Raw genomic sequence first — 166,215 nt, 5'->3', positions numbered from 1 at the left:
GGTATATACTGTACAAAGCAAAATGTTGAAGAGTTGGGTGAGTTAAATCTTACTGCAAGAAGGCTAATAGATCATTTCTGGCCTGGTCCTCTCTCAATTATCGTAAATAAAAAAGAGATTATTTCAGATACATTCACGAATAACAACCCAACAATTTTATTACTTTCAGCAAAAAATAGAGTACTGTCTGAAGTAGTAAGGCGTTGTTCAATACCAATATTTTCTACAACTTGTAATTTCTCCGGTGAAAAAGAAATAACAGAATCCAGTATGCTCAAGCCTTTTGAAAATCTTGTTGATTTTATTGGTGTGGTTCAAAACTTTCATTTTCACTCGAGAGTAACTACTACGGTGAATTGTATTGAACAACCACCAAAAATAATTCGGCATGGTGCCATTAATGTACAGCAAATTAAAGATGTTATTCCTGAAATTCAGGAAAACCTGAGCCTACTGATTCAGTAAATTTTCAACGAACTCTTATCCACCCAAATAGAAGGTAGGTTTAATTATATTTAGTCAAATTTACGTTAATGCGTAAATCTTAGGTTAATAAATTTACATTTCTATTCTAGAGATAATAGCTGTTGGAAAAAGTCAGAATGATATTTAAGATTTAATAAACATTTGAAGTGATGTGACTTAGACTAATGCAAGGAATTTCCAAAAAACAAATTGAACAATTTAATGAAGAAGGCTACTTAGTTCTCCGTAATGTTATTTCTAAAGAGGACTTTGCGCTTGTTCATGAAGAATACACAAATCTATTAAATGACTTGGTAACAAAATGGAAAGAAGATGGATACATTGATTCGTCTTTGCCTGGATCAAATTTTACAGATCACCTCCTTCAACTCTGTTCGCAGCCTTCATTTCCATTCCAGCTCATCAGTCAGCTCGATATAACACTCCCTCATATGCCCTTCTCAGTAATTCGTGAAGATAGTTCTGTACACATAGGTCCTGCAGTTTTGTCGCTTCTGCGAAATCCATTTATTCTCAACAAACTCGAAAGTATTTTGGGCTCTGAAATTTGTGCAAGCCCTAACCAGCACTGTCGTACAAAGTTGCCGGAATCTTTAACTACACCTGGATTTAAAGCCAACAAAGGTGAAACTATTTATGCCAAAACAATGTGGCATCAAGATATGCAAACCCAGATGCCTCAATCAAATGATACTAATCTCATAACAGTTTGGATACCAATGAGTAATGTCAATGAAGAGAATGGGTGTCTTTTGGTAGCTCCTGGTTTGCATAAGAACAATGATTTACTTCCCTGGCCCATGAGTGAGGAGATTATAGAAAACTTAAATCATTGTAGTGTACCTATACCAGTTGAACTGGGAGATATTGTTCTTCTAAACAAAAAAATACCTCATACCGCATTGCCTAATAAAAGTAATTGTATTCGATGGAGTTTCGATTTTCGTTATTATGCGGCAGATCAGCCTACCGATCGTCCATGGTTTCCAAATATTCTTGTCCGCAGCCGCTCTAATCCTGATAAGGAAATTAAAGATGCAACACAGTGGTTGGAAATGTGGCTAAAAGCACGGCAAAAATTAGCAAGAGCAGCCCAGCCATTACCGGGTCGAAGAGAGTTTGCCACTCTTGTAGCAAACGCTTTAATAAAGAAGTGGGAAGATAAAAACTTTGCTGGCACAGATAGTGTATTGTATTAAAAAGTAAAGATGTAAATTGACCACAAACTTTATTGCTGCACACCAGTTGAAATTATCTAAAACTCAAAGTTTTAAATAAATTTCGTACTAATAAAAAACTTAAGATGGTCACAAATTACCCAGATTTTGATTGTGTTTATTACTCTTTCTAGATGTCAATTAAACACTTACCTTTAAGGTATTGTCTAGAAAAATCTACCTCAATTGTCATTTAATGATGATTGAATAAAAGAATTAAGCAGACATTACGTTACATAAATGAGGAGCAATAATATGGAAAACCCAAGGGAATTTGAGCGTGCATACAATAAAGAATATAGCTCAAAATCAGTTCCACAGTTTAACAATAACTTTCAGCCTGAATTGATTCGGCTTCAAAATGAAAAAGGGGAAATTATTAAAGATAATCTTGTAAGATGGAATCTTCTAAAAGAAACATACAAAGTCCAAGATATCTTTGAAAAACTCTTACTTGAACTGTTTTTAATTCATCATCCTGAGCTAAAACCAAAACCTGAGTGTGTGAAAGAGGAGTTTGCAAAATACAAGGCGCATTATATTAAGTTTGATAATGAGTGGGCTGCAGGAGTGTGGGCGGCGTATCCTAATAAAACGCTTATCCATTTGCTGGAAGATAAAGATTACTACATCGTGAAAACTTCACGGAATCTAGGTTTGCTAACAGAAGACAATCTTTCGCGGCTTAAAAATTTGCGGGTGGCAGTTGCTGGTCTCAGTGTTGGTAGTATCACTGCACATTGTTTAGCTATGGAAGGTGTGCGACAATTTTACTTTGCAGATTTTGATGAGCTATCTGGCTCTAATCTTAATCGCTTGCCTGCTTCATTAGCTGAAATTGGATTAGCTAAAACCGCCATAATTGGGAGAAAAATTTGGGACCTAGACCCTTTTGCTGAGATTACTTGTGATAATAGGGGTTTATGTGAGGAAAGTATTCATTCATTTTTCGGTGGCGATAACCCAGTTGATGTGGTAATAGATGCAATGGATACTATCGAAGGCAAAATCCTATTACGAAAAGAGGCAAAAAAACGCAAGATACCAGTGGTTTGGATGTTACACATGGGCGATGGTGTAGTTCAGATTGGTGTTGAGAGATACGATCGGAATCCAGATTATCCACTATTCCATGGTAGACTCGAAAGGATGCAGAAGAAATTCAACCGTGAGTTGAATTATTTTGAAAGTTTTCTTAGCATTGTCAACTACGAGCATCTTTCTTCAAAAGTAGCCTATTCTTTCTTAGGTACTTGCGAATACTCTTTTCCTGGTGTTTCACAGTTGGCAAGTACTATTTTTATTGCAGCAGGTACAGTTGCAAAAGTAGTAAGAATGATAGCATTTGGGGACAACGTCAATAATGAATTCTTTGTTACAGTAGATAGTGTAGCTAACAAAAATTTTCAACAAGATAACCAAAAAGATCGCGAAGCAACTTACAAATTGATGGCATCTTTAGGTATTAAGAACGAATAAAGTTTATTTTTGAGTAATTTTTAACTTTGGATAAAAAATAACTGAGTTCGCGAGTATTAGGATCTTCTCATTTATGAGAAGTTAAGCTTATAACTCTCGACTCGCTTATTGTCCAGAGATTTAGGAAAAATGAAGAACTCAATAACAAAGGTTTTATCGTTTGAAAAAGATTGCGATCGCCGACTTAGCTAATTAATTAAATTCTAGCTTTGTAATATCGCTAAACCTTAACTAGATTTGATATAAGCCTGTTGGCGTTAATAAATTAGACTGACCCACTTTTTATATCAAATCCAACACTTTTCTGTCAGATAGAACTACGAATACTTTAGAGTGAGTAATATGTTTTTGAATAGAGAAAGAGCAACACTGCAACAAATCTTCCCAGGATTAGATGAAGAGCTTCAAAAGCTTTCTCTTATGAAGATGGAATGCAAAAATAGCCCAGCCATCAAACTATTTCGTGAATATGGTGGTCCCGGTCTGTTAATACCCATTAAGTATGGAGGGATAGGAGCAACCTTGCTCCAAGCTATTCAAATACAACGTGCTCTTGGAAGTCGCTCTCCTTCTCTCGCAGTTGCAGTTACTATGCACCATATTACGACGGTCATGATTCAGGCTATGATAACAGATCCGTCAAACTTTTCCCTCATTGAGCGTGTTGCAAAACAAAATCTCTATTTCTCTTCTGGTTTTGCTGAGGGGCGAACAAACAGTAATATTCTTGAATCTTGTATGCAAGTGAGGGTTGCTTCTGGTGGCTTAATCATAAGTGGCTGCAAGAAGCCATGCACTTTGTCAACTTCTATGGATCTAATGACTGCAAGCGTTATACTCCCAAGCCAGGACGGGCAAACGAATGAATTGGCATTAGCAGTGATATCTGCTGACGATCCAGGAATAGAACGCTGTTCCTTTTGGGAGAGTTCGGTTCTTCTTGGTACTGAAAGTGATGAAGTCAAGCTTCATGATGTTTATGTACCTGAAGAATATATATACAATATGGGTGACCCAAGCCAGTTAACCTTCATATTAGCTAAGACATTTACTTGGTTTCAAATGCTAGCTTCAGCTGCATATCTTGGTATTGCCAGTACATTAGTCGAGCGGACATTGATAGCTAAGAAAGGTATAGCTACTGAGCGTGTTGCAATTGTAACTGAAATAGAAGGAGCAATGTCTGCACTTGAGGGAATTGCTTATTCAATTATGAATGCTGAACAAGGTGAAAACGAAAGTACAGTAGCACAAACTTTACTTGTACGCTATTTAATTCAAGCTACCATTGAGCGTGTTACAGCAAGATCTACAGAAATCTTAGGTGGTATAGCTTTTATTAAATCATTTGAAATAGCTTACCTTTTTGCATCTGCACATGCTCTTGCATTTCACCCTCCATCACGCCTTAGTGTTACTTCGGGACTAGATAAGTATTTATTAGGTGAAGGTTCTCTTGAAATTTAAAATGGGTGTGGCTCTTCTGGAAGGTTAATCACGTCAGCTTTGGCACTCGTTAGCTAGGATAAAGCTTTTGCAAACATATTTTTATAACGATTGATGCTTGCATATGTTGTCATGTATAAGTTTTAGGTTTTATACCAAAATTTAATTTTTATCCCTAAAAGAGACGCATCCTTTTAGTTAAATAAAAATTCCGTCAAAATAGGTATCAAAGCATTTTCAATATTTATTTGTAAATTTTGGGAAGGGTATAATGATTCAAAAAAAAATCCAAAGCGCTGACAATGTTAACGTGGAACTTAATAGTTTAAATCATTTTCTTTCTAAGTACAGCCAATACATACTTCCTAACTCTGGTTTAGGCGAGCATTTATTAAAATCATCCAAGCAACTATTCAAGAGTTTAAATTTATTAAGAACAGATACCAATTTGACAGTTTCTCATAATTTAACAGTAGAGTCTGAGTTAAATTTAGATGTCATTCCTCAAGAAGGAATATCTATTGAAAAAGTTATTCAAAATATTATTATTAAATATTTAGGCAATGTTCCAAATTATTCATCAAATTATAGTCTTTCTAATGTTATCCCACCATCTCTAATACCTGCAATTCTTGCTAAATTTGCTTGTGCTATTATTAATCCAAATTTAGCATATGAAAGCTATGCTGGGAGAGCTATTGAAGCAGAAAGATTAGCAATATCACATATTGCTAAAATCATAGGTTTTGAACCAGAGGAAGCACTGGGATACTTTACTTTTGGAGGTTCTTCTGGTAATTATTGGGCAATAAGGTGTTCGTTAGAAAAGGCATTTCCTGGTTGGGGCAAAAAAGGTTTTAAGTTTTTCCTTAATAAAGAACCTATCATTATACAATCAAACATTGGACACTATACTAATATCAATGCTGCTAGATTGTTTGGAATTGGTACTGAAAATGTTATATCCATTCCTACTAAAGCCAATTTTGGTATATGTTTAGATAGTTTTCAATCACAAATGGAAAAAGCAATCAAAGATAACAAGCAAGTTATATGTATATATTTGATTGCTGGATGTACGGATTCTTTTGGGATAGATGATATAAAAGGTATTTTTGATATCTGTGAAGAGATTAGCCAAAAGTATAATGTTCCTAAACCCCATCTTCATGTAGATGCTGCTGTAGGTTGGATTTACTGCATCTTTAGAAATTATAATGTTAATGATAATCCTCTAGGATTTGATTTAGAAACTCTTATTAATATTAAAAAAATAATTAATTTATATTCTACTTTGTGTTATGCAGATTCTATCGTTGTCGATCCGCATAAACATGGTTTTACCTCCTATAGTTCTAGTGCTTTAATTTTTAAAAATAAGCAAGATTTGTTACTTCTTCAGAAAGATGTAGAAGAAACACCATATTTTACAGAGGATAGTTTTTGTTCTTTTCCAGGCGCTTATACACCTGAAACATCTCGTTCAGCTGACGGACCATTGATGCTTTTATCTAATCTATATGCTCTAGGTTATGAAGGGTACCAAACAATTATTGGTTATGCCATTCAAAAAACGAATGCTTTGAAATCAAAACTAGAATTTAATTTTAGTGATTCTATACAAATTTTAAATCAAAATATTCCAGGAACGAGTGTAATATGGCGATTTTATTCAAATGGCATTGAACCTAAAGCAGCATATCAAAGAGAATTATTTGGTACCAGTCAAGAAGATTATATTTTTACTCAACAAATAAATGAACATAATTATAATCTTTTTCAGAAAGGGAAATTCATGAGAAATTCTATGACTCCTATTTTAGGATATTCTCATCAAGTTATTTTAAGTAATTCTGGTATACCTATTAGTGCCTGGAAATGTATAATGTTTCATCCTTTTGTTGATATTGACTCAGTAGTCGAGCATCTTATAAATGTACTAAATGGCTGATAATTTGAAAAATAATTATCAATAAAAAAATAAATAAAATTAAAAGTTACTCGATCGTCCATCAAGAAAATATTAAGATATTTGCACTTCATTTTTATTTATATACAAGCCATTACTATCTATATTAGTATTACTAATATGCTTAATTACTGTGAAGAATTAGCTGAGCAAAAGCCCTTACTTATTGATTTCCAACAAGAGGGCGCTTCTAACCAAGTATTGCCTAATCCACCACTTATTACCAGTTACAACTCGGGGTGGAGAAATATTTACTTCGAGTATCACGCTCAACCTAGTTACAACACTCCAGAGCATCGTTTGACGATGCACACCATTAGTACTACCCTCTGTTCTACTTCTTCAGAACGTTGGTTCGATGGGTACAGACAAACTGAGTACCAAAACATAGGCACAATAGCCATTATTCCTGCTGGTATACTTCATCGATGTCTGTGGGAAGAAAATGTGCAGTTTATGTTTGTGGCAATTGAATCAACACTTCTATTTAATTTGGCTGCAGAAGTAGATTTATCTGAAAATATAGAATTAATTCCACAGTTTGCAACTAGACAAGATCCACTCATTCAAGGGATTTTGTTATCTTTTCAAGAAGAACTCAGCTCGAATATCCAGACAAATAACTTGTGTATTGAGCAGTTAACAACAACATTAGTTATTCATTTGTTAAAGAAATATTGTGTTAAAAACACACTAATTGCAACTTATAGTGGTGGATTGCCTAAGTACAAGCTGCGACAGACATTGGAGTATATTCATGCCCATCTTAATCAAAATATTAAATTGGCTGATTTAGCTGGGTCTGTAGGCATGAGCCAATATTATTTTGTCCGTCTATTTAAACAATCAATGGGTATCGCTCCTTATCAATATGTAATTCAACAACGAGTAGAAAGGGCAATGCAGTTGTTAAAACAAGGAAAAGTGACAATCACTGACATAGCTTTGCAGTGTGGTTTTGCTAACCAAAGTCACTTCACCAAACACTTTCGTAAAATCACAGGGGTTACACCAAGAAGTTATCAACAAATACCGCATACGTATGAAAATTATCCAATATTATGATTGACAAAAATACATATACGTGTATGAATCCATTTTGGTTATTTTAGTTAACAAAGTACACAATTGATTTCACTTTATGCGAGCTAAAATAGATTTTTTATAGGTTAAGATTATAACAGTGTTTAAAGCAATGTTCGCAAGGAAGCTAAGTGTGAGCAAGTATTGGAATGAAAATTCTAAAGTGCCAAGGACTCTCTACGACAAGATCTTTGATATGCATGTTGTAAAACCTCTTGGTGAGGATACGTTCCAACTGTTTGTTGGAATGCATTTTATTCATGAAGCTACCAGTCCACAAGCTTTCTCAATGCTTCGTGAACTTAAGAAAGGTGTTGCTTTCCCAGAGTTAACCATTGCAACGGTGGATCATGTAAATCCCACGAGTTCAACAAATCGTCCTTACTCTGATTCCATTGGAGAAGCAATGCATTCAGAGCTTGAGAAAAATACGAGAGATTTCGGAATCAAATTTTTCTCGCCAGAGGCTAAAAAGAGCGGCATTGTCCATGTGATTGGTCCTGAATTAGGTCTGACTCAACCTGGCATGACAATAGTTTGTGGTGATTCACACACTTCAACTCATGGGGCTTTTGGAGCATTAGCCTTTGGAATTGGCACTTCACAAATTCGTGATGTTCTAGCAACCCAAACCATTATTATGAACAGGCTGAAGGTACGTCGAGTTGTGATTAACGGAGAATTATCTTCCTTTGTCACGGCTAAAGATGTTATTCTTCATATAATCAATGTTCTTGGTCCCAAAGCAGGAGTTGGATACGCATATGAATTCGCAGGTTCATTGATTGACAAAATGTCAATGGATCAGAGGATGACTATCTGTAATATGGCTATTGAAGCCGGAGCGCGATGTGGATACGTGAATCCTGATAGCACAACCTTCTCATACCTGAAATCTCGACCTTTTTCACCCCAGGGTGAACAATGGGACGCGGCTGTTGCATGGTGGAGTAGTTTGGTATCAGACCAAGATGCCAATTACGATGATGAAGTTAGGATAGATGCTGCAGAAATTGCTCCAATGCTTACTTGGGGGATAAATCTTGGTCAATCTGCTCCTGTCAATGGTTTCATTCCGTCAATGAAAGATGTTCCTCTTGATCAACAAGATGCTTATGATGATGCTCTACGACACATGGGCTTCCAAGAAAACCAAACCTTGATTGGCACAAAAGTTGACGTAGCATTCATTGGTTCATGTACAAATGGTAGAACTAGCGATTTTATCGAAGTAGCAAAGGTTCTCAAGCAAAGTGGTCTGAAGGTCAAACCAGGGGTTTTTGCACTTGCAGTTCCTGGTTCCTACTCAGTCCGTGATGAGCTGATTGAGCTTGGGGTAGATAAAGTTTTCATTGAAGCGGGTTTTGAATTCAGGTTACCAGGATGTTCAATGTGCTTGGCAATGAACCCTGATAAGCTGATTGGAAACCAACTTTGCGCTTCATCATCTAATCGCAATTTCAAGGGTAGGCAGGGCTCGCCGAATGGAAGGACTGCAGTTATGTCTCCTCTTATGGTAGCTGCGGCGGCAGTTACAGGAGAAATATCCGATCCACGTGAAGTATTCAGTTAAATCAATTGAATACTTCCGTTTTTCACTGAGTAAAGGTTTACATCAATCAAGAGATTGAATATGGAAACAACATTGCCAAAAATAATTGAAATTAGCGGCACTAGTATTGTTCTCTCTCAAAATAATATCGACACCGATCGAATTATTCCCGCTCGATTTTTGAAGTCACTTTCTTTCGATAATCTCGGAATGAATGTTTTTCATGATGATAGAAAGTATTTTGAAAGTGTCAAAGGAGAAACCCACCCCTTTGATAACCCTGAACGAAAGAATGCAAAGATTTTAGTTGTAGCTCAAAATTTTGGTTGTGGGTCTTCTCGAGAGCATGCTCCACAAGCTTTATTAAGGTGGGGTATTGGAGCTATCGTTGGTGAGAGTTTTGGAGAAATTTTCTTCTGGAACTGTTCTACTATAGGGTTACCTTGCGTCACTATCGATGCTTCTCTAGCTCAGGCAGTTAGAGACCTTGCAAATGATAATCCCGGTTTGCTCTTGTCAATTAATCTTAAAAAGAAAACTTTACAGGCTGCAGGAAACTGTTGGGATATTGAGATAAACGAAACAGCGAGACAAAGCTTTGTTTCCGGTTGTTGGAGTACCCTAGCTACACTGGAATCTGCTAATGAGTTGATTCTAGCGAAGTCGAGGAGGCTTCCCTATCTTAACGGGTGGAAGATGTGAGTGCGTTAGGTTAATCTCTGACATTGCTAGGACTTACGCATTGACAGAAGGAGGGCGATATGTATTCAGCCCCAAATTTTGTTTTAACCCACATTCCGCGAGCGGGACAAAAATGGGGGATCTAAGCAATGTGCTCTCGTAAACTACCTGCACTGACCTTGTGTTATCTAGACCACAACGTACACAAGGTTAACCATATAAGCATTTGACGTTGTGAATAATTTCTACAACGTTGACAGTGGATATTTGAGAAACATCTCTTGGAAAGGTATCCACTGTTCATCATTCGTGTAAAGAAGAATACCATCTTTAGTATTCTGGCTGGCAAGAACTAATTTTTTCTTTTTAGCCAATGTATACCATTCATTGAACATATCCAGTTCAGATTTCTGCTGAACTGGATTCTTAGGAATCCAAGCTTCTTCTATTGCTTTTTTCAACCATGCTCCTGGTTCTTCAAGATTGCTACTAGCCATTGCTTCTTTGAAAGCTAAGATTGTATTTAAAACAGTTTCTTCTGATGCTGACTTAATTGTTTTTGTTAATGTTGCATTCAATTTAATTTCAAGTAAATCAAGTTGCTGTTTGATGTTATCACTAATATCCGGCTTTGCAGCCCTTTTCTTATCTAATGATGCTACTTTAAGGTTATCTTGCAATGTAGCAGATGAATTGTTATTCCAAAGCAGAGGAAATGCTTAGCTTTTCAATGAAATTGCTACTTCACTACCTGCATGGTGGTTTTGTCATATTAAGTCCGGTTAATTAGTTAAGTAAAGACCATAGGGGATTTGGCTATTGTGCTCGGGAGAGGGAGTGTGACGTTACAAAGATGGTTAAAGGCTTATAGAGAGTCAGAAATCTGTCTTTTTGCCTTCGTTTGAAGAAGAATGAATTTATTGAATTTAAAAATGAAATTTGTCTGGAATTAAATGAGTTGGGTTTATCACCAGGGATTTCTTTCTTTTTACAAGGAGTTAAGGTAACTAAACAGAAAGGTTTTAGAGGTTTCAACGTAGCTTGTAAATGGCGACGTAAAATTAGAGGAATAACTCCAAAAGAAGGATGGTTTATTCTGACAAGTTTCGAGACGTTAGAATTAGCAATTGCTGCTTATAAAAAAGATTTGATATAGAAGAAATGTTCCGTGATTTTAAAAGTGGTGGCTATAATTTAGAGGAAACTAAGGTATCCAACAAGCGCTTAATTTCTCTGATTATATTGATAGCGATCTGCGCTTCGCAGCAGCGCTTCTCTATCGCATATACATCTGCCACAATTCATGGACAAGAAATTAAACAAAAAGGTATCCAAAAATATGTTGGTCGGGTTAAAGAATATGGGCGAATTGAAAGGCGGCACAGTAGTTTTTATGTCGGATTGTATGGGCAAAATTGGGTTAATTTTATGGCATTATGTGAAGATTTAGTCATCCAATTAATGAGATTATGTCGCAATAAGTGGAAGTATTATCAACAAGGTCTAAGAGCCATGAAGCTTCTTCTATCTGTCTCCTAGCCTTTGTTGTCACCCCTTCAGTTCAATTAGATAATGGTGCTTTTCATTTAAGCCAGACTCTTGTCATACCAGAAAATATTATTCTACTGTTTCAACCTCCACATACCCCACAAGTGAACCCAATTGAACGTTTATGGGAAGAAGTGAAAAGACATCTAAGCTGGGAATGCTTTGGAACTTTAGATGAGTTAAGAACAGCTATTTGGCAACAACTTGATAAATTAAACACATCAATTGTTGCTTCTATTACAGGTTGGGGTTTTATTCTAGATGCTTTATTTGCATCAAATTTTTCGTGAAATGGTATCAGAACACATTACGTTCATATCTATGAAGTTGGCTCGCCAGAAGTGAAGCAGCATCTAGCGTTCAGAGACTATATGATTGTTCAAAAGGAAGACGCACAGAAATATAGTGAGTTGAAGCGCGAGTTGGCGAGAAAGTATCCATACGACATTGATACTTTACAAGTCTCGACGCGAGAGAAGAAAGACCTCCACGCACGCTCCGTAATACTCATAGTACGCGCCATCGCCCACACTGCACTGCACGGGAGATGTCCAGAGGGTGCTTTGAGGTCAAAAGTTAAGAATGAAAGATCTTCCAGCCACTTTTCCGAGCTATTTCTCCATCCAACGCGATCTCCAAATTTTTCGTAGTCTTGACCGACGCTTTCCCAGATGCGCTTTTGCACGCTAAAGCCAAAGCGACCGCTGCTATATTTTACCCAAAGTTGGTCAATAGTGCGTAAGTCCGTACATCTTAAATTTTCGATAGACTCAATATTTAGTTCTTTTTTTCCACCAGATGCTTTCAGCAGAAGCACGAGAGTTTCTTCATCTGCTTCAAACCACTGTTCTGCTTTTAATAAATTCCGTAGTTTGGTGTAGTCTACATTGCATTCACTACTAAGGTCATCATCTAAAGGAGCAGTGTCAACAGTACTTCGAGTTTCAATAACTTCATTTGTCTGTGGGTTAAAATCCTGTCGATTAGCACTGGGGGAATCTACAATCTGTTTTTTATCCAACAGCTTGGGAGTCAGTTCCTCTGCAATCCCCTGTATCTGAATTAGCGTGCAACCGAGTTCATGAGCAAATTCAATCGATATCTTTTAAGTTGCTGACCACTTAAGTTCATATTTCAAACCCATTGAGTATCAAATGCATCTTGCCCTGTTCCGTAAATCAAATCCCCGTATTCCTGCCAATGGGCTGTTTCTTGTAGGGAGAGTGGGGGCGCATGGAGAACAGATAGGTTTTGAGCTAGTTGCTGTCTGGTTTTTGGGGCGGTAAGTGCCAGATGTACAGCCCGGTGACGCAGCACATAACGGTAACAATCTGCTGCCGTGGGTGGTTCAAAGTGCCAGTTAGGATGACCTTTTAACAGAGACCCCCAACGGGTGCAAGTGAATGCCACCACAGGAATATTGGCTTTTTGAGCGCTGGGTAAAACATCCTCTTCAGCCTTACGATGTGCCATGTTGTAGCGGTGCATCAGTATATCGCATTGACCGCGTTCAATTATCTCTATGGCGATAGGTCGGTTGTGGGTGGTGACTCCCACGTAGCGAATCAGTCCTTTTTCTTTCCAATCTCGCAATTCATCAAGTATCGCTCGAACTTGATTCATGTCATCATCGGGGGAGACATATTCGATAAAAAACACATCCACCCCATCAACATTGAGGCGATGGCGCACGGAGTTGAGGTAATGATGTAACGAGCTAATATCTCGGGTTTCACTTCCCGTTGCAACCAACACTTGTTCGCGCTTTGCAGCCAGGAGGAGTTTTAGCCCACCTAAAAAGTTTTCATCATCCAGATTGTAAAAAAAGAAGTAATTGATGAGAGCCTCAAACGCTACTGCAACAGTCTCAGTGTCTATCTGCGGCTGTCCTGCCAAACCCAGAATGCTTGCTTTTTGTCCTGATAGTGTTGTGACCTGCACTGTCAACTGTATTTTTTATTCCACTATATATACTAACAGAAGCGGAAATCTTGGGAATTGGTAGACTATTATCAACAGTGATAACTGCGATCGCCGAGTTTTTTCTACTCTAAGCGATCGTCATCCCAGGAAGCGAAAACTTCTTGCCACTCCTCATCTGTTTCGGGTGATTTCCCTTTAATAAGACCTATAAACCGGGTTAACTTCTTTGCCTTTTGTGCGTCTTCACCAAAAACCTCGACCAAATCCCGCTCGAAGTCAGGGTTGTAGCCTTTAGCAACAAGAGCCGCATATTCAGTATCGGTCATGTTTAAGTCGTAGATGGGTTTGTCAGTCATAAAAGAAGTGCTCGATCGCTACAGATATTTCTATTTTGGCTTATGAGCAAGAGTTAAACGAGCGATGGGACACTGATGGAATTAAAGTAGTAGCAACTTACACCAAAAAGACCGAGTGCTTCCACCTCACGTACAACGGTAGTTTTCCCAGCGCCGGATGCACCCGTGACCACGAGCAATGCTGGTTGGCTGCTCATTCTATCATTCTCCTAAATACAGGAAAATTAAAAAATATCATACGCTAACTGCGATCGCAGGCAATTTTGAAAGTTTCCTTGCATTAAGTAAATCCAATTATTGTTACGAAGGAAGCGATTTAATCTGTAAAAAAAGAAGTAATTGATTAAAGGCTCAAACGCTACTGCAACATTCTCAGCGTCTACCTGGGGCTACAAAAATTTTCAAGTTGTAGTAGAATTTTATAAGGTATAGCAACTCAGCCCTAAAGACAAATTTATTTACAACCCAGCACAATTAGCAATTAGATACAAATTAACCTTTATCCTATTGGCTGGGCAAGTTGTGATACTTTTTAAACTCCTTTTGAAGGTCTTTTGGAAAATCTAAGGCTGTACAAGAGCAGCAAAAACTTTTTATTTGAGGAACAAATTTTCATTTACTGTGAGGTTTTCTCAATTAAAGTAAGTTTTTGCGAGAAACAGCACGCTTATTGTGCATAAGTTAAAGAATGGGAGAAATATGTTTTTTGTATGTCATCCCAATCTCACGCACACCCATGCATCTCCAAAACAACCACTCCAATCGCAGCAATTCCAATTTAAGAAAACAGAACTGGCTGCAGTTGTTGCTTTCCTCTAATTTTCCCCGATTGTTCCCTAAATTAATAGTTCAATAATAGTTTCAAACATTTTACAACTTCTATGAGTAAAATTCTCAAGTTAATTGGTTCAGTAATGGGTGGTGTTGGCACTATATTTACTGTTGCAGGCATCGTCAATGGACTGAATACTCGTTCTTTCGTCAGTACAGCAATACCAGCACAAGGTACAGTAGTCAATTTAGTCAGACGTTTATCAACTAATAGTGATGGTGAAGTTTCCGAGCTTTACTATCCAATGGTTAGATTTACCACAAAATCTGGAGAAGAAAGGATATTTGAATCCAATACAGGTAGCTACCCACCAAGATTTTCTCTAGACCAACGCTTGGAAGTATTATACAACCCTCACAATCCCACTTCTGTCGAGATTAATTCTTTTTTTAGTCTTTGGGGAGTGGCAATTGTTTTTACTAGTTTGGGGTCAATTTTTTTGGTCATTGGGGGATGTTTAATCATCATGCCATTGATAAAGAAGGCTGCTTTTCCCGCAGCTAAAGTATAAAAAAAAGGGAGATAAGTAAAAAATTGTCTCTGTATTTTTTCGGATTACAGCGAGACACAACTGCATATAAGGTGTATCAAATAACATAATAGTTGCCAAGTAAAACATCTGTTCTTACTTGACATAGGGAAGAGATGGCAAAAGCACGAGTTGGGGTGTTATGGATTTTGTAGTTCTTGATACGGAAGGCAAACCAGAATTAAGGGAACTGGCGATCGTGGATAATCGAGGGCGGGTGATTTATGAAGGGTTTTCCAAAAATCATCCCAAAAACAGTGTCTCCATACCTAACCTCAAAAGTCTGACAACTCTGCTAACGGAATTTTTGAATGTTGTGCAAGGTAAGAAAATAGTTTGCCATTATGCTCAGCACGACAAAGAAATACTCGAATCCAGTTTTCGTAAAGCTGGTTTGGTACTACCAGATTTAGAATTTGACTGTTTGCTCGGAAAATTCTCTACGCCTCGGAGTCCTCATGCTAGTATCATAAACTAAATTCGTAAAGGGTAATGCTGCTGTAAATTTTAGGAATAACACTAAACCCTTGGTAAATAGGTAGGCAGAAATAAAATCATATATGTTAAGAACTGTAAAAATGCTATAGCCCTTACAAATGACAAGTGACAAATGACAAAGGACGACCAAAACCCGTTAACTTTATTTGTACCGATCTACTTAATATATTGACCTCAACTTTTGATTCAATGTCGCACCAACTACCCCAGGCGTAAACAATTGGTTCATCAACATCTTGGTTATTTGTGCTATATCCAATTTCTCTTTCACGGAGTGCATAGTTACGGTGTTTGCGTAACGTCACCAACCACTGCGACATTTGTAATGCTTGTGTTTTCGTTGGTTTTAGCTTAAAGTTCCACCGTACTTGCACGCTTAAATCACTTCTTTGACTAATTTAGCTATAATTACCTATTATATAGACACGGCACAGAATTTCCTCACCTGAAATCAAAATTGCCTTCACTGTAGACTAACTCATACTTTGTGTCCACCGTTGGAGGTTCACCTTTGGAAATTGTTAAACTTTATATTCAGAATCAAAAAGACACTTGACGGGGAATGAATTCCCCTACGGGCTTCATCCCCATGCATAAATGCAGGGGCTTTCGCCCTTTAATCTTTGGTAAAGAATTTTCTAATTGGGCTGCATCTCCTTGTTCTGCAAGAGTTTCAGATGCGCCTTCTTGCTGAAGACCTATGGAATCCACTCGATCGCGGTGCTGCCAAGGTAAGCATCTATGCCCGGATTACCTTGAAAGCTAACGGAATAGACGCGCAACCGAACAAGTAAAATTTGGCAGCAATGGCGAAGTTAGCTCGTCAGAACTGAGTAAAGTTGCAACCAGCTTAAGTTGAGCTTTATCACGTCTGTAAACTTCAACTTGTTGCAATCGCCAATCTAAAATCCAATATTCTTGTACTCCTCTAAAAGCGTATAATTTTAATTTTGCTTCTCGGTCACGACGTTGGTTCACAACTCCCTCAGAAAGTACTTCAACAGCTAAATCTGGCGCTCCGGTTAGGTGTCCTGCATCGTCAATCAAAGCGAGGAGACGTTCTTTACTTACCCAAACGACATCGGGAATTACATTATCAGCATCAGTAAAGATAACTCCGGGAGTGGGAATCGCTTGTCCGGTTTTCACCTGTTAGATTGTCAATTGACGATTCATGCTATTTGTCCCAAGTGCCAAAGGTCATTAATGCCCCTTTAACACTTGGTAGACGATTGGGGAAAACACTCGCTTCAATAACTCACCAAATTAGAGAATCTTTGATTTGAGTGGCTTCTAAAGTGCTGTCATCGAAGGTAATACACATACGCATGGAGACTGGCAATTCAAAAGCGGATGTTAAAAGCGTCCGCTTCTCACATCGCTCAAGCTAATACCATAGAACTGTTGAGCCTGCTTAATCGCTTGCTTTGTGTCATCCCCCATAACACCATTGAGGTCACCCTTATAAAAACCCCTCTCTTGCAGTCGTCTCTGTATTTCCAAAACATTAAAATCACTACTGCTAGTAGGGCTAACTATGCTATGTAATTTAGCCCGAGTTGTCGGACCCGCAACACCACTGGCTGCCAAGTAGTTATCCGCTTGGAACTTCTTCACTGCATCTGCCGTATAAGGTCCAAAATAACCGTTTGGTTCTCCTTGTAAATATCCAGCCTTGATTAACTGTTCCTGAAGAACTCTCACAGCTTCACCACTACTGCCCAGGCGGAGTTTATCTTCACTGACATTCCGTCTGGGTGAATCTTCCCCGTAACCCACGCCAACAGGAGGTAATTTTGTTTGAGTAGCTTGCCCTACGATACCGTCAGTTTCTAGATTATAAGCTTGTTGAAAGCGTTTCACCGCCTCTTCGGTAATAGGACCAAAAATCCCTGTTGCGTTACCGTAGTAAAAACCAGCCACACGCAACCGTTCTTGCAGAACTCTAACCGCTTCACCTTCATCACCTCGTTGCAAGAGGTTAGGATCGCGACGCTTCGTGGCTACTGTACTCTCGCTGCTTGTGTTTCTCGCTTGAGAATTTTGGCTGGTTGGTTTTTTCGCTTGGGTACTCTCGGTGCTTGTGTTTCTTGCTTGAGAATTTTGGCTGGTTGGTTTTTTCGCTTGGGTACTCTCGGTGCTTGTGTTTCTTGCTTGAGAATTCTGGCTGGTTGGTTTTTTCGCTTGGGTACTCTCGGTGTTGGGTTTTTTTGCTTGAGAATTCTGGCTGGTTGGCTTTTTCGCTTGGGTACTCTCGGTGTTGGGTTTTTTTGCTTGGGTATTCTCGGTGTTTGTGTTTCTTGGTTGAGAATTCTGACTGGTTGCTTTTTCGTCTGAAGAAATCTCCTCAGAGGTACTCCAACCCTCTAATTTTTGTAAAGTCACTGGTCCTGCAACACCATTAACATCCAAGCCAGCGGATCTTTGAAAGCGACGCACAGCCTCCTCTGTAGATACATCATACAGTTGCGTGATAGGAGCTTGATAAAAACCAGTCCGTCGCAACTGTTGTTGTAAATTTCTGACAGAAGGACCCCTATCACCTTTTTCTAGTGCTAGGGCGCTGCTATAAGCACTGAGGACAGACAAGGTCAAGGCTAGAGGTAACATATACTTCCAAGCCTTACCAGATAGCCGTGTCCAATCAGGTGCTACTGCCTTCTTGAATAAACGGCTGACAGAGATAATTTCTGTGGAGGGCAGATCTTCGTAGACAGAAGCTGCATATAGGTACGCAAGATTCTCCATAATTTTTTCTACACCACCTATTTTTCTTCTATGGCTGCTTCGGCTTGATGAACAAGGTTTCTTAAATGTTCCAGTATCGATATATCTACATACTGCCATAAACCGCGCTGATACGCTTCTAGTAATCTTTCGGCAATATCACGTAATGCCCAAGGATTCTTTTGCTGTATGAAATCTGAAACAACCGGGTCAAACAAATACGCATCTGCTATTCCTTGGTACATATGTTCTTCTACACATTTGGCTGTAGCATCGTAAGCAAATAAATAATCTACTGTCGCCGCCATTTCAAATGCTCCTTTATACCCGTGACGCATCACTCCCGCAATCCATTTGGGATTAACAACCCGAGAACGGTACACTCTTGCAATTTCTTCTTGAAGCAAGCGCACTCGCGGTTTACTAGGAATCGAATTATCGCCAAAATACGTTTGGGGATTCTTACCCCTGACAGCACGAACTGCTGCGGTTAAACCACCTTGAAACTGATAATAATCATCAGAATCGAGCAAATCGTGTTCCCGATTGTCTTGGTTGTGCAACACGATTTGCATTTGTCGCAACCTCATTTCAAAAACCTCTGGTGCAGCACGCCCCGTTACAGAAGAGTGAGGGAGTGGGGGTGCAGAGGTCTCCATATCTTGTCCACCATAGGCGTAACAACTCCAGTTAATATAGGCACGAGCTAAATCTTGGTCGTCTGTCCAGTTTTGCGCTTCTATCAAACCTTGAAGCCCAGCACCGTAAGCACCTGGTTTGGAACCAAAAATGCGGTAATGCGATCGCACTCTTGCCTCTGATAAACTTAAACCAGAGTTTGTCCAAAATTCCGTTTCCTGACAGACTTGTGCAGCTATTGGATTTTCCTCTTTTGGTTCGTTAAGCGCCGCCACAGCAGCTACAGCCTTATCAAATAAATCAATCAAATTCGGAAAAGCATCCCGGAAAAAACCAGAAATTCGTAACGTCACATCAACACGGGGACGTCCCAAAACAGAAAGGGGCAAAATTTCAAAATCCACAACCCGCCGCGCCGAACCATCCCAGACTGGTTGCACACCAAGTAATGCTAACGCCTCAGCAATATCATCCCCTCCAGTCCGCATAGTCGCTGTTCCCCACAACGACAAACCGAGTGTTTTTGGATACTCGCCATGTTCTTGCGTGTAACATTCAATCAGTGCTTCAGCAGCTTTTCTGCCAACATCCCAAGCCGTTTCTGTAGGAATGGCACGAATATCAACAGAGTAAAAATTACGACCTGTAGGTAAAACCTCCGGACGTCCCCGAGTTGGCGCACCTGCAGGCGCACTGGGAACATATTTCCCATCAAGCCCCCGTAACAAATGAGTGATTTCTTGACGAGTTTGTTGCAAAGAAGGGAGAAGGAAAGAGCGTATCCAGTCAAGAACTGTGGAAAGGGGGAGTGAGGGAGAGAGGGAGAGGGGGGGTGTAAGAATCTGTTCTACGAGTTGGGCGGCTTGATTTTCTAAGACTTCTACAGCATCGCCGATAGTGCGGCAAGAGAGTTGAGTTTTTTCCAGTAAAATTTGATGGCTGCTAGCAGATAAGCGATCGCTAAAATCAGAGGTGAGGGGGTCAAAATCAAGACCCCAATCTTGAGCTAAAGCACGTGTTAGCCCAATATGATGGCGATTGGAATGACGGGCAATTGCTACAATTAAATCCCGTAACTGTTGTCCTTGGGGACATTGCCCAAAGATATGCAATCCATCCCGAATTTGTGCTTCTTTTAATTCACAAAGGTAACCATCAATTTTGCTAATACTATTAGCCATTAACAATAAGCTATCAGGCAATCTTAAATCTAAATGAAGATTTTCTCGAGCTACCAAATTCTGTATGCGATCGCAAACCATTGGCAACCGATTTGGATCTAAACTTTCCGCCTCATAATACTCATCAATTAAATTTTCCAGCTCATGCAAACCACCGTAAAGCTCTGCACGAGTCAATGGAGGCGTTAGATGATCGACAATGACAGCTTGAGCGCGACGTTTAGCTTGGGAACCCTCACCAGGATCGTTAACAATGAAAGGATACAAATGAGGAAGAGAACCTAAAGCCACCTCCGGGTAACAATCCCTTGATAAAGCGACACTTTTACCAGGCAGCCATTCTAAATTCCCGTGTTTCCCCACGTGAATTACGGCATCAGCACCAAAACACTCTTTTATCCAGTAATAAAAAGCTAAATAAGCATGAGTTGGTTCTAAATCCGGTGCATGATAATTCAAACTAGGGTCAATATCGTATCCCCTCGCTGGTTGAATTCCCACAAAAACATGACCGAATTGAATGCCAGGAACAGGGAAGGAGACAAAGGACTGGGGAAACCAGGGGCTGGTGAAAATTCTACCTGTCTGTTCTCCTTGTGTAGTTGTCTGTTGCTCCTCTACACAGCTACCCCAACGCTCACCAATACCCTGCCTGACAGCTTCTGGTAAAGAAGCAAAATATTCTTGATAAACCTCCCAAGAAACACTTTGCTCCACCGAACGTAATTCCCTACCTTCTGGATCGTTGGTCATTCCAGACGTAAGACGCTGTATCAAATCATCTCCACTCTCCGGTAAATTTTCTACAAAATACCCACTTGAGTGCATGGCTTGCAGAATTTCTACACAACTTGCAGGTGTATCCAATCCTACACCATTAGCCAAACGCCCATCACGAGTGGGGTAATTTGCCAAAATCAAGGCGACACGTCTTTCTTGAGGAGCCTTTGAGCGCAACACTACCCAATTTGCCGCCAAATCAGCAACAAATTCCACACGGGAAGGTTCTGGTTCGTAAACCACCACATCCGTTTCTAAATAGGGATTGGTACTTTGTACGGACTTAAAAGACACTGCACGAGTGATGATGCGCCCATCGACTTCTGGCAAAGCTACATTCATGGCAATATCGCGGGGTGCAAGCCCTTGAAATCCCGATTCCCAGTGCTCAATGGTACCACTACTGAGTATAATTTGCAATACAGGTATATTGAATTGCTCCCATAAATCAATTTGAGGAGTTTCTGTTTCCAGCCGTGCCAAAGAAAAACTTGTCGTATTCATTAGCAAAGCAATTTGCTCGCCATATTTTGGTTGAAAAAATTCTTTAAGATCGCTTTGAACATCAATTTCACGTAAAGAAGAAACAAACACTGGCATCGGCTCTAAATTGCGCTTTGCCAAAGCCGTGCAAAGGGCATCAATCACTTTTGTGTTACCTGCAAGATAATGAGCGCGGTAGAAGAGAATGCCGACTTTAGAAGCGTGGGATAGTGTCCCGCCCTCTCCCCTTCTCCACTCATACAACCCGACACGGGGAACCATCTGGGGTGGTGGAGGATTAAAAGAAGTTGAAAAACAAATATCCCCGATAAACAGCAAAGCGTTAGCAAAGTTCTCCACCCCACCTTCGTTAAAATAACGCCATACCTGATTCACGGTGTTTAGAGGTAGAGTAGATTGAGAAATTAAATAAGGATCTAGAGCGTCATCCCCTGGCATTACAATGAGAGTAGTACCATTACGTCGCGCAATTTCCCGCACGACTTCTAAGCCATAAGCCCAGTCGGAACGTCCTCCGAGTAGGCGTAGAATGATAACCTGAGCTAGTTCTAAAACTTTCTCAGCATAGTCATCAATACTTGTTTGATGCTGTAACTGCAGCAGATTGGCAACTTTAAAAGCAGGGAAATTTGCAGGGAGTTTGGGTACAACAGCAGCCAAAGTTTGAATATCGGTGTCAGCAGATGTGAGAAAAATTATGGGGGATGGACTCTGTTCTAAAAAAATTATCCCTTCTGACTGAGGGTTCCAACCCCCTGATTTGGTATTAATACGATGCATAATCTCTAATTACCGTTTTAAACTGTTGGTTAGGACACAGTAACAAACTTTTGAGCAACAGCAAAAACCCCTTTCATGCCAGATATTCAACAATGTCTAGTTCTTCTGATTTGAGCTTCTCTCGAACCTTACCTAGTAGTACGTTTAATCGGCTTGGGGAATTGTTGCTGCAAATGGCTCAATCAGTGGGAAAGGCAGCTCTGGTTCTCACAGAAGATGTGTTAGTGCCGATTAATATATCTCCAGAGTGGCGGGTAGATCGCTTTACTGTGGTAGTTTCTCAACAATTTAGCGCACTCTTGATTGGCACAGCCGTTGAACCAGAAGAGGGAGACGAGGTAGAGGGAGGAGCAATTTCCCCGTTGTCTTTCTGCGAAAATTTCCTACTAAATTGTCATTTGACATTTTGTGCGCGAGAAATTTCTACCTTTCTCTCAAATTTGAAGGATTTGTTTCAGAATGATTCTCAAACCTATCATCGGCTTGAATATTACTGTCAAATTCCCGGTCTTAATGATGCTAAGCTTCAAAGTCAATTCACTTTATTATTGTTGAACTGTCTCCTATCCCATTCAAACCAAGCTTTAACAGAATCATCCTCAATTAACCCTAACGTTTCTGCGTGTCAGCCTGTAGAAGCAGCTTTGAAAAAGCAGATTGCCCAGGAACGTTTATTGAATCAAGTCACAACTCAAATTCGCAAAAGCTTGGATTTATCGGTAATTATTGCAACGGCAGTTACACAAGTCAGAGAATTTTTGGAATTAGATAGACTTGTAGTATATAAATTTGAGCATTCAACCGCTAAAAATCAAGAATCAAAATTTAACACTCAAAACCTAACTGACAACTATTTTGTTGAATTATCACAACAGCAGCTATCACAACAGCGCCTATCCGACCTAGCAGCCTGTATTGTCTACGAAGTTCGGGCTCATGATGGGATTCCATCAGTCTTGCATCATAAAGAAGAAAATTGCTTTAGGCAAACAAGCCAATGTTGGGAAAGGTATAACCAAGGCTTTACCTTAGCTATAGATGATGTTGAAAAAAGTTATCCTTTAGAAGAGTGTTTGTTGGATTTTTTAAGAAATGCCAAAGTTCGGGCAAAATTAGCTTCTCCAATTATGTTTGAAGACAAACTTTGGGGATTGCTTATTGCTCACCAATGTGATGAACCCCGACGCTGGACTGACAGTGAAAAAACTTTTTTGACATCGATAGCCGAACAATTAGCGATCGCCATCCACCAAGCAGAGTTAATGGGTTCTCTGACAAAAGAAAAACAACGTTTGGAAGAACGAGTTATTGAACGCACAGTTGCTCTACACGACGCCCTAGTTGCTGCAGAAGCCGCAAGCAGATTGAGAAGCGAATTTCTCGCCACCATCAGTCACGAATTACTCACACCTTTAACTTATGTTATTGGAATGTCCTCCACTTTGTTGCGCTGGTCTTTTGGGGAGTTAACCAAGCGCCAACGGGATTATTTGCAAACTATTCACGACAGTGGAGAGCATTTATTAGAGATGATTAACGATATTCTTGAACTCTCTCAAATAGAAGCGGGCAAAGCAGTATTGAATATATCAGAATTTTCATTGCTAAACATAGCAGAATCTACAGTTAACGGGCTTAAAGAAAAAGCAATAACCAAGCGAGTTAATCTTAAGCTCGAATCCCAAATCAACCTACAATGCGATCGCTTTACAGCTGATGCAAGAAGAGTACAACAAATTCTGTGGAACTTGCTCACAAATGCTGTAAAATTTACGCCAGAGGGAGGCAACGTTACACTGTGCATTTGGGTAGAAGATGACAATGCCGTATTTCAAGTAGAAGATACTGGTATTGGCATTCCAGAAGACCAGTTATCACTTCTGTTTGAGAAATTTCACCAACTTGATACACCCTACCGCCGCCGTTATGGGGGAACCGGTCTTGGTTTAGCATTGACAAAACAACTTGTGGAACTTCATCGGGGTCGAATTGAAGTAGAATCCACCGTAGGCGTTGGCTCAGTATTTACTGTTTGGATACCAGCCCAACCAATGCCAGTACTAACCCTTGAGTAGGGTTGGTTATTTGTCATTTGTCCTTGGTCATTTGTCCTTTGTTGTTTGTAACAAATAACTAATGACCAATAACTCATAAAAGGGCAGTAGCTAGTAGTTTTGCTACTAACCACTAACCACTAACCACTAACAAATTACAAATTCTCCGCGTCTCGAAGTTCACCCGGTCGCACGGTAAACTGCTGAGTTCGATCGCCCCGTTGCACCGTTAAGCTCAAGGGCTGATTCACGCGGCTTCTTTCTACCAAATCTTGCAACTGTTCTGCGGTAGTCACTTCTTGTCCATCAACTTGAACGATCGCATCTCCCCGACGCAAGCCAGCAGATGCGGCAGGGCTATTAGGCACAACCTGCATGACTAGTACACCATTGACTTCCGGTACCATGAAAGTTGAATTGGGGTCTTTGTTAGACTCTTGTGCCTTTTCTGGAGTCAGGGTGATCGTGCGAACACCAATGTAGGGATGGGAGATTTTCTCGCCCCGAGCTAAGGTATCTTTAATTAATTTGGCTTTATCAATAGGAATGGCAAATCCAATTCCCTGAGCATCGGCACGAATCGCAGTATTAATGCCTATGACTTCTCCTTGTTCGTTGACCAGGGGACCACCAGAGTTACCGGGATTGATAGCAGCATCAGTTTGGATAAAGTCTAAGCGTTTATCGGGGATGCCAACCTGAGCGCTAGACCGATTAAGGGTGCTAACGATGCCCAATGTTACAGTGTTATCTAAACCCAATGGGTTGCCAACTGCTATTGCCCAGTCACCTACCTGCACGTCCTGAGAGTTACCTAAAGCAGCTACGGGCAGGTTTTTTCCCTGAATTTTTACAACAGCCAAATCGGAAGGTTCATCTACCCCACGCACTTCTCCTTTAAACTTGCGCCCGTCCTTCAAGGTGACCGTAACAGAATCAGCACCACTTACAACGTGAGCATTGGTTAGGATAATGCCGTTAGAATCAACGATGAAACCAGACCCTTCACCTCGCTGGCGGTATTCTTGAGGTTTTTGGTAATAAGAATCATCACCAAAAAACTCCCGGAAGAAAGGATCTGCAAAAAAGGGATCGGGAGCACGCATCGTGATTGTACGCTCCGTATCAATTCTTACAACTGCGGGACCAACTTTATTGACAGCACCACTCACAAAACTGCGGATAGCCTCTTTTTGGGCAGCTATAGGAGGTGAGTTCTCCTGGAACGTTTCTACTTCAGTAGTACTGGGTACGGTAATACTGGGTACGGTAATACTGGGAAGAGACGACCGCCGCAGAATTGGCAAGTTGGGAAATGCCCACAAAGTTGTTAATGTTAGCACCACGCTTAAGATAGCGACTAAAGCATGGCTGGTGACTTGACGTAGGAGGGGTAAAAAACGCTGTTCTTCAGAAGATGATAATGACATATTAATTTTTTCTATCTCCGACTTTCCCAAAAAGCTAACAGGTTGCAAAAACCGATGCATTATGACTTATCGTCTCTAAGACCATTATGGCGCTAGCTTGTTTTTGGCGATAGCTTTGCTGCTGCCTTCGGTAGATCGCTCAGAGCCTGCCTACAAACAACTTTCCATACCTTTGCGTAATTTCACTATTTTATTAAGTAGGTAAAAATGTACATAAATGAAAACAGATCGCGGTATCCCTCAAAACAATAGAGAGGAACGTTATATGTCTATTTGGTTATGGATTGCACTAATTTCTTATATTTCGGGCGTCATTGTTCAATGGCTTGAACGCAAGCAAGACTTTCAGGAACTCGACGAATACAATAACTTTCCCATAGTTTGGGCAGCTCAAGTTGTTTTAAGCGCTGGCTGCTTTTTAGAAGCTTTAGCATGGCCAATTGATTTATTCTACCCACCCACTGCAACTGACTGATTGTTGGCACTTTTCCGGTACAAAAAACTTAAAACAAACACGACTACAGTAACGACAAGTAAAATCCCTGTATTTGGCTCGTAGTAGCGCTTCAGCGCATGCACCACTACATACTAGTAATGGTTGGCACAAACTAACTCAGCATACTTACTGAGTTAAGCGCAGATGTCAGCACCGGAAAGCTTTACCCAGTTTATATTTTACATTTTTTTAGATTCAACTACTTAATACTTGTACATTAACCGCTCAATAAAATTTTCTAGCTCTTCTACAGTATATGTTGATAAATCGTGAGTATACATATAATTACTAAACAGATTGCAAATATTAGAAAAAGATAAAGATGGTTTTAATTTCTTTAATTCCTTCTTTTGTCTTCTATACTCTGATTTAGATAGATTTTCTTGATATTTTCGACGATTCAATTCTAAAACTTGATATTCATATTCTGCCTCTGCTTTCACCAGTAAATGTGAATCATGACGCAGATGGTCACTAAATTTGTACCTCATCAAACAAGTCTCATCTTGAGGTTGTAAGTCATAGAGAAATTCTTGTAAAGCAGCCAATGCAGACCACCGTGTTGTATACCGATGGCTTGCTGCCATACTCGTGATGATATCAAAACGATTATTTGACCCCAGCCAAAATAGCTCTCCTACAAGTCTGGGTAATAAAATCGGGTCGCGATCGCGAAGTTGGTGAAATGCACGGAGTAGTACGGGTAAACTCTCATAACTACATATTTTTCCTAGTGTATAAATAACTTGTTTCCGGATGAAGAAGTTATCTGCAAATACAAGACGCTCCAGTTCTGGAACAATCGCTAGCTCTAGATTCCCATCCCAGAGTTGTTTGTTGGTTTCATTGCAAGAACGACTCAGAACAAAATCAGTAATAAAAAGACAAGTGTAACCAACAATTTCTTTATCACCACTTTGAAGTAATTTAATCAGAGTATCAACTGCGCCTGACGTTGTAACAACCTCAAGCATATACTCTGAATCTCCCAAATAGTTGAGATAGCTGAGAATTTTAGTTTCTAGCATTCTTTAAGCATTTGAGCGATAAAGGTTCTGCCTAAATCAAGTCTACTTCTTCGATTCATCCAACCCCGACAAATCAGCAATAACACGTTCCAAGCCAGCAACAATTCTTGCCAACCGCTCGTAGTCCACCTTATCAGGTGTATCTAATTCAGTATGGTAGTAAGGGTAACGAAAAGGCGCTGTGTCTGTCACCATTAAAGCTGGATATCCCTGCTGCCAAAATGACCATTGATCTGACCAACCAACACCGGGAATTAAGCCAATAAGAGCCGCACCTTCAGAAGGAAATTGAGGCGCGTCTCTACGACATGGCGCGTCTCTATGTTGTGTTCTCAATCAGGGTTCTGGTCTTATCTGAACCGTATTGTGTTATAAATGAAATGCAATTGAGATCGCCACTACTTATAGGTTGCTGTCTGGGAAAGATAGTGACGAGATTCAATAGGTAACAACCGAAGAGGCGTCGATGGTCGAAAAAGATTTTTGGACGACAACGATAGTCGTTATTGTGTCTGTTATTGCAGTTAAGATAGGTGTTGACAATCTTGAGTGGGGGCTAAATGCTGTTGGTTGGATAGACACTTTGCCGTCCAAGACACATCAGAAAGCCCGGTGAGTTTATTAACTAATTTTATTTATTGCCTGCCGTTGAAAAATAATCATCTCAGTACCAACAACAGGGTCACGCGCTACTAACCTGTCTTGAGAATCAACAATTTCCAAATGGGTGAAATCTAAATCTTTTGAACGTTGCAGCATATCCGCTGCTAGTTTGTCCTGTTGCGATTGTTTGAGACTATACCATTCGTCATTAATCTTAATAGTCAGACTGCTGCTGCGGAAGTTTGCTTGAATTGATTGTATCAATCCAGAGGCAAAGCGATCGCTAATCTCTGCCACTTGTTTTTCGATAGTCGCAACTAAAATTTGTTCGGGAGTCAATATTATTGGTGCGGGAGTTGGTTCTGATTCCGGTGCTGGGACTGGGGTTTCCTCAACCTGTGACGGAGGAACTTCCTCAGCTATTGATGGCGGTGTTTCTTGTGCTTGTGGTGTTGGGGTTTCCTCAACCTGTGACGGAGGAACTTCCTCAGCTATTGATGGCGGTGTTTCCTGTGCTTGTGGTGTTGGGGTTTCCTCAACTGGTGGAGACAATGGTGCTTCTTCTGCTGGAGTCGTTATTGTTGCAGGAGGTGTTTCCTCAACTGGTGGAACAGTTGCTACCTCAGTCGGCTTGCTTAAAAAAACATTGGAAGTTGCCCAAAACAAGATTACGGCAACTCCAGCAATAATTCCTGTCAAAGCCGTATCTGATAAATTTCGCGATACATTTTCAGGCAATAATGAGCGTATTTTTCCTACAATTGCATACCAACCTCGTCGGGATGCACCACCGGGTGTCTCTACAGAACTGGAAGGTTCCTCCAGTTTCTCCACTGTTGTTTCTAAAATCCCAATCGTTCCCCTCAGAATTCGGATAATGAAAGACTTCCAAGCAGGTTGAACTCTTCGAGATGGTTTTTGGGAAGGTCGAGTTCCTCGCTGAACCCTTGCTTCCGGCTGATTTGCTTCTGGTTCAGAGGAAGAAGGTGGTTGTGGATTCTGATTGTCTTGGGACATAGAACTTTGACTGAGTGCCACCAATAAAGAATGCTGCTCCTCAGCTAATTTAACACTGCTTGGGCTTCCAGCAAAAACTTTTCTCCAGCTTGGGTAAGGCGAACTTGGGAAGTCGTGCGATGCACAAGAGACAGACACACCAAGTTCTTTTTCAATTTGAGTGATGATGCGCGTTAAATGTGGTTGTGATAAATGGAGGCGGAAGGCAGCAGGGTTTTCGATTAGAGTTATGTTATTCGGTGGAATTCATCTTGGACTCACAACGTAATGCGTTTTCGGCAGTTTGTTCCTCAAATCTTTTTTGGAATTGTTTTAGGGCTGTGTCTTTCTCTGGGATTGTATGCCTGCCAAGCCGACAAAGCACCACCAGCGACTGTAGTAGCACAACCTGACACCACTGCCCAAACTCAACCTCAGATAACTTCGCAGCCATCCTTACCTCCAGAAACAGCTGCCATTGTCAAAAGCGCTGGAGTGGAGGGTTTGTTAGATCCTCCCCGTGGCGATGTGCGTTTGTTAGTCATTAGCGACTTAAATAGCGCCTATGGTTCGACAGACTACGACCCAGAGGTGGATAAAGGTATGGCGTTGATTCCCTTTTGGCGACCCGATTTGGTGCTGTGCGGTGGAGACATGGTGGCTGGGCAAAAATCAACTTTATCAGAAAAACAAATCCGGGCGATGTGGGCTGCTTTTGATGACCACATTGCAGCCCCTCTCCGCCGCGCCAAGCTGCCTTTTGGTTTTACCATTGGGAATCATGATGCTTCTGGTGCTTTGGGAGCAAAGGGTAATTTTCTATACCAAAGAGAGCGAGATTTAGCGACAGAGTACTGGAACAACCCCGCACACAATTCGGGAGTTCAATTTGTTGACCGCTTTGAATTTCCCTTTTACTACACTTTTGAGTACAAAGATATCTTTTTCCTAGTCTGGGATGGTTCCTCCAGCCGCATCCCAAAAGAGAAGTTGGAATGGGTAGAAAAAACCCTTGCTAGCCCCAAAGCACAGGCAGCAAAAATGCGAGTTTTACTCGGTCATTTGCCTTTATATGGAATTGCAGTTGGTCGCAATCAGCCAGGAGACGTGATGGATAATGCAGATCGACTGCGGGCAATGCTAGAACGGTACAAAGTTCATACTTATATTAGCGGTCACCAGCACGCTTACTACCCCGGACATCGCGGTAACTTGCAGCTTCTTCACTTAGGGCTTCTCGGTTCCGGACCCCGACCCTTGATTGACAGTTCCAGCCGCCGTTTAAAAGCTTTAACTGTCCTGGATATTAACTTCAATTCACCGGAATTAACCACATACACCACCTACGATATTCAAACACTCAAAGTTATTCAATACGAACAACTACCCCGCTTTTTAGCAGGTCATAATGGTATCGTTTTACGTCGAGATGTGGAATGGAACGAGTTAACGTCTCAAGAGAAATCATTTTGTATTAATCGTCTCGGTACTAACCTCTGTGGTGCTTAAACCAAATCCCCCTCCTCCAGGGGTTTCTATCACAAAAAGATCCCCTGGTTGCATCTCTACTGTCGCTGAGAAGTTTAAATTCTCTAGGGTTCCATCTTTCCGTTGTATCCAGTTGCGTCCCACAACTCCGGCTTCCCCACCATTTAATCCAAAGGGAGAAACAAGCCGATGATTGGAGAGAATATTAGCTGTCATTGGTTCTAGAAAACGGATGCGGCGGATTGTCCCATGACCACCTGTGTGTTTTCCTTTACCGCCGCTATCGGGACGAAGACCAAAGCTTTCTAAGAGTACGGGATAGCGGGTTTCTAAAACTTCTGGGTCAGTCAAGCGAGAGTTTGTCATATGAGTATGAACTGCATCGGTGCCATCAAAGTCAGCCCCTGCCCCAGAACCACCGCAAATGGTTTCATAATATTGATAGCGGTCATTTCCGAAAGTAAAGTTATTCATCGTTCCCTGAGAAGCAGCCATCACACCCAAGGCACCATACAAAGCATCGACAATAGTTTGGGACGTCTCTACATTACCCGCTACTACCGCTGCTGGGTAGGTTGGGTTGAGCATACAGCCTTCAGGAATGATAATTTCTAAAGGTTTAAGACACCCAGCATTGAGGGGAATACTATCATCAACCAGAGTCCGGAAAACATATAAAACTGCTGCTTGGGTGACAGCTTTAGGAGCATTAAAGTTACTATTTAATTGCTGAGATGTTCCGGTAAAATCAATAGTTGCACTACGATTTTCCGAATTAATTGTAACTTGAACTTTAATTTTTGCCCCACTATCCATTTCATAGATAAATGAGCCATTTTTTAGAACCTCAATTGCCCTTCTAACTGCCTCCTCAGCATTATCTTGCACAAATTTCATATAAGCTTGAACTGTATCTAGCCCGTATTGAGCAACCATTTTCCGCAGTTCTTGAACTCCCCGGTTGTTAGCGGCAATTTGTGCTTTGAAATCAGCTATGTTTTGGTTGGGATTGCGAGCGGGATAGGGATGATTTAAGAGGAACTCGCGTACTGCAGTTTCTTGAAAATTTCCCCGTTCAACCAAAAGAAAATTATCAAAGATAACTCCTTCCTCTTCTACTGTGGTGCTGTGGGAAGGCATGGAACCGGGAGCAATGCCACCGATATCAGCTTGGTGTCCGCGAGAAGCAACATAAAAAATAATTTGTTTGCCATCTTCGTCAAAAACAGGGGTAATTGCAGTCACATCAGGAAGATGGGTTCCTCCATTATAGGGATTGTTAGATAGATATACATTTTCTGGTTTTACCGTGTCTCCTTTAGCATTAATTAAACTACAAACGCTTTCACTCATTGACCCTAAATGTACGGGAATGTGAGGGGCGTTGGCAACTAATAATCCTGATGAATCAAAAATAGCGCAAGAGAAATCAAGCCTTTCTTTGATATTGACTGATGCTGCCGTGTTTTGCAGAACAATCCCCATTTGTTCGGCAATAAATTGATAAAGATTTTTAAAGATTTCTAAACGGATGGGATCGGGTTGAGAGTTCGTGTACATTTTTGACTCCTGTTTGAATTCAGAAAATTGTGAGATGTTCTGGTGGCAAAACTCACTCAAATTAACCTAAGTAAGTCGGTGTGAATAAACTGACATCTTGCACCTTCTCAACAACGGGGTGGTGGGCTTTAGCCCTACCTACGAAAGAATCAGCTTTTTGGGCTTTGATTTTTGCAATAAGGCGATGCTGCAAGATATGAGTAAAGTGACATCTTGCACCTTCTCAATAAGGGAGTGGTGGGCTTTAGCCCTACCTACGATTCGGGATCGGCTTTTTGGGCTTTGATTTTTGCAATAAGGCGATGCTGCAAGATATGAGTAAACAGAAATAGGTTACAAAATGTAAATGCATTTGAAAGCTTTACTAATGACCAATGAGAAATGACTAAGAACCGCCTTTAGCAGTTATGTTTTTTCTTACCGACCTACTTAATGCACGCGTTGTAAGAGCAAATGATTCTGTGCTGTTAATTTGGCTTCCCAGCGAGGCTCAACGACAATCGTGCTAATTTTTTCTACAATAATTGCTGGTCCACTAATACTATCTTCGGGTTGTAAATCTTCTCGTCGATAAATAGGTGTATCATGCCATATATCGTCTGCAAACATCCTGAGTTTTTCAACAAACTTAGGGGTCTCATCTAAAGGACGAATACGAGTCATGACAGGTTCTTCAGGTGTCTCCATTTTCTGAATGACTTCCACTGAAATAGATTCAACAATTAATCTCTTTTCTAATTGAATAAAACCATAACGAGGATTATGCTCGGTCTCAAAATTCTCTTGCATCACTGTTACATCTGGGGCAAAATCAATGGTTAAAGTCGAGTTAGTGCCCTCATATTTTAAATTCACTTTTTTTACAACTTCCTCCTCACTGGTTGCTTCATTGTTGAGCTCGCTTCTAGCTTGGGTTTCTAAAGACTCTATTAACTGTATCAGTTGAGGAATTAATGCTTGAGTTAAAGGTTGTTCTACTCCCCCGACTCTTGTCGCCCGAACGTCAGCTAATCCCATTCCATAAGCGGAAAGAACTCCAGCATAGGGGTGGAGAAAGATTTTTTTCATACCTAAGGTATCGGCAATTAGACAAGCAACTTGTCCGCCTGCACCGCCAAAACAACAAAGGACATATTGAGTGACATCATAACCTCGTTGCAAACTAATTTTTTTAATCGCATTTGCCATATTTTCTACAGCAATGGCAATAAATCCAGCCGCAACTTGTTCTGATGTCCGATGATTTCCCGTGACTGCTGCAATATCTTGGGCTAGCTGGGTAAATTTTTGAATGACAATCTCTTTATCTAAGGGCAAGTTACCATCAGTTCCAAAAACAGAAGGAAAATATTGGGGGTGAATTTTGCCTAACATGACATTGGCATCTGTCACGGCTAATGGTCCGCCACGTCGATAACACGCAGGACCGGGATTTGAACCAGCTGATTGCGGTCCAACGCGATAACTGGAACCATCAAAAAACAGAATTGAACCGCCGCCAGCAGCTATGGTATTAATTGCTAAGACGGGAACTCGCATCCGCGCCCCAGCAATTTCGGAATCTACTTGGCGTTCGTACTCTCCTTTAAAATGGGCAACATCTGTACAGAAGATAGTAAAGAAATAGAAGGAACATTAATCTTATCCGTAAAAGTGGAGAAAAAGACAGCAATTTGTCCAAGATATGGTAATATTAGCCATCATATTCATGAAAATAAAAGATAATATTGATGTAATTGCAAATCATTTAATACCTGTAGATGAGAATTTATGGTCTATTAAGCAATACAATACATTTTTAGATTTTAGAGTCAAGCAAGTTTACATACAGGCGACAAAGTTTTTCCCTGATGTGTTTCAAGAAACACGTAAATAACAATTAACTAGCGCGGGATGGTGGACGCGGTGGACTCTGTATGAATGCGATCACACCTCGGTTGGTGTAAGGTATTCTCTAGACCTGTAAAGCCACAACACAATACTTCGTTGGTTTGATGAAATAATTGCTTACTTTGATAATAAAACGACTAACGGTGCTGTTGAAGGCATCAATAACAAAATTAAGCTAATCAAACGCGCTGCTTACGGGTTTAGAAATTTTGAAAACTTCCGAGTTCGGTGCTTATTAGCTTGGCAGTTTAATTGTTAGTTTGTCATTTATCAATTCTTGAAAAATAGAGAGTTTTAGATGCCGGAAATTCATGATTTTAAAGACTTAAAAATTTGGCACGAGCTATATGGCATGGTGCAACAGATTAGGAAATCTGCTGTATCTATTCCTGCTAATATAGCAGAGGCATATGGAAGAAGATCGACAGCGGAATATATTAGATTTCTGGTGGATTGCTCAAGGGTCGGTTAATGAATTGGAAACACATATTATTTTATCCTACCGAGTAGGCTTGTCTAAGCAAGAAGATGTAGAACCGATTATTTCTTTGCTTCGATAAGAGAGCGCATGATTGTTGCTCTTATTAAGAAACTAGAATAATCTTCGTCTCTCTTCCCTTATTTCCTCTTGCCCTTCTTCACTGTTAAGAGTTCCCTGTTCCCTGTTCCCTAATTAATTAATAATTTAGCATAACAAGTACCAAAGAGCCATATTATTAACATTTTGCCCTTAATTGTCGTTCTTCTTTTACTGTTATATTTTGTCCTCTTTATCTACCTTTTGCGGGTTTATTCGGTTAGGTGCAAGATATGAGTTAACCAACATTGTGGGGTGGAGAGCAGCGCCGTGCGGGGGTTCCCAAAGTTGAGGTGACTGCGGGGCGTCAGAGCCCGCCTGCGACCTACAACGTTTGAGACAGACGTACCACAAGAAATTTTTGAGTATTTTTTTATTTGGAAGTCCCCAAATTTAGAGATTTTACTTTTCGTTACATAGTTTAGTTTTTTCTCACTGACTTACTTAGTTCACAGATATACTTATACCGATTCAAAGAATGTTTGCGACAGATAACCCCTCCCGCCCTATCGGGCACCCTTCCCTTATCAAGGCTATGCATTGGTCACATCTTTCTTTACAATCTTAAAACCTTTGCCTACATTCTAATTTAGACGCTGAGATTGACAGCAGACTTGACAAAATTACGTTTATTCTTCTTGCCAAAAATCCATTTTTATTGAGAATGAACGACGAACAAATCAGGGTTATAAAAAACGTGAGTGACTACTCTCGTAAATGCTGAGAAAGATCCGGACAATAGATAGCCCCTTATCAACGGGAGCCACTGCGGTGGGCGGATTCCCTGGCATAAAGCAAGTGACGTGAGGGTTAAGGAGGGGTATTATCAATGTGTTGCATTCTTTTTTCAAATTGGTATTATTTGCAGTTTGTTTAAACTGCAAATTATAATCAGTAGATGGTTAATACTAGTTTTATATATTTAGACATAAGATTTCGTAGGGAATAAATCAGCCTCTAGCATAAACTATATTTTAATAAAAATCGTTATATTACATTCAACACTTCTGCATTTTGACAAAAGAATGTAACGTACAGATTTTGTAAGGATGCATCACCTTGCACTCCTACACAAAAATCTGATACGAACATTTTTCAAACTAATATTAGGTATTTTATTTAATACGTAAAATACCTATAGACTGCGTATTGCTATTTCTTCACGACCTTCGTGTCTTCGCGGTTAAAAATCTTAAAAGAGAAGACACAAACCCAAAAAATCAAAACAGTAGATCGTGAAAATCCCCCTTCCCCAATCTCTATTTTCAACACAGCTATGCAGTTCCAAACTCGTCCTATCAGTGTTCTACCTCGTGTCAGTGGTATTCGCTCCAAATCTCTTAGTACAAGGAGCGATACCCGTAGAGAACCACATCTACGCTACCAACAGCCACCTAGAAATACTCCCGGTGAATCGAGTTCCACAACTTCAGCAAATGCATCTTTGAAAGATGTAGGTGGACTTAAAGAAGTTCTCCAAGAACTGAAGGAATTGATTGCCATTCCTTTAAAACGTTCTGACCTCCTCGCTCAAATTGGTCTGGAACCGACACGCGGTGTTTTGTTAGTTGGACCACCAGGGACTGGCAAAACCCTAACAGCTCGAGCCCTGGCAAAAGAACTGGGAGTTAACTGCATTGCTGTAGTTGGACCAGAAGTCATTGGTAAATATTACGGTGAAGCAGAACAACGACTGCGGGGCATTTTTGAACAAGCTGCTAAGACTGCTCCTTGCATAGTATTTATTGATGAAATTGACAGCCTTGCTCCAGACCGCAGCAAAGTGGAAGGGGAGGTAGAAAAACGTTTAGTTGCACAGCTTTTGAGCCTTATGGACGGCTTTGCTCAAACAAAAGGCGTCATTGTGTTAGCAGCAACTAATCGCCCGAATCATCTCGATCCAGCCTTGCGCCGTCCTGGAAGATTTGACCGGGAAGTGCTGTTTCGCGTGCCAAACCGACAAGGGCGTTTGGAAATATTACAGATATTAACTCGCTCAATGCCTTTAGATGAGACAGTACACTTGGAGGCGATCGCGGATTTGACTGTCGGATTTGTGGGTGCAGACTTGAAAGCTATTTGTCAGAAAGCTGCTTACAGTGCTTTACGCCGTCAAGTTCCTTCAATAGCACACCCAATTCCCGAACAGTTGACCGTACAGCAATCAGATTTTTTACAAGCGTTCCAAGAAATTAAACCTGCTGTTTTACGTGCGGTTGAAGTTGAATCTCCCAACGTAACTTGGGAAGAAATTGGTGGGCTTGAGGAAATTAAACAAACCCTGAGGGAGTCTGTAGAAGGCGCATTGTTACATCCAGAACTTTATTTACAAACAAAAGCGCGACCCCCCAAAGGGATTTTACTATGGGGACCACCTGGAACGGGTAAAACCATGTTGGCTAAAGCGGTTGCTTCCCAAGCCAGAGCTAATTTTATCTGTGTTAACGGACCAGAATTATTGAGTAAATGGGTAGGTGCAAGCGAACAAGCGGTGCGAGAACTGTTTGCCAAAGCAAGACAAGCCGTCCCCTGTGTTGTCTTTATTGATGAGATTGATACTTTAGCACCAACAAGAGGAGCGTATAACGGGGATTCAGGAGTGAGCGATCGCGTTGTCGGACAATTGCTGACAGAATTGGACGGTTTGCAGGCGAATTCTACCATTCTAGTGATTGCTGCTACCAATCGTCCTGATGCTTTAGATCCCGCTTTATTAAGGGCTGGACGATTGGATTTACAGTTAAAAGTAGATTTACCGAATTTGGAAAGCCGTTGGGCAATTTTGCAAGTTTACAATCAAGAGCGTCCCTTGCAAAATGTGAATTTAGCTTATTGGGCGGCTGTCACTGAGGGCTGGAACGGGGCAGATTTGGCATTGCTAGGCGATCGTGCTGCGGTGGAAGCCATCCGTCGCTATCGTTCTCAAGGAATGATGGCTCCGGAGGCAATTCAAATCACAAATGAAGATTTTAATTACGCTCACCAAGTTTTGAGTCAACAGCGTCGAGTATAAAGAAATACCTTTTATTCAGAACGTACCACACGAAACCCAAGACTTGAATAGCGGAAATTGGCATCATAACAAAAACGATAGACGCAGCGGCAATCATCTGCCAGACTGTACCAGGAACCGCCTCTCACTGAATGCTTGGTTGGGTGTCCGCCTTCTAGCCAAGCACTACCATCAGTGGGTGCTCCATTATAGTTTTCATGCCAGTGGTCTTGGCACCACTCCCAGACTAAGCCGTGCATATCCTGTAAACCCCAAGCGTTGGGCTTCTTTTGTCCTACAAGTTGGGTTTGCTGGCGGGAATTCCAGGTGTACCAGGCGTAGTCCCGTAATGGTTGTTTGCTATTGCCGAAGCTGTAAAGTGTTTGCGTACCAGCACGACAAGCATATTCCCATTCAGCTTCTGTAGGGAGGCGATAGGATTTACTTGTGAGTTGGGAAAGGCGATCGCAAAATTCTTGTGCCTGCCACCATGATATACTTTCCACCGGACGCAGCAGACTACTGAAATGAGAGGGATTGGTCTGCATGACCGCCTGCCATTGCTCCTGGGTAATTGGAGTTCTGCTCATGTAAAAGGCGGGTACACTCACCCGATGCTGGGGCATTTCCGACCGCAACCACTTAATGACTTCTGAGCGTTTAAACCAAGTTTCCAGTTTTAAAACCTGCTCAATGTCTTCCGTTGCAGTTCCCATGAAAAAACTACCGCTAGGAATGGCGATCGTATCCAGCATAGAACCACCGGGAAGGCGTTCTTGGTAGTTAGAGTTGCGGTTCGGTTGGATGATAGCTTGTTTCTGCTCTTGCGTTGCGGGAGTCAACTGCTGGTATGGCTCTTTTGCTTGCATCTGAATATTTGCCACCGGAATTGTAGCGCATCCAGTAGCACCGGCTTCTGTAGGGATAATTTTACGAAAGCTGGGGGAAAGAGGTAATAAAACTGTGACTTTACCTAAGTCTGCAGTTGGATCGAGACTCGCAAGCACTTGAGTTGCCGTCCATCGTTGTGTATAATCTTTAACCAGGCAGCCTTTGACGATTGCAGCAAAAGGCGTAGGGAGTTCTGGCACTGCTGGCTCTTCGTGTATAACTCGTTGCATCAACTCACCTCTGGTATTGCCTGCAAAGGGATGTATACCTGTGAGTATTTCGGCGATGACGATTCCAAGAGACCACAAATCCCATGCGAAGGAAATCTTGCCTTTGTAGGATTCTGGAGGTGCATAGGCTATGGTTCCCACCTGATTGGTAGGAGAGGTATCACTGCCGGTGCGATTTTCTAAAAGTCGGGAAATACCAAAATCCGTCAACTTCCATTGTCCATCAACTTGCATGATGTTACCGGGTTTTACATCTCGATGGACGATGCCTTTGTTATGTAAATACTTCAGCGCTCCTGCTAAATTTTTGATAAGTGCTTTCACTTCCGAGAGCGGTAAACTACCCTGTTGCAATCGCTTTGTTAATGAATTTTGGGCTAATTCCATCACTAAGCCAAGACACTCAATTCCTTTGAGCCATCCTTGTTCGGGGCTGAACCCCTCCAGAAGTCCGGGATGTTTGAGGGAAATAGCCGTTTGTAACTCGGCAATCTGACGTTGCTGTTCCCCCTCATTTGAGAAGATTTTAATGGCAACTTCCCGAATAACGCGATCGGCAATGACTTCATCCGCTAAAAATACAGCCCCAAATGCTCCCGCACCCAACAGCTTTTTCAGGCGATACTTGGGGGTAAACCACTCATCTTCAAACATTTGCCACAACTGATTGGGATGCATGGTTTACTTCCTTTTAAGTAAGTCGGTATAAATTATGTTAAATGGCTAAGGTTGCTCTTTGTCATGAGTTGAGTGTAAATTTTATACTCATTTTTACATTACTTAACATATTGCTTGTATTTCTGCCGATCCGATCGGGTAGGGCTTTTTTGCTATGAAACCTTGATAAGGAAGCTAATTAATACGCAGTTTCAATTAAAAATTATGGTTAAACTATCATACTGATACATAGGATTTAATTTATAACGCATGAATGACTGTGTGATATCAATCTTCTCAGGTGCTGGAGGGCTCTCGTTCGGCTTTGCCCAAGCTGGACTAAAACCAGTTTTAGGAATAGATATCAATCACGATGCCTGTCAGACTTACCAGATGAACCTAAATTCTGATTGTTATAAGTTGGATCTAAGTGATGAAGACCCATCAAAAGTCTGTCACTTGTTGACGCCTTACAAAAAAGCCTTTGCTGTGATTGGTGGTCCCCCCTGCCAAGGATTTAGTACAGCAGGAAGTAGAGATTGGAAAGACCCAAGGAACCGCCTTATCTTCAACTACTTCTCATTAGTTGAATATTTAGAGCCACGCTGGTTTTTGTTTGAAAATGTAGAAGGGCTTCTTACCTCTAACCAAGGACAAAGCATTTATCAGCTTATTTGCCTATTCCTAGATTTGGGATACTCAGTTCGTCTTGAAAAAATCAACTTTGCTGCTTATGGCTTACCTCAATCACGTAAGCGCGTTATTCTAATTGGTAATCGTATGGGAATACCATTTGAGTTCCCACAAGAAACTCACTCTTTTGAAGCAGGAAAACATAAAGCACTTTCATTATTTTTGCCTCATGCTCCAACTTTAATTGATGCTATATCAGGATTACCTGATGCAAGTACAAAAGATGAGGCATTGGCTTATCACCTTTCATCAACTACAGACTATGATGCAAAAATGCGTCATGGTAATTTTACAGGAGTAGTTAGGCATCACTTTAGCTCACCAAGTTCACTCGATCTCGAACGCTACAAACTGCTGTCGCAAGGTCAGACGATGAAAGACTTACCAGAAGAGTATTGGCATCCAAGTTTTAAGAGACGTGCATTTCGCCGAGTTAAAGATGGAATCCCAACAGAAAAGAGAGGAGGTGCGCCATGTGGTATCAAAAGATTGTATTCTAACTTATGCGCTCCAACTGTCACTAGTGCCGTCTCTCGTGAGTTTATCCATCCTATCAAAGATAGACCTCTTACACTGCGTGAAGGAGCTCGTCTTCAGTCTTTTCCTGATAAGTATAACTTTATTGGGAATGCTTCTTCAATTGCAACACAAATTGGAAATGCTTTTTCTCCAAACATTGCAGAAATTTTCGCTAAAAATATTTTGTATTTTGATGGGCTTGCTGGAGGACAGTCCAAATTCAGGAAATCTATCCAAGCAAAATTAATTGGTTATCGCTTGACTGATGCTAATGGTAAAAGTCCAGCACTATGCCGCACAGAAAAACTATTAGAATCATTAGCAAGATTTTCAATAAAATAAGTAATTACATATGCCCTTTAATTCTAGAGATAAGCGTCTAACACTTGAACAATCCCAGCTTATTACACGTGCAAGAACAATGGGATTAACAACCGCTATACCTATTTATTTAGATGATTCTGAACTCATTAGACTAGCTACTATAATCTTAAACGACTTAAACAAAAGACTCCCTCCAGACATTTCTCTGCAACTGCCTAACCAATTAGGAAATTATTATGATTTGCCACTTAGTTGGTTTCAAGAAGGTGTATATGATGCCGACTTTACAAAAATATATCTTAGCTGTATTCGGCTCGTTCAGGATTTTGATACTTATTTTAAATGTTTATGTGAAATCCATAAAAGACGAAGAAAGTATGAGCGTATTCTTTCAGCACAACCACTTCCAACAATGGTACAAATATCTCCTAGAGCATTACTTGAATTTGGGATAATCGCCTCTCCGGCTCTAGCATCTTGGATGATTTGGAAAAAGTGGTTTTATGACATTGATAATCGCGCCGCTCAGGAAACTGGGTATTTGTTTGAACCAATTCTAGCCAGTGCTTTAGGGGGAGTATCTTGCGGAGCAAGAAATTCTCCTATTCGTAGACGAAGCGATCCTAAAAAGGGACGTCAGGCAGATTGTATTGTAGATAAAACAGCATATGAGTTTAAATTAAGGGTTACGATTGCTGCAAGTGGACAAGGGCGCTTTGCAGAAGAGCTAGATTTTGCGGAAGATTGTAGAAATTCAGGCTTTAGTCCTGTGCTTTTAGTGCTCGATCCTACTCCTAGCAGTCGATTAGAGGAATTAAGTCAACAGTATGAGCGTGTTGGGGGACAAGCTTACATTGGAGATAGAGCTTGGCAACATCTTGAAGAGCAAGCCGGTGCAACTATGGCAACGTTTGTTGAGAAATACGTTCGTTGCCCAATTGCTGAAATAGATATATATGCCTCCACTTTATTAAACTTATCTATTTCTCAAGTATCTTCTGAGTCAGTTTTTGCTGTAAAATTGTCAAATGAACGAGAAAATTTTTCTTGGTTAATTAATCGTAAGGAAGATCTGACACTAGCCGATGACACAAATTCTATAGAAGATGAGTAGCTGAAACGACGATATCTGGTACTTCCCTAGAAAGTTCTGAACATCTTAGTTACTACTTACAAGCCTATACTCACCTGTACTTAGGCAGTGTAGGTGCTTCACTTTGCCCTAAATTGGTTGTATTGCTGCTACCAGTGTCAGTATCAGGAGTTGTCCCCCAGACATAATTTTTGATAGCTGCTACGTATGCCGAGCGCTGCTGTCGCTGTTCGAGCCAGACTTCGTTGAGGTGCGATCGCGTCTCTAAAAGAAAGTTTGCAACCATCTGTCGCCGTTCTAGCACTTCTTGTTGACGTTGCGATCGCGCAGCGTTCCATTGTTCTCTAAGAGACATAATTAGACTGTAAGTGTGTTCTCACCAGGTACATTTCACCATTATCTCAAATATTCGACACAGGTTAAGTAAGTGGGTGGGAATAAACAGAACTACATTACAAAATGTAAACGTATCTCAAACCCTTACCAATGACAAATGACAAATGACTAAGGACGACCCTTACCAGTTACATTTTTTCTTACTGTCTACAATACTGAGTCAAAAATCTGTTGTGCGGTTAAGTGTAACTGCGGAAAAGTAGGTGATAGGATACGGTCTGTTTCTTTAAATGGTGTCATTTCATATTCCCCGTCAATTAATTCGCATACGAAAATAGTAGGAACCTTAGGATTGCCGATAAACTTACGCCCGCCTAAAGCAGCATAGTCAACAATCCAGTATTCTGGAATGCCCATACCTTCATAGTCACGCAGTTTATCGTAGTAGTCATCTTGCCAATTGGTACTAACTACTTCAACTATTAGTTTGATCGAAGTCGCGTTTTGAATAATTGATTCAGTTTCCCAACGTGTTTCACTATCAATAGTTTCTTGATTCAAAATAATAATGTCCGGTTCGTATCCAGACTTATCGCGTTGCGGTTTAATGATAGATTCTCTGGGGATAAACCAAATATCGGTTTTGCCAATTTCACTAATGGTTGTCCGTAACTTTCCAACAAGCGAACCTGTTAATTTTGAATACTTCCCTGTAGGCTTAGGCATCTCGACAATTACACCATCATGCAATTCGTAGCGTACTACTGAATTTTCTGGATACCATTCAATAAACTCATCAAAAGTGTATAATTTTGGTTCGGTTTGTGTTTGCGTTCGGGTTTGGGTCATGGCGAAGTCTCAAAAAGTTTATCGGGTAAGAGTTTGACGGAGCAGGTATCTGTACCATTTAAAGTTTCCGTCTTGAGGGGCAATATCAATTTAAATTCGTTATTAAGAATTTGTAATGAAGTTCCAATACTTTTTATTCTATCGTGCTACCTTTTACCTTTGCTAAATACTTCGACTTCGCGATCGCTTTTCACTTAGCATTTTCTCAGCTTTACGAAGGTTGCGATTGGGGTTTTTACCCTGCCATAACACTTCACCCATCCTGACACCAAATTTGTCTTCTAAAACATCGTGCATTTCGGTCAGCATTTGTTCGGCTTCGTCGCAGACCGCAGAGGTAATCCCATCTACAGTAGTCACGCTGTGCTTGACATAGCCGTCTACGTCATAAAACACCTGTCCGGCAATGGGGACGCTGACGCTAATTGCTTTACCCGTATTGGTGGTAGCTCCTAAAATAACAGATGTGGCGGGGTGGTTTGGATGCTCGGGTTGATGAAAGGTAATGCTGAAACCCATTTCCTGTAAGGTTTGCGAAATACTATCGGCAATATAATCCCGCTTCTCTGCTTGTAGCTGTGCTGTATTGGCGGTTTCGACAATTGTTTGCGAACGTTGGCTAATTTCCGTTAATTGGGAAATAACTTGTTTGCTTTGACCGTGAGAAATGGCTTGTTGGATTGCATTGATTTGGGTTTCTAGTTCTGCGACTGCGCCTGCTTGCCACTGCATGACGACTGGGTCTGCTTTCAAACCCGTAACCATGATTTTGAGTTCTGCCAGCTGTCGGTTAGTTTGTGTTTGTAAGTGGCGGGAATCTGTCTGACCCTGAACAATTTGGCGCAGGTGTTTTTGAACAAGTGCCGTTGCTTCTGCTAAAGGTCGGCGTACTTTGGCTGGATCTCCTGCGGAAATTGCGTGTCGTACACTTTGAAAGACGTGCTGCAATTGCTGCCGACCTGCTGCATCAAATTTTAGGGCTTGTGCTTCTGGAGTTTGAGCGACTCGCCGTTCTAGTTCTTCTAATTCAAATTGTTGTCGCTCAATATCAACCCGCCGTTGTTTTTCTGCTTCATCTCGGCGTTTGCGCTGCAGCGCGAGATGCATTGCCTGCTCTATTTTAATGAGTTCTTCTGAAATGGCTAACAGTTGAATTTCTGAATCTGCCTGTGCGATCGCTTCTAGTTGATTTTGACAGCGATATTGCAATACTACTGCTTCTTGAACGTAAAGATTTGCCCACTGCGAATTTACATCTGACAGCAACCTCTGTACGCGGGTTTGAGTTTGGCAACGGGATTCTTCTAGTTGCCGAAGTCTTTCCCGTTCTTCTGCTTCCTGTCGTCTTTGTGCCTCTATTGCTGCCCGACGCTGACGTTCCGCTTCTAAAATTTTTTGCTTCCACTGGGCAATTTCTGCTTCTGAAAATTTGGGACTGCCACTCATAATAATTTGTAATTTTTAATTTTTAATTAGAGAATATAATTCCTCGGCTTTGCATTTTTGCTGCAAACTCATCTCGGAAACCTTTACGGGCAGGAACGCCTGTAAAATAAAATGACCCAGTAATATCAATTCCAAACTCTATTCCGGCTGAGCGATCGCCTTGAGCTAATTCTTGCATCAAAATCTGTTGATATCGCTTTGTCAGCAGCAACAATCTTTGGTTGCTAGACCCTCGCCAGAGTAAGTCTCCGTGTAAAGACTCAATATAAGTCCCATCCACTAGCAAATCGGTGCAAGCAAGTAATGATTTTTGGGCGTCTGTTCCCTGTTGTTGGAGGTGCTCCAATCGATAGCCCGTGTAACACATAACACCTAAATCTTTCAATTTCTGTACCCTAGCAATTAAACTCACCAAAGGGGCTGCTTGTAGCATTGGTTCACCTCCAGAGATAGTAATTCCTTCAATATCTGGTTGTGATAAAACCCAATCTGCTAATTCGTTTAGGGAAATTGATTCTCCTTTTGCTGTTTCCCACGATTCGGGAACTATACAACCCGGACAGGCAAATTCGCAGCCTTGTACCCAAATGACTGCTCTTTTATATGGACCTAGGACTGTTACTGGAGATTGATAGCGAAATATTTGTAAATTTTTATACATAATGTTAGGAAAAATTTATTTGGTTTTTGATGTGGGTGGTCGCTCTGAAAGTAGGGTGGGCAATGCCCACCAAAATATACAGGAGTTCTCGGTTGCGTATAATATACAGGGGAACAAGGGTAACGGGTGAATAATTTTAGAGGGCAAACAACGGTGATGGGTAAACAATTTTGGAGGGCGAACAACCGTTCGCCCCTACATTATGAATGGTGGACAGTGCCCAATTTACAGACCTACTTATCCTTTAAATCGTCTTTCCAGTAAAAATTGATAGGCAATTTCAAAATCAATGGCAAAAATGCGGGGGTCGATAATGTGAGTGAATCCTTGAAGGCGATAGCGACGAATGGCTTGCATGGTGGCTTGATTGCTCAAAAGTGCTAGTTCAGCACCGTTCCAACCTTCTGTGCGTACAGCCCAGGCGGCTAAGTTGATGTCTGCTGCTAAAGGGCGATCGCTATTGTGAACTCGCAAGATTTCAAACCGACTGGTAACATCGGGTAAGTCTATCTTGAGTTGCAAGTCCAGGCGACCTGCTCTTAATAAAGCTGGGTCAATGATATCCGGTCGGTTCGTAGCGGCAATAATTATCACATTATTACAAGCTTGGATGCCATCAATTTCGGTAAGGAGTTGACCGACGAGGCGATCGCTCACTCCAAAATCCCCATCATTACCTCCTCTGATAGGAGCAATAACATCAATTTCATCGATAAAAATGATACATGGTGATACCTGTCTGGCTCTAGTAAACAACTCTCGTACTGCTTGCTCTGATGCACCCACCCATTTGCTGTGTAATTCCGGTCCGTTGACGGCAATAAAATTGGCTCTGGCTTGAGATGCTACTGCTTTAGCTAAAAGAGTCTTACCAGTTCCGGGGGGTCCCCATAGTAAAATTCCACGGGGAGGTATTGCTTTTAACTGGCGGTAGAGTTCGGGATAAAGCAAAGCACCTTCAACAGATTCTTGCAAGATAGCCTTGACACTGTCTAAGCCACCAATTTGCTCCCAAGTGATATTGGGTGTTTCAATTGTTACCGGACGCAGAATTGAAGGTTTAACGTCTTTTAAAGCTTGAAGAAAATCTTGCTGACCAATACTGAGATTCTCTGGTATAGGGGCATCTAGAGGGGGATTGAAGCGGTGTAAGGCGTTGTAAGCTGCCTTTTGACAAAGCGATCGCAAGTCTGCACCCACAAACCCAATTGCTAAATCAGCAACGACTCCTAAATCTACAGACCCATCTAAAGGCATTGTACTGGTGTGAATCTGGAGAATTTCCCAGCGACCCCTGCGATCGGGAACGCGGAAATAGACTTCACGGTCAAATCTGCCAGGGCGACGTAGTGCGGGATCGACGCGATCGGGACAGTTGGTTGCTGCTAAAATAACCACACCATTGAGTTGGGCAAAGCCATCCATCAGGCTGAGGAGTTGAGCAACAACACGCTTTTCTACCTCCCCCTCGACTTTGATGCGTTCGGGTGCTAGACTATCGATTTCGTCAATAAAAATTAGGCAAGGAGCAGACTGAGTAGCTTTTTGAAAAATCTGCCGCAGTCGTAATTCTGCTTCCCCATAATATTTACCAATAATCTCAGGACCAGCAATGGCAATGTAGTTAACACCGAGTTCTTCGGCTATGGCACGCACAGTCAAGGTTTTACCTGTTCCTGGCGGTCCGATTAACAACACCCCCCGCGTTGGTTCTAACCCCAATTTGGCTAACAAGTCCGGACGCTTGAGTGGTAAAGCAACCAAATCGTGCAGTTCTGCCAGCACTTCCCCTAAGCCGCCAACAGCTTGCAATGACGCCTTGACGGCTGGTTCTGGGTAAGAGGTAGGAGGGGGGACTGGCGACAGAGGTTTATACCTAGGTGTTCTAGGAATCCGCATAGCTTTTAGAGTGACCGGTTACCAACTTAGGAACGCATCATATTGCCTCCCGATGCTCGGCTTTGTAGTTGTGCTAACACCTGGGCTGGTGAGAGACCTGTCATTGCAGGCAGTTGTAATAGTTGTGCTGGTTGGAGACCTGTGAGTGCAGATAGTTGAGCCAGTTGGGCTGGTGAGAGACCTGTCATGGCAGATAGTTGGCTGACTTGGGCTGGTGTCAGACCGGGTAAGGATACGCCTCCTGGTGGTTGTTGACCCATTCCTGATATCTGTCCTGCACCTCCTACGCCAACATGACCGTGATTGGCTGTGTTTAGTTGACTGACGATCTGAGTGAGTTGGGTAACTAATACAGTCAGTTGCTGTACTAATGCAGCTAATTGTTGCACTAAAACTTCAGTCGAGGCAGCACCCGCTTGTCCTCCCTGGTTAGCACCACCGACCAGTCCACCAACCCCTGGTAAACCGGAAGCGATTCCACCAACTACAGGTAGACCGGAAGCGATTCCACCGACTTGATTGAGTACTCCTCCGGCTAATCCGTCTTTGCCACCCCCTTGACCTGTCAAACTATTGACTAGTCCGCCAGCTACGGGTAAACCGGAAGCAATTCCACCAACTTGATTGAGTACTCCTCCGGCTAATCCGTCTTTGCCACCACCTTGACCTGTTAAACCAGAAGCCACTCCGCCAACTACAGGTAAACCGGAAGCCACGCCGCCAACTTGATTCAGTAAGTCTCCTAACACTCCTCCGCCTCCTAAATTTTGATTGGTTAAATCACCGACTAATTGCCCAACACTGGGGTCTTGACCTGCTACTCCGCCTACCAGCCCGGTGGCTTGTCCAACTAGTCCCTCATTGACATCTGTCTCTGCCATCTGACCCGTAACACTTGTTACCGGATTGATAAATCCACTTTGTGCAAATTGAGATGATGATTGTTGGGAATTTGATTGGTTATTTTCGGCTTGTGATAGAGCACCAGTCAATTCCCCAAATTGGGATGTAAGCTTGGAAAGCATTGGTTGATGGATTTGGAGTTGCAGATAATCTATCAAGTGTGCGGCATTTGTACCGTTTGATGTTGTGATTGAAATTGTATGCGATCCTTGGCGAAGACTTGCCAGAGGGATTTGACTTTGCTTGAGTTTGCCTTGGTCTGCTCCAGGCGTTTTAGCAATAAGCTGTCCGTCTAGAAAAATATTGTCTTCTCCAGAACCGTAGCGATCGTAACATAAGACTAATTGTCCATCAGTATAATCTTCTAATAAAGAAAAGTGAATATTTAATTGACTGGTTGAATTGGGAATTTGGTTGGCATTGGGTGGAACTATGCAAGAGGGAATTGTAGGACGGTTTAAGGGGTCGGGGTCTGTACCTACTATATAGTTATACTCAATAGTCCATGCACCTGTGGAGGCTGGTGTTCCAGCTTGACCTGGAGAGCCAATTTGCCATAGCACAGTTTGGGGGTCAGGCACAGCAGACGTGGTGGCGTCAGGTAGGTTGGATGTAAGAGGTGTTTCTTGGATTGGCAGTTGAGTTAGGGGTGTTTCAACACTGGGTTGTAGTTGAGGCAAAGGATTTGTGTTTTGACCCCATTGTTCTGCTTGGTTCCATTGTCCGACTTGACCCCATTGTTCTGCTTGGTTCCATTGTCCGACTTGACCCCATTGTTCTGCTTGACCCCATTGTTCTGCTTGGTTCCATTGTCCGACTTGACCCGATTGTTCCCCTTGTCCCCCAGGTACAAACTCAGGACTATTTTCCTTAATGGATTCTGCTTGAACTTCTATCGATTGTTGGGCTGCAAGTGCCTGAATCTCTCTAGAAGTTAGGACTCTATCCCAGACATGGACTTCAGCAATTTTGCCACGGAAGAAACAAGGGCTTGCTCCCCACTGTTCTGTAGCACCTGCGCCAACACGGGTGGGATTGCGATCGTTGGGTTGGTATTGTACGCCCGTCTCTCGCGCCACTTCTCGCCCGTTGACAAAGAAAGCCATCGTTTGCGAGTTGCGATCGTAGGTTCCTGCTATATGTGTCCAAGTACCGATTTTCGCTTGCGTGCCGCTTAATACCCGCCAGAACGCTTTTGGTTCCCCATTACCCAACCAAAATTGCCATTGCCGTGCAGGTGTAATGCAAAAAAGATACCCCTTGCGTCCTGATAAAGGAGAACCACCAACCGAGGTCATAATAGACTGGTAACCTGAACCCCCCTGAACCATAACCCACATTTCTACAGTAAAACTGGGAGGGTTGAGTTCGGCCGCGTAAGGCATATCTAACTTGTCATCTACTCCATCAAATGTGGGAGCGTTGGGAAAAGAATCAATCGGAGGTGTTTGCTGCATAGTTTCTTGAGAGGGCATTGCCTGCTGTTTCGTTCTTTTAGCAGGGGGGATGACGCTCTGAAGGGGATAGGTGATTGATACACCTGCAGCTGCAATCCTCAGTTTTTCAATTGACAGCATCTGCTCCTCCCTGGACAGCACTGCCATTGTTTAAACAGCGATGCTATGGCAGCTCGCCTGATGTTATATTTTACTCTCTCTAGGCTCGGAAATTAATTAAACTATGTTAAGTTGATTCTTACTGTCTGGTAACGAAATGACAGTAAATTAAGGGTTTCTATAATTCTCTTTACAATATTTCACAATGTATCGCTTTTTGCACGTATATCCTCCAGTTCTCACTTACCTGAAGTCTGATAAGTCATGATTTAAAAGCGGACTTAAACCTTTGCAGGTAATGCAGAATCAACAGTTCTGCACTGAGTCATGGTGAAGTCAGTTAACCGAATTGCTCCGATTTACTACGAAATATTTCGTTTTGCGAACTTCTCCATTAGGTAGGGGAGAGATTTAGAGAGGGGTTTTAATCTGCAAAAATTTCCAAACATCCTTTTACAGTAACATTCATAAATTATCTTTTTTATTAGCTAATTGTGACAAATGCTCCACAAAAGTCTGATGCTCTTGACTCGCTAAACCCTGCTGCAAAACCGCTAATACCGTCGCTAAATCTCCTGATAATAATGCTGATTTGGCTAACCATAAACCGGGAAATATTTGCGAGCAAATTATATCATCCGGGTTGGGTTGAAGTTGAATATACTGACCTTGTTGTAACCTAAACCAATCAAATTGATGGTCATAAACTCGCCATACTAAATATTCCTGTACTTGATTGCGACGATACACTTTGAGTTTTTCATGCAAATCATAGGACTCTTGCACAATCTACTAATTCGGTGCCTTTTAATGGTGTAGGGGATGCCATATTCTTAGTTGTTAGTTATCTGGTGCTGGTTGTTAGATTATCAACTAATGACCAGAGGGCTCATCCTTCAAATGGTGGACTATAAGCTCTCCCTGTCTACTTTATTTATCTAATTTGCGACCCCTGTTTGCTAGGCACTAATTGTTGGTTGGTACAATGCATTTCGAGTTGCTACCATGCCTGCTACCAAAAGCTCCATATCCTCTTGGGTATGAAGAGCATTCACAGTAATCCGAATCCGGGGTTTCGCAACAAACCAAATTGGAGATACCCAGATACCGTGGTTTTTCATAATCTGTCTGCCAAACATCTTGGGATTAATTTCTGGTGGTAAAATCACGGGAACAACATTAGTTTCCCCAATCGCCATAAAACCTTCTGCAAGTAAGCGCGATCGCAAGTAGCGAGTATTTTCCTGAAGTTTTTTCACCTGTTCTGGATGTTGTCTTACCTGACGGATGCTTTCTAAAGCAGCAGCGGCGAGTGGTGGCGACAAAGAGATTGTACCAATTGAAGTCGGGGAAACATTTAACAGTGGTTTTAACTCTGCCACATGAGTGCTGATGGCGGCTCCCGCTGAGGCGGCAAATTTAGAGAAAGTTGTCATAATCAAAGGTATGACGCCTCGCTCAATCGCGTGAGATGGCTGAATTCCAAAATGTTCGTATATTCCTCTTCCCGTAGCACCAATAGCGCCACTGGCATGGGCTTCGTCCATCAGTAGCACGCTACCTTCATACTTATGAAGGACATCGATCATGTCTGGCAATGGAGCAATATCCCCATCCATTGAAAACACCGCATCAGAGACCACCACAATGCGATCGTTGGGACGGGCATATCGATACAGTTTGCGAGCTAAGTCTTCCACATCACAATGGCGGTAAGCTTTGACTCGGACGCGAGGGCTATGACCAAATACCTTACCAGAACGAGTTCCAGCATTGACGACTGCTGAGACGATACAACCGTGATTCAGAACGTCTGTAAAAATCACAGTTTCTCTGGTATTCTGAAATCCTGGCACGGGAATTGCCAGATGACAGAAGGCATCCATAAACGCTTGCATTGCCATCCAAGCGTTTATAAATAGCTGAGTGTGGGGCAAATGCTTGAATGCTGAAATCTCATCTTCTAGCTCTTGGTGGAGATCGATGCGACCGCTGAGGACTGAACACGAACTGTTAGATGTTCCATACTTGAGAATGGCGTCAATAGCAGCTTGCTTAACGGCATCTTCTTGAACCAGCCCTAAAATGTCGTTTGTACAGAAGCTAAGAACTGTTCGGCGTTCGCCACTTGCCACTTCCGTAATCTCGAACAAGTTCCCTTGCTTTTTATGACAAATATACTCATCTGGATCGAGCCCGCTTTCGTACCAACTCTGGACGTACTCTTTGACAATTTGCACAATTTACTCCTCTCACCAAACATCGTTTGCCCCACAACACAGTTACCTTTGAGTGCCTCGGGAGAACGGGGCAGCTAGTTTATCTTCTCCCGTCGTCCTTATTTTTTGGCGTTGTCGCCATTCCCCGTAGTTTTGAGGTCAAGTGTGTCTTAGGTTGTGATTTAATACATTTTTACATGAATTTCTCATCTTGCCGGAGTATCAGCTATTTTCTTGTATGAAGCTAACTTTGGCATGGTGCTTGCTTAATGTTCGTGACCCTTAATTGTGATTAATGCATATGCTTATACCTCTAGCATCTGTTGCTGTCATGTGATTAGACAAAATTCACAAACCAAATAGTTCCTCGACAAATCAAATTAACTAGCTTGGCGGTATTGATACGGTCAGTACACTATATTTTCATCTATGTGAACTAATTCGCTTAAGTACCCGTCTTAGTTAGAGTTATCAAAAATATCTCATATTTTGTTGATGTTACGCGATCCCAGGCTGTTAGTGCTACTTTTGGCAGGCTCTCTGACGACAATGGCTGGGGGCATTGTTGCTCCTGTCTGGCCAGAAATGGCGCAACAACTCAAACTCGACCCAGGCCTAGCAGCTCATTTGGTCAGTATCCATTGCTTGACAAATGCTCTATTTAGCCCTTTACTTGGTATCTTGGCAGACCGACTCGGTCGGTTACGCGTGTTGATAGCCTCATTGCTCCTCTACGCTTTGTCTGGCACAGCCGGAGCTTTTACCCAATCAATAGGGTCTTTGTTACTCATGCGGGGTGTGCTTGGTATGGCAAGCGGTGGAATTGCAGCAGCTAGTCTTGGCTTACTAGCTAATATGTATGAAGGTCAGGCGCGATCGCGAGCCTTGGGTCAAGCAACCAGTACCCTCACCATCGCTGGTATTCTCTTTCCTCTGGTGGGTGGTTGGGTAGGCTCATCAAACTGGCAGTTTACCTTTTATCTGTATGGGTTGGGATTGCCCCTAGCAATCTTTGCCGCTTCAATGTTAAGAACAAAGCAGTCGGTACAACCAAAAGCCAATAGTACTCAATCCAATGACAAACTGAGCCAAGTTTTAAGTGATACATATGTACTGTGGGTGTTGTTGACTCTTGGGTTGGCATCAATTGTAATGTACTCTGTAGTTATTTACACACCGCTCTACCTGAAAGAACAGATAGGAGTGGGAACAGTCCTGAATGGTGTTGTTTTAGCATCAAGGGGAGTCGGCGCAGCGGCTATATCAGCATTTGGTGCTCGACAACTTGCCAGGAAAATCGGTGTAGAGCGTTCCATTGCACTGGGTTTTGGGTTGATGGCGCTGACGGTGGCAACAATTCCGTTACTCAAACAACTCAGCTTGGTTCTTCTGGCTGCCGTGCTTTTTGGCGTGGGATTCGGTATTGTACTTCCCAATCTCTATAATGCTCTGGCAAATTTAGCCCCAGTCAAATTGCGATCGAGTGTCCTAGCCGTAGGTACGGGTGCGGGTTTCTTGGGACAATTCCTTTGTCCCATCCTGCTAGGACCAGTGCTCAGTCATGGCGGATTGGAAACAGTATTTTATGGGTCAGCAAGTGTATCCATAGCGGCAGGGATGTTGCTAATGTTGTTTACAACCAAACTCGCTAAACCAAATCCTCCGGTAGCCTAATTTCCATCTCTACTTTTAGCCCCGCTAGAAAACTTCGGTCTTCGCTTATGTGGGGAAATTTCAGTTGAGAATCTGGAATTCCCTTTTGTAGCTGGCGCTGGCGGACAACGGCAAAACTCCCGACCTCTAAAATTCGGAGTCGGGGAGGGGGTACCTGATCCTTGCGTTTGGAGCCATAGTATACATTAATTTCCTTGAGCTTGCGGTCAAAGCTAGCGATGAAAGCTTGGGGATCGCTAAGTGTGTGACCGGGAACAAGTTCAATGTTTACTAGATAGTGGGCGGGAAACTCGTTTTCGGACAAAGTAATACAAAAATCCTCTAGGGGTAAGGCAAATTCCTGTTGCAGGGCTTGCATCACTTGCGTAGCTTGAAATTCAGTTGTCTTTTCGGTGGTAGAAGAAAGCAAGCCGCCGCGACGATAACGGAATACGATGAGGGGAGTCTGCTCGTAAAAGCCCAGAACTTCCACGACATCACCGATATCGTAACGGTAGAAGCCACTGTAGTTAGTCATCAGGATGCGGTAAAGTTTTCCTGGTTGAACTTCAGTAGCAAGTAGGGTTTTAGGATGTTCTGCCTCCCACTGGTCTTCCGGAATAAACTCAAAAAAGCCAGTTTCTATGGCAAGGATGCTGCCATTGTTGTTGATCTCGTGGTAAATGCTGAGAGTGCCTTCTGCCGTGGCAAAGACCGCGCCAAACACGGGAGTATCCTCCAAGTAGGCGGGAAATCGCTCAAAGTAAAAATCTGAGGTTCCTCCCCTTGCAGTGGCAATATAAGACAAATCAGACCAAGCGCGTTTTGGGGTAAGACGCCCTTGTGATTGCAAAATTTCTCGCAGTTGTGCAGCCCGATAAGGATTGGCTGACCATCTCCGTTCTAATATTGACCGCAGTTCGGGTTCGAGTTGCAACCAAGAAGCTATAGTCCCTTTTCCTATATCTTGGATCAGGTCTTCTGCAAATCTCTCCAGGTAGTTGCAAGTCCTCAGGATGAGCATGGGAAAGTTAGCTATCATCCCTCGCATTGATGGATCGCCCAGGGAAAATAGCAAGCACAGATAGTGACGTGCTATACTATCAGACGCTTTGAGGGTTTCGTAAGGATGGGCAAATAATTGCTCGTAAAGTAATTTACCCATGCGAAGTACTCCTGTACCTCCGGGTCCATAATCAATGCCTCCACTGGTACGTCCCGTCAATTGTGCGGTGTTGGTAACTAGCAGTTTGCCAAACTTTTTCTGCCGCAAACGCAGTGCTTCATTTAAAAAGCCGATGCAAGTGAGGTTAGCCCATCCTAAGGAGTTTTGAAATCGCCGCGTGATAGGGATTAATTTCTGCTTTCCTGTCGATCCACTGGTCGTATTAAGGTAGACAACCGGGTCGGGTGTGAGAATGTTTTTTTCGCCTTTGGCAATGCGTTCAATGTAGGCTTCATAGCCACTGTAAGGTAGGATGGGAACCTGTTGTTGAAATTGGTCGATGGTTTTGATATCTCTGAGCCCGTATTTGCGACCTAATTCAGTGTCTTGGTGAGTTTGCAGCAATTTACGTAAAAACTGCTCCTGCACGGCATCGGTTTGACGGGTCTTCTTGACAAAATTTTCCCTAGCACGTTCGGTAACAATAGTCAAAAGTGGCAACAAAAAATTGGTCATGCGATCACATGAAAGTTTAGGTTTCTTAAAACTACCTGATGGGAAGTAATGCTGCCAACAATTCTTACACGACCTGGCTCAATTTAATGAAACTGAGCTACGACTCATGGAATGCAGCAACCATGCCAGCCCGATGGTATAATATAGCCTGTTTGCGACCTTGGTGATATTAAAGACATTACCAAATCGGAGCAACTTTCACCAAAAATGTACATCCTATTAAAATTTGCAGATGTTGCCCTCAGGTGCCATCAAAAAAGTTAAAAATTTTTCTTCAATTTTGATTTTTTCCATAGGAGAACGTTTATAAAATCAATCTAAGATTGCTCAATGTATTGCGTGGATTGGGTAAAAGAGTGGTCAACAATTCGGTTAAATGTTGAGTTTCGTTTTTCAAGAATTTGATGCAATGTTGGGTTTCGTTCCTCAACCCAACCTACGGGGTTGAATTAAATGTTGGGTTTCGTTTCTCAAGAATTTGATGCAATGTTGGGTTTCGTTCCTCAACCCAACCTACGTTATAAATTATTGACGATCTAAATACATATAGGAAGCTTATGGAAATTCAAGAATCAAGAAAGAGTTTGGAATCAGAATTACATAATGTAACAAATGCCATGCCAAGGGTTAATATATCATCTCTAACGCCAAAAATATTTTTTGAAAAATATCAAAAGAAGGGCATTCCAGTTGTAATTACCGGATTATTGGGGGAGAAGTGTGACTGGAATATAGATTATCTCTGTGAAAAGTTAGGCGATCGCGAGTTGGTTTTCCGCAATAATGGACGTGAAAGATACGAGCGGGATAAACGCGAATGGACAGATATCGGAAGCGGGGTTGCTTCGCTGCATATGACCTTCAGTAAATATGCAGAAATGTTGCGGAATCATCAAGCTCATGAACACAACCTTATTCTCAGAACATTTTCCCTCAAAAATACCAAACTGGTCGATACACTGTCTTTAGAGAATTTTGGAGAGAAGCTGGGTTTAACTCAAAGCGCAAGCTATTTTAATATGTTCGTAAGTCCGGGAGGTCACAACTCAGTTCTACATTATGATGCAATGGACGGCACCTTGATGCAGATGCACGGTGCTAAAAAAGTGCTTCTTTTTCCACCATCTCAAACATATAATCTTTACCCATTTCCGGTTTACACTCATTTGAAACATGGGTTGAAATTACGTTGTTGGTTTAGCCAGGTGTACCCAGAGAAACCGGATTTCATCGCATTTCCCAAATTGAAGTCAGCTCTGCAGCAAAAACGGGAAGTGATACTCAATCAGGGTGAAACTCTTTATATTCCTGCAGGCTGGTGGCACGAAATTATCGCCTTGGGTGATGAAATGGTGTGTTCGGTGAATCGGTTCTGGAGGGTATATCCTACCTCAAGAGCAATGTTTTCTTGGAGTAGATGGCGCGGATTTTTAGGTATGGTATCTTCTTTACCGTATAGGATATTAGAATATTCTCGGCAGAAATTTCTTTGAAGAAGAAGTGTGAGGAAGGAAAGCCCATGCTCGCGATCGCTTGTTTTGCTATGGCATTTGTCGTGGCGAGTTTGGTTGAATACTGGATACATCGCTTAATGCACGTCTCGCCTAAAATTGGGGAACGACACCGCGACCATCACCGTCGCAATGAAGGACAGGGAGTTTTGTGGGAGTTCCGGGACTATGTCAAAGGCAGTGCCATAGCTATGTTTGTCATGTTTTTCCATTCCCAGGAGGCGGGAATTGGTTGGGCTTTGGGTGCTCTGGTTTATGCAGCATTTTCAGCCTATGCCCACCAACTCCAACACGAAAACCCTACCAAGTGCTTCTGGATGAAAATGCCAGTTCACTACGTGCATCACAAGTATGGTATGTGGCACCATAACTTTGGTCTCGCTGTAGATTGGTGGGATCGTGTTTTCGGCACCTACAAACCAGTGGAATGGTTAACAACAGAAGAACTCAACCAACCAGAACGAGGTTATTTACAACTACGGTGGTGGTAAATACCAGACAAACATAAAAATCTCTGTAGGTGAAATGAGCTTTCACTCTTCGTTTTGGTATATTTTTATCTAAACAGCTTCAAGGGATCGTAAAGCGCCTGGGACTGGAGGAAGACCAATTTGAATTATTTCCATGAGGCAAGAGCCCACTTTGTTGCGAGTCATCAGCATCCCATTAATCAGTTTCTGCATCACTTAACAAATCTCCTAGCAATTGGGGCGGTTGTCAGTCTGTTCTACGACTGGCGACTGACTCTTGTTTGCTTGGTACTTACCCAAGTTTTTGCTTTGGGTGGGCATGCAGTCTTTGAAAAAAACGATCCTGCTTTTGTTAAGTACCCCGGTATCACTATCATAGTCTCGATACTATGGTCTTTCGAGAACTGGTTTGGTGTACGCCAAGTCTTGAGATCTTTTACGCAAAAGTCAGTTTAATGTTTGGGCTTTAACTGGTGAGAAGGAGAAAATAACGAATGTATCAAGGTTTGTTAGTGATTGATGCGGATGCTCATAAGATAGAAAATCCTCTAGTATTGCGGGATTATCTCGATCCAGAGTACCAAGATCGCATTGGTCTGACAATTGATAGTCTTGGTGACCAAAGGGCAAGAATAGCAGACTTTAATCCAGCAACCGGTAAGAACGACCTAGTGCGGATGTTCCCACAGCCACAGGGTTTGGGTAAAGGGGGCTTTCGTACCTTACACCCAGAGACGACTTTGGGCGCAATGTTCAATAAAATCCGGCTTGAACATATGGACCAGGAAGGTATTGATGTTCAAGTTATCTATGGCACGTTGAACTTAGTATTTTCTAGCATCATAGATAAAGACTTTGCGATCGCACTTTGCCGCGCCTACAACAACTATATTGCTGAGGACTGCCGGGGGTACGGCGGTCGCCTCAAGCCTATTGGCGTTCTACCGCTACAAGACGTAGACGCGGCAGTGGCGGAGATGCACCGTTGCGTGAATGAACTGGGCACCATCGGTGTAGCTGTTGCTCCAAACTTGCCAATTCCCCATCCCAAAGCGCCAGCAGCTTTTCCAGAAATTCGCACTTGTAAGACAATCAGCCATCCCGATTTTCACCCCCTATTGCAAGCAGCAGTAGACCTCAATATTGCCATAGGCATTCACGGTGGTCCCGGTTCTTCTATGGTGGGTGGTATTTCCGATCACACCGAAACTTTTGTTCTCACCCACATTTTCGTGCAGCGGAACCAACAACAGTTAGCACTAGCACGCATGGTGTTTGATGGAGCTTTCGAGCGCTTTCCTACACTCCGGGTGGGCTTTCTAGAAGGAGGCTGCGGCTGGTTACCCGATCTCGCCCATGCCTTTCACGAGCATTGGGAAAAGCGCATCCGCGATTTTGACCCCAAAAATCCTTATCGCCCTTCCCTCATCGAATACACGAAATTAATGATTCAGGAAAGAGGTAGCCACAATAACATCAATCTAATGAATCAGGCTAAAAACCTCTTTGACCTATTGTGGAATGCCCAACACGATCCCACCAAAATTGACGATGCAAGCTTGTACGAGCACTACGATCTCCGTCACCGAGATCCGTTAGAGTACTTTGAACGGGGGCAAATCTTTACCTCTTTTGAATCAGACGATCCAGGTCCTTCCTATCTTCACGTCTCTATGGGTGAAGTCGGTAAGCGCTTGGCTTGCTTCTCTGGGGATTACGGTCACTGGGATGGCGTACTTCAGAACTGTGTCCGAGATGCTGCTACAGTTGCTGATTACGACCGAGAGCATTTAGGGCTATTGCTAGGTGGTAATGCTCTAGCACTTTATGGCGACCGCTTGCGCCAATCTCTACCCAAAGACTTGTTAGCCGAAACAACAAGTACAGCCGCAGTGTAAGTGTGTAAGTGATGGAACTAGCCACAACCTTCAAAAGCCAAACAGTTCACAACCGTGTTCGCGAGGTTGGTATTAACCCAAATTATTGGTATCCAGTCCTTTGGGCTGACCAACTCAAAGTTGCTCAAGTTATGCCTGCAGTGATTTGGCAGCAAGCAATTGTTGTTTACCGTGATGCTAATGCTCAACTTCATGCCTTGGAAGATGCTTGTCCTCATAAAGGAGTCGCACTGCATAAAGGCAAAGTCCAAGGGACTCACCTTGCTTGTCGCTATCACGGTTGGGAATTTGATGGCAGTGGGAAGTGTGTTAGCATTCCTTACTTACCTCAAGGGCAAAAACTTCCCTGTGCTCAAGCGCGTAGCTATCCAATTCAGGAAAAGTACAACCTGATTTGGATATTTCCGGGTGACGCTTCCTTATCTGAACAATGCAAATTGCCTGAGGTGCCAGAATTTGACCAGCCCGAGTGGTTGATGGTGCCAATCCCCACTCACTTTAAAGCACATTTCTCCATTTGTAATGAAAACACGATGGATGTCTTTCACGGGTATTTGCACCAAGACCTACAGGGCTGGTTCGATCCAGTTCTGATTAACTTACAGGCAACCGAAACATCCGTCTGCGCTGACTACAAAGTTTCCTATAAAGGAACTCTTAGCAAATTTTTAGGATTGAGTGACAGCGCCCATAAAGTCACTACCCGCACTATCTCAATCCGGTATCACTACCCTCACTATCACAGTTCGCTGGAAGGTCTCTCCTCCCTATACCTCATGCGCCTCCCCGTAAGTTTAACGGAAACGCGATCGTTTTCCCTTTTCTTTGTGAAAGTTCGCCTTCCCAAATGGATACTCCAACCAATCGAGAAACTGTTAGCTCATTTTATCTGGCGCTTGTTTCGGAAATTTGTTGCCCAAGATATGGAGATGATTGAGAGCGAGCAGCAAAGCTATCTTGCAAATCCCGAACGGCGTTATGTCGAAATCAACCCTGCGATTGTTGCCCTTCAACGGGTTCTAATTTTGCAATATGAACAATCGCTACAAAAATTTAATTAGTAACTAAATGCGAGTTTTACTGTTATATCCGCTGTTTCCTAAATCCTTCTGGTCTTTTGACAAAACACTAGAACTAATCGGGCTCAAAGTTTCACTCCCACCTCTAGGAATGATTACAGTTGCAGCTATCCTACCCCAAACTTGGGAGTTTCGCTTGGTAGACCGTAATGTTCGTTTTGAAACCGAAGCAGATTGGAATTGGGCGGATTTGGTAATTGTTTCAGGGATGATTGTCCAGAAATCGGATATGCTGTCTCTGATTCGTGAGGCAAAACGACGGGGTAAAATTGTTGCTGCAGGTGGTCCCTATGTCACTTCTGTTCCTAAAGACCCCCAGGAAGCAGGGGTAGACTTTCTGGTTTTAGATGAGGGTGAAATTACCCTGCCAATGCTGGTTGAAGCTTTAGAACGTGGTGAAACCTCAGGAGTATTCAGCGCCAAAGGAGAAAAACCTGATGTCACTGGAACACCCATTCCCAGGTATGACCTACTGGAACTAGACGCTTACAGCGATATGTCCGTGCAGTTTTCCCGTGGTTGCCCTTTTCAATGTGAGTTTTGCGATATTATCGTGCTTTATGGTCGTAAGCCACGGACGAAAACGCCCTCACAGTTACTGGCTGAGTTGCAAACTCTCTACGACCTGGGCTGGCGGCGCTCGGTCTTTGTCGTGGATGATAATTTTATCGGCAACAAGCGCAATGTGAAACTCTTGCTGCACGAACTTGTTCCTTGGATGGCAGAACACGGCTATCCTTTCCGTTTTTCAACAGAAGCTTCGGTGGATCTGGCACAAGATCCAGAACTATTAGATTTGATGATTGCTGCCAACTTTAGTGCTGTGTTTTTGGGGATCGAGACACCGGATACGGAAAGCTTGGCATTAACTCAAAAATTCCAAAATACGCGTCACTCTTTGATTGAATCAGTTCAGACAATCAACCGGGCGGGGTTGCGTGTCATGGCTGGTTTTATTATTGGCTTTGATGGTGAAAAGACGGGGGCTGGCGATCGCATTATCGAGTTTGTAGAAGCAACTGCTATTCCTCAAGCAATGTGCAGTATGCTTCAGGCTCTTCCAAGTACTGCACTTTGGCAGCGACTTGAAAAGGAAGGGCGTTTGCAGAATGAAAAGGCTAACATCAATCAAACAACGCTTGCCAATTTTATTCCTACTCGTCCTATCAAAGAACTGGCTGACGAGTATGTAAGATGCTTCTGGAAACTCTACGAACCCGAACGTTATTTGGCGCGAGTTTTTCGGCATTTTATGGCAATGAAACCGAAACCTCACAAAAAGAAATTCCGCATACCACAATTCAAGTATATCCGGGCATTGCTGATTATTTGTTGGCGTCAGGGAATCAAGCGAAATACCCGCTTCCAATTCTGGCGTCAGTTGTTCTCAATTATCTGGCACAATCCAGGAGTGTTTGAATCCTATTTTATTAATTGCGCCCACCTAGAGCATTTCATTGAGTACCGTGAAATTGTTCGTGAGGAAATCGAAGCACAACTTAAGAAATGCTTGGAAAATCCATCTTTAGTTCCGCTCAGTTAATTGAAACACATGGTCATCAATCAAACAGCATTTAGCATCCGAGCAGTGACAACCGAAGCAGACAGCGAGATGTTTTTGGATGTCCCACGGCTGGTATACGCTAACGATCCTCATTGGGTACCACCCATCCGCAGCAGCATTGCCAAGCAGTTTACACCAACAAATCCCTTCTTGGAGTACGGAAAACTACAACAGTTTATTGCCGTATCCCAAGAAGCAAAAGGTTCTCAGGCTGTAGGACGAATAGTTGCTTCAATTAACCAACGGTTGATCGACCGTGAAAGCAAAAATGTCGGTCTTGTTGGCTTTTTTGAATGCATTCAAGATAATGCTATTGCCCAAGCGTTGCTAGATGCTGCTTGCCAGTGGCTGAAGGAGCAAGGGATGACCATAGCAAGAGGACCTATTGATTTTTCCACCCACAATAACTGCTTGTTTTTAGTTGATGGATTTGACTCGCCACCAGTAGTGATGATGCCCTACAATCCGCCCTACTACCAAGAATTTATGGAACGGGCTGGTTGGCACAAAGCTAAGGGTGCTTATGCTTATAATTTGCCTTTAGATAAACCCCTACCACCAGAATTTGAGAAAGCTTATCGAGTGGCATGTAAATCTGGTGTCAGTTTCCGCCCAATGAGGTCAAAGGGAGACGCATTCGACCAAGATGTCAAGAGTATTTATCACCTTTTTAATACTACCTTTGCTAATAACTGGAGTTCCACACCGCGAACTGAGGCAGAATTTTTAGAAGAAGCTCAAGACCTCAAGGATTTGCTCGATCCAGATATCTTCCCAATTGCGGAATACAACGGGGAAATGGTGGGTTTTTTTATGGCGTTACCTGACTACAACATTCCCCTCAAGTATGTTAATGGAAAACTCAACTGGCTGGGAATTCTCAAGTTTCTTTGGTACCGCCGCCAAATCGATCGCGCACGAGTCCTGATTGTTTGCTCTTTACCAGAGTATCGCCGAAAAATGGTACCTCTAGCCCTCATTTATTTGGGAATGCAAGGAGGAATAAAAAAGGGCAAACCCTATAAAAGGGCTGAACTTTCTTGGGTATTTGAAGACAATTTCCCTTCACGTAAATTAATCGAAGCCACAGGAGCCAAGACTTACAAAACCTACAGAATATATGAGAAAGCTTTATAGGAATTTATTTAATTTTTGAATCTACGTAGGGTGGGCACTGTCCACCATATCAAACTTGTGGTGGGTAATGCCCACCCTACAATACTTACAAAATATATGAGAAAGCTTTATGAAGGCGTTAGTAACTGGAGCCAATGGATTTACAGGTTCTCACCTAATACGGGCTTTGCAAAAGCAAGGCAGCACCGTCGTTGGGCTGGTACGCAAATCTAGCAATTTGGCAAGTTTATCCGATTGCAATATGCAATTAGTGTACGGTGATATTACGGAGCGCGATGCCCTACGAGTTGCAATGACAGGTACAGACACTGTTTTTCACACTGCTGCCTATGTAGAGCTGGGAATTGTGAATGAAGCAGAGATGGAGCGGGTGAATGTAGAGGGTACGCGGGCAGTACTGGAAGTTGCTCAAGAAGTCGGTGTATCTAAGTTAGTGTACTGTAGCACTATTGGAGTGTTTGGCGATACCAAGGGCCAAACCGTCAATGAAACTTTCCAAAGAACGCAAAGCAACTTTTCCTCTGCCTACGATCGCACCAAATACCTCGCCCAACAATTAGTAGATCGAGCTGCCGAAAGTGGTTTTCATGTTGTTAGCGTTCTTCCCTCTGGAATATTTGGTGCTGATGACCCCCATTTTGGTCCAGTCATGCAGCAGTTTTTGAAGGGAGGTCTTAAGGTTTGGGCAGGCGGCGATCGCGTCACTGGCATTGTTCATGTGGACGACCTTGCCCATGCCATGATTTTAGCAGCAGAAAAAGGGAAACCAGGAGATTACTATATCATTTCTGCAGGTGACCTAACGACTCGGGAAATGTTTCAGATTCTCTCACAAGAAACAGGTATTCCTGCCCCTCGCGAAGTGCCAAAACCCATAGTTAGACTGGCAGGGAACATACTCGATCCTATCGGACGCCTCCTCAAATGGCAGCCCCCAATCAGCCGGGAACGGGTTCACTATATTTATGACCGTTGTGTCCGGGTGGACGCCAGCAAAGCCCGCAATGAACTTGGCTGGAATCCCCGTTCTGCATCAGACACCCTGCACGAGATAAGTAGGATGATACAAATAAAGTTAACTCATGCAGATCGTCCTTAGTCCTTGGTCATTCGTCATTAGTAAGGATTTCGGGTCTACTGACTTAGTCAACTTTTGACTACTTGTTAAAGATTGTTGCGGGATCGACACGGGTCACTTTTTGAATAGCAAAGATTGCAGCGCCAGTACACATTAAAATTGTGATGCCGAAAACTGCGACCGCAGTTCTTGGCGTAATTAAAATCAAGATTCCCTGACTTGCTAAAGTCCAAGCTGCCACCCCCACGCAAAGCACGGTACCGGGAACGTAACCTAAAACTGCCATCCACACAGCCTGCTCAAAAATGACACCGTATATCACCCAATCCGATGCGCCCATTGCTTTGAGAGTTCCAAACTCCTTGATATGATCGGATACCGAAGAGTAAAGGATCTGACCGACAACGATTGCCCCGACAATGATACCCACACTTGCACCAAGCCCCAAAAGAAAACCGATTCCAGTTCGCTGTTGCCAGTAAGTTTGAGTTCTTCTTATCATTTCGCCACGAGTATAGGCACGGGTGTTTGGTAAAACAGAGTTTAACCTCTGCTTGAGTACCTGTAGATCCTGACCGGGTTGAGCTCGAATTAATATATAGGTGATAGGGTCTAGTGAAGCTAGAGGTCTTGGCGCAGGAGTAGAATTCCTATCAGCTTCTACATAAGTGGTAGTACACTTAATGTCCTTCGAGCCCGATTGCAATTGGCAGGACACAGTAGAAGTTTTACCAGAACTTAAGTAAGCGTTGGCATTTTCCAACGAGGTGAACATATAAGGATTTGACGCAACTGAACGGTTTCCTTGGGTAAAGCCAACCAACTGTACTGGTAAGGAATTAACTTCAGCTTTATCACCTAAGCGTCGTACATTTAGGGAATCTGCACTAATTGTATCTACTATTACAGTGTAAGGTGCTTTTAAGGCACTCAAATTTCCTTCTACAATATTATCAGGTATAAATAATTTCCCCTGGGGGTCAAATCCAATGATTCTAACTGGAGCAATTTTGCCTATAGGATGACGCCACACACCTCCAGTAGCAATCAGCGCCTCTGCTCGCTCTACCCCAGGCACCTCTTGAGCCAAACTTACATGGGCAAGTGGCAATGGCAATGTCAGGTCAAGATGCACCATACTATCTGATGCTACCCAAATATCGGCTGTGGAGTTAGTAATTAATTTAACAGAAGAGCGAGTAAACCCATTGAAGATCCCTGTCTGAATTGTAACTAGGCTAACGGCAAACATAATCCCTGCCTGCGCCACAAGGAAACGAGGAATGTCTTCAAGAAGGTTTTTACGGGCAATGGAAACCATAGAAAAAGCTAGTATAAAATAAATTTTGTATTACAGTAATAACTGTATTTCCGATACAATGAGCTTTTCCAAGCATAACCCTTAAAAAGATTAATCCTTTGTATTTGTCATGAGATTTAATTGCGTTTTGTAACCTAAATGGTTGCTTTATTGTTGTTTTGAAAAAACTTAAATCAATACATATGCTGCTCAACAACCGCTATCGAGTTCTTCGCACATTGGGGAGTGGTGGATTTGGTGAAACTTTCCTAGCAGAAGATACCCAAATGCCATCACAACGTCGGTGTGTTATTAAACAATTAAAGCCCATTCAGGATAATCTTCAGGTTTACCAACTGGTGCAGCAGCGGTTTCAGCGGGAAGCAGCAATTCTAGAAGATGTGGGAGATGGTAGCAGTCAGATTCCTCGGTTGTATGCTTACTTCTCAGAAAACGGGCAATTTTACTTAGTACAAGAGTATATTGAAGGACAAACCCTGACAGCAAACGTACAAGCACAGGGACCAATGAGTGAGAGTTCGGTTAGGGAAATCTTAACCGACATTTTGCCAGTTCTAGAATACGTTCACAACAAAGGCATTGTTCACCGCGATATCAAGCCAGATAACATTCTGATTCGTCATGCTGATGGTAAACCAGTTTTAATTGACTTTGGTGCAGTGAAAGAAACCGTAGGTACGGTGGTAACTCCTTCTGGAAATTCCACCAAATCAATTGTGATTGGGACACCGGGATTTATGCCCAGCGAACAATCTGTTGGACGACCCATGTTTGCCAGCGATATATATAGTTTGGGGTTAACAGCAATCTATTTGCTAACAGGTAAAGTACCCCAAGAATTAGGCACAGACCCCGCTACGGGTGCAGTGTTGTGGCGTCAGTATGCTTTGAGCGTTACGCCTACTTTTGCAGCTGTTCTCGATAAGGCAATTCAATTTAGCGCACGCGATCGCTTTGCCAGTGCTAGAGAAATGCTACAAGCTTTGCACACTGGTACAATGCCAGTTGCCCCCACAGTTCCAGTCACACCTCCTACTGTCCCTTACACTCACCCACAAGTCGCCACTGCACCACCCAACCCCACACCCCAACACACCATTCCTGTCAGTCCGGGAAACGCCCCTCAACCTTCGTATCAAAACGAAAGACAGCACACCGGGCTTTATGCAACCTTTGTAGGTATTGTATTTGCTGCCATTGGTTTGACGGTTGCAATTGGTGTAGGCATTGGGATCTTGAGCATGCAAAATTCCCAACAACAGGTACAACAGCCATCAGTACAACAAAGTCAGCCCTCAATTGAACAGCCAACAGAATCTTCTGAGGAACCTGTTGCACGCCAGGAAACTGCACCACTCGAACAAACACAAGTTCCTGAAACTGTGCCCAACGAAACTCCACCCCCTCAATTTCCCGAGTCATCATCTTCGGTAGATAAACCATCACCAGAACAGGCAATTCAGAATTATTACGCAAGCATTAATCAGGGTCAGTATCAAACTGCATGGAATCAGCTCTCTCCCAGCTACCAAAACAACAGACGCCTTCATCCAAATGGTTATCGTTCCTACATTGATTGGTGGGGGGGACAAGTTCAAAGCGTAGAAATAGAAGAAGTCAGTTTAGTAGAAGCAAGTACAGAAACAGCTACAGTCAATGCTCGACTACGGTACTTGATGAAAACTGGAAAATCCGTGCCCGGTTCTGTGCGCTTCTTTCTTTTATGGGATGCGGAAAACAGCCAATGGGTTGTCGCCAATGCACAATAACCTTCGTCATTTGTCACTTGTCATTTGTCATTTGTCATTTGTCATTTGTCATTCGTCATTTGTCACAGTATGACTTGATTCGTTTGTTAACAACTAACGGTGAAACGAATAGAAGCGCATGGGACTGGACAAACCGTTCAGTGTTTGTGGTAGGTGATGCAGATCAGTCGATTTATTCCTTTAGAATGGCAGATTTCACCATTTTGCTAGAGTTCCAGCAAGATTTTGGCGATGGATTACCGGATAACGAAACGGGCACAATGGTGAAATTGGAAGAAAACTATCGCTCTTGTGAAAATATTTTGCAAGCAGCCAACCATTTGATTGAAAACAATACCCAAAGGATTGATAAAATCCTCAGGGCTACACGAGGTGCGGGAGAGGAGATTTATTTCCATAAGGCAGATGATGAATTAGCCGAAGCAGAATTTGTCATCAATCAAATTCGCAATTTGGAACATCAACATCCAGAGTTAAATTGGGGTAGTTTTGCCATTCTTTACCGTACTAACGCTCAATCGCGCCCTTTTGAAGAGTTGTTGGTTCGGAGTAATATTCCTTACACGGTAGTGGGAGGAATCAAGTTTTACGATCGCAAAGAAATCAAGGATGTCCTGGCTTATTTGCGGGCGATCGCCAATCCAGCGGATACTGTCAGCTTGTTGCGAGTTATCAATACCCCCCGGCGCGGTATTGGTAAAGCAACCGTAGATACTCTCGTGAAAGCTGCTCAAGAATTAGGTACAACCCTGTGGGAAATACTGAGCGATGAGACATCAGTTAATACATTAGCTGGTCGCTCGGCAAAATCCGTCAACGGCTTTGCCAATTTGATTGCCGAGTGGCAAGAAAAATTAGAAACGGTTCCTGTTTCCCAAGTTGTACAAGGGGTACTAGAAGGTTCAGGTTATATCCAAGACCTGATGTCTCAAGGTACGGATGAAGCCGAAGACAGGGTGCAAAACGTTCAAGAATTGTTTAATGCGGTACTGCAATTTGAGGAAGAAAGTGATGAAGTGACACTACAAGCATTCCTTGCCAGTACTGCTCTGAGTTCTGATTTGGATAATTTAAAAGAAGGGGAAACAGCAGTTTCTCTATTAACTTTACACGCTTCCAAAGGATTGGAATTTCCTGTTGTTTTCCTTGTGGGATTGGAACAGGGGCTATTTCCTAACTATCGTTCCCTCAATGACCCCGCAGCTTTAGAAGAAGAACGCCGTCTGTGTTATGTAGGCATTACTCGCGCTCAAGAACGGCTGTATCTCAGCCATGCCCGCGAACGCCGCCTTTATGGTTCTCGCGAACCTGCGTTGCGATCGCAATTTCTGGATGAATTGCCAGCAGAATTGATGACATCTCAACGCACAAGTCAAAGGGCTTATATCCAACGTACCAGCGCTAATTTACAGCAAAATGCAGCCCGTAGTAAGAAAGGCAGTACAGAGAATTGGAAAGTAGGCGACCAAATTCTTCACAAAACCTTTGGTATTGGGGAAATTACTCACATTTTTGGTTCTGACAACAAGATTTCTTTAGCAATTAAATTTGCTAACTTGGGGCAAAAAATCATTGACCCTAAAGTTGCTCAATTACAAAGGGTAGATTAATTGTTGAGTAGTCGATAATCAGAGGCTCATATCTTGCACCATTGTCTTATTGCAAAAATCAAAGCCCAAAAAGCTGATTGTTTCGTAGGTAGGGCTAAAGCCCACCAGCCCTCCCAATCGAAGGTGCAAGATGTCAGTTAGATAGTTATGGCAGCCAACGAGGATGAAAACCCACCAAAGGAAGCTGTTCTGGCTTGATATCAGCTGCTGCTGCGGGGTCAGAGATAGGCAGCAAAGGCATAAGCCACAGACTACCAGTAGATATTGCCTGTCCGTCATCAGTGGTTAACAGATTTGTAGGGGACGGACCTGTTGCAGTTGTCTGTGGAACAACTTGGTCAAACAACAATCCCAAACCGTCAGGTGCTAAACTCATTTCCACATTCCGCTGTTCGGCAGGGAGTAACATTAAGGGTTTTTGTTGACCGCTTTTGAGATCGATCGCGATTAAGTATGGTTGTTCTTGATACAACCCCCCTGGTAATATTTGTGTTAGCAAACAATAAAGGGTAGGTGAAGCGGTATCAAACTGGCAGTTAAGAATTGAACCGGGCGTGCGTAGCAGTTGCTTCTGAACACCTTGGTTAGTAACCAAAAATAAATCCTTGGTATAGTCTGTATTAAACTTAACCATAGCTGCCTGGGAACCGTCTTTAGAAAAAGCTTGGACTAGACCAAACTGCGGCAAAAAGTCTAAGGGTTTGCTGGCATCTGATTGTAAAGGTAATATTGCTGCACCTTGCCCTTGTGCAACCGCAACCGCTTTACTATCTGGCGTAATCACAAAGTCTCCCACAGGTTGGCTTTGCAAACGTTTCAGGGCTGGTTGTTCTTCAGAATTATCAGAATTATTTTTGTTTACAGGCATAAACCACAGCCCAAAGTCACTGGGGTCGTCTTTTTTTCCTCGTTGGATAACAAGAGTCTCCCCATCTGGTGACAAGTCAAATTTCAGATTTTGATATTCTTTGTTATCTAAAATTAGGTTAATTCTACCTGCTGATTCTGGTTTTTTGTCAGATGGTGTTGGAATACCTGTGGTTACAGTATATATTTGAGCTGAGGTTAAATCCTGACTATTGTTCGAGCGAGCAGAAAAGAGAATTTTGTCCCCCTGAGGAAACGGTTTATAATCCATAACTATCAAGTCTTTAGGCGTCAGAACTTTTTTTTGCTCTTGCGTTAAATTGTAGAGAATTAACCGCCCTTTGTCTTCTTTGTCTGCTCCAATGTAAAGGATAACGCGATCGCGGGTGCGGAAGGTACCCGTAAAAGGTTCCATTAGCCTGTTTTTTCCTTCTTTTTCCGAAAACCGATCCTTTGCACCTTGTAACGTGACGTTATAGTTAGTTCCATAGGGTGCTGGTGTTAGCAACGTATAAACCATCCGTCGCCCAGCCCAGCTTATCTTACCAGCTAGGGGTGGATCGATTTTCAAGTTTTCCTCAACAGTTTTTACGTCCATTGGACGACTAAAAGTGAGGGCAAAAGAAACATCATCTGCACCAATTTTTTGATTTTGCCAACTAAAATGCCGCACGCCAGGTTTAACAGCATCACCTTGTAATATCAACAGCCCTGTTAGCAAACTAAGGATAAGCAGGAAAGCTATAGCAACACGATCTAGCGGGTGGAAAAAAGCTTTGGTAGTCATTGGTCATCGGTCATTGGTCATTGGTCATTAGTCATTAGTCATTAGTCATTAGTCATTGGTCATTGGTCATGAGTATTACAAAGGACAAAGGACACTGGACAAATGACTAATAACTATAAGGATTTTTTGGTTGGGAGATTTTTCTTAAAGAGGAAGCAGCGATAGTAAGTTGACGTTTATTTTTTATGGTTTCTGTCACCATTTGACCTTCAATTTCCAACCAAGTATCTGGTGGATATTTATCGCGAGGTTCTTTCAATTTCACGGGTAAACCTATAGGATAAGCGTCTGCTGCACAGCAAGTAAGAACAAATCGTGCTACGTACAAATATTCTTTTCCTAGTTCCGGTGGGTGAATCACAAACCCCTGTACTTTAGCTCTTTGTCCTGTATACGCATCTGGTTCTGGATAAACATTGAGCGTGCGTACCCAGTCCACCAGAGTTCGCTCTTCCGGACGGACAGAAGCACGAAAAGCTTGAGGTTGGGTGCGTGTTGCTCCTACTATATCGGTCACCCCTCGCTGAAGTGCTGTTTGACTGGCAAAGACACGGGGTGTGATGAGTAATCCCAGAATTGCAGCAGTCAACAGCAAACCACTACCGAATCCTGGTGGGAAAACAGTAAAGTGTTGGACATTGGGAGCAATCTCACCGCGTCGCCGTTGTGAAAGTTGTCCTGCCTTGAGTGAACTAATAATAAGCAGCCCTATGGCACCTAAAATTGCCAACCAAAAGTAGTCGGGGTGAATTAATAAAATGAGCTTGTTAGTCAGCCAATATTTTAAGATTAAAACTCCCCAAGCTGTGATTGCCAAAACATCTAGCCAGGGTAATATTTTATTTTGGAACTTTTTAGATTTACGATTTTGGGAAGTCATTTGTGATGATTCAATAATCAATAGTCATTGGTCATGAGCCATGAGTCATTAACAGAGGACAAAGGACAAATGACATAGGACTAATTTTTTAAAAAACGTGTAAGTTAATGAAAAGAGTGAATAAAAATGTTAATTGAGCTGCAAGAGCAAAGAAGTATATAACAGCCCTCGGTTTAAAAATGGATAGCATCAAACCTATGCCTTTGATATCAATCATTGGTCCAAATACTAAAAAAGCGACTAAGGAGCCACTGGTAAAGGTTGAGGCAAAAGACAGGGCAAAAAATGAATCAACAGTCGAACAAATCGATACTACCGCGGCCAAGATGAGCATGGCGGAGATCGAGGTAATAGGACTCGAACCCAGACTGAGGATTAGATCGCGAGGGGCGAGTACCTGAATCGCGGCAGCAATGGCGCTTCCTATAACCAAGACTGCGCCTAATTCACGCATTTCCTGTATGCAGTTATCTACCAACAACCGCAACTTATCTCCCAAGGGTTTACCAGGAGTAGTAGCTGCTACAGTTGCCTGCAAAGCAGTTGTATCCATCCGTATAGCTTGCCCTGGTTGCCCTCCTAACATATAGGTTCCTGATTGTAACAAAGTCGATGCATTCGGTTCCTGTTTTGATAAGTTATTTTTTGTAATACTTTTCCCGTGTTTGGTTTTGGGTGATTGTGGTGGGTTAAATTTCAAATAACGAGCAATTGACGGTTGTACTATCGGAGTTAAGTCTTTTTGAACACTAAAGACAGTTCCAATAATCACTGCAATGAGAAGGGAAAATAAAACTCTTAGCACTACGATTTCTGGTTGATCTCGAAATGCAGTCCAAGTTGCCCAAATAACAATGGGGTTAATAGTTGGTGCTGCTAGCAAAAAGCCAATTGCTACTGGTGTGGGGACTCCTTGCATGAGCAACCGCCGTGCTACCGGCACGTTGCCACATTCACACACAGGAAACAAAAATCCTATCAAGCTGCCAAATATAGCACCTAGCAACGGATTTCTAGGCATCTTCTCCGCTAATTTGCGCTCATCTACAAAGAACAGCAACAAACTGGAGAACAAAACTCCCAGCAACAAGAAAGGAATCGCCTCGACTAGCAAACTAAGAAATATAGTGAAACCATTGTTCAGTTGATTCATGTGTGTTGCTTATCAAAGCGGTATTGAGTTCTAGGGTTGTGCCAAGCCATTCTAACGTTTGGGGAAATCAAAAAGTGGTTGTTAACAACGAAACATCCATAAACAACAAGGCGCTTAATTGCTAGCTGCTCTCTTGTCAAATCACTAGCTCAAGAGCCTTGATACTTGAACCACAAGCGGTTAAGAGCCTAAGATGGTTATACTTGCCTCCATTTACTGAAAAAATCGTACTCCTAGATGATTGCCTGACTTAAGAAATGGTTCCTATTCTTGAGCATCAATCCCTGAAGTATATAATTCTAACTAATTATTTATTCTCATAAGTCGAAGAATTTTCCTTGATGTTATATTATCTTCCGAACATTTTTATAAAGGATTTACAGTTTCTAAACATAGAGACTGCACTTTCCGTATCTACCCATTGCGAGAAATCGTTATTTTTGGCAACATCTCCTAAAATATATATGCATAATTACCTACTACAAAAAAAATTAAACTGCAAGACCACAATGGAACAAATTTGGTGAGTCAATATTCAAAGCAAGCTATCTCAAAGCATCAAAACCTTGGAATCCCTTGTCTAGCTTGTCTGCTTTGTCTCCTCGAATCGGGAATTTGAACGAATTTAAATGAACTCATAGTCTTAATCTTGAAAAAAATGTAATATAAATCTATGAGAAGCATTGAAACAATTGCCAACGTCAGCCCTGATGGCACACTCACGGTACAGTTACCCTATGATGTCCCGCCAGGGAACCATAGGGTCGTAGTAGTTATTGATGAAACACCAGTAATTGATGAGTTTTGCGTAGAATCACTATCACCGACGCCCGCAAGAGGAGAAGATGCATGGGAATTTTTTAATGCCCTGGTAGGGATGGTTGAAGCACCTGAAGATACTAAGTAGGTGGACAAAAGTAAATATAACTTTTCAGAAACTGGATTCCTTAGCTTTCACGAAGGCTCTGCAGATTGCTATAAATTGCTTTTCTTTTCGCCCTGGTAGTTAGTGGGGCTTATGTATTGACAAATAGAAAAATATATGTATTAATAGCTACTTCATCTTCCTATCGTCTCTACTTTCTTCTTGGCAGAGACTGAGAGAGGGAGAAAATACTAAATTTATTGTTCAGCTACTCAGAATCAGGGTTTCTAGTGCCACAAGAATCCAGTTCGTCAATATCGCCACCATTTTTATCTGGTAGTAGTAATAGTGATTTAAATTTAGAGTCAACCCTCAAAGAACTACCAGCATACAACTTCTCAGTGGAGACTAGCTGCACTGGTGCCGAAGTTGCTGTCTATCTTGACAAATATCCGCTCCTACCAGGGGTGATCTTATTAGAGGAACAGAAGTATGTGGGTATGGTTTCACGACGGCGACTGCTGGAATTTCTCATTCGCCCTTACGGACAAGAGTTACTTTTTCAGCAACCCCTGCGCGTTTTCTACAGTTATGCTCGGACAGAAATTTTACTACTCGTAGATAGTACGCCGATTTTAGCAGCGATGCAACTAGCGTTGAGACGTTCTGCCGAACTTTTAGCAGAACCAGTGGTTGTGTACACAGCACCCGATACTTACAGATTATTAGATTTACAAGAATTAAACATTGCCTCTTGGCAAATTCGGGGAATAGAAACTCAAGTGCGGTATGAGCGCAGCCAAGCTCTAATGATTCAAAATGATAAAATGGCAAGCCTGGGTCGTTTAGTGGATGGGGTGGCTCACGAAATTCTAGATCCCTTAAATTTCATTTGGGGTAACTTAGCTCATGTTGCCAACTACAGCCAAGACTTAATGAAGTTAGTGGCAGCTTACGAGAAAGATAATTTTTGGGCTTCTGAAGAAACAAATCATCTCAAACAAGAAATTGAATTAGATTTTTTACAACAAGATTTATCTAGAGCAATAGCTAGTATCCGTGCAGGAGCAGAAAGATTAAAAAGGTTGGTAACTGGATTACAAAATTTTTGTCATATTGATGAAGTGTATCCCAAACCAGCCGATCTACATGCCAATATAGATAGCATTATATTGTTAATTAGTAGCCGGATTACAGGAGAAATCACAATAGTTAAAAATTACGGTCATCTCCCGCCAGTGTATTGCTTTATTGGTCAGTTAAATCAGGTTTTTATGAATATTTTGACTATAGCTGTGGATACACTTCTTAATGAGGCAGTCAGACAGCAATTGCATCCAGAAGCGGCAAACACAACTCAGAAACCGCAAATTGAAATTACCACACAAGTCATTTCACGGCAAGCAAGTCAATCAAAACTACCAGCTTCTCGTTGGGTATCAATTCGTATTGCCGATAATGGTCCGGGAATGTCTCAGGATTTGCAACAGCAAATTATTCATTCTTTGTCAGTAGAAAAACGTGCTGATAAAGAAACTAGCCTTGCAGTTAGTTACCGAATTGTTAAAGCAAGACACGGTGGTGAATTAAATTTGCATTCTGAACTTGGTAAAGGAACTGAGTTTGAAATTCTTTTGCCTTTACTATAACAAATTACAAAAGCTATTTTAATTTCCCAAACCTGACATCTTGCACCTTCTTAATAAGAGAACGGTGGGCACTGCCCACCAGCCCTCCCAATCAAAGGTGCAAGATATCATTTACCAGTTTTTGAAGTACGAGCAAACCACTCCTGATATGTTTGCTGTCGTTCTTCATCTTCTACAACAATGGTGACTCGTACTGCTTTACAGCCGTGGTTTTTCTCAAGAGCGATCGCATTCAAAAGTAAACTAGCAATTTTAGGTGAGTTAAATTCACCACTGACAGTCAAACTACCATCAAACCCATCAACTTGGTAAGGGTTTTCTGCTTCATTGAATTCAAATTCAGGAGCTATTTCTCCTTGCCTCAAATCTATTTCTGCCAGCTGTTTGCGTTCTGGGCTGACTTGCTCCACAATCAATTTTTCGCTCCGAATAGGCACTTGCACCATCCGGGTTTCAACTTGTTTGCGAACAATCACCTCACCAACTTTTCGCTTGCTGCGGTCAATTACCACACGTTCTCCGAGCAAACGAACTATCTCGTCTACGGAATCTCTTTCGCCATCATTTCTCTTTGTGGGCAGGTCTTGTGTATTTTCTTGAAAAGATTTTGAATTATTTTCCATTTTACTGGTTTGATTTTCTTTCTCTAAGTTGGTTTCAAATAAATACTTTATCTGAGATTTTTCTATATTTAAAAAGATACATTTAGCTTGAGAATCAATTTTTTCTATTAGCTTACTACTTAATAAAAAAAATTGTTTTTCTTCCCAATTCTCCGTGCTAACTACAAAATTTATCTGACGGTTGCCGTCAATCATTAAATCTTCGACTTCACCTACTAGCTGGCTTTGCTTATCCAAAACAGAAAATTTCTTGACTTTTTGCCGCAAGCTGTCTAATAAAGTACTGATTCGTGCAATTCTGCTAGTATGTTCATTAATACTAAGCGTTTTATTAGTCATTTTTCTTCTTCAGAATAACTGCTTTTAAAGCTTGTACTCCAAATAAAGCCCGCCCCAGCGGGCTCTATTTAAGCAATTACCGTCTAGTCTTTTTGACTATGTGTAAAAAAGACGACTTATTACCGTTCGTCAATTGGAAGACCGGGAGCATTCACATCTAATTCTTCACGACGAATTGTCTCTTGAGCTTCTACCGTATCCTGGTCTACAATTTTTCTGACTCGCACTTCTTCACGTACAACAGCTTCTTTGCGAATCTCAGGAGTCTCTTCGTAAATCTCCATACGAGCAACTTCGCCTTCACGGAAGTTAGCTTCGCCAGGAGCAACAGGTCTACCAGCATCTGCTGGAGTGACTCGCTCAACAATCACTCTCTCTTTTTCTATGGGAACAGCAACTCGTGCTGTTTCTGTTTCAATGTGCTTGCCAATAGCAACTTCCCCAGCTTTAATACGTCTCTTATTGGCAATTAACCGTTCTTCGTAAAGCCTCATTGTTTGATGATCGCGATCGTTCATCTCATACAAAGATGGCTCATTATCGTATCGGTATGTATTGCGATCGTATACAGGGGCGGCTGGAACTACAGGCTGATTTATTGCTGATGCCGCTTGATTTGCAGCTGATGCAGCAGCATAGTTTGCATCAAGAGGAGCAGATGCTTCTAGAGGAGTAGATGTATCCAGAGGAGTAGATGTTTCGAGGCGATTAGATGTTTCTACTGGTCTGTTAGTATTTGCAGGAGTGCGGTATACATTACGTACACGCTCTTCATAATCGTAATCAATTGCGTCGCGTTCGTTAAACTCAGGTAAATTGTCTGCTTGTTCTCTTGTCATCCCAATGGCATAAACACGATTTGTGTTGTAATCAATGCGAGAACGACCAACTGGAAGTAATACTTTCTTACCAAAAATCCAAAAACCTAAGTCAACAACTAAATAGCGGAAGCGACCATCATCATCTACTAAAACGTCACTAACTGTACCAATTTTCTGGTCAGTTCCTTCTGTATAGACACTCATTCCTTTGATGTCATCGCCACCAAAGCTATTCCGATAATTTTCATCGAAATCTGATACTTTATAAAGAGGCATAGCAATTACCCTCCGACTATTTTTATCTCTTATTCATTACACTAAAAAAATATTTTTTATTCTTCCTCTTCCTGGCGACTGACTTCAAATATAATTTTTTAAAAAATTATATTATAAATTTTTATTGACTAAATATTAAATAAATAATGCTGTTATTACATATTTATTTATATTTTTTAAAAGCCGGGTTAGAAGCTAGTTGATATTTATTAGTGGGAACATCACTTTGGGTTAAACAATTGTATTAAAAATACCCTTCTCCCAGTCAGCTATGGTGTATACACAAATTTGAGTGTCAGTTTTACCCCACCCTAGCCCTCCCCTTATAAAGGGGAGGGAGTTTTATTTCTGGTTTTCCCCCTTAATAAGGGGGATTAATGGGGGTAAATTCAACTTTTACACCACTACCGTAGCCTTTAGTAAGGAGGATGGAGTCGAATTTGTCTGTTGTAAGCAGCTAATGGTGGGCAGTGCCCACCCTACAAAAATCGGTAATTTTAGAGATGAAAAAGAGTATTCACAGAGAAATTAATCACGGTCAATAGGATTGACATCAGAACGATTGATAGGCAAATCTCCCTCAGTCCGAATATCTAATTCTTCACGACGGATTGTTTCTTGTGCTTCAACGGTGTCGCGATCTACAACTTTTCTAACTCGGACTTCCTCACGCACAAACGCCTCTTTGTGGATATCAGGTGTTTCTTCGTAGATTTCTATACGTGCAACTTCTCCTTCTTGGAACTGTAAATCACTAGGATTTACTGCTGTTCCCGCATCTGTAGGGTTGACCCGCTCAATCACAACCCGTTCTCTTTCAATTGGTACTGACACCCTTGCTGTTTCAGTTTCAATATGCTTGCCAAGTGTAACTTCTCCTGCCTTGACACGGTTCTTGTTAGCAATCAACCGTTCTTCATACAATTTGAACGTTTCTTGATTTTGATTGTTCAGATTGTATAGGTTGGCATCTTGTTGGTAATTGTAGCTATCGCGATTGAAGTTTGCGTCGCTAGACATAGGACGATAAGCCCTACGCACTTGTTCTTCGTAATCATAATCAACGGTCATGTTTTCTCTGTACTCGGGTAACCGTTGCACTTGCTCTTTGCTAAGCCCGTCTACAAAAACACGTTTGGCATTGTAATCAATGTGGGCAAGACCAATTGGTAGTAATATCTTTTTACTAGTAAAGTCGTATTGAGTGTCGATAACAAGATAGCGAAAACGACCGTCTGCATCTACTAACACATCAGCAACAGAACCAACTCTTGTGCCACCTTCAGTGTATAGATCCAAGGCTTTAACGTCGTCACCACCAAAAGTTTCCCTGTAGTTGGGGTCAAAATCTGCAATTTTGTGAAGAGGCATAATATTTCTACTACACTATGAATAACTTCTCTTAGTAGAGTAAAATTATATTTACGGACTTCCCTCTTGCTGACGACTTAATTTAGTCGGTGAGGTACTAGTCAATGGTTGTGTATTATGAGTTGTTAATCGTGAATTGGTTTCAAGGATTCAAGAACTATTCCCCTAGTTAGAGAAGGAGTAGGTAAGAAATTCTAATTATTAATAAATATCTATCAAAAGTTAGAAAATAAATAAAATTGATTATGATAAGTAAAACAAATTCTCTTGATTTTTAATCGAAAGTAAACAAAAATGCCCGATCGAGCTTGGCTATCACAATTAAAAGAACACAGAGCGATCGCAGTCATCCGCGCTCCAGAAATTTCATTAGGCTACCAAATGGCTTTGACTGTGGCATCTGAGGGAGTCAAATTAATTGAAATTACTTGGAATAGCCAACGCGCATCTGAACTCATCGCCCAATTACGTACAGAATTACCTGACTGCACCATTGGCACTGGTACGCTATTAAATTTAAAGCAAATGCAAGAAGCCATTGCAGCTGGGGCACAATTTCTCTTCACCCCCCATGTGGAACCAGCAATGATCCAAGCCGCCGTTGCTGCCAATATCCCAATTATACCGGGGGCACTCTCCCCCACAGAAATTGTCACCGCTTGGGCTAGTGGTGCAAGTTGTGTCAAAGTCTTTCCCGTGGAAGCTATGGGAGGCGTTCACTATATCAAGAGTTTGCAAGGACCACTCGGTCATATTCCCTTGATTCCAACAGGCGGTGTCACCATAGAAAATACTAAGGACTTTTTACAAGCAGGAGCGATCGCAGTTGGTTTAAGCAGTCAATTATTTCCCAAAAAGTGTATAGAGGCTGGAGATTGGGAGACAGTTGCTCAACAAGCACGACGCTTGAGGCAAATGTTATCAACAAGAAGGGAACTCTTAACGGGGAACTCTTAACAAAGAATTTCCTACAACCTACCCCCTTCTGAAGAAGGTATTGGCGCAACAATGGTTTTTGCTTTCGATAAAATTTGCCAAATTTTAATAGTTTTATCCGCACTACCACTAATAAGAGTCTTGCCTTGTGGATTGAAAGCAATAGACCAAACTGCTTTGCTATGTCCCACCAGAGTATTTAACAACTGTCCTGTCTGAACATTCCACAACTTAATCGCCCCGTCAGAACTGCTGCTAGCAACCATCTGTCCATCTGGGCTAAAAGCAACAGATAAGACTGTGTTATTGTGCCCGGTTAGAGTGCGTTGTAGTGTACCTGTTTGAGTGTTCCATAACTTAACCGTGCGATCGTGACTGACAGTAGCAAAAGTTTTTCCATTAGGGCTGAAGGCGATCGCAGAAACAAGTTTATCATGTGCTGCTAAGGTAGTTTTTAACTCACCTGTAGACAATTGCCAAATGCTGATTTTTCCATCTTCTGTACCAGTTACAAGAAGCTGCCCATCATGGTTAATCGCAAGAGTTCTCACGGCTTGTTTTTGGTTAAAAGTATGAATTATTCTTCCAGTCTCCACATTCCAAAATTTCACTGTTTTATCCCAACTACCACTGAAGACAGTTTTTCCATCTAGACTAAAAGCAACCGATTCAATCTCGTCTATATGTCCCGAAAGAGTACGGATAAGTTTCCCAGTTTTGAGATTCCACAGCTTAATCCGGTTATCCCAGCTACCACTGGCTAAAGTACTGCCATCAGAACTGATTGCGAGGGATTCAACGGCATCAGCATGACCATCGACACTGAGAAGTAATTTGCCTGTGTGCAAATTCCAAATTTTAATAGTTCCGTCATAACTGCTACTGGCTAAAATTTTACCATCAGGGCTTATGGCTATTGCATAAATCCAACCTGAATGACCTTCAAGAGTGGTAAATGATTCGGTCATGAAGGCATATTGAACAGATGGTGCAACCACTGTCGATTGTGAAGCCCATCTCAACCAACTCAACGCAACAATAGCCGCTAATGTAGTTATTCCTAAACCTCTTACAAATTTTTTAGAAACAATGGGGTTTATCATCATAATCAACATTCTCTTTCTTGGTAGATTTGGTTGAGAAAGGAAACCCAACCTATTGATTAACCGTTGGTTTTTATTGTTCTACCCAACCCATACAATACATCTGGCGATTTAAGATTTATTTTATAAATGACATCTTATTTAATTGCTGTTAACAAATTTTTTTGTTTGCTTTTAGGTGAAAAGAATCAAGTTGAATTCAATGAAAAAACTCCTGAGTTTTATCTATTGAGCGAACAGTTAGCCTACTGATGCGTTATTTAGAGAGTACAAGTAAGATATAGATAATAAACCCAATACTCTACCACATGGCACAAGTTTTCTTTGCGCTGTAGGAGACAGGGGGTTAGGGCTGCAACAGGCAATCCCTCCTAGGTAAAAGCCTTGTGCCGTTAGAAATTAGGCTTAGTAACAGATATGTTGCTGCCATAAACTGGGAAGTATAGGAGATAGCTAAAGCGTCCCCCAACTCTATTTTTTGAGTATGTCTGCCATGAAAAATGTGATTTCTCCTGTTTGGATACGTCCGGTGAAGTTATTGCTTGCTGGTGCAGCATTAGCCTTGAGTGTTTCTCTTGCTGCTTCAGATGAAGTTTTGGCACAATCAAAATCTCAAGCGATTAAACAACAAATACAGACGTTACAAAAATCCACTCAGCGTTGGATTCAAGTTAAGCTTTCACAACAAAAGCTAGTCGCTTGGGAAGGTGGCAAACCTGTTTACGCCATCATCGTCTCCACTGGAAAAAAATCCACTCCAACTCGCACTGGTGTTTTTAAAATTCAATCCAAGCACAAGTCTACCCGGATGCGGGGTAGTGACTATGATGTTCCCAACGTCCCACACACTATGTACTATAGCGGGGGCTATGCGATTCACGGAGCATATTGGCATCGGAAATTCGGTACTCCAGTCAGTCACGGTTGTGTTAATGTGGCACCCAATCACGCTAAATGGCTATTTAAGTGGGCATCAGTAGGAACACCAGTGGTGGTGCAAAAGTAGTAGGGAAAACAGGGCAGCGTAAATCCTAAGTTCCCCTTTTATAGGGGGCTTTGGCAAACATCAAACTGCTTAACAGTGATACTGCACGTTAATCAAGCTGTTTTGGTTGCATCTATGCCTAAAAACTCCCTCCTCATTTTGTAAAAACAGACTATATAAATTGTTACATTCTTAAATGTCTTCTATAAAATAGGGATTTCTCTGGAAGTTATCAAGTAAAAAAGTCTACCTTCACTAAATCTTAACTTCTATTTATTTTTTCCGTAAAATTACTCGTTTGAGAATTGTTCTAGATATCGATAGTGAAAATGGCAATTTGGAAACAGCATAATGGTACTGAAATTGACATTATGTGAATCGTATCTTTTCCTAACTAGATAATTTTTTTACAAAACTTTGATGTTCTTGTGTAAATAATCCTTGTTGCAAAACGGCTAAGACTTGTGCTAAGTCTCCTGCTAATAATGCTGACTTGGCTAACCACAACCCTGGAAATACTTGAGAGCAAACTATATCATCTGGATTGGGTTCGAGTTGAATGTACTCGCCTTCATTTAACCGAAACCAATCAAATTGGCGATCGTAAACTCGCCATACTAAATATTCCTGTACTTGATTGCGACGATAGACTTTCAGTTTTTCACGCAAATCATAAGAAGCACTAGAAGCAGCAATTTCTACAATTAATTCTGGCGCTCCTTCGACATAATCATCTTTGCTAATCGTTGATTGTCCACCCCGTTCTATTCTTAATAAGGCATCTGGTTGGGGTTCATTATCAGCATCAAGGCGCACAGTGGTATTATCCGGTGTTTCTACTCCTGGTGTAGCGGCTGCGTAAGCGACTAACCAACCCATAATGCTTGCATGAAGTTTACCGTGTTTTTTTGCTCGTACAGGGGATGCCAAGTAAACAATTCCTTCAATCAATTCTGCTTTGTTGCGATCGGACATGGCATGGTAGCGTCGCTCAAATTCACACCGAGTGAGTTTGTCGCCATTTTCTAAAGGTGGAATCGTCAATGGTTCAGAACTCACATCAGCAGATATCATAATTGTCAAGAGTGATGGCGAAATACTCACATTGTAATACAAGTTAACTCCCGTTTTTTTGCCCAATTGGGATGCTTCCTTACAAAACGGCTAAGACTTGTGCTCTATTCTTTTTCTAAATTTAGCAGTAAAAATTTGCACGAAAGATTAATTATCTCTCGGTTCAATGTCGATGCCCTGTTTTTGCTTAAAATTGCAACCAAAAACAATTTATAGATTAATTACTTCTGGCGTTGGATGAATCGGAAAAACACTGCGTATAACCTAGTAGAGTCGTTGTTTATGTTTGGTAATAAATGGATTTAAATGTTTGTGACGCTTGTGTTTTGCTAGCCATGCCTCACAAACTTCATTGACAAGTTCTATTTCTTCAGAGGTTAAATCCTCATCTGGTTTTCCAGAAGCTAAAATTTTAGCAGCTATTGCCGCTTTATCATATGCAACACCATACCGAAATAGCTCTGATTGGTACAGTGTCTCCTTTTGCTCGGGTGTGGTGTGAAACTTTGGGTGCATTGCTGTTCTACATGAGGACTCAATAAGGCAAGTAGTTAATACTAGATTTTATGAATTCCTTATCTGCTTGCAGCTACCTATAGTTAGATTGAGGTTTCAGCCTTTAGATAGATGATATTTAAAAATAATTTTTAGGGTGTAGGTTATAGGGGTTCTCATTTGAATTAAATGCATCACCAAGAATCATGTAGAGACTTTATGTGTAACGTCTCTACATTTGTGTATTGTATGCAACGGAGAAGCTCTATATTCTTTGTTGCTAGTGACCAACAGCCGCTAGTCGGAGGGTGGCGTCTTGCACCTTCTCAATTATGGGACGGTGGGCAGTGCCCACCCTACTCTACTGCGATGGGATGTGTTTCTTGAGAGCAAAAGTATAAGGATTTTGGTTAAACCTGCCCCTGTTAACTTAACTGTGCGACAAGTTGATTCTCCAACAAAGTTTCATTGGTTAATAAGTCCTCAACAGTAATACGTAAAAAGCGTTGCTCATCAACTAGAAACAGAACTTTTATCCGATCGCTTCCCGGATAACCTAAGGGTGACAATTGAGCAATAGTTCTAGCACCATCGCGATCGTTTAGAGGTTTGACACTGGTTTGGGTGTTATCCAGACGGCGAGTGATTAAGCGATCGCCATCAAAATATACTTCCGTCCCACCAGTTTCTGCTCCCAATTCACCCATAATTAGCTCAATGCTAGGTTGATTCTCCACAGAAGCACCCAAAACTAATTCCACTGGCTGCGTCATGGGATAGGGCTGACCTGCCCTCACGATGGGATGCCAGTTGTGGCAGTTATTGCGGCGGTTCCAATAGCGGACACCATAACTGGGTAGGGCTAAAGCCCACCATCTTGGCGTTGTGGTGGGCTTTAGCCCTACCTACATCTACATCTATGTGTTTAGGTAATCTTTTGGCGGGAAGGGAGTAAGTACAGTTTTTCATAAATTCGTAGTGTTGAGGTTCGTAGTAGCGCTGTCTTCCCATGCATCGCATAGATTTTTTTGATTAACCTTTTTGCAAAAGTCTATGTTTCCATTGGGTCTGGTCTACCAATTAAGAGATCCCTTAGTTTAGCTTTAACATCTTCCCATTCTCGTCCACAGTAATAGTACTTTTTATCTTTAATATTCGCTATGTAGTAGCCTTGTTGACCGCCATTAATTCTAAATAGCTCAATAGCAACCTTTTTCATAGAAGTGCCAAAAGCAGCAAATTCCTCTTCAATTGACAGTGTAGGAGCATTAAATAAGTTAATGAAGGGGGTACCGTGCTTAAACGCCCAACCATTTCCCCTACGTTCAATAATTTGATAATAAATAGGATAAACAACTGTGGTGTTGGAAACTGTCATAATCAATTTAAGTAAGATTAAACTAGAGACAGCCCCTAGCTAGCTACTAGGGGTTACTAACTTAGAAGTTAGTTGTCGATGTTGTCAGGTCGATCTGGTTGATCTGCAATATCATCCAGATCTTGCTCAACAACTTCCGAGTCTACGAGGTACGTCTCCCCTGAAACTTTATCCTGTTTCTTCCAAACGTTTTGGAGAATGTGGATAAAAACCTTAACAGGGTTAAAGAACCCTTTATGACCGTTACCGTTTCTTGTGACGATTATCACCTCCTTGTTACTTAAAAAATGGGGATGCATACATCCCCATTTCTTATTGTCAATTGCTGCTTCTAATATGTCAACCAGTTTTTTCGGAATCAGAATGTTTTCGAGTAGCAATTAGTATGAGTTTTCCCGAAGCGATCGCATCTAACAATTGACCGGTTGAGCCTTCTCCATCATAGATATAATCGAGTGCATAAGCGATTTCTTTTAGTTTTTCCGCCGTTCCTAATGCCACTCTTGCATGCAGGTTAGTGCGGTCAAGTTTTTTTCTGCCAGCCATATATTCTTCAATAAGTGGTTTACAGATATTATAGGGCTTAAGTAGAGAAACTGTTGATGCGTCTTTAAGGATAATTTCTATGCCACGTTTCATAGCATATCAACCTTTATTGTTGCGAGTTCTTCATGGCGTGAGTGGAATTTTAGCTATTACAGCAATTGTGACTGGATTTTTGGTTTACAATACTTACGATGGAAGATTTGGCAAGATACAAATTTTTAAAATTGAGGATATACAGGGCATTCATGGAACGGTTGCATTATTTTTCTTGCTTGTACTGCCTGCTTTCACGGAACAAAGCCAGTTAACTTGTGACTATCCCCATTTCCCTAAATTACCTATATGTTATAGCTACCAAGATATTTCCTACGTTTCACGTGAATATCACGAGTTTATTAAAGAGTACCATAAATTCCTAAAGTACTCCATACAAATATCACATTTATCTGTAGCAATTGCAACTCTAAAGGAGGGGGGAATACTCAAGCCCTGACCTTGTATACGCAGGCTGTAGAAGCGCACGTAGCTGCTATAAACGCATATATGCGGCTTATCTCATTATATGAGCAGCTGATTCAAAAATATTGGAACAGCAATCACGGCTAAACGGGATTGCGATAGTCTGCAACAGGTGAAGATCGATGCCACCCAGCTACTTATCCAAGTAACTTTACCACTACTGTTGCGAGTTGCTCTGGTTCCACAGGCTTGGAAAGATGTGCTTGAAAACCCGCTGATATTGCTTGCGCCCGGTCTTCAGCCCTCGCGTAAGCTGTCAGCGCAATTGCTGGAATCTGTCCTCCCTGTTCCGGTGTGAGTTTTCGTACCTTGCGAATCAAGCTGTATCCATCCTCAAATGGCATCCCAATATCGCTGATGAGGACATCTGGTTTTAACTCTGAGACGGTTTTCAACGCCTCGGTAGCTGAAGCAACAGCTGTGACTTGTGCGCCAAATTCTTCTAAAGCTGCAACGATAAACTCGCGTGAATCAGTTTCATCATCAACAACCAGGGCTCGTACCCCCTTGAGAATGGCTGAAGAAAAAGAATCTTCTCCCCTATCAAGAGCAGAAACCCCGAGTCCCCCCAGCTCAAGAGATCCGCTGCTGTGTTGAACAAGCGGTAGTCTAACTTTAAAGGTTGCTCCTTTCCCCACACCTTCACTGTGGGCATGAACTGTACCGCCGTGCAGTTCTACCAACTGACGCACAATTGCTAAGCCCAGCCCCAACCCAGGGTATTTTCTAGTTGTGGAACTATCTGCTTGCCGAAAGCGATCGAAAACATAGGGAATGAAATCCGGGCTAATGCCTTGACCTGTATCCGTGACGGTGATTTCTACGTGGGATTCCACTCGTTCTAAACGCACCGTAACATATCCGCCTTTGGGTGTAAACTTAATGGCATTCGATAACAAATTCCAAACAACTTGCTGCAAGCGCTCGGAGTCACCTGCAACCAGACCGACTGCTGGGTCAAGGAAAGATTCCAGGCGAATTTCCTTAGCTTCAGCCGCCGGACGCACCGTCTCGATCGCTGCTTGAATCACCTGCATCAGTTCAATGGGGCAAACATTCAAGCGCAACTTACCGCGAATAATGTGAGAAACATCCAGCAAATCCTCAACCAACTGCACTTGTGCCTTGGCATTGCGCTCAATGGTCTCCATTGCCCGTGCTGTCGTCACTTCATCAAACTGGCGGGTATTGAGTAATCGAATCCACCCGAGCATCGCGTTCAGAGGCGATCGCAGTTCGTGGGACAGCGTTGCCAAAAACTCATCCTTAAGACGGTTTGCTGCCTCGGCTGTGGCGCGTGCCTCCTGTGCGCGAGCAAGTAGCTGAGTGCGTTCATCTTCAGCTTGCTTGCGCTCTGTGAAGTCACGCATAATTTTACACAAGCCTCGTAGCTGTCCTGTTTCATCTCGTAAGGGCGTGACAATGCCACTCCCCCAGAACCGGGTGCCATCTTTACGCACGTGCCAGCGTTCGTTCTCAGCCCTGCCTTCCGCTAGTGCCTTGCTCAATTCTTTCTTATCCTCGCCTTGCTCAAGGTCTTCAGGTATGAAGATACAGGAACCAGGTTTGCCCAGAATCTCTGCTTCGTGATAGCCCAAAATCCTTTCTGCCCCTGCGCTCCAACCATTGACAAGCCCTTGGGTGTCGAGGAAGAAAATTGCGTAGTCCTGCATATTTTCCAACAACAAGCGAAACCGCTCTTCACTTGCTTGCAACGCTGCATCTGCTCGCTTGCGGTCTGTGATGTCAGCTATGATATATACGGCACCAGTAAACGCTCTATCTTCATTAAATATAGGGTCTACAGTTACAGAGAACCATCGGCTCTTGGACTGTACCTCCAAGTTCTCGCGACAATGAGTTTCCCGAACTCTTATAAAAGGTGTTGCCTTGATAGAACCAAGTAGTGTTTGCATCACATCTTGATGCAGGCTATTAATAATTTCTTTCAACGGTTTGCCTAACAGAGATTTCATGGCACTGTTACAGCGCAGGAATCTACCTTCCTCATCTAGCAAACCAATGCCATCACTGATAGAATCGAATGTGGTTTGCCACTCCCGTGCTAGAGCCAAAGCAGATTCCTCAGCTTGCCGAATTCGGAGCAAAGATTTGACTGTTGCGATTAACTCCATTGGTTCGACGGGCTGTACTAAGTAGCCATCTGCACCACTTTCTAGCCCTTGTGTCCTATCCTTGCTTTCAACAAAACTGGCAGATAGATGAAGTACGGGAATTGAGGCAGTCGCTGGGTTGGATTTAATCCGGTGGCAAACCTCAAATCCACTAATATCGGGCAGTTGCACATCCAAAATAATCAAGTCCGGTGGTTCTGAAGTAACCAGTTGTAACCCAGCTTCACCAGTAGCTGCTTCTACAACCTGAAAGCCCGCATTTCGCAGCATCCGCCTGACAATATAACGGCTGGCTTCGTTATCTTCTATCTGCAAAATAGTAACTGGCTGCTCAGACATATCGTTCCCCTACACACAAAAGAGCAAGCCCAGCTTTGATGAGTGCTTCTTTCAGTCGGGCAATTGCCACTTCTGAAGATGCTGTTTCTTTAGAGAGAATTGTAACGGTGCTTTGAGCCAGGTTCCTTTTCTCTTGTTCTTCTAGAGGCTGGGAGCTATGAATAATCACGGGAATGGAATGAGTGTTTTGGGTGCTTTTTAGTACCGATAGAACCTCAACCCCGCTCATACCGGGCATAGAAATATCCACAATAATGCAATCGGGATTTTCTATTTGAGCTAAAAGAGTACCCTCGCGTCCATCATTTGCCTCAATAATGTGTAGAGCGGGGGTGTCTCTGCCCGTACAATCACTCAAAAGTTGCTTGAGCACGTATCGAGATGCCGGGTCATCATCGATGAGCAATAACTTTTGCAGCCTGCCCTGCTTGACAAGCATATTCATTTGAGAGAGCAGTAATAATCTATCTACAGGCTTAATAAAAAATGCATCAGCGCCTAATTCCCTTGCTTTGCTTTCATTATTTACAACAGTAATGACAATAACGGGAATATTTTGGGTGGCTGGGTTTTCTTTCAATTCAGAAAGGAAAGCCCAAGTGTTTTGCTCCCCTAGCAAAATGTCCAGCACGATAGCGACTGGATTGAACACTTGCAATGCCTGTTTGGCTTGTGAGAGCGATCGCGCTGCAATGAGTTGATAAACTGAACCCTCAAAATACTTCTCATAAGTGAAAAGAGTTTGGTCATCGTCTTCGATCGCAAGCACAGGAGCACGAACCGGGTCTTTTTGCCAGGTAATGGGTGGCAATGGAATTGGCTCTTCTAGAAAACCAGGATAATGAATCGGAATGGATGCATAGAACGTTGAGCCAACTCCCAAGGTACTGGTTACCCAGACGCTTCCTCCCAATAACTCAGCTAATTTGCGCGAAAGGGGCAATCCCAAACCCGTGCCTTTGAACCGTTTTTGTAGGGAAGACTCTACCTGGATAAATTCTTCAAAAATCCGTTCCCTATCCTGTGGTGCAATGCCAATACCTGTATCAGCGACGGAGAATGTAATTGTATTAGCAGTTATTGTAGCTTTAACCCGCACCTCACCCCGCTCGGTATACTTTAAAGCATTGGAAATGAAGTTTCGCAGAATCTGGGCAACCTTGCTTTCATCTGTATGAAATGATGGAAAATTTTCTGGTTCTTCAAATATCAGGGAAATAGAGGAATTATGGGCAAGTAGCGGGCGCAGCATCCCTCGCAATGTTGCAAACAACTCACCCACTTCAAACTGAGTCGGATATACAACAATCTTACCTGCTTCAACCTTTGCCAAGTCTAATAAATCATTCACTAACTCAGAAAGCCCTTCAGCACTTTTACGGATGAAAGTGACTTGTTTTTCTTGCTCAAGTGTTAAGTCTCCATCCATCCGGTCTAACAGCAGCCGGGAGAGAGAAATAATTGAGTTAAGAGGTGTGCGGAACTCATGACTCATGTTTGAGAGGAAGCGGGTTTTGAGTTCATTAGCTCGCTTTAAGGAATCTGCTTTTTCATCTAATTCAGCATAGAGAGCTACAACGCCTCGGTTGGTGTCTTCGAGTTCCCGGTTTAGCTTATTTAACTCCTCTTCACGCTTGCGTAAAGCCTCTAAGGCACGAAGCAGTTCTTGGTTTTGCTGCTGTATTTCCTCATAGGGATTTTGCGGCGGTCTCCTAATTAATCCATCGATTATCTGTGTCAAATGCTCTCGGGTAAGAATAGGAGACCGTTTTGGCAAACTTTTTTTCATTAGAACTATTGTACCGTAACCCGGTTGTGATTCGATTTGAAACTCATCCATGAGCCGCTTCGCGCCAAAGATGCCCAATCCCATTCCTGTGGCTGATTTGTATTGTCCGTCTAAAATGGTTTGTAGATTTGGGATACCCGAACCAGTGTCACGAACGCAAATGAGAAATGTTTGAGGCGACGTAGCTTCTAAGCAAAATTCAACTCTCCCTCCTTTGGCATATTGAAAGGCATTGCGAGCAATTTCCGAGACAGCTGTCGCAAGACGAGTTTGGTCTTGGGCATCAAATCCCAAGAGTTCCGCTAGCTGTCGCGTGCGCCCGCGAGCCATAACAACGTCTTGCTCAAAGCGGATTTCCAAGGTAAGAAGTGTAATACTCACGTAACATTTTAGAAGATTGACAATAGTAGGCGTAACAACTAACCACTAACGAGCAACCAGTACAGTAACATCATCGCGTTCCCGGTTAAAATCCCGGTACAAAATACCCGCAATCAGGCTGGGATGTTTGTTAAGCAATCCGGGGTATTGTTCCAAGCGCCATTGAGTTTTTAGCCCATCAGAGTGCATAATGAGAAGTGCTCCCTTAGACCAAGGGTAGGTAAACTCCTGAATTTTACGCATCTCGTACCCGACTGTGCCGTTTTGGGAAACCATACTGTGCCTGCTTACTGTCGCGAGAATACTGCCTGCAATGTTGCCAATTCCAGTGTAACTAACAGTTTGACGTTCAAAATCTATTTCGGCGATCGCAAGAGCTGCTCCCCTTGTGCTTTTGAGAGCCCTATGAGTCGCTTCTACAATAGCTCTTGGAGTCATGAAAGCGTTTTTTTGAAAAATTCTCACAGCTTCCAAAGATGCTTGGGCAGCGAGTGGTCCGTGACCTAAACCATCAGCTACAAGCAAAAGGGCTTTGTTTGTTTCCTGATGGCTTCCCCAAGCATCCCCTGAAACTTTTTCCCCTGTCTTGGGCAGACATACGACACCTATTTCTAGATTGTCTTTTAGCTGGTTGTATGGTATTATATCTGCCCAAAGTTGGGCGACTAAGGCTGTCCCGATATTTGGAAGCGAGTAAATATCGAAAAAATCTGAAAGGCGAGCGATCGCACCCAAACCATTTCCTGGTGTTCCCGCTGTTGAAAACCCGTCACGCAAGCACTCATCAATATTGTCCATGCCCGGTCCAGAGTCTAGAGCGAGAATCTCTATACCTGCGACATCATTTTTTGTCTTCGCTTGCAGAAGGAGCAAACCATTTTTAGCATATCGAATCAGGTTATTTGCAACTTCAGTGACCACAATGGCCACTTTACCCCGCTCTGTCTCATTAAAACCCAATCGGCTGGCAAAGACGATCGCTTTCCTTCTCGCTTCCCCTGCCTGACTTGGCTCTAAAATCGGTAGGGCAACGGGGTTTGTCATAATAAAATTATCTCCACTTTGTAATTGTGATGCAGGTACCCTCTCCCACACGGGAAACGATATTAAATTCGTTGACCAGCCGCTTCGTCCCACCCAGCCCCATACCGAGCCCTTTACCAGTGGTGTAACCGTCTTTCAGCGCTAATTCAATGTCTGAGATCCCCGGTCCAGTGTCTTCAAATGTCAGTCGCAGCCCCCGCCTGATTCCTTCAAAAAGGGCTTCTAATTGTACCGTCCCGCCACCCCCATAATCTAAAGTATTGCGTGCAAGTTCACTTGCGGCTGTAACAATCTTAGTTTGGTCTATCAGGCTAAAGCCCAGTTCTATTGCCAACTGACGCACCGCTTGCCGAACCAAAACAATATCTGCTCCGGATTGGATGCTTATTGTCTCAACCTTTGGCATATCCCGTCGTGCGCCCTCCAGAAGCTGCGCTTAACGAAGATTGCAGCAGCGCCATTCCCTTTTCAACATTTAAGGCCGTGCAAATGCCTGTTAGAGAAAGCCCTAGCTCTACCAGTGTAATCGCTACTGCTGGCTGCATTCCAACTACAACTGTTTCCGCATCAAGTATCCGTGACATTTTAGCAATATTTCCTATGATGCGACCTATGAACGAATCGACAAGTTCTAGAGATGAAATATCTATTAACACCCCACGAGCATTGGTTTTTGTGATGCGGTTTGTCAGGTCATCCTGTAAGGTCATAGCCAAGCGATCGTGCATATCAACTTGGATTGTGACGAGTAGAAATTCACCCATCTGGAGTATTGGAATGCGTTCCATAAAACCTGCTCCTCTTTATGACCGCTCTGGGGCACAGCTAATTCTGCACCCCAGGCGTGCTAAAGCTAAAGCAAAGGCGTCAGCTAGCGTTGCCTTTGTGACTACATCAGCCAGATCGACTCCCAAGTATACAATGGTTTGAGCAATTTGGGGACGAATGCCACTAACAATGCATTCAGCACCCATCAAACGAGCAGCCGTTATCGTTTTTAGTAAGTGTTGAGCTGTCAAAGTATCCACCGTTGGCACGCCCGTGATATCAATAATTGCCATTTCCGAACCCGTATCTACAATCTTTTGTAGGAGGGACTCCATGATGACTTGGGTGCGGGAGCTATCAAGAGTGCCAATGAGTGGTAAAACTAAGATGTTATCCCACAGTTTGACAACTGGTGTTGACAGTTCCAGCAACTCCTCTTGCTGACGAATAATAATTTCTTCCCTTACTTTTTGATACACCTCAGTTGTCAGGAGCCCCAGCTTGTCCAGAAGGGTGGTTGCTAACCAAATTTCCTCACTTAAGGTGAGTCCGTCCTGTTGCAGTTCAGAGCGCAGGCGGGAGAACAGGGGTTGTTTAAAAGAGAAAACAAAGCTTGCTGTTTCTGTGGACGTAAACCCCTTTTGGCTGCGGCTGCGGGAAATACTAGTGAGTGTATCTCGTACATTGTTCCATTCGGGAGATTGAATGTCATTCAGGTTCCCCTGCTGTACGGCATTTTTCAACACCAAGAGAAATTCTTTGCATTCCTCGTGCAGTTCTACATCTCTAAGCAACCCTCTGCGGTTACTTACGGACTTTAGCTCTTGGAACCACTCCGCCAATACTTCCGCTTCATATCTATCTAAAATTTCTGGAATATGGCTTTTGCCGTTCAAGCCCATACAAAGGCTCCTTTTCCACGTTTCTATTGGGTGAGTTTACAGATTAAGTTTCAGGCTGTCAAATAAACTAGCTCACTCAGGATATAATGACCAACTAGGCAGCTTGAAGTAGTTTTTTGAAGGCTAATTGCTTGTTTATTATATCGGCAAAGGTTACCACGAAACCTGTTTGTGCTTTACGAGCAGTAAAGTTTGCGTGAACCACTGTGTATTTCAATATATTTACTCACCCCCTTCTCCTTTTTCAGAACGACAAAGGGTATCGGGGGTTTGCTGTCAACTCTAAAAATACGATAGAATAAAATACTCCTCTACAATAGAACTTAGCAAAACCACCCATCATAAAGTGGTGGCTAAAGCTATATGCAGCGTCTCTAAATTTGAGGCGTTATGCGTAAGGCAGTTTTTAGTCAAAAGCTAAAGTTCGGGGGTTACATATAGAGACTAAGTCCATCCCCTCTGTAAAAATGTTGGCTTATGAAGTAAAAGATACATAAAAATTATACTGAGTTCCTACTGAAGCTTGAAAGGTGGAACTGCTTGAAAAAAGTACTAGTAACCTCCCACAGACTTCAGGATAAGGAACCCGAAATGATGAAGAACTGGCAAGCCCACTCCTTTATAACAACTTTATTGATTTTTAATCAGCTAGCAATCGAAAATCGGCTTTTAACAAACCAGATGTGGGAAGCCGTGGAAGTATCAAAAAAATCCAGGTTAAGCTAGAGATGAGAGTTGGGGTTAGCTTTGCGCCTCTCATTTGGGTAAGGAGCAAAACTCATTTCTCACAGCAAGAATTCTCTCAATTTGGCATTGTCCTTACTCCATGCTGCGAATCATTACTCAGCAGGCAGACGTTAGAGCAGAACTACAACGGATCTGCGATCGCACCCAAGATGAACAGGTACTTCACAAAGAAGCAACAGTGCGAGAAGTGTTGCAGGCGGTGAAGCGCCAAGGCGATAAAGCTGTACTGCAATACACAGCCGAATTTGACAATCAAACCCTCAAACCAGAAGAACTGCGCGTGACAGGCTCAGAACTGGATGCAGCCTACCAACAGGTATCGCAAGAGTTACTTGAGGCAATTCAGCTGGCGTGCCGCAAAATAGAAGCGTTTCACCGCCAGCGAGTTCCAAAAAGTTGGGTTCACTTTGACGATGATGATGTAGTGCTGGGCAAGCGCTACACACCTGTAGATAGGGCAGGGTTATACGTGCCGGGTGGTCGTGCCGCCTATCCAAGTACGGTGTTAATGAATGCTATTCCGGCAAAAGTGGCTGCTGTACCGCACGTGGTAATGGTTACGCCACCGGGACCGCAAAAAGCGATTAACCCAGCAGTGTTGGTCGCTGCCCAAGAAGCCGGGGTACAAGAAATATATCGTGTTGGAGGAGCACAGGCGATCGCCGCCTTGGCTTACGGTACAGAAACGATTCCTAAAGTAAATGTCATTACAGGTCCGGGTAATATATATGTCACATTAGCGAAAAAACTAGTATACGGCACAGTCGGCATTGATTCCTTGGCAGGTCCAAGCGAGGTATTAATTATTGCTGACGATGCGGCAAATCCCGTACACGTTGCGGCTGACTTGTTAGCGCAAGCAGAACACGATCCAATGGCAGCCGCCGTGTTGCTGACCACAGATCCGGGTTTGGCAAAAAACGTAAAAGTCGCAGTCGAGAGACAGCTTATAGATCATCCCAGACGTACCCTCACCGAAAAAGCCCTTGCCCACTACGGCTTGATCGTGATTGTGGAATCGCTGCGAGCAGCTGCGGAACTCTCAAATGAATTTGCACCCGAACACTTAGAGTTAGAAGTACAAGAACCTTGGGAAATACTACCACTCATTCGCAACGCAGGTGCGATTTTCTTGGGGTATTCCACACCAGAAGCCGTAGGAGATTATTTGGCAGGACCCAACCATACCCTACCCACTTCTGGTGCTGCCCGCTATGCCTCACCATTGGGAGTTGAAACCTTTATGAAGCACTCTAGTATTATTCAATACTCACCAACAGCATTAGAAAAGGTGGCTGATGCAATTGATGCTCTAGCAGCTGCTGAGGGCTTACCATCCCACAGTAACTCAGTACAACGCCGCGTCGAAAAGGATAAATGATTGTGAAATATTAATTTTTGTCTAAAGTTTTTGCAAAAAGTAGTTGGCGATCGCAAACTACTAGCTTAAGGCTATGCAAACCCGAGCCCAAAATTTGGACGGGGGGAGTATAGCCGTTAACTATCATGACTTAGATTATCCGTGGAAGAGGTTTACTCTTTTGGAGGCAACAGCAGTGATAAAAACAATTTTGGTAGCTTTGGATGATTCAGAAATTACTGACCAAATTATTCAGACCGTACAGCAATTCATGCTGCCAAAAAATGGCAAAATCATTCTCTGCCATGTGTTTCCTACTGTAGAATCAGAGATAGAAATGCCTGCTGACCGTCCACACCGGGAGTCTTCAGCATCTTCTTACTTAGAGATTGAAAAACAACTCAAAGCATACCAAACTGAATTGCCAGTTGAAAGTGATATCGAACTTGTCACCGGCGACCCAGCAGAAGAAATTATTCGCCTTGCCAACATTTACAAAGCTGACCTGATTATCACTGGCAGTCGTGGGTTAACAGGTGTGAATCGAATTGTGCAAAATTCTGTCAGCAGTCAAGTTGTGGAAGATGCCCCTTGTTCTGTGCTAGTTGTTAAAGGTACATGAATTAACTCTCAATTTTAAATTTCATACAAAGTTTATATCTCAAACACTTAGAGGCTGTTAAGAATTGGCAAATCTATACCAATTTGCTGAAAAAGCGAGTAAATTTGATTACTGCTTAATTGGAGTTAGGTAATTAATATTACTTAGCTATTGATTTTTTTATAAATCAAGGTGAAAGGGAGAGGAATGACAATCTTAAACAGTCGTTATAAGGTACTGAGAGTCCTGGGTGCTGGAGGATTTGGGGAAACGTTTTTAGCAGAAGATACCCAAATGCCCTCTAGTCGTCGCTGTGTGATTAAGCAACTTAAGCCTGTTGCCGATAATCCCCAAGTTTACCAATTGGTGCAACAGCGCTTTCAGCAAGAAGCAGCAATTTTAGAAGAACTGGGTGATAGCAGCGATCGCATTCCCCGATTATATGCTTATTTTTCTGAGAACGGGCAGTTTTACTTAGTTCAAGAGTATATCGAAGGTCAAACCTTAACTCAAAGAGTCCACCAGCAAGGTTTGCTCAGTGAAACACAGGTCAAGGACATTTTAATTCATATTTTGCCGGTTCTGGACTACGTTCATAGCAAACGTATCGTGCATCGGGATATTAAACCAGACAATATTATTCTGCGCGTGTCAGATAGCAAACCCGTCTTAATTGATTTTGGTGCAGTGAAACTGACAATGCAAACCGAACTAGTTTCTGGAAGCGCCAATCCATCAATTGTAATTGGAACACCAGGATTTATGCCTACCGAACAATCGGTAGGTAGACCGGTGTTTGCCAGTGATGTCTATAGTTTGGGGTTAACAGCAATTTACTTGCTTACAGGCAGAATGCCGCAACAGTTAGCCTACGATAATGCGACTGGGGAAATTTTCTGGCGGGATTTTGCTCCCCATATCAGCCCCGATTTTGCCAATGTGTTGGATAGAGCAATCAGAAGAACGCCAAGCGATCGCTATTCTAGCGCTAAGGAAATGTTGGCGGCATTACAAACTCCCGTTGCGCCCACAGTGCCGGTTTACATTCCTCCCACAGTTCCTATTGCCAATCCTGTGGTAACTCCACCCCCTCCATCAATACCAGTGCAGCAACAACCAACACTACCAGCTGGACAACCTCCGGTATCCTACCAACAGCCAGTTGTCACCTCTGGTGCAGCCTTCGCAAGTCATCGTGGTTTAGCGCCTTGGCAACAGGGTGTCACAATTGGGGTTTTAGTAGGTGCATGCGTTGTAGGCGGTTTTTGGTTCTTTAAAGGGCAAACACTCACTCAACCAGAACAAATAACTGTAGTGCAGTCTAGTTCCACTTCAAAATCAGCCTCAAAATCAACTGATTCTGGCAGTGAACAAGAACCAACCAAAACAAGACAAAGCAATTTTTCAACACAACCAGACTCCGATTCCCAACAATCGCAACTCAGCAGTACAGATTCCAACACAAATTCATCTTCTGCACCAGCAATCAACGAAAGGGAAGCACGAAATTTAATTAATAGATGGTTGCAAGCGAAGCGAGTGATGTTTGCTCCTCCATACGACTCCCAACCTGCTGCTGAATTAACAACAGGTACCCAGTATACTAGCACTGCAGGAGATGAAGGTTCAATTAGTTCCCTCAAAAAAGATGGCCACTACTACAAATACGGCGTACAAAATATTGATAGCGTAGAAGAATTTTCTGTCAATGGAGATGAAGCTGTTATTCAAGTGAAAGTGACTGAAGAACGCACGCTTTTGGATAGAAATGGCAATATTCTCCCGAAAGAAACTGATTTCAAAACTAGAACAGTTCGTTATAGCCTGCAATTTATAAATGAGCGTTGGAAAATAGCTTCAACTGAAATTATTAACAATTCACAATGATGATATTTTTTAAGAAATTACCCTATGTTGTGCGAATTTTTGTCGTCGCGGCAGCTGTTGCATTTACCATAATTATTGGTGCAGCATTAATGATGAAATTTTCCGCGCCAAACCCGACGAGTGTTCGAGCAACAACATCTCCTCCATCAAATGTTGTTTCTGTGGTACCAACTGCCAGTTCTGCAAAGGTATCTCCTGTTGTTGTGTCGGCTAATCCAGTACAAGTTCCAGCAAATCCTGCCCCCGGTCAGCAACAATCAATACAAAGCCAAATATCATACGGGCATTTTGCCTATGCACAAGCAAATCCCAGTGAACTCATGATTGTTGCTAGCTATGCCACTGGTGAAGATCGACGCTTTGAGTCTTTACATTTTGATGCCGGAAAAGCGCTGATGCAGATGATTTATGCAGCCAGACAAGAAGGTGTTTGGATAGTACCTGTCTCGGGTTTTCGCACTGTAGAACAGCAACAAAAATTGTTTCAAGACCAGATTAGGCGTCGCGGTTCTGTTGAAAAAGCAGCAAAAATCAGCGCTCCTGCTGGATTTAGCGAACACCATACTGGTTTTGCTGTAGATTTAACTGATGGTAAATCTCCCAGGCAAGATGTCACTTTAGAATTTGAAAAGACAGCTGCCTATCGTTGGTTAACTCGTCATGGTAGAGAGTTTGGATTTGAGTTGTCTTTTCCCCAGAAGAATTCCCAAGGAGTGAGTTTTGAACCTTGGCATTGGAGGTACGTAGGTTCATCAAATGCAGCAGCAGTATTTACTTTTGCTAGAAAGCAAGGTTAAACAAACTCATTGTTTTTTGCTGCTAAATCGGGCAACAACTTCAGCTAATTCAGCAGGTTCAATTGGTTTGGGGAGATGGATTTGAAAACCAGCCGCAAGAGCTTGTCGTCGGTCATTCTCCCCTACATAAGCTGTCAGAGCGATCGCCGGAATATCCCACCCTCGCTCAGAAGTCATCACTGCAATCTGACGCATTAGGCTGTAACCATCCACTTTTGGCATCCCAATATCAATAACCAGTATATCTGGCTTCGACTGTGCCAGTAGTTCTAGCGCCTCTTGAGCCGATGCCACTGTGGTAACATCAGCTTTATACTGTTCGAGTGCAAAGGCGACAAATTGCCGCGTACCGGGGTCATCCTCTACCACCAAGACTTTTATGTCACTCAAATTTAGGAATGACCTGGGGAGTTCGCTGTTTGAGTTTATTTGTTTGGAAGTCTTGATGAGAGGTAATCTAATAGTAAAGGTTGCTCCTTGCCCAACACCAGAGCTTTCTGCCACGATTGTTCCGCCATGAGCTTCCACGATTTGCCGGGAAATTGCCAGCCCCAACCCCAATCCTCCAAATTGGCGCGTCATGGTACTATCTTCTTGCCGGAAACGGTCAAACACAAAGGGTAAGAAGTCAGCGCTGATACCCTGTCCCGTGTCCGTAACTGAGATTTGGGCATAGCCATCAACTCGTTCTAGTTCTACTGTAATAGAACCGCCCTCACTCGTGAATTTGATGGCATTTGAGAGCAAGTTCCAAAAAACTTGTTGCAATCTGTCAGGATCGCCCATGACTTGTCCCACAGTCACGTCAAGCATCGTCTTAATATGAATTGACTTCGCTTCAGCCGCCAGACGAACCGTTTCCAGGGCAGCAGCAATGGTTGTGACTAAACTTACTACAGTCAAATCAAGTGTTAATTTACCCCGTACAATCTGCGAGAGGTCGAGCAGGTCATCGACAAGTTTTGCCTGACGTTTGGCGTGCTGCTCAATTGCTGCCATTGCCTCTTGGAGTTTTGCTTCCGATAGTTTGTTTGTTTGCAGTAGCTTTGACCAACCTAGAATCGGGGTGAGAGGGGTTCTGAGTTCGTGAGACAGCATTGCCAAGAACTCATCTTTAATTCGGTTTGCCGCTTCTGCTTCGGCACGAGTTGCTTGCTCCTTTTGCAGGAGGCGATCGCGTTCTTGCTCCATGCGTTTGCGAGGGGTAATATCTCGTTGAATGGCAACGAAATGGGTGATAGTTTTATTGACATTACAAATTGGGGTGATGTGCCATTCTATAAAAAATTCCGTGCCGTCCTTGTGATAGTTGATTGCCTCACCGTGGAAAGGCATTCCCTCGGACAGATGTTTGCGTAACTCATCTAGCACCCCACGATCTGTTTTGGAACCTTGCAGTATGCGTGGAGTTTTACCCAGCACGTCCTCAATCGTGTAACCAGTCATCTCAGTAAAGGCTGGATTGACAAAAACAATCTTAGGTTCTGGTGGATCGAGTTTTGCTGTGGTAATGACAATTGAATCTTTGGATTGCTGTACCGCAGACAGCAAAAGTCGGATGGTTTCCTCTGTTACCTGCAAGCTCCTCAAAGCAGTCCTCAATCTCTCAAGGGCTTCCATCATCTGACTTTGTTTGCTTGAGGGTAATTGGCTGGCATCCTGTTGCAGTTTAGCCATCCGTTTCTCCAAGTCTTGAATTTGGTTAACAAACTCGTCTCCGTTCACGTTGTATCTTCCGAAGCGATCGCGTCAAATTCTATTGTGAATGGTTTATTCGAGCATTCGCATTTATACTGGGAAAGATTTTTGCAACGCAGTTTCCTTTGTAAGCTTGACAAACGCTAAGTAGATGCAAATGCTGCTAAACAACCGCTATCAAATTCTTCGCACTTTAGGAAGTGGCGGATTTGGTGAGACTTTCCTTGCGGAAGATACCCAAATGCCATCACTGCGCCGTTGTGTCATGGAATCTAAAAGCGGTATAACGTAGTTTTTCTTGATGAAACGTAACAAATCTGTGGGGATATGCTAGCAAATGTAAGTGTATCGGCTAGCATTTATGTTTACTGACATCTTGCACCTTCTCAATAAAGGGGTGGTGGGCGGTGCCCACTACGTAATAATAAGCTTTTGGGCCTATTATTTTCGCTTGGGAAATGGTGGTGCAAGATATGAGTTTACAAAGTGAATATGTACAAAAAAGATATGGATTTCATGAGGTACACTCTTGTAGATTGGCATAGGAGAGGAAAAATAGAATGCGCTCAAGAGGACGTTGGAGTAGTTCAACCGCGCCATTGTGATTTCGGAAATGCACATCTCCAAGAAGGCGCTGAAGGTACCGAATATACCTTGCTTGCCTTTCTCCATACCAAATCCAGCAGCAGCGGAGAAGTTGCCTCTCTCCATAATCCCAGAACTGACGAAGATTTCTGGGTAAGTGTCGTGAATCTTCTTCAATCCGCAGGAACCTTCGAGGTCGCTGTCAATACACAGTACTTTTTCCTTACGTTCGGTTTCGCTCATGCGGCTGAGAACAGAAACTACCGCTTCGCCAAATACGTTCCGGTTGGAACCCCATTTGTCACTGACACCCAGGAATGTGTAGCTATGCTTGGGCTTGGGTATGCTCTTGAGGTAGTTGACAGCTTCGGTTAATCCACGCTTTTCTAAGTAAGCGATCGCTTTATCTACAGGTATCACATCATGACCGTGGGTTGAGCCTTCGATACCTTCAATTCCCACAGCCATCTTCCGCTTGTTAACCAAAGCAACGGGTCCTAGTTTGGTGACTGCTTCACAAAGGCGGCGATACAAATCGTCTAAGTCTTCGCCATCACCTTCATTGACACTTAGCCCGTGACCTTCCAGTGTTTTGGCAACACTAAAACCTGGTAGATACTCTGAAGGATGTCCGGCGATGGTCACATCATTATCATCAATGATGAGTTTGACGTTAAGATTTTGAGCAACCGCCAAACGTGCTGCTTCTGCGTCATTACCTTCCTGTTGGGAACCATCTGACCCCAAGCAGATAACAACTTTGTTGGGATTGGCTAACGCTACACCATTAACATAGGGCCAAACGTGCCCCAAACGTCCGGAACTAAATTTAACACCTGGTGTTAAACCAAGTTCGGGGTGTCCGGGCAATTTTGCATGAGCTTCACGGTAATGGACTAGGCTTTCAGCATCCAATTCGCCGTGCAAAACAGCCATCAGGTATTGAGTTGCAACACGGTGTCCTGCTTCATCAAAGAAGATAGGTACAAATTTATCGGGTGCTCCCCGGAAGAATGCATCAAGGATAACAACTTCTGGTACTGTATCGTATGCACCACCAGTGTGTCCGCCCAAACCTTTAGCAGCACCTGTGGCGGTGAAGAAAACAATTGCATCGCGGCAAAGCTGAATGTTAGCTTTGAGTGTTTCTCTTTGCTCACTAGTTAGGGTAGGATTGCTTGGGTCTAGTGCTAATTTTTTGTAAGCGCTAAGATTAATCGGAAAGCTAGCAGCTACAGCAGTAGTCATGGTTAATATTCCTAAATTTCAGTGACTTACACACCGAACCGTTATCAATTGCGGTTCGCCGCGAAAGAGAACAGTACGTTTATGGTGGTTTTTGGTAAAAATTTACTCGCGATCGCTCTCTAAGAAACCTATTTGAGTGTACCGCGAATACTGGCAGTATTTAGTGAAGAAAAGACAGAGGATTTCGGAACTCCTGAGAATTTCGTTGCCTAAACCCATGGGATTTTCACAGCGCTGCGGATAATTGCCGCGAACACAAGTGCAATCGCAATCTTGGAATTTCGATCCTCACATCGATATTTTGCAACAGAACATCAGCCATTGTTAGCAATCTTAAGACTGCTTTAAATAGCGTGAAGTACTGCAAGGCTTTTTCTATGGAATGGCAACAATTTATAGATAAGTATAAATGCTTATCTATATAATAGGCAAGAGCAATGTCAAAAAAATCTCAAATTTGTGTTGGACAACACAGCAGTTACTTACTACTTGTGTAGAGAACTTTGTATTGTACCTCAATGTTGCGACCCACGGAATAGCTATGACAGTACTTAATATTTTTTATCAAATCGGTAAACCTTGCTTAAATTTCACACTGTACTTCACAGTTTTAACCTATGATAGGTTTAGGAAACTTAAATAAGTATTCCCAATTACTAAGCACATACAGTCTTCCAAAAAGCAGAAGACAAAGGATGGAAAGCATTGGTTCATACCAACCCACTCATTGCAAAACCACCAGGCGAGGTGCCGTTAAAAGAAGCGCCTCTCATTCGTGTGCTAGCCCAAGTGCGCTTCCCACCCATTCTCTCAATCGAAGAAAGCAATTTTGTTGCCCCATTTCAGGAAGCAATTCGAGAAAAATATCCTCTGCTACAGTTAGAGCAGAGTCGGGGGTTGATTTTAGATTCTCAAGGAGTTGTATCAACTGAACCCCAAAAAATCTGGAGATTTGTAGATGCTGGTAGTCATTGGCGAGTTTCGTTAGCACGTGACTTTATAGCACTTGAGACATTAGCTTACTCAAGTCGAAGTGACTTTTTAGAACGTTTAGAAAATGTACTTACAGCGCTCGATTTACATATCAAACCTCAAATTATTGAAAGATTTGGATTGCGCTATATTGATAGACTTGTGGAGCAGGATACAAAAGACCTTTCAAAGTTTGTACGCCCTGAAGTTGCTGGTATTTTGTCAACAGAGTTTGGGAAATCCGTACATCAAACAATTAGTGAGTCTCTATTTAACTTGCCAGAGGGGCATGGTCAATTACTTGCCCGGTGGGGGCTTTTATCTGCTGATACAACTATCGATCCGACAGTAGTTGAACCAATTGCTCAACCAAGCTGGGTGCTAGATTTAGATATGTCTGTCTCAACGCAGCGAGAATTTAGTATCAAAGTTATTATGAGCGAAGCACAGCATTTTGCAGAGCGAATTTATACTTTCTTTCGATGGGTAGTAACAGATGACTTTTTACAGCGCTTTGGAGGCGAACTATGAATACTCTTTTAACTAGAACTTATAATCAGACAAGTCATTGGGGCACTTCCGCAAATGGATCTATGTTAAACTACGTTGCTCCTCGCCGTGTTTTAGTCACAGTTTTTCCTGCTCCGTCTGAAACAGTAAGTAATGAACCAGTTTTCGATTGGAGTTTGTTAGTTATTTCAGAGCGAACAACAAGTGGTCTTAATTTAGTCCCCCAATCAACTGATTCTACAGAAGCAACTCGAGCTGCTCTCAATGAAATCAGAAAATTGAGCGGGTTAACATGGGAGCAGCTTGCTAGACTTTTCAACGTCTCACGAAGAAGTCTCCATTTTTGGGCAAGCGGACAGCCATTGTCCCGATTTAATGAGGAAAGCCTTCATCGACTTTTAGCAACCATCCGATATATCAATCGAGGTAGTGCAAGCATTAACCGCAGTATCTTACTAAACCCCAGTAGCGACGGTAAGCTTCCTTTCGATCTCTTGATTGCGGGTAAGCATGAGGAAGTAAAGCAACTTCTTGGTTGTGGTGACGCATCCCAAAAACCACAGCTAGTTCCGTTATCTGCAGACGCCAGTGAGTTACGTATGCCCCAGAAACCAGAAGATTTGGTCGATGCTCTTCAAAACCCTATCCATTATGAGGTTGGGCGAACAAGACCCGCTCAAGTGGTAAGGAGCCGCAAACGTGACACCAGGCAATGAACATCAGGGATGGATTCAGGAAATAGACTTGGCACTTAAAGAGTGGCGTCAGGGCGACTATGTACTGGGCGAGCATTGGTTTGTCCAACGATGCGATCCTCAGCGACCTCTAACCAAGGCATCTGAAAGTGCTGCAGAACAAGGAATTGATATTGTAGAATCTGAAGTCAGAGGCTTTGCTGTGGTTACGCAAACATGCGATATAGTCCGCTCTTGCTCATCCCGTCCGTTTATAGAAGTCGTGCCTCTTGTAGAAGTTAATGAGCAATCTTTATATGAGATTCAACGAGGTAGACGACCTCAGTACGCCTTTATTTCGGGGGTAGCAGAACATCATCTCGTTGCCGATCTCGATCGCGTAATGACGGTGGAGAAGGCAGTTGTCGCAGGATGGGAGCGAAAACCTGGATGCCAAAGCGATCGAGAAGTTAGAACACTTGGTCAAGCACTTGCACGAAAACGAGTTCGTTTTGCCTTTCCTGATGATTTTACTGAATGGGTTGGCAAGCTTCAAAGTCGGCTTCGAGACAAGCATGACAAGTCAAGCCCTGAGGGAGAAGCACTTCGAGCTTTATATGAGATTAGAGTACGAGCAGCGCCTTCTTGGAATGACTCTAAAATCCAACTCATGTTTTGGTTTATTCGACATGAAGAACAAGTTCAGTTCCAAGGGACAGGATGGGATAAACTACTGCAACAGTGGTTGAAGCTCATTCCCGTATCAGGACGCTTCCAATCTGTTGAGGGGCAAGTGGTTACTCTGGAGGACATTACAGCGAAAGATTATGTTGAGAGTAATCCTCTCGATCTCGATCGCTTATCTCACTAGAACCAAGGATTTCACAGTTTTTATATAGTAAATGTTTTCTGCATCAGCTAGGGTTGCATAAATTAGATGGGACTGCTAGATATTGTTTTTTAGTAAATTATGGTGAGATTGCCCATATAGAGGAGAAATATCTTACTTATGGGCGATCGCAAAAAAGATTGAAGCATCACACCAAGCTCCTTGTTCTGTAGTCGGTAGTGCCTGAATTTCGGCTAAATACTCAGCCTTACATTGCTCTAATTTATCTAATGAAAGCTCGAAGACTTGAGAGCCAAAAACATTTTTTGAGTTAATTTTCCAAAACTCCTCAGCGGTATTGGCATTTGGGGTGAAATACCAACCAAACTGCTCTTGTGTCACTAAAATATCTTTAAATCCTGCCTGTTGTAAGGGTTTGTAACACTTTTTTAGTGCCCCCAATGGTTCGTTAGGGTTAGGAATTGTTACACCATATCGTTGAGCCACTTCACGAAACAAAATTGACGTTGGAAAAGCTTTTTCTGCCCAAGTATTAAAGGCTAAGGTTCCACCAGATTTGAGAAAGCGGTACCATTTCTGTAAAGCAGCAGGAATATCTGTCAAATAACAGATTGCCAAGGAACAAAATATTATATCAAAACTGTTCTCAGCCAATTCTAAATACTCTGCATCTGCTTCAATAAATTCTACATTTTGTAAATCTAATTTGACCTGCTTTTGTTTGGCTTGATTGAGCATTCCTGTGGAAATATCCACGCCAATCACTTTACCTTGAGAACCTACTCTTTTAGCAGCAGAGAGTGCAACTAAACCAGTACCCGTTGCAATATCCAACACAGTTTGTCCGTTTTGGATTTGGACAAGTTCAATCAAGCGATGGGCAATAGGAGCATAAAACCTACCTCGGTCATAATCAGTTCGGGAATTAAAGTCGGCAAGCAATTGCTGCTTGTAATTATTTAACTGTGTAGTATCAACCATTGCAAATGAAGTATGAAGGATGAAGTATGAAGGAAAGCCTATCAATAAATTGCCGCTGATAGCGATATCTCCAGATTTAAGATTTAGTGGTGTTAGATTTAGAGATGCCAGTAGTGAATGGGTTAGAATTATGCCAAGTCGTGCGGCAAGATGTCTTGTGGGGCAATCTACCTATTTTAGTAGTAACTGCCCATACTGATGCTCAATCGCTTCAGGAAGCTTTTGCAGTGGGAGCCGATGATTTTATGACTAAACCTGTGCTAGTTTCGGAACTCGTTACACGGGTACTTAGCCGAATAAAGAGAGTACGAGGGTGCTTGCAAGCAGGCAAAATCAAAAAGAGGTAAAAATTATGGAACGTTATCCGCAATTATTACCCTACGCAGTTGCCATTGGTTCAACGGCGATTGCCCTATTGCTGAAACTTTGGTTAGAACCACTTTTGACTCAAAGTTTAGGTGCTTTTTTTTACATTACAGTTCTTATCAGTAGCTGGTATGGTGGCTTTCGAGCGGGGATCGTTGCAGTCATCCTTTCAACACTGGCAATCAATTATTTCTTTTTTCTACCTCGGTATCAAATTGGGCTCTCTCAACCCAAAAATGTATTCCAGTTAGGCATTTTTCTGCTGATTGCTTTCACGATCGCCCTGCTCACGAGTAATTTTGTCAACAGCAAACGGAAGGTTCAACAACTCAGTCAACAGTTGGCTCGGGAAAATGCTACGCAACTGCAAATGGCTCTGTCAGCAGCGTGCATGGGGATATGGGATTGGGATATTGTAACAGGTCTAATCAAGTGGTCACCAGAACTCGAACAGTTATTAGGCTTGGCTGTCGGCACCTTTGATGGTCAATACGAAACTTTTAATACCTGCGTGCATCCTGACGATCGCCAAGCACTCAACCAAGTCGTACAAGAGGCGCTACAAACTCACAGCCCCTACCAGCATGAGTTTCGCGTTATTTGGGCAGATGGTAGTACTCACTGGATTGAAGGAAGGGGATACCCATTCTATAACTCAGCCAGTCAGCCTGTTCGCATTATGGGAACGGCTATGGTAATTGACAAGCGCAAGCAAGCTGAAAATGCATTGCGGCAAAGCGAACAGCGATATCGTGCATTAGTCAATGCTTCGTATCAGATTGTCTGGCGCACCGATTCCGATGGCAACACAATAGCTGCTCCGGAGGGTTGGGAAGAACTGACCGGACAATCTGTAGCCCAATGCTTGGGATGGGGTTGGCTCAATGTTGTTCACCCAGAAGATCGTGAAAGCAGTGCTCAATGCTGGCGAGAAGCTTACAGAAATCGCACCTTATATGTAACTGAGTATCGTCTTCGGATGAAAGATGGCGATTATCGCAATTTTGCGGTTCGAGGTGTACCAATTCTGGATGTTGATGGCAAAATTAGCGAGTGGATCGGTACTTGCACGGATATTACGGAGCGCAAACGAGCAGAAATTGCCCTGCAGAAAAGTCAAATTCAGCTCCAGCAACAATTAGCTGAAATTGAGATTATCTACCAGTCAGCTCCAATAGGGTTGAACGTTTTGGACACCGATCTCCGCTTTGTCCGCATTAACGAGCGCCTAGCAGAAATCAATGGGTTTTCCGTTGAAGCGCATATCGGTCGCACAGTGCGTGAGTTATTACCCGAACTGGCTGACACCGCCGAACAACTGTTGCGCTCCATTTTAGTAACAGGCAAACCGCTTCTAAATGTAGAAATTAGTGGCGAAACCCCGGCTCAACTGGGCGTGCAACGAACCTGGCTGGAAAGCTTTCTACCGTTAAAGGATGGATCGCGCATCATTGGTATCAGTACCGTTTGCGAGGAAATTACCGAACGCAAACGAGCAGAACAAAGTTTGCAGGAGCGGGAAGCAACTTTACGCTTATTTATCCGGTATGCACCTGCTGGTATTGCTATGTTCGATCGGAATATGCGCTATTTGATGGCAAGTCAAAGATGGGTGGACGACCATAATCTCGATTCGGTTGAATCGCTCATAGGGCGATCGCACTACGAAATTTTTCCGGAAATCTCAGAGCGATGGCAACAAATTCATCAACGGTGTTTGGCTGGAGCAAGCGAAAAATGTGATGAAGATTTGTTTGTGCGCTTAGATGGAAGCCAGCAGTGGATACGCTGGGAAGTTCACCCCTGGCATACTACTACAGGTGAGATTGGTGGCATCATTATTTTTGGTGACGATATTACACAACGCAAACAGGCGCAAATTGCCCTGCAACAATTGAATGCCGAACTTGAGGAACGGGTAGCTGAGCGCACAGCACAACTGAGTCAAGCAAACGAGCGCCTGTTAGAAACGGTTAGAGAGCAACAGCAAATCCAACTCATTCTTTTAGAACAGGCGCAATTACTAGATTTAGCACATGACACCATCATGACCTGCGACTTAAACGGTGCGATCGCTTTTTGGAACGAGGGGGCCGAGTTTATGTACGGCTGGACAAAAGCCGAGGCTTTGGGGCAAATCTTCCATACTCTTTTGAAAACTCAATTTCCTCGACCATTCACAGATATTGAAGCCGAACTTGTTGAAAAAGGCTATTGGGAAGGAGAACTTGTCCATTTTAGCCGAGACGCTCGACCTATCAATGTAGCCAGTCGTTGGGTTTTACAAAAAGACAATGCTGGTAAACCCATTAAGATCCTACAAATCAACAATGACATTACTGAGCGTAAACAAGCACAATTAGCCTTAAGGGAGAGTGAAGAACGTCGCCGACTTGCTCTCGATTTAACTCATATTGGCTGTTGGGATTTACACTTGCCAAGCAGAAATTTAGCCTGGAACGACAATCACTTTACTTTATTAGGTTTAGCTCCCTACGCAATAGAGCCAAGCTATGATATCTGGCGCAATCGAGTTCATCCTGAAGATATTGATTGGGTTGAACAACGGTTTTGGGAATCTATCAAAAACCGTACCGATTACACAGCCGAGTATCGAGTTGTTCACCCGGATGGTTCGGTGCATTGGTTAATGACACGAGGACGGGCAATTTACGATGAATCAGAGCAACCCGTGCGATCGCTAGGTGTAGTGTTAGATATTACGGAACGCAAACACACCGAAGCCGTTCTCCGTCAATACGAACGCATCGTATCCACTGCCAAAGATGGCATTGCACTGCTCGATCGAAATCACATTTATAAAATCGTTAATCCAGCTTACTTGGACTGGTATAACAAATCTAATAGCGAAGTTGTAGGACATTCCGTAAGGGATGTTTTGGGTGAAAATTTATTTGATAATTTCATCAGATCTCAATTAGATCGATGTTTAACAGGAGAGACAATTCAGTATGAAAGATGGTTTGACTCCCCCAATTTAGCCCAGCAGTTTATTAGCTTTACTTATACGCCTTACTATGAACTAAATGGAAGCATTTCAGGCGTTATCATTAACCAGCGCGACCTAACTCGACTCAAACAAGCAGAACAAATGCTGGAGCTTCAGGCTGTCATCACCCGAAATATGGCGGAAGGCATTTGCTTGGTGAGATCTGATAATGCAATCATTATCTATGCCAACCCTAAATTTGAGCAGATGTTTGGCTATGACTCTGGCGAACTCAACGGTCAGCACGTATCAATTGTCAATTATGAAAATGAACACATGACAGCCGAAGAGGTTAACCAAGCAATTCGTAGTGCCGTCCTGGAAAATGAAGAAGCTACCTATGAAGTTCACAATGTTAAAAAAGATGGTACTCCATTTTGGTGTCGTGCGACTTGTTCTGTATTCAAGCATCCCGAGTATGGGGATGTTTTGGTTGCGGTTCACCAAGATATCACCGATCGCAAACGCATTGAAGAAGCTTTACGCGAGAGTGAAGAAAAGTTTCGTCAACTTGCGGAAAACATCCAGACAGTATTTTGGATGACAGATATTCATTATAAGCAATTTTTATATATAAGCCCTGTCTACGAAACCATCTGGGGCATGAGTTGTGAAAGCCTTTACCAAAACTTTTCTTTTTGGTTAGATGCCATTCATCCAGACGATCGCCAGTGTGTCGAAATTGTATTTATGGAACAAAGAACAGAACAATACGATGTCAAGTATCGCATCATTCGCCCCGACGGTTCAATCCGTTGGATTCGCGATCGTGCATTCCCAATCAAAAATGAACTAGGGGAAATCGTTCGGATTGCGGGTCTTGCAGAAGACATTACAGAGCAGCAAAAAATTGAGCAAATGAAAAGTGAGTTTATCGGCATTGTCAGTCACGAACTCCGTACTCCTTTAACTGCAATTCGAGCAGCATTGGGTTTATTAAAAACTGGTATTTACGACAAAAAACCAGACAAGTTCAAGCGCATGATTGATATTGCAGCTATCGACAGCGAGCGTCTCGTGCGGCTAGTCAATGATATTCTAGATTTGGAACGCTTAGATTCGGGTCGAGCTGTTCTGGAGAAAACAACCTGTCATGCGGCTGATTTAATTCAAATTGCAGTAGAAGGAGTGCAAGCGATCGCAGACAAGCAACATATTAGCTTTGACATCCACTCCACCGATGCTAAAGTTTGGGCATCAGCTGATGCTATTATTCAAACACTCACCAATCTGTTAAGTAATGCCCTGAAATTTTCACCTCCCAATTCCACTATTACCTTGAGTGTTGAACAGCAAACAAATAGCTACTTATTCCAAATAACGGATCGAGGACGGGGTATTCCACCAGAGAAGTTAGAAGCTATTTTTGGACGGTTTCAGCAAGTCGATGCTTCTGATGCTCGTGATAAAGGCGGAACAGGCTTGGGACTGGCAATTTGCCGTAGTATTATTGAACAGCATGGTGGGCAAATCTGGGTTGAAAGTACTATTGGTGTAGGAAGTACATTTTTCTTCACTCTGCCATTTTAATTTATTGACTGCACGACTTAATTTATAAATTTTGGCTTGATTCAGAACTTCTTCGACAGTATCAAATCGTGGGTGTAATTCTCAAACCCTTCGATCCAGTTGCCCTCCCCGGACAGGTTGCTAAACTACTTGGTTGGAATTTGACTCTACCACTCCCTGAGCTTGATAACAGCCCCTAATATTAAGTCCGGTTAATTAGTGATTATTAAACAATAATCGCAAAAACTCCGGTTGTACGTCTGTGGTCCACAACCACCACTCCCTCTTCCCCTCATTTCTGGTTGAGCAAAAGACCGTGCAGGAAGCATGAGGCTAAAAGCAACCAATACCGTTACAAAAAGTCTGATTTTCCTCATAACACTCAAACTCCTTGATAGAGTCTAATCCTGAGTCTTAGGAATAGAATTGTAGAAAAACAACATGAGGAAATTGTGAGGATAAAGTTTTCTTGACCAAGAACAGGTGCAGCTTCATTACAAATATTCATCTGACCTTAACATAATAACATATTTACCTTTAGTCTTCCTCACAAGTTTCTCAAATTATTTATCTATACCTAATTGTAAGAATACGCTCTGTTAAAAAACTCACTTAGCCTACAGTATTAGAGGTTAATATGTTTAAAAAGATTTTAATTGCATTAGATCGCTCTGAGATAGGCAAATATGTTTTTGAACAAGGCTTTGGTTTAGCAAAAATGACTGGAGCTAGCTTATTGTTGTTACACGTTTTATCCTATGAAGAAGAAGGTAGTCCATATATACCCGTATCCACTTTTCAATACTATCCTGCAATGTGGGAACAAATCTTAGAGTTTCATCAACAAGAGTGGGACAGGTGGAAAAATCAAAGTGTAGAGATGTTACAAGCATTTTGCGCTCAAGCAAACACAGCTAATGTGAAAGCTGAATTTAAACAAATTCCTGGCAATCCCAGTCAAGTCATTTGTGACTTAGCTAAGACTTGGGACGCCGATCTGATTGTAATTGGGCGTCGAGGTCACTCTGGTTTAGCGGAACTGTTGCTCGGTAGCGTCAGTAATTATGTCCTTCACCACGCTCCTTGTTCAGTTCATGTTGTGCAACTTCCTTTTGATGAGAAAGCAACTAAAGTTGCCAAAGAAAGCGTCGGTGCTTCTGCCTCAAGCTAATGTTCGTTTGCAAAATAGTAACATTGAATATTCATTTAACTTGCAAGTTGGATGAATATTCAGCGTCTCACTCATACTAAATCCCTCAGACTCACTTTCTGAACGTGCTCAATCCATCGGAATTTTTTTGTATTATCAGAGCATTACAACTACAGCAACTGATAAACAAGTGGAAGATTGAACTAAAGCAAGTTATTGGCAAATGTACCCTGATATTAACGAGATAGAAAGACGGATAGAAGAACGCACAGCAGAGCTTTCTCAAGCAAATGCGCTACTACAGAAGGAAATTGAGAATCGCAAGCAGGCAGAAGAACAAATTCAATTTCAGGCTTCTATTCTATCGCGGGTAAGCGATGCAGTTATTGCAATTAATTCGCAAAGTCGCATTACTTATTGGAATAAAGCAGCAGAACGGTTATATGAGTATAAAGCTGAGGAAGTTCTTGGTCGCAGCTTGGAAGAACTGAATCATTATCGCTGGCTCAAAGCAGAGGATGAACAAACTGCGTACACGGCTTTAGCGACGAGAGGGATTTGGCAAGGAGAGAATATTCATCGGAAAAAGAACGGGGAAGAAATTTACGTTGAGTCATCGGTCAGCATACTGACAGATGATAACGGAGTTTCTAACGGTTTTCTTGCTGTAGTCCGAGATATTACTAAACGTAAACAAGCCGAACAACAGTGCCAATTGCTTCTTGCTCAAGAACAGGTAACTCATGCAGAGGCAAAGGCAGCAAAAAATCAAATCTTTAACATTCTTGAAAGGATAGCAGATGGCTTCTTGGCACTGGATTGCCAGTGGCGGTTCATCTATGTCAATCAGCAAGCAGCTGAGATCTTGCACAGAACCCAAGAGCAGCTCATTGGCAAAAACGTTTGGGAGGAATTTCCAGATGCGATCGCTCTGTCATTTCATCGCGAGTATCACAGGGCAGTAGCACAACAGGTCACTGTTGAATTTGAGGAATTTTACCCACCTCTCAACACTTGGTTTGAAGTACATGCTTATCCCACGCCAGATGGCTGGTTTATCAACTGTTCTTGGTATAGTTAAGAACCATGATGGGTTTGTGAAAGTATACAGTCAATTGGGCAAAGGCAGCCAATTTAAGGTTTACTTACCAGCTAGTGGTACACAAGTAACACAAGAAGCTGCTGATATAAAGATGTCCAGAGGAAATGGCGAATTAATTCTCATTGTAGACGACGAAGAACATATTCGAGAGGCAACTAAAACTTCACTAGAAAACTATAACTACAAAATCCTTACAGCCAGTGATGCTCTTGAGGCTTTCTCAATCTTCATCCAACGTAGAGATGACATCAAGTTAGTGTTGATGGATATACAAATGCCATTGATGAATGGGCTAAACGCTGCTCGCATCTTGCAAAAAATAAATCCCTCAGTCAAAATTATTACCACCACCGGGTTCTTATTCAATCACAAGCTTTTAGAAGCTAGTGATATTGGTGTGAAAGCATTTTTGTCCAAGCCCTACATGATGCAGGAATTATTGGATACTACTAAACGTGTCTTAAGTGCGCCATAAAGGAAAATTGAATTATCCTAAATTTGCCTAACCCAAGTGTTTTTTCTCACTTATGAGAAATCTAGGTATAAGAGAGAAACAGATTGCTAACAGCAACATATTTTTCTTGCCCTAACAATTATTCTTTACAAAATGTAGTTTTATAAACTATTAACACGTCCTCACAAATTCCTCAAATTGTTCATCAACTATAGTACCTAGAACTGTAGGTGTAGAACTAAGGAGTCTAGAGCACTTTACCAGATAGCCTTATAAAAAAGCGATTTAGCACTTAGACATATACCAAGATATCATAAAGAATCAAAGCAGTTCGCAATATCAAAACAAAGATATGAATCCCTTGATAGGCGATCGAAAAAGTAAAATTTTTCTTTAGAACTAACCACCGAACTACTATTCATTATAAGACAGGGTGAGGAAAATGATTGCAAAAATTTTCTTCGGCATTATTGCATTGCTGGTGATTACATTCATAACTCTAGTTATCATTGGGGTAAGGAACGATCGAGAAGTTAATCAGATTTGGCGAACGCTTGAAACAGCGCCAGCAGAAAATCGTTTCTCTCAAGATATGGTTGCGGGATTACCTGCTCCCGTGCAGCGCTACTTTTTGCACGCTATTGCGCCGGGAACTCCTCAAGCTTCTTCTGTAAGTTTAGATATGAGTGGCAGTTTCAGGCTTGGGCAAGATAAACCCTGGCTACCGATGCAGGCAAAACAAATTATTTCAGCAAAAGGATTTGTTTGGAAAGCAGCAATTGGTCGTAGTTTGTTCCAAATGGTAGGTGCTGATTACTATGCCAACGGATTTGGTCGAATGCGGTTTTCCCTTTGGGGACTGCTTCCATTGGTCAATGGTCGCAGCCCTGATATTGTGCGCTCTAGCATTGGACGGTTAGCTGGAGAATTAGTTTTGTTACCTTCTGCTTTGTTACCTCAACACGGCGTCAGTTGGAAGGCAATTGATGAGACGACTATCCAAGCGAGTCTGAAGATTAACGATGAACCAATAATCCTGACACTCACAATCGACCCTAATGGCAAGCTACAGAAGCTTTCTTTACCGCGTTGGGGAGATAAAACAGAAGATAGTAGCTATACTTACATTCCTTTTGGAGGAGAATACCAGGAAGAAAACACATTTGGAGGATTTACAATTCCCTCGCAAATCAGTGCAGGCTGGTGGTTTGGGACAGACCGTTACCTAGAGTTCTTCCGTGCTACGATTGAGCGGGCTGATTTCCGTTAAATCTGACATTTCAAATCAAAAAAATAAAATAAAACTTCAAAAATTGAGAGGTTAAAATGTCAGTGAAAACTTTAACAATAAATGAGAAATTAGTCAGCGCTCGTGAGGAGGAAAGCATTCTCGAAGCAGCGCGGGAAGCTGGAATTCATATCCCAACACTGTGCCAAGAATAAAAGAGTTGCTTGCAGTCAAGGCTATGGGTGGAGATATTCGTATTGTTTACTCACCTTTAGATGCCTTAAAAATTGCTCGAGCAAATTGTGCTAGCCAAATTGTCTTTTTTGCAGTGGGATTTGAAACAACTGCACCTGCAACAGCAATGGCTGTCTATCAGGCGCACCTGCAGAATATTCATAATTTTTCTCTACTGGTATCTCATATACTTGTTCCTCCGGCGATGGAAGTTATTCTTTCTTCTTCTGACAATCAAGTGGAGGGTTTTTTGGCGGCGGGACATGTTTGCACTGTTATGGGGTACACCGAGTATGAATCTATTGCCAAAAAATATCATATTCCTATTGTGGTAACGGGCTTTGAACCGTTAGATATTTTTCAAGGTTTATATTTATGTATTAAACAGTTATGTGAAGGGCGATCGCAAGTTGAAAATCAGTATGTACGTTCGGTCTGCCGTGTTGGGAATGAAGTTGCACAGCAACTCATTCGAGAAGTATTTGAAATAGTACCGCGAATTTGTTGAAAAAACTATTGATAATTGTTTTATAAACAATCGCTCAGGGATGTCCAAGAAATAAATTATCCTTTGAATGTGGTGCGGGCGTCCTCGCCCGTCGCTGACAATTGGCGGGCGTCAATCCCGCACCACAAGAGAAAGTTGAATATTTTTTTATCTGGAAGTTCCTTACCATTCTCTGGAGATAGCAAAGAGTTTGGTCGGTCAAATACTGGTATTCCTCAAGAATTTAATCAGGTTATAGGATTGGGTCTTCCAGCAGATGTCCTTGTAGAGGTACTGCCAATATTTCCAACACCAGAAGTGATAAGCCAAGATATTCCTTCTAGTTTTGCTGGAGATGTCTTCGTCCAAGAGAGTTCGAGTAACAGGTTTCCTGGATGGTTCCTTGGCGGTGTCAGTTTTGCCGCACTTGTACTCCTTCTAGCCCTTGGTAACAATAGTTCCTCAAATGGAGGACTTAACACTGTTGTAACAGTGACACCACCAGTTAGCTCTGGCTCTATTGAACACGGTCCTACTCCTGGTGGCAGAAACATTCCTTCTAATAACAACCAAATCATTGAGGTTTCACCCACACCTCCCGTGACTCTTAGACCTGGTGAGGAAGTGAATAAGGTTCCTGAACCATCAGTCGTAAAATCTCTTCTATTGTTGATGATTTTGCTCTATCTACTTGGCACTATTGGTAAAAAACAACACAAATCCTACAGCAAAGCTATCCAGTGAAGAATTAGACTATCAAAGTAGTGTTATGACTGCACAGATGTGTCTGTTTTATGGCATTTGATTTGTGAAATATATGTAGAGTGGACAGTGCTTACCACAAGCGTGATTTGGTGGGCATTGCCCACCCTACAATTTCAATTTATCCTTTGACACAAACCACTTGTTTGAGAGTGGCCACAACTTCAACCAAATCGGCTTGATTGTTCATCACCTCATCTATAGGTTTGTAAGCACCTGGAATTTCATCCAAAACACCTTCATCTTTACGGCACTCTACACCTTTTGTTTGCTCAATGAGATCGTCAAGAGTGTAGACATTCTTTGCCTTATTTCGAGAGAGCAAACGCCCTGCACCATGAGAGCAAGAACAAAAACTATTGGCACAACCTTTGCCTTTAACAATGTAGGATTTTGCCCCCATTGAACCGGGGATAATGCCATAGTCGTCGTTTTCTGCACGAACTGCACCCTTACGAGTCACGTATACATCCTCGTCAAAATGCACTTCTTTTTCAGCGTAATTGTGATGGCAATTAACCTCTAACAAAGGTTTAATTGATTTACCACCTGCTAAATGTTTCTCAACAATGTGCTTGAAACGTGCCATCATTACCTCACGATTGACACGGGCATAATCCTGCGCCCATTGCAAATCATGCCAGTATGCTTGGAATTCTGGTGTACCAGCAATAAAATAGGCTAAATCTGGGTCTGGCAACTTATTATCTGCCATTTTTGCTAAGTTTTTAGCAGTGTTAATGTGGCACTGAGCGAGATTATTACCAATGTTGCGCGAACCGGAATGTAACATCAGCCAAACTTGGTTCTCTGTATCGAGGCAAACTTCTAGAAAATGATTCAATTTGTTACTTATTGCAACAATATCATAAATGAAAGTTACAATCGACAAAGACATTTCTGCTTTGTTCTATACCTTCCTATTCGGCATAGTTCGGAGCACACCTTCATCCTAATGTACAAATTAACTAGGATGCCCAAGTCCCTCTGCTCTCTACGGGGTGTTTTACCACTTCCCTCGGTATTAGCAATCTCAGCCTTTATTGTGCTTTATGCCTGGTTATAAAAATATCTTTCCAGAGGAGACTACACTAAAAATCGTCAATTAACCTATCAGAAAAATTATCATCAAAGATTGAGACATTTTAATTCTTTACAGGAAAATTAAAAATCAATGATAACTCTACAACTATTTCTTTTAGCACTAACCGCCCTTATTCTCACTTTTACTTTGGGCTATATCAGCTTGCGTGCTGTTACAAATTTAACAGTTAAAGAATGTCTTGCACTTGCTGGTGGCTGGGGTATGGCTTTACAGGGAGCAATCGCCTTTATTGGCTTTCTTCTCAGTCTTTCAGAACGTCATTTTTTCTTGTTAATGACTTTAGGTTTATTGACAATATTTGTAGTTTTATTTTTACAAAAAAATATAAGTAAGGAAGCCCAAAAATTGCCAATTCATAATCTAAAGCTATCTGGGGGAATTTCTCGACAAATTAATAGCATAGCTGATGTTATATATTTGCGTCAAGTCTTTCATCGGAATTATTCTTGGCTCTACCCGTTGATAGGATTTTGGCTAACCTTAGTAGGTATACAATTGTGCATTCCTCTTTATAGTGGGGGTGGTTGGTTTGGCGACTGGTGGTATCATTACGATATTGCCCGAGTTTATTTGGGAAAACAAGCAACGGATACCATGTATTTTGGATATATGGTTACATCTCGCACGCCTTTGTTTAATCTTTTTATTAGTTACTATCTTGAACTATTTGGAGATCAATTCAACACTTATCAATTGATATCAACCTTACCGGGATTTTTTTTATTAACAACTATTCCTTTATTGATTGGCTCCAAACAAGTAACCTTAGCCATGACTCTAGTGGCATTGAATCCTTATATAAATAACGTTACAATTTTTCCTTGGCCTAAGATATTAACAACTTTATATATAATCGCAGGTATTTATTTCTATCTGGATATTAGAAAAACAACCAGCCCTACTTTTTTCACTCCAACAGCTCTATGTTGTGGTATGAGTTTGGGGCTAGCCATTCTTAGTCATCCATCAGCGCTTATATATGTAGGGGTAATCGTAGTGGACAATATTTGGTTAAATCGCCGAAGCTTTACTACTTTATTAAGCCAATTAGGGGTTCCCTTATTGATTGCCTTTACCGTCTTACTCCCTTGGGTATTATGGGGTATAAATGAATATGGTGTAACAACCTTTTTTCATTCTGCCTCCAACACGGTAGGAAATACTACTATTAGTAATAGGCTAATTGATGCCGTGAAAAATGCGCTTTTTACCCTTGAGCCTTACCTTTTATTCGATAATTTTTTTAACATAAACGATTTTCTTCACATAAATACAGAGATAACATACATAGGAAAATGGGATTCATGGCTATTACTTTATTATGATATCCTACCCGGTGCATTAACCTTTACTATCAGCAGTTTGCTAATCTTCAAAGGAATAAAGCAATTTTTAAAGAAAGTCCCGTTGCAATCGATATTACCTAATTCACTCTTGTGGGGAATAATTATTATTGGCTTTTGGGGCGGTTGTATCCTTCAACCCGGTACGAATTCTGCTGGGATCGTTGGAGAAAGTATGACTCCTATCGTTTTTGTCATGCTCTTAGTTGCTACAGAATACTTGTACACTTTACCAGTTCAATTCAAACAATTTATTTTGCTAATGGTTGCTGGAGAATTTCTAGATTCTCGTGGAATTCACTTAGCTTTTTTAGCGATGGGATCTCCTATCGTCTGGGATGAGAATATAGTGCTAAAAGTGAGCCATAATCTAGTGTTTTCTAGAGATTTAATCGGTAATTCTTGGGCAATCTTAATAGTGGTTGTCGGAATTTTAATTTCATTAATGATGGGGTTGAAAGATTGTTTAAGCTATTCGGAAAATCTTGATTCTGCAAACAAATCTTCTTAGAATTATTAATTGATGAAAAATTAAGGGATAGCATGAAATACAGAAAATTGGGTAACAGTGAATTGCATATTTCTGAAATCAGTCTTGGTTCTTGGGGTGTTAATGAGGGTGTAGAACGGCAAAATGCAGAGGCTTGCATTTACAAAGCCTTTGACCTTGGTATTAACTTCATTGACACTTCTAATTCTTATGCGGCTGGTGGCGCTGAGTCATTTTTGGGGGAAGTCTTACAAGGAATTGAACGCTCGTCGTATATCCTAGCAACTAAGGTCTTCTTTCCTACGTCACCTAGCGATCGCGGACTGTCAGCAGCCCAAATCAAAAAACAAATTGATGCTTCCTTAAACCGATTGCGTACCGATTATGTTGACCTGTATCAATGCCATCGCTACGACCCGGATACACCTTTAGAGGAAACAATGAGGGCACTAACTGAGGTCGTGCGTCAGGGAAAAGCTCGTTACATTGGCTTTAGCGAGTGGAGTCCAGAGCAAATTGAGTCTGCATTCCGTATTGCTGATGTTGAACCCTTTGTTTCCAGTCAGCCTCAGTATTCTATGTTGTGGCGCAAACCGGAAGCTGAGGTATTTCCGTTGTGTGCATCTCGTGGTATCGGTCAAATTGTTTGGTCGCCCTTAGCGCAGGGTGTACTTGCAGGCAAATACCAGCCAGGACAAGTTCCACCTCCACATTCTCGCGCTGCAAATGAAAAAATGAATTGGTATTTGCTGGAGGAGTTATTTAGCCATGACATTCTCACAGCGGTACAGAAACTGAAACCCATTGCCCAAGACTTAGGGTTGAGTATGGCACAGTTAGCTCTGGCTTGGGTATTAGGTTCTAAGTACGTATCTTCAGCTATTATCGGTGCTAGTCGTCCGGAACAAATTGTTGACAACGCTGCTGCATCAGGAGTCCAACTGGATGCAGACGTATTGGCAGCAATTGACCAGGTACTGGTATCAGTTATTCGCAAATGAAGAAAGTAAGTACAAGACAGAATTTATTACACAAATTTTTCTTGTTCCCCGTTCTTAGTTAAGCTGTTCCTTAATAATTAAGAAATGTATGCAATCGCCCTATAAACTCTAGAGTTTACAATGTTCTAGGCTTCGTGTATGATTGCCATGTCAAGGTAGAAATAAGACTCTATGGATAGCCTGACTAATAAGGAAGTGATTAGACAGTTTTTTGAAATCTATAATACTCAAGATTACGAAATTGCTTATAAATGTGTTGCGCCGAATTATATAGATTATGGGCTACCTCAAGTGCGAAGCGTCGAGGATGCGATTGAGATATTGAAGGCGACTCACACAGCCTTTCCAGATATCAAAGTGGTGATTGACGATCTCATTGAGGAAGATAACAAAGTCGTATTTCGAGGTCACTTTACAGCTACGCACTTGGGTGAGTTTGTTGGTATACCTCCCACCGGAGCAAAAATAGAATTTGAAGCATTAGAGATCTTCAAGATTGAGAGCCAGAAGATTACAGAATCCTGGGGATATTGGCCGCTTTCGGAAATTTTGAGCCAAATTCAGGCTTACAAGAAGGTCTATCCATAATTTCATATGTGTGAAATTATACAAATATTACCACTTTCACAGTTATGGTTCTAGCACAGCAGAGAATTAAAGTTACCTATATCTTCACGCACCATATTCGTTGGGTTCCCTTTGAATTGGTTGCCAAATATATAGACAAGAGTAAGTTTGCAATTGACTATGTCATTCTTAATGAAGGCGATCCAATAATCTCCTTCTTAAGGCAGATGCAGATTCCTTGCAAGGTTACTTCTTATCAGGACTATAGCAATACCCCAGAAATCGTCAAATTTCTTTACGAACACTTAATCGCAAATAAAACCGATATTGTTCATACTCATTGGTTTGCTGGAAGCTTGGCTGGAATGCAAGCTGCTTATTACGCTCATGTTCCAGTACGAGTCTTCACCAGGGAACATCCTTCGATTAAATACTATTCGCGTCATGCGCCAAGCAAGCATCGCTTGATATGGGAATGTTCCACCAATGTTATTGCTGTTACCAACAAAAGCAAGCAAGGCATGATAGAAGACGGCATCCCCGATGATAAAATTACACTTATACCAACGGGATTTGATACCAGTGAATTTGAGAATGTAGACTCTCCGCGCATCAAGCGATTGCGACTTAAGTATCTGGGAAATCATCAAGGCCCTGCGATCGGTGTGGCTGCGAGGTATGTCAGATGGAAAGGAGTTGAATACGTCATTGAAGCACACAAGCGGGTTCTGGAAACTTATCCCAATGCCATCCTAGTTCTGTCTGGGACACATACGAATCGTGCCGACCTGGAGGAGAAAATTCGTAATGCACGTAAAGAAGACATCGTTGCGCCTCAATATGAGGACATTCTCAGCATCACGGACAAGTTGGCACAATTACCCGAACATAGCTATATCGAAATCCCATTTGAAGAAGACCTTTTTGCTTTGTTCAGATTATTTGATGTTTTCGTCCATGTGCCTACCGATTCTATTCAAGAAACCTTTGGACAAGTCTATGTAGAAGCAATGCTTTCTAAAGTTCCATCTGTTGTTACTCTTGCAGGTAGTGCTTTGGACCATGCTGTACATAAGGAGAATGCCTGGGTTGTTGATTACAAGAACAGCGAGCAAATTGCCCAAGGCATTCTAGCACTCTTAAGCGATTCGAGCTTTAGAGAAAAAATAATTAACAACGCTTTTATCAGTGCCCAACGATACGATATAAAAAATCACATACAACAACTTGAAGAATTTTATATCCGCGAGCTTCAGAAGAGAAAGAATGACCCCCTCCCCAATGCAAGATGACCTATATAATCTCCCCTGCTAAACTTTAAAAACTCTCCGGATCTCGTCGTAAGCTTGTTTCTGTATTTCCAGCGCTAACCAGGTTACGTGGACAAAATAAGACGCCAAATTGTCACAGCGTAATGGATTATTATCGTAGGTGTGGGTATAGCAGAATTTGAACGTGCTATCGATATCCATGTTCAACAGACCCAGTTCGGAGTTTTCTAACATGAATCGCGAAATGACACGCTGGTCATTCTGACGGCTATCCATCATATATTTCTCTACGAAATTATTGGCAATATAATTAAGCATACGGGAATAAGCCCATTTGTAGCCAATGATAAAGCCACTGTTGAGATACTTTGCTGGATGCCCTAAATAGTTAGATAAAAAGAAGGGAAGTACATCAGCACTATGATGGCAGAATACAGTTTCGGCACCGAGGATAAGGTCTCTACCTGTAGCCATGAAGTCTGCTGCCAATCCGGCGGGATCGTAACGAATGCACAGCACATCATAGGCATCCGTAAAGACGATAATTGCGTCGTCAGCAATATCGGTATCAGACGCTAAGAAGTCGCGAACCTTGAATATTTTTGAGAGGAGTCCAAGGCGAGGACTGTAAGTCTCAAGGATACGCAAGTTACCCCTTAATGATGAATACAGTGGCTGGACTTGTGGACTATCCGCGTCACACAGGGTAAGGAAAACAGGTTCTTCAAGCATTTGCATAAGTAGTTGGATAATATTGAATTCGTTCGTGAGGGAAGAGGCAACAGGGAACAGGAAAAAATCTGTGTAATTAATTCTGTCTCTTATACTTGGCAGCTAAGGTTTTACGATGAAAGCCATATTGTTGATAAACTTGTTGTGGTGACAAGTATTGCATAAGTAAAATGGAGTTAAATCTTACGGTTAACTCCATTTTACTCCTAATTAAAACTCCCTAAATCGACGGGTCTCGACTCTCTTCATTTGCTCTGCGATCGCTCATGTCATTAACATTAAGCCAGTATCGCACCATATTCCAACCGACAAGGGTCTTAAGCCCCTTGCTTGTAACTCATCGGCTTAAGAAAGCTATACTTTACCAGTCTAAAGCTTGATTCCAAGGCGCACTTCCTTATCAACGCGTATCAACATTGGTCTTGGCACGTCACGGAAGTAGTCATCAGTGGCTTTGCGCGATCCAGCCCAACAGCCATAGTCATCGACAATCAAAACGCCTCCTGTCGAGAGTCGAGGGTAGAGATGCTGAAACTCAGCAGCTGTGGATTCATACCAATCAGTGTCTAGACGCAGAACGGAGATGGTTTCTGGCTTAATCTTTTCCAGTGTCTCAATGACATCTCCTTGAATAAAATCAATCTCAAAATCAAAATTATGGACGGAGAACGCTGCTTGAACCTCTTCCAATAAAGCGTAACACCAACCAATATCGTCCCCATATTGCTCCATCATTTCAAAGCCGGTGCGTCCATATTTATCCACATCAAATTCAGTGGGGGTTGGCATACCCTGAAATGTGTCATACAAATATAGCTTGCGATCGCTAACGTTTCGCGCCTTCAAAATCAAGGCTGCTAGTAAAGCGCTTCCTCCTCTCCAAACGCCGCATTCCACAATGTCACCAGGTATATTGCGATCGAGCACGTAATTCATTGCTGTATACAGTGCAAAGAGTGCCTCTACGCTAGTCATTGTATAGGGTTTTACCTGCTCAAATAAATCCATGAATACCGCATCTTTGCCAATATCTGGTGTGACCTGGTCTTTCATGGTCACTTGATGCTTGGTGGAGAAAACTATCGTGCGCTCGCTAATCATCATAAAAACAAAGAGTGGTAAAAGTTTGACTGGATGGGTCTTGCAAAGCTCTCGCAATTATACATTATTCAACAGATTGATAGGTAGGCTAAGGTCATTACGATTGATATCTACGCTGGATAATCAGACCTTCATGTCCTCGTAGTTCGAGATTGTCTCTCAACAATCCGCCCTGGCGATCCACAAACGTTGAGAGGAGAACTGTTGAGTGGTTACGAAACTCGATCGGTAATATCCATTCCCTATATTCAGAACTGAAGTTCAAGGCTATAACAATATCTGATGTCTGGTTAAAGCGTCGGTAGCAAAAAAGCTGTGGGGGTGAGTATAAAGACATATAGTCTCCAAGCTGTAGTGCTGGTTGTTGACGACGCAAGCGCAACAGTGTCTGTGTCAGTGAAAGAAATGACCGGGAGTTCTGCTTCTGTGCTTTGACATTGATACTGCTGTAGTCATAAGTGATAGGTAACCAGGGCTGGACTGATTCCACACAAAAGCCTGCATTAGCAGAGTCATCCCAAAGCATCGGTGTGCGTTCGGGATCGCGTCCAACTCCAATACCGGGCGCTTTTTTTTCCCAAGGGTCCTGGATATGCTCGGAAGGAATCCAACCGTCCTCCATTCCCAGTTCATCTCCATAGTAAATTGTTGGCGTACCGCGAAGGGTGAGCAGTAGCATCATAGCGATTTTGGCTTGAGAAATCCCAATTCTGCTGGCAACGCGATGCTTGTCATGATTGCCTAACGACCAATTGGGCCATGCACCTTCAGGGAGCAACCTTTCATAGCGTTCGACAATTTCTCGGACGGACTCCGCACTCCATTGACAGTCAGATGACATCAATTCCGAATTAAGTGGTAAATGAAATTCGTCATTCGCTCCATAATGCTTAACAATTTCTTCCAGTGATTTATAGAGTTCAGCAATCAAAAGGCGATCGCCATACCCATCTACAAGCTTCCGCAGCATACGGTTGAAATCATGAATTTCCGGTATATTCTTACTAAAGACTTCAAACAGGCGATCTGATGGTTCCATGCCGGGATGCCAGTTGGGATTTACTGGATTGTCGCGAAACTGCGAATCTTTGTAGGCACGATAGGCGGCATCAACTCGAATTCCATCCACACCCCGGTGTAACCAAAAATTCAGGACATCCAGCATTGCCTGTCTAGCACCGATGCTCCGCCAATTGATATCTGGCTGCTCTTTGAGAAACGAGTGTAGATAGTATTGCTCTGTTTTAGTATCCCATTCCCAGGCAGAAAGCCCATCAAAACGTCCGATCCAATTATTGGGAGGTCCACCATTTGCACTTGGATCTTTCCATATGTACCAGTCTCGCTTGGGATGATTGCGCGAACTACAGGATTCAATAAACCACTGATGGCGATCTGAAGTATGGGCGGCAACAAAGTCAATCAATATCTTGATATTGCGATCGTGCAAATATCCTATCAAATCATCTACATCTGAAAGGGTTCCAAAAATAGGGTCAATATTGGTATGGTCGCTCACATCATAACCAAAATCGGCCATTGGGGAGGGATAGAATGGTGTCACCCAAATGGCATCTATCCCAAGCCATTCTAAATAATCTAGTCGCTTGATAATACCGGGGATGTCGCCAATGCCATCCCCATCAGAGTCCTGAAAGCTACGTAGATAAGTCTGATAAATAACAGCAGGCTTCCACCAAGGAGAATGAGACGTTTCTTCCATGTATAAGTAAAATTAATGAAAAAATGATTTGGATAGCTTCATTCTTGCATATCCTGTACTACGCCCTCTTTAATGCTTACTTTAAACTGAAGTTCCTCCCGTAGAAAGCTCACTAATAATTACAGTCTGAGATGTAAAAATACCAAACCAATAGAATTTAAGAATTTCTTAAAATTGTTAAAGTAAAAAATGCGTCATAATTGTCTATGTAATTAGCGCAGAAGCAGATGATTCGGCTGATTCGTCAGGTGCTAAAGGTGTTTAGTATATTGGAAATGGGGCATCTGTACAAGCCTATAAACCACCCAACTGATGCCGATGTAGTGTGCGCGTGTTCTGTCAGGGTTCTCTTGTGAAAATGTTATTGATTGAGGTGAAATAGTGTTTGAAGTAGGAAAGATATCTTGCTACATGAATCAATCAGATCGAAGGGGTTTATTTTTGGGTCTTGTAAATCAAGGGGTTTGGCAGGAAGTGAATTTTGTCAGAACTCAAGCGGGTCAGATTCGAGGCGGGCATTTCCATACTAGAACCAATGAAGTTATTTTTCTGGTGCGTGGTAAAGTAGAGGTAGAACTGCAAGATTGTGATAACCCTCAACGAAAGCAGCAATTTATTTTGAACCCAGGAGAAGGAGTTCAGATTAAGCCTTATATGCTTCACACTTTGCGCTACCTAGAGGACAGCGAACAAATTGCGCTACTGGATGTTGCTTTCGATCCTGCCGCTCCAGATTTGCACACCCTTACACCAGTTAATTAAATTAACCAGTAATGTAACCGAAAGTGCGCTCAACTACCCAAGATTTTTTTTGAGTCACACAAATTTGTGGTTTGCTCAGGTAACAGAACTACCTGCTGTCTACTATCTATTCACAGCTTATGCTGAGAAAGCTTTGTACAAGCTAACTAACTTTTCAAACATCCTCTCAGACAATTGATATGATCCCTCAAATTCAACCTTGGATTGACGACAGTGAATGGCAAGAGGTTAAGCGTGTGATGGAATCAACCTACTTAACCGAGAATAAGGTGACAGAAGAGTTTGAAGCTGGCATAAGGGCTTTAACGGGAGCAAAGCATACAATTGCTGTTTGCAACGGTACTGCTGCCATATACTGCATCCTCAAGGCTCTGGATATTGGTCATGGAGATGAGGTGATTGTCCCTAACCTGACCTTTGTGGCTTCCTCGAATGCAGTGATTATGGCAGGGGCTAAGCCTGTCTTTTGCCCAGTTAGAGCAGATACCCTGTGCATTGATGTAGAAGCTGCTTCCTCCTTGGTCAATGACAGAACCAAAGCGATTATGCCTGTCCATTTGTACGGTCAAAGTGCAGACATGGATGCGGTACTTTCTTTTGCTAAACGCTTTGAGTTGAAGGTGATTGAAGATGCAGCGCAGGCGATTGGAGTAAAGTTCAACGATCGCCATGTAGGCTATTACGGAGACGCAGGTGCCATTTCCTTCTACGGCAACAAAACCATCACCTGTGGTGAAGGTGGGATTATCCTAACAGACTGTGATATCATTGCCCAGACCTGCCGTCGGCTCAAGAATCATGGGCGAGTGCGTCGTGGCACCTTTGTCCACGAACATATTGGCTTTAATTTTTCTATGACAGAAATGCAGGCAGCCGTTGGTGTTGCCCAGCTCAGAAAATTACCTGCAATTATTAAGCGTAAACAGCAAATTTATGAAGCTTACATGGCTGCTTTAGCAGATGTGATGCAGTTGAAGCCGATCTTTATAGATCCACGCTGTCAACCCGTCCACTGGTTCACCTCTTTCTATGCTGAAAACCGGGCTGAACTCGCTGACTATTTAGCCAATCAGGGAATTCAAACCCGACTCTTTTTCTGTCCGCTTCATCTTCAACCTTGCTATCAAGGCTGGGTCAATCCAAGCATGACCTATCCCGTCAGTACATCTGCTTATGAACGAGGAATTTCTTTGCCGTCATCCTATAGTTTGACTGATGAAGAACTAGATTTTATTATCGCCAAAATTCACCAGTTTTATCAGCTTTGTGAGCAATTGGAAAGTGCCTGAATCTCCTCTATATCAAACATCCGAATATTTTGCCTGTCTTGAGAAGGTAGTTGCATATTTAGCAGATTTGCCCCAGGGTAACGCATTATCTGAGGCGCTGATTGCAGGTCGCGATTTTCTTCACTTGATTCATCCCGATGAGGTAGCAGGCGTGACAAAAATTCAGGTTCGCGAAGGGCATGGTCCTCAAAGCCTCCATGATGAGCCCCTTGACACGCAGTTTCATGCTTACTTAGAAGCTGTGATTAATCCCCAAATTCGTACTGGTCTCCTCACAGATGGCACCAAACCGGGAAGTTATGATGAGCGCAAAGTCCGCTGGTCTGGATCTGGAGTGGCTGGATTCTGGTCTCGCACTCAAGACACCTTCACCCTGGAAGTTGGACCCACTAGCTACCCACATTGTCGTCTGGATTTGACTCGTAGTCCATTGGAAGCACTAAAGCTGATGATGCGTGGTCTGACAAATTACCGCGATCCCTACGCCTATTTTGCCAGAGGAATTGGGGTTGCGGTAGTTCCTCTAACCACGGATGGTAATGTCTACATCGGTAAGCGGTTGAATTCATTGGATCGCACAGGCGTTGCCAATTTTGTGGCGGGTTGGGCTACATTTTCTCCTACAGTTCAAAACATCAATTTTTATCAAGATGCTCAACGGGAGTTGTGGGAAGAAATGAATGTTGCCATGACCTTAAATGAAAAGAATACTCGGTTTGTTGGTATATCTGGCGACCCTATCACAGGAGAAGTTGATTTGGTCTTTGTGGTGCAAACGGAAATGCCCAATCGCCATTTTCAATCAAGTCAGTGGGAAGAGCATTCTTCTTTGGTTGGAATTCGCAGTAAAGCTGAAGCTGTGGCTCTACTGGAAGATGGACTGTTATCAGGAGAGCAAGAACCTTGTTCTCTAATGTTTTCCTCTCGCTTGGGCTTAGAATACTTAGTTCAAGAGCATTGGTGAAGGGCAACAATTCCCATGACCGTCATTGCTAGCACGATGCACTGCTGAGGACGCCATTTTGTGGTTCTTGGCAGATTTTGGTGATGAATTGAAGGTTACGGGTTTTAAGGCACAAACAGACCTGCGATCGCACGCCATACCCTATTTGGAAACGAAGTGGATTTGGCTTTAGAAATTTTCGCAATGCGTGAAATTAGAGCTTTACTTTCTTGGCACTATGATATTAATTTAGCACCCTAAGTACGCAAGAACCATATTTCTGCTTGAGTCTAATACCAACTAAGTTGGAAATAGCCATTCAACTACGTCATCAAACGCTGACTTATCCCTGTTTTGTCAACTCAAGTTGACTGTGCAACGTACAAAGTGTTGTTTACAACAAATTACTCTTTGTCTCTAAAACTTTTACGCAGTATAGGTTTTGAGCTTTTAGCATTCATCGCCAGATTTTGCATTCTTTCCTGTGCAAGCCTTTCCCTTTCTTCTCGCTTGGCTTTTTCCTTAATTTTCAAGTATTCCTTGATATGGTTTGGTAGCTTTTGGTCGAAACCGAAGTAATCTGCATACGCGATTAAATCAGCGTCCGATAGATCTCCGTAGAATGCCCGCATTTTCGTTTGAAATTTGGGGTTGAGCGCGATGAGTTGACGCCGAAAACCTAGGTACCCTTGCCAGTCTCTAGCGATAATCGTAAGTTTCATTGCTTCGAGTAATTCTTGTTCCGTCATTTGACTTATGGCTTGCAACTAGGAAGCTCTATCGATTCCTCATTTTATACTGCTTTCGTCTCACTACTCTCAAGAAGCCAACAATACTCAAGAGCAGCAATGTGAGGTATTAAGTTTTTCGGTAAATGCTCCCTTCCCGATCTGGTTTTCGTTTTAAATCAACAAAACTAGCATCTAGTAAGTATAACATATTATTAAATGTTTGTACAGCACTACTACTCCCGCAATGCATACCCCACACCACGCACCGTATGAATCAAACGCTTTTCATGATTTTCTTCCAGCTTCAGGCGCAGGTAGCGAACATAAACTTCGATAATATTAGAATCGCCCATGAAATCGTAACCCCAAACTTTCTCTAGAATTTGGTCTCTAGTAAATACCTGACGGGGATGTGAAAGAAGATATTCTAATAAATCAAACTCTTTTGCTGTGAGCTCGATGGCTCGTTTGCCTCGAAACACTTCACGAGTGCTGCGATTTAGGCTCAAATCTTCAAATTGCAACAAATCTTCATCGGTTTCTTGAGTGCGGCGCAAATGGGCGCGAATTCTAGCTAATAATTCCTCAATACTAAAGGGTTTAACCACATAATCATCAGCACCTGCGTCTAAACCCGCAACGCGATCGCTCACTTCATCTTTTGCTGTTAACAAAATCACTGGCACTTTGTTTCCAGTTGCACGCAAGCGACGACAAAGTTCCAAGCCCGACAAACCGGGCAACATCCAATCTAAAACTGCTAAATCTGGGGAAGATTCCCGTGCTAAGGTCAAACCAGTGATGCCATCATGGGCAACACTGACTTTGTAACCTTCACTATTGAGTTCCAATTCCACAAACCGTGCCAGTTTGACTTCATCTTCAACCAGGAGGATATGCGCTGTCATATTTTTTCTCCTAATGCAGGTAATCTTAAAATAAAGGTGCTGCCATGACCGGGTTCTGACCAAATTTCAACCTTGCCCCCCATGCGTTCCACAAGGCGTTTTACTATAGATAGACCCAAGCCAGTTCCCCCAGTCAAACGGGTACGGGATGGATCTACCCGATAAAAGGGTTCAAAAATGCGGGACTGTTCTGACAGGGGAATGCCACAGCCCTTGTCGCTGACTTGAATGACTGCCCAATTATCAACCTGAGCCAGCTGCATTGTCACTGGTTTATCCACATCGGAGTATTGAAAAGCATTGTCAATTAAATGATTTAACACTTGCATTAACTGATTGCGTTCCGCCTTTACTTTAATAGGAAACGAGGCAACTTTAAGCTGGATTGCCCGATGGTCAAATTTTTCTGTCATCTGTACCATGTCTGCAATCACATCATTTAATATAAGTGGTTCAGTTTGCAAGGGCAATGCACTGTTACCTGCCCGTGCTAATTCTAGTAAGTCTTGCAAGATATAAATCATTCGTTCTGCGTCAGAAAAAGCCATCTCTAAAGCCTCTTTTTGTGGTGCTGGCAGATTCTGACTGCGTTGCAAAGTTCTTTGTAAATACGCATACACCATACTAAGGGGGGTGCGTAACTCGTGAGCCAAGTCATTGGTAAACTGTTGCTGCTGTGCTTTCACTTCTGAAAGCCTGATTAACAATTCATTCCAAGTTTGGGCTAGTGCTTTCACTTCGCTCGGTGTCCAACTTAACCGCGATGGATATGGGCTCAGTTGGGTAGCGTAAGTTACTGCCCACTGATTCATCTGTTGTAACGGCAAGAGCGATCGCCTGACAAATATAAACGCGAGAACTGTAGTAGTCACAAGCAACAGAACGCTCACAGTTCCCAAACTTTGCATCATAATCAATAGCCTACGATCGTCATTTAACACACCATATTGTTGATAAGTTGTGATGAGAAACCGTCTTATTTCCCAACCTATCCATATTGTAAAACTACTGAATCCAAGTGTAAAGATAACAATGATTTCAACCGTTAGGCGAAATTGTAGCGACGAGGGTTCGATTCTACGATCAATGACTCTAGCTAATTTTCTCTTTAACTTGTGTAAAAAAAACATTGGAATAACTCATCTTTCTCTATTTTCATCAGAACTTTATAAGTCAATCTGAGATAAATCTATTTTTGGCTTACATTTAAAATCTAATATCTTTCTTAAGAAACAAGATGAGTTTTTCCTGAACAAATTTTAAGCTTTGGCTGAGGAGATAAGTAAATCGGCACAATAAAACATAACTATGTGGACTTTTATGAAGAGCCTTAAAGCCTAGTAACTACTAACCACTAACCACTAACAGCCCTAACTCCTAGTTTTATTTATTGACGCCGACCTACTTACAGCAATTCCTTGTAAATGAGGATGAAAGCCTGAAAATAACAACGAACTACCTTCATATTCCCTTAAATCCCATAGTAGTTTCCACCTTTTGTTCTGCTTGAGTAGAATCGACCTTGGAAAACGCACTTCTGCGAGATGCCTGACGACGAGTACCAACTTGACTTAAGAAAATACCAATTAAAATAACACTACCACCGATATATTGAGCTAGGGTAGGAGCTTCACCTAAAATTAAATAAGCTGCTAAAATACCTGCTATGGGAGTAAAGGAGCCAATTAAAGAAGCCATAGACACTGTTGAGCTTCTCAAGCCTTTGAGCCAAAATGACTGACCTACTACCACAATCAACCCACCATAAAGGAACATCCACTTCCATAGAAAAGGTGAGAGTACATCAGCAAAATGGTCTTGACCATAAAGCACCAAAGCAAAAAAGAAAAATATGACAGTGCCCAGGGCAGTACGAAAGATACTGTAAATTCCTAAGGGTATCTGAGAGAGGTATTTTTTGCCAATAATTGTGGAAACAGCTACAGCCACAGATCCTGCGGCTACTAGAAGTTCTCCTACACCCACTTGCAAACCTCCCATATTCATCATCACTTCCCCAGGTGGCTGAAGGAGAATAGTGAGAGTAACCCCCACAAACGCGGCGATCGCCCCCATCAATTCCCAAAGATTTACCCGTTCCTTTAATAACCAGACTGATAAAGCCAGAGTGAGAGGCGGTTCCAAGCGTCCAACCAAGATGACATTATTAACCCCCGTGAGCGCCAATGCCTGGAAAATTAAGCCAGGGGCTAGCGCTCCTGATAAAATAGCTACTGCTGTTAAACTAACCCAATCCTTCTTTGATATTTGCCTGAAAGTAGCTTTGTTCCAGTCTCGCCCGTAGATGAGGAGCATAACTATCAAGGCACAAAGGTTTCCTACGAATAAAACATTACATAAAGAAATTGGATTGCGACCATCTATGAAATGTTGTGCTCCAATTTCTGTGAGTTTGCGGGTTACTGCACTAGATGCTCCAAAAATGAGGATTGCCAGCCAGAGATATGTTTGTCCGGAAATTCTGTAGATTAAGCGATGCGGTTTTCTAAGTTTAGTCATAGTATTAACACCACCGCCATAAAAAAATTAGTCATTATATAGGACTCTTATCTGATGCGTAGGGTGGGCATTGCCCACCAAAAGTGAATATGAATCTGGTTGGCAAAATCGACCCTAAACTTGATGTAGGATTCCTAATATTAGCTTTTTATCATTCTGTTATAGATGAGTTTTTGCTGAGAAAATACTTAAATTCAATTGTGAATTGGAGTGACTCAACTTATCTGAGAAAATGCTGAGAATATCCTAAATTAGCTTAAAGAATAAATTCATGAAAATGATGGTTTGGTTTCAGATTGGCTTCAGTAGCTACTGAGAAGCTTTGAATGTCCGGGATAACAGGAGACACAAATGAAATTCGCCCCCTTAGTCGCTACAGTTGCCTTGACTGGTTTTTTAACAGTATGGGAAGCACCATTGAAAGCCATAAATCCTTTATTGGTTCAGGCATCAGCCCAGGAATTATCTGTACAGGAGAAAGTCACTTTACTGACTAAAAATAAGGGTCAGATTGGTAGTGGCGATCAGCTACGTCGTTTCTTTTTTGGAGATTTGGAGCCAATCGGTATTCAGCCCGGAGGAGCAGGTCAGGTCGTTAACCTTTATAACAAAGCCAACGATACCACATTTTCTTACTGTTCAACCTATGATGTTGTAGTCGCTGTTAAAAAAGGTAAAGTCGCTAAGTTTGAACCCAATGAAGTGAAATAACTTCAGGTGAATACATAACATATGTTGCCATCGTCTCAATGTCGTGTAACATAAATTCACTAATTGTAGAGACGCCCCATGGTGCGTCTTTACCTGTCTTAAATTTACATACAGCAACTCGTACATCTATGCAGCAAGCGTCCCATCCCACAGTCATCTTAGGTGGTGGCTTTGCTGGGCTGTTTACGGCTCTACACTTAAGCCATCAGAATTATTCACATCCTATCATTCTCATTGAGCAACGCGATCGCTTCAGTTTCAAACCATTGTTATATGAGCTACTCAGCGGCGAATTACATAGCGACCAGGTTTATCCACGTTACAAAGATCTTCTAGCAGGAAGCCGTGTCACCTTTGTGCAAGACACGGTGAAAGTGATATCGTAAACCACGCGGTTGACGCCTTTTACCTCATTGACAATGCGATTGGAAATCACTTCGAGAACATCATAAGGTACACGCGCCCAATCTGCTGTCATACCATCTTCACTGGTAATAATTCGCAGGACGATGGGGTAAGCATAGGTACGTTGGTCGCCCATGACACCCACACTGCGGATTGGTAATAAAACAGCAAAAGCTTGCCAGTACTCGTGATATAGACCTCGTTGGTTTATTTCTTGACGCACTATCAAATCGGCATCGCGTAAAATGTTTAAGCGTTCGGCAGTAACTTCACCGAGAATGCGAATTGCCAAACCCGGTCCTGGGAAAGGATGCCTTTGTACAATCTCTTCAGGCAAACCAATAGCACGCCCAACTTTGCGGACTTCATCCTTAAATAGTTTTCGTAAGGGTTCTACGAGTTTGAATCGTAAGTCTTTGGGCAATCCCCCAACATTGTGATGGCTCTTGATTTTCACTGCTACACGTTCCCCAGTTTGGGGATCGACGTTGGTATCAGCAGATTCAATGACGTCTGGATAAAGAGTTCCCTGTGCGAGGTAATCAAAGGGGCCAAGTTTTTTGGAAGTTTCCTCAAATGCAGCAATAAACTCGTGTCCGATGATACGACGTTTCTCTTCTGGATCGGTGACACCTTTGAGGGCGGAAATAAAACGCTCTCTGGCGTTAACGTATTCTACGGGAATGTGGAACTGCTCTTGGAACAATTTTAACAACCGTTCCGGCTCGTACTTCCGCATAAAACCCTGGTCAATGAACACGCAAGTAAGTTGGTCGCCAATTGCTTTATGCAATAAAAATGCCAAAGTTGAAGAATCCACTCCCCCAGAGAGAGCTAAGAGTACCCGTTTGGTACCAACCTTAGCGCGAATTTCTCGAATTGCTTCTTCAACAAAAGCAGCAGTTGTCCAAGTGGGTTCGCATTCGCAGATGTGGTAAACAAAGTTACTAATTAAAGCTAAACCACCGATAGAATGAACCACTTCTGGATGAAATTGAACTCCATAGAGTTTTTTCTGATGCTCGGCGATAGCTGCACAAGGTGTATTGTCTGTGTGTGCCAGCAATTCAAATCCGGGTGGCATGTTGATGACTGAGTCTCCGTGACTCATCCACATAGTTGTGCCATCCTCAACATTGGTTAGCAAATCTGTGGGGTCATCTATATAAAGAGATGCTTTGCCATACTCACCTCGATCTGCCTTTGCGACTTCTCCACCCATCTGTTGAACCATGAGTTGCATGCCGTAGCACACACCTAAAATTGGAATGCCTAAATTCCATATTTCTGGATCGCAATGGGGGGCACCACTGTCATAAACTGAATTGGGACCGCCAGATAGGATTATTCCTTTGGGATTGAGTTGACGTAATGCATCAGCTGTCGTGCGATAGGAAAGGACTTCTGAATAAACCTGTGTTTCACGAATTCGACGAGCAATCAGTTCAGAGTACTGAGAACCGAAATCGAGAATCACAATGATTTGGCGATTGATTTGCCCCAAAGTGTCTTCTGTTTGAGGCGCTTGTTGTGTTGGTAGACTCACCGCAGTATTCATGACAGGGATGGTGTAAATAGAATGAAAGATTTTGAGCGATCGGGTCTTGGTTAGTACCACTCTCTGCCTTACCAACTTGTGATGGTAAGACATATCCTCTCCAAAGGCGACTCTGTTGCGCCACTGCACAGACCCTATACTTATTAATAGTATTGTGCGGGAACACTTACCCTAGGGTGGTAAAAAATTGGTAAAAAATATTGTGCGTTAGTGTTTAAGATTATTCATATTAAATTAACATAATTTTCCCATTAGCGTATGTGCAGTTTTACTTTTTACAAAAACTTCGCGATCGCGAGCAAAGAGGACAGAACCAACAGACGGCAAGGTACCTGATTCACCGACATGGTCTTTTATATACTTTCTCGAACGAGAATCGATTTCTTCAACAATGGAAGTGTAAACCCGATTTACCCAATCACTACCACCAGATCCATCTAAAGAACGCAGGTAAATTAATGCTGCTTCTGCGGTGGCGCTGCTAAACACAGCTTGTAAATCTGGAGTAGGTAAACCAACGTTAGCACAATGCGCTACTAGAATTTCCCGACGACCATCAGCAATATGGTGATGGGTATGAAAAATTCCACCTGCAAGTTTAATCAGCTTGCCATGATATCCAAATAATAGGATCTGCTTAATATTTTGTAAAGCCGCTTCTACTAGCATTGGACCGAGCCAATTGGCTGTTTTGACCAATTGTTCCTGGTTTATCCCTAGTTTTTGCGCTAAATCTAACCCATTTTCACCAACACAAAAAACCAAACAATCAAAATGATTTGCTTTGTGACGCAATTCTTCTCGAAAAGCTTCTAGTTGTCCGGGAGCGCTTAAAGGTTGAGAAATGCCTGTTGTCCCCAGTAGAGAAAGACCATTTACGACACCAAAGGCAGCATTAGAAGTTCTAAGAGCAAGTGCTTTGCCTTCTGGCAAAATAATCGTCACAATGATTTGTTCCTCTGTTTCAAGCATTTGCTGCAAATTCTCTTGCAACAACCGTTGAGCGTAACCATAAATAGCAGGTTTATCCCCAACTTCAACTATCCGCCCAATCCCCGAACCTCCTTTAATAGTTACCTGCTCGCTCCTTTCCCCGCTGCCCCCAACCCCAAAGGGAACCTCTACCCCCGACTCCTTCCCTCCTCTCCCCCATTCCACCAAAGCCCAAACAGGGGTATTTCGCGTAATGTCCAGATTATCCCCTGGTTCACTACGGGTAATTGCCAGAGCCATATTTTCTGACAATCCTGCAACCTGTTCCACAGGTATTTCTACCACTTGATTTGGTTCAATCAAGTTCACTGAGACAGAAAGTATGGGTTGGCGATGACGCAACCAATGCAAAGCCGCAACAGCAGATGCACAAGCGAAGACGGGAAGAGTGTATCCAGATTGAGACATTTTTCAAAATTGGTTCTTCGGTAGTTTTTATTGGTAGTTCACACTCCTAATTGAGATAATAAAGATTGCATATTTTCCCAAGATATGTCTTGCTGAATATAACGGGGAGCTTCTGGATTGTAGGGGCTTGCCGCTCTATCAATTTTAATAATTTTTGCTTCATCTTGTAGTACGGGAACTTCAGGATCGAAGGCAGTTGAACGCACTAAGGAGCTAGAAAAACCTTTAAAAATGGCAATTTGGTCTTCCTCGCCAGCAATTTCCACTGTTACCAATAGGACTTCTTGAGGACGTTTTATAGTGTATTGTTCGAGTCGCTTGCCAATAGAATTATTCATAAATCGACACTTAAGTATATCGGTACAAAGAAAGTGAAAGGATTAAGAGAGGAAAGATTGATAATTCGTAATTTAAAATTACGAATTACAAAGATTTACTGTGGAGTAGCTGAACGTCCTTGTTTGCCTAGCTTAATCAGAACAAAGTAGCTTAAATAAAGTACGTAAACGATGAGACCAATAATGCCAAGAAAACCGAGAAAACCTGGTTTGGTATCGTGATGGAAATAATCTTTATACATGAGGGGTGCTTCAAACCAAACGCGACAATATGAATTGGCGATCGCCATTTCGGAAAAAGCACAATTCACAAAAGGTATCAAGGCAAGTGCGCCTAAGATAGAATAGATAGTTATAGCCCAACGCCATGAAGTAAAAACTAACTTTAAAGGTCCTCTTGACTGATACTCTATTTCATCGTTGAGATCCACCCAGAACCACAATGAAATAGGAATCAGGATACGAGCCATTAATCCCGATATAAAACTAACCCCGAATCCACCAATCATGAGATAAATTGTGATTGCCAGTAAACTTGATACTCGCCAGTAAATAATCAGCAAATGTTGGATTGGTTCTGCTTTTTGTGCAAATGCCCATATCAGTAAAATGACGGGCATAATAACCGCGAACAACAATGCCAATCGATAGTCTATCCAGACTAAGGGACGAAACCATACGTCATTCATAGTTTTTCCTCAAATCATTGACCGGTGAAATAGCAATCGGTTATCAATTACCAGTAATAACCGAGCGACTAATTACAGTCTAAGTTCCCCTTACATTTCTTCAATCTCTCACTAGTAAGTTAACTGACTCTTCACTGGTCATTGTTAAATGAAAATCCCACTCTTTACCCTCATCTCCCGTTTTTAACACAGGATGACAAAAGGATGGAGTGAGATTTCAGGTACAAGTGCTGCTATGGCACAGCATTGTTAGTAAACAGTCTTTAGTAACTTGCCCACCGGTCATAAACAGAGGTGGTCGAGTTAACTTTTACTCTTCGTAAACTCTGCACTCATCAGCCTCTGGATTAGCATCACAATACTGCTCAAGGGAGGTTTTGCGCTTTGCTTGGCGTTGGTCAGAAGCTTCAGCTTGTAATTCTTCCACTGCATCCCAAGCTGCTGCACATTCAGCAGAGTTACTACCTGAAGTGTCACAGGTAGCACGAGCTTGTGCGATTTCTTGTTCGATTTTGTCTTGGATGTTGCTCATTGTCTTAGTCTTGTTGCGTGTTTTCAATACAAGTATAGAAAAATTTCAAAAATGACAGTTTTGAGTACTATCACTCCCCATTCTACTGTTCTGTGTATTCAGTTTGCCCAGTCAATAGGGATATGCTTCATAACTATTACAGCTTGTCATTACAGTAAGGTTGTATTCATCTATATCTTTTAAGATTTGACAAGGACTATAATGAGAAAATAAATTATACAGTACCTTGTCTTGCAAATAAACGAAAAGCCTAAAAAAAAGTAGAGCCCAAAATTCATGGCAGACCAAATGCAGTGGGCAAATGCCCTGTCTACCCGCCCTTCCTTAGAAGCAGCTGTTTCAGATGTAGTACAGCGGACTGTCTCGTCGTTAACAGCACCTGCTGATTTAGGGCTGGTCTTTATTTCGTCTGCTTTTACAAGTGAATATTCTCGACTTTTACCTCTACTTGCAGAAAAACTTTCAGTACCTGTAGTTATAGGTTGTAGTGGTGGAGGTGTAATCGGTACAACTCAGTGGGGGAAAACACAAGAATTAGAAGCAGAACCCGCCCTCAGCTTGACTTTGGCACACCTTCCGGAAGTGAATATCAAACCATTCCATATCGAGCCTGAGGAATTACCAGATTTGGACGATCCACCAGATGCTTGGATAGATTTAATAGGTGTACCACCATCACCCATGCCCCAATTTATCTTGCTGTCTGGGTCGTTTTCCTCTGGAATCAACGATCTCTTACAAGGATTGGATTTTGCCTATCCCGGTTCAGTAACAGTGGGAGGACAGGCAAGTGGGGGCGGTTTGGGAGGTCGTATCTCCCTTTTTTACAATGACAGTGTCTATAGAGAAGGAACAATTGGCGTTGCTTTGAGTGGCAATATCGTGTTAGAAACGATTGTGGCGCAAGGATGTCGGCCAATTGGGAAACCGTATCAGGTGACAAAGAGCGATCGCAACATCATCCTAGAACTCAACGAGCAAGTACCGCTAATGGCGTTGCGAGATTTGATTGCTAGTTTGAACGAAGAAGATCGGATGCTGGCACAACATTCCTTATTTGTTGGTTTAGCAATGGATGAGTTCAAACAAGATTTGCACCCAGGAGACTTTTTAATTCGCAGCATTTTGGGGGTAGAACCATCTGCTGGGGCGATTGCCATTGCCGATTACGTTCGTTCCGGACAGCGCCTGCAATTCCATTTACGTGATGCCCAAGCTTCGGCTGAAGACCTGGAATTCTTACTACAGCGTTATCAAACAAAACATTCTTTTGACTCAACTTCAATCGGTGCCCTTATGTTTGCTTGCGTGGGTCGAGGTGAAGGGCTTTATGGAAAACCTAACTTTGACTCCCAATTATTCCAGCGCTACCTCAAAAATATACCCCTTGGAGGCTTCTTTTGTGGTGGCGAAATTGGCCCTGTAGGTGGTAGTACTATGTTACATAATTACACCTCAGTATTTGGAATTTGCCGTTCATTAAATGCTTAGTAGATAGTAGTTAGTAGTTGGTAGTTGGATTAAATTAACCACTAACCACTAACCACTACCCACTACCCACTACCCAATAGCAATGTAGTATTGTTATCAACGAAAGACGGTGTGCCGCTTGGATCGGTTGCGCCATACTTCTCAAAGTAGCGACGCACTTTTAGTGGAAAATTAGGATAGTCAAATACAGCATCTCCATCAGCCATATTTGCCCAAAAATCTCGGAGGTCGGGAGCTAGTTCCTGTGCCTGAGCTATGGGAAGATTTAGAGGGGGCAAAGTCAGCAGCTTCATGAGGAAGGGAAAACTGCGATCGCCCATCCATTTGCGCGAGGCAAACTGTAGATTGGGGAAATCAGGTACCGAGCCCACCCGGTAGGACAAAATTTGCAGCCTGTCCTGACCAAAATCATTCCTGTGAAACTCTAAAATACGATAGGGGTGTGGGTAGCTTACCATAGAACCCGTTGTTATGTCATATACACCCTGTGAGCAAGCAACATCCTGAACGTGCAAATGACCGGTAAAAACTAATTTAACGCCGTAATGTTGTAACACCCGCAATAGCTCTGGTGCGTTGTTGAGCATATAGCGATTTGCCATTGGGTGGCTTAACTGATTGGGCAGGTGTTCAACAACGTTGTGATGCACCATAACCAGCACTAATTCATCAACAGATGCCGCCAATACCGCTTCCAACCAACGCAGTTGCTTGCTATCTAAATAGCCCACCTGCTGACCTTGGTCATTAAAAAAGTTAGAATTTAGTCCAATGAGCCTCACTCCTGGTAGTAACTGACAAGTATAGTAAAGCTGGTCGGTATCACTATATCCAAACTTACGATAATAATGTGGGAAATCAACAAAGGCAATTGATTGACCGTCTGCCATCAATACAGGAACATCATGATTGCCGGGAACAACATAGACAGGAAAGGGTAACTGTGATAGACGTTCCTGCACCCAAGCATGGTTTTCTGGTTCACCATGTTGAGTTAAGTCCCCAGGTAGCAAAAGAAAATCTAAATCAAGTTGTGTTAGATGTTCTAAAACACTATCAAATGCTGGAATGCTAACTTCTACCAAATGAAAACGATTTGGATGATTCCAGATGGTATGAGGAAGTGCAATGTGCAAGTCGCTGACTATAGCAAAACGAAATTTTAGAGTCATTGACGTAGTAACAGTGTTAAAAATGGATCTAAAAAGTCTTTTTACAATGAGTATAACCTGTAACGAGATGTGGCTGTATTAATCTGTATATTAGCGATCCCAGTTAATATTTGTATACATAAATAGTTAATGACTTGTTATTCTACTAATCACTAACTACTAACCACTAACTAAGGAGAGAGTATTTTGGCAGTTGTTCGAGTCCGTCAACACGTTAACCCACTAGCAAACAAGTATCAAACACCCCTCAGCCCACTCGATTGGGAAAAAGTATATGGCAAGCCAAACCAACCTCTACACTTAGATATTGGCTGTGCTAAAGGACGGTTTGTGTTGAATATGGCACAAGTAGAACCCAATTGGAATTTCTTGGGTTTGGAAATTCGCGAACCGTTAGTGGTAGAAGCAAATAAGCTGCGAGAGGAGTTGGGGCTGGTTAACCTTCACTATTTGTTTTGCAACGTAAATAACTCGTTGCGTCCCCTTTTATCTGGGCTACCCCAAGGAACTTTACAACGGGTTACAATTCAATTTCCCGATCCTTGGTTTAAAAACCGCCATGCTAAACGGCGAGTGGTGCAGCCAGAATTAGTGACAGAGTTAGCAGAATTTCTGGCTCCTGGAGGTATTGTTTTTTTGCAATCCGATATTGAGTTGTTGGCTGTGGAAATGTGCTTGCGCTTTGCTGCAAATTCAGCTTTTCAAAGACATGGCGCGGGAGAATGGCTGGCAGAAAATCCCCTCTCAGTTCCTACAGAAAGGGAAACATATACGATTAACAAAAGGCAACCTGTTTATCGGGCTGTGTTTGAAAAAGTCAAATCTTAGGACAATGAGATGAAGCAAAAATTTTGAGTGGAGAGCAAATTAAAGGAAAATCAACGGTTAATTAAAGTTGCTACCAAAATTCGCATCACTTGCTCTACATCTTCGGGAACTCGATAGCTGTTAATCCCCTGTTCAAAATGTTTTGCAATACGGTCGAGTCTAGCAAATTGCCAAATTGTTCCTGTTGAAACAGATCCCACCAAGATTGGCTGTTCTGAAACCGTTGGTGTTTTCTCCCATTGGTCAAGTGCGGCTAACTCAGCCACAAGTTGTGTGAAGCCTCTAGTCAAATCTTCATACTTAGCCTCAATCACTAACAATTGATTGATTGTATTGGCACGCAGCAAATAATCTAAATTTCCTTGAAGCCAATTAGAAACTTTTAGCCCATACTCAATGCGTAGTTCTGCTTGAGTATAGTGAATTAGTTCTGTGACAACTCTTGAAATAAGAATTTCCCGTCTGGCAAATTCGCTAGTTAAAGGAACAAATGGCAGTACTTCTTCAATACGAGATTTTAACTCTTGTATGCGATCGAGTTCACCTGAGAATTGAGGTAAGTTGAAAGTTTTTCGGGTGAGAGTGTAGCCAAATTCTTGAGCCAGTTCGCTGGCTTCAAAACCAAGCTCGAAGTATCGGCTGAAGGTATAGTTTTGATTTAGATCAAGCAGCGGCATTGTACAAGCCATTCATTATTATGACTTAAGATAATACTGAGAGCAAGCATTTGCGATCTTGGGTTAGGATTAAAAAGATTGTTAACCTTCATTAAAAAAAGGTAAAAATAACAACAATCCTGTTTTCAGAGGACGCTGTATGACAAATAATGCTCAAGAAGCTTTTACTCGAATAGTTCTTGCTTTGCCTCCAGTTGAACGGTTGCGTTTAGCTGCCCTCATTCTAGATGACTTAACTCGTTCTAATCCGTCTGTTGTGACTCAAGATGATACCTGGAGAGAGCAGGATCAACATGATATTATTGCTTTCTCCTTACAGTATGCTGCCACACTGTACCCGGAGGACGAAGAACTTGTTTAATCCAGGTGATGTGGTAGCAGTTGATTTCCCAGGCGTCAGTGGTATCAAACGCAGACCTGCTGTAGTGCTTTCATCTGAAACATACCATACCTCACGACCTGACATAATAGTTGGGCTAATTACTAGTCAAACCACTGCTGCACTTAGTTCCACGGATTGTGCACTTCAGGATGGGGCAGCCGCAGGGCTACGGTTACCATCTGCATTCCGTAGCTTTTTGGTTACTTTGCCTCCATCAGCTAATCCCGTCTTCATAGGTAGACTATCTGAACGTGACTGGCAAGCAGTGTGTACTTGCGTCAAAACATCTCTTGCTTCATTAGATTGAGTTAGTGGTAGGTTAATTAAAAGTTTTGCTCGTTTTAGGTTGGGGTGAGAGTACCAATATTTAACCATGATTATGAGAGGTAGGCAGTGCCCACCCTACTTTGGATTCAATTCTTGTATTATGGGTAGGGTAACAGCAAAAGTCGTACCTATGCCAACTTTACTGTGAACGGAAATTTCACCTTCAAGAGTTTCTACACACTTTTTGACAATAGATAGACCCAAACCAGTACCGGGAACTAAACCTACATTTGAAGCCCGATGGAAAGGTTGAAATAGTTGTTGTTGCTCTTCTATAGGAATACCAATACCCTCATCGTGAATTTGAAAAATAACTTTTTTTGCCTGTCCAATAAGTTCAAATCTTACTGTACCGCCTTCTAGTGAATATTTAATAGCATTACTTAGCAAATTGCCAAAAATATGGCGTAATAAGCTTTCATCCCACAATGCCTCGTCCAATTCCCCGACACTGGTATAAATAAGAGAAAGATTTTTCTCTCGTATACTTAGTTGAGCTTCTTCAATCAGTTGATGGCAGAAATCTTCTAAGTTTAGTAGTGTAAATTCACACAAAAGTTTACCGGAATCAGCTTTGCCTATCAAAGACACCTCATCTAGTAATTGAGCCACGTTTTTAATTGCGGAACGAATTAACTGGTAATGAGAAGTTTTTTTCTCCTTGGGCAATTTGTCACCATTGTTTTGCAGCAACCCGGCAATTAACTGAATGGTATTTAAGGGGCTGCGGATGTCATGAGACAGCATTGAGACAAATTCAGATTTAAACTGACTGATTTCTTGAACTTTAACTAGCTCGGCTGTTCGTTCTTGAACCCGGATTTCTAATGCTTCATTGACTGCACGTAATGATTCCATTGCGTGTTTGCGCTCAATTGCATAGTACAGGGAACGAATCAGGACTCCTAAATTAACCTGTCGCTTGACAAGATAATCTTGCGCTCCTCTCCTGACTGCCTCAAGAGCTAGTCGATCGTCGTTGGTATTAGTCAGTACAACGATAGGCAAATTCGGTGCCAGGCTCATCAAAGGTGAGAGGGATGCCAATCCTTGACTGTCCGGTAGTGTGAGATCCAACAAGATGACATCATAAGCAGCCCTAGTCAATTCTTGAAGGGCATCCCCCAATCGCTTCACATGAACCAATTCAAATTCTTTGGACTCGGCTTCTTTGAGGAATTCTTGCAACAACCTTGCTTCTGCCAGATTGTCCTCAACTAACAATATTTTCACCGAGGTCGCAGCCATAATCTTTTAGTTTCACCCCCCCGTTTCTCCAAATTGTTATTACTGTTATTGAGAGCCGGGAGATAAGGTATCCTCCTTGTCCCCCTTGTCTCCCTTGTCCTCCTTGTCCCCTTATTCCGCAGGCAAAGTTACGGTTTCCAGCCAAAACTCTTCTATTCCTTTGACAATTTTAAAAAGCTGGCTGAGATTGCGGGATTTGGTAATGTAGCAATTCACGTGCAAATCGTAACTGTGGAAAATATCATCCTCATTATGTGAGGTGGTCAGAACGACTACAGGAATGCGTTTTAGGCTGGGGTCGGCTTTAATTTCAGCCAAGACTTCCCTACCATCTTTCCTGGGTAAGTTTAAATCCAGCAGGATGATGTCGGGACGAGGTGCATCAACATACTCCCCTTCTTGGCGCAAATACGCCATAGCGTCCATACCATCCCTAACTGTAATGACCTGATGTGGTACTACACTATTTTTTAATGCTTCCTGGATAAGACGAACATCAGCTTTATTGTCCTCGACCAAAAAGATTGTTTTGTACTTTTCTTCCGTTTCTGCGCTCACGATCGCGGCCTCCCACTGGAATCGTAAAGTAGAATGTTGCTCCCTCTCCTAATTGTGACTCTACCCAAATGCGTCCTCGATGGCACTCGACGATCTTTTTGCAGATGGCTAAACCCATACCGGTACCTACATACTCATCTCGGGTATGCAGGCGTTGAAAGATGACGAAGATGCGATCGCTAAACTGCGGGTCAATACCAATACCATTGTCCCGAACAGAAAATAGCCACTCATCTTCTAGCCGAGTTGCACCCACATGAATTTCTGGGGTTTTGTCACTGCGGAATTTGATAGCATTACCAATCAGATTCTGGAACAACTGCATTAACTGGGTGCTATCAGCCATTACAGTTGGCAAGTCATCATGAGTAATCACAGCCCCAGTTTCCGAAATGCGTTTCCGCAAATTCGTCAGGGCACGTTCTAAGGCTGTTTCCACTTCTGAAAGTTCAAACTCAATTGCCTGCATATCTACTTTAGAGTAAGCCAGCACGTCATCAATCAGCGTTTGCATAAGGCTGACTCCCTCGACAACGTAGCCGATAAACTCCTTAGCGTCTTCATCAAGTTGCTGGTCGTAGCGCATTTCCAATAACTGCGCGTAGTTTGCCACTTGATTCAACGGTTCTTGCAAATCGTGAGAGGCTACGTAGGCAAACTTTTTCAACTCAGCGTTGGAACGTTCCAAATCGTGTGCAAGCTGGGCGAGTTCATCTGCCTGACGCAGTACAATATTGACAATTGCTTTTCGCAGTTCCAGTGCCGCTTTTATTTCTACATATCGCCACGGTAAAGAGGTTAAGCGAACTGTTTCTTTCCACAGTTCAAATGATTTACGCGGGCGCAGGTGTAAATTCCCTTCTGATTGGCTTAACTCAAATGCCTTATTGGGGTCGCCTCCCCAATTCACAGTTTGAATGACTTCTGGTCTAAACCACAAAACGTAATTTCGCTTGGATATAGGAATAGCTAACAACCCACTAGCGACGTTTTTGAACCTTTCGGCATCAGGATAAATGCGTGGTAGAGAATCCGTGTAGAAGACTTCTTCTTGTACGTTATTCGATAGCCATTGAACTAAGAAATTCAAGTCTTCTTCTTTGGGAGTTTCACCAATCAACGTATAGTTTCCACTAAAACATATAGCTGCACCTTGGGCACTTGTTAACTCAAGGATATTTGGTTGGTGTTTAACTAACCCATCTATAAAATTTTCTTCTTGGGACATATACTCAACCAATGCCGATTGTATATATGTCAATTGCATGCGATAGTCATAATCTTCCGTTTCTTCTCTAGCGGAAAGTTCTGCAAATATGACTCGACCCAAAAATTCGCAGGCTTTTCGCAATTCATAGGAAACATATTTGGGTGTCAGATGATGACAAGCAATCAGCCCCCAAAGTTTGCCTTCTTTAATCAAAGAAATCGTCAAAGAAGCTGCCACACCCATATTATGCAAGTACTGTATATGGCAGGAAGCAGCACTTCTGAGACTGGAGTTTGTTAAGTCAAGGGGACGCTGAGTAACTGGATTATTAATTGGGAAAATTTCTACAGGTTCGGCATTAGTATCCGGTATAATTCTAATCCAATTAGAAGCAAATAATTTTCTGGCTGGCTTGGGAATATCTGATTCTGGGTAATGCAAACCCAAATAAGGTTCCAGGTGCTCCAGTTTTTCCTCAGCAATGACAGAACCATGCCCATCATCATCAAATTTATAGAGCATTACCCTATCAAATCCAGTCACTTTTCGGACTTCTTGGACAATAATTTGGCAAAAATCCCGAATATTTGCCGTTTCTTCCAGTTGATTGATAGACGCTCTAGCGAGATGATAAAAACTTAAAAATGGGATATTATCCTGAGATATAGCAGGTTCTAATTCCAAAATTAGAAATCCCTCTGTATTTCGATGAAACACTGCGTCAAAAACTAAATATTCATCCCCTTTTTTTCTGATCCAAATTTTTGTAGGGTTGATGAAATCTAGACTTTCCTCCAACAGACCCGCTTTAATTCTTTCTATTTGAAAAGAGTCAAGTAAGTCTTCCAGTTTTTGGTGCAACAAATTTATAGGGGCAATGCCAAAGACAGAAGACACATTGCTGCTAACTTGTAATATTGTTAAATCAGGTTCTTTCAGGAGGAAAAGTACCCCGTGAGGCTGAATTTGACCGTGAATGTGAATTGGTGCTTCTTTTAAGCTAGTCACATTAATGTCTTGTAAATCCTTAACCACTATAAGCCTCCTGTGTTTCCAGGATCGTAAACAATAATTTTTTTACAATGAACGCCATCAATTTATTTTCCATGTTCAATCAATTAGCGAAATTATTGATAGACTTTTATAGCCTATCAATCTCATTTATGCACCACTTAAATACAATTTTTTACGTTCTATAAATTTACTTGCAGATATTTTAGAATAACCTTAAAGCGATACAATTTTTCCTGCATTGGCAGGGTCAAAAACAATCCTTGCTAATACTGACAATTTTCTCCTTAAATGACCTTTTAGAATGTCTTGCGATCGCTCTAAACTTAATTACACTCTACACTAGTCTAACCATCAGCAAACTCACAATTTTGATAATAAATGTTAACGATATGCGATCGTGCCTGCAATATATGTGTAGCTCTGTTAAGTAGAGGACTGAATCTCCGTCTGTGGGAGGGTGGAGAGGTTGCAACAACCCTCGTATTGACTACCAACCAACCTTTTAAATCCAAGAGTTAAACCACATCCGCATGGGTTTATATTCAAAATTTAGTAGGGGTAAACCTAAATAAATAGGCATCCAATAAATAAAAGCTATCACAATTATAAAGGTAACAGTAACACCGAGGGCACGTAGCTTAGTATGATAACTGTGCAGGCACCGATCCACAAGCCAAGCAATTGCTAGAAAGATAAACCCCAAAGCTGTCATATAGTGGTAGGTAAAAATACAACGAGTGACCTTTGCCCAAGGTAACAAGTTAACAGCATAATTAACTACTAAGTACAGGGCAATCCAAGTATCATTACTTAGTACTGTAGGCAGGGAAAAACGCTTTTGTTTAATCCAAGGGTTAGCAAATTGCCACACTAACATTCCTAATAAGAATAAAAGGGCTGCAGCACCAAACCACCATAAAAAAGGATTGCCCATTGCATGAACATCATAAATGACTTTTCCAGTACCGGAAGGTAAAGGGGGTCCTATGACAGGTATGGGATCTTTGAGACTTCTTGCAGTTTGGTAAAAGTAAGCCATTGGGCGAATCATGAAAGGCCAAGTATACCAAGCAGCACAGTAAGGATGGATTTTAGAGTTATTGCCACCAAGACGTTCGTGAAACCCTAAAATCTGCTTGTGTACTTCTATAAATCCATAGCGGGTATCTAGTTGTAAATGGGGAATCCAAATTAGGCTATAAACAATAACAGGAATAATTCCTAAAAAAAATAAAATTTGAAAAATATTGAGTTGAGATAAGTTTTTCAGTGGTAGCAACGGATATTTAGTAGTGGATTGACTGTGGATGGGAACTTCTACAATCCTTTGCCAAACCCAAGCCATAATCCACATAATATAAACACCTAGTAGGAACCACAAACCATTCCATTTAGTAGCACAAGAAGCACCAAAAGCGATACCTGCAAGTCCCAACCAGAAGCCCCGCCATTTCCCTTTGTTAGATAGTGCTAGTAAGAAAAACCACTGTCCTAACAACCCAAAGATAACAATATATTGGTTGATGAGAGCATAACGGGATTCTACTAAAAATAAGCCATCACAAGCTGTAAACAAACCAGCAAGTAAAGCAAAGCTATGACGGTAACTGATTTGATAGGCAGCCGCAGCGACAATCAAGGGAATAAATGAGCCAGAAAAGGCATTGATCCATCGGTAACTCATGGGTGACATCACCGAACCTGTCAACCCATTCACCTCATTTTGCCAAAAGCTAATGTGACTGCCAATCCAAATGCCGATTGCAATAATGTACTTACCTAGGGGTGGATGACCATCAAAAAATGGTGTGTGGGTTAGATAATTGTTGCCAAATTTAGCATAGTAAACTTCGTCAAAGACAAAGGTGTTAAATCTTGCCAGTCCCCAAAATCGTAAGGCGAGTGATAGCAAAAACACACCCGCCATGCCAAGCCAAAACAATTTTTTCGTCATTAGTCAAGAGTCATTGGTCAAAAGTTAAAAGTTATTTGTCCCTTGTCCTTTGTCATTTGCAAAGAACAAAGGACAGAGGACTATTGACTATTTTCGACTTTAGCTACTTCCAGCAGCGTCTTTAAAACAGAATCGGGGTTGAGACTGATAGAGTCAATGCCCTGCTCAACTAAAAACTGAGCAAATTCGGGATAGTCACTAGGTGCTTGCCCGCAGATACCAATTTTTCGATTGTACTTTTTGGCCGCGGCGATCGCTAACTTGACCATTTGCTTGACCCCTTCACCTCGTTCATCAAACAACCGTGACACTAGGGCGGAATCCCTATCCAAACCTAGGGTGAGTTGAGTCAGGTCATTGGAACCGATGGAGAAACCGTCAAAAATTTGTGCAAAATCCTCAGCTAAAATGACATTATTGGGTAACTCGCACATCACATAAACCTGCAAGTCATTAACACCCCGTTTTAAACCATTTTTTTCCATCTCTTCCAACACCAAACGCCCTTCATTGGGAGTACGGCAGAAGGGAATCATTGGAATAACATTTGTCAATCCCATCTCATCCCTAACGTGCTTCATAGCTTGACACTCCAGGGCAAAAGCCGCCTTGTAGCCTTCATCATAGTAACGTGCTGCACCCCGCCAACCCAACATCGGATTTTCTTCTTCAGGTTCAAACTGTCTGCCACCCAACAAGTTTGCGTACTCATTACTCTTGAAATCTGACATTCGCACTATAACTGGTTTGGGGTAAAACGCGGCAGCAATCCTACCAATACCTTGGGCGAGCTTCTCAACAAAGTACTGGGGTTTATCATCATAGAGTGCAGTGATTGCAGCAATTTTATCTTTTACAAATTCATCATCTAGCTCATCGTAGCGAATCAGTGCCATTGGATGGGTTTGGATATGGTTAGCGATAATAAACTCCGTTCTTGCCAAACCAACCCCATCGTTGGGAATTGCAGACAAACTAAATGCTTCTTGAGGATTGCCTACATTCATTAATATTTGAGTACGGGTGCGGGGTAAAGTCTCTAAAGGAACTTCTTGTATTTCAAAAGGTAATAATCCCGCGTAAACTGTTCCTTCTTCTCCTTCAGCACAAGATACACAGAGCGCCTTGCAGCCCTTGAATTAGTAGTTCATTTGTTCGCATTGAAAGGGCTGGGTGGGCACTGCCCACCATGTTTTAATTGCATGAAGTACATATAGCGGTTTTCATATGCCAGAGGTACACCCAATTGTAAGGGTTCATTCTTCATCCTTGATACTTCATACTTGAAATGTTGGGTTTCGTTCCTCAACCCAACCTACGTTATTGGTTTATATGCGGAACTTAAGGTGATATAGCTGTATCTTCATAAGATATCCACAAAGTTTACGGATAATAGTAACTACTATCTTACGAATTTTATTGTTATAAAGTTATGTTGCGACTCTATCACCTCTTTCTTGGAGCTCTTGTGATTGCAGTGTTAACGCCACTGGGGTTAATGCAAGCTTTCTCTAAATTGTCTTTAAATCATAAATCGCAACGCCCTCCTACCGTACAAACCAGTGCGCCTCAGAAACAGGGTCAAACCACGGCTACTAACTCACAGCCCGCTCAAGTTAATATCTGGAAAAGTATCTTAGGAAAAACGGCTGCGCCCTCTGGGTGGGCTGTTGCTGCTTGCGAAGGAAGTGCGCCCTTGCTATGCGTAACCTCTCAAGGAAAACTTTTGGGTACGGTTGAGATGGGAATTTACCCCTTAGAAAAACAACCAAATTTTCAAAATATGCTGGCACAGTCTGGTATTCCCACAGGTTCAAACATAGACTACCAAAGCCCCAAGTACCAAACCCAGGTTGCATCAGCACTGAAACTTTGGATTGCCGACCATTATAGTGTTTTAGCAAAAGACCGTCAGGGAGAGTACAGCGACAAAGTCACCTTTTCATCTCAACCCCCACATAAACTAGAGGTTGGTAAACTTCAGGGTATGCGTTACGGGTTTGCAGGGCTGAAGAAACAAGGTGGAGTTCATGAAGAGCATCGCGGCTATGTTGCCTTTGATGGTAAAGCTCTTTACGTTATTAAAACAGCCTTTGACACAGCCTCTGAAACGGGTAGGTTTGAGAAACTGGAAAATTTCCAAAGTTTTGAGCCTCACCTATCTGCAATAGTCAAGGATGTGAAATTACCGTAGGTACTAAAAGAAAAATAAATACTAGTTTGTAGATTTTTCTGGAATTATGTTACTGGATCTGTAAAACTAAATATACACCTCAATACACAGTAGATTTTAGTACTAGTTACTAATTTCTACCGGGTTAAATGGTATCCGTAAATAGGACTTTAAGTAAGGGCACGGCAGTGCCGTGCCTTCACGGAAAAAGAACAAGCACATCACCTGTATCAATATACGTAACTTTTGGGGTTCTAAAAACCAGCCATTAGGTTGATTTCGATGTGCATGTTCTCAAAAATTAAATCTCAGCCACTGCTCGCTCAATGAGACGGCGTGCTAGAGTTTGGGTGCCTGTGTGTTCGTAGTAATTTGTGGAAACATCCAGGAACGCGGCTAGATAATCCAAGTTATCATCAGCAACATCAAGAAAACTTTGCAAGTTGTTGGCGACTTTTTGTGGTGTTAACCCACGAGAGGCAACTAAACCGCTCATCCAACCTGTCACTGAATCAAAGCTTTGCCCAATAAAGTTGAGTTTGCCATGAGAATCGCCACCAGGAATTGCATCTTGGATGTTTTGGTAAGTTGAATTTTTTTCTAATTCCTGCGGGCTGGTATTACTGATGCTGGATAATGCTTTGCTGATAAAATCAGGTCCAAGAGGTAACAAACCATCTACGCAAACTAAGGCAGCCATGCGGATGAATGATTCACCGCTGTATTCACCTAAGGAGCCAACAAAATCTCCAATACTGTCTCCGGGAATACCGTTAATTTGACAGAAGGCTACCAACTCAGCAACTAATTTCAAGCACAAATCAATGGTTTGTGCTTTATCGGATTTGGGAGTGATTTTGTTGAAAAAGCCAAAAAGAGGAATTTTCTCACCTACTTTATTTGCTAATGCTGCTGCACCTAGTGCTCTATCTGTGCTGTCAACAGTTTGATAAAGCCACATCGCCCGTTGGTAACCTTGAGAGCGATCGTTATACAGATAAATTGCTCTTTCTCCAATGGCTTGAATCAGGCTGTCATCAGTTTCGCCAGTTACGGTTTTAATGGTGTTGACAAAACCAACCACATTGTGCCACTCACCGGGAGCCACAAAATCAAGGGAGTTCAACATTGACACGGTTAAACCGCCAGTTGGTAGTTCATCAACCAACTCAAAAATAGGTTTGCTCACAACAAACTCCTTATTGTTAAGGGTTATTAGTTATTGGTTATTCATCATTGGCAAAGAACTTTTAACCAATGATGAATATTTTCAAAAGCATTAAACTATTTCAGTTTTGCTAAACCATTTAGGTTAAATTTCTCTATCCAAGCTTGGCGATCGCTAGCTGTAAATGAAGGAGATCGGGAAATCACTTTAACTTGGTAGCGATTGTTCACCAGTACTGATGTTTGAGTATTGCCCAGTTCTCGTGCGGGATAACCAGCAATTTGCTTGGTACTGTTCGAGTAGCTAGCTGCTGTTCCAGGGACACTCGTTGTGTCAGAAATAGCTAACATGGCTACATCTTTGCCATCTTGTTTCAACTTTGCTTCAGCAAAGCCTTTTTTCTCTTGGGTAAATACCCGTTGATACCCATCCCCAGCAGTAGGGAAGAATTTGTTAAACTCGCTTCCCTGGGTTGCTTCTTTAGCGACTGCTTGACCGCTTTTCTGTTTGGTGCTTTCTTGCTGTACTTGATCGAAACGTCCGGGTGCTTTTGTGGCACAACCCGTGGTAATGAGTAACAAACATAACAATAAAGCTACTAAAACTCTACGGGCACGAGGGAAAATCATTTTTGCCTCCTCTTGATGCTTGATCTGCAGGCAATTAATTATCGGCGCTTCTGCAGTCTTTACCCGGAAAATTTACTTTCTAATAACTTTTGAGTACAACTATCCAAGGTAGGGCTTGTGCCCCACCAATCCCTAACTCTTACGATGTGCTATCACAGCGTAGAACGGATCTCCCCCACCAAGACCCAACCATTGCAAAACATTGGGAACCGATGACTGACGTACAATAACTTCTGGAGGCGAAAATCCCGGTACAGAGGAGAAATAACTTTTTACCAGTTCAACTCGGCTTGTCTCAGTGCCTTCCCGCCATACTTGAATCGCCTTTTGGAAAAACATTCTGTTAGAAAAGCTGATAATTGCCAAACCACCTGGTTTGAGGATGCGGTGAATTTCCGAAAACACCGCCTCTGGATATTGCAAGTACTGAACTGAAACACAGTTGAGGACAGCATCAAAATCCCGGTCCTTTAGAGGTAGCTGAGGATTGTCGTTGAGATTTTGCACGAAATAATGATTGAATCTTGGATTGCGTTCTAGTTCCTGAAGATTCAGCCCGTGCCCTTCAACATGGTCAAACTCCATCTCTTCTGGTAAATGAGATACCCAACTGCTCATCATATCAAAGATGCGGGTATTGGGCTTGAGACGCTCGCGATACAAATCTGTCAGTTGTTGAATAAAACCTTCGTCTACATGAGTGACAAAGCGGGGATATTCATAAAATAGCTTGTCGTCTGTAGGGTCTAGCTTATTGCGTTGCTCTGGTTTTAGCGGCATAAGTTAAGTAAGGGTAATTTAGGCTGCTGATTGGTGGAACAATTTTGATACCTCCATACGTATTCTATAAAGAGACACAAAAATTAAATGAGCCAAACAAAGGTTTGGGCGGTCTAGACGCAATGTTATATAAAGCACAATCTATTTCTCGAAGTAAGCCTTTCTCCAGCCTTTTATCGGTTTTTCCTTACATAAGTTTGTTGCTTTGGATACTTCCATTACTGCTGTTTAATTCCGGTCAAGACAGCTTAATGGCACATGATGAAGGGCTTTATGCTTGGCGATCGCGCTTTATGGTAGAGTCTGGAGATTGGATACACCCCTGGCCAACCCTCCATCACAAGACCCCCGGACCCTACTGGTTAATTGCCATTTCTTACACGTTGTTTGATATCAATGAAACTAGCGTGCGACTGCCAAGCGCGATCGCGGGCACCCTAAGCGTACTACTTGTATACGAAATAGGTAGAATTCTCCTCGGGAAAAAAGCCGCTTGGCTAGCTGCTGCCATTATGAGCGTGCAATTTCTGTGGTTGCAATACTGTCGGCTGGGCACACCTGATGTACCTATGATTTTCTTGGTACTTTTAGCTATTTGGTCTTTATTAAAAGCCGAACTTCATCCCAAATATCGCTACCCTTGGAGCTTTCTTGCAGGCTTAAGTTTTGGTTTGGGCTTCCTCGTCAGAAGTTTCATGATTGTTTTACCCATCGTGGCTTTGCTACCTTATCTAATTTGGGAGCATCGCCGCCACCGTCATTTGACAAACCCAATCTTGTATCTGGGGTTTGCAGTAGGTTTAATTCCCACTGGTATTTGGCTTTGGCTGAACTTTCTGCACTATGAACAAAACAGTTTTGCGGAATTAGTCAATTTCGTTATCAACTTAAGTTCTGGTGAACGCGATAACAACGGCTTAGAGTTTTATTTCTGGAATTTACCCATCAAAGTCTTTCCTTGGTCTTTCCTGAGTCTCTTAGGCTTGGGTTTGGTTATCCGTCGCCCCCTTCCTCGCTATCATCTCATTCTAGTTGGCTGTCCTCTCACCTTATTTGTCGAACTGACTCTTTTCCCCACTCGCCTACCTCACTACAGTCTCATTCTCTGTCCATTTATTGCTTTACTTGCTGGTGTCGGGTTAAATTGGTTGGCTTTGCAAATGCGGGTACAAGGAGATGAGACAAGAACACAAGGGAAGTTCTCCCCCTCACGCCCTCCCCGTGTCCCTTTGTCCTCCTTACCCCGCAATCTCAGTTATGGCTTTGGTGTACTTGGCGTTTTCCTCTTGCTAGCAGGTGCAATTGCTTTTGTTGTAGGTGGTGTGGAACTCCGCAAGTACACAATGGTAGGATTGGTATTGGGAGCAGGTTGGCTAATCTTACCTGTGGTTTGGATTGCTCGTTACCAATTTGGGCAAAAGTCTCTCACAGTTCGCTATTGGATAGCAGGTTGGTTAGTTTCTGCTTGGCTAGCTTTGGCTGTAACTGGTGGCAGTGGTATTATCGGCAACTATAACCCCGATCTGAAAGCTTTTATTCAACAGCCTGAAGTTGCTCAAGTCTTAAACTCATCTCCAGTTCACTTTGTTCAAGTTGGTAGAAAAATCGGAGTTCTGCTCAATTTCTACACTCCCCATCACGGTCACCGGGTACAAGAAGTTTCCGAACTTCCCTCCTCTAGCTATGCTTGGGTTCCCAAGCAAAAAATGGCTGGAGTCACCCAGCCCCATCGCGTTCTAGGCACTGTACAAAAGGTGAATTTAATTCAGTTGAAGTAAATTCAACTGAATCAGAGATAAGCTAGAAGAAAAATAGATATTTTAGTTGTTGAAGCCAACCTATGCAGCAGTCTAACTTTCGCTTAGACAGTGATTTTCTTCGGCAGCTGATTACCCTAGCTGCGATCGCTGTAGCTTTTTTCGTAAATGTTATATCTAATATATTTCCATTAAACGGGCTCAACATAGGTGAAATCTCTAATACATTATTCAGAAATATTCTGATTATTCCTGCTAATTATGCCTTTGCAATTTGGGGATTAATTTACCTGGGGTTATTTGCCTTTGGAGTTTACCAATTCCTTCCCAATCAGAAGCAAGATTCCGATTTACGCAGTATTGGTTACTTGTTGGTCATTGCTAGTTTGGCTCAAAGTATCTGGGTGTATTTTTTTCTAGCTCGGCTTTTTTCACTGTCAGTCATCGCAATCCTGGGAATTTTGCTACCGTTAATTGCTGCTTATTTGCGTTTGGGAATCGGTAAACATCCCGTACATCGAATCAAAAAGTGGTGCGTTCACTTTCCGCTTAGTATTTACTTGGGATGGATTAGTGTAGCCACGATTGTGAACGTGGCGTGTGCTTTGTACGCTCAAAATTGGAATGGTTGGGGCATTTCTGCTGAAGTATGGACAAGTATCATGCTGTTAGTAGCAGCATTTGTGACTGTGGCGATCGCGATTCAGCATCAAGACATTGCTTACACCGGAGTCACAGTTTGGGCATTCATTGCGGTTGCTATAAAACAGTGGGACAAGGTAACTCTCAGAAATCTGGCACTGATTTTGGCGATCGCGTTAGCTATTGTTATTGCTACTAGAATTGCACGCAATCGAGCTTCAGCTTAATTGAACTAACATTCTCTGACGTTACCCTTGCGTCAGATTTTCCCCATCAATATGGTTTTTATATAAGATTCTAAGAAAATTCTTATTTATTTTACTTAAAGTAAATGTAAAGATTTCATTAAAAACAATACAGATATCAAAGTTTTCACGTGTTAAGTCGTCATAATAAATTCTTGATGAGAGCTTAGGAAATATTTTTGTATAGCCATGAAGAAAAAGCTGGAAAAAAATATTGCTAAAGAATATATATTAAATCGCGGTGCATCTCAAATCCCGATTGAATAGCTCTGTCAAATACTTGAGTCAGGCGGGAAGCAAGGGCATCTGCTATTCGTGAACGGAGAGAATTTGAGTAAGTGTTGAAGATTTTATTTAACGTTTTTTCTTACCAACCTACTTAACTGGGAGAAAAACCTTCTTTAGATATTAACCCAAAAGACTTACTTGCTCCGCCTAAAACATTCATTTAGCCTCGTTAAACTTAGTTAACGAGTGAACTGTCTTGCTTGGCAAAAGTCAGTAGAAAAAAATAAATAGAACTGTTGCACGAAATATAAATCTACCAAAAATCACCGCCATAGCTCAAACTATCGCCCTAAACAAAGCTGAAAATCCGGAGGATAAACAATGGAAAATATCAACAAGAATATTGCCTTTGTATCGGCAGAAAGAAAGGGAATATTAGAGATAGAACCTAAGAGCAAAAGTACTCATGTCTACCAACAGCAGATAATTCCTAAAAGTACCGAAGGAGAATTGGCGACCCTCTCTTTTGCCCAGCAACGGCTATGGTTTTTGACACAGTTGGATCGGAACAGTTCTACATATCATGTTATCAAAGCTTTGCAGTTGCATGGAAACCTTAATGTGTCAGTACTGCAACAGTCTTTAGATGCTATTGTTGCCCATCATGAAGCCTTACGAACAAACTTCAGATTACTGGATGGCAATCCTATGCAGGTCATTGAGCAACCTCGGACAGTTGAACTAAAAGTCATCGATATCAAGAATTCTCCTCAAAAAAGTCAGACCGCCTTTTTACAAAATTTGCTAGAGGATGAGGCGCACCGTCCCTTCAACTTAACATCAGATTTGATGCTACGTGCCTGCTTGATACAACTATCGCCACAAGAGCACATCCTGCTGTTAACCATACACCAGATTGCTGCCGATAACTGGTCGATGAATGTTGTCCTTGAGCAATTGGCAAAACTCTACGAAGCCTTCCTATATAAAAAACTCAATCCTCTATCAGAATTACCCATCCGTTATGTTGATTTTGTAATTTGGCAGCACCAATGTCTTTCGGGGAAGGTGCTGGAAAAGCAACTCAATTATTGGAAACAAAAGCTAAGCAATGCTACTCCAGTACTGGAATTACCTGCAGATAGACCGCGACCTGCCGTTCAAACCTACCAAGGTGCAAAGGAAGCTTTTGTCATTCCGCACAATCTATCACGAGCACTGTATGTACTATCACAACAAGAAGGTGTCACCCTTTTCATGACATTGTTGGCAGTGTACCAAACTCTGCTGTATCGCTATACCGGACAACAAGATATCTTGGTCGGTTCTCCCGTTGCAGGTCGCAATCTACCAGAGATAGAACAATTAATCGGATGTTTTGTCAATACTCTAGTACTACGCACTGCTGTGTCTGGAAATCTGAGTTTTCGGGAACTGTTGCAGAGGGTGCGCTCGGTGGTAATGTCGGCTTATACTAACCAAGATCTGCCTATTGACAGGCTGATAGATGAACTTCAACCGGAGCGATCGCTCTCTTATCATCCTCTGTTTCAAGTGATGTTTGTTTTAGAGAATCTATCGAGTCAAACATTAAATTTACCAGAAATCACTTCAACTTCCTTTGATTGGAATAAAGTCACTACTAGGCTTGATTTAACACTGTCTATATCTGAAACAGAACAGGGATTGCAAGGACTGTGGGAGTACAACACTGATTTGTTTGATGCTCCCAGAATTAGGCGGATGAGTGGGCATTTCCAGACACTACTAGAGGCAGTTGCTGCTAACCCAGACAAGCCCCTGAACGAATTACCACTGCTAACACCAGCCGAGCGTCATCAGTTACTCGTTGAATGGAATGGGACTCAGGCAAATTGTTTCCAAGAGCGATGCATACACGAGTTATTTGAACAAAGAGTAGAGCAGAATCCCGATGCGATCGCGGTGATGTTTGAAAACCAACAGCTCACCTATCGGGAATTAAATAGTCGAGCCAATCAGTTAGCACATTACTTAAAAACTTTGGATGTGGGGACAGAGGTACGAGTTGCAATCTATCTAGAACGCTCTTTAGAGATGGTTGTGGGGCTGTTGGGAATTCTGAAAGCTGGTGGCGCTTATGTACCTTTAGATCCAACATATCCTAAAGATCGGTTAGCTTTCATGTTGGAAAATTCTCAGCCCCTAGTGTTGTTAACTCAGGAACCTCTGAAAGCGGAACTACCCGATGTTGCAGCCCAAGTGATTTGCCTTGATAGCGATTGGCACATTGCCCAACAACCAGAAGAAAACTTAAACCAGACAGCATCACCTGCAAACCTAGCCTATGTGATTTATACTTCTGGTTCAACGGGAAAACCCAAGGGTGTTCAGGTCACCCATGCTAATTTGTGTCACTACGCACAGGCAATGGGACAAGCCCTAGGAATAGTAGCAGAGGATGTGTATTTGCACACAGCATCAATTGCATTTTCCTCCTCTGTTAGGCAGTTAATGGTACCACTGGCTCAAGGGGCAACTGTCAAAATTGCGACATCCGAACAAAGAAGAGACCCGAGGGCGCTATTTGAGGCAATTAAACAAGATGATGTCACAGTCATAGATATAGTCCCCTCGTACTGGCGCAACTGCATTCACACACTGACAGGTTTAGAACCAGAGAAAAAACAATTTTTACTCGATAACAAATTACGATTGATTGTCTCTGCCAGCGAACCGCTACTGTCTGACATTCCCTCTCAATGGATGTTTGGTTGCCAACATAAAGCACAATTAATAAATATGTTTGGTCAAACGGAAACTTGCGGGATTGTTGCAACCTATCAGATTCCAGCACAACAGCATGAGCAGATAAAAATTGTTCCTCTTGGTCGCCCAATCGCTAATACGCAAATTTATTTGCTTGATGAGCATATGCAACTAGTTCCTGTTGGCGTGCCAGGAGAAATGTATATTGGTGGTTCAGGTCTAGCACGAGGCTACCTGAACCGACCAGAACTGACAGATGAAAAATTTATTTCCGACCCCTTTAATCAAAAAGAGGGAGCACGCCTGTACAAAACTGGAGACTTGGCTTACTACTTAGAAGATGGGAGTATTCAATTTCTCGGACGCAAAGACTACCAAGTAAAAATACGAGGTTTTCGTATAGAATTGGGAGAAATCGAGGCTGTACTCAGCCAACATCCTGGTGTCCTTCAGACTGCAGTTATTACCTTTGAGGATGCTAGAAATGATACAAAATTAGTAGCTTACGTTGTGCCAAACAACGAGTCACCTGCTGCGATCGGTGACTTCCGTAGCTACTTGAGGAAAAAGCTACCTGAGTATATGATACCGTCAGCTTTTGTATTCTTAGAAGCTCTACCTCTAACTCCTACTGGAAAAGTCAATCGCCGTGCCCTTCCAGTACACGACTTCTCAACACCAGAGTTGGAAGGAAATTTTCTTTCTCCCCGTAATGAGTTGGAACAACAGCTAACGCAAATTTGGGAAGAAGTTTTATGCCGTCAGCCAATTGGTATTAGAGATAATTTCTTTGATTTGGGAGGGCATTCGCTGCTAGCTGTCAAGTTATTCGCACAAATTGAGAAACAGTTCGGCAAAAAACTTCCCCTGGCGACCCTTTTTCAATCGGGTACAGTAGAAGCTGTTGCTAAATTGCTTCAAGAAGAACAGACAACTGGTTATCAAGGTTTGGAGTTAGCAGGAGAAGACATATCAGACGTTGGTTGGTCATCTTTGGTAGCAATTCAACCCAACGGTTCCAAACCACCTTTATTTTTAGTCCACCCACTAGGTGGAGAAACTCTGTGTTATCGCTCTTTAGCTATGCATTTGGGATCGGATCGACCAGTCTATGGGCTGCAACCACGAGGGCTAGATGGAAAACAACCTCTTAATACGGGGATTGAAGATATGGCTGCCCATTACATTCAAGAGATTAAGAGGATTCAACCCAATAGCCCCTATTACATAGGAGGCTACTCCTTTGGAGGTATAGTTGCTTTTGAGATGGCTCAGCAACTTCACAAGTCAGGTGAAAAAGTGGCTGTCCTTGCTATGCTTGATACCGTCCGTCCGGGTTGCGAGCAACGATTGTCTTTCTTCCACCGAGTCCTGGAACACATAGATAATTTTTTACAGAAAGGGATTGTCTATCTTCAGCATAAGCTTGTGGGTTGGCGCGAGTGGATTATGTTTTATATCCGACACACATACACGAAGTTGTTAGGAATTTCTGAGCCTTCTGCCAAAAATAACAAATATTTAGAAATCATGGGCACCAATGCTCAAGCTCTTAGCCAGTATACTTTCCAAGTCTACCCCGGTCATATGACCCTTTTGCGGACTTCAGATAAAGATCGGGACGAAGCTACAGGTATGCAGTACGATCCCCAATTTGGTTGGAGCGACTTAGTGACCGGAGGAATAGATACTTATCACGTTCCCGGTTCTCACTACTCTTTGCTAGAAGAACCTCATGTACAGGTGCTAGCTGACCAATTAAAAAGTTCTCTGGAGAAGGCACATCGCTCAGATTCTAGTACCTAATCCGCTTTCTCATATCTTGCCTGTTATTTCGTTGGCACTGCCCACCACCCGCTTATTAAGTTATTGCGTAGGGTGGGCACTGCCCACCACCCCCTTAGGGACTTACTTGCGGCGACAAAACCACTGCATGATATTAAACTCGCCGCGCATTCTTTCTAGTTCTTGGCGGTGTTGTTCTGCTGTTTTGTGATACCATTCACAATGACGTTTAAACTCCTCTCTAATCTGAACTTCATGATAAAACTGGTAAGTTGTTTGGTATGAAGCAAAGGTTTCCTCAACTTCAGGTTGAGGAGCAGGAATAATATGTGGTAAATCTTTATGCATTATTTTAAATGAGTGCGGAGTGGAGAGGAATTCTACTGTTGTTATTCCAATCTATTATTACCAAGATTTATAACCAACCGCGCAAACGATAGGCAAAAAGACCAACGTACTCTTTTAAAGCCGATGTAAACGATTGTAAGTTGTCTGCACTCGGTAGTATGTTTAAGATTGCTGATTTAGGGCTGCTAGTGAGTTCTTGTATTTCACCCTCACTGACAAGGAAGTCAGTGGGTGCAGGAATGGCATCAATACCCTGACGCTTAAAAATAAGAAGCGAACGAGGCATATGTATTGCTGAAGTGACTAACAATACACGACGAATCCCCCGAGACTCTAGAATTTTTTTTACATTGACTGCATTTTGATAGGTATTCAGGGAATCGGGCTCCTGTATAATTGCTGACTTTGGTACACCAATAGATGTCAGAATTATTTCCATATCCCCTGACTCCGACGAACCCCTACCTCTCCAATCAATACGCCCACCACTCAGAACAACGAGCGGGGCTTTTTTTTGCAGGTAGAGTTGAGCAGCGTAGATAACGCGATCGCCGGATTCATTTAAATCTACAGATGGGCGGGGCGGAACAGCAGATTTCGTTGCACCACCCAAAACCACAATCGCTTCTGCATTAGGTATTTCAACAGCAGGAAGATTTTGCCATTCTAAAGAACGTACAAGAAAACGAGCCGTCCAGCTATTGCTGCTCACTAACAATACTACAAATGCCAGCCCAATTAAAAAAGCTGCTACACGCGGTCGTTTCCATAATAAAACCAACGCTATGAGCAAACATACGCAAGCTACCCCCAGTGGGTAGAAAAACAGCGGTAGCAATTTGGAAAGATATAAGAACATAAGAGTTAGTGGTTAGTGGTTAGTGGTTAGTGGTTAGTTATTAATAGTTAGTTTTCACCAATAGCTACTAACTACTAACTAAGAACTACTAACTCATTCCACTATCGTTGCCAAAATCGTAAATTTATGCTTCCACCAGTACGGCGGCGGAAACGGCGGGCAGATTTTCTGACTTGCCGTCTGCGTGGTTTATCATTGGTAGCGAGTTCAGCTTCGATTTCTTCAGCATCGTCAACAGGTAGCTGAGTTCTTGAGGTTTCCTTGGTTTCCCACCAAGCAATAATCCATCCGCCACCTATACCAGCGATCGCACCTAGCAAAATCCCCATAGGAGGGTTATAACCGACAAACACAAAACCCAGTAAGAAAAATAACCAATATTTCAGTCCGGCATCAATCCCCTCAGAAACCCCTATATCGGGTTGCTTGGGACCAGTTTTTTGTGCTGATGTCATCCATCCCAAGGCTATACCACCAAGTACGCCCAGGAAAACACTTAATGCTGGTTGATACCCCGTACTTAGAAATATTAATGTTAAAAACAACCCAAATAGGGTTTGAGTAATGAAGTTTCCAGAGAAGCTTAACTTTGGTGGTGCCATGAGGGATAGCCTATAGGCGAGTAACTTCCTTTAATTGTGCCTCTAATGGTTGGATTGTGTCCAAAATTTTCACGAAAGGTTTTTCTTTCTCCGTAAAAGGCTCAGATTGCTGAATTTGTGACGCTAATAAATCAGGAGTGGCATCAGCAATATCACCAGTACGTTCTGAGAGGCGCTTTTGCAGAACTTCCAGAGGTGCCGTGCATTGGATAATCTGTATTGGGAGTTGATGTTCTTGAGCTTGGGCTAGCACTTGGGATCGAAACTGCTGTCGGTCATATTTAGCGTCTAAAATCACTGTATAGCCTTGAGTCGCTAACAAAATTCCCAATTCTAACAGCCGTGCGTAGGTTTTCTGAGTCATCTCGGCTGTATACACATCATCTCCGCCGCGTTCTGACAGTGGAATTCCTGCTAAATGTTTCCGAACTGCATCAGAACGAATGTGAATGGCTCCTAAATGACGAGCTAAATACCGTGCTGTTGTAGATTTGCCAGAACCCGAAACTCCGGACATCAAAATCACCTGTCCTTGACGGGGTTTTGTGTAATCCCAAGCTAGCTTGTAGTAGGTTGCGGCTGTTTTTGTCACCTCCTCTTTTACTTCTGGAGGTACACTTGGGTCGTCCAATAAGAACGAAGTCACCTTGGCGCGGACATAGGATTGACGGCTTAAGTATATGGGTAATACTTGCAACCCCTCCCAATCACCAGTCATTTCCAGGTAAGTATTGAGATACGCATTACTTAAATCTATCCGCTGTTGGGCTTCCAAATCCATGACAGCATAGGCAATGTCGAACATCACATCGACAAAGCGAAACGGTTCATTAAATTCAATACAGTCAAAAAGCCATAGTTTGTCTTGCCACAAACAAATATTTCCTAAGTGCAAGTCCCCATGACATTCGCGAATCTGGTTATTTTGAATTCTGTTTTGAAAAAGTTCGCGACGTTCTATAAAAAAGGCGTCTGTATAACGCTTTGTTTCCTCAAATTGCTCCCTTGTTTGAGGACCACCAATATACTTCTCAGTTTGCTCGTAATTTTCATCAAAAGCAGCTCGCACTTGCTCCACTTCACCAAAAGAACGAATATAGTCATTTGTGACCGTTTTGGTTGCATGGTATTGAGCTACTACCCGTCCCAACTCTTCTACGAGTTCTTCAGTTAACTTACCCTGTTTAAACATTTTGCTCAACAGAGTTTCTTCAGGAAACTGAAGCATCTTCAACACGTATTCTACAGGTTCTCCTGTTCCCCCTAAACGGTACTCCTCATCTACTAGAGTGACAGGGAATACCTCCAAATACAGTTCTGCTGCTGCCCTTTGATTCAAGCGCAACTCTTCGTAACAAAAATGCTGCCGCTTCTCTAAGGTTGAATAATCTAAAAAGCCAAAATTCATTGGCTTCTTTACCTTATAAGCATATTTACCCGTCAATAACACATAAGAAATGTGCGTCTGAATCAATTGAATGGGTTCGGTTACCTCATGCGGATAAAACCCAGGCTTTAACATTTGCTGAATTAAAGGGGGAATCGAAGCCTCTGTCATTGTTTCTTCGTGCTCTTAGGGTTTTGGTAGTTTATATAACATAAACCAGAGGTAATATCCCCTGGTTTCCACGGTAACTATAACAAAAATTTGGCTCTGTTAAGTTCAAGATTAGGCTTCTGACTCAGAACCCCTTTGTGGAGGTAGAACTGTAAGAACAGACTGTCCGGGCTCACCCATATATTTCACACCTGCAGGCAAAGACAGTTGATCTACTGACAAGCTATCTCCCACTAGCAAGTTCGTGACATCAACGTCAATGGCTTCAGGAATAATGTCTGGTGGGCAACGCAGTGCTAAGTTAGTTATGTGTACGTCTAATACACCACCGTCTCGCTTCACCCCAACTGGTTCTCCCACAAAATGCAGCCGTACTTCCACATCAGTGTCACCATGACCTGCAACAGCAAAGAAACTGAGGTGATAGAGGGTACCTTTTGCTGGATGAGATTGAACTTCCCGCAACAAAGTTTTCCCACGCCAAGGAATGTCAGTTACGTTAAGGTCAACGATGGAGTTGTTGATAGAGATTTTGCTGAGAAGGCGTTCAGCGGTTTTGGCATCCAGGACGATCGCAACCGACTCGGTTCCATTATGACCGTATAAGTTGGCAGGGATTTTGCCAGAATGACGCAACGCGTTAGGCTTGCTACCTTCTGGTCGCTTTTGACATTCAACTACTAGTTCCATACAATTTGTTAGTGGTTAGTGATTAGTGGTTAGTGGTTAGTGGTTAGTGGTTAGTTTTGGCTACTAACTACTAACTACTCGCCGCTAACTTATTTCAGCACTCAGTGCTGAGAACGAAGAAGGTGTACCCTCTGGGTGTAACAAAGCACGTTTTGGTCCGTGGATGGGGTCTTCTACAATAATAGTTTGGTCGCGGCTAGCCCCCAAAGACACGATCGCGATCGGAACTTCCATCAACTCTGCCAAGAATTTTAAATAATCCAATGCTTGCTTTGGCAGGTCTTCTAAAGAACGGCAGTCAGTTGTTGAGGTGCGCCATCCCGGCATGGTTTTGTAGATGGGACGACACCGTGCAAATTTACGGCTGCTAGTTGGGAAATGCTCGCAACGTTCTCCATCTATTTCATAAGCAACACAAACTTTAATTTCCTCCATTTCATCGAGGACATCTAGTTTGGTGATTGCCAAACAATCCATACCGTTGATTCGGACGGCATAGCGACCGATCACGGCATCAAACCAACCACAACGTCTTTTACGTCCAGTTGTTGTACCAAATTCAGCACCGCGATCGCACAATACTTCCCCCATTTCCCCGTGTATTTCTGTGGGGAACGGTCCTTCACCTACTCGAGTGGTGTAAGCTTTGGCTACTCCAATCACTCGGTCAATCATTGTTGGTCCTAACCCCGTACCTACACAAGCTCCGCCTGCGACTGGATTAGAGGACGTGACATAAGGATAAGTTCCATGATCTAGGTCAAGGAGCGTGCCTTGTGCTCCTTCAAATAAGATATTGCGTCGCCGCTGAATTGCGTCGTATATTTTCAAGGAAGTATCAACAACATAGGGTCGCAAACGCTCTGCATATCCCAGGTACTCCTCTATGACCTGTTTGGGATCTAGGGGTGGAAGGTTGTAGAGCTTTTCTAGAATGACGTTCTTATAATTGATTGTCCATTCTAGCTGGTCGCGCAGACCCTGTGGGTCCATTAAATCTAGAACCCTGATTCCCGTCCGTTCAGATTTGTCAGCATATGTCGGACCAATTCCCCGACCAGTTGTACCAATTTTATGGCTTCCTCGCCGATCCTCCGATGCCTTATCAATCAGCCGATGGTAAGGCATTGTCACGTGAGCTGTTTCAGAAATCAGCAGGTTTCGCGTGGAAACACCTACTTTTTCCAGTTGGTCAAGTTCTGCTATCAAAACCTGCGGATCTATGACTGTTCCACAGCCGATTATGCACTCGGTATCTGGATACAATATACCAGAGGGAATCAAGTGCAGCTTGAAGGTTTGACCCTTGACTACAATTGTGTGTCCAGCATTGACACCCCCTTGGTAACGTACAACTACATCTGCGGAGCGGCTGAGCAAGTCAGTTATTTTTCCTTTTCCTTCGTCGCCCCAC

The 166,215-nt window shown here is 42.4% G+C and carries 141 protein-coding genes and 15 pseudogenes; 77 read left to right on the top strand and 79 right to left on the bottom strand.

Annotated elements, in window-relative coordinates; translation table 11 throughout:
* From ACYRY3_RS25180 to ACYRY3_RS25145, 8 genes are all read left to right on the top strand, one after another.
* On the top strand, window positions 1-465 hold a 465-nt coding region (locus ACYRY3_RS25180; protein ID WP_460204362.1), incomplete at its 5' end, for an L-threonylcarbamoyladenylate synthase.
* Window positions 466-650: 185 nt separating this feature from the next.
* Complete coding sequence (locus tag ACYRY3_RS25175; protein WP_460204361.1) at window positions 651-1,685, top strand: phytanoyl-CoA dioxygenase family protein; 1,035 nt, start codon at window positions 651-653, stop codon at window positions 1,683-1,685.
* A 273-nt stretch (window positions 1,686-1,958) separates the two neighbouring features.
* On the top strand, window positions 1,959-3,182 hold the full coding sequence (locus ACYRY3_RS25170; RefSeq protein ID WP_460204360.1) for a ThiF family adenylyltransferase: 1,224 nt from the start codon (window positions 1,959-1,961) through the stop codon (window positions 3,180-3,182).
* A gap of 342 nt (window positions 3,183-3,524) precedes the next feature.
* The gene (locus ACYRY3_RS25165) at window positions 3,525-4,649 is read left to right on the top strand and encodes an acyl-CoA dehydrogenase (RefSeq protein WP_460204359.1); all 1,125 of its coding nucleotides are present in this window, start codon (window positions 3,525-3,527) and stop codon (window positions 4,647-4,649) included.
* Between the two features lie 250 nt (window positions 4,650-4,899).
* On the top strand, window positions 4,900-6,579 hold the full coding sequence (locus ACYRY3_RS25160; RefSeq protein ID WP_460204358.1) for a pyridoxal phosphate-dependent decarboxylase family protein: 1,680 nt from the start codon (window positions 4,900-4,902) through the stop codon (window positions 6,577-6,579).
* A 138-nt stretch (window positions 6,580-6,717) separates the two neighbouring features.
* Window positions 6,718-7,662 (top strand): AraC family transcriptional regulator, encoded by a 945-nt coding sequence (locus ACYRY3_RS25155; protein WP_460204357.1) that lies wholly within the window; start codon window positions 6,718-6,720, stop codon window positions 7,660-7,662.
* A 181-nt stretch (window positions 7,663-7,843) separates the two neighbouring features.
* Window positions 7,844-9,253, top strand: coding sequence for a 3-isopropylmalate dehydratase large subunit (gene leuC, locus ACYRY3_RS25150; protein ID WP_460204371.1), 1,410 nt, complete (start codon window positions 7,844-7,846; stop codon window positions 9,251-9,253).
* 60 nt (window positions 9,254-9,313) lie between these two features.
* On the top strand, window positions 9,314-9,934 hold the full coding sequence (locus ACYRY3_RS25145) for a 3-isopropylmalate dehydratase small subunit (protein WP_460204356.1): 621 nt from the start codon (window positions 9,314-9,316) through the stop codon (window positions 9,932-9,934).
* A 224-nt stretch (window positions 9,935-10,158) separates the two neighbouring features.
* Here the strand turns inward: ACYRY3_RS25145 and ACYRY3_RS25140 are convergent, their stop codons facing one another.
* Complete coding sequence (locus ACYRY3_RS25140; RefSeq protein WP_460204355.1) at window positions 10,159-10,593, bottom strand: hypothetical protein; 435 nt, start codon at window positions 10,591-10,593, stop codon at window positions 10,159-10,161.
* A gap of 197 nt (window positions 10,594-10,790) precedes the next feature.
* On the opposite strand from ACYRY3_RS25140, the pseudogene ACYRY3_RS25135 reads away from it, so the two are divergent.
* From ACYRY3_RS25135 to ACYRY3_RS25125, 3 genes and pseudogenes are all read left to right on the top strand, one after another.
* A pseudogene (locus tag ACYRY3_RS25135) lies at window positions 10,791-11,452 on the top strand (transposase family protein); the annotation flags it as partial.
* Window positions 11,395-11,751, top strand: a complete 357-nt coding sequence (locus tag ACYRY3_RS25130) for a transposase (protein ID WP_460204354.1) — start codon at window positions 11,395-11,397, stop codon at window positions 11,749-11,751. The pseudogene ACYRY3_RS25135 and the gene ACYRY3_RS25130, both read left to right, overlap by 58 nt.
* Window positions 11,752-11,802: 51 nt before the next feature.
* Window positions 11,803-11,856: pseudogene (locus ACYRY3_RS25125) on the top strand (hypothetical protein); the annotation flags it as partial.
* Here ACYRY3_RS25125 and ACYRY3_RS25120 read toward each other — a convergent pair.
* The 4 genes from ACYRY3_RS25120 to ACYRY3_RS25105 form a co-directional block, all read right to left on the bottom strand.
* Window positions 11,841-12,482 carry a GUN4 domain-containing protein gene (locus ACYRY3_RS25120; protein ID WP_460204353.1) on the bottom strand — a complete coding sequence of 214 codons (642 nt, stop codon included), beginning with the start codon at window positions 12,480-12,482 and terminating at the stop codon, window positions 11,841-11,843. The pseudogene ACYRY3_RS25125 and the gene ACYRY3_RS25120 sit on opposite strands and share 16 nt — an antisense overlap.
* A gap of 113 nt (window positions 12,483-12,595) precedes the next feature.
* A complete protein-coding gene (locus ACYRY3_RS25115; RefSeq protein ID WP_460204352.1) occupies window positions 12,596-13,402 on the bottom strand; it encodes an aldo/keto reductase in 807 nt (268 codons plus the stop codon).
* A gap of 104 nt (window positions 13,403-13,506) precedes the next feature.
* Window positions 13,507-13,740, bottom strand: a complete 234-nt coding sequence (locus ACYRY3_RS25110) for a hypothetical protein (RefSeq protein ID WP_460204351.1) — start codon at window positions 13,738-13,740, stop codon at window positions 13,507-13,509.
* A gap of 53 nt (window positions 13,741-13,793) precedes the next feature.
* Window positions 13,794-13,937 carry a hypothetical protein gene (locus ACYRY3_RS25105; protein WP_460204350.1) on the bottom strand — a complete coding sequence of 48 codons (144 nt, stop codon included), beginning with the start codon at window positions 13,935-13,937 and terminating at the stop codon, window positions 13,794-13,796.
* 684 nt (window positions 13,938-14,621) lie between these two features.
* Between ACYRY3_RS25105 and ACYRY3_RS25100 the strand changes: the two genes are divergently transcribed.
* The gene (locus ACYRY3_RS25100; protein WP_460204349.1) at window positions 14,622-15,083 is read left to right on the top strand and encodes a DUF3592 domain-containing protein; all 462 of its coding nucleotides are present in this window, start codon (window positions 14,622-14,624) and stop codon (window positions 15,081-15,083) included.
* 160 nt (window positions 15,084-15,243) lie between these two features.
* On the top strand, window positions 15,244-15,579 hold the full coding sequence (locus ACYRY3_RS25095) for a 3'-5' exonuclease family protein (protein WP_460204348.1): 336 nt from the start codon (window positions 15,244-15,246) through the stop codon (window positions 15,577-15,579).
* A gap of 112 nt (window positions 15,580-15,691) precedes the next feature.
* Here ACYRY3_RS25095 and ACYRY3_RS25090 read toward each other — a convergent pair whose 3' ends face one another.
* Entirely contained in the window at window positions 15,692-15,973 is a 282-nt protein-coding gene (locus ACYRY3_RS25090) for a helix-turn-helix domain-containing protein (RefSeq protein ID WP_460204347.1), read from the bottom strand.
* A 59-nt stretch (window positions 15,974-16,032) separates the two neighbouring features.
* On the opposite strand from ACYRY3_RS25090, the pseudogene ACYRY3_RS25085 reads away from it, so the two are divergent.
* Window positions 16,033-16,155, top strand: a pseudogene (locus ACYRY3_RS25085) (transposase); the annotation flags it as partial.
* Here the strand turns inward: ACYRY3_RS25085 and ACYRY3_RS25080 are convergent.
* Both ACYRY3_RS25080 and ACYRY3_RS25075 read right to left on the bottom strand, forming a co-directional pair.
* Window positions 16,140-16,310, bottom strand: a complete 171-nt coding sequence (locus ACYRY3_RS25080; protein WP_460204346.1) for a hypothetical protein — start codon at window positions 16,308-16,310, stop codon at window positions 16,140-16,142. The pseudogene ACYRY3_RS25085 and the gene ACYRY3_RS25080 sit on opposite strands and share 16 nt — an antisense overlap.
* Before the next feature lie 51 nt (window positions 16,311-16,361).
* Window positions 16,362-16,739: pseudogene (locus tag ACYRY3_RS25075) on the bottom strand (Uma2 family endonuclease); the annotation flags it as partial.
* Here ACYRY3_RS25075 and ACYRY3_RS25070 point away from each other — a divergent pair.
* Window positions 16,740-16,817, top strand: a pseudogene (locus ACYRY3_RS25070) (transcriptional repressor); the annotation flags it as partial. It abuts the pseudogene before it with no gap.
* Window positions 16,818-16,955: 138 nt separating this feature from the next.
* Here ACYRY3_RS25070 and ACYRY3_RS25065 read toward each other — a convergent pair.
* Both ACYRY3_RS25065 and cobN read right to left on the bottom strand, forming a co-directional pair.
* Window positions 16,956-18,347: a peptidoglycan-binding protein gene (locus ACYRY3_RS25065; RefSeq protein ID WP_460204345.1), complete on the bottom strand. Its 1,392-nt coding sequence runs from the start codon at window positions 18,345-18,347 to the stop codon at window positions 16,956-16,958.
* A 17-nt stretch (window positions 18,348-18,364) separates the two neighbouring features.
* Window positions 18,365-22,210: a cobaltochelatase subunit CobN gene (gene cobN, locus ACYRY3_RS25060; RefSeq protein WP_460204344.1), complete on the bottom strand. Its 3,846-nt coding sequence runs from the start codon at window positions 22,208-22,210 to the stop codon at window positions 18,365-18,367.
* Window positions 22,211-22,302: 92 nt separating this feature from the next.
* On the opposite strand from cobN, the gene ACYRY3_RS25055 reads away from it, so the two are divergent.
* Window positions 22,303-24,285 (top strand): GAF domain-containing sensor histidine kinase, encoded by a 1,983-nt coding sequence (locus ACYRY3_RS25055; protein ID WP_460204343.1) that lies wholly within the window; start codon window positions 22,303-22,305, stop codon window positions 24,283-24,285.
* Window positions 24,286-24,419: 134 nt separating this feature from the next.
* On the opposite strand, the gene ACYRY3_RS25050 is transcribed toward ACYRY3_RS25055, so the two are convergent.
* On the bottom strand, window positions 24,420-25,694 hold the full coding sequence (locus ACYRY3_RS25050; RefSeq protein WP_460204342.1) for an HhoA/HhoB/HtrA family serine endopeptidase: 1,275 nt from the start codon (window positions 25,692-25,694) through the stop codon (window positions 24,420-24,422).
* Between the two features lie 217 nt (window positions 25,695-25,911).
* Here ACYRY3_RS25050 and ACYRY3_RS25045 point away from each other — a divergent pair, with 217 nt between their 5' ends.
* Window positions 25,912-26,169, top strand: a complete 258-nt coding sequence (locus ACYRY3_RS25045; protein WP_460204341.1) for a hypothetical protein — start codon at window positions 25,912-25,914, stop codon at window positions 26,167-26,169.
* 224 nt (window positions 26,170-26,393) lie between these two features.
* Here ACYRY3_RS25045 and ACYRY3_RS25040 read toward each other — a convergent pair whose 3' ends face one another.
* Window positions 26,394-27,218 carry a HEAT repeat domain-containing protein gene (locus ACYRY3_RS25040; protein ID WP_460204340.1) on the bottom strand — a complete coding sequence of 275 codons (825 nt, stop codon included), beginning with the start codon at window positions 27,216-27,218 and terminating at the stop codon, window positions 26,394-26,396.
* A gap of 42 nt (window positions 27,219-27,260) precedes the next feature.
* Window positions 27,261-27,554, bottom strand: coding sequence for a M28 family peptidase (locus tag ACYRY3_RS25035; protein WP_460204339.1), 294 nt, complete (start codon window positions 27,552-27,554; stop codon window positions 27,261-27,263).
* A 130-nt stretch (window positions 27,555-27,684) separates the two neighbouring features.
* On the opposite strand from ACYRY3_RS25035, the gene ACYRY3_RS25030 reads away from it, so the two are divergent.
* Complete coding sequence (locus ACYRY3_RS25030) at window positions 27,685-27,834, top strand: hypothetical protein (RefSeq protein WP_460204338.1); 150 nt, start codon at window positions 27,685-27,687, stop codon at window positions 27,832-27,834.
* A gap of 5 nt (window positions 27,835-27,839) precedes the next feature.
* Here the strand turns inward: ACYRY3_RS25030 and ACYRY3_RS25025 are convergent, their stop codons facing one another.
* Window positions 27,840-28,838 carry a hypothetical protein gene (locus ACYRY3_RS25025; protein WP_460204370.1) on the bottom strand — a complete coding sequence of 333 codons (999 nt, stop codon included), beginning with the start codon at window positions 28,836-28,838 and terminating at the stop codon, window positions 27,840-27,842.
* A 267-nt stretch (window positions 28,839-29,105) separates the two neighbouring features.
* On the opposite strand from ACYRY3_RS25025, the gene ACYRY3_RS25020 reads away from it, so the two are divergent.
* Entirely contained in the window at window positions 29,106-30,326 is a 1,221-nt protein-coding gene (locus ACYRY3_RS25020) for a metallophosphoesterase family protein (RefSeq protein WP_460204337.1), read from the top strand.
* Here the strand turns inward: ACYRY3_RS25020 and ACYRY3_RS25015 are convergent.
* Together ACYRY3_RS25015 and ACYRY3_RS25010 are read right to left on the bottom strand one after the other, a co-directional pair.
* Window positions 30,282-31,865, bottom strand: coding sequence for a hydantoinase B/oxoprolinase family protein (locus ACYRY3_RS25015; protein ID WP_460204336.1), 1,584 nt, complete (start codon window positions 31,863-31,865; stop codon window positions 30,282-30,284). The two genes, ACYRY3_RS25020 and ACYRY3_RS25015, sit on opposite strands and share 45 nt — an antisense overlap.
* A gap of 429 nt (window positions 31,866-32,294) precedes the next feature.
* Window positions 32,295-33,470: pseudogene (locus ACYRY3_RS25010) on the bottom strand (hydantoinase/oxoprolinase family protein); the annotation flags it as partial.
* A gap of 103 nt (window positions 33,471-33,573) precedes the next feature.
* Here ACYRY3_RS25010 and ACYRY3_RS25005 point away from each other — a divergent pair.
* The 5 genes and pseudogenes from ACYRY3_RS25005 (at window position 33,574) to ACYRY3_RS24985 (ending at window position 37,345) form a co-directional block, all read left to right on the top strand.
* Window positions 33,574-33,741, top strand: a complete 168-nt coding sequence (locus ACYRY3_RS25005; protein WP_460204335.1) for a hypothetical protein — start codon at window positions 33,574-33,576, stop codon at window positions 33,739-33,741.
* 90 nt (window positions 33,742-33,831) lie between these two features.
* Window positions 33,832-34,014, top strand: a pseudogene (locus ACYRY3_RS25000) (transposase); the annotation flags it as partial.
* A gap of 39 nt (window positions 34,015-34,053) precedes the next feature.
* Window positions 34,054-34,227: a four helix bundle protein gene (locus tag ACYRY3_RS24995; RefSeq protein ID WP_460204334.1), complete on the top strand. Its 174-nt coding sequence runs from the start codon at window positions 34,054-34,056 to the stop codon at window positions 34,225-34,227.
* Window positions 34,166-34,315: a four helix bundle protein gene (locus ACYRY3_RS24990; protein ID WP_460204333.1), complete on the top strand. Its 150-nt coding sequence runs from the start codon at window positions 34,166-34,168 to the stop codon at window positions 34,313-34,315. The genes ACYRY3_RS24995 and ACYRY3_RS24990 overlap by 62 nt, the downstream gene beginning before the upstream one ends.
* A gap of 1,293 nt (window positions 34,316-35,608) precedes the next feature.
* A complete protein-coding gene (locus tag ACYRY3_RS24985) occupies window positions 35,609-37,345 on the top strand; it encodes an AAA family ATPase (RefSeq protein WP_460204332.1) in 1,737 nt (578 codons plus the stop codon).
* Window positions 37,346-37,356: 11 nt separating this feature from the next.
* Here ACYRY3_RS24985 and ACYRY3_RS24980 read toward each other — a convergent pair whose 3' ends face one another.
* Complete coding sequence (locus tag ACYRY3_RS24980; protein WP_460204331.1) at window positions 37,357-39,123, bottom strand: bifunctional serine/threonine-protein kinase/formylglycine-generating enzyme family protein; 1,767 nt, start codon at window positions 39,121-39,123, stop codon at window positions 37,357-37,359.
* Window positions 39,124-39,372: 249 nt separating this feature from the next.
* Here ACYRY3_RS24980 and ACYRY3_RS24975 point away from each other — a divergent pair, with 249 nt between their 5' ends.
* On the top strand, window positions 39,373-40,656 hold the full coding sequence (locus ACYRY3_RS24975; protein WP_460204330.1) for a DNA cytosine methyltransferase: 1,284 nt from the start codon (window positions 39,373-39,375) through the stop codon (window positions 40,654-40,656).
* A 10-nt stretch (window positions 40,657-40,666) separates the two neighbouring features.
* Entirely contained in the window at window positions 40,667-41,752 is a 1,086-nt protein-coding gene (locus ACYRY3_RS24970) for a hypothetical protein (protein WP_460204329.1), read from the top strand.
* A 70-nt stretch (window positions 41,753-41,822) separates the two neighbouring features.
* Here ACYRY3_RS24970 and ACYRY3_RS24965 read toward each other — a convergent pair whose 3' ends face one another.
* The 8 genes and pseudogenes from ACYRY3_RS24965 to ACYRY3_RS24930 all read right to left on the bottom strand — a co-directional run bounded on the left by ACYRY3_RS24965 (window position 41,823) and on the right by ACYRY3_RS24930 (window position 51,621).
* Complete coding sequence (locus ACYRY3_RS24965; protein WP_460204328.1) at window positions 41,823-42,086, bottom strand: hypothetical protein; 264 nt, start codon at window positions 42,084-42,086, stop codon at window positions 41,823-41,825.
* Between the two features lie 188 nt (window positions 42,087-42,274).
* On the bottom strand, window positions 42,275-42,916 hold the full coding sequence (locus tag ACYRY3_RS24960) for a Uma2 family endonuclease (protein WP_460204327.1): 642 nt from the start codon (window positions 42,914-42,916) through the stop codon (window positions 42,275-42,277).
* Window positions 42,917-43,078: 162 nt separating this feature from the next.
* Window positions 43,079-44,362, bottom strand: coding sequence for a hypothetical protein (locus tag ACYRY3_RS24955; RefSeq protein ID WP_460204326.1), 1,284 nt, complete (start codon window positions 44,360-44,362; stop codon window positions 43,079-43,081).
* Window positions 44,363-44,384: 22 nt separating this feature from the next.
* Window positions 44,385-45,023, bottom strand: coding sequence for a 4Fe-4S single cluster domain-containing protein (locus tag ACYRY3_RS24950; RefSeq protein ID WP_460204325.1), 639 nt, complete (start codon window positions 45,021-45,023; stop codon window positions 44,385-44,387).
* A gap of 237 nt (window positions 45,024-45,260) precedes the next feature.
* On the bottom strand, window positions 45,261-46,922 hold the full coding sequence (locus ACYRY3_RS24945; RefSeq protein ID WP_460204324.1) for an AAA family ATPase: 1,662 nt from the start codon (window positions 46,920-46,922) through the stop codon (window positions 45,261-45,263).
* A gap of 26 nt (window positions 46,923-46,948) precedes the next feature.
* Window positions 46,949-49,429 (bottom strand): LamG domain-containing protein, encoded by a 2,481-nt coding sequence (locus ACYRY3_RS24940; RefSeq protein WP_460204323.1) that lies wholly within the window; start codon window positions 49,427-49,429, stop codon window positions 46,949-46,951.
* A gap of 417 nt (window positions 49,430-49,846) precedes the next feature.
* Window positions 49,847-50,158: pseudogene (locus tag ACYRY3_RS24935) on the bottom strand (Uma2 family endonuclease); the annotation flags it as partial.
* A gap of 182 nt (window positions 50,159-50,340) precedes the next feature.
* Window positions 50,341-51,621 (bottom strand): aminotransferase class I/II-fold pyridoxal phosphate-dependent enzyme, encoded by a 1,281-nt coding sequence (locus ACYRY3_RS24930; RefSeq protein WP_460204322.1) that lies wholly within the window; start codon window positions 51,619-51,621, stop codon window positions 50,341-50,343.
* A gap of 474 nt (window positions 51,622-52,095) precedes the next feature.
* Here ACYRY3_RS24930 and ACYRY3_RS24925 point away from each other — a divergent pair, with 474 nt between their 5' ends.
* Complete coding sequence (locus tag ACYRY3_RS24925; RefSeq protein WP_460204321.1) at window positions 52,096-53,274, top strand: MFS transporter; 1,179 nt, start codon at window positions 52,096-52,098, stop codon at window positions 53,272-53,274.
* Here ACYRY3_RS24925 and ACYRY3_RS24920 read toward each other — a convergent pair.
* Window positions 53,249-54,934, bottom strand: a complete 1,686-nt coding sequence (locus ACYRY3_RS24920) for a GH3 auxin-responsive promoter family protein (protein WP_460204320.1) — start codon at window positions 54,932-54,934, stop codon at window positions 53,249-53,251. The genes ACYRY3_RS24925 and ACYRY3_RS24920 overlap by 26 nt on opposite strands.
* 557 nt (window positions 54,935-55,491) lie before the next feature.
* Here ACYRY3_RS24920 and ACYRY3_RS24915 point away from each other — a divergent pair.
* From ACYRY3_RS24915 to ACYRY3_RS24880, 8 genes are all read left to right on the top strand, one after another.
* Entirely contained in the window at window positions 55,492-56,427 is a 936-nt protein-coding gene (locus ACYRY3_RS24915; protein ID WP_460204319.1) for a cupin-like domain-containing protein, read from the top strand.
* Complete coding sequence (locus ACYRY3_RS24910; RefSeq protein ID WP_460204318.1) at window positions 56,424-56,936, top strand: sterol desaturase family protein; 513 nt, start codon at window positions 56,424-56,426, stop codon at window positions 56,934-56,936. Before ACYRY3_RS24915 ends, ACYRY3_RS24910 begins: the two co-directional genes overlap by 4 nt.
* Before the next feature lie 120 nt (window positions 56,937-57,056).
* Window positions 57,057-57,371: an Mpo1-like protein gene (locus ACYRY3_RS24905; RefSeq protein ID WP_460204317.1), complete on the top strand. Its 315-nt coding sequence runs from the start codon at window positions 57,057-57,059 to the stop codon at window positions 57,369-57,371.
* Window positions 57,372-57,409: 38 nt separating this feature from the next.
* Window positions 57,410-58,813, top strand: coding sequence for an amidohydrolase family protein (locus tag ACYRY3_RS24900; RefSeq protein ID WP_460204316.1), 1,404 nt, complete (start codon window positions 57,410-57,412; stop codon window positions 58,811-58,813).
* Window positions 58,814-58,824: 11 nt separating this feature from the next.
* Window positions 58,825-59,874, top strand: coding sequence for an aromatic ring-hydroxylating dioxygenase subunit alpha (locus tag ACYRY3_RS24895; protein WP_460204315.1), 1,050 nt, complete (start codon window positions 58,825-58,827; stop codon window positions 59,872-59,874).
* Between the two features lie 7 nt (window positions 59,875-59,881).
* The gene (locus ACYRY3_RS24890; protein WP_460204314.1) at window positions 59,882-61,435 is read left to right on the top strand and encodes a B12-binding domain-containing radical SAM protein; all 1,554 of its coding nucleotides are present in this window, start codon (window positions 59,882-59,884) and stop codon (window positions 61,433-61,435) included.
* A gap of 9 nt (window positions 61,436-61,444) precedes the next feature.
* Window positions 61,445-62,593, top strand: a complete 1,149-nt coding sequence (locus tag ACYRY3_RS24885) for a hypothetical protein (protein ID WP_460204313.1) — start codon at window positions 61,445-61,447, stop codon at window positions 62,591-62,593.
* 109 nt (window positions 62,594-62,702) lie between these two features.
* Window positions 62,703-63,692 carry an NAD-dependent epimerase/dehydratase family protein gene (locus ACYRY3_RS24880; protein WP_460204312.1) on the top strand — a complete coding sequence of 330 codons (990 nt, stop codon included), beginning with the start codon at window positions 62,703-62,705 and terminating at the stop codon, window positions 63,690-63,692.
* Window positions 63,693-63,750: 58 nt separating this feature from the next.
* On the opposite strand, the gene ACYRY3_RS24875 is transcribed toward ACYRY3_RS24880, so the two are convergent.
* Window positions 63,751-64,992: an FtsX-like permease family protein gene (locus tag ACYRY3_RS24875; RefSeq protein ID WP_460204311.1), complete on the bottom strand. Its 1,242-nt coding sequence runs from the start codon at window positions 64,990-64,992 to the stop codon at window positions 63,751-63,753.
* A 176-nt stretch (window positions 64,993-65,168) separates the two neighbouring features.
* Here ACYRY3_RS24875 and ACYRY3_RS24870 point away from each other — a divergent pair, with 176 nt between their 5' ends.
* Complete coding sequence (locus tag ACYRY3_RS24870) at window positions 65,169-66,761, top strand: protein kinase domain-containing protein (protein WP_460204369.1); 1,593 nt, start codon at window positions 65,169-65,171, stop codon at window positions 66,759-66,761.
* A gap of 62 nt (window positions 66,762-66,823) precedes the next feature.
* A pseudogene (locus ACYRY3_RS24865) lies at window positions 66,824-68,371 on the top strand (3'-5' exonuclease); the annotation flags it as partial.
* Between the two features lie 145 nt (window positions 68,372-68,516).
* Here ACYRY3_RS24865 and ACYRY3_RS24860 read toward each other — a convergent pair.
* The 3 genes from ACYRY3_RS24860 to ACYRY3_RS24850 all read right to left on the bottom strand — a co-directional run bounded on the left by ACYRY3_RS24860 (window position 68,517) and on the right by ACYRY3_RS24850 (window position 72,058).
* Window positions 68,517-70,025, bottom strand: a complete 1,509-nt coding sequence (locus ACYRY3_RS24860; RefSeq protein ID WP_460204310.1) for an Ig-like domain-containing domain — start codon at window positions 70,023-70,025, stop codon at window positions 68,517-68,519.
* Between the two features lie 106 nt (window positions 70,026-70,131).
* A complete protein-coding gene (locus tag ACYRY3_RS24855) occupies window positions 70,132-70,905 on the bottom strand; it encodes a TIGR03943 family putative permease subunit (RefSeq protein WP_460204309.1) in 774 nt (257 codons plus the stop codon).
* An 88-nt stretch (window positions 70,906-70,993) separates the two neighbouring features.
* Window positions 70,994-72,058, bottom strand: coding sequence for a permease (locus ACYRY3_RS24850; RefSeq protein WP_460204308.1), 1,065 nt, complete (start codon window positions 72,056-72,058; stop codon window positions 70,994-70,996).
* A 673-nt stretch (window positions 72,059-72,731) separates the two neighbouring features.
* On the opposite strand from ACYRY3_RS24850, the gene ACYRY3_RS24845 reads away from it, so the two are divergent.
* Together ACYRY3_RS24845 and ACYRY3_RS24840 are read left to right on the top strand one after the other, a co-directional pair.
* On the top strand, window positions 72,732-72,965 hold the full coding sequence (locus tag ACYRY3_RS24845) for a hypothetical protein (RefSeq protein ID WP_460204307.1): 234 nt from the start codon (window positions 72,732-72,734) through the stop codon (window positions 72,963-72,965).
* Window positions 72,966-73,213: 248 nt separating this feature from the next.
* A complete protein-coding gene (locus tag ACYRY3_RS24840; RefSeq protein ID WP_460204306.1) occupies window positions 73,214-74,572 on the top strand; it encodes a sensor histidine kinase in 1,359 nt (452 codons plus the stop codon).
* A gap of 107 nt (window positions 74,573-74,679) precedes the next feature.
* On the opposite strand, the gene ACYRY3_RS24835 is transcribed toward ACYRY3_RS24840, so the two are convergent.
* From ACYRY3_RS24835 to ACYRY3_RS24825, 3 genes are all read right to left on the bottom strand, one after another.
* Window positions 74,680-75,534 (bottom strand): DUF2382 domain-containing protein, encoded by an 855-nt coding sequence (locus ACYRY3_RS24835; RefSeq protein ID WP_460204305.1) that lies wholly within the window; start codon window positions 75,532-75,534, stop codon window positions 74,680-74,682.
* Window positions 75,535-75,653: 119 nt separating this feature from the next.
* Window positions 75,654-76,631 (bottom strand): DUF2382 domain-containing protein, encoded by a 978-nt coding sequence (locus ACYRY3_RS24830; RefSeq protein ID WP_460204304.1) that lies wholly within the window; start codon window positions 76,629-76,631, stop codon window positions 75,654-75,656.
* 528 nt (window positions 76,632-77,159) lie between these two features.
* On the bottom strand, window positions 77,160-78,002 hold the full coding sequence (locus ACYRY3_RS24825; protein WP_460204303.1) for a DUF2382 domain-containing protein: 843 nt from the start codon (window positions 78,000-78,002) through the stop codon (window positions 77,160-77,162).
* 294 nt (window positions 78,003-78,296) lie between these two features.
* Between ACYRY3_RS24825 and ACYRY3_RS24820 the strand changes: the two genes are divergently transcribed.
* Window positions 78,297-78,959: a bifunctional 4-hydroxy-2-oxoglutarate aldolase/2-dehydro-3-deoxy-phosphogluconate aldolase gene (locus ACYRY3_RS24820; RefSeq protein ID WP_460204302.1), complete on the top strand. Its 663-nt coding sequence runs from the start codon at window positions 78,297-78,299 to the stop codon at window positions 78,957-78,959.
* Window positions 78,960-78,970: 11 nt separating this feature from the next.
* Here the strand turns inward: ACYRY3_RS24820 and ACYRY3_RS24815 are convergent, their stop codons facing one another.
* Window positions 78,971-80,044, bottom strand: a complete 1,074-nt coding sequence (locus ACYRY3_RS24815) for a WD40 repeat domain-containing protein (protein WP_460204301.1) — start codon at window positions 80,042-80,044, stop codon at window positions 78,971-78,973.
* A 490-nt stretch (window positions 80,045-80,534) separates the two neighbouring features.
* On the opposite strand from ACYRY3_RS24815, the gene ACYRY3_RS24810 reads away from it, so the two are divergent.
* A complete protein-coding gene (locus ACYRY3_RS24810) occupies window positions 80,535-81,047 on the top strand; it encodes a L,D-transpeptidase (RefSeq protein ID WP_460204368.1) in 513 nt (170 codons plus the stop codon).
* 369 nt (window positions 81,048-81,416) lie between these two features.
* On the opposite strand, the gene ACYRY3_RS24805 is transcribed toward ACYRY3_RS24810, so the two are convergent.
* From ACYRY3_RS24805 to ACYRY3_RS24775, 7 genes and pseudogenes are all read right to left on the bottom strand, one after another.
* Window positions 81,417-82,100 (bottom strand): Uma2 family endonuclease, encoded by a 684-nt coding sequence (locus ACYRY3_RS24805; protein ID WP_460204367.1) that lies wholly within the window; start codon window positions 82,098-82,100, stop codon window positions 81,417-81,419.
* A gap of 264 nt (window positions 82,101-82,364) precedes the next feature.
* Window positions 82,365-82,616 (bottom strand): hypothetical protein, encoded by a 252-nt coding sequence (locus ACYRY3_RS24800; protein ID WP_460204300.1) that lies wholly within the window; start codon window positions 82,614-82,616, stop codon window positions 82,365-82,367.
* A 404-nt stretch (window positions 82,617-83,020) separates the two neighbouring features.
* Window positions 83,021-83,449: pseudogene (locus tag ACYRY3_RS24795) on the bottom strand (Hsp70 family protein); the annotation flags it as partial.
* Window positions 83,415-83,615 (bottom strand): hypothetical protein, encoded by a 201-nt coding sequence (locus ACYRY3_RS24790; protein ID WP_460204299.1) that lies wholly within the window; start codon window positions 83,613-83,615, stop codon window positions 83,415-83,417. The pseudogene ACYRY3_RS24795 and the gene ACYRY3_RS24790, both read right to left, overlap by 35 nt.
* A 31-nt stretch (window positions 83,616-83,646) precedes the next feature.
* The gene (locus ACYRY3_RS24785; RefSeq protein ID WP_460204298.1) at window positions 83,647-83,973 is read right to left on the bottom strand and encodes a hypothetical protein; all 327 of its coding nucleotides are present in this window, start codon (window positions 83,971-83,973) and stop codon (window positions 83,647-83,649) included.
* 68 nt (window positions 83,974-84,041) lie between these two features.
* Entirely contained in the window at window positions 84,042-84,353 is a 312-nt protein-coding gene (locus tag ACYRY3_RS24780; protein WP_460204297.1) for a hypothetical protein, read from the bottom strand.
* Entirely contained in the window at window positions 84,313-84,612 is a 300-nt protein-coding gene (locus ACYRY3_RS24775; RefSeq protein WP_460204296.1) for a hypothetical protein, read from the bottom strand. Before ACYRY3_RS24775 ends, ACYRY3_RS24780 begins: the two co-directional genes overlap by 41 nt.
* Between ACYRY3_RS24775 and ACYRY3_RS24770 the strand changes: the two are divergent.
* A pseudogene (locus ACYRY3_RS24770) lies at window positions 84,599-84,808 on the top strand (cytochrome b/b6 domain-containing protein); the annotation flags it as partial. The gene ACYRY3_RS24775 and the pseudogene ACYRY3_RS24770 overlap by 14 nt on opposite strands.
* Before the next feature lie 367 nt (window positions 84,809-85,175).
* Here the strand turns inward: ACYRY3_RS24770 and ACYRY3_RS24765 are convergent.
* The 6 genes from ACYRY3_RS24765 to ACYRY3_RS24740 are packed head-to-tail and all read right to left on the bottom strand — an operon-like array spanning window position 85,176 to window position 92,396.
* Window positions 85,176-87,512 (bottom strand): hybrid sensor histidine kinase/response regulator, encoded by a 2,337-nt coding sequence (locus ACYRY3_RS24765; RefSeq protein ID WP_460204295.1) that lies wholly within the window; start codon window positions 87,510-87,512, stop codon window positions 85,176-85,178.
* Window positions 87,505-89,682, bottom strand: coding sequence for an ATP-binding protein (locus ACYRY3_RS24760; protein ID WP_460204294.1), 2,178 nt, complete (start codon window positions 89,680-89,682; stop codon window positions 87,505-87,507). Before ACYRY3_RS24760 ends, ACYRY3_RS24765 begins: the two co-directional genes overlap by 8 nt.
* A 45-nt stretch (window positions 89,683-89,727) precedes the next feature.
* Window positions 89,728-90,726 (bottom strand): ATP-binding SpoIIE family protein phosphatase, encoded by a 999-nt coding sequence (locus tag ACYRY3_RS24755; RefSeq protein ID WP_460204293.1) that lies wholly within the window; start codon window positions 90,724-90,726, stop codon window positions 89,728-89,730.
* Between the two features lie 7 nt (window positions 90,727-90,733).
* The gene (locus tag ACYRY3_RS24750; protein WP_460204292.1) at window positions 90,734-91,132 is read right to left on the bottom strand and encodes an anti-sigma regulatory factor; all 399 of its coding nucleotides are present in this window, start codon (window positions 91,130-91,132) and stop codon (window positions 90,734-90,736) included.
* The gene (locus ACYRY3_RS24745) at window positions 91,119-91,514 is read right to left on the bottom strand and encodes an STAS domain-containing protein (RefSeq protein WP_460204291.1); all 396 of its coding nucleotides are present in this window, start codon (window positions 91,512-91,514) and stop codon (window positions 91,119-91,121) included. The genes ACYRY3_RS24750 and ACYRY3_RS24745 overlap by 14 nt, the downstream gene beginning before the upstream one ends.
* Before the next feature lie 15 nt (window positions 91,515-91,529).
* Window positions 91,530-92,396, bottom strand: coding sequence for an STAS domain-containing protein (locus ACYRY3_RS24740; RefSeq protein WP_460204290.1), 867 nt, complete (start codon window positions 92,394-92,396; stop codon window positions 91,530-91,532).
* Between the two features lie 826 nt (window positions 92,397-93,222).
* Here ACYRY3_RS24740 and hisD point away from each other — a divergent pair.
* From hisD to ACYRY3_RS24720, 4 genes are all read left to right on the top strand, one after another.
* Window positions 93,223-94,524: a histidinol dehydrogenase gene (hisD, locus tag ACYRY3_RS24735; protein WP_460204289.1), complete on the top strand. Its 1,302-nt coding sequence runs from the start codon at window positions 93,223-93,225 to the stop codon at window positions 94,522-94,524.
* Window positions 94,525-94,699: 175 nt separating this feature from the next.
* Window positions 94,700-95,125 (top strand): universal stress protein, encoded by a 426-nt coding sequence (locus ACYRY3_RS24730; RefSeq protein WP_460204366.1) that lies wholly within the window; start codon window positions 94,700-94,702, stop codon window positions 95,123-95,125.
* Window positions 95,126-95,311: 186 nt separating this feature from the next.
* Window positions 95,312-96,991 carry a protein kinase domain-containing protein gene (locus ACYRY3_RS24725; protein ID WP_460204288.1) on the top strand — a complete coding sequence of 560 codons (1,680 nt, stop codon included), beginning with the start codon at window positions 95,312-95,314 and terminating at the stop codon, window positions 96,989-96,991.
* Window positions 96,988-97,788, top strand: coding sequence for a M15 family metallopeptidase (locus ACYRY3_RS24720; RefSeq protein ID WP_460204287.1), 801 nt, complete (start codon window positions 96,988-96,990; stop codon window positions 97,786-97,788). Before ACYRY3_RS24725 ends, ACYRY3_RS24720 begins: the two co-directional genes overlap by 4 nt.
* Before the next feature lie 6 nt (window positions 97,789-97,794).
* On the opposite strand, the gene ACYRY3_RS24715 is transcribed toward ACYRY3_RS24720, so the two are convergent.
* Window positions 97,795-99,513, bottom strand: coding sequence for an ATP-binding protein (locus ACYRY3_RS24715; RefSeq protein ID WP_460204286.1), 1,719 nt, complete (start codon window positions 99,511-99,513; stop codon window positions 97,795-97,797).
* 130 nt (window positions 99,514-99,643) lie between these two features.
* On the opposite strand from ACYRY3_RS24715, the gene ACYRY3_RS24710 reads away from it, so the two are divergent.
* The gene (locus ACYRY3_RS24710) at window positions 99,644-99,778 is read left to right on the top strand and encodes a hypothetical protein (protein ID WP_460204372.1); all 135 of its coding nucleotides are present in this window, start codon (window positions 99,644-99,646) and stop codon (window positions 99,776-99,778) included.
* A gap of 278 nt (window positions 99,779-100,056) precedes the next feature.
* Here ACYRY3_RS24710 and ACYRY3_RS24705 read toward each other — a convergent pair.
* Window positions 100,057-101,319, bottom strand: a pseudogene (locus ACYRY3_RS24705) (thiamine pyrophosphate-dependent enzyme); the annotation flags it as partial.
* 705 nt (window positions 101,320-102,024) lie between these two features.
* Here ACYRY3_RS24705 and ACYRY3_RS24700 point away from each other — a divergent pair.
* Genes ACYRY3_RS24700 through ACYRY3_RS24690 form a run of 3 tightly spaced genes read left to right on the top strand, consistent with a single transcriptional unit; the run spans window position 102,025 to window position 104,346 of the window.
* The gene (locus tag ACYRY3_RS24700) at window positions 102,025-102,822 is read left to right on the top strand and encodes a TIGR04255 family protein (RefSeq protein ID WP_460204285.1); all 798 of its coding nucleotides are present in this window, start codon (window positions 102,025-102,027) and stop codon (window positions 102,820-102,822) included.
* Window positions 102,819-103,517 carry a helix-turn-helix domain-containing protein gene (locus tag ACYRY3_RS24695; RefSeq protein WP_460204284.1) on the top strand — a complete coding sequence of 233 codons (699 nt, stop codon included), beginning with the start codon at window positions 102,819-102,821 and terminating at the stop codon, window positions 103,515-103,517. The genes ACYRY3_RS24700 and ACYRY3_RS24695 overlap by 4 nt, the downstream gene beginning before the upstream one ends.
* Entirely contained in the window at window positions 103,501-104,346 is an 846-nt protein-coding gene (locus ACYRY3_RS24690; protein WP_460204283.1) for a hypothetical protein, read from the top strand. Before ACYRY3_RS24695 ends, ACYRY3_RS24690 begins: the two co-directional genes overlap by 17 nt.
* 132 nt (window positions 104,347-104,478) lie before the next feature.
* Here the strand turns inward: ACYRY3_RS24690 and ACYRY3_RS24685 are convergent, their stop codons facing one another.
* Window positions 104,479-105,306, bottom strand: a complete 828-nt coding sequence (locus ACYRY3_RS24685) for a class I SAM-dependent methyltransferase (protein WP_460204282.1) — start codon at window positions 105,304-105,306, stop codon at window positions 104,479-104,481.
* Between the two features lie 89 nt (window positions 105,307-105,395).
* Between ACYRY3_RS24685 and ACYRY3_RS24680 the strand changes: the two genes are divergently transcribed.
* From ACYRY3_RS24680 to ACYRY3_RS24640, 9 genes and pseudogenes are all read left to right on the top strand, one after another.
* Window positions 105,396-105,653, top strand: coding sequence for a response regulator (locus ACYRY3_RS24680; RefSeq protein WP_460204281.1), 258 nt, complete (start codon window positions 105,396-105,398; stop codon window positions 105,651-105,653).
* Window positions 105,654-105,658: 5 nt separating this feature from the next.
* Window positions 105,659-110,212 carry a PAS domain S-box protein gene (locus tag ACYRY3_RS24675; protein ID WP_460204280.1) on the top strand — a complete coding sequence of 1,518 codons (4,554 nt, stop codon included), beginning with the start codon at window positions 105,659-105,661 and terminating at the stop codon, window positions 110,210-110,212.
* Between the two features lie 616 nt (window positions 110,213-110,828).
* Complete coding sequence (locus tag ACYRY3_RS24670) at window positions 110,829-111,362, top strand: universal stress protein (RefSeq protein WP_460204279.1); 534 nt, start codon at window positions 110,829-110,831, stop codon at window positions 111,360-111,362.
* A 202-nt stretch (window positions 111,363-111,564) separates the two neighbouring features.
* Entirely contained in the window at window positions 111,565-112,422 is an 858-nt protein-coding gene (locus tag ACYRY3_RS24665) for a PAS domain-containing protein (RefSeq protein ID WP_460204278.1), read from the top strand.
* Window positions 112,370-112,918: a response regulator gene (locus tag ACYRY3_RS24660; protein WP_460204277.1), complete on the top strand. Its 549-nt coding sequence runs from the start codon at window positions 112,370-112,372 to the stop codon at window positions 112,916-112,918. Before ACYRY3_RS24665 ends, ACYRY3_RS24660 begins: the two co-directional genes overlap by 53 nt.
* Before the next feature lie 421 nt (window positions 112,919-113,339).
* A complete protein-coding gene (locus ACYRY3_RS24655; protein WP_460204276.1) occupies window positions 113,340-114,167 on the top strand; it encodes a DUF6920 family protein in 828 nt (275 codons plus the stop codon).
* A gap of 56 nt (window positions 114,168-114,223) precedes the next feature.
* A pseudogene (locus ACYRY3_RS24650) lies at window positions 114,224-114,331 on the top strand (2Fe-2S iron-sulfur cluster-binding protein); the annotation flags it as partial.
* Window positions 114,332-114,336: 5 nt separating this feature from the next.
* Entirely contained in the window at window positions 114,337-114,867 is a 531-nt protein-coding gene (gene hypD / locus ACYRY3_RS24645) for a hydrogenase formation protein HypD (protein ID WP_460204365.1), read from the top strand.
* A 135-nt stretch (window positions 114,868-115,002) separates the two neighbouring features.
* Entirely contained in the window at window positions 115,003-115,590 is a 588-nt protein-coding gene (locus ACYRY3_RS24640; RefSeq protein ID WP_460204275.1) for a hypothetical protein, read from the top strand.
* Window positions 115,591-115,729: 139 nt separating this feature from the next.
* On the opposite strand, the pseudogene ACYRY3_RS24635 reads toward ACYRY3_RS24640, so the two are convergent.
* Window positions 115,730-116,449: pseudogene (locus ACYRY3_RS24635) on the bottom strand (RtcB family protein); the annotation flags it as partial.
* Between the two features lie 333 nt (window positions 116,450-116,782).
* Between ACYRY3_RS24635 and ACYRY3_RS24630 the strand changes: the two are divergent.
* From ACYRY3_RS24630 to ACYRY3_RS24615, 4 genes are all read left to right on the top strand, one after another.
* The gene (locus ACYRY3_RS24630; RefSeq protein WP_460204274.1) at window positions 116,783-118,567 is read left to right on the top strand and encodes a hypothetical protein; all 1,785 of its coding nucleotides are present in this window, start codon (window positions 116,783-116,785) and stop codon (window positions 118,565-118,567) included.
* Between the two features lie 32 nt (window positions 118,568-118,599).
* Entirely contained in the window at window positions 118,600-119,547 is a 948-nt protein-coding gene (locus ACYRY3_RS24625; RefSeq protein WP_460204273.1) for an aldo/keto reductase family protein, read from the top strand.
* A 171-nt stretch (window positions 119,548-119,718) separates the two neighbouring features.
* Complete coding sequence (locus ACYRY3_RS24620) at window positions 119,719-120,135, top strand: ester cyclase (protein ID WP_460204272.1); 417 nt, start codon at window positions 119,719-119,721, stop codon at window positions 120,133-120,135.
* Between the two features lie 44 nt (window positions 120,136-120,179).
* A complete protein-coding gene (locus ACYRY3_RS24615) occupies window positions 120,180-121,406 on the top strand; it encodes a glycosyltransferase family 4 protein (RefSeq protein WP_460204271.1) in 1,227 nt (408 codons plus the stop codon).
* 18 nt (window positions 121,407-121,424) lie between these two features.
* Here the strand turns inward: ACYRY3_RS24615 and ACYRY3_RS24610 are convergent, their stop codons facing one another.
* The 3 genes from ACYRY3_RS24610 to ACYRY3_RS24600 form a co-directional block, all read right to left on the bottom strand.
* Complete coding sequence (locus tag ACYRY3_RS24610) at window positions 121,425-122,033, bottom strand: glycosyltransferase domain-containing protein (protein ID WP_460204270.1); 609 nt, start codon at window positions 122,031-122,033, stop codon at window positions 121,425-121,427.
* Between the two features lie 453 nt (window positions 122,034-122,486).
* Window positions 122,487-123,221 (bottom strand): TylF/MycF/NovP-related O-methyltransferase, encoded by a 735-nt coding sequence (locus ACYRY3_RS24605; protein ID WP_460204269.1) that lies wholly within the window; start codon window positions 123,219-123,221, stop codon window positions 122,487-122,489.
* Window positions 123,222-123,315: 94 nt separating this feature from the next.
* On the bottom strand, window positions 123,316-124,941 hold the full coding sequence (locus tag ACYRY3_RS24600; protein ID WP_460204268.1) for an alpha-amylase family glycosyl hydrolase: 1,626 nt from the start codon (window positions 124,939-124,941) through the stop codon (window positions 123,316-123,318).
* A gap of 411 nt (window positions 124,942-125,352) precedes the next feature.
* Here ACYRY3_RS24600 and ACYRY3_RS24595 point away from each other — a divergent pair, with 411 nt between their 5' ends.
* The 4 genes from ACYRY3_RS24595 (at window position 125,353) to ACYRY3_RS24580 (ending at window position 128,128) form a co-directional block, all read left to right on the top strand.
* The gene (locus ACYRY3_RS24595; RefSeq protein WP_460204267.1) at window positions 125,353-125,703 is read left to right on the top strand and encodes a polysaccharide biosynthesis C-terminal domain-containing protein; all 351 of its coding nucleotides are present in this window, start codon (window positions 125,353-125,355) and stop codon (window positions 125,701-125,703) included.
* A 179-nt stretch (window positions 125,704-125,882) separates the two neighbouring features.
* Window positions 125,883-126,992 (top strand): DegT/DnrJ/EryC1/StrS family aminotransferase, encoded by a 1,110-nt coding sequence (locus ACYRY3_RS24590; RefSeq protein WP_460204266.1) that lies wholly within the window; start codon window positions 125,883-125,885, stop codon window positions 126,990-126,992.
* Window positions 126,985-127,956: a hypothetical protein gene (locus ACYRY3_RS24585; protein WP_460204265.1), complete on the top strand. Its 972-nt coding sequence runs from the start codon at window positions 126,985-126,987 to the stop codon at window positions 127,954-127,956. The genes ACYRY3_RS24590 and ACYRY3_RS24585 overlap by 8 nt, the downstream gene beginning before the upstream one ends.
* Window positions 127,957-127,981: 25 nt before the next feature.
* Window positions 127,982-128,128, top strand: coding sequence for a hypothetical protein (locus ACYRY3_RS24580; protein WP_460204264.1), 147 nt, complete (start codon window positions 127,982-127,984; stop codon window positions 128,126-128,128).
* A gap of 211 nt (window positions 128,129-128,339) precedes the next feature.
* Here ACYRY3_RS24580 and ACYRY3_RS24575 read toward each other — a convergent pair whose 3' ends face one another.
* The 4 genes from ACYRY3_RS24575 to ACYRY3_RS24560 form a co-directional block, all read right to left on the bottom strand.
* The gene (locus ACYRY3_RS24575; protein ID WP_460204263.1) at window positions 128,340-128,684 is read right to left on the bottom strand and encodes a hypothetical protein; all 345 of its coding nucleotides are present in this window, start codon (window positions 128,682-128,684) and stop codon (window positions 128,340-128,342) included.
* 215 nt (window positions 128,685-128,899) lie between these two features.
* Complete coding sequence (locus ACYRY3_RS24570; RefSeq protein WP_460204262.1) at window positions 128,900-129,574, bottom strand: response regulator transcription factor; 675 nt, start codon at window positions 129,572-129,574, stop codon at window positions 128,900-128,902.
* Window positions 129,571-130,485 (bottom strand): sensor histidine kinase, encoded by a 915-nt coding sequence (locus tag ACYRY3_RS24565; RefSeq protein WP_460204261.1) that lies wholly within the window; start codon window positions 130,483-130,485, stop codon window positions 129,571-129,573. The genes ACYRY3_RS24570 and ACYRY3_RS24565 overlap by 4 nt, the downstream gene beginning before the upstream one ends.
* A 550-nt stretch (window positions 130,486-131,035) precedes the next feature.
* Entirely contained in the window at window positions 131,036-132,094 is a 1,059-nt protein-coding gene (locus ACYRY3_RS24560) for a DMT family transporter (protein ID WP_460204260.1), read from the bottom strand.
* Window positions 132,095-132,445: 351 nt separating this feature from the next.
* Between ACYRY3_RS24560 and ACYRY3_RS24555 the strand changes: the two genes are divergently transcribed.
* Both ACYRY3_RS24555 and ACYRY3_RS24550 read left to right on the top strand, forming a co-directional pair.
* Window positions 132,446-132,805: a hypothetical protein gene (locus ACYRY3_RS24555; RefSeq protein ID WP_460204259.1), complete on the top strand. Its 360-nt coding sequence runs from the start codon at window positions 132,446-132,448 to the stop codon at window positions 132,803-132,805.
* A gap of 38 nt (window positions 132,806-132,843) precedes the next feature.
* Complete coding sequence (locus ACYRY3_RS24550; protein ID WP_460204258.1) at window positions 132,844-133,191, top strand: hypothetical protein; 348 nt, start codon at window positions 132,844-132,846, stop codon at window positions 133,189-133,191.
* Here ACYRY3_RS24550 and guaA read toward each other — a convergent pair.
* The 5 genes from guaA to ACYRY3_RS24525 all read right to left on the bottom strand — a co-directional run bounded on the left by guaA (window position 133,125) and on the right by ACYRY3_RS24525 (window position 137,728).
* Window positions 133,125-134,768: a glutamine-hydrolyzing GMP synthase gene (gene guaA, locus ACYRY3_RS24545; RefSeq protein WP_460204364.1), complete on the bottom strand. Its 1,644-nt coding sequence runs from the start codon at window positions 134,766-134,768 to the stop codon at window positions 133,125-133,127. The genes ACYRY3_RS24550 and guaA overlap by 67 nt on opposite strands.
* 234 nt (window positions 134,769-135,002) lie before the next feature.
* Entirely contained in the window at window positions 135,003-136,169 is a 1,167-nt protein-coding gene (cbiD, locus tag ACYRY3_RS24540) for a cobalt-precorrin-5B (C(1))-methyltransferase CbiD (protein ID WP_460204257.1), read from the bottom strand.
* 38 nt (window positions 136,170-136,207) lie between these two features.
* Window positions 136,208-136,507, bottom strand: coding sequence for a DUF7734 family protein (locus ACYRY3_RS24535; protein WP_460204256.1), 300 nt, complete (start codon window positions 136,505-136,507; stop codon window positions 136,208-136,210).
* 95 nt (window positions 136,508-136,602) lie between these two features.
* Entirely contained in the window at window positions 136,603-137,196 is a 594-nt protein-coding gene (locus ACYRY3_RS24530; protein ID WP_460204255.1) for a DUF3177 family protein, read from the bottom strand.
* A 310-nt stretch (window positions 137,197-137,506) separates the two neighbouring features.
* Window positions 137,507-137,728: a CP12 domain-containing protein gene (locus ACYRY3_RS24525; protein WP_460204254.1), complete on the bottom strand. Its 222-nt coding sequence runs from the start codon at window positions 137,726-137,728 to the stop codon at window positions 137,507-137,509.
* A gap of 276 nt (window positions 137,729-138,004) precedes the next feature.
* Here ACYRY3_RS24525 and ACYRY3_RS24520 point away from each other — a divergent pair, with 276 nt between their 5' ends.
* Window positions 138,005-139,219, top strand: coding sequence for an FIST signal transduction protein (locus tag ACYRY3_RS24520; protein WP_460204253.1), 1,215 nt, complete (start codon window positions 138,005-138,007; stop codon window positions 139,217-139,219).
* Window positions 139,220-139,281: 62 nt separating this feature from the next.
* Here ACYRY3_RS24520 and ACYRY3_RS24515 read toward each other — a convergent pair whose 3' ends face one another.
* On the bottom strand, window positions 139,282-140,391 hold the full coding sequence (locus tag ACYRY3_RS24515; protein WP_460204252.1) for a metallophosphoesterase family protein: 1,110 nt from the start codon (window positions 140,389-140,391) through the stop codon (window positions 139,282-139,284).
* Window positions 140,392-140,577: 186 nt separating this feature from the next.
* Here ACYRY3_RS24515 and trmB point away from each other — a divergent pair, with 186 nt between their 5' ends.
* Window positions 140,578-141,219, top strand: coding sequence for a tRNA (guanosine(46)-N7)-methyltransferase TrmB (gene trmB / locus ACYRY3_RS24510; protein ID WP_460204251.1), 642 nt, complete (start codon window positions 140,578-140,580; stop codon window positions 141,217-141,219).
* Between the two features lie 50 nt (window positions 141,220-141,269).
* Here the strand turns inward: trmB and ACYRY3_RS24505 are convergent, their stop codons facing one another.
* A complete protein-coding gene (locus ACYRY3_RS24505; protein WP_460204250.1) occupies window positions 141,270-141,896 on the bottom strand; it encodes a hypothetical protein in 627 nt (208 codons plus the stop codon).
* Between the two features lie 139 nt (window positions 141,897-142,035).
* Here ACYRY3_RS24505 and ACYRY3_RS24500 point away from each other — a divergent pair, with 139 nt between their 5' ends.
* Both ACYRY3_RS24500 and ACYRY3_RS24495 read left to right on the top strand, forming a co-directional pair.
* Window positions 142,036-142,257 carry a hypothetical protein gene (locus ACYRY3_RS24500; RefSeq protein ID WP_460204249.1) on the top strand — a complete coding sequence of 74 codons (222 nt, stop codon included), beginning with the start codon at window positions 142,036-142,038 and terminating at the stop codon, window positions 142,255-142,257.
* Window positions 142,250-142,585: a type II toxin-antitoxin system PemK/MazF family toxin gene (locus tag ACYRY3_RS24495; protein WP_460204248.1), complete on the top strand. Its 336-nt coding sequence runs from the start codon at window positions 142,250-142,252 to the stop codon at window positions 142,583-142,585. Before ACYRY3_RS24500 ends, ACYRY3_RS24495 begins: the two co-directional genes overlap by 8 nt.
* 95 nt (window positions 142,586-142,680) lie before the next feature.
* Here the strand turns inward: ACYRY3_RS24495 and ACYRY3_RS24490 are convergent, their stop codons facing one another.
* The 5 genes and pseudogenes from ACYRY3_RS24490 to ACYRY3_RS24470 form a co-directional block, all read right to left on the bottom strand.
* Window positions 142,681-143,853 carry a sensor histidine kinase gene (locus tag ACYRY3_RS24490; RefSeq protein WP_460204247.1) on the bottom strand — a complete coding sequence of 391 codons (1,173 nt, stop codon included), beginning with the start codon at window positions 143,851-143,853 and terminating at the stop codon, window positions 142,681-142,683.
* Between the two features lie 111 nt (window positions 143,854-143,964).
* Window positions 143,965-144,411, bottom strand: coding sequence for a response regulator (locus ACYRY3_RS24485; protein ID WP_460204246.1), 447 nt, complete (start codon window positions 144,409-144,411; stop codon window positions 143,965-143,967).
* A complete protein-coding gene (locus ACYRY3_RS24480; protein WP_460204245.1) occupies window positions 144,356-146,656 on the bottom strand; it encodes an ATP-binding protein in 2,301 nt (766 codons plus the stop codon). Before ACYRY3_RS24480 ends, ACYRY3_RS24485 begins: the two co-directional genes overlap by 56 nt.
* A 481-nt stretch (window positions 146,657-147,137) precedes the next feature.
* Window positions 147,138-148,589, bottom strand: coding sequence for a dolichyl-phosphate-mannose--protein mannosyltransferase (locus ACYRY3_RS24475; RefSeq protein ID WP_460204244.1), 1,452 nt, complete (start codon window positions 148,587-148,589; stop codon window positions 147,138-147,140).
* Between the two features lie 80 nt (window positions 148,590-148,669).
* A pseudogene (locus ACYRY3_RS24470) lies at window positions 148,670-149,704 on the bottom strand (putative PEP-binding protein); the annotation flags it as partial.
* A gap of 317 nt (window positions 149,705-150,021) precedes the next feature.
* Between ACYRY3_RS24470 and ACYRY3_RS24465 the strand changes: the two are divergent.
* The gene (locus ACYRY3_RS24465; RefSeq protein ID WP_460204243.1) at window positions 150,022-150,783 is read left to right on the top strand and encodes a hypothetical protein; all 762 of its coding nucleotides are present in this window, start codon (window positions 150,022-150,024) and stop codon (window positions 150,781-150,783) included.
* A gap of 280 nt (window positions 150,784-151,063) precedes the next feature.
* Here ACYRY3_RS24465 and ACYRY3_RS24460 read toward each other — a convergent pair whose 3' ends face one another.
* The 3 genes from ACYRY3_RS24460 to ACYRY3_RS24450 form a co-directional block, all read right to left on the bottom strand.
* Entirely contained in the window at window positions 151,064-151,951 is an 888-nt protein-coding gene (locus ACYRY3_RS24460; protein WP_460204242.1) for a hypothetical protein, read from the bottom strand.
* Window positions 151,952-152,046: 95 nt separating this feature from the next.
* Window positions 152,047-152,559 carry a hypothetical protein gene (locus ACYRY3_RS24455; RefSeq protein ID WP_460204241.1) on the bottom strand — a complete coding sequence of 171 codons (513 nt, stop codon included), beginning with the start codon at window positions 152,557-152,559 and terminating at the stop codon, window positions 152,047-152,049.
* Window positions 152,560-152,691: 132 nt separating this feature from the next.
* Window positions 152,692-153,339, bottom strand: coding sequence for a class I SAM-dependent methyltransferase (locus ACYRY3_RS24450; protein ID WP_460204240.1), 648 nt, complete (start codon window positions 153,337-153,339; stop codon window positions 152,692-152,694).
* Between the two features lie 122 nt (window positions 153,340-153,461).
* Between ACYRY3_RS24450 and ACYRY3_RS24445 the strand changes: the two genes are divergently transcribed.
* From ACYRY3_RS24445 to ACYRY3_RS24435, 3 genes are all read left to right on the top strand, one after another.
* Entirely contained in the window at window positions 153,462-155,117 is a 1,656-nt protein-coding gene (locus ACYRY3_RS24445) for an ArnT family glycosyltransferase (RefSeq protein WP_460204363.1), read from the top strand.
* 62 nt (window positions 155,118-155,179) lie between these two features.
* Entirely contained in the window at window positions 155,180-155,965 is a 786-nt protein-coding gene (locus tag ACYRY3_RS24440) for a tryptophan-rich sensory protein (RefSeq protein WP_460204239.1), read from the top strand.
* Window positions 155,966-156,592: 627 nt separating this feature from the next.
* Entirely contained in the window at window positions 156,593-160,765 is a 4,173-nt protein-coding gene (locus ACYRY3_RS24435) for a non-ribosomal peptide synthetase (protein WP_460204238.1), read from the top strand.
* 102 nt (window positions 160,766-160,867) lie between these two features.
* Here ACYRY3_RS24435 and ACYRY3_RS24430 read toward each other — a convergent pair whose 3' ends face one another.
* The 6 genes from ACYRY3_RS24430 to ACYRY3_RS24405 all read right to left on the bottom strand — a co-directional run.
* Window positions 160,868-161,092: a hypothetical protein gene (locus tag ACYRY3_RS24430; protein ID WP_460204237.1), complete on the bottom strand. Its 225-nt coding sequence runs from the start codon at window positions 161,090-161,092 to the stop codon at window positions 160,868-160,870.
* 67 nt (window positions 161,093-161,159) lie between these two features.
* A complete protein-coding gene (locus ACYRY3_RS24425) occupies window positions 161,160-161,951 on the bottom strand; it encodes a YdcF family protein (protein ID WP_460204236.1) in 792 nt (263 codons plus the stop codon).
* 101 nt (window positions 161,952-162,052) lie between these two features.
* A complete protein-coding gene (locus tag ACYRY3_RS24420) occupies window positions 162,053-162,553 on the bottom strand; it encodes a hypothetical protein (protein WP_460204235.1) in 501 nt (166 codons plus the stop codon).
* 10 nt (window positions 162,554-162,563) lie between these two features.
* Complete coding sequence (locus ACYRY3_RS24415; protein ID WP_460204234.1) at window positions 162,564-164,111, bottom strand: bifunctional aminoglycoside phosphotransferase/ATP-binding protein; 1,548 nt, start codon at window positions 164,109-164,111, stop codon at window positions 162,564-162,566.
* Window positions 164,112-164,222: 111 nt separating this feature from the next.
* On the bottom strand, window positions 164,223-164,801 hold the full coding sequence (locus ACYRY3_RS24410; RefSeq protein WP_460204233.1) for a 50S ribosomal protein L25/general stress protein Ctc: 579 nt from the start codon (window positions 164,799-164,801) through the stop codon (window positions 164,223-164,225).
* An 84-nt stretch (window positions 164,802-164,885) separates the two neighbouring features.
* On the bottom strand, window positions 164,886-166,215 hold a 1,330-nt coding region (locus ACYRY3_RS24405; protein WP_460204232.1), incomplete at its 5' end, for an adenylosuccinate synthase.

The organism is Scytonema sp. NUACC21 (genome assembly GCF_054684315.1).
The sequence above is the reverse complement of the archived record's forward strand: the minus strand, read 5'-3'. Positions and strand labels throughout refer to the sequence as shown.

What these genes read in the sequence shown, in the direction of transcription:
- ACYRY3_RS25175 (WP_460204361.1), top strand. Translation starts at nt 651, where the DNA reads ATGCAAGGAATTTCCAAAAAACAAATTGAACAATTTAATGAAGAAGGC.
- ACYRY3_RS25170 (WP_460204360.1), top strand. Translation starts at nt 1,959, where the DNA reads ATGGAAAACCCAAGGGAATTTGAGCGTGCATACAATAAAGAATATAGC.
- ACYRY3_RS25165 (WP_460204359.1), top strand. Translation starts at nt 3,525, where the DNA reads ATGTTTTTGAATAGAGAAAGAGCAACACTGCAACAAATCTTCCCAGGA.
- ACYRY3_RS25160 (WP_460204358.1), top strand. Translation starts at nt 4,900, where the DNA reads ATGATTCAAAAAAAAATCCAAAGCGCTGACAATGTTAACGTGGAACTT.
- ACYRY3_RS25155 (WP_460204357.1), top strand. Translation starts at nt 6,718, where the DNA reads ATGCTTAATTACTGTGAAGAATTAGCTGAGCAAAAGCCCTTACTTATT.
- ACYRY3_RS25145 (WP_460204356.1), top strand. Translation starts at nt 9,314, where the DNA reads ATGGAAACAACATTGCCAAAAATAATTGAAATTAGCGGCACTAGTATT.
- ACYRY3_RS25110 (WP_460204351.1), bottom strand. Translation starts at nt 13,740, where the DNA reads ATGACTGACAAACCCATCTACGACTTAAACATGACCGATACTGAATAT.
- ACYRY3_RS25105 (WP_460204350.1), bottom strand. Translation starts at nt 13,937, where the DNA reads ATGAGCAGCCAACCAGCATTGCTCGTGGTCACGGGTGCATCCGGCGCT.
- ACYRY3_RS25100 (WP_460204349.1), top strand. Translation starts at nt 14,622, where the DNA reads ATGAGTAAAATTCTCAAGTTAATTGGTTCAGTAATGGGTGGTGTTGGC.
- ACYRY3_RS25095 (WP_460204348.1), top strand. Translation starts at nt 15,244, where the DNA reads ATGGATTTTGTAGTTCTTGATACGGAAGGCAAACCAGAATTAAGGGAA.
- ACYRY3_RS25065 (WP_460204345.1), bottom strand. Translation starts at nt 18,347, where the DNA reads ATGGAGAATCTTGCGTACCTATATGCAGCTTCTGTCTACGAAGATCTG.
- cobN (WP_460204344.1), bottom strand. Translation starts at nt 22,210, where the DNA reads ATGCATCGTATTAATACCAAATCAGGGGGTTGGAACCCTCAGTCAGAA.
- ACYRY3_RS25055 (WP_460204343.1), top strand. Translation starts at nt 22,303, where the DNA reads ATGTCTAGTTCTTCTGATTTGAGCTTCTCTCGAACCTTACCTAGTAGT.
- ACYRY3_RS25050 (WP_460204342.1), bottom strand. Translation starts at nt 25,694, where the DNA reads ATGTCATTATCATCTTCTGAAGAACAGCGTTTTTTACCCCTCCTACGT.
- ACYRY3_RS25045 (WP_460204341.1), top strand. Translation starts at nt 25,912, where the DNA reads ATGAAAACAGATCGCGGTATCCCTCAAAACAATAGAGAGGAACGTTAT.
- ACYRY3_RS25040 (WP_460204340.1), bottom strand. Translation starts at nt 27,218, where the DNA reads ATGCTAGAAACTAAAATTCTCAGCTATCTCAACTATTTGGGAGATTCA.
- ACYRY3_RS25030 (WP_460204338.1), top strand. Translation starts at nt 27,685, where the DNA reads ATGGTCGAAAAAGATTTTTGGACGACAACGATAGTCGTTATTGTGTCT.
- ACYRY3_RS25025 (WP_460204370.1), bottom strand. Translation starts at nt 28,838, where the DNA reads ATGTCCCAAGACAATCAGAATCCACAACCACCTTCTTCCTCTGAACCA.
- ACYRY3_RS25020 (WP_460204337.1), top strand. Translation starts at nt 29,106, where the DNA reads ATGCGTTTTCGGCAGTTTGTTCCTCAAATCTTTTTTGGAATTGTTTTA.
- ACYRY3_RS25015 (WP_460204336.1), bottom strand. Translation starts at nt 31,865, where the DNA reads ATGTACACGAACTCTCAACCCGATCCCATCCGTTTAGAAATCTTTAAA.
- ACYRY3_RS25005 (WP_460204335.1), top strand. Translation starts at nt 33,574, where the DNA reads ATGAAAATAAAAGATAATATTGATGTAATTGCAAATCATTTAATACCT.
- ACYRY3_RS24995 (WP_460204334.1), top strand. Translation starts at nt 34,054, where the DNA reads ATGCCGGAAATTCATGATTTTAAAGACTTAAAAATTTGGCACGAGCTA.
- ACYRY3_RS24990 (WP_460204333.1), top strand. Translation starts at nt 34,166, where the DNA reads ATGGAAGAAGATCGACAGCGGAATATATTAGATTTCTGGTGGATTGCT.
- ACYRY3_RS24985 (WP_460204332.1), top strand. Translation starts at nt 35,609, where the DNA reads ATGCAGTTCCAAACTCGTCCTATCAGTGTTCTACCTCGTGTCAGTGGT.
- ACYRY3_RS24980 (WP_460204331.1), bottom strand. Translation starts at nt 39,123, where the DNA reads ATGCATCCCAATCAGTTGTGGCAAATGTTTGAAGATGAGTGGTTTACC.
- ACYRY3_RS24975 (WP_460204330.1), top strand. Translation starts at nt 39,373, where the DNA reads ATGAATGACTGTGTGATATCAATCTTCTCAGGTGCTGGAGGGCTCTCG.
- ACYRY3_RS24970 (WP_460204329.1), top strand. Translation starts at nt 40,667, where the DNA reads ATGCCCTTTAATTCTAGAGATAAGCGTCTAACACTTGAACAATCCCAG.
- ACYRY3_RS24965 (WP_460204328.1), bottom strand. Translation starts at nt 42,086, where the DNA reads ATGTCTCTTAGAGAACAATGGAACGCTGCGCGATCGCAACGTCAACAA.
- ACYRY3_RS24960 (WP_460204327.1), bottom strand. Translation starts at nt 42,916, where the DNA reads ATGACCCAAACCCGAACGCAAACACAAACCGAACCAAAATTATACACT.
- ACYRY3_RS24955 (WP_460204326.1), bottom strand. Translation starts at nt 44,362, where the DNA reads ATGAGTGGCAGTCCCAAATTTTCAGAAGCAGAAATTGCCCAGTGGAAG.
- ACYRY3_RS24950 (WP_460204325.1), bottom strand. Translation starts at nt 45,023, where the DNA reads ATGTATAAAAATTTACAAATATTTCGCTATCAATCTCCAGTAACAGTC.
- ACYRY3_RS24945 (WP_460204324.1), bottom strand. Translation starts at nt 46,922, where the DNA reads ATGCGGATTCCTAGAACACCTAGGTATAAACCTCTGTCGCCAGTCCCC.
- ACYRY3_RS24940 (WP_460204323.1), bottom strand. Translation starts at nt 49,429, where the DNA reads ATGGCAGTGCTGTCCAGGGAGGAGCAGATGCTGTCAATTGAAAAACTG.
- ACYRY3_RS24925 (WP_460204321.1), top strand. Translation starts at nt 52,096, where the DNA reads ATGTTACGCGATCCCAGGCTGTTAGTGCTACTTTTGGCAGGCTCTCTG.
- ACYRY3_RS24920 (WP_460204320.1), bottom strand. Translation starts at nt 54,934, where the DNA reads ATGACCAATTTTTTGTTGCCACTTTTGACTATTGTTACCGAACGTGCT.
- ACYRY3_RS24915 (WP_460204319.1), top strand. Translation starts at nt 55,492, where the DNA reads ATGGAAATTCAAGAATCAAGAAAGAGTTTGGAATCAGAATTACATAAT.
- ACYRY3_RS24900 (WP_460204316.1), top strand. Translation starts at nt 57,410, where the DNA reads ATGTATCAAGGTTTGTTAGTGATTGATGCGGATGCTCATAAGATAGAA.
- ACYRY3_RS24895 (WP_460204315.1), top strand. Translation starts at nt 58,825, where the DNA reads ATGGAACTAGCCACAACCTTCAAAAGCCAAACAGTTCACAACCGTGTT.
- ACYRY3_RS24890 (WP_460204314.1), top strand. Translation starts at nt 59,882, where the DNA reads ATGCGAGTTTTACTGTTATATCCGCTGTTTCCTAAATCCTTCTGGTCT.
- ACYRY3_RS24885 (WP_460204313.1), top strand. Translation starts at nt 61,445, where the DNA reads ATGGTCATCAATCAAACAGCATTTAGCATCCGAGCAGTGACAACCGAA.
- ACYRY3_RS24880 (WP_460204312.1), top strand. Translation starts at nt 62,703, where the DNA reads ATGAAGGCGTTAGTAACTGGAGCCAATGGATTTACAGGTTCTCACCTA.
- ACYRY3_RS24875 (WP_460204311.1), bottom strand. Translation starts at nt 64,992, where the DNA reads ATGGTTTCCATTGCCCGTAAAAACCTTCTTGAAGACATTCCTCGTTTC.
- ACYRY3_RS24860 (WP_460204310.1), bottom strand. Translation starts at nt 70,025, where the DNA reads ATGACTACCAAAGCTTTTTTCCACCCGCTAGATCGTGTTGCTATAGCT.
- ACYRY3_RS24855 (WP_460204309.1), bottom strand. Translation starts at nt 70,905, where the DNA reads ATGACTTCCCAAAATCGTAAATCTAAAAAGTTCCAAAATAAAATATTA.
- ACYRY3_RS24850 (WP_460204308.1), bottom strand. Translation starts at nt 72,058, where the DNA reads ATGAATCAACTGAACAATGGTTTCACTATATTTCTTAGTTTGCTAGTC.
- ACYRY3_RS24845 (WP_460204307.1), top strand. Translation starts at nt 72,732, where the DNA reads ATGAGAAGCATTGAAACAATTGCCAACGTCAGCCCTGATGGCACACTC.
- ACYRY3_RS24835 (WP_460204305.1), bottom strand. Translation starts at nt 75,534, where the DNA reads ATGACTAATAAAACGCTTAGTATTAATGAACATACTAGCAGAATTGCA.
- ACYRY3_RS24830 (WP_460204304.1), bottom strand. Translation starts at nt 76,631, where the DNA reads ATGCCTCTTTATAAAGTATCAGATTTCGATGAAAATTATCGGAATAGC.
- ACYRY3_RS24825 (WP_460204303.1), bottom strand. Translation starts at nt 78,002, where the DNA reads ATGCCTCTTCACAAAATTGCAGATTTTGACCCCAACTACAGGGAAACT.
- ACYRY3_RS24820 (WP_460204302.1), top strand. Translation starts at nt 78,297, where the DNA reads ATGCCCGATCGAGCTTGGCTATCACAATTAAAAGAACACAGAGCGATC.
- ACYRY3_RS24815 (WP_460204301.1), bottom strand. Translation starts at nt 80,044, where the DNA reads ATGATGATAAACCCCATTGTTTCTAAAAAATTTGTAAGAGGTTTAGGA.
- ACYRY3_RS24810 (WP_460204368.1), top strand. Translation starts at nt 80,535, where the DNA reads ATGAAAAATGTGATTTCTCCTGTTTGGATACGTCCGGTGAAGTTATTG.
- ACYRY3_RS24805 (WP_460204367.1), bottom strand. Translation starts at nt 82,100, where the DNA reads ATGATATCTGCTGATGTGAGTTCTGAACCATTGACGATTCCACCTTTA.
- ACYRY3_RS24800 (WP_460204300.1), bottom strand. Translation starts at nt 82,616, where the DNA reads ATGCACCCAAAGTTTCACACCACACCCGAGCAAAAGGAGACACTGTAC.
- ACYRY3_RS24790 (WP_460204299.1), bottom strand. Translation starts at nt 83,615, where the DNA reads ATGCGATGCATGGGAAGACAGCGCTACTACGAACCTCAACACTACGAA.
- ACYRY3_RS24785 (WP_460204298.1), bottom strand. Translation starts at nt 83,973, where the DNA reads ATGACAGTTTCCAACACCACAGTTGTTTATCCTATTTATTATCAAATT.
- ACYRY3_RS24775 (WP_460204296.1), bottom strand. Translation starts at nt 84,612, where the DNA reads ATGAAACGTGGCATAGAAATTATCCTTAAAGACGCATCAACAGTTTCT.
- ACYRY3_RS24765 (WP_460204295.1), bottom strand. Translation starts at nt 87,512, where the DNA reads ATGTCTGAGCAGCCAGTTACTATTTTGCAGATAGAAGATAACGAAGCC.
- ACYRY3_RS24755 (WP_460204293.1), bottom strand. Translation starts at nt 90,726, where the DNA reads ATGACAAACCCCGTTGCCCTACCGATTTTAGAGCCAAGTCAGGCAGGG.
- ACYRY3_RS24750 (WP_460204292.1), bottom strand. Translation starts at nt 91,132, where the DNA reads ATGCCAAAGGTTGAGACAATAAGCATCCAATCCGGAGCAGATATTGTT.
- ACYRY3_RS24745 (WP_460204291.1), bottom strand. Translation starts at nt 91,514, where the DNA reads ATGGAACGCATTCCAATACTCCAGATGGGTGAATTTCTACTCGTCACA.
- ACYRY3_RS24740 (WP_460204290.1), bottom strand. Translation starts at nt 92,396, where the DNA reads ATGGGCTTGAACGGCAAAAGCCATATTCCAGAAATTTTAGATAGATAT.
- hisD (WP_460204289.1), top strand. Translation starts at nt 93,223, where the DNA reads ATGCTGCGAATCATTACTCAGCAGGCAGACGTTAGAGCAGAACTACAA.
- ACYRY3_RS24725 (WP_460204288.1), top strand. Translation starts at nt 95,312, where the DNA reads ATGACAATCTTAAACAGTCGTTATAAGGTACTGAGAGTCCTGGGTGCT.
- ACYRY3_RS24720 (WP_460204287.1), top strand. Translation starts at nt 96,988, where the DNA reads ATGATGATATTTTTTAAGAAATTACCCTATGTTGTGCGAATTTTTGTC.
- ACYRY3_RS24710 (WP_460204372.1), top strand. Translation starts at nt 99,644, where the DNA reads ATGCTGCTAAACAACCGCTATCAAATTCTTCGCACTTTAGGAAGTGGC.
- ACYRY3_RS24695 (WP_460204284.1), top strand. Translation starts at nt 102,819, where the DNA reads ATGAATACTCTTTTAACTAGAACTTATAATCAGACAAGTCATTGGGGC.
- ACYRY3_RS24685 (WP_460204282.1), bottom strand. Translation starts at nt 105,306, where the DNA reads ATGGTTGATACTACACAGTTAAATAATTACAAGCAGCAATTGCTTGCC.
- ACYRY3_RS24675 (WP_460204280.1), top strand. Translation starts at nt 105,659, where the DNA reads ATGGAACGTTATCCGCAATTATTACCCTACGCAGTTGCCATTGGTTCA.
- ACYRY3_RS24670 (WP_460204279.1), top strand. Translation starts at nt 110,829, where the DNA reads ATGTTTAAAAAGATTTTAATTGCATTAGATCGCTCTGAGATAGGCAAA.
- ACYRY3_RS24665 (WP_460204278.1), top strand. Translation starts at nt 111,565, where the DNA reads ATGTACCCTGATATTAACGAGATAGAAAGACGGATAGAAGAACGCACA.
- ACYRY3_RS24660 (WP_460204277.1), top strand. Translation starts at nt 112,370, where the DNA reads ATGCTTATCCCACGCCAGATGGCTGGTTTATCAACTGTTCTTGGTATA.
- ACYRY3_RS24655 (WP_460204276.1), top strand. Translation starts at nt 113,340, where the DNA reads ATGATTGCAAAAATTTTCTTCGGCATTATTGCATTGCTGGTGATTACA.
- ACYRY3_RS24630 (WP_460204274.1), top strand. Translation starts at nt 116,783, where the DNA reads ATGATAACTCTACAACTATTTCTTTTAGCACTAACCGCCCTTATTCTC.
- ACYRY3_RS24625 (WP_460204273.1), top strand. Translation starts at nt 118,600, where the DNA reads ATGAAATACAGAAAATTGGGTAACAGTGAATTGCATATTTCTGAAATC.
- ACYRY3_RS24620 (WP_460204272.1), top strand. Translation starts at nt 119,719, where the DNA reads ATGGATAGCCTGACTAATAAGGAAGTGATTAGACAGTTTTTTGAAATC.
- ACYRY3_RS24615 (WP_460204271.1), top strand. Translation starts at nt 120,180, where the DNA reads ATGGTTCTAGCACAGCAGAGAATTAAAGTTACCTATATCTTCACGCAC.
- ACYRY3_RS24605 (WP_460204269.1), bottom strand. Translation starts at nt 123,221, where the DNA reads ATGATGATTAGCGAGCGCACGATAGTTTTCTCCACCAAGCATCAAGTG.
- ACYRY3_RS24600 (WP_460204268.1), bottom strand. Translation starts at nt 124,941, where the DNA reads ATGGAAGAAACGTCTCATTCTCCTTGGTGGAAGCCTGCTGTTATTTAT.
- ACYRY3_RS24595 (WP_460204267.1), top strand. Translation starts at nt 125,353, where the DNA reads ATGAATCAATCAGATCGAAGGGGTTTATTTTTGGGTCTTGTAAATCAA.
- ACYRY3_RS24590 (WP_460204266.1), top strand. Translation starts at nt 125,883, where the DNA reads ATGATCCCTCAAATTCAACCTTGGATTGACGACAGTGAATGGCAAGAG.
- ACYRY3_RS24575 (WP_460204263.1), bottom strand. Translation starts at nt 128,684, where the DNA reads ATGACGGAACAAGAATTACTCGAAGCAATGAAACTTACGATTATCGCT.
- ACYRY3_RS24570 (WP_460204262.1), bottom strand. Translation starts at nt 129,574, where the DNA reads ATGACAGCGCATATCCTCCTGGTTGAAGATGAAGTCAAACTGGCACGG.
- ACYRY3_RS24565 (WP_460204261.1), bottom strand. Translation starts at nt 130,485, where the DNA reads ATGATGCAAAGTTTGGGAACTGTGAGCGTTCTGTTGCTTGTGACTACT.
- ACYRY3_RS24560 (WP_460204260.1), bottom strand. Translation starts at nt 132,094, where the DNA reads ATGACTAAACTTAGAAAACCGCATCGCTTAATCTACAGAATTTCCGGA.
- ACYRY3_RS24555 (WP_460204259.1), top strand. Translation starts at nt 132,446, where the DNA reads ATGAAATTCGCCCCCTTAGTCGCTACAGTTGCCTTGACTGGTTTTTTA.
- ACYRY3_RS24550 (WP_460204258.1), top strand. Translation starts at nt 132,844, where the DNA reads ATGTCGTGTAACATAAATTCACTAATTGTAGAGACGCCCCATGGTGCG.
- guaA (WP_460204364.1), bottom strand. Translation starts at nt 134,768, where the DNA reads ATGAATACTGCGGTGAGTCTACCAACACAACAAGCGCCTCAAACAGAA.
- cbiD (WP_460204257.1), bottom strand. Translation starts at nt 136,169, where the DNA reads ATGTCTCAATCTGGATACACTCTTCCCGTCTTCGCTTGTGCATCTGCT.
- ACYRY3_RS24535 (WP_460204256.1), bottom strand. Translation starts at nt 136,507, where the DNA reads ATGAATAATTCTATTGGCAAGCGACTCGAACAATACACTATAAAACGT.
- ACYRY3_RS24530 (WP_460204255.1), bottom strand. Translation starts at nt 137,196, where the DNA reads ATGAATGACGTATGGTTTCGTCCCTTAGTCTGGATAGACTATCGATTG.
- ACYRY3_RS24525 (WP_460204254.1), bottom strand. Translation starts at nt 137,728, where the DNA reads ATGAGCAACATCCAAGACAAAATCGAACAAGAAATCGCACAAGCTCGT.
- ACYRY3_RS24520 (WP_460204253.1), top strand. Translation starts at nt 138,005, where the DNA reads ATGGCAGACCAAATGCAGTGGGCAAATGCCCTGTCTACCCGCCCTTCC.
- ACYRY3_RS24515 (WP_460204252.1), bottom strand. Translation starts at nt 140,391, where the DNA reads ATGACTCTAAAATTTCGTTTTGCTATAGTCAGCGACTTGCACATTGCA.
- ACYRY3_RS24505 (WP_460204250.1), bottom strand. Translation starts at nt 141,896, where the DNA reads ATGCCGCTGCTTGATCTAAATCAAAACTATACCTTCAGCCGATACTTC.
- ACYRY3_RS24500 (WP_460204249.1), top strand. Translation starts at nt 142,036, where the DNA reads ATGACAAATAATGCTCAAGAAGCTTTTACTCGAATAGTTCTTGCTTTG.
- ACYRY3_RS24490 (WP_460204247.1), bottom strand. Translation starts at nt 143,853, where the DNA reads ATGGCTGCGACCTCGGTGAAAATATTGTTAGTTGAGGACAATCTGGCA.
- ACYRY3_RS24475 (WP_460204244.1), bottom strand. Translation starts at nt 148,589, where the DNA reads ATGACGAAAAAATTGTTTTGGCTTGGCATGGCGGGTGTGTTTTTGCTA.
- ACYRY3_RS24465 (WP_460204243.1), top strand. Translation starts at nt 150,022, where the DNA reads ATGTTGCGACTCTATCACCTCTTTCTTGGAGCTCTTGTGATTGCAGTG.
- ACYRY3_RS24455 (WP_460204241.1), bottom strand. Translation starts at nt 152,559, where the DNA reads ATGATTTTCCCTCGTGCCCGTAGAGTTTTAGTAGCTTTATTGTTATGT.
- ACYRY3_RS24450 (WP_460204240.1), bottom strand. Translation starts at nt 153,339, where the DNA reads ATGCCGCTAAAACCAGAGCAACGCAATAAGCTAGACCCTACAGACGAC.
- ACYRY3_RS24445 (WP_460204363.1), top strand. Translation starts at nt 153,462, where the DNA reads ATGTTATATAAAGCACAATCTATTTCTCGAAGTAAGCCTTTCTCCAGC.
- ACYRY3_RS24440 (WP_460204239.1), top strand. Translation starts at nt 155,180, where the DNA reads ATGCAGCAGTCTAACTTTCGCTTAGACAGTGATTTTCTTCGGCAGCTG.
- ACYRY3_RS24435 (WP_460204238.1), top strand. Translation starts at nt 156,593, where the DNA reads ATGGAAAATATCAACAAGAATATTGCCTTTGTATCGGCAGAAAGAAAG.
- ACYRY3_RS24430 (WP_460204237.1), bottom strand. Translation starts at nt 161,092, where the DNA reads ATGCATAAAGATTTACCACATATTATTCCTGCTCCTCAACCTGAAGTT.
- ACYRY3_RS24425 (WP_460204236.1), bottom strand. Translation starts at nt 161,951, where the DNA reads ATGTTCTTATATCTTTCCAAATTGCTACCGCTGTTTTTCTACCCACTG.
- ACYRY3_RS24420 (WP_460204235.1), bottom strand. Translation starts at nt 162,553, where the DNA reads ATGGCACCACCAAAGTTAAGCTTCTCTGGAAACTTCATTACTCAAACC.
- ACYRY3_RS24415 (WP_460204234.1), bottom strand. Translation starts at nt 164,111, where the DNA reads ATGACAGAGGCTTCGATTCCCCCTTTAATTCAGCAAATGTTAAAGCCT.
- ACYRY3_RS24410 (WP_460204233.1), bottom strand. Translation starts at nt 164,801, where the DNA reads ATGGAACTAGTAGTTGAATGTCAAAAGCGACCAGAAGGTAGCAAGCCT.